Raw genomic sequence first — 230,686 nt, 5'->3', positions numbered from 1 at the left:
GTGGCGTCGCTGGTGGAGTCGCGGACGCCGCTGTTCGAGTTCGCGCTGCGGCACATCGTCTCCCGGCACAACCTGGAGAACCCGGCCGGCCGGGCGGCCGCCCTCGACGAGGCGGCCCCGGTCGTCGCCAACATCAAGAACATCGCCATCCAGCACGAGTCGGCGGTGCAGTTGGCGGGCATGCTCGGCATCCGCGACGAGCAGTTCGTGGTGAAGCGGGTCGCGCAGCTCGCCCGCTGGGCCCGCGAGCGCGGCGGCCGGCCGAACGGCGCCGGCCCCGGTCCGAAGCCGGCCGGGCACGGGCGCCCGTACGAGGCCGTGCCCGCGCCGGCGGCGCCCGCCGGCGGGCCCGCGCTGAACCTGCGCAGCCCCGCGCACCGCACCGAGCGGGAGCTGCTCAAGCTGGCCCTGCAGCGCCCGGAGCTGGTTTCGCCCGCGTTCGACGCGTACGGGGTGGACGAGTTCACCGCCCCGCCGTACGCGGCGGTGCGGCAGGCCGTCCAGGACGCGGGCGGCGCCTCCGCCGCCGGGGACGGCTACCTGGCCCGGGTCCGGGAGGCCGCGCCGAACGACACGGTCCGCGCCCTCGTCACCGAACTCGCCGTCGAGGCCATCCACTCAAAGACGGTGGACGACGTGTACGCGGGCGTCCAGCTGGTCCAGGTCCGGCTGCGCGCGGTCGACCGCCGGGTCCACGAGATCACGGGCACCATGGCCCGCATGGGTGCGCACGCCCCGCCGGAGCAGTTGGCGGCGGTGCAGGAGGAGCTGTGGGTGCTCCAGCAGTACGCGCAGCGCCTGCGCAACCGCGGCGCCGAAGGCCTGTGAGGCCCGCCCTCAGCGGCTGAGCCAGTCCCCGCCCGGTATCCGGGTGCCCGATTCCCGCAGCCGCCGGGCGAGCGGCGGGGCCGCCAGGTACACCCAGGCCGCGGTGCGGCTGCCGTCGGGGCGGAGGGCGTCGCAGCGGACCCGGTCGTAGAGGTTCCGCGGCAGCCCGGGGCCGTGGTACTCCTCCAGCCGGTCCAGCTCGGCCAGCAGCGCCCCGTATGCGCCCGGCGCCGCCGTGATCAGCTCGCCGACGACGTGGGCCCCGGGGTGCCGGACGGCGTACGGGTAGCCGGGGCCGTCGTACAGCTCGGCGCCGGGCAGCCGGGCGGGCTCCTCCGCCGCGGTGCGGCCGCGCAGGAACGCCGCGTGGTTGGCCTCGCCCGGGCGCAGGGTCCCGTACACGAAGAACGGCAGCTCGGCGGCGGCCGGCGGGCGGACGATGCGCGGGTCCTCGGGCCGGGCGGACGGGCTCACGGGGCCTCCCTCGGGTGCGGCGGGCACGGCGGGGCGCGGCCGGACCGGCCGCGCAGCCGGCGGCGGCCCGGGCGGTCCCGGCTCGCCCGCCTCCACGGTACGCACCGCGGCCCCGGCCCGGAACGGGCTTTGCGGCTCCGCGTCACCCGGACGGCACCCGTCCGGCGTCCGTCGCCCGATCGGCCCAGCCCCCAGGCCTTGACCAGCGCGGACGCCGATGCGCGGACCGCGGCCTGACGCCGCATCAGCAGGCGGAGGGGGCGCGAGCCGGGTTACCACGGGAGCACGCCCCGTGTCCGCGCGCCACCAGGAGCCGCCATGCGACGTCGCACCGCCCGTGTGCTCACCGCCACCGCGCTCACCGCCGCCGCGGTCGCCTGCCAGTCCGCCGGGGCGGCCGGCTTCGCCCCGGGCGACTTCGCCGTGCTGGAGGTGTGGCCGAAGAAGGCCGCGCCGGGTGCCGCGGTCACCGCGAACACGACCGCCTGCGGCTCGGGCGGTCATGCGGACGGCGACGCGACCATGGTCGGCGGCGGCCGCTTCAAGCTGGTCCCGGGCACGCACGAGGAGGTCGTCGTCGGTCAGTTCCGCGTCGCCGGCGGCACCCGCCCGGGCACGTACGCCATCGGCGCCACCTGCGCGAACGGCAAGTACGCCACCGGGAACCTGGAAGTCACCGAACGCGGCCCGCAGGGCCGCGTCCGCACGGGTGTCGGCGGTGGCGCGACCACCGCCGCCGACCCCGCCAAGGTCACGGCGGGAGCGGCCGTCCTGGCCGCGGCCGCCGTCGGCGGTACCTGGCTCCTGCGTCGCCGGGCGAGCGGCACGCAGGGCTGACGGGCGCCCGCCGCGGCCCCGGCCGCGGTCCCGACCGGTACCGTCCCCCGTCGCCCGGCCCCGCGAGGTCCCCCCGTTCGCGGGGTCGGGCGACGGCCCGTCCCACGCAGTGCACACCGATCGCCGAGGGGGTCGTCCATGGGCACCGGCCAGGCCGGCCGCGGCGGGATCGTCGCGCTCACCGCCTGCATCGGCATCTGGCTCGTCGGCAGCGGCTCCGCAGAGCGCGTCGGCCCCCCGCTGCCCTCGCCCGCCGAGGCGCTGGCCGGGGGCGGGCAGCCGGGCCGCCCCGGCGGCATCGACCCGCTCCCCGGCTCCCCGCCCGTCCGCGTCCGGATCCCGTCCATCGGTGTGGACGCCCCGCTGACCGGGCTCGGGCTCGGCGCCGACGGCAGCATCGACGTGCCGCCCCCGGGCCGCCGCGACCTGGCGGGCTGGTACCGCGACGGCACCACGCCCGGCGCGGTGGGCACGGCCGTGGTCGTCGGCCACGTCGACCACGCCTCGGGCCCGGCGGTCTTCTACCGGCTGGGGGCGCTGCGGCGGGGCGCCGCGATCGAGGTGCGGCGGGCCGACGGGCGCACCGCCGTGTTCACGGTGCACGCGGTCGAGGTGTACGACGCCGACCGCTTCCCGGACGCCCGCGTGTACGGGCCGTCGCCCCGCGCCGAGCTGCGGGTGATCACCTGCGGCGGGGACTTCTCGCCGCACACCGGCTACGAGGGCAACGTGGTCGTCTTCGCGCACCTGACGGGCACGTACTGACGGCGTATGCGGTCGGGCGCTGCCGCGGCCGGGGCCGGGCGCCGCGGGCGGCGGGCCTCAGCCCCACTGCTCGAAGCCGAGCTTGACCACCAGGGCGCCGACGACGCTCAGGAGCACGCCGCGGACGAAGCCGCTGCCCTTCTTCAGCGCCATGCGGGCGCCGATCATGCTGCCGGCCAGGTTGAACGCGGCCATCAGCGCGGCCAGCTGCCAGAGCACCATGCCCTGGTAGGCGAACATCGCGAGCGCACCGGCGTTCGTGCACACGTTGACGATCTTCGCGGTGGCGGAGGCGGTGACGAGGTCGAGGTGGAGCAGCGCGGTCAGCGCGAGCACGAGGAAGGTGCCCGTGCCGGGGCCGATGAGCCCGTCGTAGAAGCCGATGCCCAGCCCGGCCAGGCCGATGGTGAGAAGGACGCGCTGCCTGCTCACCGGGGAGGCCGAGGGGGTGGTGCCGAAGGCCGGCCGGAAGGCGACGAACGCGCCGACGACGAGCAGCACCGCCATGATCAGCGGGCGGAGGGCGTCCTTGCTGATCCCGCCGGCCAGGGCGGCGCCGCCGGCGGATCCGGCGATCGCGGCCGCGCCGATCCGGAAGGCGAGCTTCACGTCCACGGGCGCGTTGCGCAGGTACGTCACGGCGGCGCCGGTCGTGCCGACGACGGCGACGGCCTTGTTGGTGCCGAGGACGGTGGCGGGGTGGGCGTGGGGCAGGCCGAGCAGCAGGGCCGGCAGCAGGAGCAGGCCGCCACCGCCCACCACGGCGTCGATCCAGCCCGCTGCGGCGGCCGCCGCACACAGGACGATGAGCATGGTCGTAGATATGTCAGGCACACGGAGACCCTAGGGACGAGGTCGGTGCAGCACCCAACGATCACCGGAAAGTTGCGCAAAGGTTGAGGTTGGGGGCCGTTCCGGCGGCCCGGAGCGGCCTCACGGCGGGTCCGGCGCGGCGCTGAGGTGGGCGTTCCGTTCGGGTAACAAGCGTGATGCCGCGGGGAAACAGCCTCCCCGCACGCTCGTGCCATGACCTCGGAACAGCAGCGCGTGGTGGTGATCGGCGGCGGCCTCGCGGGCCTCAGGCTCGCGGAGCGGCTCGGCGGCTCCCCGGCCGTGCGGGTCGCCGTCCTCGGCGAGGAGCCGCACGCCCCGTACAACCGGGTCCTGCTCGCCGAGGTGCTGGCGGGCCGGTACGCCCCGGAGGTCGCGGCACTCCCCGAGCCCGGCCCGGTGCTGCGGCGGGGGGTGCGGGCGGTGCGGATCGACCGGGCCGACCGGACGGTGCACTGCGACGACGGCAGCACCGAGCCGTACGACACCCTGGTGCTGGCCACCGGCTCGAACGCGGTGCTGCCTCCGCTGCGCGGCCTGTTCGCCCCCGGCGGCGCGCTCGCCGCGTCGGCCCCGGGCCGGGAACTCCCGGACGGGGTCCACGCGTTCCGCACCATGGAGGACTGCCTCGCCCTGTCGGCTGCCGTGGCGGCCGGCCCGGCCGTGCGCGCGGTGGTGATCGGCGGCGGCCTGCTCGGCGTGTCCGCGGCCCGCGCGCTGGCCGAGCGGGGCGCCCAGGTCGTCCTGGCGCAGCAGGGCGAGCGGCTGATGGAGCGCCAGCTGGACGAGGGCGCCGCGGCACTGCTGCACGCCCACCTGGCCGGCCTGGGCATCGAGATCCACACCGAGTGCCGGGTCCGCGGCCTGACCACCACCGCCGCTGCCGTCCCGGCCGGCTCCGAGGCCGGGACCGGGCCGGCGGGCAGGCGCCGGGTCACCGGCGTGGAACTCGCCGACGGCTACCGGCTCGACGCCGACGTCGTCGTCCTGGCCTGCGGCGTACGGCCCCGCGCCGGCCTGGCCCGCGCGGCCGGCCTGGAGGTCCGCACCGGCATCGTCGTGGACGACCTGCTGCGCACCAGCGACCCGGCGATCCACGCCATCGGCGACTGCGCCGAGCACGCCGGCCGCGTGTACGGCCTCGCGGGCGCGGCGCTGGAGCAGGCCGACGCCCTCGCCGCCGTCCTGGCCGGCACCGGGCCCGGCCCCCGCCTGCCCCGGGCCGGCGGCCCGGAGCCCGCATCCGCGCCGGCCCGGTACACCGGGACGCGCGCCCTCACCCGCCTCACCCTCTCCGCGGGCGGCGACGGCCCCCTCGACGTCGCCGCCTTCGGCGAGACCGACCCGCTCCCCGGCGACGACGTGCTCCGGCTCTCCGACGCCACCCGCCGCACCTACCGGAAGGTCGTCGTCCGCGGCGACCGCCTCGTCGGCGGCGTCCTCCTCGGCGAACTCTCCAGCGTCGCGGCCCTCGCCCGCAGCTGGGAGGACGAGGAGGCCCTGACCGACCTGTTCCACCTGATCACCGACGACGGAGGCTCCTGATCATGGCCGCACCCACGCCCACCCCCGCCATCGTGCTCATCGGCCACGGCATGGTCGGCCAGCGCTACCTGGAGGCGCTCGCCGAGCGCGGGGCCACCGCCACGCACCGGATCACCGTGCTGTGCGAGGAGCCCCGGCCGGCGTACGACCGCGTGCACCTCACCTCGTACTTCTCCGGCACCAGCCCGGAGGAGCTGTCCATGGTCCCCGCCGGGTTCATGGAGCAGCACGGCATCGACCTGCGGCTCGGCGACCCCGCCGAGAGCATCGACCGGGAGGCCCGCACCGTCACCTCGCGGTCCGGGAGCGTGATCCCGTACGACGTGCTCGTCCTGGCGACCGGCAGCTACCCCTTCGTGCCGCCCGTGCCCGGCAAGGACGCGCCCGGCTGCTTCGTGTACCGCACCGTGGAGGACCTCCTCGCCATCGAGGAGTACGCCAGGACCCGCACCACCGGCGCCGTCGTCGGCGGCGGGCTCCTCGGCCTGGAGGCGGCCGGCGCCCTCCAGGGCCTCGGCCTCGCCTCCCGCATCGTGGAGTTCGCGCCGCGCCTGATGCCGGTCCAGGTCGACGACGGCGGCGGCGCGGCCCTGCTGCGCACCATCGAGGGGATGGGCCTGACGGTCCACACGGGGGTCGGCACGCAGGAAGTCCTCACCGGGCCGGACGGGCACGTCCGGGGCATGCTCCTGTCCGACGGCTCCACGGTCGACACCGAGCTCGTCGTCTTCTCCGCGGGCGTCCGGCCCCGCGACCAGCTGGCCCGCGAGGCCGGCCTCGCCGTCGGCGAGCGCGGCGGCATCGCCGTGGACGCCCGCTGCCGCACCTCCGACCCGCACGTGTACGCGATCGGCGAGTGCGCGCTGGCCTCCGACGGCCGCGTGTACGGGCTGGTCGCCCCCGGCTACGAGATGGCCGAGACCGCCGCCGAGGACCTGCTGGGCCGCGACAAGGAGTTCACCGGAGCCGACCTGTCGACCAAGCTCAAGCTCCTCGGCGTGGACGTGGCCTCCTTCGGCGACGCCCACGGCACGACCGCCGACTGCCTCGACGTCGTCTACTCCGACTCCCGCTCCGGCGTCTACAAGAAGCTCGTCGTCTCCCCCGACGGCGTCCTGCTCGGCGGCGTCCTCGTCGGCGACGCCGACTCCTACGGCCTGCTGCGCCCGCTGACCGGCAGCGTGCCGCCCGTCAGCCCCGACCAGCTGGTGCTGCCCGCGGGCCTCGGGCCGGCGACGCAGCTGGGCCCCTCCGCGCTGCCCGACTCCGCGGTGATCTGCTCGTGCCACAACGTCACGAAGAAGGAGATCACCGCCTGCACCACCCTCCCCGAGGTCAAGAAGTGCACCAAGGCCGGCACCGGCTGCGGCAGCTGCGTCAAGGTCATCGGCCAGCTGCTGCCCGCCTCCGCCGACAAGGGGCTGTGCGGCTGCTTCCCCTTCACCCGCGCCGAGCTGTACGAGATCGTCCGGACCCGGCGGCTGACCACGTACGAGCAGCTCCTCGACGGGCACGGCCGGGACTCGGCGCGCGGCAGCGACGGCTGCGACGTCTGCAAGCCGGCCGTCGGCTCGATCATCGCCTCCCTCGCGCCGACGCTCGGCGCCAGCGGGTACGTCCTCGACGGCGAGCAGGCCGCCCTGCAGGACACCAACGACCACTTCCTCGCGAACCTCCAGCGCAACGGCTCCTACTCGGTCGTGCCGCGCATCCCGGGCGGGGAGATCAGCCCGGAGAAGCTCATCGTGATCGGCGAGGTCGCCCGGGAGTTCGGGCTGTACACGAAGATCACCGGCGGGCAGCGGATCGACCTGTTCGGGGCGAGCGTGGACCAGCTGCCGCGAATCTGGGCGCGTCTGGTGGACGCCGGCTTCGAGTCCGGGCACGCGTACGGCAAGGCGCTGCGGACGGTGAAGTCCTGCGTGGGGCAGACCTGGTGCCGCTACGGGGTCCAGGACAGCGTGCGGATGGCGATCGACCTGGAGCTGCGCTACCGGGGCCTGCGCGCCCCGCACAAGCTGAAGTCGGCGGTGTCCGGGTGCGCCCGCGAGTGCGCGGAGGCGCAGAGCAAGGACTTCGGGGTGATCGCGACGGCGAACGGCTGGAACCTGTACGTGGGCGGGAACGGCGGGGCGACGCCGCGCCATGCCGACCTTCTCGCCCAGGACCTTTCGGACGCCGAACTGGTCCGCCTCATCGACCGGTTCCTGATGTTCTACATCCGCACCGCGGACCGGCTGGAGCGGACCTCGGCCTGGCTGGACCGGCTGGAGGGCGGCCTGGACCATCTGCGCGACGTGGTGGTGCACGACTCGCTCGGCCTGTGCGCCGAACTGGAGGCGCTGATGGCCGACCACGTCTCGAACTACCGCGACGAATGGGCCGAGACGCTGGAGGACCCCGAGCGGCTGCGCCGGTTCGTCTCGTTCGTCAACGCGCCCGGAGCCCCGGACCCCACGGTCCGGTTCGTGCCCGAGCGCGACCAGGTCAAGCCCGACCTGGCCGTACTGGACCGGCAGCTGCCGCTGGAAGTTGTGGGAGGCACCCGATGATGACCGTGGAACTGAAGGTGGACGAGGGCTGGCTGACGGTGTGCGAGCTCTCCGAGATGACGCCCGGGCGGGGGGTGGCGGTGCTGCTGCCCGACGGGGGCCAGGCCGCGGTGTTCCTCGGCCGCTCGGGGTGGACGTACGCCGTCGACAACCGGGACCCGTTCACGGGGGCGTCGGTGCTCTCCCGGGGGCTGGTCGGCTGCGTGGAGGGCAGGCCGTTCGTGGCCTCGCCGCTGCTGAAGCAGCGCTTCGACCTGGAGACGGGCCGGTGCCTGGACGACGAGGAGGTGGCGGTCCGGACCTACCCGGTGCGGACCGCCGCCACCTCCACCGCCGTCGCCTGAGCGCCGCCTCCCGTCTCACCCCTGGACGGCGGCCGGGTCCATCCACACGATCTCCCAGGTGTGGCCGTCGAGGTCCTCGAAGGCCCGGCCGTACATGAAGCCGTGGTCCTGGGCGGGGCGCGGCTCGGAGGCCCCCGCGGCGAGGGCGGCGCCGACGAGGGCGTCGACCTCGTCGCGGCTGCCGGCGCTCAGGCAGAGCAGCGCCTCGGTGCTGGTGGAGGTGTCCGTGATCGCCTTGTGGGTGAACTCCTTGAAGCGGGCCTCGGTCAGCAGCATGGCGTAGATCGTGTCGCTGATCACCAGACAGGCGCCGCGGTCGTCGCTGAACTGCGGGTTGCAGGAGTAGCCGACCTTCTCCCAGAAGGCCTTGGCCGCGTCGAGGTCCTTGACCGGCAGGTTCACGAAGATCATGGTGGCGGGCATCGCGGTTCCTCTTCCCTCGTGCGGCGCGCGGCCTGTCCGGCGCCGTCGGAAGGTGGACCGGGGGGCCGCGGGAAACTCATCGCCCTCCAGGGGATTTTTTTCCGACCGTCCGCGGGGCCGCCGGCCGGTCACGCACCGCTGCCGGGCGGCGACCGCGCCCCGGCGCGGTGGCGCTGCGGGCCACCGGCCCGAGTGTCCGGAAATCGCCCCCTGGAGACCGGCCGCACGCCGGTATCCGAACGCAGCCCCGCGGAAATCGGTGTCCGGGGGGCGGTAAGGCGCCCCGCCCCGGACCGCGGCGGTCCGCGGCCCGGGCACTCGCGCCCGCTAAGAGGCGACCGCGCCGCCCTTGAGGAGCGCGGCCCCGAGGGGCGTCACCGTGTGCAGCACGGCATTTCCCCGGCGCAGCGTGGTGACCAGCCCGGCCTCCCGCATGACGCACGCGTGCTGGCTCGCCGAAGCAAGGGATACACCGGCCCGGCGGGCGAGTTCGCTGGTGGTCGCCCCGTCGCCTATGGCGCGCAGGACGACGGAACGCGTGTGCCCGACGAGTTTGCCGAGGGTCCGCTGGCGCTGCTCCTCCAGGGGGCGAATCGATTCGCTTCCGGCGGCCGCCGAGACGAGCTGCGCCGCGGCCGGGTAGACCAGCACCGGCGGCAGCTCCGGGTCGTGCAGCGTGACAGCGGTGCGCCGGCAGAAGAACGACGGCTGGAGCAGCAGCCCGCGCCCGCACAGCCGCACGTCGCGGTCGACGGGGTAGTCGCACTCCAGGACGGGCGCCCTCCAGCGCAGCATCGGCGGCAGCGAGGCGAGCAGCTCGTCCGCCCCGCCGTCGAGCAGGGCGCGGCCCCGGGCGGCCCGCTCGGCCTCGATCTGGGCCTGGATGTGCGTCCAGTACGGGGCCACGGCCGCGCGGTGGTAGCCGCGCAGCTCGGCGAGGAGCCGCGGCAGGTGCGCCTCGGTGTCGTCCATGAGCTCCCGCAGCCGCCGCGGTACGGCGCTGTCGGCGCCACCGGAGGCGCCGGCGCCGGGCGGCATGCCGAAGGCGGCTCCCACGCGCGCGCCGGTGCCGAGCAGGGCCAGCTCCCGCCGGATCCGCTCGGGCTCCAGGCCGCGCAGCGCGTCGAGGCCGACGTCCCAGCCGTACTGCCCCTCGGCGGGCGTCAGGAAATCCGGGAAATAGCCGCGACTCGGTATGAGCGCGCCGAGCAAGCGTGTTTCACTATTCAACCTGCTCCGGGTTTCCGTACGCCAATCACCGAAGAGACGTGCATCACGCCGGTCTCTTAAGCGGTGAAAACTCAGAATCGTTTCCCACAACGCATCGGGACGCCCTGCCATCCGTACGCGTGCCAGGTCCACTCCAGTGAAATGGATACGCAGCACCGAACCCCCACCTGTGCAACCGCAATCCCCCCGCCCCATGAGTATGCACGCCGTCACACGACGTCACCACGCCCTTTCGGCCACAGTTGAAACCCCTTTCGGCGAGGGCGTGACAACCGAAATGCTGTACTCCGCCAGGCACACTCCGGCGCGACCGAAACGCTCCGTGAAGGCCGTGGGGGGCTTTGCGGGGCCTGGCGGTCGGTCGCACCGGGAAGCGCCGACGTGCCTGGCGGATTGCCGGCAGGCGGTGGACGGGTGGGGATCCGTCCACCGCCTGCTGGCGTAAGGATTTGTTGAACGCCAAAAGAATTGCCCGCCTGCCCTCGGGGGTCAGGGAACCCGGGGGCAGGCGGACGGTCTTCAGGCGGCCCTTGGGGGGCCGGGCGGGTCAGCGGCTGTCGCTGCCCGCGGACTCGGCGGCCGCGCGGCCTGCCTCCAGGCGCGCCACCGGAATCCGGAACGGCGAGCAGGAGACGTAGTCCAGGCCGACCTCGTGGAAGAAGTGGACCGACTCCGGGTCGCCGCCGTGTTCGCCGCAGACACCGAGCTTCAGGTCGGGGCGGGTGGCCCGGCCGGCCTCGACGGCGCTGCGGACCAGCGAGCCGACGCCGTCCTTGTCGATGGTCTCGAAGGGCGAGACACCGAAGATGCCCTTCTCCAGGTACGCCGTGAAGAAGCTGGCCTCGACGTCGTCGCGGGAGAAGCCCCACACGGTCTGGGTCAGGTCGTTCGTGCCGAAGGAGAAGAACTGCGCGGCTTCGGCGATCTGGGCGGCGGTCAGCGCGGCGCGGGGCAGCTCGATCATCGTGCCGATGGTGAGCTTGAGGCTGGTGCCGGTGGCGGCCTCGACCTCGGCGATGATCGCGTCGGCCTCCTCGCGGACGATCTCCAGCTCCTGGACGGTGCCGACGAGCGGGATCATGATCTCGGCGCGCGGGTCGCCCTTGGCGTCCTTGCGCACGGCCGCGGCCTCGGCGATCGCCCGTACCTGCATGGCGAACAGGCCGGGGATGACCAGGCCGAGGCGGACGCCCCGCAGGCCCAGCATCGGGTTCTGCTCGTGCAGCTTGTGGACGGCCTGGAGCAGGCGCAGGTCGTTCTCGTTGTGGTCCTTGCGGGCCTCGGCGAGGGCGACGCGCACCGACAGCTCGGTGATGTCGGGCAGGAACTCGTGCAGCGGCGGGTCGAGCAGGCGGACGGTGACGGGCAGGCCGTCCATCGCCTCGAACAGCTCGATGAAGTCCTTCTTCTGCAGCGGCAGGAGCTCGGCGAGGGCGGCCTCGCGCTCGCCCTCGGTGTCCGCGAGGATCAGGCGCTCGACCATCTCGCGGCGCTCGCCGAGGAACATGTGCTCGGTGCGGCACAGGCCGATGCCCTGGGCGCCGAAGCGGCGGGCGCGCAGCGCGTCCTCGGCGTTGTCGGCGTTGGCGCGGACGCGCAGGCGGCGTACGCGGTCGGCGTAGGCCATGATCCGGTGGACGGCCTGGACGAGCTCGTCGGCGTCGTCGGCGCCGGCGTGCATGCGCCCCTCGAAGTACTCGACGACCGGCGACGGCACGACGGGCACCTCGCCGAGGTACACCTTGCCGGTGGAGCCGTCGATGGAGACGACGTCGCCCTCCTCGATGACCTGGTCGCCGACCGTCATGCGGCGGCGCTTGGTGTCGACGTCGAGCTCCTCGGCGCCGCAGACGCAGGTCTTGCCCATGCCGCGGGCGACGACGGCGGCGTGGGAGGTCTTGCCGCCGCGCGAGGTGAGGATGCCCTCGGAGGCGATCATGCCGTCGAGGTCGTCCGGGTTGGTCTCGCGGCGGATCAGGATGACCTTCTCGCCGGAGCGGGACCACTTGACGGCCGTGTAGGAGTCGAAGACGGCCTTGCCGACCGCGGCGCCCGGGGAGGCGGCGATGCCGCGGCCGAGGAGCTCGGTCTTCGCGTTCTCGTCGAAGCGCGGGAACATCAGCTGGGCCAGCTGCGCGCCGTTGACGCGCTGGAGGGCCTCGGCCTCGTCGATCAGGCCCTGGTCGACGAGCTGGGTGGCGATGCGGAAGGCGGCGCCGGCGGTGCGCTTGCCGACACGGGTCTGGAGCATCCACAGCTGGCCGCGCTCGATCGTGAACTCGATGTCGCAGAGGTCCTTGTAGTGGGTCTCCAGCGTCTCCATGATCTGCATCAGCTGGTCGTAGGACTTCTTGTCCAGCTGCTCCAGGTCGGAGAGGGGGACGGTGTTGCGGATGCCCGCGACGACGTCCTCGCCCTGCGCGTTCTGCAGGTAGTCGCCGTAGACGCCCTGGTGGCCGCTGGCGGGGTCGCGGGTGAAGGCGACGCCGGTGCCGGAGTCGGGGCCGAGGTTGCCGAAGACCATCGAGCAGACGTTGACGGCGGTGCCGAGGTCGCCCGGGATGCGCTCCTGGCGGCGGTAGAGCTTGGCGCGGTCGGTGTTCCAGGAGTTGAAGACCGCCTCGACGGCGAGGTCGAGCTGCTCGCGGGCGTCCTGCGGGAACTCGCGGCCGGCCTCCTTCGCGACGATCTTCTTGAAGACCTTGACGAGCTTCTTCAGGTCGGCGGCGTCGAGGTCGGTGTCGACGGTGACCTTCTTGGCCTCCTTGGCGGCGTCGAGCGCCTCTTCGAAGAGCTCGCCGTCGACGCCGAGGACGGTCTTGCCGAACATCTGGATGAGGCGGCGGTAGGAGTCCCACGCGAAGCGCTCGTTGTCGGCCTGGGCGGCCAGGCCCACGACGGAGGCGTCGGAGAGGCCGATGTTGAGGACCGTGTCCATCATGCCGGGCATGGAGAACTTGGCGCCCGAGCGGACGGAGACCAGCAGCGGGTCGTCGGACTGGCCGAGCTTCTTGCCCATCTTGGCCTCGAGGGCGGCCAGGTGCGCGCTCACCTCGTCGCGGAGCTCGGCCGGGGCCGCGCCGCTCTCGAGGTAGACCTTGCAGGCCTCGGTCGTGATGGTGAAGCCGGGAGGGACCGGAAGACCCAGGTTGGTCATCTCGGCGAGGTTGGCTCCCTTGCCGCCGAGAAGGTCCTTGAGGTCGCGGTTCCCCTCGGTGAAGTCGTAGACGAGCTTCTGGTTCTTGTTTTCCGACACGGGTCTCGACTCCTCGAGGACTCGGTGGCTGCCCTGACGGCGAGGAACATACCCAGATCGAAGGCTTCTGGGTACGTCCACTTGGCCGTCATGAGCCTGTAACCACCCGCTCGCCACCAGATCGAAAGTAACCGATGGGTAGCCCGAACATACGAAGAGCGTTCACCTCCCGAAGGGGAGGGGCCCCACCGAGGCCTGTTTGCGCTCGGATGAGCGATCATCGATACATTTGCGTTCAAGAGTTGAACAAACAAAGGGTGGCACCCAGTGCCACCCTTTGGAAGTCTTAGCCGTGATTTTTGCGCTCATGTGAGCGCAACCCCACCCATGCGTGGCGTATGTCACGCCGCCGACGGCATAGTTTGTCAGCTGGTTCTCACCCTCCGGACGTGTCCAGTTCGGCGTCCTCGGTCACACCGGCGCAGTCGTACGGGTCCTTCAACCAGCCGTCGGGGAGGACAACCCGGTTGTTTCCGGACGTGCGGCCCCGCGGGCCGTCCGCACCCTCCGGCCACGGCTGGTCCAGGTCGAGCTCGCTCAGATGAGCGTCGAGTTCCGCCAGGGACGAGGCGACGGCGAGCTTCTTGCGCATCTCGGACCCGACCGAGAAGCCCTTCAGGTACCAGGCCACGTGCTTACGGAAGTCGATCACCCCGCGGGACTCGTCGCCGATCCACTCCCCCAGCAGCCGGGCGTGCCGGACCATGGTCGCCGCGACCTCGCGCAGCGCGGGCCGGTGGTAGTCCTCGGGGCGCCCCTCGAAGGCCGCGACGAGGTCGTTGAACAGCCACGGGCGGCCCAGGCAGCCGCGCCCGACGACCACGCCGTCGCAGCCGGTCTCGCGCACCATGCGCAGCGCGTCCTCGGCGCACCAGATGTCGCCGTTGCCGAGGACGGGGATCTCCGGGACGTGCTCCTTCAGCCGCGCGATGGCCTCCCAGTCGGCGGTGCCGCCGTAGTGCTGGGCGGTGGTGCGGCCGTGCAGGGCGATGGCGGTGACGCCCTCCTCCACGGCGATGCGGCCGGCGTCCAGGTAGGTGAGGTGGTCGTCGTCGATGCCCTTGCGCATCTTCATGGTGACCGGCGTGTCACCGGCGCCGGCGACCGCCTCGCGCAGGATGGCGCGCAGCAGGTTCCGCTTGTAGGGGAGGGCGGAGCCGCCGCCCTTGCGGGTGATCTTGGGGACGGGGCAGCCGAAGTTCAGGTCGATGTGGTCGGCGCGGTCCTCTTCGACGATCATTCGGACCGCCTTGCCGACCGTGGCGGGGTCGACCCCGTACAGCTGGATCGAGCGGGGCTTCTCGGACTCGTCGAAGCGGATCAGCTGCATGGTCTTGTCGTTGCGCTCGACCAGCGCCCGCGTGGTGATCATCTCGCTGACGAACAGCCCCTTGCCGCCGCTGAAGTCGCGGCAGAGCGTGCGGAACGGGGCGTTGGTGATGCCGGCCATGGGTGCGAGCACCACGGGGGGCTGCACGGTGTGCGGGCCGATCGCGAGGGGCGGGGGGAGCGTGGTCATGCCCCCCATTGTCGCCCAGCCGGCCCGCACGTCGCCGATACGGGTGACAGATATTGAAATCTGTCACCCGTCATGTCATCTTCGTATGCATGACGACGAACCAGAGCACTTCCACGACCACGACGAGCGCTGGGACCGCGACGAGCGCGGTGAACACGGCGGCGGTTGCCGCGGCTGCCTCGGCCGACGCCTCCGGCCGGCCCGTGCGGTCCCTCGGCTCGACCGGGCCCGCCGTCTTCCCGCTGGGGCTGGGCTGCATGGGGATGTCCGCGCTGTACGGGGAGGCCGACCGCGGCGAGTCGGTGGCGACGATCCACGCCGCGCTCGACGCCGGGGTGACCCTGCTGGACACGGGCGACTTCTACGGCATGGGCCACAACGAGCTGCTGATCGCCGAAGCCCTGCGCACCGCCCCCGCGGCCGCGCGGGAGCGGGCCCTGACCAGCGTGAAGTTCGGCGCGCTGCGGACGGTCGAAGGCGGCTTCACCGGGTACGACGGCCGCCCCGAGGCCGTGCGGAACTTCCTCGCCTACTCGTTGCAGCGGTTGGGCCGGGACCACATCGACATCTACCGGATCGCCCGTGTCGACCCGGCGGTGCCGATCGAGGAAACGGTCGGCGCGATCGCCGAGGCCGTCGACGCGGGACACGTGCGGCACATCGGCCTGTCGGAGGTCGGGGCGGACACCCTGCGCCGGGCCGCGGCCGTGGCACCCGTCGCGGACCTGCAGATCGAGTACTCGCTGATGTCCCGCGGGATCGAGCGGGAGATCCTGCCGACCGCCCGGGAACTCGGCATGGGCGTCACGGCGTACGGGGTCCTCTCCCGCGGCCTGATCAGCGGGCACTTCACGCGCGACCGTGAGCTGGCCCCGGGCGACTTCCGCGGGATGAGCCCCCGCTTCCAGGGCGAGAACCTCGACCGCAACCTGGACCTCGTCGAGGCCCTGCGCAAGGTGGCCGACGGCAAGGGCGTCAGCGTGGCCCAGACCGCCATCGCCTGGGTGCTCTCCCGCGGCGAGGACATCGTGCCGCTGGTGGGGGCCCGCCGCCGCGACCGGCTGACCGAGGCACTGGGTGCCATGGAGGTCGAGCTGTCGGCGGCCGACATCGCGGCGATCGAGGAGGCGATACCGGCGGGAGCCGCCGCGGGCGAGCGCTATCCGGCCGCGCAGATGGCCCACCTGGACAGCGAGCACTGAGTCGGCGGTACGGTCGTACCCATGTCACCCGCTGCCGCCGAGCCCCTGACCCCCGAGCGCATCCTGGAGACCACCGAGGAGGTGCTGCGCCGCTACGGCCCGGCCAAGGCGACCGTGGTCGACGTGGCGCGGGCCCTGGGCGTCAGCCACGGCAGCGTGTACCGGCACTTCCCGTCCAAGGCCGCGCTGCGCGAGGCCGTGACCCAGCGCTGGCTCGGCAAGACGGTCGGGCGCCTGGAGGAGATCGCCTCGGACGGTGCGGGGAGTGCTCCCTCCAAGCTGGAAGCCTGGCTGGAGGCGCTGTTCGACGCCAAGCGCCACAAGGCGGGCGACGATCCGGAGCTGTTCGCGACGTACACGGTGCTGCTCGCCGAGAACAGCGGGGTGGTGGAGTCGCACCTGGCCGAGCTGGTCGAGCAGTTGGGGCGGATCATCGCCGAGGGAGTGGAGGCGGGCTCGCTCGACGTGCCGGACGTGCCGGCCGCGGCCCGCGCCGTGTTCGACGCCACCGGCCGCTTCCACGACCCGCAGTACGCGGCCGAGTGGACCTCCCCGACGATCACGCGCGAGTTCGAGGCGGTCACGTCCCTGGTGATCCGCGGCCTGCGCGCCTGACGCAGCCCCCCGACACAGGCGCCGGCTCCGCCGGGCGGGAACGGCAGCGGCCCGGTGCGCTGGGCGCACCGGGCCGTCGTCGTACCGGCAGGACCTAGCAGCCCAGGAGGCGGGTGGCCAGGTACGTCTGGATCTGGTCCAGGGAGACGCGCTCCTGCTTCATGGTGTCGCGCTCGCGGACGGTCACCGCGTTGTCGTCGAGGGTGTCGAAGTCGACGGTGACGCAGAACGGCGTGCCGATCTCGTCCTGGCGGCGGTAGCGGCGGCCGATGGCGCCCGCGTCGTCGAACTCGATGTTCCAGTTCTTGCGCAGGTCGGCGGCGAGGCCCTTGGCCTTCGGCGACAGCTGCGCGTTGCGGGACAGCGGCAGGACGGCGACCTTGACCGGGGCCAGGCGCGGGTCGAGGCGCATCACGGTGCGCTTCTCCATGACGCCCTTGGCGTTCGGGGCCTCGTCCTCGTTGTACGCGTCGAGCATGAAGGCGAGCATGGCGCGGTTCACGCCGGCCGCGGGCTCGATGACGTACGGGGTGTAGCGCTCACCGGCCTCCTGGTCGAAGAAGGTGAGGTCCTGGCCGGAGGCGGCGGAGTGGGCCTTGAGGTCGTAGTCCGTGCGGTTGGCGATGCCCTCCAGCTCGGAGAACTCGCTGCCGCCGAAGTTGAAGCGGTACTCGATGTCGGCGGTGCGCTTCGAGTAGTGGGACAGCTTCTCCTTCGGGTGCTCGTACCAGCGGATGTTCTCCTCGCGGATGCCGAGGCCGCGGTACCAGTTCCACCGCTCCTGCATCCAGTACTCCTGCCACTGCTCGTCCTCGCCCGGCTTGACGAAGAACTCCATCTCCATCTGCTCGAACTCGCGGGTGCGGAAGATGAAGTTGCCGGGCGTGATCTCGTTGCGGAACGACTTGCCCATCTGCGCGATGCCGAAGGGCGGCTTCTTGCGCGAGGAGGTCTGCACCAGGGCGAAGTTGGTGAAGATGCCCTGGGCGGTCTCGGGGCGCAGGTACGCCTTGGAGCCGGTGTCCTGGGTCGGGCCGAGGTGGGTCTCCAGCATGCCGGAGAACTGCTTCGGCTCGGTGAACTGGCCCTTCACGCCGCAGTGGGGGCAGTTCACGTCGGCCAGGCCGTTCTCCGGGAGGCGGCCGTGCTTGGCCTCGTACGCCTCCTCCAGGTGGTCGGCGCGGTGGCGCTTGTGGCAGGCGGTGCACTCGGTGAGCGGGTCGGAGAACGTCGCGACGTGGCCCGAGGCCACCCAGACCTCGGGAGCCAGGATCACGGACGAGTCGAGGCCGACGATGTCCTCACGCCCGGTCACCATCGCCTTCCACCACTGGCGCTTGATGTTCTCCTTGAGCTCGACACCCAGCGGACCGTAGTCCCAGGCAGCCCGGGAGCCGCCGTAGATCTCACTGCACGGGTAAACGAAGCCACGGCGCTTGCTCAGGCTGACGATGGTTTCGATCTTGTCGGCGGCCACGGTGCTCTCTTCATTACGAGGACGAACGCGAATGCCTCAGGTTACCGGCGCCCGCACCCCCTCCATCAAATCGGTTCCCCTTCCATGGTGCCCCCGCGGGGCCGCGGCCTGGGCTTTTTGACAACGGTTTCCATATTTGATGAAAATGGATGTCATGAACGTACGCCGCCTCATACCCACCGCCGCCCTCGCCGGGGCCCTCGCGCTCGCCGCCCCGGCCCTGACCGCCTGCTCCGGCACCCCCTCCGCCGGCGCCGCGGACGGCCGGCTCGCCGTGACGGCGTCGTTCTACCCCATGCAGTTCCTCGCCGAGCAGATAGGCGGGGACCGCGTCCAGGTCGCCTCCCTCACCAAGCCGGGCGTCGAGCCGCACGACCTGGAGATCACCCCCAAGCAGACCGCGCAGCTCGGGGAGTCGGACGTCGTCCTCTACCTCAAGGGCCTCCAGCCCGCCGTCGACGAGGCCGTCGCCCAGGCCGGCGTGAAGAACACCGTCGACGCCGCGACCCTCACCAAGCTCGACGCCCACGGCCCCGGCGGCCACGACCACGAGGGCGCGCACGGCGAGGAGGCGGGCCACTCCGAGGAGGCGGGCCACTCCGAGGAAGCCGGCCACTCCGAGGGCGACGGCCACAGCCACGGCGAGGCCGGCGGCGACCCGCACGTCTGGCTCGACCCGTCCAAGTACGCCGAGATCGCCAAGGGCGTCGGCGCGGCACTGGAGAAGGCGGACCCCGGCCACGCGGCCGACTACCGCAAGAACACCGACGAGCTGGTCGGCAAACTGACGGCCCTCGACACGGAGTTCAAGGACGGCCTGAAGAACACCGCCACCCGGACCTTCATCACCACCCACGCCGCCTTCGGCTACCTCGCCGAGCGCTACGGCCTCGACCAGGAGGGCATCTCCGGCGTCGACCCCGAGTCCGAGCCCAGCCCGGCCCGGATGAAGGAACTCCAGGAGCGCGCGAAGAAGGAGAACGTCACCACGGTGTTCTTCGAGACCCTCGCCAGCGACAAGACCGCCAAGTCCCTCGCCGCCGACTCCGGCCTGAAGACCGACGTCCTCGACCCGCTCGAGGGAATCACCGACAAGTCCCAGGGCGCTGACTACTTCGAGGTCATGCGGTCCAACCTGAAGAACCTCCAGAAGGCCCTCGGGGCCAAGTGATGACGTCGACGGAGGCGCCCCCCATGGAGTCCAAGCCCGCGGAGCCGGCCGAGCAGCCGGTCATCTCCCTGCGCGGCGCAGTCGCCTCGCTCGGCTCGCGCCCCGTCCTGCGCGGCGTCGACCTGGCGGTGCGCCGCGGCGAGGTCGTCGCCCTGCTCGGCGCCAACGGCTCCGGGAAGTCGACGGCCGTGCGCGCCGTCGTCGGCCAGGTCCCCCTGTCGGGCGGCGAGCTGTCGCTGTTCGGCACGCCCTTCCGGCGCTTCCGCGACTGGTCGCGCATCGGGTACGTGCCCCAGCGCACCACCGCGGCGAGCGGCGTCCCGGCGACGGTGCGCGAGGTCGTCTCCGCGGGCCGGCTCGCCCGCACCCGCTTCGGCGTCCTGCGCAAGGCCGACAAGGCCGCGGTCGGGCGCGCCCTGGCCCTGGTCGACATGGAGGGGTACGCCGACGCGTCCGTGGGCGCCCTCTCCGGCGGCCAGCACCAGCGCGTCCTGATCGCCCGCGCCCTGGCCGCCGAGCCCGAGCTGCTGATCATGGACGAGCCGATGGCCGGCGTGGACCTCGCCAACCAGGAGGTCCTCGCGAACGCCGTCCGCGAGCAGGTCGCCGCCGGCGCGACCGTCCTGCTCGTCCTGCACGAGCTCGGCCCGCTGGAGCCGCTGATCGACCGCGCGGTCGTCCTGCGCGACGGCTGCGTCGTCCACGACGGCGCGCCCCCGGAGGCCGTGGGCCAGCACGCCCTGCCCGGCCACGACCACGTACACCCCCACGCGGCGCACGACGCCGAACCCCTGCGGACCGGACTGCTGAGCTGATGGACCTCCTGAACTACGCCTTCATGCAGCGGGCCCTGCTCGCCGCCGTCCTGGTGGGCCTGACCGCCCCCGCCATCGGCACGTACCTCGTCCAGCGCCGCCAGGCGGTCATGGGCGACGGCATCGGCCACGTGGCACTGACGGGCGTCGCGCTCGGCTTCCTGCTGAACGCCAGCCCGGTCTGGCTCGCGACCCTGGTCGCGGTCCTCGGCGCGGTCGGCATGGAGCTCATCCGCTCGCGCGGCCGGACCAGCGGCGACATCGCCCTGGCGATGCTCTTCTACGGCGGCCTGGCCGGCGGCGTCATGATCATCAACCTGGCGCCGGGCGGCTCCACCAGCAACCTGACCAGCTACCTGTTCGGCTCGATCACCACCGTGTCGGCCGAGGACATCACCGCCGTCGTCGTCCTCGCCGCGTTCGTGCTCGCCGTGACGCTGGGCCTGCGGCGGCAGCTGTTCGCCGTATGCCAGGACGAGGAGTTCGCACGGGTCACCGGCCTGCCCGTGCGCCTGCTCAACCTGCTGCTCGCGGTCACCGCGGCCGTCACGGTGACCGTCGCCATGCGCATCGTCGGCCTGCTGCTCGTCAGCGCCATGATGGTGATCCCCGTCGCCGCGGCCCAGCGCGTCACCCGCGGGTTCGCCGCCACCCTGGCGGTCGCGATGGGCATCGGCGTCCTCGTCTCGCTCTCCGGGACCGTGGCCACGTACTACATCGACGCCCCCTCCGGCGCCACCATCGTGCTCCTGGCCATCGCCGTCTTCACGGTCCTCACGGCGCTGTCGGCGCCGCTGGCCCGCCGCCGGGCCGAGGCGGCCCGCGCCGCGGAAGAGGTCTGTACGCGCGACGACGTGAAGGTCTAGGAACGGCGGCCGCCTGGCACAATTGGGCCGAGGCCGATACGAGGAGGAACCGGTGGCGACTGCGCCTGGCGAGACGAATACCGCGCCAGTACGAGGGCGATCCACCCGGCAGCGGGCAGCGGTGGCGGCCGCGCTGGACGAGGTGGACGAGTTCCGCAGCGCCCAGGAGCTGCACGACATGCTCCGGCACCGCGGCGACTCCGTGGGCCTGACCACCGTCTACCGCACCCTCCAGTCCCTGGCGGACGCCGGCGAGGTCGACGTGCTGCGCACCAGCGACGGCGAGTCCGTCTACCGGCGCTGCTCCACCGGGGACCACCACCACCACCTGGTGTGCCGCGGCTGCGGCAAGGCCGTCGAGGTGGAGGGCCCGGCCGTCGAGAAGTGGGCCGAGTCGATCGCGGCCGAGCACGGCTTCGTGAACGTCGCCCACACCGTCGAGGTCTTCGGCACCTGCGCCGACTGCGCGGCCGCGGCCGCCTCCTGAGCGCAGGCCCGGGCCGCATTCCGGCCGCGGACCGAAGCGATCAGGACGACTTCACGGCACACGGCGGAGGGCCCGCCCCGGGAAACCCGGGCGCGGGCCCTCCGCCGTGTGCGCGGCCCGTCAGCCGGCGGCGCCGCCCGGCTCCACCTGGTTCGGGACGGCCCCGCCGAAGCGGCGGTCGCGCTGGGCGTACTCCAGGCAGGCCTGCCACAGGTTGCGGCGGTCGAAGTCCGGCCACAGCACGTCCTGGAAGACCATCTCGGCGTACGCGCTCTGCCAGAGCAGGTAGTTCGAGGTGCGCTGCTCGCCGCTGGGGCGCAGGAACAGGTCGACGTCCGGCATGTCCGGGTAGTAGATGTACTTCGCGAAGGTCTTCTCGTTGACCTTCGACGGGTCCAGCTTCCCCGCGGCCACGTCCCGCGCTATGGCCTGCGCAGCGTCGGCGATCTCCGCGCGGCCGCCGTAGTTGACGCAGAAGTACAGCGTCATCTTGTCGTTGTCGACGGTCTGCTCCTGGGCCACCTGGAGCTCTTGGACGACGGACTTCCACATCTTCGGCATGCGGCCGACCCAGCGGATGCGGATGCCCAGCTCGTCCATCTCGTCGCGGCGGCGGCGGATGACGTCGCGGTTGAAGTTCATCAGGAAGCGGACCTCGTCCGGGGAGCGCTTCCAGTTCTCCGTCGAGAAGGCGTACAGCGAGAGGTTCTTGACGCCCATCTCGATGCAGCCCTTGAGGACGTCGAGGACGACGCCCTCGCCGACCTTGTGGCCTTCGGTGCGGGGCAGCCCGCGCTCCTTGGCCCAGCGGCCGTTGCCGTCCATGACGATCGCGACGTGGTTGGGGACCAGCTCGCCGGGGATCTTCGGCGGGCGCGCACCGGACGGGTGCGGCTCCGGAACCTTGTACTCGCGGCGAGAGCGTCCCAGAATCCCGCGTCGTGCCATGTGCCCAGCTCCTATTTCTCGACGTAACGCAGCGAGCGTAGCCCGCGCTCCAGATGCCAGTGCAAATAGGCCGAGACGAGCCCGCTGCCCTCCCGCACGTGGCGTGCCTCGCACGCGTCGGCGTACCCCCAGTCGCCCGTCAGCAGTGCACTGAGCAGGGCGATGGCCTCCGATGAGGGTACGACGCTGCCGCCGACCCGGCAGTCGCCGCAGACGACTCCGCCGGCGGCCACGGAGAAGTGCCGGTTCGGGCCGTGGATGCCGCACTTCGCGCAGTCCTCGAAGCTGGGCGCGTAGCCGTTCACGGCGAGGGAGCGCAGCAGGAAGGCGTCGAGGATGAGGTTCGGCTCGTGCTCGCCGCGGGAGAGGGTTCGCAGGGCGCCGATGAGCAGCAGGTACTGCTGGACGGCGGGCTCGCCCTCGTTCTCGGTGAACCGCTCGGCGGTCTCCAGCATCGCGGTGCCGGCGGTGTAGCGGGCGTAGTCGGTGACGATGCCGTTGCCGTACGGGGAGATGATCTCGGTCTGCGTGCAGAGCGGCAGGCTGCGGCCCACGAGATCGCTGCCGCGGGCGAAGAACTGGACGTCGGCGTGGGAGAAGGGCTCCAGCCCGGCGCCGAACTTCGACTTGGTGCGGCGTACACCGCGGGCGACGGCCCGCACCCGTCCGTGGCCGCGGGTCAGCAGCGTGATGATGCGGTCCGCCTCGCCGAGCTTCTGGGTGCGCAGCACGATGCCGTCGTCGCGGAACAGACTCATGCGCCCATTGTCGCCTGTACGGGTGCGGCAGCGGCCCCCCGCCCCGGAGCCGGTCCGGGGGCTGGGGGCCGCTGCGGCCCTGGGTCAGGGGGCGGGGGCCGGCTCGGCGTCGGGGTCGGCGTCGGGTTCCGGGTCGGGCTCGGAGTCCCGGCCGGCCCCGGGAGCGGCTGCGGGGGCCGGGACGGGCACCGGGGCGGCGGCCGGGGCCGCGGCCGGGGCGGGCACCGCGGTCACAGCCCCGGCGGCGTGCGCGCCGTCCTTGCCGAGGCCGTTGAAGACCGCGTTCAGCACGATCGCGGCCGTCGCGCCGAGCGTCACGCCGCTGTTCAGGAGGGAGGACAGGTCGGCGTCCATGTGCTCTTTGAACAGCACCGGGACGGTGGCCGGCAGCAGCGCGAAGGCCAGGGAGACGCCCACGACCAGTGCGTTCTTCTCCTCCTTCAGGTCGACCTTGGCGAGGGTCTGGATGCCGGCGAGGGCGACCATCGCGAACATGACGGTCGCGGCGCCGCCGAGGACGCCGTGCGGCACGGAGGCCACGACGGCGGCGGCCTTCGGCAGCAGACCCAGGATGATCATGAAGACGCCGGCTGCGACGACCACGAAGCGGCTCTTGACCTTCGTCATCCGCACGAGCCCGACGTTCTCGGCGAACGCGACGTACGGGAAGGAGTTGAGGACGCCGCCGAGCGCGGTCGCGGCGCCGTCGGCGCGCAGGGCGCGGGCCACTGTCTCGCTGTCGACGTCCTTGCCGACGATGTCGCCGACCGCGTACGTGTCACCGGTCGTCTCGACCATGGTGATCAGCATGACGATGAGCATCAGCACGATCGGGAACCACTCGAACTTCGGCGCACCGAAGTGGAAGGGCGTCGTCACGCCGATCCAGTCGGCCTTCGAGACGCTGTCGAACCGGGCGTCGCCGAGCAGGAAGGCGACGGCCGTCCCGCCCACCAGGCCGAGCAGGATGGCGATCGAGGAGAGGAAGGGCCGGCCGAGCCTCATCAGCAGCAGGATGAAGAGCATGGTGCCGCCGGCGTACGCGAAGTGCTTCGGGTCGCCGAAGTCGGGGCTGCCGAGGCCGCCCGCGGCGTCGTTGAGGCCGACCGGCAGCAGCACGATGCCCAGCACGGTGATCACGGTGCCGGTGACGACCGGCGGGAAGAGCCGCATGACCGCGCGGAACGCCCGGGCCGGCAGCCAGGCGAACGCGAACGTGGCGAGGCCCGCGGTGATGACGGCGCCGTAGACGACCAGGAGGGCGGCGGTGCCGCCGCCTGCGCCGAGGCCTATCGCGATCATCGGGGAGACGGCGGTGAAGGTGACGCCCTGGATCAGCGGCAGGCGCGCGCCGATCCGGCCGATGCCCCACGCCTGGATGATGGAGGCGATGCCGCAGGTGAAGAGGTCGGCGTTGATCAGGTAGACGAGTTGTTCGGGGGTCAGCCCGAGCGCGCCTCCGACGATGATCGGGACGATCACTGCGCCGGCGTAGAAGGCGAGCACGTGCTGGAAGCCGTACAGCGCGAGCTTGGGGACGGGGAGCACCTCGTCGACCGGGTGGGTGCTCTGCTCTCCGTCGGCGGAGAGCCGGGCGGCGACACGTGCCATCGGGCTTGCCCTTCAGAAGGTGGTGAACGGGGAGGGTCTGGTTGTCCCCGGGCGGAGTGGGCCGCTGTCCCGTTGGTCCGCCGGGGTTGTCAGGTGCGTTCGTTCACGTGGCCGAAGCCCCGCCGGGTCGCGCTCCGGCGGCGTTCGTCGTGTGTCCGGAATTGAACGCCTGTGGAAGGGGTCACAGATATCGTCGACTTCCACAAATTGTTGACCCATGGGGCGGCCCGATCTGTGGGTTCCTCCAGTGGCGCATGGCGGTGCGGCGGGGTAGCCCGGCACCGCTCCCGCCCTCCCGTCGTCCCCGTGCGTACGGGGTCCCCTGCCGCGACGTGCGGCGATGCCCTCCGCGGCCGCCCGAGCGGCTCACGGGCGCGCGGCGGCGCGGCCGTCCGCCTGCTGGGACGGTCCGGCGGCGGGCGGCGCGGTTCCCGGCTCGCTACGGCCGGATTCCGGCCCCGTGAGGCCGGATCGTTACCTCGACCGGGGCCGTTTCGGCCGGATTCGGCCGCCGGCGCCGCCGGTCAGGAGGAGCGCACGGCGGACAGCAGGCGCGCCACGTCGTCCGAGCCGATCCGCAGTGCGGAGCCGACGGTGGCGAGCACCTCGCGCTCGGCCGGGGTGTAGGGGCCGTCGGCGAGCGCGATCCGCGCGCCCTGCAGCAGGATCGACTCCCGCCCGGGGCCGGCCAGGTGCGGGGCGAGCGGTTCCAGCGCCTCGTGGAGCTCGATGGCCAGCGCGGCCCCGCAGCAGTCGGGGGCGTCGTACAGTCCCAGGCGGCCCTGGTCGCTGGCGAGCGCCTGCACGAGGGACTCCAGCTGCTCCCCGGTGCAGTCCTGGAAGCCGGCGGCGCGGACGGCCGACACGGCGGCCTCCAGGACGCCCCGCGCCTCGGTGCCGCCGGCCGCGAGCACGGCCAGGGCGACGGTGTGCACGGCGTCGCGCAGCAGCGCGGAGAAGCGGGTGGTGGTGAGGCGGTCGAGGACGTCGGTGCCGAAGCGCTCGCGACAGCCCTGGCATTCGACGACGGGCCCGGCCTCGCCGCGCGGCAGCAGCGGGACGCCGAGGACCGTGAACCTGCGGCGTCCGGTGCGCCGGCGGTAGTTGCGGTCGCCGCCGCAGCCGGTGCAGAAGAACTCCCCGTCGCCCACCGTGTTCCACGTGGTGCGGATGCCCCAGACCGTCAGCTTCCGGCCGTCCCCACCCCGAACTGGCAGCACGTCGCACCTCCGTCAACTCCCCCGTGGCCCTGCGGGCACGGGCGGGACCCCCAGGCGGCACACCGGGGTTGGCGTGATGTTAGCCACATCGGTGAGGATGCGTCAGTCGTGTGACAAGACAACATCCGCCGCGGGGCGGAGTTGGCCGGTCCGCGCTGCTGCGCCTCCCCTGCCCGCCTGCGGGGCCTGCCCGCGCTCACCGGCGTGCGCGGCGGATCCCGTCTGGTCACGGCCTGCGCACACCGGAGCGGCCCCGCCGCGGCGGGGCTGCCGGCCCGCGGGGGCGCCCGGCCGGCCGCGGCCGACATCGGCGGCTCACGCCCGCCCCGAGCGCGCGGGAACCGGCCGGTAAGGGGGCCGCGGCGACGGCTCGGGGGCGGTGTAGGGCGTTCCCGGTCAACGCGGCGGCACCCGGGACCATCCGTACGGAGCCGGCAGCAGCGCGCCACGCCGCCCCTCCCGGGCGGGAGGGGCGGCGTGGCGCGGCGCGGCGGCGGGCCGGACGGCCCGGCGGGTCAGCGGCCCGCGCGGTTGACGGCGGAGACGACCGCCTTCAGGGAGGCGCGGGTGGTGTTGGCGTCGATGCCGATGCCCCACAGGACACGGCCGTCGATCGCGCACTCGATGTACGAGGCGGCGACGGCGGAGGCGCCCTCGCTCATCGTGTGCTCGGTGTAGTCCAGCAGGCGGGCGTCGACGCCGATGGAGGCCAGGGCGTCGAAGAACGCGGAGATCGGACCGTTGCCGGTGCCGTTCAGGACGGTCTCGACGCCGTCCACGACGGCCTCGACGGTCAGCGTGTCCGTGCCGTCCTTGTCGGTGGCGGTCGAGCCGGCGCGCAGCTGGATGCGGCCCCACGGGTTGTCCGGGTTGGGCAGGTACTCGTCGGAGAAGATGTCCCAGATCGCCTTCGGCGTGACCTCGCCGCCCTCGGCGTCGGTCTTCGCCTGGATGATCTTCGAGAACTCGATCTGCATGCGGCGCGGCAGGTCCAGCTTGTGGTCGTTCTTCAGGACGTACGCGACGCCGCCCTTGCCGGACTGCGAGTTGACGCGGATGACGGCCTCGTACGAGCGGCCGACGTCCTTGGGGTCGATCGGCAGGTACGGGACGGCCCACTCGATCTCGTCGACGGTCTTGCCCTGGGCGGCCGCGTCGGCCTCCATGGCGTCGAAGCCCTTCTTGATGGCGTCCTGGTGGGAGCCGGAGAAGGCCGTGTAGACCAGGTCGCCCGCGTAGGGGTGGCGCGGGTGGACCGGCATCTGGTTGCAGTACTCGCTGGTGCGGCGGATCTCGTCGATCTGGGAGAAGTCGATCTGCGGGTCGATGCCCTGGGAGAACAGGTTCATGCCCAGGGTGATCAGGTCGACGTTGCCGGTGCGCTCGCCCTGCCCGAACAGGCAGCCCTCGATGCGGTCGGCGCCGGCCATCAGGGCCAGCTCGGCGGCGGCGACGGCGGTGCCGCGGTCGTTGTGCGGGTGGACGGAGATGCAGATGTGCTCGCGGCGGGTCAGGTGGCGGGCCATCCACTCGAAGCGGTCCGCGTGGGTGGACGGCGTGGAGCGCTCCACCGTGGCGGGCAGGTTCAGGATGATCTCGCGGCCCGGGCCGGGCTGCCACACGTCGCAGACGGCCTCGCAGACCTCCAGGGCGAAGTCCAGCTCGGTGTCGGTGAAGATCTCCGGGCTGTACTGGTAGCCGAAGACGGTCTCGGGGCCCAGCAGCTTCTCTGCGTACTCCATGACCAGGCGGGTGCCGTCGACGGCGATCTGCTTGATCTGCTCCTTGGAGCCGCGGAAGACGACCCGGCGGAAGGTCGGCGCGGTGGCGTTGTACAGGTGGACGGTGGCGCGCTTGGCGCCGACCAGCGACTCCACGGTCCGTTCGATCAGGTCCTCGCGGGCCTGGGTCAGTACGGAGATGGTCACGTCGTCCGGGACGGCGCCCTCTTCGATGATGGAGCGCACGAACGCGAAGTCGGTCTCGCCGGAGGAGGGGAAACCGACCTCGATCTCCTTGTAGCCCATGCGCACCAGCAGGTCGAACATCTCGCGCTTGCGGGCGGGGGTCATCGGATCGATCAGCGACTGGTTGCCGTCGCGCAGGTCGGTGGACAGCCAGCGGGGCGCCTTGGTCACGCGGGCGTCGGGCCAGGTGCGGTCGGGCAGGTCCACCTGCTCGTAGCGGCCGTACTTGTGGATCGGCATCCCGGACGGCTGCTGCGCGTGGGTCGCGTTCGTGATCGGGGTGGGGCGACCGGCGAAGGTGTGCTGGCTCATGGCGTAGGGCTCCTCGGGTGTCCGCGTGGGGATCGCTGAACGGCCGACGGCGGTCGTAAACCGCAACACCAGACTCCGCGGGGAGGGGGTCGACCTACGACTGCAGACCCTCGCCGCGGCAGCTAAGCAGAAGCAGCCCGAAACGCATGATGGACCGAGCCTAGCCGAGCCGCGCCGTGGCGCGAGGGGCCGTTCCAGTATGCGGGACCCGCCTGTCCGATTTGTACCCTATGTGGCCTACGTCTCTTTCGGTTCGCCGAGGTCGGGGCGATCCGTCAACGCACTGCGACGCCTTTCAGACAACCGAATGAATCATGGTTGCAGCTAGTGACAGGAAGGTGACCCACTGCCACATTGCCTGGATGGATGCCTCCCACACCCACACCGCCGCCCCTGCCCCGTTCTGCACGGTCGTGCCTCCCCACATGCTCGACCGGATCGCCGGCTCCCGGAACGCCGGCCGCGCCGACTCCGCCCTGCGCACCCTGGAGCACGACGCCTCCCTGCGCACCCGGCGCAGCGTCACCACCGCGCGCCCCTTCACCGTGCCGTCCCTGGGCGCGCCCGTCCCGGACGAGCCGCAGCGGACCGTGTACGACGCCGAGCACCGCACCCGGCTGCCGGGGCGGAAGGTACGCGGCGAGGGCGAGGAGGCCTCCCAGGACGCGACCGTCAACCGCGCGTACGCCGGCCTCGGCGCCACGCACGAGCTCTTCCTGAAGGCCTTCGGGCGGCGCTCCATCGACGACGCCGGGCTCGCGCTGGACGCGACCGTCCACTACGGCCGGGACTACAACAACGCCTTCTGGGACGGCAGCCAGATGGTCTTCGGCGACGGCGACGGCGACCTCTTCCTCGACTTCACTGTGGCCGTGGACGTCATCGGCCACGAGCTCGCCCACGGCGTCACCCAGTACACGGCCAACCTCGTCTACCGCGGCCAGTCCGGCGCCCTGAACGAGTCCATGTCCGACGTCTTCGGCTCGCTGATCAAGCAGTACACGCTGGGCCAGACCGCCGACGAGGCCGACTGGCTGATCGGCGCCGGCCTGCTCGGCCCGAACGTGAGCGGCGTGGCCCTGCGCTCGATGAAGGCGCCCGGCACCGCGTACGACGACGACGAGCTCGGCAAGGACCCGCAGCCGGCCAGCATGGACGACTACGTCGACACCCTCCGCGACAACGGCGGCGTCCACATCAACTCCGGCATCCCGAACCGCGCCTTCTACGTGGCCGCGACCGAGCTCGGCGGCAAGGCCTGGGAGCGCGCCGGGCAGATCTGGTACGACACCCTCACCGGCGGCGAGCTCACCGCCAAGGCGACCTTCGCCCAGTTCGCCCGGCTCTCGACCGCGGCCGCCGCCACCCGGTACGGCGAGGGCGGCGAGGAGCACCGGGCGCTGCAGAAGGCCTGGTCGACGGTGGGCGTCGCGTAGCGCGGCCGGCCCCCGGGCAGGAGGACGGTCATGCGGATCGAGGTGGTGCGGACGGGCGGCTTCGCCGGCATCGAGCGGCGGGCCGAGGTCGACACGGCGGGCCGGCCGGACGAGGACGAGTGGCGGGCCCTGGCCCAGCTGGCGCTCCGGCCGGCCCCGGGCGGCCCGGCGGCCGGGGTCCGGGACGGCTTCTCGTACCGGATCACGGTCGACGGGCGGACGGTGCACTGCCACGACCCGCACCTGACGGACGCCCAGCGGGCCCTGATCACCCGCCTCCTCAAAGAAGGTGCCTGAGCGGGGCCTCCCTTGTTTGGATGGCCCGATGACATCGACACCGCCTACACCGCTGTCCCGTATCGAGGCGTACTACGACACCGCGCCGCGCGCCGGGGGTGCGCGGGCCGAGGACTTCGGCCCGCTGACCCTCTTCGTGCGCGAGGGCCCCGGCTGGCCCTACTACGCCCGGCCCGCGCTCGGCAGCACCGGCGCGAGCGCGGCCGACGTCTCGCGCGTCATGGAGCGCCAGCGCGAGCTCGGCGTGCCGCAGGCGTTCGAATGGGTGGCCGAAACCAGTCCCTGGCTGCGCGCCGTCGCGGAGGAGGCCGGGCTGCGGGTCCACGAGCATCCCCTGATGGTGCTGGAGCGGTCCGCTCCGGCCGGGCCGCAGCACCCCGGCGTCCGCCTGATCGGCCCGGACGACGCGCTGCTGCCCGCGGCCGTGACCGTGCCCCTGCTGGCCTTCGCCGACCCGGGCACCGCGGTCGGCACGGCCGGCCGGGCGGAACTCGCCGCCGCGATGGAGCAGCCCCTGGCCGCGGACCGGCGGAGGACGGTCTCCGCGGACCTGGCCTCGGGGCGCACCGCCCTGGCCGTGGCGGTGGACGACGGCGCGGTCCTCGCCTCGGGCCAGTACATCCCGGTCGGCGACACCGCCGAGGTGGTCGGCGTCGCGACCCTGCCGGCGGCCCGGCGCCGCGGGCTCGCGCTCGGCGTCACCGCCGCGCTCGTCGCGGACGCCCTCGCGCGGGGCGCCCGTACGGTGTTCCTGTCGGCCGGCGACGAGGCGGTGGCCCGCGTCTACGCCCGGGCCGGCTTCCGGACGGTGGGGACGGCCCTGATCGCGGAGCCCGCGGACGAGGTCTGACGGCACGCGGGGGCCGCCCCGGCGCGGGACGGCCCCCGCGGCTTGCCGAAACGGCAAAGGTGCTTGGCCCCGGCCCGCCGGGGGGCGCAGCATCGGGCCCACCACAGCCCGTACCCCGAGGAGGACCCCGTGTCCGAGCACACCCACCACGACCAGCACCGGCACGCCGCGGCGGAGGCGGCGGCCGGCTCGCTCTCCGGGGAGGAGTTCTGGGACGCCCGCTACAGCGAGAGCGACCGCATCTGGAGCGGCAACCCGAACGAGGCGCTGGTCCGCGAGGCCGGGGAGCTTCCGCCCGGCCGGGCGCTGGACCTGGGCTGCGGCGAGGGGGCGGACGCCGTGTGGCTGGCCCGCCGCGGCTGGCGGGTGACCGCCACCGACATCTCCGGCGTCGCGCTGGAGCGGGCGGCCGGGCACGCGGCCGAGGCGGGCGTCGCGGACCGCGTCGACTTCCGCCGCCACGACCTCGGCGAGTCCTTCCCGGCCGGGGAGTTCGACCTCGTCTCGGCCTGCTTCCTGCACGCCTACGGGGACTTCCCGCGCGCCCGCATCCTGCGCACCGCCGCGCGGGCCGTGGCGCCGGGCGGGGTGCTGCTGGTCGTCGGCCACGGCGGCTGGGCGTCCTGGCAGGCGGAGGAGGACCGTCCGCCCGTGGACTTCCCCCGGCCGGACGAGGTCCTCGGCCGGCTGGAACTGCCCGAGGGCGACTGGGAGGTCCTGGTCGCCGAGGAGTACGAGAAGGACCAGGCCGCGCCCGACGGCCGGCCGGGGACCCGCACCGACAACACGCTGAAGGTCCGCCGCCTGCGCTAGGCCCGCCGCGGGGCCGCTGTCAGAAGCCGAGCTTGCGCAGCTGCTTGGGGTCGCGCTGCCAGTCCTTGGCGACCTTCACGTGGAGGTCGAGGAAGACGGGGGTGCCGAGCAGCGCCTCGATGTGCTTGCGCGACTTCATCCCGACCTCCTTCAGGCGGGAGCCCTTGGGACCGATGATGATGCCCTTCTGGCTCGGCCGCTCGATGTAGACGTTGGCGTGGATGTCGAGCAGCGGCCGGTCCGCCGGGCGGTTCTCCCGGGGGATCATCTCCTCGACCACGACGGCGATGGAGTGCGGCAGCTCGTCGCGGACGCCCTCCAGGGCGGCCTCGCGGATGAGCTCGGCGACCATCACGGCCTCGGGCTCGTCGGTGAGGTCGCCCTCGGGGTAGAGCGGCGGGCTCTCGGGCAGCATCGGTGCGATCAGGTCGGCCAGCAGCCCGACCTGGTTGTCGCCGACGGCGGAGACGGGGACGATCTCGGCCCACTCGATGCCGAGCTCCTCGCCCAGCCGCTGGATCGCGATGAGCTGCTCGGCCAGCGCCTTGGAGTCGACCAGGTCCGTCTTGGTCACGATGGCGATCTTGGGGGTCTTCCGGATCCCCGCGAGCTCCTTGGCGATGAACTTGTCGCCGGGGCCGAGCTTCTGGTCGGCGGGCAGGCAGAAGCCGATCACGTCGACCTCGGCCCACGTCGTGCGCACGACGTCGTTCAGCCGCTCGCCGAGGAGGGTGCGCGGCTTGTGCAGGCCGGGGGTGTCGACGAGGACGAGCTGCGCGTCGGGGCGGTGCACGATGCCGCGGACGGTGTGGCGGGTGGTCTGCGGCCGGTTGGAGGTGATCGCGACCTTGGTGCCCACGAGTGCGTTGGTCAGGGTCGACTTCCCCGCGTTGGGGCGGCCGACGAAGCAGGCGAAACCCGCACGGTGCGGGGCGGTGGACTCGGGGGAACGATCGCTCATACGGGCCATTCTCCCCGATGCCGCTCCCCGCGCCGACCAGGCCGCCGCCGCGGGGGCCGCCGGGCCGCTCAGGGCGCGGTCGGCGCCGCGGGGGGCGCGCCGCCCGGATCGGCCGCCCGGAAGGTGCGGCGGTACGCGGTGGGGCTGACGCCGAGGGCCGCCTGTACGTGCTTGCGCAGGGACTGCGCCGTCCCGAACCCGGCTTCGCGCGCGACCCGCTCCATCGGCAGGTCCGTCCGCTCCAGGAGCTGCCGGGCCCGCTCCACCCGCTGCCCGGTGATCCACTCCCCGGGGCTGACTCCGGCCTCCTCGCGGAACCGCCGCGTGAAGGTGCGCACCGACATGGACTCCTTGCGGGCCAGGTCGGCGAGGCGTACGGGCTCGTGGAGCCGGTCCAGCACCCAGGCGCGGGCCGCGGCCGTGCTCGCCGCCTGCGGGTTCGGGACGGGGCGGTCGACGAACTGGGCCTGCCCGCCTTCCCGGTGCGGGGGGACGACGGTCCGCCGGGCCACGTCGTTGGCGACGGCCGCGCCGTGGTCGCGGCGGACGATGTGCAGGCACAGGTCGATGCCCGAGGCGACCCCGGCGGAGGTCAGGACGTCCCCGTCGTCGGTGTAGAGGACGTCCGGGTCGACGCGGACGGCCGGGAAGAGCCGCTGGAAGTGCTCGGCGTGCCCCCAGTGGGTGGTGGCGGAGCGCCCGTCGAGGTACCCGGCGGCGGCCAGGACGTACCCGCCCGTGCAGATGGAGACGAGCCGGGTGCCGGGCCGGATGTGCGCGAGCGTGGCGGCGAGTGCGCCGGTGAGCCGGCCCTCCTCGTACACGGGCCCGAGTTCGTACGAGGCGGGGACGACGACCGTGTCGGCGGTGGCGAGCAGTTCGGGGCCGTGCTCGACGTGGACGGCGAAGTCGGCGTCCGTGCGGACCGGGCCGGCGGCGAGGGAGCAGGTCAGGATCTCGTACAGCGGCTCCCCGGCGGCGTCCCGGGCGCGGCCGAAGATCCGGTGCGGGATGCCCAGCTCGAAGGGGAGCAGCCCGGGGAGCGCGAGGACGGCGACGCGGTGGAGGGCCATGGCCCGATCGTATCGAAGGGTGGCATCCGGGCCACTGTCGTGGCGGGCGGGGGTGCCCTGATGCTGTCGGCGTGGAACAGACAGCAATCACCGCCGACCCCGCCGCAGCCGAGCCCGCGGGGCCTCCCCCGGCGGGCCGCGGGCGCGTCCACCGCGCCTGGTGGGTCGCCGCCGTCACCTTCGTCACGATCGTGGGCGCCGCCGCGTTCGCGTCCCTGCCGGGCCTGCTCATCGAGCCGCTGCACGCGGAGTTCGACTGGTCGCGGGGGACGATCGCGTTCGCCGTCGCGGTGAACCTCGCCCTGTACGGGCTCACCGCGCCGTTCGCCGCCGCGCTGATGGACCGCTTCGGCATCCGCCGGATCGTGGCGCTGGCGCTGCTGGTGATCTCGGTCGGCTCGCTGGCGACCGTGTGGATGACCGCGGCCTGGCAGCTGGTGCTGTTCTGGGGCGTGCTGGTGGGGCTGGGCAGCGGCTCGATGGCGCTCGCGTTCGCCGCGACGGTGGTGAACCGCTGGTTCACTGCCCGGCGCGGGCTGGTGACGGGCGTCCTGACGGCGGCCGGGGCCTCGGGGCAGCTCGTCTTCCTGCCGCTGCTGTCGTGGCTGGTCGAGCACAACGGCTGGCGGCCCGCGGCGGTGACGGTCGCGCTGGCGGCCCTGTCGGTGGTCCCGTTCGTGTGGCTGCTGCTGCGCGACCACCCCGCGGACGTGGGGCTCGCCCCGTACGGGGGTCCGTACGGGGCGAAGCCCGCGCCCGTCCCGGGGGCGGCGCGGCGGGCGGTGGCGGTGCTGCTGCGGGCGGCGCGGACCGGGCCGTTCTGGCTGCTGGCCGGCACCTTCGCGATCTGCGGCGCCTCCACTAACGGACTGGTCAAGACGCACTTCGTGCCGGCGGCGCACGACCACGGCATGCCCGTGACGGCCGCGGCCGGGCTGCTGGCGGTGATCGGCGTCTTCGACGTCGTCGGCACGGTGGCGTCCGGCTGGTTCACCGACCGCTTCGAGGTGCGCCGCCTGCTGGCCGTGTACTACGCCCTGCGCGGGGTGTCGCTGCTGTTCCTGCCGATGCTGCTGGCGCCGTCGGTGCACCCGCCGATGGTGTTCTTCATCGTCTTCTACGGGCTGGACTGGGTGGCGACCGTCCCGCCGACGGTGGCGCTGTGCCGGGAGCACTACGGCGACGACAGCGCGATCGTGTTCGGCTGGGTCCTGGCCTCGCACCAGGTCGGCGCCGCGGCGGTGGCCTTCCTCGGCGGCGCGGCCCGGGACGCCTTCGGCTCGTACGACGTGGTCTGGTACGCCTCGGGGGCCCTGTGCGCGCTGGCCGCGCTGATGGCGATGGTCATCCGCCGCCCGGCGCGGCCCGCGCCGGCCGCCGCCTGACGGGCGACGGCCGGGCGGTCCGGTTCAGGCGCCGGCGGGGGTGGTCGAGCGGAGGGTGCCGTCCGGGCCCGCCAGCAGGACCGGGGTGTCGGGGCCGCCGAGGTCGCGGACGGCCGCGCGGTCCGCGGCGGCGACCTCCTCGGCCCGGCTGACCACGGCCGCGGCTTCCAGGGAGCGGGCGCCGCTGGCCACGGCCATGGCGACGGCGGTCTGGAGCGCGCTCAGCCGGAGGGAGTCCAGTTCGACCGTTCCGGCGACGTAGGTGCGGCCCGTCTCGTCGCGGACCGCCGCACCCTCGGGCACCTCGTTGCGGGCCCGGGCGCTGCGCGCCAGCGTGATGATCTTGCTGTCCTCGGGGGTGATCCCGGTGGTCTCGGTCATGGCCGACAGCATAGGGAGCGCCTCGGCGGTGCCGTTCGACGGCCCCGCCGAGGCGCTCTCCCCTCCGTCCCCCGTGCCCCGTGATCCACGCGGTCCCCCCGGGCCGCAGGCGATCACGGCTTGGCCTGGACCAACATAAACGGCGGTCGGGCGGGTTCCTTGCCGCGAGGGGCGGGTGCGGGGAGTGACCTTCGTCCCACGCCCCCGACCGGCCGTCCACCGGTCGTGCCTGTTCAGGGCCTGTTCAGGGTCCGTGCACGGCTGGGTCAGGGCCGGTCGAGCCGGAGCCGCTCGGTCCGCGGCAGGCCGGCGACCACCAGGTCGTAGCTGTCCTCGACGAGCTCGCGGACCAGCGCGTCCGGCACCGCCCCGGGGCCGCCCGCGGTGACCGTGTTCCAGTGCCGCTTGTTCATGTGCCAGCCCGGGACGACGCCCTCGTGCGCGGTGCGCAGCCGCACCGCGTTCTCCGGCTCGCACTTGAGGTTCACCTTCAGCGGCTCCCCGTCGAGCGCCGACAGCGCGAACACCTTGCCGAGCACCTTGAACACGGAGGTCTCGGGCCCGAAGGGGAACTCCTCGACGGCCGCGTTGAAGCCGAGGCAGAGGGCGCGCAGCTCCGCCGGCGTCACCCGGCCTCCCCGTCCTCGTCCGCGGCGGGCTCCACCGGCTCCACCAGCACCGTCACGATCTTGTTCCGGCGCCCGGCCGGGGCCTCCGCCGTCAGCCGCAGCGGCCGCCCGTCGGGCAGCTCGACCGCCGCGGACGCGCCGGCGATCGGAACCCTGCCCAGGGCCTTCGCCAGCAGCCCGCCCACCGTCTCGACGTCCTCGTCGTCGAAGGCGTCGACCTTGAACAGCTCGCCGAGGTCGGTGATGTCCAGGCGCGCGGTGACCCGGTAGCGGTCCCCGCCGAGCTCCTCGACGGGCGGCAGCTCCCGGTCGTACTCGTCGGTGATCTCACCGACGATCTCCTCCAGGATGTCCTCGATGGTGACGATGCCCGCCGTGCCGCCGTACTCGTCGATCACGACGGCGACGTGGTTGCGGACCTGCTGCATCTCGCGCAGCAGGTCGCCGGCGTTCTTCGTGTCCGGGACGAAGGCCGCCGGCCGCATCGCCGCCGAGACGAGGTCGGTCTCGGCGTCCCGGCTGACGTGCGTCCTGCGGACGAGGTCCTTCAGGTACACGATGCCGACGATGTCGTCCTCGTTCTCCCCGGTCACGGGGATGCGGGAGAAGCCCGAGCGCAGCGCGAGCGTCGTCGCCTGGCGGACGGTCTTGTAGCGCTCGATGCACACCAGGTCGGTGCGCGGCACCATCACCTCGCGCACGAGCGTGTCGCCGAGCTCGAAGACCTGGTGCACCATGCGGCGCTCCTCGTCCTCGATGAGCGACTCCCGCTCCGCGAGGTCGACCATGGCCCGCAGTTCGGCCTCGGAGGCGAAGGGGCCCTTGCGGAAGCCCTTGCCGGGGGTGAGGGCGTTGCCGAGGAGGATCAGCAGCTGCGGGACCGGGCCCATGACCCGGGCCAGCGGGACGAGGACGTACGCGGCGGCCGTCGCCGTGCCCAGCGGGTGCTGGCGGCCGATGGTGCGCGGCGAGACGCCGACGGCGACGAACGACACGAGGACCATCACGCCGATCGCGATGAGCAGCGCCGTCCAGTTCTCCCCGAACTCGTCGAGGCAGACGTATGTGACGAGCACGCCCGCGGCCATCTCGCAGGTCACGCGCACCAGCAGGGCGACGTTCAGGTAGCGGGTGGTGTCGGCGGCGACCTGGACGAGCTTCTCGGCGCCGCGCCGGCCCTCGCGTACGGCCTGCTCGGCGCGGAAGGAGGAGACGCGGGCGAGCCCGGACTCGGCGCAGGCCGCGAACCAGGCGACCACGACGAGCAGGACGGCCCCGGTGATCAGTTGGGGGGCGGTCACGAGACGGTGGGGGCCGGGGACGGGCCGGTCAGGCCGCGCTCGGCGCGCCAGCCGTCCACGATCGCCGCCTGGAGGCCGAACATCTCGGCCTTCTCGTCGGGCTCCTCGTGGTCGTAGCCCAGCAGGTGCAGCACCCCGTGGACGGTCAGGAGCTGGAGCTCCTCGTCCATGGAGTGCTGCGTCGGCGCCTCCTGGCCCTGCTTCTTCGCCACCTCGGGGCAGAGCACGATGTCGCCGAGGAGGCCCTGCGGGGGCTCCTCGTCGTCCTTCGACGGCGGGCGCAGCTCGTCCATCGGGAAGGACATGACGTCGGTGGGTCCGGGCAGGTCCATCCACTGGATGTGGAGCTGCTCCATGGCGTCCTCGTCGACGACGATGACGGAGAGCTCGGACAGCGGGTGGATCCGCATCCGGGTGAGCGCGTAGCGGGCGATGTCGAGGATCGCCCGCTCGTCTACGTCGGTCCCGGACTCGTTGTTGACGTCGATCGACATGGTGCGCTGGGTTCTACTTCCGCTGGGTGCCGTTCCGGGCGGGCCGGGGTTCCTGGCCTGCCTGGCTGTCGTCGTACTTCTCGTACGCATCGACGATACGGCCGACCAGCTTGTGCCGGACCACATCCTCCGACGTGAGCCGCGAGAAGTGGATGTCGGGCACCCCGTCGAGGATCGCCTGGACCTGCCGGAGGCCGGACTTGGTGCCGCCCGGGAGGTCGACCTGGGTGATGTCGCCCGTGATGACGATCTTCGAGTCGAAGCCGAGCCGGGTCAGGAACATCTTCATCTGCTCCGGGCTCGTGTTCTGCGCCTCGTCGAGGACGACGAAGGCGTCGTTCAGCGTGCGGCCGCGCATGTACGCGAGCGGGGCGACCTCGATCGTGCCGTTGGCCATCAGCCGCGGGATCTTGTCGGGGTCGATCATGTCGTGCAGCGCGTCGTACAGCGGCCGCAGGTAGGGGTCGATCTTGTCGAAGAGCGTGCCGGGCAGGAAGCCGAGCCGCTCGCCCGCCTCGACCGCCGGGCGGGTCAGGATGATCCGGCTGACCTGCTTGGACTGCAGGGCCTGGACCGCCTTGGCCATGGCGAGGTAGGTCTTGCCGGTGCCCGCGGGGCCGATGCCGAAGACGATCGTGTGCTTGTCGATCGCGTCGACGTACCGCTTCTGGTTGAGCGTCTTGGGGCGGATGGTGCGGCCGCGGTTGGAGAGGATGTTCTGGGTCAGCACCTCGGCGGGCGTCTCCTGCGGGCCGTCCCCGTTGTCGCTCGCCTTGAGCATGGCGATCGAGCGTTCCACTGCGTCCTCCGTCATCGGCTGCCCGGTGCGGAGCACGAGCATCATCTCGTCGAACAGGCGCTGGATCAGTGCGACTTCCGCCGCGTCCCCGACCGCGCTGACCTGGTTTCCCCGGACGTGGATGTCGGCCTTGGGGAAGGCCTTCTCGATCACGCGGAGCAGGACGTCACCGGAGCCGAGCACGGCCACCATCGGATGGCTCGCAGGAACGGTGAAGTGGGCTCGCGCCTGACCCTGCGCCGGGGTGTGGGCTGTGGATGTCTGAGTCATGGGCCGGCACTGTGGCCTGCACATACCTCCCGCTGAGGGGTCGCGCCGATCGACGACCTCCGGAGTACCAAGGGTACGTCGCCGGTCGGGCGGCACCGAGGGGTTTTACCGGCCGCCCGTCCCGTCCCGCCGGGCGGCCGGCCGCCGCGCTCACGCGGAGTGGCGGAAGCCGATCGTCGGGACGGCCCGGCGCCGCGGGGCGTGCGCGCCGGCGGGCGGGACCAGCTCGTCGAGGAAGGCGTACCGCTCCCGCAGCCCTTCCGGGGCGGCCTCCCACCAGTGGGCCACCTCGGCCCAGCCGGGGGCCGAGAGGGAGCCGCCGAACTCGCGGACGGACAGGGCGGCCGTCAGGCCCGCGAAGGCCAGCCGGTCGGCCAGCGGCCAGCCCGCCAGCGAGCCGGTGACGAACCCGGCCACGTACACGTCGCCCGCGCCCGTCGGGTCGAGGGCGTCGACCGCGATCCCGGGCACCTCGGCCGTCTCCCCGGTGCCGGAGTCCACGGCGTACGAGCCCTCCGCGCCCAGGGTCACCACCGCGACCGGGACGCGCTCGGCCAGCGCCCGGGCCGCCGCCCGCGGGCAGTCCGTGCGCGTGTACCGCATGGCCTCGCCCGCGTTCGGCAGGAACGCCTCGCAGTGCTCCAGGTCGGTCAGCCCGGCCAGCTCCCACCGGCCGGTGGTGTCCCAGCCGACGTCCGCGAAGATCCGCGCCCCGCGGCGGGCGGCCTCCCCGATCCAGCCGTCCCCGCGGCCCGGGGTGAGCGAGGCCACGGCGGCCCGCGTGCGGGGCGGGCACTGCGGGAAGACGGCCCCTCCAGGCGCGGCCGCGCCCTCGTGGCCGAAGCCGGGGGGCGCCTCGTGGCCGTGCGAGACCATCGTCCGCTCGCCCTCGTACGCCATGGAGACGGTGACGGGGCTGTGCCAGCCGGGGACGGTCCGGGACATGGACAGGTCGATGCCCTCGCCCTGCTCCAGCGCGTCCCAGCAGTACTCGCCGTAGTGGTCGTCGCCGAACGCGGCGGCGAGCGAGGTGCGCAGGCCGAGCCGGGCCAGCGCGGTGGCCATGTTGGCGACGCCGCCGGGGCTGGAGCCCATGCCGCGCGCCCAGGACTCGGTGCCGCGCACGGGGGCCGAGTCGAGGCCGGTGAAGATGATGTCGAGGAAGACAGTGCCGGTCAGGAAGACGTCGCACCCCGGCTCTTCGGGATCGCGCACCGGACCGAGGGGGTCCACTGCTGTGCTGCGGCTGAAGCGACTGTCCCGGTTGACCACGGTGTTCTCCCCGATCGGCGCGAAGGGTCGTTTCTGCAAGGCGTCACGCGGCGGAACGCGGCGGAAAACCGACAGCCTTGCCCGTCCCCGGCGGGACGGAAACCCAGTGTGGCGCACATCACTACCGCGGGACTCCTCCGCGGCTCGCGATCCCCTCGTGCGGGGCGTGGCGGGGGCGGCGGGCACCCGGCCACCGCCCCCGCGACCCCCGGGTCAGCCGTCGGCGCGCTTGGGGACGGGGATCCGCGCGAGGTCCGCCGCGACGGTCAGCCCGCCCTCGAAGCCGGCCGCGCGCGCCTGGCGCTCGAACTCGCCGGGGTCGCCGTAGCGCTGCGAGAAGTGCGTCAGCACCAGGTGCCGCACTCCGGCCCCGCGGGCGATGCGGGCCGCCTGGCCCGCGGTCAGGTGCCCGTGGTCGGCGGCCAGGCGCTCGTCCGCGTCGAGGAAGGTCGACTCGATGACCAGCAGGTCGCAGCCCTCGGCGAGCTCCTCCGCGCCGGAGCACACCCGGGTGTCCATGACGAACGCGAACCGCTGGCCCGGCCGCGGCACGCTGACGTCGTCGAGGGTGACCGCGCCCAGCCGGCCCTCGCGCTGGATCCGGCCCACGTCGGGGCCCTTGACGCCGTGCCGCGCGAGCAGCTCGGGGACCATGCGCCGCCCGTCGGGCTCGGTGATCCGGTAGCCGAAGGACTCCACCGGGTGGGAGAGCCTGCGCGTCTCCAGGCGGTACGGGGGGCCTTGGGCGAGCACGCCGTCGCCGCCGACGGGCTCCTCGCGGAGCTTGACGGTCTCCCGGTAGGCGGTGGCGTACCGCAGCCGGTCGAAGAAGACCTGTCCGGAGGCCGGGTAGTGCGCGGTGACGGGGTGCGGGACCTGGTCGAGGTTGATGCGCTGGACGACGCCGGCGAGGCCCAGGCTGTGGTCGCCGTGGAAGTGCGTGATGCAGATCCGGTTGATGTCGTGCGCGGCCACCCCGGCGCGCAGCATCTGGCGCTGGGTCCCCTCGCCGGGGTCGAAGAGGATGCCCTCGCCGTCCCAGCGCAGGAGGTAGCCGTTGTGGTTGCGGTGGCGGGTGGGCACCTGGCTGGCGGTGCCCAGCACCACGAATTCGCGTAGGGACACGGGGCTACCCCGGCGGCCACTGGAGGCCGCGCCCGCCGAGGACGTGCGCGTGCGTGTGGAAGACGGTCTGGCCCGCCCCGGCGCCGGTGTTGAAGACGATCCGGTAGCCGTGGTCGTCGACCTTCTCCTGGGCGGCGATCTCACCGGCCTCGCGGAGCACGTCGGCGGCGAGGTCGGGCGCGCCCGCGGCGAGGGAGGCCGCGTCCGCGTAGTGCGCCTTGGGGATGACCAGGACGTGCGTGGGCGCCTGGGGGTTGATGTCCCGGAACGCGACGGTCGTCTCGGTCTCCCGGACCACGGTCGCCGGGACGGTTCCCGCGACGATCTTGCAGAACAGGCAGTCCGCCTGCGGTTCCCCTGCCATGGCTTCGCCTTCCGTGACGGTGGCGCGGGCGCTGCCGCCCGCACGGGTGTTGATCAGTTCGGGCATCGTATCGGGCGGCCCGCCGCCGCCCGCCGGCATTTCAGGACCAGCGGCCGGTCCGCGCCAGCAGGACCGCGGCGGCCGCGGTGCCCGCGGTGGAGGTGCGCAGCACCGAGCGGCCCAGCCGGCAGGTGCGGGCGCCGGCGGCCGTGAAGGCGGCGAGCTCCTCCGGCGAGACGCCGCCCTCGGGGCCCACGACCAGGACGACGGACCCGGCCTTCGGCAGTTCGGCCCCGGCCAGGGCCTCGGAGGGGGCGTCGCGGTCCTCGTGCAGGACGACGGCGAGGTCGGCGCCGGCCAGCAGCGCCGCGACCTGCTTGGTGGACATGGCCTCCGCCACCTCGGGGAAGCGGACGCGCCGGGACTGCTTGCCGGCCTCACGGGCGGTGCTGCGCCACTTGGCGAGGGACTTGGCGCCGCGGTCGCCGCGCCACTGGGTGATGCAGCGGGAAGCCTGCCAGGGCACGATCGCGTCGACGCCGGTCTCCGTCATGGTCTCGACGGCCACCTCGCCGCGGTCGCCCTTGGGCAGGGCCTGGACGACGGTGATCGTCACCTCGGGCTCCGGCTCCTCACCCGTCGCGAGCACCGCGACGACGAGCCGGTCCTTGCCCTCGGCAGCCTCGACGACGGCCTCGGCCCAGCCGCCGCGGCCGTCGGTGAGGACGACCTCCTCGCCCGGGGCCAGCCGCTTGACGGACACCGCGTGGCGGCCTTCGGGGCCGTCCAGGACGAACCGCGGCCCGGCGGGGACCTCCTCCACCACGAACACGGGGGCGGTCATGACGTACTCCTCTTCTGCATGTCGTTCAGTGCGCTCTGCGCCTCGGCGATCTCGGCGGCCAGCACCTCCACCAGCTGCCCCGCGGGCAGCGCCCGCGCCAGCCGGTGCCCTTGGCCCGCCCACAGCGCCATGCCCTGCGGGTCCCCGGCCGCGGCGGCCGCCTTGCGGAGCCCGGCGGTGATGTGGTGGACCTGCGGGTACGCGGCCGGGGCGTACGGCCCGTGCTCGCGCATGAACCGGTTGACCAGGCCGCGGGCGGGACGCCCGGAGAACGCCCTGGTCAGCTCGGTGTGCGGGAACAGCGGGTCGGTGAGCGCCTTCTTGTGCAGCGGGTGCGCCCCGGACTCGGGGCAGGGCAGGAAGGCGGTGCCGAGCTGCCCCGCCTCGGCGCCGGCGGCGAGCAGCGCCACGATCTGCGAGCCGCGCATCAGCCCGCCCGCGGCGATGATCGGCAGGCCGACGGCCTCCCTGACCTGGGCGACGAGGGCGAGCAGCCCGACCCCGGCGGTGGCGTCGGCCTGCGGGTCGTCGCGGTGGGTGCCCTGGTGGCCGCCGGCCTCGACGCCCTGGACGCAGACGGCGTCGGCCCCCGCGGCCTCGGCGGCGCGGGCCTCGTCGACCGAGGTGGCGGTGACGATGGTGTACGTGCCGGCCTTGCGCAGGGCGGCGAGCGTCTGCGGGGCGGGGCAGCCGAAGGTGAACGACACGGCGGGGACCGGGTCCTCCAGCAGGATCGCGAGTTTGGCGTCGTAGCCGTCGTCGCTGGTGCCGGCGGTGTCCTCCTCGGCGAGGGAGACGTCGTACCAGGTGCCCTCGCCGGCGAGCTGCCCGCGGTACGTCTCGATCGCGGCCGGGTCGGCGTGTCCGGTCTGCGGCATGAAGAGGTTGACGCCGAATGGGCGCCGGGTGAGCGCGCGCAGCCGTTTGACCTCCTGGTACATGCCGTCGGCGGTCTTGTAGCCGCCGGCCAGGAAGCCCAGGGCGCCCGCCTCGCACACCGCGGCGGCGAGCGGCGGGCAGGAGGCCCCGCCCGCCATGGGAGCCTGCACGATCGGGTACCGGGCGAGACCGTTCAGTGGCGAGGACATGCACCGCATCGTGCCACGTCCCGCTCACGGGGCCGAATCACCGTACTCGCCTGGCATAGTCCGCCGCGCCGGGCGGCCGCGGCGGTCCCCGGAAGGCGCCGAGCCCGGCCCGGGAAGGTTCCCGGGCCGGGCTCGGCGGCCGTCCGAAGCGGCAGGTCAGCGGCCGTTGAAGGCGTCCTTCAGGCGACTGAAGAGACCCTGCTGGCCGGGGGCGAACTGGCCCATGGGGCGCTCCTCGCCGCGCAGCTTGGCGAGCTGCCGCAGCAGCTCCTCCTGCTGGGCGTCCAGCTTGGCGGGGGTCTGGACCTCGACGTGCACGATGAGGTCGCCGCGCCCGCCGCCGCGCAGGTGGGTGACGCCGCGGCCGTGCAGCGGAATCGACTGGCCGGACTGGGTGCCGGGCCGGATGTCGACCTCCTCCATGCCGTCCAGCGTCTCCAGCGGGCACTTGGTGCCGAGGGCAGCCGCGGTCATCGGGAGGGTGACCGTGCAGTGCAGGTCGTCGCCGCGCCGCTGGAACACCGGGTGGCTCAGCTCGTGGATCTCGACGTACAGGTCGCCGGCGGGGCCGCCGCCGGGGCCGACCTCGCCCTCGCCCGCGAGCTGGATCCGGGTGCCGTTCTCGACGCCGGCGGGGATCTTCACCGTGAGGCTGCGGCGGGAGCGGACCCGGCCGTCGCCCGCGCACTCGGGGCACGGGGTGGGGACGACCGTGCCGAAGCCCTGGCACTGCGGGCAGGGGCGCGAGGTCATGACCTGGCCCAGGAAGGACCGGGTGACCTGCGAGACCTCGCCGCGGCCGCGGCACATGTCGCACGTCTGCGCCGAGGTGCCGGGGGCGGCGCCCTCACCGGAGCAGGTGGTGCAGACGACGGCCGTGTCGACCTGGATCTCCTTGGTCGTGCCGAAGGCGGCCTCGTCCAGCTCCAGGTCCAGGCGGATCATGGCGTCCTGGCCGCGGCGGGTGCGCGAGCGCGGGCCGCGCTGCGCCGCCTGGCCGAAGAAGGCGTCCATGATGTCGGAGAAGTTGCCGAAGCCGCCCGCACCGAAGCCGCCGGCGCCGCCGCCGCCCGAGGAGGACAGCGGGTCGCCGCCGAGGTCGTAGACCTGCTTCTTCTGCGGGTCCGAGAGCACCTCGTACGCGGCGTTGATCTCCTTGAAGCGCTCCTGCGTCTTCGGGTCCGGGTTGACGTCCGGGTGGAGCTCGCGCGCGAGGCGGCGGAAGGCCTTCTTGATCTCGTCCTGCGATGCGTCGCGGCGCACGCCGAGTACGGCGTAGTAGTCCGTGGCCACTTACGACTCCGCCAGGATCTGTCCGACGTAACGTGCCACTGCGCGTACCGCTCCCATCGTTCCGGGGTAGTCCATGCGGGTCGGTCCGACCACGCCGAGTTTGGCGACTGTCTCGCCGCCCGAACCGTAGCCGACCGAGACGACGGACGTGGAGTTCAGTCCCTCGTAGGCATTCTCATGCCCGATTCGTACAGCCATGCCCGATTCATTGGCCTCGCCGAGCAGCTTGAGGAGCACGACCTGCTCCTCCAGAGCCTCCAGCACGGGCCTGATCGTCAGGGGGAAATCGTGCCCGGAGCGCGTCAGATTGGCGGTGCCTGCGATCATCAGGCGCTCCTCGGCCTCCTCGGCCAGGGTCTCCAGCAGCGTCGACAGCACGGTCGACACCGTGCCCCGGTCGTCCGGCTCGAACGACTCGGGCAGGTCCTGCACCAGCGTCGGCACGTCCGTGAACCGGCGGCCGACGACCCGGCTGTTGAGCCGCGCCCGCAGGTCGGCCAGCGCGGCCTCGCCGAAGGGCGCCGGGCAGTCGACGAGCCGCTGCTCGACCCGCCCCGTGTCGGTGATCAGCACGAGCATCAGGCGCGCGGGAGCCAGCGACAGCAGCTCCACGTGCCGGACGGTCGAGCGGGTCAGCGAGGGGTACTGGACGATCGCGACCTGCCGGGTCAGCTGCGCGAGCAGCCGCACGGTGCGGCCGACGACGTCGTCGAGGTCGACGGCCCCGTCGAGGAAGTTCTGGATGGCCCGGCGCTCGGGCGTCGACAGCGGCTTGACCCCCGCCAGCCGGTCCACGAACAGCCGGTAGCCCTTGTCCGTGGGGATGCGGCCCGCGCTGGTGTGCGGCTGGGCGATATAGCCCTCCTCCTCCAGCACGGCCATGTCGTTGCGCACGGTGGCGGGCGAGACGCCGAGCCTGTGCCGCTCCGTGAGCGCCTTGGAGCCGACCGGCTCCTCCGTCCCGACGTAGTCCTGGACGATGGCGCGCAGCACCTCGAGTCTGCGTTCGCTGAGCATCGCGCGCACCTCCAGCTGTGATGCGGGTCGTGGTGGTCGTTCGGTTTGGCACTCGGGTCGTACGAGTGCCAGAGATCCCCCGGTCAGTGTACGGCCGGGGGGTACGCGGCTAGCAAGGGCGGCCCGCCAGGTAGCGTCGCGGTATGGACGTGGCTTGGGAAGAGGCGGGCTGGGAGAGGCTGACCCGGCGGACCGGCCGGAAGCGCCTCCCGGTGTGGGATTGCACGGTGGGACTGGTGGTCGGGGACGATTCCGTACTGATCGTCGACCCCGGTTCGAGCGTCCGGGAGGGGGCCCTGCTGCGGGCCGAGGCGGAGCGCCTGACGGGCCGGCACGTGACCCATATCGCATTCACGCACGGCCATTTCGATCACGTTCTGGGCGGTGCGGCCTTCGCCGGCGCCGAGGTGTACGGCGCCGTCGGCCTCGACGCCGAGCTCTCCGCGGGCCGCGAGGAGCTCCGCGGCGACGCCGTGCGCCACGGCCTGGACCCGGCGGACGCCGCCGAGGCGGCCGACCTGCTGGTGGTCCCGCGGCACCTGGTGTCGGGCGAGTGGACGCTCGACCTGGGCGGGGTGCAGGCGCTGCTCGCGAACGTCTCCCCCGGGCACACCCGCCACGACCTGGCGGTGCTCGTGCCCGGCGAGCGGGAGACGGTCTTCTGCGGCGACCTGGTGGAGGAGTCCGGGGAGCCGCAGGCCGGCCCCGACGCGGTGCCGGCGCAGTGGCCCGCGGCGCTGGACCGGCTGCTGGCGCTGGGCGGCGGGGACGCCCTGTACGTGCCGGGGCACGGGGCGGTCGTCGACGCGGCGTTCGTCCGTGCGCAACGCGCCACACTGGCGGCGCGTTTCGGCGTGTCGGGCGCCTGAGCGCGCCCGCTCTCCTAGGGTCGGCCGGATGCGCGAGTACTCCCCCGACCTGACCCCGCAGTGGAAGCGCCCCAAGCCCGTCCCGGAGGTGCCGGCCGAGCCCGACCTGGTGGTGGAGGAGGCGGGCACCGGCTTCTGCGGGGCCGTCGTCGCCTGTGAGGCGGGCACGGTGACCCTGGAGGACCGCTTCGGCAAGAGGCGGGTGTTCCCGCTGGAGCCGCGCGGGTTCCTGCTGGAAGGCGCCCCCGTCACCCTCGTACGGCCCTCCCGGGCGCCGGCGGGCCCGCGGCGCACCGCGTCGGGCTCGATCGCCGTCCCCGGCGCCAGGGCGCGGGTGGCGCGGGCGGGCCGCATCTACGTGGAGGGCCGGCACGACGCCGAGCTCGTCGAGCGGGTCTGGGGCGACGACCTGCGGATCGAGGGCGTCGTCGTGGAGTACCTGGAGGGCGTCGACGACCTGCCGGCCGTGGTCGCCGAGTTCGCGCCCGGTCCGGACGCCCGCCTGGGCGTGCTGGTGGACCACCTCGTCCCGGGGTCGAAGGAGTCCCGCATCGCCGCGCAGGTGTCCGGCGAGCACGTCCTGGTCGTGGGTCACCCGTACGTGGACGTCTGGCAGGCGGTGAAGCCGTCCTCGCTGGGCATCGCGGCCTGGCCGGTCATCCCGCCCGGCCAGGACTGGAAGACGGGCGTCTGCCGCGCGCTGGGCTGGCCGGAGAACACCGGCGCGGCCTGGCGGCACGTCCTGTCCCGCGTGGCGTCGTACCGCGACCTGGAGCCGTCCCTGCTGGGCCGTGTCGAGGAACTGATCGACTTCGTCACGGCCCCCGCCGGCTGACGGGGCCGGGGCGGGCGGGGGCGGGCCCCGGAGCCGCCCTCAGTCCACCAGGTCGCGGACCACCGCGTCGGCGAGCAGCCTGCCGCGCAGCGTGAGCACGGCCCGCCCCTCGCGGTACGGCCCGGCCTCCAGCAGCCCGTCCGCGAGCGCCCGGCGCGAGGCGGCGAGCCCCTGCTCGGCGAGCAGCTCCAGCGGGGCGCCCTCGGCCAGCCGCAGCTCCAGCAGGATCCGCTCCACGCGGCGGTCCTCCGCCGACAGCAGCTCCCGGCCCGCCCCGGGCGAGCGCCCGGCGGCGAGCGCAGCCGCGTAGGCGCCGGGGTGCTTCACGTTCCACCAGCGCACCCCGCCGACGTGGCTGTGCGCGCCGGGGCCGGCGCCCCACCAGTCGGCGCCGCGCCAGTACAGCTCGTTGTGCAGGCAGCGCCCGGCCTCGGAGGTCGCCCAGTTCGACACCTCGTACCAGTGGAAGCCGGCGCCGGCGAGGACCTCGTCGGCGATCAGGTACCGGTCGGCGTGGACGTCGTCGTCGGTCATGGGGACCTCGCCGCGGCGGATCCGGCGGGCGAGCTGGGTGCCCTCCTCGACGATCAGCGCGTACGCGGAGACGTGGTCGGGCCCGGCGCCGAGCGCGGCGTCGAGGGAGTCGCGCCAGTCGTCGTCGCTCTCACCGGGCGTGCCGTAGATCAGGTCGAGGTTGACGTGGTCGAAGCCGGCCCCGCGGGCCTCGGCGACGCAGGCCTCGGGGCGCCCGGGCGTGTGGGTGCGGTCCAGCACCTGCAGGACGTGCCGCTTGGCGCTCTGCATGCCGAAGGAGATCCGGTTGAAGCCGCCCTCGCGCAGTTCGGCCAGGTAGGCGGCGTCGACCGACTCGGGGTTGGCCTCGGTCGTGACCTCCGCGTCGGGTGCGAGGCCGAATTCGTCCCGGACGGCGGCCAGCATGCGGACGAGGTGCGCGGCCGGCAGCAGGGTCGGGGTGCCGCCGCCGACGAAGACCGTGCGGACCGGCCGGGGGTCGTCGCCGAGGACCTTGCGGGCGAGGCGGACCTCGTCGGCGAGGGTGTCGGCGTAGTTCTCCCGGGAGGCGAGCACGCCTCCGCTGCCGCGCAGCTCGGTGGCGGTGTACGTGTTGAAGTCGCAGTACCCGCAGCGCGTGGCGCAGTACGGGACGTGCAGGTAGAACCCGAGCGGACGGTCCCCGGCGCCCGCCAGGGCGTGCGGCGGCAGCGCGCCGTCTTCGGGCATGGGTTCACCGTCGGGCAGTGCGGAAGGCATGGGCCCATTGTCCCGCACGCCCGCCCGGGCCGGTCCGTGCGCGCGGCGCTCCGCGGGCGGGCGGGGGCGGTCCGGCGGCGGGCCCGGCCCCCTCCGGCGGGGCCGGGGGCCGGGCGGTGCGGGGGCCGCGCGGGTTTTCAGGCCTCGCGGGCGCCCTCGTACATCTCGTCGATCAGGTGCTTGAACTCACGCTCGACGACGGGCCGCTTCAGCTTGAGGCTGGGCGTGAGGTCGCCGTGTTCGACGTCGAGGTCGCGCGGCAGGATCCGGAACTTCTTGACCGTCTGCCAGCGCTGGAGGCCCTCGTTGAGGGTCTGGACGTACGTCTCGACCAGGCGGTTCGTCTCGGGGGCGGCGAGCACCTCGGAGTACGTCTTCCCGGCCAGGCCGTTCTCGGCGGCCCAGCCGAGGATGGCGGCCTCGTCGAGGGCGACCAGGGCGGTGCAGAAGTTCCGGTCGGCGCCGTGGACGACGATGGAGGAGACGTACGGGCAGATGGCCTTGAACTGGCCCTCGATCTCGGCGGGGGCGACGTACTTGCCGCCCGACGTCTTGATCAGGTCCTTCTTGCGGTCGGTGATGCGCAGGTAGCCGTCGGGCGAGAGCTCGCCGATGTCGCCGGTGTGCAGCCAGCCGTCCTCTTCCAGCACTTCGGCGGTCTTCTCGGGCTGGCCGTGGTAGCCCTGCATGATGCCGGGGCCGCGGAGCAGGACCTCGCCGTCGTCGGCGATGCGGACCTCGGTGCCGGGGAGCGGCTTGCCGACGGTGCCGGTGCGGTAGGCCTCGCCGGGGTTGACGAAGGAGGCGGCGCTGGACTCGGTGAGGCCGTAGCCCTCCAGGATGTGGATGCCGGCGCCGGAGAAGAAGTAGCCGATCTCGGGGGCGAGGGCGGAGGCGCCGGAGACGGCGGCGCGCAGCCGGCCGCCGAAGGCGTCGCGGAGCTTGGAGTAGACGAGCGCGTCGGCGATGCGGTGCTTGGCGGTGAGGCCGAGGGGGGCGGTGGCCCGGCCGGTGCGCCGGTAGTTGTCCTGGGTGACCTTGGCGTACTCGCGGGCGACGCCCACCGACCACTGGAAGATCTTGTACTTGGCGCCGCCGCCGGCGCGGGCCTTGGCCGCGACGCCGTTGTAGACCTTCTCGAAGATGCGCGGGACGGCCGCCATGTAGGTCGGCTGGACGACGGGCAGGTTCTCGATGATCTTGTCGATGCGGCCGTCGACGGCGGTGACGTGGCCCACCTCGATCTGGCCGGAGGTGAGGACCTTGCCGAAGACGTGGGCGAGCGGCAGCCACAGGTACTGGACGTCGCCGCCGGTGATCAGGCCCGTGGCGACGGTGGCCTTGGCCATGTACGACCAGTTGTCGTGCGGGAGGCGGACGCCCTTGGGGCGGCCGGTGGTGCCGGAGGTGTAGATCAGCGTGGCGAGCTGGTCGGAGGTGATGGCGCCGATCCGCTCGCGGACCGCGTCGGGGTGCTTGGCGAGGTACTCGCGGCCGCGGGCCTCCAGGTCGGCGAGGGAGAGCACCCAGCCCTCGGGGTCGCCCTCCGCGGCGACGGCGTCGGCGGCCTCCAGGACGACGACGTGGGCCAGCTCGGGCAGCTCGGCACGGCGCTCGCGGGCCTTGGCGAGCTGGGCGGCGTCCTCGGCGATCAGCACGCGGCTGGCGGAGTCGGCCAGGATGAACGCCGACTCGTCGGCGTTGGTGCTGGGGTAGATGGTGGTGACGGCGCCGCCGGCGCACATCACGCCCAGGTCGCCGAGGATCCACTCGACGCGGGTGTTGGAGGCGAGGGCGACGCGCTCCTCGGGCTGCAGGCCCAGGTCGATGAGCCCGGCGGCGATCCCGAAGACCCGCTCGGCGGCCTGGCCCCAGCTGAGCGACTTCCAGTCGTCGGGGCCGCTGCCGGATGCCGCGGGCACCGGGTACCGGTAGGCCTCGGCGTCCGGCGTGGCGGCGACACGCTCAAGGAAGAGGGCCGCCACGGTGGGCGGACGGTTCTCGATCTGGGTCAGTGTGTCGCTCACGGACGTCCTCCGGACCACGCGGCAGGGCTGCCGCCCTAGGGGGTGGGACGGCGGCTTCCAACAGGGTTTGAGACCAGGGTCTGAAACTGGCGAGTAACCAACGGGGCAGTGATCAGACTAGGGGCCCTCCGGCTGACGCGTAAGAGCCCTTGAGCCGCCGATTCATAACGAAACAGGCCCCCGCAGGTGCGTGCGGGGGCCCGTTCCGGCTGTCGGTGCGGCCGGCTGCTACTTCTTCTTGGCGCCGGACTCGTCGCTGGAGAGGACGGCGATGAAGGCCTCCTGCGGGACCTCCACGGAGCCGACCATCTTCATCCGCTTCTTGCCTTCCTTCTGCTTCTCCAGCAGCTTCCGCTTACGGGAGATGTCACCGCCGTAGCACTTGGCGAGGACGTCCTTGCGGATGGCGCGGATGGTCTCGCGGGCGATGACCCGGGAGCCGATGGCGGCCTGGACCGGCACCTCGAACGCCTGCCGCGGGATCAGCTCGCGCAGCTTGGCGACCAGGCGCACGCCGTACGCGTAGGCGGCGTCCTTGTGGGTGATCGCGGAGAACGCGTCCACCTTGTCGCCGTGGAGCAGGATGTCGACCTTGACGAGGCTGGAGGCCTGCTCGCCGGTGGGCTCGTAGTCGAGGGAGGCGTAGCCGCGGGTCTTGGACTTCAGCTGGTCGAAGAAGTCGAAGACGATCTCCGCGAGCGGCAGGGTGTAGCGGATCTCGACGCGGTCCTCGGAGAGGTAGTCCATGCCGAGGAGGGTGCCGCGGCGGTTCTGGCACAGCTCCATGATCGAGCCGATGAACTCGGTGGGCGCGAGGATGGTGGCGCGCACGACCGGCTCGTACACCTCCGAGATCTTCCCCTCGGGGAACTCGCTCGGGTTGGTGACCGTGATCTCGCTCTTGTCCTCCATGACCACGCGGTAGACCACGTTGGGCGCGGTGGCGATCAGGTCGAGGCCGAACTCGCGCTCCAGGCGCTCGCGGATCACGTCGAGGTGGAGCAGGCCGAGGAAGCCGACGCGGAAGCCGAAGCCGAGGGCCGCGGAGGTCTCCGGCTCGTACACCAGGGCGGCGTCGTTGAGCTGGAGCTTGTCCAGGGCGTCGCGCAGCTCCGGGTAGTCGGAGCCGTCGAGCGGGTACAGGCCCGAGAAGACCATGGGCTTCGGGTCCTTGTAGCCGCCGAGGGCCTCGGTGGCACCGCCGCTCTGCTGGGTGATGGTGTCGCCGACCTTGGACTGGCGGACGTCCTTCACACCGGTGATCAGGTAGCCGACCTCGCCGACGGAGAGGCCGTCGGCCGGGAGCATCTCGGGCGAGTTGGTGCCGATCTCCAGCAGCTCGTGGGTGGCGCCGGTGGACATCATGCGGATGCGCTCGCGCTTGTTGAGCGTGCCGTCGACGACGCGGACGTAGGTGACCACGCCGCGGTAGGAGTCGTAGACGGAGTCGAAGATCATCGCGCGGGCGGGGGCGTCCTTGACGCCGACGGGCGCAGGGACGTTCTGCACGACCCGGTCGAGGAGCGCCTCGACGCCGACACCGGTCTTGGCGGACACCCGCAGCACGTCGTCGGGCTCGCAGCCGACGAGGTTCGCCAGCTCCTCGGCGAACTTCTCCGGCTGGGCGGCCGGCAGGTCGATCTTGTTGAGGACCGGGACGATCGTGAGGTCGTTCTCCATCGCCAGGTACAGGTTGGCGAGGGTCTGGGCCTCGATGCCCTGGGCGGCGTCGACCAGCAGGATCGTGCCCTCGCACGCGGCGAGGGAGCGCGACACCTCGTACGTGAAGTCGACGTGCCCCGGGGTGTCGATCATGTTCAGGATGTGCGTCCTGCCCGCGCCGTCGCCCTCGGTGGGCGCCCAGGGGAGGCGGACGGCCTGGGACTTGATCGTGATGCCGCGCTCGCGCTCGATGTCCATGCGGTCGAGGTACTGGGCGCGCATCTGCCGCTGGTCGACGACACCGGTGAGCTGGAGCATCCGGTCGGCGAGCGTCGACTTGCCGTGGTCGATGTGCGCGATGATGCAGAAGTTGCGGATCAGCGCCGGGTCGGTACGGCTCGGCTCGGGCACGTGGCTGGGGATGGCGGGCACGCAGTGTCCTGATTCTCGGGTCGCAGTCGGAAGCCTGGCTGGGTGTCGGTCCGTTCCATGGTCCCATGGACGGGGCAGTGCGCTCGGTTTGGGCCACCCGTGGGCGCCCTGGTAGCCTGGGCAGCTGTGTCTTCCACGCCCTCTCAGCTGGGGGACACGACCGGAAGATCAAACTCTGAACCTGAAAAGGCTCTTTCGTGGCGAACATCAAGTCCCAGATCAAGCGGAACAAGACGAACGAGAAGGCGCGCCTGCGCAACAAGTCCGTCAAGTCCGAGCTCCGCACCTTCATCCGCAAGGCCAACGAGGCCGTCGCCGCCGGCGACGTCGAGAAGGCCACTGCGGCGGCGCGCGTCGCCTCCCGCAAGCTGGACAAGGCTGCTTCGAAGGGTGTCATCCACAAGAACTCGGCCGCCAACAAGAAGTCGGCGCTGGCTTCCAAGGTTGCCTCCCTCCAGGGCTGAGCACTGATGTGATCGCCGGAACGGACCCAGCGGGCCCTCTCTTCCGCTCCTGACCGGCACCTCCCCCGCCCCGGCGGGGAGACCAGCGCCGCACGCGGCCTGCGTTCGCCACGCGGGTGCGGCGCACCAGAGCAGTAAACGAAGGCCCCGGCCGTCGCCCTTCCCCAGGGTGCCGGCCGGGGCCTTCGGCATGCCGTTCCGGATCAGTGGGCGGGGCGGCGGGGTCGGGCCGCACGGGCCACGGCCACGACCGCCTTCTCCAGGGCGTACTCCGGGTCGTCGCCGCCGCCCTTGACTCCGGCGTCGGCGTCGGCGACGGCGAGCAGCGCGTCGGCGACGCCGTCCGCGGACCAGCCGCGCATCTGCTGGCGGACCCGGTCGATCTTCCACGGCGGCATGCCGAGGTCGCGCGCCAGGTCGGCGGGGCGGGCGCCGCGGGGGGCGGACGCCAGCTTTCCGATGGCCCTGACGGCCTGGGCCAGCGCACTGGTGATCAGCACCGGGGCGACGCCCGTCGCGAGGGACCAGCGCAGGGCTTCGAGGGCCTCGGCGGCCCGGCCCTCCACCGCCCGGTCGGCGACGGTGAAGCTGGACGCCTCCGCCCGCCCCGTGTAGTAGCGGCCGACGACTGCCTCGTCGATGGTGCCCTCGACGTCCGCGCACAGCTGTGCGACGGCACTGGCCAGCTCCCGCAGGTCGCTGCCGATCGCGTCGACCAGCGTCTGGCAGGCCTCCGGCGTCGCCGACCGGCCCAGTGTGCGGAACTCGCCCCGGACGAACGCCAGCCGGTCCGCCGCCTTGGCCATCTTCGGGCAGGCGACCTCCCGGGCGCCGGCCTTGCGGGCCGCGTCCAGCAGGCCCTTGCCCTTCGCGCCGCCCGCGTGGAGGAGCACGAGCGCGATGTCCTCGATGGGCGCCCCGACGTACGCCTTGACCTCCTTGACCGTGTCCGCGGACAGGTCCTGGGCGTTGCGCACGACCAGCACCTTGCGCTCGGAGAACAGCGAGGGGCTGGTCAGCTCGGCGAGGGTGCCGGGCTGCAGCTGGTCGGGCGTCAGATCCCGCACGTCCGTGTCGGGGTCGGCGGCGCGGGCAGCCGCCACCACCTCCCGTACGGCGCGGTCGAGCAGCAGGTCCTCCTGCCCCACCGCGAGGGTGAGCGGGGCGAGCGGATCGTCGGTGGTGTTCTTCCTGGTGGCCATCGCCTCCAGGATCCCATGCCGCACCGACAGGCCCCCTCGCCCCGTGCCCGACAATGGTCGCGTGAACGTGCGACATGTACTGGTGCTGCCGGACCGCGACGCCGCCGAAGAGGTGGCCGAGGAGGTCGTCGAGCGGTTCGGGCCGGGCGAGGAGCCGCAGCTGGTCCGGGACGCCCTGGCCGGGGAGGACGACGCCGAGGACGCCCAGTGGCTCGTGGTCGTCGAGGACCCGGAGAGCCGGCTCGACGCCTCGGCGCTGGACGGCCTCGCCGCCGAGTACGAGGGGTGGCTGGAGGCCCCGTAGGCCCCGGGCCGGAGCGCCGGCCGGAGCCCGGGTCGGGGCCCGGGTCAGGCCTTGCGGACGACCTGCACGTCGAGGCCCACGTCGACGGCGGAGCCGATGGCGGCGACCCCGCCCGCCAGCACGGACTGCCAGTCGAGGGCGAAGTCCTCGCGGTGGAGCCCGGCCGTCGCCCGGCAGGCGGCCCTCGGCTCGCCCTCCATCCCCGTCCCCAGCCCCAGGTACTCGGTGTCCAGGGTCACCGACCGGCTCGTGCCCCGCAGGGTGAGGGCTCCTGCGACGGCCCACCGGCTGCCGCTGCGGTGGATGAACCGCTCGCTGTAGAACTCCACCGTCGGGTGTCGGGCGGCGTCCAGGAAATCCGCGGAGCGCAGGTGGTCGTCCCGCATCCGCAGACCGGTGTCGATGCTCGCCGTGTCGATGATCACGTGCATGGAGGAGTCCTCCATGCGGTCGGCGATCCGCACCGCGCCGGCGAAGGTGGTGAACCGGCCCCGGATCCTGGCGAAGCCGATGTGCCGGGCCGTGAACGCGATCGAGGAGTGCCCCGGGTCGATCTCCCAGTGCCCGGGCGCGGGCAGCAGCGGCGGCTCCACCGCATCGAGGATGATCTCCGCGGTGCCGGCCGGCGCCGCGTCCCCGAGCAGCGTCGCCCCGTGGAACGGCGCGTAGCCCTCCGCAGTGACGGTGAGCCGGTACTCGCCCTCCGGGACCGCCGCCGTGAACCCCCCGTACGGGTCGGTCTCCCCGCTGACGACGGGCCGGCCGATGGGGTCGGTCACCTCGAACGCCGCCCGCCGGACCGGCTGGTGCACGGTGTCGAGGACCCGGCAGCTGAGCAGGCGCGCCGTGTGAGGCAGCGTCAGGGTCGCGGATGTGTGCGAGCCGGCGCTCCCGGCCGTCTCGGACCCCCGTCTGCGACCGAACATGGTTGATGCACCCCCGTGCTGTGTGGACTTGTTCCGCTGTGGCGAAAACGCATTCGATCATGCGGCCGGGTTGTGGGCAAACAGAGCGGGCACGCCCGGTATGGGCGTGTCGCCGCGTTCGTCGCGCTGGGAATGCGCGCAGTCGCGGACCGCTTCCGGCCACGGCCACCGACCCGTCGGTGTCGGTCCGCAGAACGGTCGCGCCGAGCGCCCTCAGACGGGCGAGCGTGCCCGGCGCGGGATGCCCGTAGCGGTTCCCGGCGCCGACCGGGATGAGCGCCAGGCGGGGCCTGACCCGGGCGTGCAGCTCGGCGTCCTGGTGGGCGGAGCCGTGGTGCGCGACCTTGAGGACGTCCACCGGGCCGAGGTCCGGCCGGCTGTCCAACAGGGCCTGCTGGGAAGGCGGTTCGAGGTCCCCGAGCAGCAGCAGGGTCAGCCCGGAGGTGCGGACCAGCAGGGCGACGCTCGCGTCGTTGGGGCCCTCGGGCGCGGGGCCGCCGGGCGGCGGCCAGAGCACCTGCCATTCGAGCGGCCCGGCCCGGCGGTGCTCCCCCGCCCAGGCGGGCACGACCGGCACGCCGGCCGCCGCGGCGGTCCTCCGCACGAACGCGGCCTGCCCGGCGGGCTCTTCCAGCACAGTGGTCTGGATCACGCCGACCGACCGGCCGTTCAGCACCCCGCGGAGGCCTCCGACGTGGTCGGCGTGGAAGTGCGTCAGGAGCAGCAGCGGCACGCTCCGCACCCCGAGGGCGCGCAGGCAGGAGTCCACCGGCCCCGGTTCGGGCCCCGCGTCCACGACGACGGCCGTGCCGGGTCCCGCGGCCAGGACGGCGGCGTCGCCCTGCCCGACGGCGCACTGCACATAGCTCCAGTCGGGCGGCGGCCAGCCCGTGAGCGTACGGGTGAGCTGCGGCGGCCGCAGCAGTGCGGCGAGCAGCAGCACCGCCAGCCCGGCGCACGCCCACGGCCGGCGGACCAGCCGCGGCCCGAGCAGTACGGCGGCCCCCGCGGCTGCGGCCAGCAGCAGCCCGCCGCCGAGCCCGCCGGGCCAGGCGAGTTCCGCCCCGGGCAGCCGGGCGCCCGCCCGCGCCACTGCGGCGATCCACCCTGCCGGCCAGGCCGCGCACCGGGCGAGCAGCTGCGCGGCCGGCGGGTACAGCGGGGCGGCCGCCAGCGAGGCGAAACCCAGGACGGTCGCCGGGGCGGCCGCGAACTCCGCGAGAAGGTTGCACGGCACCCCGACGAGGCTGACCCGGGCGGACAGCACCGCGACCACCGGCGCGCACACCGCCTGCGCGGCGGCCGCGGCGGCGAGCGCCTCCGCGGGGCGGGCCGGCATCCCGCGCCGCCGTAGGGCAAGGCTCCACCGCGGGGCGAGGGTCAGCAGTGCGCTGGTGGCGAGGACGGAGAGCAGGAATCCGGGGCTGCGGGCCAGCCACGGGTCGTGGAGGAGGAGCAGCAGCGCGGCCGCGGCCAGCGCCGGCAGCAGCGACCGCCGCCGGCCCGTCGCGACGGCCAGCAGGCCGATCGCCCCGCAGGCCGCGGCCCGGAGGACGCTGGGATCGGGCCGGCAGACGGCGATGAACGCCAGCACCAGCGCCGCCCCGGCGAGGGCGGTCGCCCGCAGGGAGAGCCCGAGGCGGGGCGCGAGTCCGCGCCGTTCGGCGAGCTGGGCCCGTGCGGGCGGCCCGATGAGCAGGAACAGCACCACGGTCAGGTTGGACCCGGAGACGGCCAGCAGGTGCAGCAGGTCGGTGGCCCGGAACGCCTCGTGCAAGTCGGGCGGGACCCGGGAGGTGTCCCCGACGACGAGCGCCGGCAGCAGGGCCCTCGGGTCGGGGGCGAGCCCCCCGGTTGCCGTGCGCAGCCCCTGCCGGAGCCCACCGGCGACCTGCTGGACGGCCGTGGGCGGGCCGGTCACGGCGGGGCCGGTGCCGGTCTGCGGCCGCAGCACGGCGACCGCCCGCTCACCGGCCCGGCCGGGCTCCAGCCGGCCCTCCACGGAGACCCGGGTGGACGGCAGCAGCCGCACCCACCCCGGGTCGGAGGCGAGGAGGCGCACCGGTGTGGCCACCCTGACGTGCCCGCCGCCCGGCGCCCCCACCCGGGTCAGCAGGGCGTCCACCACGACCAGCGGCGGGCCGCTGCCCCCGCGGGCGGTCCGCGGGTCGGCGGTCACGGCCGCCTCGGCGAGCACGCGGGCGTGCTGCCGGGCCAGCGCGGGGACGGGCCCGGCCCGCTCCTCGGCCCGGGTCAGCCCCGCCACGGCCGCGCCGGCCGCGGCGCACAGCAGCGCGAGCGCGGCGGCCGTCCCCGCCCGCCACAGGCGCTCCGGGCTCCGGCACCCGGCGCACAGCAGCAGCCCGGCCCCCGCGAGGGCGGCGCAGACAGCGGCGGCGGTCCACGCGCCGGGCAGGCCGAGCGCGGCCGCGGCCGCCGCCCAGGCAGCCAGCGCGGGCACCACCAGCCGCAGATCCGCGGGCCCCCGCTCGGGGTCGGCGCCCCCGCCGGGCGCGGGGCCGCCCGACGCCTTCCGGACGGCCGGCCCGCGGTTCACGGCCGCACCAGCTTCCGGAGGTCGGCGAAACGCCGCTCGCCGATGCCGTTGACCTGCCGGAGCTCCTCCACCGAGCGGAAGCCGCCGCGGGCGGTGCGGAAGTCGACGATGTGGCGCGCCAGCACCGGCCCCACCCCGGGCAGGGCGTCCAACTGCTCGACGGTAGCCGTCCCGAGGCTGAGCGGCCCGGCGGCAGGCCCGCCCGGGCCGCCTTGGCCGGACGGTGCGGCCGGTGCGGGCACCCCGGCCAGCACCTGCTCCCCGTCGACGAGGACACGGGCCCGGTTGAGCCCGGTGGTGTCGGTCCCCGGCAGCACTCCCCCGGCCGCGGCGAGCGCGTCCTCCACGCGGGAGCCGGCGGGCAGCCGCCGCAGCCCCGGATCGCGGACCTTGCCGCCGACGTCCACCACGACAGGGGAAGCCGGCCCGACAGCGGCCGGCGCGGCGGGAGCCGCGCCCGGCGAGGGGGCGGGCACCCCTGCCGGCGCGACCACCGCGGGCGGCGTCACCGGCCGCGGCCGCGCCGACCAGAACTGCTGCGCCCCGAACGCCACCCCGGCCGCCAGGACCACCGCGACGGCGGCCACCGCACGGGGCCGCACCTCCAGCCGCGCCTGCACCCACACCGGCAGCCGCTCCCGCACCCCCAGCCACCTCATCCCGCGGTGCACGGCGCCCTCCCCGCCCACCGGCGGCCCGACTCCCGGCACCGACTCGGCAGCCCCGCCCCCTCCCCAGGGCCGGCCAGAATCCGCAGCACCGCCGGACTCCGCGCGCCCGACCGCATCCGCGGCCCAGGACCGGCCGGGCATCCCGGGCCGACCCGGCACCGCAGCACCGCCGATCTCCGCGCCCCCGACCACATCCGCAGACCGGCCCGGGACGGCCGGCCACACGCGACCACCAGCGCCGCCGTTCTCCACACCGCCGCGGACGGCATCCTCATTCAGGACAGGAGCGGCCGGCCGGACGGGACCCGGGGGGCTGCCGTTCTCCGCACCGCCGACCGCATCCGCAGGCCGAAGGGCATCCCACGGCCGGGTCGGAAGCGCAGCGCCGCGCGACCCCGCGTGCCCGACCGCATCCGGAGGCCGGACCGGAGCCGCAGACGGGACCGCATCCCCAGCAGCTCCAGGCTCCGCACCGCCGACCGCGTCCTCCGGTCGGCCCGTAACGGCAGGTCGGCCCGGAACCGCAGTACCGCCGGACTCCCCGCGCCCGCCCGCATCCGCGGGCCGACCCGGAACCGCGGCGCCTCCAAGCTCCCCGCCCCCGACCGCGCCCGCAGCCCCGATCGCCTCCGAGGGCCAGAGGGGGATCTCCGACCGGCCCGGGACCGCAGCGCCGCCGGGTCCCGCACGCCCGACCTCATCCGCCGCCCGGTCCGGAACCGCGGGCGGGACGGCGCCCGCGGGACCTCGGGGCCCCGACGCGCCGGGCGGACCGGTCTGCCAGGCCCTGGCCGCCGGCCAAGCCGAAGCGGCCGACTGGGCCGGATCCCCGGGCGGGGCCTCTTCCCCGGGCGGAGCCGCACCCCCGGCGCCGTCGGAGTCCGACAGACCGGGCGGCCCAGCCAACGAGGCCGGATCTGCCGACCAGGGAGGACCCGTCGGCCGAACCGGATACGCTGACTGGGCCGACTCCGCAGGCGGCAGTTCATCCGGAGGCCGTGCCGCAACCCCAGGCGGAACCTCATCCACAGCGCCGCCGGGCTCCCGCGCACCGGGTGGACCGGCCGACCGGATCCGATCCGCCGGTCCGCCCGGGTCTGCCGACCAAGCCGCGTCCGCCGACCCGGCCCGATCCGCCGACCCGGCCCGATCCGCCGACCCGAGCGGATCCACCCAGGCGCCGTCGGGGGCCGCGGAGTCGGGCGGCGGCGGAGGGGGCGGGGGCGGCGGTGGGGCGGTGCCGCCGAGGAGGGCTTCGGCGCGTCGGCGGACGGCCGCCGGGTCTGGGTGTCCGGCATCGCGTCGGCGGGGCCGCCCGCGGCCGTGGCGCAGCCGGTGGTCGGAGTGGGGCGGCCGGCCCGGGCCCGAGGCGGCTCCGGGGCGGCGCGTACGGCGTGTGCGAAGAGTCATGCCACGACGGTAGGGACGTCTCCCCGCGCCCGTCCGGAGTACTCAATTCCGGTGGATGGCCCCGCCGTTGTGGACAACCGGGCCACCCGTTCCGGGGTACACCGCCGGGGTCAGCGCGGGGAGACCACCGCCGCCAGCAGCCCCGGCCCCGTGTGCGCGCCGATGACCGCGCCGACCTCGCTGACGTGCAGTTCCACCAGTCCGGGGATGCGTTCCCGCAGCCGCTGCGCCAGCTTCTCCGCCCGCTCGGGAGCGGCCAGGTGGTGTACGGCCACGTCGACGCTCGCCGCGCCCGCCCGCTCGACCGCCAACTCCTCCAGCCGCGCGATGGCCTTGGACGCGGTGCGCACCTTCTCCAGCATCTGGATCCGGCCGCCGTCCAGGGTGAGCAGCGGTTTGACGGCCAGTGCCGAGCCGAGGAGGGCCTGGGCGGCGCCGATGCGGCCGCCGCGGCGGAGGTAGTCGAGGGTGTCGACGTAGAAGTACGCGGCCATGTCCGCGGCCCGCTTCTCCGCGGCGGCCACGGCCTCGTCGAGGGAGCCGCCCGCCTCGGCGGTCTCGGCCGCCGCCAGGGCGCAGAAGCCGAGGGCCATGGCGACCATGCCGGTGTCGACGACGCGCACCGGAACGGGAGCCGTCTTCGCGGCCAGCACGGCGGCGTCGTACGTGCCGGAGAACTCCGCGGACAGGTGCAGGCTCACGATGGCTTCGGCGCCGCTCTCCGCGACCGTCCGGTAGGCCCGGACGAACTCCTCGGGGCTCGGCCGGGACGTCGTGACGGACCGGCGCTTCTGCAGCGCGAGGGCCAGGCTGCGCGCCGAGATCTCGGTCCCCTCTTCGAGGGCCTCGTCGCCGAGGACAACGGTCAGCGGGACGGAGGTGATTCCGTGCCGCGCCATGGCCGGTTGGGGCAGGTAGGCCGTGGAATCGGTGACGATCGCGACATGGCGGGACATGAGGCGGAGGTTACCGCCAGAGCGGGCGGGCCGGCAGCCCGACCCCTCCCGCCGCGGGGGACGCGGTGCAAGCGCCCGTGCTCGCAGGCCGTCTCCGGGCCGCAGCCCGGGCCCCGTCTCAGGTGGTCGTCTCGGGACGGGCGCTCTTCTGCCACGGGTACTGCGGGGCCGGCGCGGGGGCGTCGAGGGCCGGAGTCTGCGAATCCCCCCGCTGTCCGCGGGCGTCCTGCCGCTGCTCGCCCCGACCGGTTCCCGGCCCGGCCGCCGGGCCCGCCGCCGCGTCCCACGACGCCGCGGCCTCCGCGAGGTCGTCCAGGGGGTCCCGGCGCGAGGCGTAGTCCCGCAGCGCGTCCGATTCGACCTCGATCTGCGCCGACAGGGTCGACAGGTCGTCCTCGGCGAACCGGCGGGCCCGGTCGCGCGCGGCCCACCGCAGGGAGTCCGCGGACTGCGTGATCTTCGCGACCCGTTCCCGCAGGTCGGGCAGGGCCGCGGCGACCCGCGCCCGGTCGGGCTCCTGCTCCAGCCGCTTCAGTTCGTCGTCCAGCGCGTGCCCGTGCGCACTGAGCTGCTCGAACAGGACGAGCGACTCCTTCAGCGAGGCGTCGACGCGGGAGCCCTCCCTGAGGGCCTCCTGCGTGGTCCGCATGGACGTCCGCAGGTCCAGCCGGAGCTGGGCCAGCGAGCCGGGCACCCCGACCTGGCCGATGCTCTTCGCCTTGAGGGCGGTGTCCTCCACGGTCCGCTTGGCCTGGGTGATCGTCCGGTCCACCCCGCGCTTGGCCGCGCCGACCGCCTTCACCGTGGCCCAGGCGCCGAGACCCAGGAGGGCGAACAGCATCACCAAGGTGAACATGATGATCAACGCGCCTGCCTCCACGAGGACCCCTTCCCCTGCCGTTTTCCGTCCCCTCCACCGTAAACGCCACGGGCAGGTCGGGGGTTCCCATCGAACCCCCAACCTGCCCGTACGGGAAGACCCCGAGCCCGGCGGGCCGGCCGGCCTCAGCCGCCGGTCCTGACCGGACGCAGGTCACCGCCGTCAGACGACGATGTTGACCAGCTTGGGCGCGCGGACGATCACCTTGCGGATCTCGGCCCCGCCCACGGCCGCCACGACCGCCGCGTCGGCCAGCGCCAGCTGCTCCAGGTCGGCCTCGGAGATCGCCGGCGGCACCTCCAGGCGGGCCTTGACCTTGCCCTTGACCTGGACGACGCACGTGACGGTCTCGTCCACCACGTACGCCGGGTCGGCCACCGGGAAGGCCTGGTGCACGACCGAGTCGGTGTGGCCCAGGCGGTGCCACAGCTCCTCCGCGATGTGCGGGGCCAGCGGGGCGACCAGCAGGACCAGCGCCTCGGCGACCGGGCGCTCCAGCGGGCGGCCCGCCTTGGTCAGGAAGTTGTTCAGCTCCGTGATCTTGGCGATGGCGGTGTTGAAGCGCAGGCCCGCCATGTCGGCGCCGGCCCCGTCGATCGCCTTGTGCAGGGCGCGCAGGGTGTCCTCGCCCGGCTCGCCGTCGACGACGGTGACGGCGCCCGTCTCCTCGTCCACGATGTTGCGCCACAGGCGCTGCAGCAGCCGGTACTGGCCGACCACGGCGCGGGTGTCCCACGGCCGCGAGACGTCCAAGGGCCCCATGGCCATCTCGTACAGGCGCAGGGTGTCCGCGCCGTACTCCTCGCAGATCTCGTCGGGCGTGACGGCGTTCTTGAGGGACTTGCCCATCTTGCCGTGCTCGCGCTTGACCGGCCGGCCCTCGAAGAAGTAGCCGCCGTCGCGCTCCTCGACCTCGGCCGCCGGGACGTACACGCCGCGCTCGTCGGTGTAGGCGTACGCCTGGATCATGCCCTGGTTGAACAGCTTGTGGAACGGCTCCGCCGAGGAGACGTGGCCCAGGTCGAACAGCACCTTCGACCAGAAGCGGGCGTACAGCAGGTGCAGCACGGCGTGCTCGGCGCCGCCCACGTACAGGTCGACGCCGCCGTGCGGGGCGCCCTCGCGCGGGCCCATCCAGTACCGCTCGATCTCCGGGTCGACCAGGGCCTCGCGGTTGTGCGGGTCCAGGTAGCGCAGCTCGTACCAGCAGGAGCCGGCCCAGTTGGGCATGGTGTTGGTCTCGCGCCGGTAGGAGCGCACGCCGCGGCCGTCGCCCAGGTCCAGCTCGACGTTGACCCAGGCCTCGTTGCGGGACAGGGGGGTCTCGGGCTGGGAGGCGGCGTCGTCGGGCTCGAAGGTGCGCGGCGAGTAGTCCTCGACCTCGGGCAGCTCCAGCGGCAGCATCGACTCGGGCAGGGAGTGCGCGACGCCGTCCTCGTCGTAGACGATCGGGAAGGGCTCGCCCCAGTACCGCTGGCGGCTGAACAGCCAGTCGCGCAGGCGGAAGTTGACCGTGCCCTCGCCGATGCCCCGCTCGGTCAGCCAGGCGGTGACGGCGGCCTTCGCCTCGACGACGCCGAGGCCGTCCAGGGAGATGCCCTCGCCGGTCGAGTTGACGATGGTGCCGTCGTAGGAGGTGAACGCGTCCTCCCACTCGGCGGGGTCGGCGTCGCGGCCGTCGGAGGGCTCGACGACGCAGCGGACCGGCAGCTCGAAGGCCTGCGCGAAGGCGAAGTCGCGGGAGTCGTGCGCCGGGACGGCCATGATCGCGCCGGTGCCGTAGCCCATCAGCACGTAGTCGGCGATGAAGACGGGGACGGGGGCGCCGCTGACCGGGTTGACGGCGTACGCGCCGGTGAAGACGCCGGTCTTGTCCTTGGCCTCGGCCTGCCGCTCGACGTCCGACTTGGCGGCGGCCTGCTTGCGGTAGGAGTCGACGGCCTCGGACGGGGTCGCCGAGCCGCCGGTCCACACCTGGTGGGTGCCCTCGGGCCACTCGGCCGGGACGATCTTCTCCACCAGCGGGTGCTCGGGCGCCAGCACCATGTAGGTGGCGCCGAACAGGGTGTCGGGGCGGGTGGTGAAGACGGTGACGGTGTCGGCGCCGACGGCGAAGTCGACGCGGGCGCCCTCGGAGCGGCCGATCCAGTTCCGCTGCTGCAGCTTGATGGCCTCGGGCCAGTCCAGCGCGTCCAGGTCGTCCAGCAGCCGGTCGGCGTACGCGGTGATCCGCATGTTCCACTGGCTCAGTTTGGCCTTGAACACGGGGAAGTTGCCGCGCTCGGAACGGCCGTCCGCGGTGACCTCCTCGTTGGCCAGGACGGTGCCCAGGCCGGGGCACCAGTTCACGGGGGCGTCCGAGGCGTACGCCAGCCGGAAGTCGTTCAGGACCGCGGACCGCTCGGCGGCGGTCATGTCGGCCCAGGCGCGGCCGCCGGGGACCTCGCGGCTGCCGTCCTCGAAGGCGGCGACCAGCTCGGCGATGGGCCGGGCCTTCTTCGCATCGGCGTCGTACCAGGCGTTGTAGATCTGCAGGAAGATCCACTGGGTCCACTTGTAGTAGTCCGGGTCGATCGTGGCGAAGGAGCGGCGCTTGTCGTGGCCGAGGCCCAGGCGGCGCAGCTGCTTCTTCATGTTCTCGATGTTGGCCTCGGTGGACACGCGCGGGTGCGTGCCGGTCTGCACGGCGTACTGCTCCGCCGGCAGGCCGAAGGCGTCGAAGCCCAGGGTGTGCAGGACGTTGTGGCCGCTCATCCGCTGGTGGCGGGCGTAGACGTCGGTCGCGATGTAGCCCAGCGGGTGGCCGACGTGCAGGCCCGCACCGGAGGGGTACGGGAACATGTCCATGATGAACTTCTTCGGGCGCGCGACGACCTCGGCGTCTCCGGCCAGGTCACCGGTGGGGTTCGGGGCCTCGTAGGTGCCCTGCGCGTCCCAGACGTCCTGCCAGCGTGCCTCGATGTCGGCGGCCATGGCGGCCGTGTAACGGTGCGCCTCGGCCGCCTCGGCGGCCGGGGTGTTCGTCTCGCTCATGTCTTCGGAAGCTCCATCGATCGTCTCTGCCGTCTCTGCCTGCCCAAACGAAAAAACCCCTCGCACAGGAGGGGGAGCCGCGCCGATGCCGACCATCGCGGGTCGGCCCTGATCAGCGCGGCTCGGTAAGCAGAAGGCGTACGGCACGCATGGCGCCAGGGTACCGCAGCGGCCCCGGCGGCCGCTCGACCGTTCCGTACGACGAGAAGCGGGCCACCCGATCCGGGTGGCCCGCTTCCTCACTGTGGAGCTAAGGAGAATTGAACTCCTGACCTCTTGCATGCCATGCAAGCGCTCTACCAACTGAGCTATAGCCCCTTGCTTCTCTGCCGCCGGGCCCCTTCTCGGTTTCCCTTGCCGGTTCCCCCTGGCGACACCCAGAACATTACACGGTTCCGGGCCAGGTCCAAAAACGAGATTCCGATGGGGTCGACATGTCCACCCTTGTCCCGTTTTCGGGTGTCTAGGCTCGGGCGAACTGGTAGAAGCGCTTGAGCGTGCAGTGCTCGTCGAGGAGCCGGCCGTAGATCGGCTCGCCCTCCAGCTCGCGGTACGTCTCGATGGGGTCGCCCTTGATGATCAGCGCCCGGGCGCACTCCTCGCACCAGTACTGGTAGTCGGGGTTGACCGGGTCCATGTCCCGCACGATCGGCGTGCCGTTGTTGCACCAGTCGCACCGGCGCCGGTGTGCACCCATCCGTCAGCGACTCCCTCCCGCGTCGGGCCGTCGACTCCCCCTCCGGCCGTCCGATTCTGCCACGCGGGCGCGCGGCAGGTCAGCAAGCGCAGGCAAAGGGCAAACGCGAGGATCCCGCCCCCTGTTGGGGACGGGATCCTGATTGTGGAGCTAAGGAGAATTGAACTCCTGACCTCTTGCATGCCATGCAAGCGCTCTACCAACTGAGCTATAGCCCCGCTCTCCGCCTCGCTCCCCCGTTTCCGGTGTTCCGCGCTGCGAACAAGAAGAACTTTAGCCGCGACCAGCCGGAAAGTGAAATCCGGGTCGGGGGCGCCTCTGAGGCGGGCTCAGACGGGCCCCCGGCGGAGCTCAGTCGTCGTCGCCGAGCACGGGTTCCGGCAGCGTGCCGGCGTTGTGCTCGAGAAGGCGCCAGCCGCGGGCGCCCTCGCCCAGGACGGACCAGCAGCAGTTGGAGAGCCCGCCGAGGCTCTCCCAGTCGTGCGGCTGGAGGCCGAGCAGCCGGCCGATCGTCGTGCGGATGGTGCCGCCGTGGCTGACCACCACCAGCGTGCCGCCTTCCGGCAGCCGCCCGGCGTGTTCCAGCACCACCGGGGCGGCCCGGTCGGCGACCTCGGTCTCCAGTTCGCCGCCGCCGCGGCGCACGGGCTCGCCGCGCTTCCACGCGGCGTACTGCTCGCCGTGCTTGGCGAGGATCTCGTCGTGGGTCAGGCCCTGCCACTCGCCGGCGTACGTCTCGCGCAGCGCGGCCGTGCGGGCCACGGGCAGCCCCGTGACGGCAGCCAGCTCCGCGGCCGTGTCGGAGGCCCGCTGGAGGTCGGAGGCCACGATGGCGTCCGGCCCCAGGGAGGCCAGCAGGCGGGCGGCGCGACGGGCCTGCGCCATCCCGGTCTCGGTCAGCGGGATGTCCGTGGAGCCCTGGAAGCGGCGCTCCAGGTTCCAGGCCGTCTGGCCGTGCCGCCACAGGACGATCTTCCGGCCGGTCCGGGCCGGCCGCCCGGGGGCCGTGCCGGCGGCGGCCGCCGGCTGCGGGTCCGGGCCCTCGCCCGGCTGCGTGCTCGCGCTCAGAACAGATCACCGTCCAGGTCGTCGTCGCCCTGCGCCTCGCGCAGCTTGGCGTACTCCTCGGCCTTGCCCTTGGTCAGCTTGGCGTCCTCGGGGAGCTCGATCTCGGGGCAGTCCTTCCACAGGCGCTCCAGCGCGTAGAAGACGCGCTCCTCGCTGTGCTGCACGTGGACGACGATGTCGACGTAGTCCAGCAGGATCCAGCGGGCGTCGCGGTCGCCCTCGCGGCGCACCGGCTTGGCGCCGAGCTCCTTGAGGAGGCGCTCCTCGATCTCGTCGACGATGGACTTGACCTGGCGGTCGTTGGGCGCCGAGGCGAGCAGGAAGGCGTCGGTGATCGACAGCACGTCGCTGACGTCGTACGCGATGATGTCGTGCGCGAGCCGGTCGGCCGCCGCCTGGGCGGCGGTGGTGATGAGCTCGATGGAGCGGTCCGTGGCGGTCACTGGCCATGCTTTCGGGTCGGCGGGCAGATCCCTACAAGGGTCTCATGTGCCGCCGACGCCGCCCGCGCCGTGCTTCCGGCGGGGCGGCCGGGCCCAAGCGGGCCCCGTCGGGAGCGCGTCAGGAGGGCTTCCAGTCCCTGCCCAGCGTCACGACGACGTCGGCGTTGACCGTGTTCTCGCCCTTCTTCACTGCCGTCTCCGGCAGCCCCAGCGTCTTGGCGACCTCGACGGCCCGGGGCCGCTGGGCGTCGTCCTGGTAGGTGACCTGCGTCGCGGACTGCGACCGGTCCGCCTTGCCGCCGTCGACGAAGGTGTAGCCGCCGTTGAGGAGGGCGGCCTTGGCCGCGACCTGCGCCTTGGCGTCGCCGCCGGCGTCCCGCAGGCCGACGCGCGGCGCGGCACCGGGTTGTGCGGCGGTGAAGCTGCCGCCGAGCACCTCCTTGACCACGGTCCGGTTGGCCTCGTCGGTGAGCGTGCCGTCGGGCTTCACGCCGAGCACGTCCGTGCGGTACGCGGACTGCCCCTCCTTGGCGTGCTCGCCGAGCCGGGCCAGCATCGCGCCGAGGGTCTCGGCGTTCAGGGAGGGGTCGAGGATCTGGCCCATGCTCTCCACGGTCGTCGTGGCAGACCCCGCATCGCCGGGGATCTTGCGCAGCACCCCGTACAGCACCCGCCCGAGGCGCTCCAGCTGCTCGGCCTCCGGCTCGCCGGGGGCGCGGTGGGTGGCGTACGCGACGGCCATGGCGCCGCTCAGGTGCTGCTTCGCGCCCTGCCCCACGGCGGGCACCTTGGCGGCGTCGTCGGCGGGGATCGCGGTGTCGGTGTCGGCCTCGATGCCGCCGACGAGCTCGACGAGGTTCTCCAGGAACGGGGTGTCCAGGCGCCAGGTGCCGCCGATGCCGGTGCCGAGCACCGAGTCGAGGGACTCGCGCACGCCGAGGCCGCCCTCCTCGACGGCCTTGCCCAGGGGGGCGGGGGTGCCGTCGTCCCTGGTGACGCCGAGGGTGTTGGGCAGCAGGACGGTGGCGCCCCGGCCGGCCGTGACGTTGTCGACGAGCAGGGCGGTGGAGGTGCCGCCCCTCTTCGTGTTGTGGACGTGCACGACGATCATGTCGCGTTTCTGCGGCCCACCGGCGGTGGCCCCGCCCTTGCCGTCGGCCCCGCCGAGGAAGGGCAGCATGCCCGCCCACCAGAGGTAGCCGGCGCCCGCGACGGCGACGAGCGCGAGGACGGCGGTCAGGGCGACGACGCGGTTGCGGCCGCGGCGGCGGGCCTCCTCGCGGCGCTCGGTGCGGCTCTCGGTGAACTTGAGCCAGTCGATGACGTCCTCGGAGTCCTCGTCCGGCTGGTCGATGAACGCGAACTGCTCGGTCCGGTAGCCGGTGGCGTCACCGCCGTCCCCGGCACGGCCTCCGTCCGCGCCGTCTCCGGCCCGGCGCGGCTCGGGGACCTGGGCGGTGCGCGGCTCTGCGGGGGCCGGGGCGGCCGCGGCCTGCGGGGCGGGCTGCTGGTGCGGGATCCACTGCTCGCGCACCTGCTGCTGCGCGTCCTGGCCGTACGCCCCGGCCGCGGGGTACTGCTGGGGGGCGTACTGCGGGGGCGCGTACTCCTGGGGCTGCGCCGGGTAGTGCTGCTGTCCGCCGTACGAGGGGGCGCCGCCGTAGGCCGGGTCCGCGCCGTGGCCGGGGTCCGCGCCGTACGCCGGGCCCGGTCCGTGGCCGGGGTCCGGGTACCCGTGGCCCTGGTCGTGGTGGTGGGCCGGCGGAGCCGCGGACGCGGGGCCGTACACCGGGCGCCCGTACGCGTCGTAGCCGATGAGCTGCTGCTCCCGGGCTCCGTACGGGTCGTACGGCTCCTGTCGGTCGTTCACCGCGGGCCCCTCTCGTCGCCGGGAGCTCAGGCTCCCCGGTACAGCTCACGCTTGTCGATGTAGCGCACCACACCGTCCGGCACCAGATACCAGACCGGGTCGCCCTGGGCCACGCGCGTGCGGCAGTCGGTGGAGGAGATGGCCAGGGCGGGCACCTCGACGAGGGAGACTCCGCCTTCGGGCAGGCCGTCGTCGGAGAGGGCGTGGCCGGGCCGGGTCACCCCGATGAAGTGGGCGAGGGAGAAGAGCTCGTCGGCGTTGCGCCAGGTGAGGATCTGCGCGAGGGCGTCGGCGCCGGTGATGAAGAAGAGGTCGGCGTCCTGGTTGAGCGCGCTGAGGTCGCGCAGGGTGTCGATCGTGTACGTCGGGCCGCCGCGGTCGATGTCGATGCGGCTCACCGAGAACTGGGGGTTCGACGCCGTCGCGATGACGGTCATCAGGTAGCGGTCCTCGGCGGGCGACACGGCCCGGTGCGACTTCTGCCAGGGCTCGCCCGTGGGGACGAAGACCACCTCGTCGAGGTGGAACAGGGCGGCCACTTCACTGGCGGCCACCAGGTGTCCGTGGTGGATCGGGTCGAATGTCCCGCCCATCACGCCGAGCCGGCGCTTGACCGGGCCGGTAGGCGTCTCCTGCTCTCCCATGAGCGCAGAGCCTACTGGCCCGGCCGGCTGCCGCGGACCGGGGTCGGGCGCGTGCGCGCCCGCGGGGCGGTTCAGCGGTCGCGGTTCAGGCGCGTGGTGACCCAGAGCATCAGGAGCAGGATGAGGAGCGCGGCGCCGCCGGTGACGTACGGGTTGAGGCTGTCGTGGTTGCCGCCGTGCTGCTCGGCCCCCTCCGAGGCGAGGAGAACCAGGGAGTGGGCGGTTGAAGTGAGGCTCATCAGGGGGTACCTATCGAGTCGGGGAGCGGGCGGAGATCTCGCTCACATCGTATGCGGGGGCCTGGGCACGCTCACGCCGACTCAGGCGTTGGAGAGGATAGACGCACGTGCATCCAGGTCCGATCGAGGGGGAGGCGTCATGAGCGGGACGGTTTTCGAGAAGGTGCCGGCGCGCGACCGCAGGAGGTTCGAGGGCATTTCGTCGCGGGCGTACGAGCACCCGGCGGACCGGTCCGCCCTGGTGGCGCTCCGGAAGCTGAGCGGCTTCGACACGGTGTTCAAGGCGCTGAGCGGCCTGCTGCCGGAGCGGAGCCTGCGGCTGCTGTTCCTGTCGGACTCGGTGCGGGTGGGCGAGACGCAGTTCCCGCACCTGCACGAGATGCTCCGGGACGCCTGCTACATCCTTGACCTTGAGAAGGTCCCTCAGATGTACGTCCAGCAGGACCCGAAGCCGAACGCCATGTGCATCGGGCTGGACGAGCCGATCATCGTGGTGACGACGGCCCTGGTGGAGCTCCTGGACGAGGAGGAGATGCGGGCGGTCGTGGGCCACGAGGTGGGGCACGCGCTGTCGGGCCACTCGGTGTACCGCACGGTGCTGCTGTTCCTGACGAACCTCGCGCTGAAGGTGGCGTGGATCCCGCTGGGGACGGTGGCGATCTCCGCCATCGTGACGGCGCTGCGGGAGTGGTTCCGCAAGTCGGAGCTGTCGGCGGACCGGGCGGGCCTGCTGGTCGGGCAGGACGTGAACGCCTCGATGCGCGGCCTGATGAAGATCGCGGGCGGCAACCACCTGCACGAGATGAACGTGGACGCCTTCCTCGCCCAGGCGGAGGAGTACGAATCGAGCGGCGACCTGCGGGACTCCGTCCTGAAGATCCTCAACATGCTGCCGCGGACGCACCCCTTCACCACGGTGCGGGCGGCCGAGCTGAAGAAGTGGTCCCAGAGCCGGGACTACCAGCGGATCATGGACGGCCACTACCCGCGGCGCGACGAGGACAAGGACGCCTCGGTGACGGACTCCTTCCGGCAGTCGGCCGCCCACTACGCGGACTCGGTGCGCACGAGCCGGGATCCGCTGATGAAGCTGGTCGGCGACATCGCGGGCGGGACGGCCGACCTGGGCGGCCGGCTGCGGGACAAGTTCACCGGCGCCGCCGGCGGCTCCGGGGCGGCTTCCGGTCCGGCGGGCGCGGCGGGCGGCGAGGCCGGGGGTGCTACGGGGCGGGGCTGACGGGCGGCGCCGCCGGCTCGGCCGGCGCCAGTACGCCGCACAGGCCGGCGGTGCGCCGGGGCCTGCCCGCGGCGTACGGGTCGCTCGCGGCCGGGCCCACCGTGGTGGGTCCGGTGCCGGCCGGGAGCGGGCGGAAGGCGCCGGCCGGGTCGGCGGAGCAGGCCTGCGGTCCGGCCAGCACGTAGGCCGACACCAGTTCCGTCCGCCGGGCGGCGAGGTCCTCCAGGTCGAAGCGGAAGCGCAGTTCGCGGCGGACCGTGAAGAGGGAGGCCTCGCCGGAGGCCGGCTGCCCCGCCGCGGCGGGCCGTACGGCGTACACGAAGGTGTGGTCGGTGGTGACCTCCAGGACGTCCGCGGAGACCTCCTCGAAGGCGAGCGTGCCCTGGACGCGGACCCTCGGGTCGGCGACGGCGGCGGTGCCCCGGTCGAAGCGGACGAGCCAGCCGGTGGCGGCGTGCCGCCCGTCGCCGGAGGGCGAGGCCATGCTGCGGTCGAACTGCTCCAACTGGTCCGGGTCGAGCAGCACCCGTACCGACCGGGTGGCGGTGCCCGCGAGGACGTCCGGGTCGAGGGAGGACTGCACGAGGTAGTCCTTCGCGAGGGACAGGGCGGTGACGACCTGCCCGTCGGTGAAGTGCGCGGTGCGCCGGACGGCCGGCATGGTGATCCCGGCCGCCCCGATGCGGTATTCGGCGGCCGGGCCCTGCCGGAACAGGTCGGCGGGCTGCCCCCCGGGCACCGCGGCCGCCGGGGCCAGCGGGACGACGGTGCTGGTCAGCGGCTCGGTCCTGATCTGTGCCCGGGGCGCGGCGGGGTTGCTCAGGCCCATGTACACGGCTGCGGCGAAGGCCACCGCGATGAGCAGGACAAGCACCATGCCCTGGCGGGCGGCGCGGCCCGGGGTACCGGTCCGGGGCTTGGCCGGACCGCCGCCGGACCAGATGGAGCGGCTGCGGACGGCCCGCGCGTGCTCGCCCATCCGCTCCTGGGCGGAGAACTCCTGGAGGCGGGCAGCGCGGACGAAGTCCTCGTCGAACACCACCGACCGGTACTCGTCCGGGCGGAGCTCGTCGTCGCCCCCGCCGATGCCGTCGGGGGGTCCGTCGGGTGGATCTGCCGGCGCGGCCATTGCTTCTCCCCGCTGTCACCGGTTCAGAGAAGCCCCCTGCCCGCGTGGACGGATCGGGGCCGTACCTTCAGGGTTGGCGGCCGACGGGTTCCATAAACGCCCCGGCGCCGGTGACTTCCCTCAGCGGCGTGCTGGAGGGGGCCGGGGCGGGCTCGGAGCCGCCGGCGGCGCTGCGGTAGACGGCGCTGAAGGCGAGCGCGACCATGCCGAGGCCCATCACGAAGGCGAGGACCCAGGCGACGGGCCGGAGCCACGGGGAGCGGCCCCGGTAGGGGCGGAGGCTGCCGCCGTAGGCGCCATAGGGCCCTTCGGGGTAGCCGTGGGCGTAATGGTGCTCCCAGCCGGGCTCGTCGATGCCGTAGCCGCCGGGGCGGCCGTAGCCGTACCCGTCGTGGTCGTCGTCGGAGGTCCAGCCGCCCGCGACGGCCCGCGCGGCCTCAGCCTCGGCGCGGGCGCGGTCGGCGGCCCGCTGCCGCTCGGCGGCGCTGGGTTCGTGGATCTCCGCGCTCCGGACGAAGTCCTCGTCGAGCACCACGGCGGCGAAGTCGAACTCAACGCCTCCGCGGTCGTCGTCGGGCTCCCCGTCGTCCGGGTACCTGCCCCCCACGTCGTCCGGCACGGGACCAGCGTAGACCTGGGGGGCGGGTTTGGGCAGGGTGTCCGCGGAAATCCGGCCACCCCGTGTCCACCGGACGGTTACCGCACGTGGCCGTCGCCGGTGACGATGTACTTGGTGGAGGTCAGCTCGGGCAGGCCCATCGGGCCCCGTGCGTGCAGCTTCTGGGTGGAGATGCCGATCTCGGCGCCGAAGCCGAACTGGCCGCCGTCCGTAAACCGGGTGGAGGCGTTCACGGCGACGGTGGTGGAGTCGACCAGCTGGGTGAAGCGGCGGGCGGCGGCCTGCGAGGTGGTGACGATCGCCTCGGTGTGCCCGGAGGTCCAGCGGCGGATGTGGTCGACGGCGGCGTCGAGGGAGTCGACGACGCCGGCGGCGATGTCGTAGGAGAGGTACTCGGCAGCCCAGTCTTCGTCGGTGGCGGCCACGGCGGTGACCTTCGAGTCCTCGGCGGCGGCGAGCACCCGCGCGTCGCCGTGGACGGTGACGCCGGCGTCGGCGAGGGCGTCGAGGGCGCGCGGCAGGAAGGCGTCGGCGATGTCGCGGTGGACGAGGAGGGTCTCGGCGGCGTTGCAGACGGAGGGGCGCTGCGCCTTGGAGTTGACGAGGATCTCCACGGCCGTGTCGAGGTCGGCCTGCGCGTCGACGTAGACGTGGCAGTTGCCGGTCCCGGTCTCGATGACCGGGACGGTGGACTCCTCCACGACGGTCTTGATGAGGGAGGCGCCGCCGCGCGGGATGAGGACGTCGACGAGCCCGCGGGCGCGCATCAGCTCGCGGACGGAGTCGCGGGACTCGCCGGGGACGAGCTGGACCGCGTCGGCGGGCAGGCCGGCGGACTCCACGGCGTCGCGGAGGATGGCGACGAGCGCGGTGTTGGAGGCGTAGGCGGAGGAGCTGCCGCGCAGCAGGACGGCGTTGCCGGACTTGAGGCAGAGCGCGGCGGCGTCGACGGTGACGTTGGGGCGGGCCTCGTAGATGATGCCGACGACGCCGAGGGGGACGCGGATCTGCCGCAGGTCGATGCCGTTGGGGAGGGTGGAGCCGCGGACGACCTCACCGACGGGGTCGGGGAGGGCGGCGACGTCGCGGACGTCGGAGGCGATGGCGCGGATCCGCTCCGGGGTGAGGGTGAGGCGGTCGATGACGGTCTCGCTGGTGCCGGCGGCGCGCGCCTTGTCGGTGTCGACGGCGTTCGCGGCGGTGATCTCGGCGGTACGGGCCTCCAGGGCGTCCGCAACGGCCAGGAGCGCGGTGTCCTTGGCGGACCGCGGGAGCGGGGCGACGGCCGCGGCGGCGGTGCGGGCGCGGCGTGCGGCGGCGAGGACGGGCGAGGTCGTGGCATCGAGCGAGGTCATGCCGCCCAGGGTAGTCCCCGGCGCGGCCCGCCCGGCCGGCCTTCCCACCCCGCGAGACGCGGGGCCCAGGAGGCCGGCCCGCCCGCACCCGAAAGCCGTGCACCCGCCGCCGCCCAGGCCCGTGCGGCGGGCGGCGGGCGGGGGCGGCGGGCGGTGGGCTCAGTACGGATGGACGCCCACCGGGTGCGCGGGCGGCGGCCCGTAGCCCTCCGCGACGCGGAGGTGGTAGGTCGCCCGGTCGATGACCTCCAGGCCGACGATCTCCCACGGGGGGAGCCGGGCCGTGGAGCGGTGCTCGCCCCACAGCCGCAGGGCGACGGCCGCCGCGTCGTGGAGGTCGCGGGCCTCCTCCCAGTACCGGATCTCGGCGTGGTCGTCGGCGTATCTGCTGGTCAGCAGGAAGGGGTGGTCGTGGGCCAGCTGCTCCAGGCCGCGCCGCACCTCGGACAGCGGCGCCGGCTTGCCGGAGACGCTCAGGGTGACGTGCCAGAGGCGGGAGGCCTCGGCCGGCTCGTCCCCGCCGCCGTTGATGCTGGTCAGCGCTCGTCTCACCAGCCGCCTCCTGTCTGCACCACGCGTTGTCGGGCCTTTCACAGTTGACCAGCCCGCGGGCCGCCGCGCGGCTGTTTTGCCGAACCTCAGCCCTGCAGCAGGACCAGATCGTCCCTGTGGATGACCTCGCGCTCGTACTCGGGACCGAGTTCCCGGGCAAGTTCGCGGGTCGAGCGGCCGAGGAGCCGCGGCAGTTCCTTCGCGTCGAAGTTGACGAGGCCGCGCGCGACGGCCCGCCCGTCGGGCGCCCGCAGCTCGACCGGGTCGCCTGCGGTGAAGTCGCCCTCGACGGCGGCGATGCCGGCGGGCAGCAGGGAGCTGCCGCGCTCGGTGACGGCGCGTACGGCGCCCTCGTCGAGGACGAGGTGCCCCTGGGGCGTGGAGGCGTGCTGGAGCCAGAGCAGCCGGTCGGCGGAGCGGCGGCCGGTGGCGTGGAAGTGGGTGCCGGTCTCTCGGCCGGCGAGCGCGTCGGCGGCGTGGCTGGCGGAGGTGAGGACGACGGGGATGCCCGCTGCGGCGGCGATCCGCGCGGCCTCGACCTTGGTGACCATGCCGCCGGTGCCCACGCCGGCCTTGCCGGCGCTGCCGATGGAGACGTGCGCGATGTCCTGCGGGCCGCGGACCTCCTCGATGCGGCTGGTGCCGGGCAGCGAGGGGTCGCCGTCGTAGAGGCCGTCGACGTCGGAGAGGAGGACGAGCAGGTCGGCGCGGACGAGGTGGGCGACGAGCGCGGCGAGGCGGTCGTTGTCGCCGAAGCGGATCTCGTCCGTGGCGACGGTGTCGTTCTCGTTGACGACCGGCAGGGCGCCCATCGCGAGGAGCTGGTCGAGCGTGCGGTAGGCGTTGCGGTAGTGCGCGCGCCGGCTGGTGTCGTCGGTGGTGAGCAGGACCTGTCCGACGCGGACGCCGTAGCGGGCGAATGAGGCGGTGTAGCGGGCGACGAGGAGGCCCTGGCCGACGCTGGCGGCGGCCTGCTGCCGGGCGAGGTCGGTGGGGCGGCGGCGCAGGCCGAGCGGGGCGAGGCCGGCGGCGATGGCGCCGCTGGAGACGAGGACGATCTCCTTCTCGCCGCCGCTGCGGGCCTTGGCCAGTACGTCGACCAGTGCGTCCACCCGGTCGGCGTCCAGTCCGCCGGCCGCGGTGGTCAGGGAGGAGGAGCCGACCTTGACCACGATCCTGCGGGCGTCGACGACGCCCTGCCTTGCCGCTGACACGTGTGTCCCCTTGCCCCTCGCCTTGCCGGTACGTCTGTCATCTCAATCTACGGGGTGCCCGGAGGCCGCCGCTCCGGGGTTTCGGAGGGTGGACGGCGGCCTCCGGCCGCGCCGCGGTCCGCGGCGTCAGCGGGGCCCGGGGCAGCTGCCGGCCGGCTCCCGCTGCCCGGCGGCGGCGCTGCCGCCGGGGACGAGGATCTTCCGGGAGAGCAGGAAGGTGAAGGGGATGGCGGCGACGGCCGCGACGAGGGGGGCGATCCGGGTGTCCATCCCCGCCCAGGCCACGAGGGCGTAGAGGCCCGCCGACTGGATCACGTAGTTGGTGACGTTCGTCAGCGGGAAGAGGAGGAACTTCTTCCAGGTCGGCCGGGTCCGGTAGGTGAAGTAGGTGTTCATGAAGAACGAGCCGACCATCGCCAGCAGGAAGGCCAGGGTGTAGGCGAGGAAGTACGGCATCCACGGGTGCAGCAGCAGGTAGATGCCGAAGAAGGTGCCGGTGTTGACGGCGCCGACGAGCGCGAAGCGGAAGACCTGGCCGAGCTGCTCCTTCACGTCCGGGGCACCTCCCCGTCCGCGGTGACGGGCGCCGGTCCGGCCGCCGCGGGTCCGCCGCGCTCGCGCTCGGCGCGCAGCACCGCGGCGGCCGCGGCGGCAGCGGCCGGGCGCGGCCGGACGTCGGCGCCGTGGGACTCCTTCACCAGGAAGTGGGGGCGGCGCTTGGTCTCGTAGTAGATGCGCCCGATGTACTCGCCGATCAGCCCCAGCATGACCATCTGTACGCCGCCGATGCCCACGATGATCGCGACGAGGGTGACGTAGCCGGGCGCGTCCACCCCGCGCGTCATGGCCGCGGCCGCCACCCACAGGGCGTACACGGCGGTCAGCGCCACGAGCGACGCGCCCGCCCAGATGCCGATGCGCAGGGGCCGGTTGTTGAAGGAGATCAGCCCGTCCATGGCGTAGTTCAGCAGGGAGCCGAACTTCCACTTGGTCTCGCCGGCCTCCCGGCGGGCGTTGCGGTAGTCGAAGTGGACGGTGTCGAAGCCGATCCAGGAGAACAGGCCCTTGGAGAAGCGGTTGTACTCCGGCAGCGACAGCAGCGCGTCGACGGCGGACCGCGAGAGCATCCGGAAGTCGCCCACACCGTCCGTGAGTTCGACGTCCACCCAGCGGTTGACGCCGCGGTAGTAGAGGCGGCTGAGGGCGGAGCGGAGCTTCTTGTCGCCCTCGCGTGTGCGGCGGGCGATGATCTGGTCGTGGCCCTGCCGGTGGTAGTCGAGCATGGTGGCGATGAGCTCCGGCGGGTGCTGGAGGTCCGCGTCCATGATCACGACGGCGTCGCCGGAGGCCTCGCGCAGGCCGGCGAGCATGCCGGCCTCCTTGCCGAAGTTCCGGCTGAAGGAGACGTAGCGGGTGCGGTCCGCGTATTCGGCCGCGATCTTGCGGAGTTTGCCGAGGGTGCCGTCGCGGCTGCCGTCGTCGACGTAGCAGACCTCGTACTCGACCGTCAGGGAGTCCAGCACTCTGCGGATCTCCCGGTCGAAGCTGTCGATCACGGCTTCTTCGTTGTAGCAGGGAACCACTACGGACAGCTTCGTCATGAACACTTCCTGCGGGGGTCCGAACGGGTGATGGGACGACCACCGGACCAGCCACTCGCCTTTCCTCAAAAGTATGCACGCCGAGGGTCGGCCTGCCTGAGATCCCTGCGGCACACGGTAGCTTTGACGGGTTAAGCGGAATGGAACGAAGGGATCGAGGTGCACGTGCCTGACGTCTCCGTGGTCGTCATCGTCTACAACGACGAAGAGCGTCTGCCGACAGCCGTCCGGTCGGTTTTGGACCAGACGCTGCACGGGGTCGAAGTCGTGATCGTCGACGACTGCAGCAAGGACCGGTCGTACGCGGTCGCACAGGAGCTCGAAGCCGCCCACCCCGGCCGGGTCCGCGCCTTCCGGCTGCCCGAGAACAGCGGCGGCTGCGGAGCCCCCCGCAACCACGGCATCCGGCAGGCCGCCGGCACGTACGTGATGTTCCTCGACAGCGACGACGTGCTGGAGCGGAACGCCTGCCGCAACATGCTGGACGCGGCCGAGCGGACCGGATCCGACCTGGTCTCCGGCATGTGCGTGCGCGTGCACCTCGACAACCGCTGGGGCAAGACCACCGAGTGGTACCCCTGGATCTACTCCCGCACCCGCACCCTGGAGTCGATCACCGAGTTCCCCGACCTGCTGGTCTACGACACGCTGTCGACGAACAAGTGCTACCGGCGCTCCTTCCTGCTGGAGCAGGGCCTGGAGTTCCCCGTCGGCATCCACTACGAGGACCTGCTGTTCTCCGCGCAGGCGTACGTCGCCGCCCGCCGCATCACCCTGATCCCGAACCAGGTCTACCGCTGGAACGTGGTCGAGAAGGCCGCCTCGAAGTCGATCAGCAACCGGCGCCACGAGATCGCCAACTTCGTGCACCGCATGGAGATCCACCGCCGGGTCGACGAGCTGCTGGCCTCCAAGGGCTACACCGACATCAAGACCGCGAAGGACGCCAAGTTCCTCAAGCACGACCTCGTGCTGCACCTGCGCGACCTGCCGCTGCTCGGCGACGCCTACCGGCAGGAGTTCGCCCGCCTGGCCAACGGCTACCTGGCCACCATCGACCCCGCCGCGTACGAGCACGTCACCCACCTCCAGGCGATCTGCGCCTACCTGCTGGGCAAGGAGGACTGGGACAACCTCCTCCCGGCCGCCGACGCCATGGTCAACAAGGGCCGGCTGACCTCACCCCTCGCCGAGCGCGACGGCCGCGTCTACTGGTGCGCGGACCACATCGACGACCCGGCCGACACCGAGGCCCGCCGGATACTGGACGTCACCGGGCAGGGCTTCCACACCACCCCGCTCACGGGCCTCACCCTCGGCAACCGCCTCACCTCCTACGAGGACGACGGCCGCGGCACCGTCACCCTCTCCGGATCGATCGTGAACCCGCTGCGCCGCATCGGCCCCGACGCGAAGCTCTCCGCGGTGCTGGAGCTGCGCGCCCGCCGGCAGATCGGCGTCCGCTCCTTCAGCTTCCCGGCGGCAACCGTCCGACACGCCGGTGACACGATCGAGTGGACCGCCACCGCCGACATCGCCGGCACCGTGCGCCCCCTCGGCATCGTCGACGCCGTCTGGGACGTCCGCCTGCGCCTCGACGCCGGCGGTGAGCGCATCGTCACCCGCGTCTCCACCGCCGGCCTCGACCTCGACGCGGCGGCCCGCCTGCGGGTCCGCCCCCGCCTGACCCGGCTCGTCTCCGACCGCTTCGAGCCCGAGGTCACCAAGAAGGGCAACCTCTCCTACGTCCTGACCGCCGAGGGCCCCGCCGCCGTCCGCACCCAGGCCCTCATCACCGGCGCCATGCACGGCAAGGCCGCCGGCGTCGTCAAGCGCGGCCTGCGCAAGGCCCTGCGCGCCCGCCGGAACCTCGGCTCGGGCGAGCAGAAGGTCCGCGTCTACCACGAGGTCTTCTCGAAGCTGCCCGTCAAGAAGGGCCTCGTCGTCTTCGAGAGCCACATGGGCAAGCAGTACAGCGACAGCCCCAAGGCGATCTACGAGGAGATGGTCCGCCAGGGCGTCCCCTTCGAGGCGGTCTGGTCCTACGCGGGCGCCAAGCCGACCGGCTTCCCGAAGGAGGCCACCCTGGTCAAGCGCTGGAGCTGGCAGTACCTGCGCGCGCTCGCCCAGGCCGAGTTCTGGATCGACAACCAGGGCTTCCCCCTCGCCCTGGCCAAGCGCGAGGGCACCACCTACATCCAGACCTGGCACGGCTCGGCCCTCAAGCGGATGGGCTTCCACGAGCCGCGCACCAAGGCGCAGGGCCGCGCCGCCCAGGACCGCTTCCAGGCGGCCGTGGACCGCTTCGACCACTTCCTCGTCCGCTCCGAGCACGACGTCCGCACCCTCGCCAAGGGCTTCCGCCTGCGCGACGAGGTCCTGCTGCGCGCCGGCTACCCGCGCAACGACGCCCTCGTGGAGGCGCACCGCGCCGAGGCGCAGAGCGGGGAGCGGGTCCGCGGTCCGCTCGCCGCCGAGCTGGGCATCGACCCGGACAAGCGGGTGCTGCTGTACGCGCCGACCTTCCGGGCCAACGCGGAGGGCGCCGTCGAGGGGTTCGCGTTCCCCTTCGACGTGGAGGAGTTCGCGGACCGCCTCGGCGACCGCTTCACCCTGCTGGTGCGCACGCACTACCTCAACAGCGTCTCCCTGCCGCCGTCGGTCGCGGGCCGCGTCGTCGACGTGTCCCGGCACCACGACATCACCCCGCTGCTGGCCCTCGCGGACGGGCTGATCACCGACTACTCGTCCGTGATGTTCGACTACGCGGTCCTGGACCGGCCGATGCTGTTCTTCGCGTACGACTACGACAGCTACGCGGGCGACATCCGCGGCACGTACTTCGACCTGAAGGAGAAGGCCCCCGGCCCGGTCGTGGCCACGCCCGAGGAGCTCTTCCAGGCCGTCGCCGCCTTCGACGAGGCGGACGCCAAGTACGCGGAGGCGCGCCAGCGCTTCCTCACCGAGTTCGGCGAGTACGACCGCGGCGACGCAGCCCGCCGGATCGTCGAGAAGTTCTTCACCAGGAGCGGAAAGTGAGCCAGCAGACCGCCGGGACCGCAGCGGACCTCGAACAGCGCGGCGGCCGCGACGTCTTCATCGTCTCCAACAGCGTCGACGAGATCGGCGGGGTGACGACCTGGTCGCACCAGATGGCCCGGCTCTTCACCGACCGCGGCCACCGCGTGCACCTCGTCGGCATCGCGCCCGTCGCCGAGGAGCTCCGGCAGAGGCTGCCGCAGGACCTGCCGTACGCGGTGACCACCCTGTACGACGCCCACCCGCCGCAGGCCCGCCGCCTGCGCGGCATCAAGGGCCGGCTGAACGCGCCCGAAAGGCGCCGCCAGGCAGCCCGGCGGGCGCTGATGCAGCAGAAGGCGGAGCAGCTGAGCACCCTGCTGCGGGAGGCCCGCCCCGGCGGCGTCGTGATCGTCACGCAGGTGTGGGCGATGGAGTGGGTCGCGCTCGCCGACACCAAGGGGCTGTCCGTCATCGGCATGAGCCACGAGTCGTTCGAGGCCAGCCAGAAGTCGACCCGCGGCGAGCGGGTCCGCCGCCACTACCGCGACGTCGACCGGCTGCTGGTGCTCACCCCGGAGGACGCGGACCTGTGGATCCGGGCCGGCATGGAGAACGTCTCCAGCATGCCGAACCCGCTGCCGTTCATGCCGGACTCCCCCGCTCCGCGCTCGGAGAAGGTCGTCGTGAGCGTGGGCCGCCTCGCCTTCGAGAAGGGCGTGGACCTGCTGCTCGACGCCTGGGCGGAGGCGGCTCCCCTGCACCCGGACTGGATCCTGCGGATCCACGGCGCGGGCGTCGAGGAGGCGCGGCTGCGGGAGCACGCAGCCTCCCTCGGGGTGTCCGGCTCCGTGGAGTGGGCGGGAAGCACCGACGACGTGCTGGGCGCGCTGCGCGGGGCCTCGGTGTTCGCGCAGGCCTCGCGCGCCGAGGGCTTCCCGATCACCCTGCTGGAGGCGATGGCCGCGGGGCTGCCGGTCGTCGCGTTCGACTGCGCGCCCGGCGTGCGCGAGATCGTCGAGCACGGTGAGGACGGGCTGCTGGCGCGGCTGGGCAACACGATGGAGCTGGCCGGGCACCTGGACGCGCTGATGACGGACCGGGAGCTGCGCGACCGCCTCGGCGACCGGGCCTTCCGGGAGGTGCGGCGCTACTCCGCCGCCGAGATCACCGACCGGTGGGAGCGGCTGTTCGCGTTCCTGGAGCGCTGACCGCGCCCTGCCGGCTGACGGAGCCGCCCGCCCCGGAGGACCGGGGCGGGCGGCTCCGCCGTGTCACGGGCCGGGACGGGTGGTCCCTCAGCGCTCCGACGTGTGCCCGGCCTTGCCGCGGTTGGCCTCCCAGCCCGCCCACGCCGAGGTGATCATGTCGCGGACGTCGTGCTTCGCCTTCCAGCCCAGCTCGGCGTGGATGCGGTCGGCGGAGGCGACGACCTTCGCCGGGTCGCCGGGGCGGCGCGGCACGACGACCGGCTCGTAGGAGTGGCCCGTGCCCTCGTTGAGCAGGGTGGCCATCTCGCGCACGGAGACGCCCTCGCCGCGGCCGATGTTGACCGTCAGGTCGCGGTACTCGCCCGCGTCCGCCCATTCGCGCAGCTTCCGGGCCGCGGCGACGTGCGCCTCGGCCAGGTCCTCGACGTGGATGTAGTCGCGGATGCAGGTGCCGTCCGGGGTGGGGTAGTCGTCACCGAAGATGCGGGCGCCCTCGCCCTTGTCGAAGCGCTCGAAGACCATCGGGACGAGGTTGAACACGCCGGTGTCGGCGAGCTCCGGGGTGGCCGCGCCCGCCACGTTGAAGTAGCGCAGGCAGGCCGTCGCGATGCCGTGCGCCCGGCCGGCCGCGCGGATCAGCCATTCGCCGGCCAGCTTGGTCTCGCCGTACGGGCTCAGCGGCGCGCACGGGGTCTCCTCGGTGACGAGGTCCACGTCCGGCATGCCGTACACGGAGGCGGAGGAGGAGAACAGGACGTTCCGGACGCCGGCCGCGGCGACCGCGCCGAGCAGGACCTGCAGGCCCTCCACGTTCTCGTGGTAGTAGTACAGCGGCTTCTCGACGGACTCGCCGACCTGCTTCTTGCCGGCCAGGTGCACCACGCCGGTGATCTTGTGCTTGCGGATCACCTCGTCGAGGACGAGGCGGTCCAGGACCGAGCCGATCACCAGCGGGACGCCCTCCGGGACGCGGTCCTCGTTGCCGGTGGACAGGTCGTCGAGGACGACGACCTGCTCACCCGCGAGCAGCATCGCGCGGACGACGTGCGAGCCGATGTAGCCGGCGCCGCCGGTGATCAGAAAAGTCATGCGTTTCTCCCGAGTGCATTCCGTGGGTCCGGGCGGCGGCCTTCGGGGCCGCCGCCCGCGTCATCCCGCCGCGCGGCCCGCGCGGGCCCGGTGGAGGCGGTTGCGTACGAAGCTCAGCGCGCCCGCGGCTCCCGGCGCGAGCCGCAGGGCCAGGGAACCCCCGGCGGTGCGGTACGGCTGCGCCAGCAGCACACCGTACCTGCTGCTGAGCAGCGCCCTGCGGCGCAGCAGCGCGTCGAGGGGGCGCGGCGCGGTCGCCAGGACGGTGCCGTCTGCGAAGGCGACGTCGATCTCGACGCCCCAGGCCTGCATGCCGCGGCGGCCCTGCCGGCGCCCGGCGGAGGCGACCGCGGTCAGCGGGAAGGGGACGTCGCAGGTCCAGCCGCCGCCGTCGGCGGTGGGGCGCAGGTCGACCGGCCGGTCGAGGAGGGGCTCGCCGCCGGAGCGCGGCACGAACCGCAGCCGGACGGTGCGCGGCCCGGCCTCGGCGAGCCGCCCGTACAGGTCGTGCACCCGGATCCGCAGCCCGGCGGCGCCGGCGCCGGCGCCCGCCTCGACGGTGACGGGCAGTGCGGCGGGGGGCAGCTCCTCCAGTCCGTTCAGCTCGACGGGGAGGGCGTCGCTCCACACGGGCCGGCCGCCGGGGCCGGTTGCGTACGGGGGCAGCAGCCGCGGCGGTTCGGCGGCGAAGCGGGTCAGCCGCTCCAGGTCGGCGGGCGGGGCGTCGGCGGCGCGCAGGACGCGGACGATCCAGCGGGCGTGCGCCCCGGCGGCCTCGACGGCGGCCTCGTCGAACCCTGCCAGGTAGTCGCGCGTCAGGGCCCACCAGTCGGCCCGGTAACCGGGGTCGCTGCCGAGTTCGCGCAGGTACATGCGCAGGTCGTACTCCAGGAACTTCACCTGGCTGGCGAGGCCGAGCTCCGGGGACGCCTCGGCGAGGATCCGGGCGGCGGTGCGGTGGGCCTCGATGCGGGAGCGCCAGTTGGAGACGTCCTTGCGGTCCAGGGAGATCGACACCTGGGCGGCGCCGCGGCGGACGTGCCACACGTAGACGAGGTCCCCGACGACCGCGATGCGGGGGGCTGCGGCGAGGACGCGGGCGGTGAAGACGAAGTCCTCGTAGGTGAACCGGCCGTCGGGGAAGCGGATGCCGTGCTTCTCCAGGAAGGAGCGCTCGTACAGCTTGTTGACGCAGAGGGTGTCGCGGACCAGCTCGGGCCGGTCGGCCGGCCGGTCGACGACCTCGCCGTGCCGGTACAGGCCCGGCACCCAGGGCGTGTCGTGGTGCTGGGGCAGCTCCCTGCGCACGCAGGCACCGACGGCCACCGGCGCGCGGTGCTCCTCGGCGGCGCTGACGAGGGCCTCGGCCGCGCCGGGCGGCAGGACGTCGTCGCTGTCGAGGAACAGCACGTACGGCGAGGTTGCGGCGGCGATCCCGTCGTTGCGGGGGGTGCCGCAGCCGCCGCTGTTCTCGGTGCGGTGGACGACCTTCAGGCGCGGGTGGACGGCGGCCAGGCCGTCCAGCACCTCCGCGGTGCCGTCGGCCGAGGCGTCGTTGACGGCGATGACCTCGGCCACGACCGGGCCCTGGGCGAGAGCCGAGGTGACGGCTTCGCCCACGAGCCCGGCGTCGTTGTAGGCGATCACGACGACGGAGACACTGGGGGGGTGGGTGCTGCTCACCCCGTGGATCCTAGGCGACCCGGGTAAACATCCCTTCAACTCCGCCGCCCGATGCGCCCGTCGACCGCATGATTCAGGTCAGAACGGACGGAATTCGTCGTATTCGTTCTGCGCGGAGTCGCCACGGCGGGCGTCGCGCTCCTTGCGGCGCTGCGCGGCCGGACGCGGAGCCTCCATGCGGTGGTCCTCACCGCGGCGGCCCAGCATCTCGGCGCCGGCCATCATGGACGGCTCCCAGTCGAAGACGACCGCGTTCTCGTCGGAGCCGATGGCGACGCCGTCGCCGGCGCGGGCGCCGACCTTCAGCAGCTCGTCCTCGACACCGAGGCGGTTGAGGCGGTCGGCGAGGTAGCCGACGGCCTCGTCGTTGTTGAAGTCGGTCTGGCGGACCCAGCGCTCCGGCTTCTCGCCGCGCACCCGGTAGACGCCCTCCGCCTCGTCGAAGGTGACGGTGAAGCCGGTCTCGTCGACGGCCTTCGGACGGATGACGATGCGGGTCGCCTCCTGCTTCGGCTTGCGGGCGCGCGCCTTCGCGACGACCTCCGCAAGGAAGTAGGAGAGCTCCTTCAGGCCGGTGCGGGCGACCGCGGACACCTCGAAGACCTTGTAGCCGCGGGCCTCCAGGTCGGGCCGGATCATGTCGGCCAGGTCCTTGCCGTCCGGGATGTCGACCTTGTTGAGGACGACGAGGCGCGGCCGGTTCTCCAGGCCGCCGCCGTACTGCTTGAGCTCCTCCTCGATGACGTCGAGGTCGGAGACCGGATCGCGGTCGGACTCCAGCGTGGCCGTGTCCAGGACGTGCACCAGGACGGAGCAGCGCTCGACGTGCCGCAGGAACTCAAGGCCCAGGCCCTTGCCCTGGCTGGCGCCCGGGATGAGGCCGGGGACGTCGGCGATCGTGTACACGGTCGAGCCGGCGGTGACGACGCCCAGGTTCGGGACGAGCGTGGTGAACGGGTAGTCGGCGATCTTCGGCTTGGCGGCGGAGAGCACCGAGATCAGCGAGGACTTGCCGGCGCTCGGGAAGCCGACGAGGGCCACGTCCGCGACGGTCTTCAGCTCCAGGACGATGTCGCCGGCGGCGCCGGGCACGCCGAGGAGCGCGAAGCCGGGAGCCTTGCGGCGGGCGGAGGCGAGCGCCGCGTTGCCGAGGCCGCCGCGGCCGCCCTCGGCGGCGACGTACGTGGTGCCCTGGCCGACGAGGTCGGCGAGGACGTTGCCCTGCTTGTCGAGGACGACCGTGCCGTCCGGAACGGGCAGGACGAGGTCCTGGCCGTCCTTGCCGGAGCGGTTGCCGCCCTCGCCGGGCTTGCCGTTGGTGGCCTTGCGGTGCGGGCTGTGGTGGTAGTCCAGCAGCGTCGTCACCGACTGGTCCACGACGAGGACGACGTCGCCGCCGCGCCCGCCGTTGCCGCCGTCGGGGCCGCCGAGCGGCTTGAACTTCTCCCGGTGCACGGAGGCGCAGCCGTGGCCTCCGTTACCCGCGGCGACATGCAGCTCGACGCGGTCCACGAAGGTGGTCATGGTGTTCCTCCAGATACAGACGGGATGTCCCGGACAGGCCTTGCTGTCCCATTAAACGTGTGTACGTGCAAACGCGCCGAGGGCGGACCTCTCTTCCCGGCGCCTGCCGGGAAGAGCTGGGATCCGCCCTCGGTAAGTTACGAACGCTTGATCAGCAGGAGCTGGATCAGGCGGCCGGAACGATGTTCACGACCTTGCGGCCACGGTGGGTGCCGAACTGCACCGCGCCGGCCTGCAGGGCGAACAGCGTGTCGTCGCCACCACGGCCGACACCGGCGCCCGGGTGGAAGTGCGTGCCGCGCTGGCGGACGAGGATCTCACCAGCGGAAACGACCTGACCGCCGAAGCGCTTCACGCCGAGCCGCTGGGCATTGGAGTCGCGACCGTTCCGGGTGGACGATGCGCCCTTCTTGTGTGCCATTGCTCAGTCCCTCTTTACTTCGCGGCCGACGGGATGGACGTGACCTTGATCGCCGTGTACTGCTGACGGTGACCCTGGCGACGGCGGTAGCCGGTCTTGTTCTTGTAGCGCAGGATGTCGATCTTGGCGCCCTTGGTGTGGTCCACGACCTCGGCCTGGACCTTGATGCCCGCCAGGACCCACGGGTCGCTGGTCACGGCGTCGCCGTCGACAACGAGCAGGGTCGAGAGCTCGACCGTGTCGCCAGCCTTGGCAGTGGAAATCTTGTCAACCTCAACGATGTCGCCGACAGCAACCTTGTGCTGGCGACCACCGCTGCGCACGATGGCGTACACGCGGATCTCTCTCTCGCTCGATGGGAACCCCTGAAGCCAGCCGTCTCCCGCAGAACGCGGACCGGCCTCCCCCGGACCGCGCAGCGGCCCGGGAGGTGAGGTGCTCAGTGGCTGGCGCGCACGTAGACACGCCGACGGTCAAGGTTACGGTCCCGGGTTTAAGAGGTCAAACCGGGTCCCGCTGCGGCGGCGGGTGCCCGGCGCAGCTCCCCGGGCACGGCGCCCGCGGGCCGTCTCCTTCCGCGGGTACGGGACCGCCCCGGTCCCGCGGGGTGCGGGGCCGGGGCGGTCCGTTGTTCGTGCGACCCGGGCGGGTCAGGCGTCCGTGTCGGTGGCGAGAGCGGTCTGCTCCGCCGCCGCGGTCTTCTTGGTCGCCTTCTTCGCCGTCGTCTTCTTCGCTGCCGTCGCCGTCTTCTTGGCGGCGGTCTTCTTGGCCGTCGTCGTCTTCTTCGCGGCGGCCTTCTTCGCCGGGGCCTTCTTGGCGGCCGTCTTGCGGGCCGTCTTCTTGGCCGGGGCCGTCTCTTCCGCCGGGGCCTGGGACTCGGGCTCGGCAGCGGCCGCCGGGGCGGGCTCCGACGGGGCCGTCTCGACGACGACCACCGCCGCCTCCGCGCCGGCCGGCGAGCCGGCGGGCGAGGTGGCCTTGCGGACGGCGCGGCGCCGGGGACGGGCCGGTGCGGCCGCGGGGGCCTCGGCCTCGGCCGGAGCGGGCTCCGGCTGCGGCTCGGGCTGCGGCTCCGGCTCTGCTGCGGCGGCCGGCTCGGGCTGCGGCTCCGGCTGCAGCTCGGCGGCCGGCTCGGGCTGCGGCTCGGCGGCCGGCTGCGGGGCCGCGGCCGCCGGGGCGGTCGCCTTGCGGGTGGCGCGGCGGCGCGTCCGGCCGTTCGGCTCGGCCTCGACCGTCTCCGACGCGGCCACGGCCTCGGCGACGGCCTCCGCGGCCGGCTCCAGAACCGTGTCGGCGGGCGCGGTGACCGGCTCGGCCTCCACCTCGACCACCGGCGCCGGCGCGGCCTCGACCGCAGGCGCCGCAGCGGGAGCGGCCGCAGCGCGCGGGGCGCCCGCGGCGGCGGTCGCCTTGCGCGTGGCACGGCGCCGGTTGCGGCGGCTGCTGATGCCGGCCGCGGCCTCCGCCTCGGCGGCGCTGCTGTACAGCTCCTCGTCGGGGGCGAACGCCGGCTCGGGCAGCGCGACCGGCGCGGCCGCCTCGGCGGCCACCTCGGCCTCGGTCTCCGCCTCCGGCTCGGCCACGGCGACCGTACCGGCGGCCTCCACGGCCTCGACCTCGTGGTCGTGCTCGTGGCCCCGGCCGCCGCGCCGCTTGGCACGCTTGCCGCCGTTGCCGCCGGCCGCGGACGCCGCGTCCATGTGGACGATCACGCCGCGCCCGTTGCAGTGGACGCAGGTCTCGGAGAAGGACTCCAGCAGGCCCTGGCCGACCCGCTTGCGGGTCATCTGGACCAGGCCGAGCGAGGTCACCTCGGCGACCTGGTGCTTCGTACGGTCACGGCCCAGGCACTCCAGCATGCGCCGCAGGACCAGGTCGCGGTTCGACTCCAGGACCATGTCGATGAAGTCGATGACGACGATGCCGCCGAGGTCGCGCAGCCGCAGCTGGCGCACGATCTCCTCGGCCGCCTCCAGGTTGTTCCGGGTGACGGTCTCCTCGAGGTTGCCGCCCTGGCCGGTGAACTTGCCGGTGTTGACGTCGATGACGACCATCGCCTCGGTCTTGTCGATCACGAGGGAGCCGCCGGAGGGCAGCCACACCTTGCGGTCGAGCGCCTTGGCGAGCTGCTCGTCGATCCGGTACGTGGCGAAGACGTCGACCTCGGACGTCCAGCGCTGCAGGCGGTCGGCCAGGTCGGGGGCGACGTGCGAGACGTAGCCGTGGATGGTCTCCCAGGCGCTGTCGCCGCTGACGATGACCTTCGAGAAGTCCTCGTTGAAGATGTCGCGGACGACGCGGACGGTCATGTCCGGCTCGCCGTACAGCAGGCTCGGCGACGACGTCGTGATCTGCTTCGACTTCTTCTGGATCTCCTCCCACTGCGCCTGGAGGCGCTCGACGTCGCGGCGCAGCTCGTCCTCGCTCGCGCCTTCGGCGGCCGTGCGCACGATGACGCCGGCGTCCTCGGGGACGATCTTCTTGAGGATGGTCTTCAGGCGGGCGCGCTCGGTGTCGGGCAGCTTGCGGCTGATGCCGGTCATCGAGCCCTCGGGCACGTAGACCAGGTAGCGGCCGGGCAGCGAGACCTGGCTGGTCAGGCGGGCGCCCTTGTGGCCGATCGGGTCCTTGGTGACCTGGACCAGCACGGACTGGCCGGACTTGAGGGCGGTCTCGATGCGGCGCGGCCCGTTGGCCATGCCGAGCGCCTCGAAGTTGACCTCGCCTGCGTACAGGACGGCGTTGCGGCCCTTGCCGATGTCGATGAAGGCGGCCTCCATGGACGGCAGCACGTTCTGGACCTTGCCCAGGTAGACGTTGCCGACGTACGAGGTGGCCTCTTCCTTGTTGACGTAGTGCTCGACGAGCACGTTGTCCTCGAGGACGCCGATCTGCGTGCGGTCGCCGTTCTGGCGGACGACCATGACGCGCTCGACGGCCTCGCGGCGCGCCAGGAACTCGGCCTCCGTGATGATCGGCACGCGGCGGCGGCCCTGCTCGCGGCCCTCGCGGCGGCGCTGCTTCTTGGCCTCCAGGCGGGTCGAGCCCTTGATGGACTGGACCTCGTCGGACTCGGGCTTCTCGCGGGCGGGGCGCGGCTCGCGGACCTTGACGACGGTGCGTACGCCGTCCTCGTCGGCGGCGTCGGCGTCCGCGGCGGCGTCACCGCTGCGGCGGCGGCGACGGCGGCGACGGCGGCTGGAGGTGCTGCCGAGGGCGCCGGCCTCGTCGGCCTCTTCCTCGTCCTCCTCGGTCTCGGCCTCCTGGTCGGCGGCCTCGGCCTCGTCCTCGGCGGCCTCGTCGAGCTCGGAGGCCTCGCCGCGGCGGCGGCGGCGGCCACCGCGGCGGCGGCGGCGGGACGGGCGCTCGTCGGAGTCGTCGGCCTCGTCCTCGTCGAGGTCGGCGGCCTCGGCCTCGGGCTCCTCGTCGGCGGGCTCGGGCGCGGCCGGGGCCTCGGCGGCGGGGACCTCGACGGCACCGCGGCTGCGCCGGCGGCGGCGGCCGGACGGCTGCGCGGCGGGGGCCTGGACGGCCTCGGCCTCGGCCTCGGCCTCCTCCTCGTCCTCTTCGGCTTCCTCGGCCCGGGCCTCGGCGGCGGCAGCGGCGGCCGCGAGGGCGGCGGTCTCCGGGGTCTGGAACATCGGCTCGGTGAAGACCGGCGCCTGGAACACGGGCACGGCGGGGCGCGCGGCCCGGCGGGAGCGCGCCGGGGCGGCGGGCTCCTCGGACGCGGGCTGAGCGGCGGGGGCGGCGGCCGGGCTCTCGGCGGCGGGCGCTGGGGCGGCCGTGGCGGCGGCGCGGGTGGCGCGGCGGCGGCCGCGCTTGGGCGCGTCGACGGCGTCGGCCACGGTGACGGTGGCCTTGGGGGCCTCCTGCGCGACGGGCTCGGCGGCGGGCGCTTCGACGGACGCGGCAGCGGCCTCGGCAGCCGGGGCGGAGGCGGCGCGGGTGGCACGGCGGCGGGTCCGCGGAGCCGGGGCGGCGGCCTCCTCGACGGCGGCGGGCGCCTCGACGGACGCGGCGGGCGCCTCGACGGCGGCGGGCGCCTCGACCGCGGCGGCGGCTTCGGCAGCCGGGGCGGAGGTCGCGCGGGTGGCACGGCGGCGGGTCCGCGGAGCCGGGGCGGCAGCCTCCTCGACCGCGGCAGCGGGCGCCTCGACGGACACGGCGGCGGCCTCGGCAGCCGGGGACACGGCAGCGGCCTCGGCAGCCGGGGCGGAGGTCGCGCGGGTGGCACGGCGGCGGGTCCGCGGAGCGGGAGCGGCAGCCTCCTCGACGGCGGCCGGAGCCTCCACGGCGGCAGCGGGAGTCTCGACCACGGCGGCGGCCTCGGCAGCCGGGGCGGCGGTGGCACGGGTGGCGCGACGGCGCGTCCGCGGAGCCGGAGCGGCAGCGTCCTCGACGGCGGCCGGAGCCTCCACGGCGGCAGCGGCAGGCGCCTCCACGACGGTGGCGGCCTCGGCGGCAGGGGCGGAGGCGGCGCGGGTGGCGCGGCGGCGGGGCCGCGGCGGGGCGGCGGGTGCGGCCTCGGCGGCGGGGGCGGCCGGCGCGGCCTCGACCGCTTCGGCGGCAGGTGCGGAGGCGGCGGCGGTCGCACCGGGCGGGCCGGCGGGACGCGACGCCGCGCGGCGGCGCCTGCGAGGCGGCAGGTTGTCGCTCGGGCTGCCGTTGTCGGTGCCGGCGGCGGTGTTGTTGTTCTCGTTGTCGAGCATGCGGGCGGTTCTCCCGTCACGCTCCCGGGCTCCGCGGCTGACATCCGGTCCGGCTCGGCTCCGCGCGTGTCGGCGCGGAGCCGGCCTCCGGGGCGCGTTCGCCTCACGGGAGCTGTAGTCCATGGCCGCCGGTTCCGTACGCTTTGTCCGTACGGCCTGGCGGAAGTCTTCAGGTCGATGCGCGGCCCGACCCAGGTGGCTCCCGAGTACCAGGGCTGCGCGGCGGCGGCGACGCCCTTACGCGGCGGGACCTTCCGGCGCCTTCGCGTCGGCAGCCACGGCGGCCGTGGGTGGAGCGGCCGTGTCGGCCTCGCGGTCGGGCGCGAGCGGGTCGGTCACCGTGCCGGACTCCTCGTCGAAGAGCCCCTGCGCCAGCCTGGTCACCGCTGCGGGGACCGGCGGCGCCAGGTCGGCCACAGCTCGGAGACCGGACAGGACGTCGTCGGGTCGAACGGCAGGTGTCAGATGCCGAACAACCAGCCGCAGTATCGCACAGGCATTGTCCGCCGTCCTATCAGCCGGAGGAAGAACCTCCAGGGAGGCGACGGCGCCCCGGGTGTCGAAGGTGCGCATGCCGTTCTTGGTGCGGCGCTGCACCTCCACCTGCTCGGCGGCGAGGAAGGCCTCGGCCGCGCGCGCCGCCTCGGCGGAGTCGACCCCGTCGAGCCGCAGCTCCCACACGGAGGCGGTCAGCCGGTCGGCGAGGCCGGAGGTGCGGGCCTCGACGGCGTCGATGATGTCGAGGCCGAGCGGCATCGACTCGTCGAGCAGTTCGCGGAGCTTCTCCGGATCGCGGGGCTCCGTGAGCGCGATCTCCAGGTACTCGGCCTCGCTGCCGGTGCCGGTCGGCGCGGCGTTCGCGTAGGAGACGCGGGGGTGGGGGGTGAAGCCGGCCGAGTACGCCATCGGCACCTCGGCCCGGCGCAGGGCGCGTTCGAACGCGCGCTGGAAGTCTCGGTGGCTGGTGAACCGGAGGCGGCCGCGCTTGGTGTAGCGCAGTCGGATGCGCTGCACCACCGGTGCGGGGGGCGGGCCTTCGGGCTGTCGCTTGCCCAGGGGTTCTTCTCCTTGTGCGGGGCTCCGCGGCTCGCGCGTCGCCCTGAGGTCCGGGGGACTGCCGGCCGTGCCCCGCGCCCCGGCTCGCCCCCGCCTCGGGGGCGGGGGGTGCACGGGGGCGGGCAGGCGGCCTGTGGCTGTCGTACTACCCAGATTACGCGCCCCTGACCTCGCCGGTTCCCGGGGCGGTCACCCGAGGAGCACGCGGCGCACTTCGGCCCGCACCTGCCGGGCGGTGGTGCGCAGGGTGCGCCACGCGTCGCGCAGCAGGTGCCCGACCGGGGTGAGGACGTGGCGGTAGAGCTGCCGGCAGGGCCAGCCGACCAGCGCCCACGCCACCAGGGAGATCCCCCGCCACAGGGCCCGCGCGATCCGGCCGGCCACGTGCCAGGCCCATACGAGCACCTGCCACAGCGGCAGCAGCACCCAGCGGTGGACGCCGCGGGCGACCCGGGCGGCGGCGCTCCCGACGGGGACGAGGACCCACCGCCACACCGCCGCGGCGGTCCAGGCGACCGCCCGCCCCACCGGGACGACCAGGTGGTCCCAGGCGGCGCGCAGCAGCCACAGCACTCCGCGGCCGATCGGGGCGAGCACGTACCGGTACACGGCCGAGGCCAGCCACATCACGCCCCGCCCGACGGGGGCGAGCAGGTACCCGTACACGGCCCGGCCCAGCCATACGAGGCCCTGCCCGGTCGGGGCGATCAGCCAGCGGTGGCCGGCGGAGCCCAGCCACCGCAGCCCGCGCCCGATCGGCGCGAGCAGGTACGCGTACACGGCGCGGCCCGCGGGGGCGAGCAGGTACAGCCACAGCCCGACCCACGGCCAGACGAAGACCAGCCTGAGCAGCACGCCCAGCACCCACCCGGTGCCTCGGAGCACCGGCCCGAGGACGTGGGTCCACAGCGGCCCGAGCACGTGCCGGCACAGGGCCCGCGCACCGGCGGCGAGCAGCTCCCACACCACCCGCACGGGCAGCACGACGAGCACGGCGACGATCTTGACGGGCACCCGGAGCACCCCGGTGAGGCAGCCTTCGCCCTGGCCGGCGGCGGGCCGGTTGACGCGTTCCATGCCCCCAAGGACACAGGAACGCCCCCGTGCCGTTGCAACGGGGGCGCGGATCTTCACCCGGATCCCGCCCGGGCGGCCGGAGCCCCTGCGGATGAAGCAGGTGCTCCGGGCGGATTCCGGGCGGGACGGGGGGTCTCCTACTTGTTGACGACCGACAGCGGCAGCAGCTTCTTGCCGGTCGGCCCGATCTGGATCTGCGTGTCCATCTGAGGACAGACGCCGCAGTCGAAGCAGGGCGTCCAGCGGCAGTCCTCGACCTCCGTCTCGTCGAGGGCGTCCTGCCAGTCCTCCCACAGCCAGTCCTTGTCGAGGCCCGAGTCGAGGTGGTCCCAGGGGAGGACCTCCTCGTAGGTGCGCTCGCGCGTCGTGTACCAGGCCACGTCGACGCCGTACTGCGGGAGGGTCTTCTCGGCGCACTCCATCCAGCGGTCGTAGCTGAAGTGCTCGCGCCAGCCGTCGAAGCGGCCGCCGTCCTCGTACACGGCGCGGATGACGTCGCCGATGCGGCGGTCGCCGCGGGAGAGCAGGCCCTCGACGATGCCCGGCTTGCCGTCGTGGTAGCGGAAGCCGATGGAGCGGCCGTACTTCTTGTCGCCGCGGATCTTGTCGCGGAGCTTCGCCAGGCGGGCGTCCGTCTCCTCCGCCGACAGCTGGGGGGCCCACTGGAAGGGGGTGTGCGGCTTGGGGACGAAGCCGCCGATGGAGACGGTGCAGCGGATGTCGTTCTGGCCGGACACCTCGCGGCCCTTGGCGATCACGTTGACCGCCATGTCGCCGATCTGGAGGACGTCCTCGTCGGTCTCGGTCGGCAGGCCGCACATGAAGTACAGCTTCACCTGGCGCCAGCCGTTGCCGTAGGCGGTGGCAACGGTGCGGATCAGGTCCTCTTCCGAGACCATCTTGTTGATGACCTTGCGCATGCGCTCGGAGCCGCCCTCGGGGGCGAAGGTCAGGCCGGAGCGGCGCCCGTTGCGGGTGAGCTCGTTGGCCAGGTCCACGTTGAAGGCGTCGACGCGGGTCGACGGGAGGGACAGGCCGACCTTGTCGTCCGCGTAGCGGTCGGCGAGGCCCTTGGCGATGTCGGCGATCTCCGTGTGGTCCGCGGAGGACAGCGAGAGCAGGCCGACCTCCTCGAAGCCGGTGGCCTTCAGGCCGCGGTCCACCATCTCGCCGATGCCGGTGATGCTTCGCTCCCGAACGGGGCGCGTGATCATGCCGGCCTGGCAGAAGCGGCAGCCGCGGGTGCAGCCGCGGAAGATCTCGACGGACATCCGCTCGTGGACGGTCTCGGCGAGCGGGACCAGCGGCTGCTTGGGGTAGGGCCATTCGTCGAGGTCCATGACGGTGTGCTTGGACACGCGCCACGGCACGCCGGAGCGGTTGGGGACGACGCGGGCGATGCGGCCGTCGGGCAGGTACTCGACGTCGTAGAAGCCGGGGACGTACACGCCTCCGGTCTTGGCGAGGCGCAGCAGCAGCTCCTCGCGGCCGCCGGGGCGGCCTTCGGCCTTCCAGGCGCGGATGATCTCGGTGATGTCGAGGACGGCCTGCTCGCCGTCGCCGATGACGGCGCAGTCGATGAAGTCGGCGATCGGCTCGGGGTTGAAGGCGGCGTGGCCGCCGGCGAGGACGATCGGGTGGTCGACGGTGCGGTCGCGGGCTTCGAGGGGGATGCCCGCGAGGTCCAGCGCCGTGAGCATGTTGGTGTAGCCCAGCTCGGTGGAGAAGGACAGGCCGAAGACGTCGAAGGCGCCGACCGGGCGGTGGCTGTCGACGGTGAACTGCGGCACCTTGTGCTCGCGCATGAGCTCTTCGAGGTCGGGCCACACGCTGTACGTGCGCTCGGCGAGGACGCCCTCGCGCTCGTTCAGCACCTCGTAGAGGATCATGACGCCCTGGTTGGGGAGCCCGACCTCGTACGCGTCCGGGTACATGAGCGCCCACCGGACGTCACACGAATCCCACGGCTTGACGGTGGAGTTGAGTTCACCGCCGACGTACTGGATGGGCTTCTGCACATGCGGGAGCAGAGCTTCGAGCTGTGGGAAGACCGACTCGGACATCACGCGACTTTCGTGAAGCGGGCAGGGGGTGACTCTCTAGCGTAACCCGAGGGGTCGGGCCCGCCGGACGGTGTGATCACCGGCTACGGGCGGAGGCCCTTCTTGCGTGCCCGGCGCGCGACCTTGTCCCATACGTGCGGAAGGTCGCGTTCGCTTCGGGCGGCCAGGGCGTCCTCGCGGGCGTACAGGACGCCCCAGGTGAAGGCGTTCTCGCCGGCTGCGGCGGCCTGGACGGAGAGGTCGCGCAGGGCTTCGCGGGCGACGACGCCGTCCTGGTGGTCGCCGAGCAGGGTCTGGACGGCCTTGAGGTCCTTGCGCAGGCGCTTGGCCGGCTTGCCGAGCGCCGGTTCGGCCGCCTCTGCGGCGTAGCGGGCCCGTTTGGCCGCCTTGCGGGCGGTGTGGAGGGCGACGTCGCGGTCGTGGCCGGGGTCGAGGGCGAGGGCGTCGGCGATGCGGCCGGCGAGGCGGTCGTACTCGCGGCGGACGGACTTGGCGAGGACGGGCCCGGCGGGCTTGCCGGCGGCGGGGAGCAGCGGCGGGTCGGCGAGCAGGGCGTCGAGGGAGTCGAGGAGGGCGAGGTGGCGGGGGTCGTCGAGGGCGGCGAGGGCGCGGCGGCGGGATTCGGCGCGGCGGCCGTTGTTCCAGGTGCGCAGGCGGCCGCGGACGGGTCCGAGGAGGAGGGGGTGCGGGAGTTCGCCGATGCGGGTGCGGAAGCGTTCGTGGAGGACTTCCTGGTCGCGGTCGACGCCGAGTTCGCGGGCGAGTCGGCGCAGGGCGTCGCCGAGGGGGTCGGTGGCCGTGCGGTCGAGGACCTTGCGGTGGGTTTTGAGGGCGCTGCGCAGGCGGCGGCTTGCGACGCGCATCTGGTGGACGGCGTCGGGGAGGTCGCGGCGGACGGCGGGGTCGTGGGCGACGAGGGAGTCGCGCTGTTCCCGGAGGTAGGCGAGGACGTACGCGCCCGCGGTGCCTTCGCCGGGGTCGGGGCGGGGTGCGGGGGTGGCGGCGGTGCCGGTGTCGGCGAGGGCGCGGGCGAGTTTGGAGGGGCTGTCGGAGGGCCGGATGCCGGCTTTGCGGAATGCCTTCTCGGCGGCGTCGAGGAGGGCGGGGTCGGTGCCGTCGGCGAGTTCCACTTCGATCTCGGTCCAGTCGGCGGTGGCGGCGGCGGTGTCTTCGCCCCGCCGGGATTCGGCGTGGACGGTGTCGGTGGAGAGCTCGGCGAGGAGGGCGCCGTCGGCGTCGAGGAGGTGGCTGATCCGGCGGGTGGAGCGCAGCCGGATCAGCGGGACGAGGTCCGTGTCGCGGACGCGGGAGCGGACGAGGGCGGCGAGGTGGCGGGGGACGGTGTCGGAGAGCGGGGCGCCGATCTCGTCGCGGACACCCGGGGAGACGGGCAGTTTGAGGTGCCAGCCGGCGTCGGGGCCGCCGGTGCGGCGGCGCAGGGTGACGCCGTCCGCCGCGAGCCGCTGGTCGGGGGTGTCGTAGTAGACGGCGTCGAGGTCGGCGGTGCCGCGGTCGTCGACGGCGGCGATCCCTGCGGTGCCGGCCAGGTCGGGGACGCCGCGCCGTTCGGCCTCGTCCGTCGTGAACTCGAATTTGCGTTCGATCTCGCGTTTCGTGTCCGCCATGCACCGAACTTAGACCGGGTGGGCGGGCGCCCGCAGGGCGAACGGGTACCCGGGGGGTGAAATGGAATGAATCCGCCCGTCGAACGCCCCGCCCGGCGCTCCGCGCCTACGCGGACATCGGCCGTTGCACCTTGATCGACTGGAGCAGTCCGATGGCCACCCACACGGCGAACATGGACGACCCGCCGTACGAGACGAACGGGAGCGGCAGGCCGGCGACCGGCATGATCCCGAGCGTCATGCCGATGTTCTCGAAGGACTGGAAGGCGAACCAGGCGATGATGCCGGCGCACACGATGGTCCCGTACAGCTCGGTGGTCTCCCGGGCGATCACGCAGGCGCGCCAGAGGATGACGCCGAGCAGGACGAGGATGAGGCCGGCGCCGATGAAGCCGAGCTCCTCCCCCGCCACGGTGAAGACGAAGTCGGTCTGCTGCTCGGGGACGAACTGGCCGGTGGTCTGCGAGCCCTTGAACAGCCCGGATCCGGTGAGCCCGCCGGAGCCGATGGCGATGCGCGCCTGGTTGGTGTTGTAGCCGACGCCGGCGGGGTCGAGCTCGGGGTTGGCGAACGCCGCGAAGCGGTTGATCTGGTACTCGTCGAGGATGCCGAGCTGCCAGACGAGGACGGCCCCGGCGACGCCGGAGCCGAGGAGGCCGAAGACCCAGCGGTTGGAGGCGCCGGAGGCGAGCAGGACGCCGAGCACGATGACGACCATGACCATGACCGACCCGAGGTCGGGCATGAGCATGATGATGCCCATGGGGGCGGCCGCGAGCAGCAGGGCCTTGACGACCGTGCGGTGGTCGGGGTGGGCGATGTCGCCCGCGTCGACCCTCGCGGCGAGCAGCATCGCCATGACCAGGATGATCGTGATCTTGACGAATTCGGAGGGCTGGAGGGAGAAGCCGCCGCCGATGACGATCCAGGCGTGGGCGCCGTTGATGGTGGCGCCGAGCGGGGTGAGCACCGCGATGATCAGCACCAGTGAGATGCCGTAGAGGACCGGTACGGCGCCCCGCAGCGTGCGGTGGCCGAGCCAGATCGTGCCGATCATCAGGACGAGCCCGATGCCGGTGTTCATGGCGTGGCGGACGAGGAAGTAGTACGGGTCGCCCTGGTTCAGCTGGGTCCGGTTCCTCGTCGCCGACCACACCAGCAGGGTGCCGAGGAGGGACAGGGCGAGCGCCGAGAGGAGTATCGGCCAGTCGAGCCGGCGCAGCACCGAGTCGCGCGAGGTCAGCTTGGCCATCGCGCCGCGCTCGGGCGCGTACCGGGAGACGGAGAACTTGTTGGCGGTCTGCATGGTGGTGGGCTCAGTCCTGCCACGAGGGGGGCGGTGCGGGGGGTCCGGCGAGCGCGGGCGGCGCCAGGTCTTCGGGGGACGGGGGCACGTACGGCTTCACCTCGGGCGCCTCGATGGTGCCGTCGGGGCGGACGGCCGGCAGCTTGGTCTGCGGCTTGGGCAGCAGGGCCCGGGCCGGGTCGAAGCCGCCTTCCATGTCGAGGCCGTACATGGCGTTGTAGATGTTGCGGACGGCGGGGCCGGAGGCGCCGGAGCCGGTGCCGCCCTGGGAGATCGTCATGACGATGGTGAAATCGTCGGTGTAGGTGGCCAGCCAGGAGGTCGTCTGCTTGCCGTAGACCTGGGCGGTGCCGGTCTTGGCGCGCATCGGGATCTTGTCCTGGGGCCAGCCGCCGAAGCGCCAGGCGGCGGTGCCGCCGGGTTCGACGACCATCCGCAGGCCCTTGTCGAGGTCCTTCAGGGTCTCGGCGTCGACGGGCAGCCGGCCGTGCGGCGTCGGCTGGATGACGTCGGTCCGCTTGCCGTCGGGGCTGATGACGGCCTTGCCGACGGTGGGGTTGTAGAGGGTCCCGCCGTTGCTGATCGCGGCGTAGGCGGTCGCCATCTGGATCGGGGTGACGAGGACGTCGCCCTGGCCGATGGCGAAGTTGATGCTGTCGAACGCCTTGAGCTGGTTGCCTTCGAGGCAGCTCTCGTAGGCGATCTGCTCGACGTAGGTGCCGCCCTTCTTGCCCTGCTTGCACCAGGCGTCCTTGTTGGCCTTCCAGAAGCTCTTCTTCCACTGCCGGTCGGGGATGCGGCCGGTGACCTCGTTCGGCAGGTCGACGCCTGTCTCGGAGCCGAGGCCGAACTCGCGGGCGGTCCGGTAGAACCAGTCGTGGGCGTCCTTCTTCGGGGTCAGGCCGCCGTCGCGCTGCCATTCCTTGTGCCCGAGGGCGTAGAAGACGGTGTTGCAGGAGAACTTCAGGGCCTCGCCGAGGGTGATGGGGCCGTGCCCCTTGGACTCGAAGTTGGCGAAGCTGCGGCCGCCGAGGCTGTAGGAGCTGCTGCAGTTGTAGCGGCTGTCGAAGGGGTAGCCGGCGCGCACGGCGGCGCTGGCGGAGACCACCTTGAAGATGGAGCCCGCGGGCGCCTGGCCCTGGATGGCCCGGTTGAGCAGCGGGTAGTTGGAGTTCTTGCTGGTGAGCCGGGCGTAGTCCTTGGCGGAAATGCCGCCGACCCAGGCGTTGGGGTCGTAGTCGGGCTGGGAGGCCATGGCGACGATGCGGCCGGTCTTGGACTCCATGACGACGACGGCGCCGGCGTCGGCCTCGTACTTCCGGCCGGTGATCTTGTCGGTCTCCTGGCGGACGGTCTTCATCGCCTGCTGGAGCTCGAACTCGGCGACGGCCTGGACGCGGGCGTCGATGCTGGTGACGAGGGTGGAGCCGGGGACGCCCGGGTCGGACCTGGTCTGGCCCATCACCCGGCCGAGGTTGTCGACCTCGTAGGAGGTGACGGCCGCCTTGCCTCGCAGCTCCCTGTCGTACGTCCGCTCGATCCCGGAGCGGCCGACCTGGTCGGAGCGCAGGTGCGGGGAGTCGGTGTTCTTGGCCTTCTGGATCTCCTCGTCGGTGACCGGGGAGAGGTAGCCGAGCACCTGCGCGGTGCGGGCGCCGCCGGGCGCGGGGTAGCGGCGTACTGCGGTGGGCTCGGCGGTGATGCCGGGGAACTCCTCGGGGCGCTCGCGGATCTGGAGGGCCTGCTGGGTGGTGGCCTCGGAGGTGACCGGGATCGGCTGGTAGGGGGAGCCGTTCCAGCAGGGGGCGGGGGTCTCGGAGTCGCAGATGCGGACCTTCTCCATGACCTCCTTCGGCGTCATGTCGAGCACGTCGGCGAGCCGGGTGAGGACGCCCTTGCCCTTGTCCTTCATCTTCATCAGCGCGGTGCGGCTCGCGGAGACCACGAGGCGGGTCTCGTTGTCGGCGAGGGCCACGCCGCGGGCGTCGAGGATGGGGCCGCGCACGGCGGGCTGGACGACCCGCTGGACGTGGTTGTGCCGGGCTTCGTAGGAGTACTCGTCGCCGTTGCGGATCTGGATGTACCACAGGCGCCCGCCGAGGGTGGCCAGCATGGAGCAGATGAGCACCTGGACGATGACGAGCCGGATCTGCACGCGGGAGGTGCGGCCGGTCTCGGGGGTGTTGGTCACGGGCCCTGCCCCCTCACAGCTTCTTGACGCTCTTCACGCTCTTGACGCCCTTGACCCCCCTTATCCGGCCGGCCCGGTTGGCCCGGTTGCGCGCGGTGATCAGCCGGAGCCCGCCGCGCTGGCTGCCGATGCGCAGGCCGGTGCCGCCGGCGACCCAGCCGGAGGAGACGTCGGCCGTCTTGGCCTGGCCGGCGTTGGCCTCGACGGCCAGCGGGTCGTTCTCGGCGCGCCGGGCGAGGGCCATGATGAACGGCACGGTGAACGGCGCGAGGAGCAGGTCGTAGACGGTGGCGGTGAGCAGCAGCCCCGTCAGGCCGACGTGGCGGGCGGCGGTGTCGCCGACGAGGGCGCCGACGCCCGCGTACATCAGGGTGGAGGTGATGGCCGCGGCGACGACGGTGAGGAGGGGGCCCCAGGCGGAGCGGAACCGTCCGGAGTCGGGCCGGACGAGGCCGGCGGCGTAGCCGATGACGCACAGGACGAGCGCGTAGCGCCCGGCGGCGTGGTCGGCGGGCGGGGCGAGGTCGGCGACGAGTCCGGCGGCGAAGCCGATGAGGGCGCCGCTGGTGTGCCCGTAGACGAGGGCGAGGGCGACGACGGTCAGCAGGACGAGGTCGGGCACGGCCCCGGGCAGTTGCAGCCGTCCGAGGACGCTGACCTGGATGACGAGGGCGACCACGACGAGCGTGGCGGAGAGCAGGATCCGGTTGAAGCGCATGGGGGGCAGCTCCTACTCGTCGGCCGGCTTGGCGGGGGCACCGGCGGACGCGGACGGGGACGGGGTGACCGTGACCGTGACCGTCGGGGTGGGCTGGACCGCGGGCTTGGGGGGCAGGACGGTGTCGCGCGGGTCCTCGCGCGGGGGTACGACGACGACGCCGACGATGTCGAGGCGGGAGAAGCCGACGAAGGGGCGGACCCAGACGGTGCGGGTGAGGTCGCCGCGGGCGGGGTCGACCTTGACGACCTCTCCGATGGGGACGCCGGGGACGAAGGGCTTGTTGCCGCGGGACCCGAAGGTGACGAGCCGGTCCCCGGGGGCGACCTTGGCCTTGCCGTTGAGCATCTGGACGGACAGGGCGCGGTCGCCCTGGCCGGTGGCGAAGCCGAGTTCGCCGGTCTTCTCCAGGCGGGTGCCGACGGTGAAGTCGGGGTCGTTGGCGAGGACGACGGTGGCGGTGTCGGGGCCGACGGTGGCGACGCGGCCGACGAGGCCGTCGCCGTTGAGGACGGTCATGTCGCGTTCGATGCCGTCGTTGCTGCCGGCGTCGATGGTGACGGTCCAGGAGAAGCCCTGGGCCGCTCCTATGGCGATGACCTCGGCGCCCTTGATGCCGTACTGGCCGGAGCCGGCCCGCTTGAGCATCTCGTCGAGTTCGCGGATGCGGCTGCGGGTGAGGTCCTCGCTGCCCAGCTTGGCCTTCAGGGCGGCGTTCTCGCGTTCGAGGACGGCGATGCGGCTGTGCCGTTCGCCGGAGTCCCGTACGGCGCCTATGGCGTTGGCGACGGGGTCGACGGCCGAGGCGACGCCTTCCTCGACCGGTCCGAAGACCGCCGCGGCGGCCTGCCGGGCGCCGTCGACCGGAGACTCCTCGCCTGCCCTGATGTCCACCGTGATCAATGCGAACGCGATGGCGATCAGGAGCACCAGGAGCAGCCGGCTTTCTCGTGTGTCCCTCACGTGCGGCGGCCGTGCCTTCCTCGTAGTTGCCCGTGCGGCTGAGCCGCTCCGGTCGCGCCCGGCGCTCGGGGGCGCACCGGGCTGTTGCCTGTATATCAACGATCCGCCGCACGGGCGCGGCAGCACCCGTACGGCGGATCCTTGTGTTCCGCGCCGCCCCGCAAGGGGGTTGGCGTCACCGTCGGGGCTGGGCGTCCAGGACCTGCTGGAGCGCCTCGAACTCCTCCACGCACTTGCCGGAGCCGAGCGCGACGGAGTCGAGGGGGTCCTCGGCGATGTGGATCGGCATGCCCGTCTCGCGGCGCAGCCGCTCGTCGAGGCCGCGCAGCAGGGCGCCGCCGCCGGTGAGGACGATGCCGCGGTCCATGATGTCGCCGGAGAGCTCCGGCGGGCACTTGTCGAGGGTCGTCTTGACCGCGTCCACGATCGCGTTCACCGGCTCCTCGATGGCCTTGCGGACCTCGGCGGCCGAGATGACGACCGTCTTGGGCAGGCCCGAGACGAGGTCGCGGCCGCGGATCTCGGTGTGCTCGTCCTTGTCGAGGTCGTACGCCGACCCGATCGTGATCTTGATCTGCTCGGCGGTGCGCTCACCGAGGAGGAGGCTGTACTCCTTCTTGATGTGCTGGATGATCGCGTTGTCCAGCTCGTCGCCGGCGACCCGGATGGACTGGGCCGTGACGATTCCGCCGAGGGAGATGACGGCGACCTCCGTGGTGCCGCCGCCGATGTCCACGACCATGTTGCCGGTGGCCTCGTGGACCGGGAGGCCCGAGCCGATGGCCGCGGCCATGGGCTCCTCGATGATGTGGACCTGACGGGCGCCGGCCTGGGTGGACGCCTCGATGACGGCGCGGCGCTCCACCCCGGTGATGCCGGAGGGGACGCAGACCACGACGCGCGGGCGGGCCAGGTAGCGGCGCTTGTGGATCTTGAGGATGAAGTACCGGAGCATCCGCTCGGTGATCTCGAAGTCGGCGATGACGCCGTCCTTGAGGGGCCTGACGGCGACGATGTTCCCGGGCGTGCGCCCGATCATCTTCTTCGCCTCGGAGCCGACCGCCAGAATGCCACCGGTGTTCGTGTTGATGGCGACCACGGACGGCTCGTTCAGGACGATCCCCCGGCCCCTCACGTACACCAGCGTGTTGGCGGTCCCGAGGTCGATCGCCATGTCACGGCCGATGAACGACATGTTGTTCCCCTTGTTCCCCATGAGGAGCGTCTGGCCTTCCAGTTGATAGCGGCTGCTGTCAGGTCGGCGAGGTGGGTGTGTGGGTGGAGGCCCCATCGTAGTGCCGCGGGTGCGCACATCGCGCGACGGGACTCCGGCAATCCCGCCGGAACGGATACCCGCCCCCTTACTGGTGACGTCGTGTCCTGCCCATGCGTTCCCGCGGGTGCCCCCCTATACCGAAGGGCGACCGAAATTACTTCGGTCGCCCCAGGTGGAGAGCGCTATTCGGCTGATGTCACGTCAGGAGCGACGGGGTCACAGCGCGGGGAAGAACAGCTTCAGCTCGCGCTCCGCGGACTCCTGCGAGTCCGACGCGTGGATCAGGTTCTCGCGGACGATGGTCCCGAAGTCCCCCCGGATGGAGCCGGGCGCCGCGGCGATCGGGTCGGTCGGGCCGGCCAGCTGCCGGACGCCCTCGATGGCCCGCTCGCCCTCGACCACGAGGACGACGACCGGGCCGCTCGCCATGAAGCCCATGAGCGGCTCGTAGAAGACCTTGCCCTTGTGCTCGCCGTAGTGGGCCTCCAGGGTCTCCTGGTCCAGCGTGCGCAGCTCCATGGCGGGAATCGTCCAGCCGGCCTTCCGCTCGATGCGGCCGATGATCTCGCCGACCAGTCCCCTCTTCACCGCGTCGGGCTTGAGGATGACGAGCGTGCGCTGGGACATGTTGCGGCTCCTTGCGGCAAACGGGTGCGGTGGTACGAGGCTACAGGGAGCGCCGGGGGCCGCCGGCACCCGGACCGGGTACCGCTTCCGCCTGCCTCCCGGGGCCCGCCCCCGCCCCCGGCCTCAGGCCTGGGCCTCGCCCTGCGCGGCCCAGCGGGCCTTGGCCTCGTCGATCTTGCGCCCGTAGTGGACCGAGCACCACCACAGGCCGGCGAAGACCGCCCCGAGGAAGAACATCGTCGGCACGACGAAGCCGCTCGCGATCAGCCCGATCTGCAGCGCCCAGCCGATCTGCACCGCGCCGGGGCGCGACAGCATCCCGCACAGCAGCAACGACAGCAGCATCGCGATCCCGCAGACCGTCCAGACCGTGGCCTGCGACAGGTCGCCCTTCATGGCGACCAGCCCGGCGAACCCGATCACGAAGAATTCCGCGATCAGGGTGCTCGCACACAGCGTGCGCATCCGTCAGCCCCTCTTCAGCAGCAGGCGGGCCTCGCCCACCGTGATCACGGAGCCGGTGACCAGGACGCCGGCCCCTCCGTACTCGCCCTCTTCCTCCGCCAGGGTGATGGCGGCCTCCAGGGCGTCGTCCAGCCGCGGCTCGACCTGGACCCGGTCGGGGCCGAACACCTCGACCGCGATGGCCGCCAGCTCGTCCGCCGACATCGCCCGGTGGCTGGTGTTCGCGGTGACCACGACCTCCGCGAAGATCGGCTCGAAGGCCTCGAACACCCCGCGGACGTCCTTGCCCTCGCTGGCGGCGACGACGCCGATGAGCCGGCTGAAGCCGAAGGCCTCGGTGACCGCCTCGGCCGTCACCTGCGCGCCCGCCGGGTTGTGCGCCGCGTCCAGGATGACCGTGGGGCTGCGGCGGACGACCTCCATGCGGCCCGGCGAGGCCACCGACGCGAACGCCCGGCGCACCGTGTCGGCGTCCAGCTCCCGCGCGGCCTCCCGGCCGACGCCGAAGAACGCCTCGACCGCGGCCAGCGCCACCGCCGCGTTGTGCGCCATGTGCGCGCCGTGCAGCGGCAGGAAGATCCCGTCGTACTCGCCGCCCATGCCGCGCAGCGTCAGCATCTGCCCGCCGACCGCGACCTCGCGGGAGACGACGCCGAACTCCATGCCCTCGCGGGCGACCGTCGCGTCGACCTCGACGGCCCTCTTCAGCAGCACCTGCGCCGCGTCCACCGGCTGCTGGGCCAGGATGACGGTGGCGTCCTGCTTGACGACGCCGCCCTTCTCCCCCGCGATCTCGCCCGGGGTCGAGCCGAGCCGGTCGGTGTGGTCCAGGCTGATCGGGGTGATGACCGCGACCGCGGCGTCGATCACGTTCGTCGCGTCCCAGGTGCCGCCCATGCCGACCTCGACGACGGCGACGTCGACCGGGGCGTCCGCGAACGCCGCGTACGCCATTGCGGTGAGCACCTCGAAGAAGGACAGCCGGTACTCCTGCGCGGCGTCGACCATCTCCACGTACGGCTTGATGTCGCGGTAGGTCTCCACGAACCGCTCGGCCGTGATCGGCGCCCCGTCCAGGCTGATCCGCTCGGTGACGGACTGCACGTGCGGGCTGGTGTACCGGCCGGTGCGCAGGTCGAAGGCGTTCAGCAGGGCCTCGATCATGCGGGCCGTGCTGGTCTTGCCGTTGGTGCCGGTGACGTGGATGGTCGGGTAGGCGCGCTGCGGCTCGCCGAGGACGTCCATCAGCGCGGCGATCCGCGACACGGACGGCTCCAGCTTCGTCTCGCCCCAGCGGGTGGAGAGCTCCTGCTCGACCTCCCGCAGGGCCGCGGCCACCTCGGGGTCGAGGGGCTCGGCGGGCACCGCGTCGCCCTGCGGCGGTCCGGCCTGGGCGCGCAGGGTGCGGCTGCCGGCCTCGATCACCGCCAGGTCGGGGTCGCGCTCGGACTCTTCGGCCACGATCCGGTCGAACATGTCGAGGGTGTCGTCGCGGTCGTCGGGGCCGTGGCCCTCGGGCTGCTGCTCACTCACAGGCCCAGTTTACGGACGCGGGCCGGCGCGGCTTCCGACCCGGGCACTTCGGCCGTTCCTGTGGGCGTTCCGACCGTATCGCCCCGGACGTCGGAGGCCTACCCGCGCGGGAAGGTGGCGACGACCTCGTACGCGTCGCCCGTCCGGGTGGCCGTCAGGGTGCCGCCCATGCTGCCGACGCGTTCCGCCATGCTCGCGGTACCCGAGCCCGCCGAGACCGGCGCGCGGGCCGGGAGCCCGGCCGGCAGCGGGTTGCTCACCGAGATCCGCAGCTGTCCGCCGTCCGCCTCGATCCGGACGTCGACGGTCTCGCCCCGGGCGTGCTTGGCCGCGTTGGTCAGGCACTCCTGCACCACCCGGTAGACGGCGGCCTGCCGCAGCGGCGACAGCCCGTGCACCTGCGGGTCCAGCTCCATGCGCACCGGCGAGCCGGCCCGGCCGCTCTCCTCGGCGAGCGCGGCCAGCCCGTCGAGGCCCGGGGTGGCGGAGGGGCCGCCGCGCTGCACGATGATCTCGTTGAGGGCGAGGTGGGCCCGTCGCGCGGTGTCCGCCAGCTCCGCGAAGTCCTTGCCGTACGCCGATCCGCGGGCCCGCAGCGACAGCACCTCGGAGCGGACCGTCAGCAGGGTCAGCTCGCGGCCGACGAAGTCGTGGACGTCCCGGCCGACCGAGGTGCGCTCCTCCTGGACCGCCTGGAGCACGGCCGCCTCCGCCCGCCGGGCCTCCAGCTCGCGCACCAGGTCGTGGCGGGAGGCGGCGACCCCGACGACCGAGGCGAGCACCCCGATCGGCACGACGAGGCTCGCGTACGCGCTGAGGGTCTGGGCCCGCGGCTCGGGCCAGCCGGGCACGCTGAACACGGCGAGCGCGTACGCCACGTACCCGGCGGTGGCGAGCACGGCGGCCCGGCGCCCGCGGAAGCGGCCCACCGAGTACAGGGCGAACTGGACCAGCGTCAGCTCGTGCAGCCAGCCGAGGAACAGCAGGGCCGTCGCGTACGCGATCCACGGCGCGCGGCGCCGCACCAGGAGCGTCGCCGCCCCGGCGGCGAGCACGGCGGCGGCCAGCGGCCCGCTCAGCGAGTTGTCGGCGGCGGCGAGGCCCGGCAGGTCGAGGGCCATCAGGGCCAGGCAGCCGAGGGCGGCGAGCACGTCCTGCGCCCGCTGCGGCCCCGCACACCAGGCGCCGGCGGTACGGCGGCCCGCGGCCGCGGCGGCCGCCGCGGCCCGGTGGAACGCCGGGACGGCGGACTTGACGGGCATGGTGTCCATCTTCCGCGGTCGGGGACGGGGAGGAGGCGGGCGGCGGGCGGCGGCGGGCGTGAGAATCGGCACGCCGCCCGCCGGGAACTCCCCCGTACGGCGCAGGCCCCCGCGCCGCTGGTGCGGTGCGGGGGCCTGCGGTGGCCGTGCGGTGCGGTCCGTCAGGCGGCGGGCAGCGCGGCCAGCTGGGCCTGGATGCGGGCGATGTCCGCCTCGGCCTTGGCCAGACGGCCCTTGATCTTGTCCACGACGTTGTCGGGGGCCTTCGCCAGGAAGGCCTCGTTCCCGAGCTTCGCCTCGGCCTGGGCCTTCTCCTTCTCCGCGGCCCCGAGGTCCTTGGAGAGGCGCTTGCGCTCGGCGTCCACGTCGATGGTGCCCGACAGGTCGAGCGCGACGGTCGCGCCGCCGACCGGCAGGGTGGCGGTGGCGCTGAAGCCCTCGCCCTCCGGCTGGAGGCGCAGCAGCTGGCGGATGGCCGCCTCGTGCGCGGCCAGCGGGGTGCCGGCCAGGTCGAGGCGGGCCGGGACCTTCTGGCCCGGCTGCAGGCCCTGGTCGGCGCGGAAGCGGCGGACCTCGGTGACGACCTGCTGGAGGTTCCCGATCTCGGCCTCGGCGGCCTCGTCGCGGAAACCGCTGTCGCCGGGCCACTCGGCGACCACGAGGGACTCGCGGCCGGTCAGGGTGGTCCACAGGGTCTCGGTGACGAACGGGACGACCGGGTGCAGCAGCCGCATCAGGACGTCCAGGACCTCGCCGAGGACCCGGCCGGAGGCCTTGGCGCCCTCGCCTCCCGCGAAGAACGTCGTCTTCGACAGCTCGACGTACCAGTCGAAGACCTCGTCCCACGCGAAGTGGTACAGCGCCTCGCTGAGCTTCGCGAACTGGAAGTCCTCGTAGTAGGCGTCGACCTGCGCGACCGTCTTGTTGAGGCGGGAGAGGATCCAGCGGTCGGTGGCGGACAGCTTCTCCGCCGGCGGCAGCTCGCCCTCGACGGTGGCGCCGTTCATCAGCGCGAAGCGGGTCGCGTTCCAGATCTTGTTGGCGAAGTTCCGGGACGCCTGGACCCAGTCCTCGCCGATCGGGACGTCGGTGCCGGGGTTGGCGCCCTTGGCCAGGGTGAAGCGGACGGCGTCGGAGCCGTACTTGTCCATCCAGTCCAGGGGGTCGACGACGTTGCCGAAGGACTTCGACATCTTCTTGCCGCGCTCGTCGCGGACCAGTCCGGTCAGGGCGATGGTCTTGAACGGGGCCTCGCCGTCCATCGCGTACAGGCCGAACATCATCATCCGGGCGACCCAGAAGAAGATGATGTCGTGGCCGGTCAGCAGGACGTCGGTGGAGTAGAACTTCACCAGGTCCGGGGTCTTCTCCGGCCAGCCGAGCGTGGAGAACGGCCACAGGCCGGAGGAGAACCACGTGTCGAGGACGTCGGTGTCCTGGTGCCAGCCCTCGCCCGCCGGCGGCTGCTCGTCGGGGCCGACGCAGACGATCTCGCCGTCCGGGCCGTACCAGATCGGGATCCGGTGGCCCCACCACAGCTGGCGCGAGATGCACCAGTCGTTCATGTTGTCGACCCAGTCGAAGTAGCGCTTCGACATGTCCTCGGGGTGGATCTTGACGCGGCCGTCGCGGACGGCGTCGCCGGCGGCCTTGGCCAGCGGCTTGACGTTGACCCACCACTGCATGGACAGGCGCGGCTCGACGGTCGTCTTGCAGCGCGAGCAGTGGCCGACGGAGTGCATGTACGGGCGCTTCTCGGCGACGATCCGGCCCTGCTCGCGCAGGGCGCCGACGACGGCGGAGCGGGCCTCGTAGCGGTCCAGGCCGAGGAAGGGGCCGTGGACGGTGATGACGCCGTGCTCGTCCATGATCGTCATGGAGGGCAGGTCGTGGCGCTGGCCGATCGCGAAGTCGTTCGGGTCGTGCGCCGGGGTCACCTTGACGGCGCCGGTGCCGAACTCGGGGTCGACGTGCGTGTCGGCGACGACCGGGATGGTGCGGTCGGTCAGCGGCAGCTTGATCTGCTTGCCGACGAGGTGCCGGTAGCGCTCGTCGTCCGGGTGGACGGCGACGGCGGTGTCGCCCAGCATCGTCTCGGCGCGGGTCGTCGCGACGACCAGGGAGTCCTCGCCCTCGCCGTACCGGATGGAGACGAGCTCGCCGGCGTCCTCCTGGTACTCCACCTCGATGTCGGAGATGGCGGTCAGGCAGCGCGGGCACCAGTTGATGATGCGCTCGGCGCGGTAGATCAGCTCGTCGTCGTAGAGCTTCTTGAAGATCGTCTGGACGGCCTTGGACAGGCCCTCGTCCATGGTGAACCGCTCGCGCGACCAGTCGACGCCGTCGCCGAGGCGGCGCATCTGGCCGAGGATCTTGCCGCCGTACTCCTCCTTCCACTGCCAGACGCGCTCGACGAACTCCTCGCGGCCCAGGTCGTGGCGGGACTTGCCCTCCTCGGCGAGCTGCTGCTCGACCTTGTTCTGGGTGGCGATGCCGGCGTGGTCCATGCCGGGCAGCCACAGGGCCTCGTAGCCCTGCATGCGCTTGCGGCGCGTCAGGGCGTCCATGAGCGTGTGCTGGAAGGCGTGGCCCAGGTGGAGGGAGCCGGTGACGTTCGGCGGGGGGATGACGATGGTGTACGCGGGCTTCTCGCTCGCCGCGTCGGCGGTGAAGTACCCACGCTCTACCCAGCGCTCGTAGAGCTCCCCCTCTACCTCGGCCGGCGCGTACTGGGTCGGCAGTTCGGAGTTGGGGCTGCTGGGTGTCTGCGTGTTCTCGGTCACGGGCACAGTTTAGAGGCGTAACGGTCCGGTACTGAAACCGGTAATCAGGGGGCCCGGGGGCCTGCGCCCGGCCCGCGTGGGCCAGGATGTGTGGAGCGCATAAACATCCTGAAGGGGGACGAGGGCATGAGCTACAACCAGCCGGGGCCGTACGGGGGCCCGCCGCAGCAGCAGCCGGGACCGTACGGGGCCCCGCCCCCGCCCCCGCCGGGGCAGCCCGGCCCGTACGGCCAGCCGCCGGCCGCGCAGCCGGGCTACGGCTACCCGCAGCAGCCCCCGCAGCCCGCCCCGGGCTACCCCCCGCAGCCGCCGACGGCCCCGATGGGCTTCCCCCAGCAGCAGCCCCCGCCGTACGGCTACCAGCAGCCGGGCATGCCCCCGCAGCCCCCGTACGGCGGCCAGCCGCCGAAGAAGTCGAAGGCCGGCGTGGTCATCGCGGTGGTCGCCGCGGTGGCGGTGATCGCGGGCGGCGGCTGGTACCTCCTGGGCGGCGGCTCGGCCGGCACGATCGACGAGGCGACGAAGGGTCAGAAGCTCGCCTTCCCCGCCTCGGTCGACGCGTACGCGAAGAACGAGAAGGCGGTCGGAACGTCGAGCGGGGACACCCCGATGTCGGCCGACCAGAAGACCAAGGCCGAGGCCATCGGCATCAAGGACCCCCACCAGGCGAGCTCGCAGTACCTGAACGGCGTGAAGGGCAAGGCCAAGCAGCTGACCGCCAACGGCTTCTGGGGCCAGATCGCCGACCCGGAGCGGGCCCTCGACGCCTACTTCGCCCAGATCGGCGCGCCGAACCCGGAGACCGACAAGCTGGGCCTGAAGTACGAAAAGGTGGGCACGCCCAAGTCGTTCACCCCGGACGGCTTCAAGGGCGCCGTCATGAAGTGCGTCGACGTCAAGATGAGCACGACGAAGACGACCAAGCCGGGAGAGCCCAGCTCCCTCGTGGTTCCGACCTGCGTCTGGAGCGACTACTCCACCCTCGGCGCGGTCAACCACATGGACCAGACGACGGTTCTGACCGGCGGCAGCCAGGGCACGCAGGAGGAGCTCAGCAAGCTGGCAGCCAAGCTCTACAACACCTCGCGCACCAAGGCCTGATCCCGCGGCGACGGCCCGCCACCCGAACGAACGAGGAGGGGCGCCCCGGCTGTCCGGGGCGCCCCTCCTCGTTCGTTCGGGTGGCGGTCGTTACGCCGACTTCTCCTGCGGGCCCTGGTCCTTCGGGACGATCCGCGGGACCAGCGTCGGGTTGACGTTGGAGCGGACGACGTCCGCCGTGATGACCACGCGCGCCACGTCCTTGCGGGACGGCACCTCGTACATCACCGACATCAGCACCTCCTCCATGATGGCGCGGAGCCCGCGCGCACCGGTCTGGCGGAGGATCGCCTGGTCCGCGATGGCCTCCAGGGCCTCGCGCTCGAAGTCCAGCTCGACGCCGTCGAGTTCGAACAGCCGCTGGTACTGCTTCACCAGCGCGTTCCGCGGCTCGACGAGGATCTGGAGCAGCGCCTCGCGGTCCAGGTTGTGCACCGAGGTGATGACCGGGAGGCGGCCGATGAACTCGGGGATCATCCCGAACTTCACCAGGTCCTCCGGCATGACCTCCTGGAACTGGTCGCTCGCCTCGATCTCCCGCTTCGAGCGGATCGTCGCGCCGAAGCCGATGCCCTTGGCGCCCGCCCGGGCCTCGATGATCTTCTCCAGGCCGGCGAAGGCACCGCCCACGATGAACAGCACGTTCGTCGTGTCGATTTGGATGAACTCCTGGTGCGGGTGCTTGCGCCCGCCCTGCGGCGGCACCGAGGCGGTGGTGCCCTCCAGGATCTTCAGAAGGGCCTGCTGCACGCCCTCGCCGCTGACGTCGCGCGTGATCGACGGGTTCTCGCTCTTGCGGGCGACCTTGTCGATCTCGTCGATGTAGATGATGCCGGTCTCGGCCTTCTTGACGTCGTAGTCGGCGGCCTGGATCAGCTTCAGGAGGATGTTCTCGACGTCTTCGCCGACGTACCCCGCCTCGGTCAGCGCTGTGGCGTCCGCGATGGCGAACGGGACGTTCAGCATCCGGGCGAGCGTCTGCGCCAGCAGCGTCTTGCCGGAGCCGGTGGGGCCCAGCAGCAGGATGTTGGACTTGGCCAGCTCGATCGCGTCGTCCCGGCCCTGCGCACCGCCGTTCTCGCCGGCCTGGACGCGCTTGTAGTGGTTGTAGACCGCGACGGAGAGCGCCTTCTTCGCCGGCTCCTGGCCGACGACGTAGCTCTCCAGGAACTCGTAGATCTCGCGAGGCTTGGGGAGTTCCTCCCACCGCACCTCGGAGGTCTCGGCGAGCTCCTCCTCGATGATCTCGTTGCAGAGGTCGATGCACTCGTCGCAGATGTAGACACCGGGTCCTGCGATGAGCTTCTTCACCTGCTTCTGGCTCTTTCCGCAGAACGAGCACTTGAGCAGGTCGCCGCCGTCACCGATGCGTGCCACGAGGTGCTTCCCCTTCGCCTGGGAGACGCCTGGTTCAGCGGCTCCTGGTGCCTCATATCCGACGGTACCCTGCCGGGGGCCCCGTTCGGGGCCCCCTTGGCGCGGTTCACATCGCCGAATCGTGCGACGTGTCCGCGCCAAACGGCGGCAGGGGTCAGACCGCGTTCATCTTCCGGGTGGAGATGATCTGGTCGATCAGGCCGTACGCCAGCGCGTCCTCGGCCGTGAGGATCTTGTCGCGCTCGATGTCCTCGCGGATCTTCTCGATCGGCGTGCTCGAGTGCTTGGCCAGCATGGTCTCCAGCTGGTCGCGCATGCGCAGGATCTCGTTGGCCGCGATCTCCAGGTCGGAGAGCTGCTCGCGGCCGGTGCCGCCGGACGGCTGGTGGATCAGCACGCGGGCGTTGGGCAGGGCCATGCGCTTGCCGGGGGTGCCGGCGGCGAGCAGGACCGCGGCGGCGGAGGCCGCCTGGCCCATGCAGACCGTCTGGATGTCCGGCTTCACGAACTGCATCGTGTCGTAGATCGCCGTCAGCGCCGTGAAGGAGCCGCCGGGGCTGTTGATGTAGATCGAGATGTCGCGGTCCGGGTCCATCGACTCCAGGCACAGCAGCTGCGCCATGACGTCGTTGGCCGAGGCGTCGTCGATCTGGACGCCGAGGAAGATCACGCGCTCCTCGAAGAGCTTCGCGTACGGGTCGTACTCGCGGACGCCCTGCGAGGTGCGCTCGACGAAGCGCGGGACGACGTAGCGGTTGTCCACCTGCGGGCCGGTGTAGAGGCCGCCGGCGGGAGAGAGGTTGTTCATGTGCATCGGGTGTTCACCATCCTGGTGGCGTTCTGCGGGCTGGGGCTTGCCTGGTGCGGGGCGGGCGCGCGGCCCGGCGGGGGCCGCTCGCGCGCCGCGGGGCCGGGATCAGGCCCCGGTGCCGCCGCCGCCCGGGACCAGCGACGCGGCGGAGATGATCTCGTCGATGAGGCCGTACTGCTTGGCCTCCTCCGCCGTGAACCAGCGGTCGCGGTCGCCGTCGCGGATGATGGCCTCCACCGTCTGCCCGGAGTGCTGCGCGGTGATCTCCGCCATGCGCTGCTTGGTACGCAGCAGGTACTGCGCCTGGATCTTGATGTCCGAGGCGGTGCCGCCGATGCCGGCGGAGCCCTGGTGCATCAGGATGTCGGTGTTCGGGAGCGCGAAGCGCTTGCCCGGGGCGCCGCCGGTGAGCAGGAACTGGCCCATGGAGGCCGCCATGCCCATGCCGATGGTGACGACGTCGTTCGGGATGTACTGCATGGTGTCGTAGACCGCCATGCCGGCCGTCACCGAGCCGCCGGGGCTGTTGATGTAGAGGTAGATGTCCTTCTCCGGCTCGGCGGCCAGGAGCAGGAGCTGCGCCGTGATCTTGTTCGCGATGTCGTCGTCGACCTGCTGGCCGAGGAAGATGATGCGCTCGCCGAGCAGCCGGTTGTAGACATGGTCGCCGAGGCCGCCACCGATGGACGGCTCACCCGCGGCGTAAGGCTTCAGATTCGTCACGTATCCACCTGCTCGTCTCCGACGGCCGCTTGCCGTCTCAGCGTCTCGTTCTGGGGGCGCGGGCCCGCCTGCGCGGCGCATTCCGCCGTCGTCCGGGTACTCCCGTGCCCTCGTATTCATGGACCCTAACGCGCAGGTCGGACAACGCCATCCCGCTTCCCGAACTGTTCGCTCGGAGCGCAAGGTTCCCAAGGGCCGGGGCCGGTGCGCGGAAGGGCCCGCACGCGGCTGCGTGCGGGCCCTTCCCCGGCTGCTGCTGCCCTGCCGGCAGCCCCTGCGGGCCGCCGGCGCGGGGTCACTTCGCCTCGTCGCCCTCGACGGCCGCCTCGACGGTCTCGGCGGCGGCCTCGGCCGCCTCCTCGTCCTCGTCGGACAGGTCGATGACCTCACCGTTGGTGTCGACGACCTTGGCGGCCTCGACGACGACCGCGAGGGCCTTGCCGCGGGCCACCTCGCCGACGAGCATCGGGACCTGGCCGCCCTCGACGACCGCCTGGGCGAACTGGTCGGGGGACATGCCGGAGGAGGCGGCGCGGCGCATGAGGTGCTCGGTGAGCTCCTCCTGGTTGACGCCCAGCTTCTCCTTGTTGACCAGGGCGTCCAGGACGAACTGGGTCTTGATGCCCTTGACCGCCTGCTCCTTGGTCTCGGCGTCGAACTCCTCGACCGTCTTGCCCTGGAACTCCAGGTACTTCTCGAGGGTCAGGCCCATCTGGCCGAGCTGGTGGTGCTCCAGGTTGTGCTTGCGGGTGTTGATCTCGTCCTCGAGGAGCTTCTCGGGGATCGGCACCTCGACGAGCTCCAGCAGCTTCTCCAGGACGCGCTCCTGGGCCTGCGTGGCCTGGTCGTACTGCTTCATGTTCTCGAGGCGCTTGCGGCTGTCGGCCTTCAGCTCCTCCAGGGTGTCGAACTCGCTCGCCATCTGCGCGAACTCGTCGTCCAGCTCCGGCAGCTCGCGGGCGGAGACCTTGGACACCTTGACGGTGACCTCGGCGTCCTTGCCCTCGGCGGAGCCGCCCTTCAGCTGCGAGGTGAAGGTGGCCTCGCCGCCGGCCTCCAGGCCCTTGACGGCCTCGTCGATGCCGTCGAGGAGCTCGCCCGAGCCGATGGTGTAGGAGACGTCGCTGGCGACGCCGTCGGGCAGCACCTCGCCCTCGACCTTGGCCTCCAGGTCGATGGTGACGACGTCGCCCTCGGCGGCGGCGCGCTCGACGTCCTTGGTGGACGCGAAGCGGCTGCGCAGCTGCTCGACGGACTTCTCGACGTCCTCGTCGGTGACCTCGACGGCGTCGACCTCGACCTCGATGCCGGAGAAGTCCGGGATCTCGATCTCGGGGCGCACGTCCACCTCGGCGGTGAAGGCCAGCAGCTCGCCGTCCTTCAGCTCGGTGATGTCGACCTCGGGCTGGCCCAGCGGGTTGAGCTCGGCCTCGTTGACGGCCTCGGTGTAGAACTTCGGCAGCGCGTCGTTGACGGCCTCCTCCAGCACGGCGCCGCGACCGAAGCGCTGGTCGATCACGCGGGCGGGGATCTTGCCCTTGCGGAAGCCCTTCACCGTGACCTGCTGGTTGATCTTCTTGTACGCCGCGTCGAGGCTGGCCTTGAGCTCCTCGAAGGGCACCTCGACAGTGAGCCGAACCCGAGTCGGGTTCAGGGTCTCCACGGCGCTCTTCACGGTTCGGTCTCCTTGTGGCTGACTGCTGGGGTCTCTGCTGTCGCTGCGAATCAGCGTTCCAGCGGATCGGGCCCGGTACATCAGACACACGGGCACGCAGCTTGCATAGTAACCGCAAGCGGCAATCAGCCCACAACGCGATCACTGCGAGGACGGTGCCGGATGGTGGTGCTGGTCGGGGTGGCCGGATTCGAACCGACGACCTTCCGCTCCCAAAGCGGACGCGCTACCAAGCTGCGCCACACCCCGTCGGTGCGACACGTAGGGTACATGGCCGGAGACCCTCCGACACGCCGCGTTTCACGGAAGATTCCGGCCACCCGGCCCCGGCCCGCCCGCGGCCGCGCGAATGCGGTGTGCACGCGCCCCGCCCGACCCGCTAGGATGCTGTCCGTGCCGCGGTCCCCGGACCTGCGGCGATCGTGTTGCGGGTGTAGCTCAATGGTAGAGCACTAGTCTTCCAAACTAGCTACGCGGGTTCGATTCCCGTCACCCGCTCTCACCTGGTCAGGGCCGGTCGGAGGAGGTTTCCTCCGCCCGGCCCTGATGCGTTTTCCGGGGGCGGGGCGCGGGGTCAGAGCTTGATGCCGGCGATCGTGTCCGCGAGGGAGTTCAGGAAGCGGTTGACGTCCGGGGCGATCGAGCTGGACGCGAGGAAGAAGCCGAAGAGGACCGCGACGATCGCGGGGCCCGCCTTCAGGTGGTTGCCGCGGATCAGCACCACCATGATGATCGCCAACAGAACCACCACCGACAGCGAAATGGCCACTACTGATCACACCTTCGATCGTCCCCGGTCCGGCCGGGAGCGCACGGTCGGCGCACGCCCCCCTGTGGTCCATCCTCCCACCAACGGGGCCCACCTATCCGCCCCCTGACGAATCGGCGCCCGGAGGGGGTCAGGGCGTGGCCAGGCCGAGCAGGGAGCGGACGCGGGCGTACTTCGCGGTCAGCCGCTCCCGGGTGGGCGCGTCCAGTACGGACAGCCGCGCCGGGTCCGCGTTGTGCGCGAGGTCGGCCTCCTTCACCAGGACGGCGCCGGGGGTGGCGAGGATGCGGGCCGTGTACTCCTCCAGCGGCTCGCCGGGGCGCTTGGTGACGGCCAGGACCATGTCCTTCACCGCCTGCGGGAGGGCGGCGGCATCGAGCCACTCCCGGCTGAGCGCGTCGTCCTCGACGGCGTCGTGCAGCCAGGCCGCCGCCTGCTGCTCGGGGCTGCCGCCGCGGGTGCGGACGCCTTCCGCCACGGCCGCCAGGTGTTCGGCGTACGGGCGGCCCGCCTTGTCGGTCTGCCCCTCGTGCGCGGTGCGCGCCAGGGCTTCGACCTCCGCCAGGGTGAGCGGCTGCTGCTGCGTCGTCATGCGGTCCCCTTCACTGCCGTCTGCGCTGCCGCGCCGCGGAGGGCTTCGGCGGCCCGGTGCACGTCCGCCTGCGTGGTGCGCCAGTTGGAGAACGCGGCGCGCAGGGCGGGGGTTCCCGCGTGGACGGTCGGGGTCGTGAACACCTCGCCCGCCGCGGCCTCGCGCACGGCGGTCAGGCGGGCGGCGAGCCGGTCCGGGTCGGGCTCGCCGGCGAGGGTGAAGAGGACGACGTTGAGCCGGACGGGGGCGAGCAGCCGGAAGGCGGGGTCGCGCTCCAGCTCGGCGCCGAGGGCCCGGGCGCAGGCGACGTCCCGCTCGACGATCTCGCGGTGGCCGGCGCGGCCGTACGCGCGCAGCGTGAACCAGGCGGCGAGGGCGCGCAGCCGGTGGGAGTTCTCCGGGGTGAGGTGGACGAGGTCGGGGTCGGCGCCGAGCGGGCCGAGGTAGGCGGCGGCGTTGCGGAAGACGCGGGTCTGGAGGTCGGGCCGGCGCGTGAACTGGACGGCGCTGTCGTAGGGGACGTTCAGCCATTTGTGCAGGTCGACGCAGACGGAGTCCGAGGCGTCGAGGCCGTCGACGAGGTGGGCGTGGTGCGGGGACAGGGCGGCGAACGCGCCGAACGCGGCGTCGGTGTGCAGCCAGAAGTCGTGGCGTTCCTTCAGGGCGGCGACGGCGCGGAGGTCGTCGAAGTCGACGGTGTTGACGGTGCCGGCGTTGGCGACGACCACGGCCGGGCCGGGGGTGTCGGCGAGGGCGCGGTCGAGGGCGGCGGGGTCGACGGCCTCCCGGCCGGGGAGGGTGGGGACGGGGACGAGGGCGCTGCGGCCGAGGCCGAGGAGGGAAAGGGCCTTGGCGATGGAGGAGTGCGGGGCGCCGGAGAGGACGCGTACGGGTCCGAGGGCGGCGGCCCCGTCCTCGGCGGGGGCCACGCCGAGGCGTTCGCCGAGCCATTCGCGGGCGATGGCGAGGCCGGTGGTGTTGGACATGGTGGCGCCGCTGACGAAGGTCCCGGAATGGGCGGGGCCGAGTCCGAACAGGTCGCGGAGCCAGCCGGTGGTCTCGCGCTCCAGGTCCTGGCCGCCCCCGTCGAGGGCGGAGTTGGAGTTCTGGTCGTGGACGGCGGTCAGCCAGTCGCCGGCGAGGGCGGCGGGGGTGGCGCCGCCGGTGACGAAGCCGAGGTAGCGGGGGCCGGCCGACGCCGACAGGCGCGGCTCCCACCGCCGGCGGAAGGCGGTCAGGGCGGCTTCGGCCCCGGCGCCGTGTTCGGGGAGCGGCTCGGGCCGCGGGGGCTGCGCCGGGGGCGGCGGTACGACGGGCCGGGCGTCGAGCCCGTCGAGCGCGTCGGCGGCGGCGCGGCGCACGGCTTCGAGCAGCTCGGGCAGCCGCCCGAGGTCGGCGGCGAGGGTGTGGTCCATGGGCGGCACCGTAGGGCCCGGGGGCGGGCGGCGGGCGGGCCAATCGGCGCCGGGTGGCCGGTCCGTGCCGTCACCCCCGCCGGGATGCCGATGGGGTGGCGGGCGGGCCAATCGGCGCCGGGTGGCCGGTCCGCGCCGTCGCCCCCGCCGGGATGCCGATGGGGCGGCGGGCGGCCCAATCGGCGCCGGGTGGCCGGTCCGCGCCGTCACCCCCGCCGGGATGCCCATGGGGCGGCGGGCGGCCCAATCGGCGCCGGGTGGCCGGTCCGCGCCGTCACCCCCGCCGGGATGCCCATGGGGCTGCTGGAGGGCCAATCGGTGCCAGGTGGCCGGTCCGTGCCGTCACCCCCGCCGGGATGCCCATGGGGCTGCTGGAGGGCCAGTCGGCGCCGGGTGGCCGGTCCGTGCCGTCACCCCCGCCGGGATGCCCATGGGGCTGCTGGAGGGCCAGTCGGCGCCGGGTGGCCGGTCCGTGCCGTCGCCCCCGCCGGGATGCCGGTGGCGACGGCGGCCGTGAGCGGGAGCCGGCAGCCGTCGGGCCGGCGCACCGCCTCGTGCAGGGCGAGCGAGGTCGCCGCAGGCAGGACGGAGCGGAGGACGGTGCCGCGCCGGCGGAGCGACACGACAGCGGCCTGCGAGGCGGAGAGTGCCGGGACCGCCGGCCGTGTGCTTCCGCGGCGGGGCCTCCCCGGGGGCGCGGGCGCCGGCCGGCCGGGCAACGGCCTTGCAGAGGACTGCGGTTGAGGGCGGCCCGGCCCGGCTGTGCCCGGGCACCGCTCCCCCGCCCGCACCCCGCGGCCGGCGGGCCGGCGGGCCGGCGGGCCGGCGGTGAAGGTTCCCGCGTACGGGGGTCAGGGCGAGCGGCGGATGAGGAGGAGGGCGCGGTCGTCGTTGACGTCCTTGGCGACCTTCTCGATGAGGTGCCAGGCGGCGCCCTGCCAGCCGGCGGCGACGTACCGGTCGGCCTCGCCGGTGAGGCGGTCGATGCCCTCGCCGATGTCGCGGTCGGCGGTCTCGACGAGTCCGTCCGTGAAGAGCATCAGGACGTCGCCGGGGCGCAGCCGGCCGCGGGCCGGTTCGAACTCGGCGCCGTCGTAGACGCCGAGGAGCGGTCCTTCGCCGGCCTTCTCCTGCCAGCGGCCGGTTCCGGCGCAGAGCTGGAGGGCGGGCAGGTGGCCGGCGGACAGGAGTTCGTAGTCGCCGGTTTCGAGGTCGAGGACGAGGTGGACGGAGGTGGCGAAGCCCTCGTCCCAGTCCTGGCGCAGCAGGTAGCCGTTGGCGGCGGGCAGGAAGCCGTGCGGGGGGAGGGCGCCGAGGAGGCCGCCGAAGGCGCCGGAGAGGAGCAGGGCGCGGGAGCCGGCTTCCATGCCCTTGCCGGAGACGTCGGTGAGGACGACTTCGAGGGTGCGGCCGCCGTTGGTGCGGGCGGCGACGACGAAGTCGCCGGAGAAGGACTGGCCGCCGGCCGGGCGGAGGGCCATCTCCTGGTGCCAGCCGCGGGGCAGGGCGGGGAGCTTGCTCTGGACGCGGATGCGTTCGCGGAGGTCGAAGAGCATGGTGCCGCCGCGTCTCCAGGGGACGCCGACGCGGCTGCGGAACTGGGCGATGACGAGGCCGAAGAATCCGCAGGCGGCCACGACGAGGACCGTGCCGGGGGTGACCCGGGCGGGGCCCTGGGTGTAGGGGCCGAGGACGAGGGATTCGACGATGAGGGCGGCCGCGGAGGCGGCGTACAGGGCGAGGAGGCTCGCGGGGCGCAGCAGCAGGCCGCCCGCGACGATGGGCAGGACGAGCGCGGCGGGCGAGAACCACACCGGGAGCACGAGGGTGCCGCAGGCGATGGCGGGGACGGTGGCGAACAGCCCGGCGAAGGCGAGCCAGTCGGAGGCGTCGCCGCGGAAGTAGTCGACGGCGGATTTGCGCAGGGCTGTGCGGGCCCGGTGCCACGCCTTGCGCGTCCGGGCCCTGAGCGTCTCCACACGTGCTCCGGCCATGTCCCTCGGGACCCTATCCATCGCGGCTGTGTGCGCGCAGGGGGACCCCCGGACCGGTCCGCTCCGCTCCGCGGCGGCGCCGGGCGGGCCCGGAGGACGCCGACGGCCGCTGTCCCGGCGGGAGTCGGGGCGGACCGGGGCGGCGGAGCGGGCGGGCCCGCGGGCCGGTGGAAAAGCCTTAGCCCGTGATGGACGCCACTGGTAAGGATGAGCACATGACTCTTGAGATGCGCATCTTGCGGTCGGATGAGTGGGATGTCTGGTACGGCCACCTCGAACTGGCCTTCGGCGGGGTGGCGGAGTCCCGGCAGGAGCGGGAGCTGTACCGGGCCCTGACGGAGGTCGAGCGGTCGCTCGGCGTCTGGGACGGGCAGGTGTGCGTGGGCTCGGCGGGCGCGTTCACGTTCCGGCTGTCGGTGCCGGGCGGGGGGCTGGTGCCGGCGGCGGGCGTCACGATGGTGGGCGTCGCGCCGACGCACCGCCGCCGCGGCGTCCTGACCTCGCTGATGCGCCGGCAGCTCGACGACGTCCGCGCGGGCGGCGAGCCGGTCGCGGTGCTGACGGCTTCGGAGCCGGCGATCTACGGGCGCTTCGGCTACGCCGCCGCCGCGTACGAGCTGCGGGTGGCCGTCGACACGTCCCGGGTGACGCTGTCGGTTCCGCCGGGGACGGACGGGGTGCGGCTGCGTTTGGCCGATCCGGAGAAGGCGCTCGACGACTGCGAGCGGGTGTACGCGCAGCTCGTCGCGCGGCGGCCCGGAATGCCTGCCCGGCAGCCGGGCTGGGAGCGGCAGGCGCTGCTGGACCCGCCGGACTCCCGCGGCGGGGCGTCCCCTCTGATGTGCGTGGTGGCGGAGCGGGAGGACGGCTCGGTCGCGGGATACGCCCGCTACCGGGTCAAGACGGAGTGGGACGCGGCCGGGCCGTGCGGCGAGGTCGAGGTGCAGGACCTGGACGCGCTGGATCCGGCGGCGACGGCCGCACTGTGGCGCTACCTGTTCGGGATCGACCTGACGTCGGTGGTGCGGGCCCGCAAGCGGCCGGTGGACGATCCGCTCCTGCACCTGGTCAGCGACCCGCGGCGGGCCCTGCCGTCCGTGCGGGACTCCCTGTACCTGCGGCTGGTGGACCTGCCGCGGGCGCTCGCGGCGCGGGCGTACGGGGCTCCGCTGGACGTGGTGCTGGAGGTGGAGGACGCGTTCTGCCCGTGGAACGCGGGCCGGTGGCGGCTGACCGCCGACGGGCGCGGCCCGGTCCGGTGCGAGCGCACGGAGGACCCGGCGGACCTGGAGCTGTCGGTGCGGGAGCTGGCGGCGGCGTACCTGGGCGGGGTGGCGCTGACCGCGCTGGCGGAGGCGGGGCGGGTGCGCGAGCTGCGCCCGGGGACGCTCGCGGCGGCCTCGCGGGCGTTCGCCGGCGACGTGGCGCCCTGGCTGCCGCACGGCTTCTGACCGGGCCCGGCGGGGCCCCGGCCGAGGCCGCCCGCCCTCAGCGGGTCTGGCAGCCCGGGCACCAGAAGAGGTTGCGCGCGGCGAGGCCGGCGGTGCGGATGGCGCTGCCGCAGACGTGGCAGGGCATGTTCGCGCGGCGGTAGACGTACACCTCGCCGCCGTGGTCGTCGACGCGCGGCGGGCGGCCCATCGCCTCGGGCGTGTGCTCCTCGCGGACGGTGTCGATCCGGTTGTTCCGGACGCCCTCGCGCATGAGCACCGCCAGGTCGGCCCACATGGCGTCCCATTCGGCGCGGCGGACGTCCCTGCCGAGCCGGTACGGGTCCACGCCGTGCCGGAAGAGCACCTCGGCGCGGTAGACGTTGCCGATGCCGGCGACGACCTTCTGGTCCATCAGGAGGGCCGCGATCGTGGTGCGGGAGCGCGTTATCCGCTTCCACGCGCGGTCGGGGTCGTCGTCGGCACGCAGCGGGTCGGGGCCGAGCCGGTCGTGCACCGCCTGCTTCTCGGCGTCGCCGATGAGGGCGCAGGCCGTCGGGCCGCGCAGGTCGGCGACGTGCTCGTCGTTCGCGAGCCGGAGCCGGACGGTGTCGGCGGCGGGCGGTGCGGGGGCGGGTCCGAAGCCGAGCTTGCCGAAGAGGCCGAGGTGGATGTGGATCCAGGCGTCGCCGAGCTCCAGGAAGAGGTGCTTGCCGTGCGCCTCGGCGCTCTCCAGCCGGCGGCCGTCGAGCAGGGCGGCGCTCTCGGCGAACCGGCCCTGCGGGCTGCTCACGCGGACGGGCCGGCCTGCGAACCGCTCGGTGTGGTCCTGGGCGAGGCGGTGGATCGTATGCCCCTCGGGCACTGCTGCTCTCCTCGGGTCTGCCGCCGCGCCCGCCGCGGGAACGGCAGTGCCGCCGGACCCCGCGGATCCGGCGGCACGGCGGCTGCTACTGGTCCTGCGGGTGGTGGGCCGGGATGGGCGGGAGCTCGCCGGTGCGCTCGTACGCGGAGAGCATGTCGATGCGGCGGGTGTGGCGCTCCTCGCCGGAGTACGGGGTCGCCAGGAAGGCCTCGATGAAGGAGGTGGCCTCGTGCTGGGTGTGCATGCGGCCGCCGACGGAGATGACGTTGGCGTTGTTGTGCTCGCGGCCGAGCTTCGCGGTCTCCACGCTCCAGGCGAGGACGGCACGGACGCCCTTGACCTTGTTGGCGGCGATCTGCTCGCCGTTGCCGGAGCCGCCGATCACGATGCCGAGGCTGCCCTCGTCGGCGGCGGTCTTCTCCGCGGCGCGGAGGCAGAACGGCGGGTAGTCGTCCACGGCGTCGTAGATGTGGGGCCCGCAGTCGACGGGCTCGTGGCCGTTGTCCTTGAGCCAGTCCACCAGGTGGTTCTTCAGCTCAAAGCCGGCATGGTCGGATCCGAGGTACACGCGCATGGGACGAGTGTGTCACGAGCGGTCCGCGAGACCCGTACCGGGTGTCGCGTAAGTCACTTCTAAAGCTCAAGTAAACCCAAAGAACGCAGATGAGACACGGTGGGACCAAGGTCCCGGACCTTCGCCCCGTGCAACGATCCGGATGCGGCCCTTCCGGCCGGGGCCTTCTCGGGCTTGAATGCCAGAACTCGCAACCCGAGAACCTAAGGATTCGTCCATGAGCACCACGACGACCCTTCGGAAGGCAGGCGACCCCTCCGGCAACTCCGGTGACGCCACGCCCAACGACGGTCTCAAGGCCGGTCTCAAGAACCGCCACCTTTCCATGATCGCCATCGGCGGCGTCATCGGCGCAGGGCTCTTCGTCGGCTCCGCCGGCGGCATAGCCAAGGCCGGCCCCGCCATCCTGATCTCCTACGCGCTCGTCGGCGCGATGGTCGTCTTCGTGATGCGGATGCTCGGCGAGATGGCCGCGGCCAGCCCGAACTCCGGCTCCTTCTCCGCCTACGCCGACCGGGCGCTGGGCCGCTGGGCCGGCTTCTCCATCGGCTGGCTCTACTGGTTCTTCTGGGTCGTCGTCCTCGCCGTCGAGGCGACCGCCGGCGCCGTCATCCTGGAGAGCTGGATCCCCGCCGTCCCGCAGTGGGCCTGGGCCCTGATCGTGATGGCCGTCCTGACCGCCACCAACCTCGGCTCCGTCGCCTCGTACGGCGAGTTCGAGTTCTGGTTCGCCGGCATCAAGGTCGTCGCGATCGGCGCGTTCGTCGTCATCGGCATGCTCGCCGTCTTCGGCCTGCTGCCGGGCTCGGACAACCCGGGCGCCGGCTTCGCCCACCTCACGGACACCGGCGGCTTCATGCCGAACGGCTGGGGCTCGATCCTGACCGGTGTGCTGATGGTCGTCTTCTCCTTCATGGGCAGCGAGATCGTCACGCTGGCCGCCGGCGAGTCCGAGGACCCGCGCCGCGCCGTCACCAAGGCCACCAACTCGGTCATCTGGCGCATCGCCGTCTTCTACCTCGGCTCGATCTTCGTCGTCCTCACTCTGCTGCCGTGGAACGACAAGTCGATCGTGGAGAAGGGCTCCTACGTCGCCGCCCTGGACTCCATCGGCATCCCGGCCGCCGGCCAGATCATGAACTTCATCGTGCTGACGGCCGTGCTGTCCTGCCTGAACTCGGGCCTGTACACCGCCTCCCGCATGGCGTTCTCCCTCGGCGAGCGCGGCGAGGCCCCGAAGTCCTTCGCCAAGGTCAACGCGAAGGGCGTGCCCACCGCCGCCATCCTGGGCTCCACGGTCTTCGGCTTCGTCGCCGTCGTGTTCAACTACACGAACCCGGACACCGTCTTCAGCTTCCTGCTGAACTCCTCCGGTGCGATCGCGCTGTTCGTGTGGCTGGTCATCTGCCTGACCCAGCTGCGCATGCGCAAGATCCTCGTGGCCGAGGCCCCGGAGAAGCTGACGGTGAAGATGTGGCTCTTCCCGTATCTGACGTACGCCACCGCCGCGATGATCGTCTTCGTCCTGGGCTACATGTTCTACGACGACGGCAACCGCGAGGTCGTGTCGCTGTCGGTGCTCGTCGCCGCGGTCGTCATCGCGATCGGCGTGGTGCGCGACGTCCGCCGCCGCAAGGCCTCCGTGCAGGGCTGACGCCCGGCCCCGCCGGGGCCCCGGACGGCAGCAGCCCCGGACCGCGCACCGCGCTGGTCCGGGGCTGCCCCGTTTGCCGGGCCGCTGCCGGCGGCTCCTGGAATCAGGAGCGGCCGGCCAGCTTCCAGGCGGCCGGCAGCAGGCCCATCGCCAGCACCGCCTTCAGGGCGTCGCCGATCAGGAACGGGGTCAGGCCCGCCGCGACGGCCGCGCCGAAGGACATGCCGGTCGACAGCGCCAGGTACGGGACACCCACCGCGTAGATCAGGGCCGAGCCGAGCGCCATCGCACCGGCCGTGCGCAGCACGGAGCGGTCGGCGCCGCGGCGGGCCAGGGCGCCGACGACGGTGGCGGCGAGCAGCATGCCGAGGACGTAGCCGAAGGAGGCGCCGAACGCGCCGGAGGTGCCGTTCGCGAACCACGGCACGCCGGCGGCCCCGGCCAGCGCGTACACGGCGAGGGAGAGGAAGCCGAGGCGGGCGCCGAGGGCGGTGCCGACGAGCAGCGCCGCGAACGTCTGGCCGGTGACCGGGACCGGGGAACCGGGGACGGGCACGGCGATCTGCGCGGCCAGCCCGGTCAGGGCGGCCCCGCCGACGACGAGCGCGATGTCGCGGACGCGGCTCGCGGGCAGCAGGTCGGCGAGGACGGTGCCGGGGCGGACGGAAACGGATGCAGTGCTCATCGGGAGGCTCCGCGGTGCTGGGGGTGACGGGACGATCACCGACGCTAATGCGCGCCCCCGCGGGACCCCACCGCTGCCCGGAACAAAGCCCCACTCCCCCGTTTGGTCGGGATCGCACAAAGTCCCCGGTTCACACCCGGGGCACCGTGATGCTCATCACGGGTCAGTTCACTCCACACATCCGTTTTGCGCGGATGGGCGCCGAACGGCGAGACTGTAGGGTCCCGCCAATCACCCGTGCGGGGCCCAACCGCCGCTGCCGAGCCGAGAGTACGAGCCTCCCCTCATGCGCGACCGTCTGCCCGACACTCCTCCACGCGCGGGCGAGCTGCCCGCGGAACCCCTGAGCCACAGTCTCAAGCAGCGCCACCTGACCATGCTGGGCCTCGGCGGGGTGATCGGGGCGGGCCTGTTCGTCGGCTCCGGCGCCGGCATCGCCGTCGCGGGCCCGGCGATCATCTGCTCGTACCTGCTCGCGGGCGCGCTGGCCATGCTGGTGATGCGCGCGCTCGGCGAGATGTCCGCGGCGCTGCCCGCCTCCGGTTCGTTCTCCGTGTACGCGGAGCGGGCGCTGGGCCGCTGGGCGGGCTTCTCGGCCGGCTGGCTGTACTGGTTCCTGCTGGTCGTGGTGCTGGCCGTGGAGGCGACCGGCGCCGCGAAGATCGCCAACGGCTGGGTGCCGGCGGTGGACCAGTGGGTGTGGGTGCTCGTCTTCATGGTGGTCTTCACCGTGGCCAACCTCGCCGCGGTGAAGAACTTCGGAGAGTTCGAGTTCTGGTTCGCGGCCCTGAAGGTCGGCGCGATCGTCCTGTTCCTCGTCCTGGGCACCCTCGCGATCTTCGGCCTGCTGCCGGACACCGACCCGGTGGGCCTGGCGAACCTGACGGGCCAGGGCGGGTTCTTCCCGCAGGGGGCCGGCGGCGTGGTCGCGGGCATGCTGGCCGTCATCTTCGCGTTCGGCGGCCTGGAGGTCGTCACCATCGCGGCCGCCGAGTCCGACGACCCGGCCCGCTCGGTGGCCCGCGCGGTGCGCAGCGCGGTGTGGCGCATCCTCTTCTTCTACGTCGGCTCGATGCTGGTCGTGGTGACGCTGCTGCCGTGGGACTCGCTGACGCCGGGCCAGAGCCCGTACGTGGCGGTGCTGGACTCCATCGGCATCCCCGCCGCGGGCCAGATCATGAACATCGTGGTCTTCGTGGCGCTGCTGTCGGCCCTGAACGCCAACCTTTACGGGTCCTCCCGCATGGTGTTCTCGCTGGCAGAGCGGGGCGAGGCGCCGGCGGCGCTGCTGAAGGTGTCGCCGGGCGGGGTGCCGCGCCGGGCCGTCTTCGCCTCGGTGTCCTTCGGTTTCGCCTCGGTGGTGCTGAACCTGCTGTGGCCGGACACGGTGTTCCTGTACATGCTGAACGCGGTCGGTGCGGTGCTGCTGTTCGTGTGGGCGCTGATCGCGGTGTCACAGCTGCGGCTGCGCCGGGAGCTGGAGCGGGACATGCCGGAGCGGCTGACGCTGCCGATGTGGTGCTTCCCGTACCTGACGTGGGCGGCGCTGCTGGGGATGGCGGCGGTGCTGGTGCTGATGCTCTTCGACGACAGCGCCCGGCCGCAGCTGCTGTGGTCCTCCGGTGCGGCGGCCGCGGTGCTGGTCGTGGCCTGGGTGCGGGAACTGCGCGCGCGGCGCGCCGGGGACGCGGCCGGCTGACGGCGGGAGCGCGCCTGCGGCGGTGAGCCGGCGCGGACCTCGCGGGCCCGGGACTTCACGTCCCGGGCCCGCTGCCGTCGGCGGGACGGAAGGGCCGCGACCGGATGATCACAACCCGTGAGCCGCCCGTCCGAATAACGGACGCAAAACGTCCGACTATCGGACGGTCGGCAGACTGGCCGGCATGAGTCAGCGCACCACCGCACCTCCCGCACCGCCGTCCGCCGGGCAGCACCCGCCCGCGGACACCCCCCTCGGCAACGGCCTCAGGCAGCGCCACCTGTCGATGATCGCCCTCGGCGGCGTCATCGGCGCCGGCCTCTTCGTCGGCTCCGGAGCCGGCGTCGCGGCGGCCGGCCCGGCGATCGTGGTGGCGTACGCCCTGTCCGGGCTCCTCGTGATGCTCGTGATGCGGATGCTGGGCGAGATGTCCGCGGCGAACCCCGCCTCCGGCTCCTTCTCGGTGCACGCGGAGCGGGCGATCGGCCCGTGGGCCGGGTTCACGGCCGGCTGGATGTTCTGGACGCTGCTGTGCGTCGGCGTGGCCATCGAGGCGATCGGCGCGGCGCACATCATGACCGGCTGGTTCCCCGGCACCCCGTCCTGGGCGTGGGTGCTGGCCTTCATGGCCCTCTTCTGCGGCGCCAACCTGGCCGCCGTCTCCAGCTTCGGCGAGTTCGAGTTCTGGTTCGCCGCCCTGAAGATCGGCGCGATCGCCCTGTTCCTGGGCCTGGGCGTGCTCGCGGTCCTCGGCCTGCTGCCGGGCACCACCTCCCCCGGCACCGCGAACCTGCTGCCCGAGGGCGGGTTCCTGCCGGGCGGCGTCGACGGCCTGCTCGTCGGCGTGCTGGCCTCGGTCGTCGCCTACGGCGGCCTGGAGACGGTCACCATCGCGGCCGCCGAGTCCGACGACCCGGTGCGCGGCGTGGCGAAGGCGGTGCGGACCACCATGTGGCGGATCGCGGTCGTCTACGTCGGCTCGATGCTGGTGGTGGTCACGCTGCTGCCGTGGAACGACCCGAAGGTGACCGAGCAGGGCCCGTACGCCGCCACCCTCGACCACCTGGGCATCCCCGCCGCCGGCGAGGTCATGAACGCGGTCGTCCTCGTCGCGCTGCTGTCCGCGATGAACGCGAACATCTACGGCTCCTCCCGGATGGCGCACTCCCTCGTCTCCCGCGGCCAGGGGCCCCGCGCCCTCGGCAGGGTCAGCGGACGGGTGCCGCGGCGCGCGGTGCTCGCCTCCTGCGGCTTCGGCTTCGTCACGGTGCTGCTCTCGTACTGGTACCCGGACACCCTGTTCGCCTGGCTGCTGAACATGGTCGGCGGGGTCATCCTCGTCGTCTGGGGCTTCACCGCCGTCTCGCAGCTGGTGCTGCGCCGCCGGACGGAGCGCGAGGATCCGGCGCGGCTCACCGTGCGGATGTGGTGCTTCCCGTATCTGACGTGGGCGGCGCTCGCGGGCGTGGCGGGGGTGCTGGCGCTGATGGCCTGGAACCCCGACACGCGGGTGCAGGTCGCCTTCACCGGCGGGCTGGCCGTCTTCCTCGCAGCCACCGGCTTCCTGATGCAGCGTCGGCGCGCCTCCCGCGGCTGACGCCCCCTCCCACCCCCTTCAGGCGGGCCCCGTGCATGCGCACGGGGCCCGCCTGCGCTTTCACCCAGGCAACCCTTACGTGTGAGCGGGAATAGATACTGCTAGCGTGCAGTTGCGCATTGATTGCAATAGCAGTTGGCACGCTGAGGGGACCGGATCACACGCATGGCCATCTACACGCTTCCCGAGCTTCCGTACGAGTACTCGGCTCTCGAGCCGGTGATCAACCCGCAGATCATCGAGCTGCACCACGACAAGCACCACGCGGCGTACGTCAAGGGGGCCAACGACACGCTGGAGCAGCTGGAGGAGGCACGCGACAAGGAGAACTGGGGCGCGCTGAACGGCCTGGAGAAGAACCTCGCGTTCCACCTCTCCGGCCACATCCTCCACAGCATCTACTGGCACAACATGGCCAGCCCGAAGACCGGTGAGGGCGGCGGCGAGCCCACCGCGGCCGACGGCCTGGGCGACCTGGCGGACGCCATCACCGAGTCCTTCGGCTCCTTCGCCCGGTTCAAGAAGCAGCTGACCTTCGCGTCCTCCGCGACGCAGGGCTCCGGCTGGGGCGTCCTCGCCTACGAGCCCGTCAGCGGCCGGCTGATCGTCGAGCAGGTCTACGACCACCAGGGCAACGTCGGCCAGGGCTCCGTGCCGATCCTGGTCTTCGACGCCTGGGAGCACGCCTTCTACCTGCAGTACAAGAACCAGAAGGTGGACTTCATCGAGGCGATGTGGAACGTCGTCAACTGGCAGGACGTCGCCCGGCGCTACGCCGACGCCAAGGCCAACACCCCGCTGCTGATCCCCGTCAAGGGCTGATCGCGGCCACAGGGCCGCCCGCCTCGTGATCGTCTTCTCAACCTTCGCGACCGGGCGTTTCCAGCGGCAGACCCCCGTGAGGACGTGACTCACGGGGGTCTGCCGTACGCGGTGCCGGGGGCGCGTCAGTCGAAGCGCGGGCCCTCGGTGCGGGTGCGCTTGATCTCGTAGAAGCCCGGGGTGGAGGCGACGAGCAGGGTGCCGTCCCAGAGCCTGGCGGCGGCCTCGCCGCGCGGGGTGGGGGTGACGACCGGGCCGAAGAAGGCGACGTCCGCGCCGTCGGCCCCGGGCACGGAGATCACCGGGGTGCCGACCTCCTGGCCGACGCGCTCGATGCCGTTGTTGTGGGATTCGCGCAGCACCTCGTCGTACTCGTCGGAGTCGGCGAAGCGGATCAGCTCGGCGGGCAGGCCGACCTCGTCCAGCGCGGCGGCGATGACCTCGCGGGTCGCGCCGAGGTCCTGGTTGTGGATCCGGGTGCCGAGCGCGGTGTAGAGCTTGCCGGTGACCTCGTCGCCGTGCTTCTGCTGGGCGGCGATGACGACGCGCACCGGCGCCCAGCCCTTGGGGCCGACGATTTCCCGGTAGCGCTCGGGCAGTTCGTCGAGGCGGTGCTCGTTCAGGACGGCGAGGCTCATCACGTGCCAGCGGACCTCGACGTCGCGGACCTTCTCGACCTCCAGCATCCAGCGGGAGGTCATCCAGGCCCAGGGGCAGAGCGGGTCGAACCAGAAGTCGACCGGGGTCTTCTCGCGCACCTGGGTGTCGGCCATGTCTCTCCTTGGGGCGGATAACGGTTCTCTGGTCATGTTCCTCCTGGCCAACCGGGCTGCGGCCGTGCGCATTCCCGCGTGGGAGGATTCGATCAGGTATCGCGAGCCCGCACGAAGGAGTGCACGTGCCAGGAGAGAATCTGTCCCGCGAGGAAGCCCGCGAGCGGGCGGAGCTGCTGTCCGTCGACGGCTACGAGGTCGCCCTCGACCTCCGGTCCGCCGTGGACGCCGCCGAACCGGCCGAGGGGCCGCGGACCTTCCGCTCGGTGTCGACGATCCGCTTCCGCGCCGCCGTTCCCGGGTCCTCGTCCTTCGCGGACCTGGTCGCGCCGTCGGTGAACTCCGTCACCCTGAACGGGCGCCCGCTGGACCCGGCGGCCGTCTTCGACGGCGCCCGGATCGCGCTCGAGGGACTGGAGTCCGAGAACGTCCTCGTCGTCGACGCGAACTGCGCGTACAGCCGGACGGGCGAGGGCATGCACCGCTTCGTCGACCCGGAGGACGGCGAGGTCTACCTCTACACCCAGTACGAGCCGGCGGACGCCCGGCGGGTGTACGCCAACTTCGAGCAGCCCGACCTGAAGGCGCCGTACCGCTTCGAGGTGACCGCGCCCGAGGGCTGGCACGTGTGGAGCAACGGCGCGGAGGTCTCCCGCGATGGCGCGACCCGCCGGTTCGCCGAGACCAAGCCGATCCCGACGTACATCACCTGCGTCGTCGCCGGCCCCTACCACTACGTGACGGACACCTACACCCGCGGGGACCTGGAGATCCCGCTGGGTGCGATGTGCCGCAAGGGGCTCGCCAAGCACTTCGACGCGGAGGAGGTCTTCCGCGTGACCAAGCAGGGGTTCGACTTCTTCCACGAGCACTTCGACTACCCGTACCCCTTCGGGAAGTACGACCAGGCCTTCGTCCCCGAGTACAACCTCGGCGCGATGGAGAACCCGGGCATGGTCACCTTCCGGGAGGAGTACGTCTTCCGCGGAAAGGTCACCCGCGCGGCGTACGAGCGCCGCTGCAACACGGTGCTGCACGAGATGGCCCACATGTGGTTCGGCGACCTCGTCACCATGAAGTGGTGGGACGACCTGTGGCTGAAGGAGTCCTTCGCGGACTTCATGGGCACCTTCTCGCAGGTGGAGGCGACCCGCTTCGACCAGGCGTGGGTGACCTTCGCCAACAGCCGCAAGGCGTGGGCCTACCGAGCCGACCAGCTGCCGTCCACGCACCCGATCACGGCGGACATCCGCGACCTGGAGGACGCCAAGCTCAACTTCGACGGGATCACGTACGCCAAGGGCGCGGCCGTCCTGAAGCAACTCGTGGCGTACGTGGGCCGGGAGGCGTTCCTGGAGGGCGCCCGCCGCTACTTCAAGGCCAACGCCTACGGCAACACCACCCTGGCCGACCTGCTGTCGGTGCTCGGCGAGGTGTCCGGGCGCGACATGGCCGAGTGGTCCCGGGCCTGGCTGCAGACGGCCGGTGTGAACGTGCTGACGCCGGAGCCGGTCCTCGGGGAGGACGGCCGCCTCGCCGAACTGGCCGTCGTCCAGGAGGGCGGCGAGCTGCGCCCGCACCGGGTCGCGGTGGGCCTGTACCGGCTGGAGGCCGGCTCGCTCGTCCGCTACGCGCAGGCCGAGGCGGACGTCGCGGGCGCCCGGACGGCCGTGCCGGAGCTGGCCGGGCAGGAGCGGCCCGACCTCGTCCTCGTCAACGACGACGACCTGACCTACTGCAAGGTCCGCTTCGACGAGCGCTCCCTGACGACGCTGCGGAACCGGCTCGGCGACATCACGGACCCGCTCGCGCGGGCGCTGTGCTGGTCCGCGGCCTGGAACCTGACCCGGGACGGGCTGATGCCCGCCCGTGAATTCATCGCGCTGGTGACGGCGCACGCGGGCCGGGAAGGCGACGTCGGCGTCGTCCAGATGGTCCACTCCCAGGCGCTGACCGCGCTCACCCACTACGCGGCTCCCGCCTGGCGCGAGCAGGGCGGCCGGGAGCTGGCGGCCGCGGCGCTGCGGGAGCTGCGGCTGGCCGGGCCCGGCTCGGAGCACCAGCTGACGTGGGCCCGGTTCTTCGCGGCCGCCGCGGCGACCGAGGGCGACTTCCAGCTGCTGCTGGGCCTGCTGGACGGGACCGCGCGCATCGACGGGCTGGAGGTGGACCAGGAGCTGCGCTGGGACTTCCTGCTGCCGCTCGCCGCGCACGGCGCGGTGGACGAGGCCGCGGTCAACGCCGAGCTGGCGCGGGACGACACGGCGTCGGGCAAGCGCCACCAGGTGCGCTGCCTCGCGGCGCGCCCGTCGGCGGCGGTCAAGGACCAGGCGTGGGCGGCGGTCGTCGAGTCGGACGCCCTGTCGAACGCGCTCGTGGAGGCGACCATCGACGGGATGCAGCAGCCCTCGCAGCGGGCCCTGCTGGCCGCGTACGCCGACCGCTACTTCGAGGTGATCGAGCGGATCTGGGCCGAGCGCTCGATCCAGATCGGCATGCACGTCGTCCGGGGCATGTACCCCGCGCTCCAGGACGACGCGGCGACGCTGGAGGCCACGGACGCCTGGCTGTCCGCGCACCAGGACGCCGCTCCGGCGCTGCGGCGGCTGGTGCTGGAGTCCCGTGACGACCTGGCCCGGGCGCTGCGCGCGCAGGCCTGCGACGCCGCCGCAGGGTAGCGGACGCCGCGGTCCGGGTCCGGGGGCGCCGCCTCCGGGCCCGGGCCGGGCGGGCCCGGGCCCGCGGGTGCGGGCTATCGGCCATCGAACGGCCGTACTTTAGTGCTGTCTTGTCCGGATTTGTCGACGGGACGGTAACAGCGGTTAGGGGGCCCGCCCGAGGCGGGAATCTCCGCGGCATGAACCACAACGCACCCCTCCCCCTCGCCCGCCTCACCGACAGCCGCCCCCGCGTCCTGACCCTCGCGCAGCTGCGCGAGCACGGCGTCAGCGCCGCGGAGGCCGCGGCCCGGTCCTGGCAGGAGCTCCTGCCGGGGGTGTTCCTGCTGCACCCCGGCGTCGCGACGAGCGAGGAGCGGCTGCACGCCGCCCTGCTGTACGCGGGCCGGCGCGGCGGCGAGGCGATGATCACCGGGCTGGCGGCGCTGGCCCTGTACCGGTTCACCTCGGCCCCCGCCCTGCTCTCCCTGCCGCGGATCGACGTGCTGGTGCCGCACACCCGCCGGCTGCGCTCCGTCGGCAGCGTGCGCGTCGTCCGCACGCACACCCCGCCGCGCCCGCTGGAGGTGACCGGGCTGCCGGTGGCGCCCGTCGCCCGGGCGGTCGCCGACGCGGTGGCCGGACTGTCGGACGCGGGCACGGTCCGCCGGATCCTGAGCGAGGCCGTCCGCGCCGGGCACTGCGAGCCTGCCGCCGTCGTGCGGGAGCTGACGGTGGCCCGGCTGCTGAACCGGCCGCACGTGGTGGACGCGGTGGAGTCGCTGCTCGCGGAGGGCCGGGCCATCGCCGAGGACCGGCTCTACCGGCTGGTGGGCGCATTCGGCCTGCCGGAGCCGCTGTGGAACGTGGACCTGCGCCTGCCCGGCGGCCCGCACCTGGGCGGCGTCGACGCGTACTGGCCGGAGCAGGCGGTCGCCGTGGAGATCGACACGCGGGCGCCCCGGCAGGGCGAGGACGAGGACTTCTCGGAGGCGGTCCGCAAGCGCGACGCGCTGGAGCGGCTCGGCGTGACGGTCCTGCACATCACGCCGCGCAAGCTGCGCGACTGGCCCGAGCAGCAGGCGGCGGTCGTACGGACCGCACTGACCGCGGCCGCAGGGCGGGAGCCCGCCGCCTACCTGGTCGTCCTGCCGCGGTGAGGCGGCGGCGCCGGGTTCGCCGGCGAGAACTCCGGGGCGCTCCACAGCAGCCGCCCCGGGTGCAGGCTCTCCACCGCCTCCTCGATGCGGAACAGGACGCTGCGGCCGCCGTCGGGCTCGTACACGGTTCGCGCCCGTCCGCTGAGCTGGAGCAGTGCGCCGCTCTCCCAGTGCGGGAAGAGCAGCCCGGCCCGCGGGTCGGCGGCCAGGTTCCCCAGGGTGAGGAACATGGAGTTCCCCGGGTAGTCCGGCCAGCGCAGCTCGCTCGGCGACAGCACCTCGACGAAGCCGGGCATGCCTCCGCGGTGGCTGGCGTCGGCGCCCTCCGCGTGGACGGTGGCCGCGAAGAAGGTGTCGGCGCCGCGGACGGCCCGTTCCTGGCGGGCGTCGAGGGCGTGCGCGCGGCGCAGCACGCCGGGCCCGTCCGGGACGGTCCGCAGCGGCTGTCGTTTCTGCAGGTACTTGGGGCAGTTGGAGAAGACCCGCTCGGCCTCGACGGCGAATCCGCCGGGGACGGCCCGCGCGGTGCCGTTCAGCCGCATCCGGCGCCGGGTGCGCGGGTCGAGCGCGATCGTGCCGACCGGGATGCCGCCGGCGGCGAGTACCGCGGCGAGCGGATCGCCCTCCGGCACCCCGCCGGCGACCTCCATGCGGGCGGGTCCGGCGGCCCGGACGAAGCCGGGCCGGCCGGTGAGCAGTGAGGCCCACATCCGGCCCGCCGCGTCGGCGGCGCCGACGACGAGGTGGGGCTGGCGGGCGAGGAATGCCGCGGCGACGTCCTTGATGCCGGGGCCGATGGAGCGGCCCACGTGCTCGGCGGCCGCGCGGACGCCGACCCGCTCCTGTACCGCGATCGAGCCGCGGTGGTACCGCTCCATGACCGTCTCCTGTCGGGCGGGCGGGTTAGAAGAACCCGCAGGTCGGGGCGCCGGGGGTGGGTGCGGGGGCACCGTGGGCGCCGGTGGGCACGGAGATTTCGAGGCGGGTGCCGTCCGGGTCGAGGAAGAAGATCCCGCCGGAGGCGGCGCCCTCGCCGTGGGCGACGACCCCGTCGTGGACGAAGGGGGTGCCGAGCTCGCGCAGCCGGGCCTCGTGGGCGCGCACCTCGTCGATCCCGGAGGCGGTGAAGGCGAGGTGGTGCAGCCCGGCCGCGGCGGGGGCGTATCCGCCTTCCGCCTGCTGCCAGAGGGTGAGGGCGAGTTCGCCGTCGCGCCCGAGGAAGGCGAAGCGGCGGCCGTCTTCCTTGCCCTCGCCGAGCGGCTCGAAGCCGAGTGCGTCGCGGTAGAAGGCGAGCGAGCGGTCGAGGTCGGTGACGTTCAGGCCGATGTGGCCGGTGCGGAGCGTGCTGATGGCAGCCGTCACGGCTGTTCCCCCTTCGACAGGGCCGGCGGACCCCCCGCCGACGTTCTAACCGTCTAAATTGAAGTTAAAGGTTAGAGACGGAGGCGTCAACCGGCCGCGTAGGCTGAAGGGGTCGACCGGCATGCGAGGAGGAGCGGCGAGATGGCCACAGCGGAGGCGGCGGACCCGCGCCCCCTGACCGGCGAGCCGATCGCCCTGGACCTGCTGAACACGCGCTGGGTGCAGGACGGCGCGCCCGCCGACCTGTTCGCCGGCGCGGCCGGACTGACCCGCATGGAGGGGCTGGCCGTCTGGCTGCGCGCCGCCGGCCTGGCCGACCGCTTCCGCGCCGACCCGTCGACCCTCGTCCACCTGCTGACCGCGCGCGAGGCCATCGCCCGCGCCGTGGCCGACCCTGCGGACGCCGGTGCGCGCGCCCTGGTCGACGCCGTGCTGGAGCACGGGCGCATCCGGCCGACCCTGGACGGGGAAGGCCCGGGCGAGCGGCCCGAGTTCGACGACCGGTCGTGGGGGCCGGCGTGGACGGCGGCGTACGGCTACCTGGAGCTGCTGCGCTCCGGTCCGGAGCGGATCCGCAAGTGCGCCTCGGAGAGCTGCGTGCTGCACTTCCACGACACTTCGCGGGGCGGCACCCGCCGCTGGTGCTCGATGGCCGCCTGCGGCAACCGCGCCAAGGCCTCGCGTCACTACGCGCGCACGCGCGAGCGCTGAAACGCCGGAAGTTGTCACACCCGGGCGGGCGCTGACCGCGGCCCGCCGACCCCGCGAAGGTCGGGAAGTCGACAAATCCACTCCCTGGAATCCGCGGTTCGCCGGAGTATGCCCCGGTACGGCCCCGATGGCGGGAAGTCCGAGCTGGCGAGAGTGCGCCATGTCAGGTCTCGGTAAATGACAGGCCTCCCCAAACAGCGGGCAGTTAGGCAAAGCTGACCGGTCATCCGGCACCGAAATCCGGACCGTATCTTTCACTTATCCAGGGATGCTGATGACCTTCGAATCCCCCAGTTCGATATCCGGGGCCCGGCGCGTCGCGCGCGTCGCGGCCGCGGCCGGTCTGGTGGCCGCTCTCGCGGGCGCGGGCGCCATGCCCGCCTTCGCGGCGCCGGCCCCCGGCACCGGTGCGGCGGGCACCGGGCCGGCCGTCAAGTCCGCCGACCAGAAGCTCGGTTCGGCCGACGCCGAACTGCTGCAGGAGGCCAAGGCCAAGGGCGAGGCGACCGTCACGGTCATGGTGGCCACCGCCCCCGGCCAGACCAAGCAGGTCACCGACCAGATCGCGGCCGTCAAGGGCGCCTCGGTCGGCCAGGCCAACGACAAGCTCGGCTACGTGCGCGCCACCCTGCCCACCGGCAAGGCCGAGGCCGCGCTGAAGGCGGCCGCCAAGCTGTCCTCCGTCCACGCCATGGACCTCAAGCACGAGATCCGGCTGCCGGACCCGCGCCCGGACGCGGGCAAGGAGTCCGGTGCGGGCAAGAAGACGGCTGCCGGCAGCTTCGCCGCGCCGGACAAGAACACCCCGGCGAAGAACCCGTACAACCCGTCCTTCGAGACGGGCTCGGTGGACTTCGTCGCGAACAACCCGCAGGCCGACGGCCGCGGGGTGACCATCGGCATCCTGGACTCGGGCGTCGACGTCGCCCACCCCGCCCTGCAGCAGACCACCACCGGCGAGCGCAAGATCGTCGACTGGGTCACCGCGACCGACCCGATCACCGACAACGACGGCACGTGGCGCGCGCAGATCACGCCGGTGACGTCCTCCGGCGGCAGCTTCGCCGCGGGCGGCCAGAGCTGGAAGGCCCCGGAGGGCTCCTTCCAGTGGAGCCGCTTCAGCGAGTCGATCACCGCCAACGGCGACATGAAGGGCGACGTCAACCGGGACGGCGACACCACCGACCGGTTCGGCATGCTCTACGACCCGGCCGCCGGCACCGTCCGCGTCGACACCGACCAGGACGGCGACTTCACGAACAACGAGCCGATGAAGCCGTACAAGGACGGCTTCCAGATCGGCTGGTTCGGGACGGACAACCCGGCGACCGCGGTCGCCGAGCGCATCCCGTTCGTGATCCAGATCCGCAAGGACGTCCCGATGGACCCGCTGGGCGGGGACTGGGTCGGCAAGAAGGCCGACTTCGTCAACATCGGCATCATCGAGTCCGAGCACGGCTCGCACGTCGCCGGCATCACCGCGGCGAACGGCCTGTTCGGCGGCAAGATGAACGGCCAGGCCCCCGGCGCCAAGCTCGTCTCCTCGCGCGCCTGCTCCTGGTCGGGCGGCTGCACCAACATCGCGCTGACCGAGGGCATGATCGACCTCGTCGTCAACCGCGGCGTGGACATCGTCAACATGTCGATCGGCGGCCTGCCGGCGCTGAACGACGGCAACAACGCCCGCGCCGAGCTGTACAAGAACCTCATCGACACCTACGGCGTCCAGCTCGTCATCTCGGCGGGCAACGAGGGCCCCGGCGTCAACACCATCGGCGACCCCGGCCTCGCCGACAAGGTCATCTCCGTGGGCGCGGCGGTCTCCAAGGAGACCTGGGCGGCCAACTACGGCTCCGGCGTCGACAAGAAGTACGCCATGTTCCCGTTCTCCTCGCGCGGCCCGCGTGAGGACGGCGGCTTCACGCCGACCCTCACCGCCCCCGGCGCGGCCATCAACACCATCCAGACCTGGCTGCCCGGCGCGCCGGTGAAGGAGGCGGGCTACGACCTGCCGGCCGGATACGGCATGCTCCAGGGCACGTCGATGTCGTCGCCGCAGGCGGCCGGCGCGGGCGCGCTGCTGCTCTCCGCGGCCAAGCAGCACAACATCAAGCTGACCCCGGCGGCCCTGCGCATCGCGCTCACCAGCACCGCCAAGACGATCAAGGACGTCCCCGCGCACGCGCAGGGCGCCGGCCTGATCGACGTGAACGCCGCCTGGGAGTCCGTCCAGCGCGACGCCAAGGCCAACGACTTCACCGTCAAGGCGCCGGTCGACACCGCGATCGACCAGTTCCTGAAGACGCCGGGCTTCGGCACCGGCATCTACGACCGCGAGGGCGGCCTGAAGGTCGGCCAGAAGAAGGTCTACGACGTCGTCGTCACCCGCACCACGGGCGTGAAGTACGGCACCCGCCACAACCTGAGCTGGCGGAACAACGACGGCACCTTCAAGGTCATCGGCGGCTACGACTACGTCACCCTGCCGCTGAACAAGCCCGTCACGATCAAGGTCGAGGCGAAGGCGACGACGGCCGGCGTGCACAGCGGCATCCTGCAGCTGGACGACGAGACCACCGAGGGCATCGACAAGCAGGTCCTGGCCACGGTCGTCGCCGCGGCCCCGCTGGCGAAGCCGTCGTTCACCTTCTCGGACACCTCGTCCGTGCAGCGCAACAGCCACAAGTCGTACTTCGTCACCGTGCCGCAGGGCGCGAAGTCCCTCGAGGTCGCCCTCGGCGGTCTCGCGGCGGGCAGCCAGACGCGCTTCATCTCGATCCACCCGTACGGCCTGGGCGTCGAGGACAGCGCCACCACGCAGTGCTACCCGAACTACGACAACCCGGCGAACAAGTGCCGCCCCGACCTGCGCTCGTACGAGAACCCGCAGCCGGGCGTCTGGGAGATCGAGGTGGAGTCGCGCCGCACGTCGCCGCTGCTCGACAACCCCTTCAAGCTGGACGTGAGCATCCTCGGCGCGGCCTTCGACCCGGCGGTCAAGGTCCTGCCCGAGGTGAAGCAGGGCACCCCGGCGCCGGTCCAGTGGACGGTCCGGAACGACGCCGCGGCCATCTCCGGCGGCAAGCTCCAGGGCGGTTCGCTCGGCTCCGCGAAGGTCGCCAAGCCGACCATCGCGGGCGGTGAGCAGCAGACCACCACGGTGACCGTCGGCGAGGGCGTCTCCCGCCTCGACGTGGCCATCGGCAAGACCTCGGACACCGGCGCCGACCTCGACCTCGACGTCTTCAAGGACGGCGTGAAGGTCGGCTCCTCCGCCGACGGCGACTCCGAGGAGACCGTGAGCCTGGTGAACCCGGGCGCCGGCACCTACACCATCGTGGTCACCGGCTACGCGGTCCCGGCCGGCTCCACCACGTACGACTACCGCGACGTGTACTTCTCCTCCGCCCTGGGCTCCGTCCAGGTCGACGAGAACGCCGCGGTGAACCTCGCGAACGGCGCCTCGGCGAACGTCTCGGCCAACGTCGTGGCGAACAGCCCGGCCCCCGAGGGCCGGCAGTTCTTCGGCGAGGTCAAGCTGCTGAACGCGCGCGGCACCGCCGCCGGCACCGGCAGCGTCCAGATCGAGAAGGTCGCCTCTTGATCCGGTGGCCCCTCGGCCGCACCACAGCATGACCGCATGACCGCGTGACGAAGGGGCGGGTGCCGACGGCGCCCGCCCCTTCCGCGTGCCCCCCAGCACGCCGGGGCCCGCCCCGACCTGCAAAAACGCCCGCCGCGCCCGGAACATCGTCCGCTCCTCGGACAATGGATTGGACAAGCCTCGTGGGGTCGAACGCATGATGGCACCACGCGCCCGCGTCGTACGCACCAAAAGGAGTCACCGTGAGGGTTGGAATCGTCGGAGCCACCGGCCAGGTCGGCGGAGTCATGCTCAGCATCCTGGCCGAGCGCAAGTTCCCGGTCGACGAGCTGCGCCTGTTCGCCTCCGCCCGCTCCGCGGGCTCCACCCTGGAGTGGCAGGGCCGCGAGATCACCGTCGAGGACGCCGCCGCGGCCGACTACAGCGGCCTGGACATCGTGCTGTTCTCCGCGGGCGGCGCCACCTCCAAGGCCCTCGCCGAGAAGGTCGCCTCCCAGGGCGCCGTCGTGATCGACAACTCCTCCGCCTGGCGCCGTGACCCCGAGGTGCCGCTGGTCGTCTCCGAGGTCAACCCGCACGCGGTCGCGAACCGCCCCAAGGGCATCATCGCCAACCCGAACTGCACCACCATGGCCGCCATGCCGGTGCTGCGCCCCCTCCACGACGAGGCCGGGCTGGAGGCGCTCGTCGCCACCACCTACCAGGCCGTGTCGGGCTCCGGCCTCGCCGGCGTCGCCGAGCTCGACGGCCAGGTGAAGCAGGTCGCCGAGCGGGCCGCCGAGCTGGCGCACGACGGCGGGGCCGTCGACTTCCCGGAGCCGGGCGTCTACAAGCGCCCCATCGCCTTCAACGTGCTCCCGCTGGCCGGCTCGATCGTCGACGACGGCTCCTTCGAGACCGACGAGGAGCAGAAGCTCCGCCACGAGTCCCGCAAGATCCTGGAGATCCCGGAGCTGAAGGTCTCGGGCACCTGCGTGCGCGTCCCTGTCTTCTCGGGCCACTCCCTCCAGGTCAACGCCCGCTTCGCCCGCCCGATCAGCGTGGAGCGCGCCTACGAGCTGCTGAAGGACGCGCCGGGCGTCGAGCTGTCGGAGATCCCGACCCCGCTCCAGGCCGCCGGCAAGGACGCCTCGTACGTGGGCCGCATCCGCGTCGACGAGACCGTGGAACACGGCCTCGCGCTGTTCCTCTCGGGCGACAACCTGCGCAAGGGCGCCGCGCTGAACGCGGTGCAGATCGCGGAGCTCGTCGCCGAGGAGCTCGGCCGGTCCTGACTCCGGCGCGCGGGGGTGGCACCGGGGCCCGGTGCCACCCCTGAGGCGCACCTGGGCCGGAGGCCCTGATTCCGCCAGGTGGAGGCCGCTGCGGCATGCAAGGATGACCGCGAACGTCACCATCGAAGGAGATGAACGCGTGCCTGGCACGAACCTGACCCGTGAAGAAGCGCAGCAGCGGGCGAAGCTGCTCAGCGTCGATTCGTACGAGATCGACCTCGATCTGAGCGGTGCGCAGGAGGGCGGGACGTACCCCTCCGTGACGACCGTGCGGTTCCGGAGCGCCGAGGCGGGCGCCGAGACCTTCATCGACCTGGTCGCCCCGGCCGTGCACGAGGTCGTCCTGAACGGCACGTCGCTGGACGTGGCGGCCGTCTTCCGGGACTCCCGCATCCGGCTGCCGCACCTGCTCCAGGGCGCCAACGAGCTGAAGGTCGTCGCGGACTGCGCGTACACCAACACGGGCGAGGGCCTGCACCGCTTCGTCGACCCCGTCGACCAGCAGGCCTACCTGTACACCCAGTTCGAGGTGCCGGACGCGCGGCGCGTGTTCGCCAGCTTCGAGCAGCCCGACCTGAAGGCGACGTTCCAGTTCACGGTGACGGCCCCCGAGGGCTGGACGGTGGTCTCGAACTCCCCGACTCCGGACGCCGCCGACGTCAAGGACAACGTCTGGCGCTTCGCGCCGACCCCGCGCATCTCGACGTACATCACCGCGCTCATCGTGGGCCCGTACCACGCGGTGCACAGCACGTACGAGGGCAAGGACGGCCAGGTCGTGCCGCTCGGCATCTACTGCCGGCCCTCCCTGGCGGAGTTCCTGGACGCCGACGCGATCTTCGACGTCACGCGGCAGGGCTTCGACTGGTTCCAGGAGAAGTTCGCCTACGACTACCCGTTCGCCAAGTACGACCAGCTGTTCGTGCCGGAGTTCAACGCGGGCGCGATGGAGAACGCGGGCGCGGTCACCATCCGCGACCAGTACGTCTTCCGGTCGAAGGTCACGGACGCCGCGTACGAGGTGCGCGCCGAGACCATCCTCCACGAGCTCGCGCACATGTGGTTCGGCGACCTGGTCACCATGGAGTGGTGGAACGACCTCTGGCTGAACGAGTCGTTCGCGACGTACACCTCGATCGCCTGCCAGGCGTACGCGGAGGGCTCGAAGTGGCCCCACGCGTGGACCACCTTCGCCAACTCGATGAAGACGTGGGCCTACCGGCAGGACCAGCTGCCCTCCACGCACCCGATCATGGCGGACATCCGCGACCTGGACGACGTCCTGGTCAACTTCGACGGGATCACCTACGCCAAGGGCGCGTCGGTCCTCAAGCAGCTCGTCGCCTACGTCGGCATGGAGGCGTTCTTCAAGGGCGTGCAGGCGTACTTCAAGGCGCACGCCTTCGGCAACACGCGCCTGTCGGACCTGCTGGGCGCCCTGGAGGAGACCTCCGGCCGCGACCTGGCCGCCTGGTCGAAGGCGTGGCTGGAGACCGCCGGCATCAACGTCCTGCGCCCGCGCATCGAGACCGGCGCCGACGGCGTCATCACCTCCTTCGCGGTCAGCCAGGAGGCCCCGGCGCTCCCCGCGGGCGCCCAGGGCGAGCCGACGCTGCGCCCGCACCGGATCGCGATCGGCCTGTACGACCTCGACGGCGGCCGCCTCGTGCGCACCGACCGGATCGAGCTGGACGTCGACGGCGCGCTCACGGAGGTGCCGGAGCTGGTGGGCCGTGCCCGCCCGGCCGTCGTGCTGCTGAACGACGACGACCTGTCGTACGCCAAGGTGCGCCTCGACGAGGTGTCCCTGGCGAACGTCACGGCGCACCTGGGCGACTTCACGGACTCGCTGCCGCGGGCCCTGTGCTGGGCGTCGGCGTGGGACATGACCCGCGACGGCGAGCTCGCGACCCGCGACTACCTGTCGCTGGTCCTGTCGGGCATCGGCAAGGAGTCGGACATCGGCGTCGTGCAGTCGCTGCACCGCCAGGTGAAGCTGGCCCTCGACCTGTACGCCGACCCGGCGTGGCGAGAGGAGGGCCTGGCCCGGTGGACCGAGGCCGCGCTGGAGCACCTGCGCGCCGCGGAGCCGGGCGGCGACCACCAGCTGGCGTGGGCGCGGGCGTTCGCGGCGACGGCCCGCACGGAGGACCAGCTGACCTACCTGAAGGCCCTGCTGGACGGTGTGGCCGAGATCGAGGGCCTGGTCGTCGACACCGAGCTGCGCTGGGCGTTCCTGGAGCGGCTGGCGGCGGCCGGCGTCGCCGACGAGGCGGCCATCGCGGCCGAGCTGGAGCGCGACCCCACGGCGGCCGGCGAGCGCCACGCGGCGACCGCGCGGGCGGCCCGCCCGACGGCCGAGGCCAAGGCGGCGGCCTGGGCGTCGGTGGTGGAGTCCGGTGACCTGCCGAACGCGGTGCAGGAGGCCGTGATCGGCGGCTTCGTCCAGGCCGACCAGCGCGAGCTGCTGGCCCCGTACGCGCAGAAGTACTTCGCGGCGGTCAAGGGCGTCTGGGACAGCCGCAGCCACGAGATCGCCCAGCAGGTCGCGGTCGGCCTGTACCCCTCGCTGCAGGTGTCGCAGGAGACCCTGGACGCGACGGACGCCTGGCTGGCCTCGGCCGAGCCGAACGCGGCCCTGCGCCGTCTGGTCTCGGAGTCCCGCTCGGGCGTCGAGCGCGCCCTGAAGGCGCAGGCCGCCGACGCGGCCGCCGGCAGCGCCTGAGCCACGCGCGGCCCGTCCGGTGCCCCGGTCCCGCCCACGGCGGGGCCGGGGCACCGGCGTGTGCGGGCCGGGGCGGCGGTCCGCCTCAGGCGGGCGCGGCGGACGCCCGGCGCGCGGCCGCCTCGCGCAGCGCGTCCAGGGCCCGGGCGACGGCGGGCGAGGCCTCCGCGCCGCGGCGGGCCGCGGCGATGACGTGCCGGGTGGGCCGGTCGCGGGCCAGGACCCGGACGGCGACGCCGGAGGCGCGCCCGGACACCATGCGGGGGACGAGGGCGACGCCCATCCCGGCCTCGACCATGGCGAGGATGGCGGTCCAGCCGGCCGCGGTGTGCGCCTGCTCGGGGACGAAGCCGGCCGCCTCGCAGGCGGTGCGGGCGATCTCCTGCCAGGGCCCGCTGCCGCCGTAGATCCACGGCTCGCCGGAGAGGTCGGCCAGCCGGAGGTCCGGCGCGTCCGCGAGCGGGTGGTCCCGCGGGAGGGCCACGTCGAGCGGGTCCTCCAGCAGCACCATGCGGCTGAAGCGGGTGTCGCGCGCGGTCGGGGCGTGGGCCGCGAGCGAAAGGGCCAGGTCGACCGCGCCGGCGGAGAGCAGCTCGTACGACTCGGCGGCCTCGGTCTCGCGGACCCGCACCTCCAGTCCGGGGCGGGTCTCGCGCAGGATCGCGACGGCCGGGACGACCAGGGCGGGGACGGCGGTGGAGAAGGCCCCGATGCGGACCTCTCCGGTGTCGCCGGCGAGGTATCCGGCGAGGTCGGCGTCGGCCCGTTCGAGCTGGGCGAAGACGGCGTCGGCGTGCCGCAGCACGAGCCGGGCGGCGTCGGTGAGCCGGACCCGGCGGCCGCGGGCCTCCAGCAGCGGGACGCCCAACTGCCGGGCGAGGTTGGTCAGCTGCTGCGAGACGGCCGAGGGCGTCAGGTGCAGCGCCTCGGCCGTCGCGGTCACGGTGCCCTGTTCGGCCAGGGCCCGCAGGATCCGCAGCTTCTTGATGTCCCACTCGGTCATGGGCCCGAACCTACCGCCGGGCCCCCAGCGCCACGCCGCCGAGGATCAGCGCCGTGCACAGCAGCTCGGAGGGGCCGGTGCGCTCTCCGAGGAGCAGCAGGCCGAGCCCTGCGACGCACACGGGCTGGAGGTAGTAGACGACGCCGGCTCGGGCCGCGCCGATCAGCGTGACGGCCTTGTTCCAGGCGAAGAAGGCGACCGCGGAGGACATGACGCCGACGTAGAGGAGCATGCCGGCCGTGCCGGGGGTGGGGGCGAAGCCGCCCTGGAGGTGCAGGGAGACGGCGTAGGCGGGGGCCAGCATCAGCGCGCCCAGGACGAAGGTGGTCAGGAGGAAGGCCGGACCGCCGAGTTCGGCCGGCTTTCGGCGCAGCAGGGCGCTGTAGGTGGCGAAGCACAGGGCGGCGCCGAACATCCACAGGTCTCCGGCGCCGAAGCGCGGGCTGAGGGAGCCGTCGCCGACGAGGAGCAGGACGCCGGCCAGGGCGGTCAGCAGCCCGAGCGTGCGGCGCGGGCCGAGGCGTTCCCCGCCGGCGCGGGCGTAGAGGGTCATGACGACCGGCGAGGCGGCCATGATCATGCCCATGTTGGCGGCGGAGGTGGTCAGTCCGGCCTGGTGGACGAGGGTGTTGTAGAGGGCGACGCCGAAGAAGGAGGCGAGCGCGGTGTACGGCAGGTGCCGGCGGATCAGGTGCCGCTGCCGCCAGGCCTGCCGGGCGGCGAACGGGGCGACGGCCGCGGCGGCGATGATCCACCGCCAGAAGACGGCCTGGACGGGCGGGACGGTGTCGGCCATGCCGCGGGTGGCGACGAAGCTGCCGGACCAGACGACCGTGGCGATCAGGGCGAGGAGCACGCCCGGCCCGGCCGCGCGGGCGGCGGCGTCGCGCGGCCGGCGGACGGGGCGGGCGAGCGGGGGCGGGGTGGTGCGGGTCCGGTCCGTGACGGCCACGGGGCGTCTTCCCTTCCGGGGGTGCGGGGGCGGTGTGCCCCTACCGTCGCACCGGCCGATCCGTCAGGTCCATCGAAAAGTTTCGATCGTTCTTTTCAGCAGAACTGAACGGTTCTGCCGCCGCCCGGGAGGAGGACCGTGCGGCGAAGACCTGCCCGGCGACCGTGGCGCCGAAGGCGAGGGCCATGCCGGCGAGCTGCACGGGGGTGAGGGCCTGCCCGAGGGCGGCCCAGCCGATGGCTGCGGCGGTCAGGGGCGACAGCGGGCCGAGCAGGGTGACGGAGGTGGCGCTGAGCTGCCCCATGCCGCGGAACCAGAGCCAGTACGCGATCCCGGTGTTGATCAGCATCATGTAGCCGTAGCCGAGGAGGGCCCGGCCGTCGAGCGCGGGCGGTGCCCCCTCGGCGAGTGCGGCGAGGGGGACGATGACGAGCCCGCCGGCGGTGAGCTGCCAGCCGGTGGCGGCGAGCGGGCCGACGCCTGCGGGACGCCCCCACCGCTTGGTCATCACGGTGCCGGCGGCCATGGACGCGGAGGAGACGGCTCCGGCGGCGATGCCGAGGGCGTCGAGGCGGGCCTGCGCGGTCAGGACGACCATGCCGACCCCGAACGCCGCGGCGATGGCGGCGAGTACGGTCCGGAGCTCGGCGCGCTCCCCGAGCAGGAGGGCGGCGAGCCCGACGACGAAGAGCGGCCCTGCCGAGCCGAGGACGGCGGCGACGCCGCCGGGGAGGCGGTAGGCCGAGAGGAAGAGCAGCGGGAAGAAGGCCCCGATGTTGAGGGTGCCGAGCACGGCGGACTTCCACCACCAGCTGCCGGCGGGCAGGGTGCGGGAGAGCGCGGTCAGCAGCAGCCCGGCGGGCAGGGCCCGCATGGCCGCGGTGAACAGCGGCCGGTCGGGCGGCAGGAGTTCGGTGGCGACGGCGTAGGTCGAGCCCCATGAGATCGGGGCGAGGGCGGTCAGGGCGAGGGTGGCGAGGCGGTTCACGGCTGCTCCTCGGGAGGTGGAGGGGGCCGGCGGGCTCGGTGCCGCCGGCGCGGTGGTGCGGCGTCCGCGGGTCAGGGCCGGGCGGACAGCGGCCGGCCGGCGTCGGCGGCGGGATCGGCGCTCCGCGGCGCAGGAACCACCGGGGCTGTCGGCGCGGGAAGCCGGGGCGGCTCGGCGTGCACGGCGTCCGCCGGAAGGTGCCGCTCCAGGCGTACGAGCGCGAGCGCGCACCCTGCGGCCGCGGCGGCGAGGACGGCCCAGGGCAGCCGGCCGTCCACCGCCATCAGGGCGGTGAACAGGGACGGGGCGAGCGCCGTGGCCAGCGAGTACGACAGCTGGTAGGTGGCGAGGTAGCGGCCGCGGACGGCTTCGGGCGCGGCCGAGACGGACAGGGCCCCGGCGGAGGGACTGTGCACGAGCTCGCCGAGGGTGTAGACGACGACGATGGCCAGCAGCGCGGCGACGGTCGCGGTCTGCCCGGGCCGGACCGTACCGAGCACGATCTGCCCGGCGAACGCGGCGGCGAAGAGCAGCGCGCCGAGGGCCGCGGAGCGGGTGCGGCGGGCGCCGGAGCGGCGGACCCGGGAGGCGACGAGGATGCCGGCGCCCGCGCACAGGGCGGTGTTGACGGTGAAGGCGGCGCCGGTCAGGGAGTCCGGGCCCCGCAGCCAGGTGGCGATGTACAGCGGGAACAGCACCGACAGGGCGGCGTAGCCGAGCGCGGCCAGGAAGTTCGCGGCGGTCAGCCCGAGGAAGGGCCGGTCGCGCAGCACCATCCGGTACCCGGCCCGCGTCCGGGCTGCCGCGGCGGCCGGGCCCGCTCCGGCGGCGGGGCGGACCCGGGTCACGAGGAGCCCGGCGAAGGCGAAGGCGAGGGCGTTGCCCCAGGCGGTGTGGGAGAAGGCGGCGGTGCCCCACACCCCGAGCACCCCGGAGACGATCAGCGCGCCTGCGCCCATCCCGGCGTTCTGCAGGGCACGCAGGGAGGCCTGGAGGCGGTCGCGGGCGGAGCCGCGGGCCACTTCCCCGATGAGGGACTGCTGGACGACGGGGAAGGACCGGTCGGCCAGCGCGGTCAGGAGGGCGACCGCGGCGAAGGCGGCCGGGGAGTGGGCGAAGGGGTACAGCGCGAAGCCGAGCGCCCTGACCGCGTAGAGGAGGAGGTTGACGCGCTTGGCCCCGAACCGGTCGACGGCCGCGCCGGCCGCCGGCATGAAGGCGAGCCCGGCGAGCCCGGTGGCCGTCAGCACCAGGCCGACGACCGCGAAGGAGAGACCGGTGACGTGGTGGAAGAAGACCAGGGAAAAGGGGACGTACATGCCGATCCCGACGGCGCTGATGCCGATGCCGGCGAGCAGCGGCCGCTCCCCCGGGAGCCGGTCCTGTCGTCTGCGCTGCCGCTGCTGAGCCCGCCCGCCTGCCATGGTTCCCCCCGAAGTAGGTCGATGGAAAGTAGCTTACTGGCAAGCTACTTTCCGTCAAGCAACTTTCTTGCGGGCGATCGGCGTGACGGCCGATACTGCGGACATGAGCGAGGTCAACAGGGACGCCGTCGACGCGATCATCGACCAGTGGGCCGTGGTGCGCCCGGATCTGGAGACGGCCCCCATGGCCCTCTTCGGCCGCATCTTCCGGATCGACAGGGCGATGGGCGACGCCATGGAGCGCGCGTACGCCCGGTACGGACTCACGCGCGGGGAGTTCGACGTCGTGGGGACGCTGCGCCGCTCCGGCGAGCCCTACACGCTGTCGCCGCGACAGCTGGCGGCCACGCTCATGCTGACCTCGGGCGGCATGACGGGCCGCCTGGACAAGCTGGAGAAGGCCGGGCTGCTGTGCCGCAAGCCCGACCCGCACGACCGGCGGGGGCTGCAGGTCACCATCACGGACCGGGGGCTGGCACTCGTCGACGAGGCCGTGGCGGCCGGCCTGGAGGTGCAGCGCGCGGCGCTGTCGGGCCTGGACGAGCAGGAGACCGCCCTGCTGACCGGCCTGCTCCGCAAGCTCCTGGCCGGCATCTGAGGGCGGCGGCCGGAGGGGCGGCGGGGCGCCGTACGGCCGTACGCAGGTACGCCGGAGCGCCGGAGGTCCCACCGCCGCCGGCGACGTGCACCGGCAGCGGGACCTCCGGCGCCCCGGAAGCATGCCGGGCGGTGCCGCCCCCGCAGGGGGCGGTCCGGCCCGGCTGTTTCAGTTCGAGTCCGCTCAGCCCTGCTGCTGCTTGCGGGACTTGTCGCCGACCATCACGAGGCCCGCGATGACCAGGAACAGGACCACCGGCAGCGCCACGAACACGCCGAGGGTCTCGGCGAGGCCGATGCCCGGCCCCGGGTCGTCACCGTCGTCGCGGGTCAGCGCGAGCGCGGGAGACGTCATCAGCAGCATCATCAGCGTCGATCCGGCCGTGACGGCGCCGGCGCGCAGGGCGTTCTTCTTGTCCACGGTGCAAACGTAGCGAACACCTAAACGGGGCGCGCGTCCGGGGGTGCCGTACGGGCGGGCCCGCCCTGCCGCAGGGCGTCCAGCAGGGCGTTCGCCCGCGCCGAGGCGGCCAGTGCCTCCAGCGTGAGGGGCCGCCCGCCCCCGTCGGCGAGCGGCAGCCGCCAGTTGGGGTACTGGTCCCAGGTGCCGGGGAGGTTCTGCGGCCGCCGGTCGCCGACCGCGTCCGGCAGCCATACGCCGACGAGCCGGGCGGGGGTGCGCAGCAGGAACCCGTACAGGGCGGCGACGGCCGCCTCCTCGTCCTTGGTGTCGAAGCCGTCGTCCGCGAGGAGGTCCAGCCACTGCGCGGTGTCGGCGGCGTCGTCCGCGCGCTCGCGCTCCACGGGGCGCGTCAGCAGGCCGAGCCGGTCGCGGAGCTCCACGTGCGCGCCGGCCAGCTTGGCGGCGGTGGGCGGCAGGTCGTGCGTGGTCGCCGTCGCCAGGCAGTCGGCGCGCCAGGCGTCCGCCGGGAGCGGGGCGCCGCCGCCCGCCCAGTCCCGTTCGAACCACAGCACGGAGGTGCCCAGCACCCCGCGCCGGGCCAGCGCCCGGCGGACCTGCGGCTCGACCGTCCCGAGGTCTTCCCCGACGACCGGGGCGCCCGCCCGGTGCGCCTCCAGCACGAGCACGGCGAGCATCGCCTCGCCGTCGTAGGCGACGTACGTGCCGTCTGCGGGCGGTGCGCCCTCGGGGATCCACCACAGCCGGAACAGGCCCATCACGTGGTCGATGCGGAGCGCGCCGGCGTACCGGAGAACCCCGCGCAGCAGGTCCCGGAACGGGGCGTACCCGGTGGCGGCGAGCAGGTCGGGCCGCCACGGCGGGAGGCCCCAGTCCTGGCCGCGGGGGTTGAAGGCGTCGGGCGGTGCGCCGACGCTCGCGCTCCCGGCGTACAGCGGCTGCCCGGCGGCGTCCGAGCCGTCGGGGTGCACGCCGACGGCGAGGTCGTGGACGATGCCGACGGCCATGCCGGCCTCGCGCGCCGCCTGCTGGGCGGCGGTGAGCTGGGTGTCCGTCAGCCAGACGAGCCAGCGGTGGAAGTCGGCCGCGGCGGCGGGCGGGGCGCCTGCCGGGCCGCCGGTGCGGGCGGCGCACCAGGCGGCGTGGCGGTCGAGGGGCTCGCCGTGCTCGGTGCAGAAGTCCCGGTAGGCGGCCTCCCGCTCCGGGGTGCGGGGGACGGCGTACAGCAGCTCCAGGGCGGCGCGCTTCAGCGCCCAGACGGCGTCCCGGTCGATGAGTGCGCCCTTCTCCAGTACGGCCCGGCGCAGTTCGGCGCCGCGGGCGGCGAGCGCGGCGAGGGCCGCGGGGTCGGGGCAGGCCCCGTACTCGGGGAGGTCCTCGATCCGCAGGTGGACGGGGTCGGGGAAGCGGCGCGTGGCCGGCCGGTACGGGGAGGGGTCGGTGGGGCTGCCGGGGACGGCCGCGTGCAGCGGGTTGACCTGGACGAAGCCGGCGCCGTGGGTGCGGCCGGCCCAGCGGGCCAGCGCGGCGAGGTCTCCGAGGTCGCCCATGCCCCAGGAGCGCTCGGAGAGCAGGGAGTACAGCTGGACGAGCAGCCCGTGGGTGCGCTCCGGCACGGCGGGGGCCCGCTCGGGGGCGACGATCAGCACCGCGGCGGCGGTGCGGCCGTCTGGGGCCTCGGCGCGCACCCGGTGGACGCCGAGCGGCGGCAGGACCGCGGGGTCCCAGTCGTACGGGCCGGCGGAGCCGGCCGCGGCCGCCCCGCCCTCCGCGGGGACACCGCCCTCGGCGGCTCCCTCGGGCTCCAGCCGGGTCCGGGTCCCACGGGGCAGCCCCGCCAGCTCACGGGGCGCCGCCGATCCGGCCCACCAGACGAGGACGGGCGGCAGCAGCCGCTCGGCGGCGTCCCGCTCGGCCGCGGCGAGGGCCTCCCGCACCTGCTCGGGGGTTTCGGCGGGCACGCCCAGCAGGCCGAGGACCGCGGCGACCGTCCCGCGCGGCACGTCGACGGTGACGCCCTCCGCGGGCCGGTAGTCGGTGGCGACGCCGTGGAGGGCCGCGAGCCGGGCGAGTTCGTCCATGGAGGTCACCGGTGTCCCTGTGGTCGGCCGCCGGCGGCGGCCGCCGCGGCGGGGGTGGTGGGCCCGCCGGGCGGGGCGGCGGGGGCGGCGCCGGCCGGCGTAGCGGATTCCACGGTTCGGCCTTCCCGTTGCTGCGGGCGGATGGTGAGGGTGGGTCAGCGATCCGTGGCGCGGCGCGGTTCGACACCGCAGCCATACCCACCGGGCGGCCCGGCATTCCTGGCGGTTCCGGGTCAGATCACCCGCTCGCATTGACACTCCGGCCGCACGGGTGGTGGGCTCGGGCTCATTCGTACGAGCGCCGGCGAACTCGGGACGGGGAGGCTTCGTGCAGCTCAGGGGCAGGAAGCGGAACACTGCCGTGGCCATCGCAGTCATCGGCACGCTGCTCGGCGGCGCCGTGGCGGCCGAGCACCAGGGGCTGCTGTCGTCGACCGGCGCGCCCTCCCCCGACCAGGCCGGCAGCGGGGCCAAGGGCGCGCCCGGAGCGGCTGCCGGAGCCCCGGCGGGCAACCAGCCCGGGCCTCTGCTCGACCCGGGCGCCGTCGCACCCCGCACCCCCGCCGAGGGGCCCGGCGTGTGGCCGCGCCCGCAGTCCATGGCCGCCGACGCGGCGCGCGAGGTGCCGCTCGGCGAGCAGGCCGTGCTGGTCTCCGCGCCCGACGCCGACCCGTACGCGGTCGGCGTGGTCCGCACGGCGCTGCGCGCCGCGGGCGTGCGCGTCCTGCACGAGCCCGCGCCCGGTGCGCCGCTCCCGGAGGCAGGCACCGTCGTACGGCTCGACGGGCGCGGCGCCGAGGAGGCGCTGCGCGCGCTCGGCGCGTCCGAGGTCGGGGACCTGCCGAAGGGCGGCTACCGGCTGGCCGTCGGCAAGGCGGGCGGCCGGAGCACGGTCGCCCTGGCCGGCACCGGCGAGGACGGCCTCTTCCACGGGGCGCAGACGCTGCGCCAACTCCTCGCGGCGGGCGGCGGGAAGGTCCCCGGGGTGCTGGTGCGGGACTGGCCGTCCGCCCCGGTGCGCGGGATCACCGAGGGCTTCTACGGGGAGCCCTGGACGCACGGGCAGCGGCTCGCGCAGCTGGACTTCATGGGCCGCACCAAGCAGAACCGGCTCCTCCTCGCCCCCGGCGACGACCCGTACCGCACCACCGAGTGGCGGGCGGAGTACCCGGCGGCGCAGCAGGAGCAGTTCCGGGAGCTGGCCGGCCGGGCCCGCGCCAACCGGGTCGTGCTGGGCTGGGCGGTCTCCCCGGGGCAGTCGATGTGCCTGGCCTCGGCGGAGGACCGGGCCGCGCTGGCCCGCAAGCTGGACGCGATGTGGGAGCTCGGCTTCCGCGCGTTCCAGGTGCAGTTCCAGGACGTCAGCTACTCGGAGTGGGGCTGCCGCGCGGACCGGGTGCGCTACGGCAAGGGCGCCGCGGCGGCCGCGAAGGCGCACGCCGAGGTCGCCGGCGAGCTGGCCGCGCACCTCGCGGCGAAGCACCCGGGGGCGGCGCCGCTGTCGCTGCTGCCGACGGAGTACCACCAGAACGGCGCGACCGCGTACCGGACCGTCCTCGCCGAGCGGCTGGACGAACGGGTGGAGGTGGCCTGGACGGGCGTCGGCGTCGTGCCGCGCACCATCACCGGCCGCGAGCTGTCCGGCGCCCGCGAGGCCTTCGGCGGGCATCCGCTGCTGACGATGGACAACTACCCGGTGAACGACTGGGATCCGGGCCGCATCTTCCTCGGCCCGTACACGGGCCGCGAGCCGGCCGTCGCGGGCGGATCGGCGGGCCTGCTGGCCAATGCGATGCCGCACGCCTCGCTGTCGCGGATCCCGCTGTTCACGGCCGCCGACTTCGCGTGGAACGCGAGCGGCTACCGGCCCGGCGACTCGTGGGCGGCCGCCGTCGCCGACCTGGCCGGGCCCGACGCGCGGGCCCGGCAGTCGCTGGCCGCGCTCGCCGGGAACTCCGCCTCGTCGGGCCTGGCCCAGCCGGAGTCCGCCTATCTGCGGCCGCTGATGGACGAGTTCTGGCAGGGCCGCGCCGCGGCCGACCCGGCGGCCGGGCAGCGGCTTCGGGCCGCGTTCACGGCGATGCGGGAGGCGCCCGAGCGGCTGCCGGGGCTGTCCGCCGAGGGCGGGCCGTGGCTGGCGCGGGTCTCCGCGTACGGCGCGGCCGGCGAGCTGGCCGTGGACCTGCTGCGCGCCCAGACCCGCGGGGACGGCGCGGCGGCCTGGCAGGCGTCGCGGGCGCTTGCGGAGGCCCGGCGGAAGCTGGCGGAGCCGGCGGCGGCGCGCGTCGACAAGGCGGTGCTGGACCCGTTCCTCGCGAAGGCCGTCGAGGAGGCGGACGCCTGGACGGGCGCGGCCCGGGAGACCGGCACCGTCTCCCGCGAGCCGGGCGCCTGGACGGTCCGCCTGGACGGGGTCAGGCCGGTGTCGGCGGTGACGGTGATGACGGACCCGCTGCCGCAGGGTGCGCGGGGCGGCGCGGTCGAGGTGCACGTCCCGGGCGAAGGCTGGCGCAAGGTGGGCGATGCCTCGCCGACCGGCTGGACGCAGGCCGACGCGGGCGGGGTGCGGGCGGACGCGGTCCGGCTGTCCTGGGCCGGGACTGCGCCGGTGGTGCACCGGGTGGTGCCGTGGCTGGCGGACGGGCCGGAGGCCTCGTTCACGCTGCCGGAGTCGGTGGACGTGGAGATCGGCGGGGCGGCGCGGACGGTCACGGCCGAGCTGTCGGCGCTGCGGCCCGGCGAGGTCCGCGGCCCGCTGTCCGCGGCCGCGCCGCAGGGCGTCGAGGTGCGGCTGCCCGCCGAGGTGCGGGCGCCGCGGGGTACGCGCGTCCAGGTCCCGGTGTCGGTGGCGGTCGCGGCGTCCACCCCGGCGGGTGTCCACCGGGTTCCGGTGGTGTTCGCCGGGCAGACCCGGGTCCTGACGGTCCGGGCGGTGCCGAAGACGGGCGGGCCGGACCTGCTCCGCTCCGCGCGGGCCTCCTCGTCGGCGAACGAGACGCCGGCGTTCCCCGCCGCCGCGGTGATCGACGGGTCGGCGGCCACCCGCTGGTCGTCCCCGCCGGTCGACGGGGCGTGGTGGCAGGCGGAGCTGGCGGCTCCGGCGCGGCTGGGGCTGCTGGTGCTGCACTGGCAGGAGGCGTACCCGTCGGCCTACCGGGTGGAGACGTCGGTGGACGGGACGTCCTGGCACCGCGCGGCGACGGTGACGGGCTCGAAGGGCGGCACGGAGTCGGTCCGGCTGGATCCGGCACAGGCCCGGTTCGTCCGCGTGACCTGCGAGAAGCGGGCGACCAAGTACGGGTGCAGCCTGTTCGCGGCCGAGGCGTTCGCGGTGGTCCCCTGACGGATCCGCCCGGACCGGGCCCCCGGGCCCGTACCGGCCGGAATCCGGCCGCAAACTGCCTTCCGCCGGCCTCGCGGCGCCCGCCAGACTGGCGATCATGGACGTGATGCTGCCGGTGCAGGACGGCGAGGTGTGGGCCGAGGACTCGGGCGGCGCGGGCCGCGGCGGCCTGCCGCTGGTGCTGCTGCATCCCGGCGTCGGCGACTCGGCGGTCTGGGACCCCGTCCTGCCGCTGCTCTCCCCCGGGCACCGGGTGATCCGCTACGACGCCCGCGGCCACGGCCGCTCGCCCGCGCCGCAGGCCCCGTACTCGCAGGTGGCGGACCTGGCTGCGGTCCTGGACCGGTTCGGGGTGGGCCGGGCGGTGCTCGTCGGCTCCAGCATGGGCGGCGCGACCGCGCTGAGCCTGGCCCTGGCCGACCCGGAGCGGGTGGCGGGCCTCGCCCTGTTCGTGCCCGGGGTCACGGGCGCCGAGGGCCTGACCCCGCCCGGCTTCTTCGAGGAGGTGGGCCGGCTGGCCGCCGCCGGTGACATGGAGGGCATCGTCCGCCTGGGGCTCCGGATCTGGGGACGGGCCGGGGGCGGCACCCCCGAGTCCGATCCCGTCGCGGCGGCGCAGCTGCGCGGTGCGCTGCCGGCCTGGTTCGCCGCGGCCGGCCGGCTTCGGGAGGACGCCCCGGCCTTCGACCGGCTCGCGGAGGTCCGCGCCCCGGCGGTGCTCGCCCTCGGGGAGCTGGACCAGGCCGAGGTGGTGCGGTGCAACGAGGAGATGGCGGCCCGGATCCCCGGCTGCCGTCTGGTGCGCCTGGCCGGGTGCGACCACTACCCGTCGCTGCGCGCGCCGGAGGCGGTCGCCGGGCTGGTGGACGAGGCCCACGCCGCGGCCGCCTCCGCGTCCTGAGCCGCGCGGCGGCAGCGCCCGCACCCGAGCCGGTGTGTGCACCGGGTCGGGTCCGGTCCTCGGATCCGTGTCAGGAGGCGGCGGCCGCGCCGATGCGGTCGAGGGCGTCGTCGGCCCCGTAGGGCTGGAGGTAGGGCATCCACCGGGGATCCCGGTGCCCCGTTCCGATGATCCGCCAGGCCAGGCCCGACGGCGGGGCGGGCTGGTGGCGCAGCCGCCAGCCGAGGTCGACCAGGTGCCGGTCGGCTTTGACGTGGTTGCACCGGCGGCAGGCGGCGACCACGTTGTCCCACACGTGCTGCCCTCCGCGGCTGCGCGGGATCACGTGGTCGACGCTGGTGGCCACGCCGCCGCAGTACATGCAGCGGCCGCCGTCACGCGCGAACAGCGCACGCCGGGTGAGTGGAACGGGCCCCCGGTAGGGGACCCGCACGAAGCGCTTGAGCCGAACCACGCTGGGCGCGGGGACGACCCGGGTCGCGCTGTGCAGGAAGGCGCCCGATTCCTCCAGGGAGACTGCCTTGTTCTCCAGGACGAGGACGAGCGCGCGGCGGAGCGGTACGACGCCGAGCGGCTCGTACGACGCGTTGAGGACCAGGACGTGCGGCACGGACTGCCTCCTTGTACGCCGGCGGCGCGTGGCTCGCGCCGGGACGATCTGCTATCCAGTCTCTCCTTACGGCTGGTCGAAACGCCACCACGCACCCGTAACGGGTCCGAGGTGTTTTCGACCACACCCCACTTCTCCCCGGGTGAGCCTCGTCTCTCCCCCGAACAAGGCAACAAGGTCACCCGAACGCCCCGATAGTGTGGAAGGCCTGTTCCGCATTCCGTTCCGCGGGCAGACCGTGACACCTGGAGGTTCCCGCCGTGCCCTGGCCCGCAGCCCTTCTGCCGCTGGCAGCCGCCACTCCGGATCCGGCGACGTCGGTGCAGGAAGCCCACGAGAGCGTCACGAACGCGGCGAGCTTCATAGAGGAGAACTGGGCCGGGTGGCTGTACCTGGGCCTGAAGATCCTGCTCATCGTGGTGATCGCGATGGCGCTCCGCTCGGTGGTCCGCAAGTCGCTGACGAAGCTGATCACGCGCATGAACCGGGGCGCCGAGGCCGTCGAGGGGACCGCTCTGGGCGGGCTGCTGGTCAACGCCGAGCGGCGGCGCCAGCGTTCCGAGGCGATCGGCTCGGTCCTCCGCTCGGTGGCCTCGTTCCTGATCCTCGGCACGGCGAGCCTGATGGTGCTCGGCGCGCTGGACATCAACCTGGGCCCGCTGCTCGCCAGCGCCGGTGTGGCCGGTGTGGCGATCGGTTTCGGCGCGCGGAACCTGGTGACGGACTTCCTCTCCGGCGTCTTCATGATCCTGGAGGACCAGTACGGCGTCGGAGACAAGATCGACGCCGGTGTGGCCTCGGGTGAGGTCGTCGAGGTCGGCCTGCGCGTCACCAAGCTGCGCGGCGACAACGGCGAGATCTGGTACGTGCGCAACGGCGAGATCAAGCGGATCGGGAACCTGAGCCAGGGCTGGGCGACGGCGACCGTGGACGTCCAGGTCAAGCCGACGGAGAGCCTCCCGCGGATCCGCGAGGTCGTCGCCGGTGTCGCGGACGCGATGGCGAAGGAGACTCCCTGGGACGAGCGGCTGTGGGGTCCGGTCGAGGTGCTGGGCCTCGACGAGGTGCTGCTGGCGTCGATGACGGTGAAGGTGTCGGCGAAGACGATGCCCGGCCAGCAGTTCTCCGTCGAGCGCGAGCTGCGCTGGCGCATCAAGGAGGCCTTCGACGAGGCCGGCATCGGGATCATCGGCGGCCTGCCGGGAGCCGAGGAGGAGGAGCCCGCAGCCGATCCGGCGGCCTCGGTGGCGCCGCCGTCGGCCCTGGCCAACCCGGCCTCCCCGCAGTCCCAGGCGACCGCGCCGATTCCGCCCGGCGGCGGCGTGCCGTCGTCCGGAGCCCCTCGGATCACGAAGTAGGGTCCAGGCTCCCCCTTTTCCCTGTCGCCTTTCCGCTGTCGCCCCCTCCGCGCCCGCGCCCCCGAGGGGGCGGCGGCGTTTCAGGGCGCGCCCCCGTTGACATGCCGCCGGGTCCGACAGGAAACTTTCCCAACAGTTGTCCGATCGAGGGAGAGAGATCCCCATGGCCGGCCCCGGCCCCGGAACGCCCGGCGTGCTGCGCGCCATGAACGACCGCGCGGCGCTCGACCTGCTGCTGGCGCACGGCCCCCTCTCCCGCACACGGATCGGCAGCCTCACCGGCCTCTCGAAGCCAACCGCCTCCCAGCTGCTGGCGCGCCTGGAAGCCGCCGGGCTCGTCGTGGCCGCCGGCACCACCACCGGCCGGCCCGGGCCCGGCGCCCGCCTGTACGGGGTCAACCCGGCCGCCGCGCGCGTCGCCGGACTGGACGTCACCCCCGACCGCATCACCGCCGCCGTCGCCGACCTGACCGGCGGGGTCGTCGGCAGCAGCGAAGTCCCCTGCACGGGGAGCGGCGGCCCGGCCGGGCAGGCCGCCCGCGCCCTGGACGGCGCGCTGGACGCCGCCGGGCTGGGCCGCGGCGACCTGCGCCGCGCGGTGATCGCCCTGCCGGGCTCCTTCGACCAGCGCACCAGCGTCCTGCGCCACGCGGGCCACCTGCCGGACGGCCATGAGTCCCGCGCCCTGCCGGAGGAACTGGCCGCGGCGCTGTCCGTGCCGGTCGGGTACGAGAACGACGTGAACCTGGCCGCGGTCGCCGAGCAGCGGCTCGGCGCCGCCCGCGGCCACGACGACTTCGTCCTGCTGTGGAACGGTGCGGGTCTCGGCGCCGCGGTGGTGCTGGGCGGGCGGCTGCACCGCGGCCGGACGGGCGGGGCGGGCGAGGTCGGGTTCCTGCCCGTGCCCGGGCGCCCGCTGGTCCGGCAGGCGGCCCGGGTCGGAGCGGGCGGCTTCCAGGAGCTCGCCGGCGCGGGCGCGGTGGTCGCCCTGGCCGCCGGGCTGGGCCTCGCCCCGCCCCCGGCCGACGGGCCCGCCGGGGCGGGGGCCGGGGGCGCGGCGCAGGCCGCCGCGGCCGCCGCGCTGCTGCGGCGCGCCGCCGCCGAACCCGAGGGCGCGCACCTGAGGCTGCTGCGGCGGTACGCCACTGCGCTCGCGACCGGGCTCGCCGCGCTGGTCGCCGTACTGGACCCGGAGCTCGTCATCCTCTCCGGCGCCGTCACCGACGCCGGCGGGGCGGCCCTGCGCGACCTGGTCCAGGCCGAGCTCGCCGACCTCGCCCCCTCCGCGCCCCGCCTGGTTCCCGGGAGCGTGCGCGAGAGGCCCGTGCTGCGCGGCGCCCTGGAGTCCGCCCTGGCCACGGCGCGCGACGAGGTCTTCGACACCTTGCGCCGCTGACCCCGTACCCCTCCACCGGAGTGAAAGGCTGGCGACCGTGACCTTGAAACTGGCAGTGGTGGGCGGCGGGTCCACCTACACGCCCGAGCTGATCGACGGCTTCGCGCGGCTGCGCGACACCCTCCCGATCGCCGAGCTGGTGCTGGTCGACCCCGCCGCCGACCGCCTGGAACTCGTCGGCGGCCTGGCCCGCAGGATCTTCGCGCGGCAGGGCCACCCCGGCCGGATCACCACCACCGCCGACCTCGACGCGGGCGTCGACGGCGCGGACGCGGTCCTGCTCCAGCTGCGCGTCGGCGGCCAGGCGGCCCGGCTCCGCGACGAGACGTGGCCGCTGGAGTGCGGCTGCCTCGGCCAGGAGACCACCGGCGCAGGCGGCCTCGCGAAGGCGCTGCGCACGGTCCCGGTGGTCCTGGACATCGCCGAGCGGGTCCGCCGCACCAGCCCCGGGGCCTGGATCATCGACTTCACCAACCCGGTCGGGATCGTCACGCGCGCCCTGCTGGACGCCGGGCACAAGGCCGTCGGGCTGTGCAACGTCGCCATCGGGCTCCAGCGGAAGTTCGCCGCGATCCTCGGCATGGAGCCGGCGGACCTGCACCTCGACCACGTCGGGCTCAACCACCTCACCTGGGAGCTCGGCGTCCGCAAGGGCGGCCCGGACGGCGAGGACCTGCTGCCCGGCCTGCTCGCCGGCCACGCGGACCGCATCGCCGCGGAGCTGCGGCTGCCGCGGCAGGTCCTGGACCGGCTCGGCACCGTCCCCTCCTACTACCTGCGCTACTTCTACGCACACGACGAAGCGGTCCGGGAACTCGGCGCCAAGCCCTCGCGGGCCGCCGAGGTGGCCGCCATGGAGCAGGAACTGCTCACCCTGTACGCCGATCCGGCCCTCGACGAGAAGCCGGCGCTGCTGGCCTCGCGGGGCGGGGCCTTCTACTCGGAGGCGGCCGTGGACCTGGCGTCGGCGCTGCTCGGCACCGGGGCGGGCCGCGGATCGGTGCAGGTCGTCAACGCCCGCAACCGCGGGACCCTGCCCTTCCTCCCCGACGACGCGGTCGTCGAGGTGCAGGCACGGGTCGACGGATCGGGCCCGGTGCCGCTCCCGGTGCCGCGGCTGGACCCGCTGTACGCGGGGCTGGTGGGACACGTGGCCGCGTACGAGGAGCTGGCGCTGGAGGCGGCGCTGCGCGGCGGGCGCGACCGGGTGTTCCGGGCGCTGCTGGCACACCCCCTGATCGGCCAGTTCGACCGGGCGGAAGGGCTCGCGGACCGGCTGCTCGCGCACAACAGGGAGTACCTGCCGTGGGCGTGAGCCGGCCCGCGGGCGCCGCCGCCCGGGTCGGGGCCGCGGCGGCGGCCGTCCTCGCGGTCGACGCGGGGAACAGCAAGACCGACGCCGCCCTGGTCGCCGCCGACGGCCGCGTCCTCGGCCGGGGCCGCTCCGGCGGGTTCCAGCCGCAGCGGACGGGGACGGACGCGGCGGTGGACGAGCTGGAGCGGGCCGTCGCCGCGGCCGCCGCCGAGGCCGGGCTGAGCGGCGGGCCCCCGTACGCGGACCGCGTCTCGGCCTGCCTGGCGAACGCGGACTTCCCCGTGGAGGAGGAGCGGTTCGCGCGGGCGATCGCCGTCCGCGGCTGGGCCGCGGCCGACCGGGTGCTCGTACGCAACGACACCTTCGCGGTCCTGCGGGCCGGGCTGGCCGACTCGGACGCCCCGGCCGGGGTCGCGGTGGTGTGCGGTGCCGGCATCAACTGCGCGGGCATGTTGCCCGACGGGCGAACGGCCCGCTTCCCGGCGATCGGCAGGATCTCCGGGGACTGGGGCGGCGGCGTGCACCTGGCGCAGGAGGCCCTGTGGTGGGCGGCGCGGGCCGAGGACGGCCGCGGCGGGCCGACCGGGCTGTCGCGGGCCCTGCCGCGGCACTTCGCCCTGGAGTCGGTGGCGGCCCTGGTCGAGGCGCTGCACCTGGGGGAGCTGCCGCGGCGGCGGCTCCACGAGCTCGTACCCGTCCTGTTCGAGAGCGCGGAGGAGGGCGATCCCGTTGCAGCCGCGCTCGTCGACCGGCAGGCGGACGAGGTCGTCGCGATGGCGGCGGTGGCGCTGGCCCGGCTGGACCTGCTGGGGGCGCGGGCGCCGGTGCTGCTCGGCGGCGGTGTGCTCACGGCCGGGCACCGGCGGCTCGACGCCCGGATCGCGGCCGGGCTGGCGGAGCGGGCGCCGCTGGCCCCGGTCCGCGTGGTGGAGGCGCCGCCGGTGCTCGGTGCGGCGCTGCTCGGGCTGGACGCGGCAGGTGCGCCGGTGGCCGCGAGGGCAGAGCTGCGTGCCCATTTCGGGTGAACCCGCCCGGGAAGGGCCCGCGTCTGGAACCGTGTCGGTGGCGCGGACGTATTCACGGTGAAGGCGTGGCGGGGGCGGCGCCGCCCGGGCACGGGGAGGGGACCGTCCGGGATCGGACACCGGGTGCTGTGGCCGGCCGCCGCTCCGGCCATACTGCTGCGGAGCATGGAGGACCGAGGGGGAGGTCACGGTGGCCATCACAACACGCGCGCCCGCGCCGGCCGGCGGCGCCGGCGGCCCGGCCGCAGGGCCGCCCGCCGGTCCTCCCGGGCCCGGCACCGCCTGGGCCGAGGGGGTCGAGCGGCTGCGCGCCGCAGCGACCACCGAGCCGGGCCGGCTGCGGATCATCGGCGCGCTCGTCGCCGGAATCGTCCTGCTGTTCGGGGCGGTGACGGTGTGGGAGGTCGCCGGCCGGGTCGGCTCCGCCGAGGACGTGGTGGGCCGCAGCCAGCCGCTCAGTGCGGACGCGGCGAGCATCTACCGCTCCCTCGCGGACGCCGACACGGCCTCGTCGAGCGGGTTCCTCGCCGGCGCGGACGAGCCGCGCGAGGTGCGGCAGCGGTACGAGAAGGACATGGCGGGCGCCTCCCGGCTGCTCGTCAGCGCCGCGGCGAACGCCGGGGAGGACGCCGAGTCCCGCCGGCAGATAACCCTCCTCGGGGAGCAGCTGCCCCGCTACACCGGCCTGATCGAGCAGGCCCGCGCCAACAACCGGCAGGGCCTGCCGCTGGGCGGCGCCTACCTGCGGTACGCCAACGAGCAGATGAGCACCCAGCTGCTGCCGGCCGCGCAGCGGCTGTACGAGGCGGAGACGGGCCGGCTGTACGCGGACTACGACAACGCCCGCTCGCTGCCGCTGGCCTCGCTCGGCGCCGGGATCCTCGCCCTGGCCGCGCTGGGGTGGGCCCAGCACCGCAACTACCGGCGGACGAACCGGGTCTTCAACCGCGGCCTCGTCGCGGCGACGGCCGCCACCCTGGTGGCGCTGCTGTGGCTGGCCGTGGGGCACGCCGTGGCGCGCTCGTCCCTGGCCGAGGCGCGGACGGAGGGGCAGGAGTCGCTCAAGGTGCTGACCGACGCGCGGATCGCCGCGCTCCAGGCCCGCGCCAACGAGAACCTGACGCTGATCGCGCGCGGTGCCGTCCTCGCCGCCGACAAGAAGTCCGACAAGTACGACGTGGACTTCGCGGCCAACATGAAGGACCTCGACGCGGGCTTGGAGAAGGCGCTGCGCCTCGCCGACGACGACAAGGGCCGCGAGCCGGTCGCGAGCGCCGCGGACGGCGTCCGGCAGTGGAAGCAGCGGCACGCCGCGGCCCGGGAGACGGACCTGCGGGGCGACTACCAGGCGGCCCTGCCGCAGGTCATCGGGGACAGGGACCACAAGGACAGCAGCGGGGCGTCGTTCGACACGGTCGACGCCTCCCTGGAGCGGGCTCTGGCTCACGAGCAGGCGGAGTTCACGCGGGCCGCCCGGTCCGGGCTGGGCGCGTTCGGCGGGTTGGTGACGGGTTCGGCGGCCCTGGCGGTCGCCGGCGCTGCGGCGGTGCTCCTCGGCATCGGGCGCCGGCTTTCGGAGTACAGGTGACAGCGATGCGGACAGGCGTGAGGCGCGAGGACGAAGCCCCCCGCGGCGGCGGCCCGGCGGGCGGGCGGACCCGGCCGCCGCGGATGCGCCGGCTCGCCCGGCGGCTGCGCGGGTGGGGCGGGGTCAGCGCGATGGCCGCGGCCTGCGCGCTGACCGCGGCCGTGCTGCTGCCGCTGGCGCAGGCGGCCCCGGAGGACGGCCCTGCGGCCGCGGTCCGCCCGCCGGGCTCCGTCGCGGCCGTCCCGCAGGCGCCGTGGACGCTGACCGACACCTGCCCGGACCCGGAGGCCAGCCTGCGCCCGTCCGCGGGCGACGGCCCGACGATCGAGCGGATCCGCAAGGCGGGCAAGCTCGTCGCCGGCGTGGACCAGAACAGTTTCGCGTGGGGGTACCGCAACCCGGTCGACGGCCGCCTCGACGGCTTCGACATAGCCCTGGTGCGGGCGATAGCCAAGGACATCCTGGGCGACGAGAACGCGGTCATCTACCGGGCCATCCCGACGAACCAGCGCATCCCCGCCCTCCAGGAGGGCCGGGTGGACGTCGTCGTGCGCACCATGACGATCAACTGCAAGCGGTTGGAGGACGTCGCCTTCTCGACGGCGTACTTCGAGGCCGGGCAGCAGGTGCTCGCGCCGAAGGGCTCCCCGATCACCGGGTACGACGCCTCGCTGAAGGACCGCCGGATCTGCACGGCGGCCGGCTCGACGGCGGAGACCGCCCTGAAGGCACAGGCGTACGGGGCGGTCCCGGTCAGCGTCCCGAACCAGCTGGACTGCCTGGTCCGGCTCCAGCTCGGCGAGGTGGACGGCATCATCACCGACAACGCGCTCGCCGCCGGGCAGGCCGCGCAGGACCCCTCGGTGCGGCTCGTGGGGTCGCCGTTCACCAAGGAGTTCTACGGGGTGGCGATGCACAAGGGCGCCCCGGACCTGGTGCGCCGCGTCAACAAGGTGCTGGAGGACTACCGCGCCGGAGGCGGCGGCAGCCCGTGGATGCAGGCCTACGCCCGCCACCTGGGGCCCGTGCTGCCCGGCGTGGCCGGGCCGCCCGCCCCCAAGTACCGGGACTGACGGCGGTGGCAGGGGTAGGCCGCCCCGGCGGGGAAGAATCGGAGCCGGACGCCGGGGATCCCCGGCGGGACGGCGCAGGAGCGGAGGCGGGGCCGGTGGAGGCACGGTCGTTGGAGGCGCAGTCGGCGTTGATGGACCGGGACGACGTCGACCGTGCGCTGGCCCGGCTCGGGGCGGAGCACGAGGCTGTCGAGACCTCCCTGCTCGCGCTCCAGGACCACGCCGGGCGGCGCCTGCTGGAGGGCGCCGGCCTGGCCGGGGTGACCAAGGAGCGCTGGGCCGCCGCAGACGCCGCCATCAGCCGGCTGTGGACGTACTTCGACGCCTACAGCGGGGCGCTGGCCGCGGCCCGCGCCATCCGGGAGCGGCGGCGCTGGCTCAGCCGGGACGACCTGGTCGACCTGACGGAGCGGCTGCGCGGGCCCGGCGTGCACATCGCCGGCGCCGCGGCCGGGGGAGCGGGCCTGGCCGAGCGGTTCTCGCTGGCGGAGCTGGTGGCCCGGATGAACGAGCTGTACGCGGGCTCCCTGGACGTGGTGGTCGCCGCCGACGCGGTGTGGTCGGCGCTGCCCGCCCGGATCGACCTGCTGGCGGCGGAGCTGCGTCGCACCCGGTCGCTGGCCCACTCGGTGGGCGTCCGCCCCGGCGAGCACCCCGCGGGCGACGACCTGGAGGCGATCACCGCGGAGCTGGCGGATCTGCGCGAGCAGGTCATCGCCGATCCGCTGGCGTTCTGGCAGTCGGCCGCGGGGAGCTCCGCGCCGGGCGGAGGCCGCCCCGACACCGGCCGCTACGACCGGGCCGCGCTCGCGCTGGAGGACGTACGCCGGGAGGTCGAGGCGGTGCTGGCCGTCCGGCAGGACGCCGAGCAGCGGCTGGTCGCCCTGCGGGACGTCCTCTCCCGGGCCGACCGGACCCTGGCGGAGGCCCGGGCCGCGCGCACCGAGGTGCTGGCGAAGATCGCGGCGTCGGAGGTGCCCGCGGTGAGCGGTCCGCCGACCGCGCTGCAGGAGCAGCTGGCGCTGGCCGCCGAATACCGGCGCACCGCGCGCTGGCACCGGCTGTCGCCGCTGCTGGACGCGCTGGAGGAACGGGCCGAGGAGGAACTCTGCCGGGCCCGCGAGTCGTTGACCGCGGTGACGGCTCCGCTGGCCGTGCGCGCCGAGCTGCGCGGCCGGCTGGACGCCTATCGGGCGAAGGTCGCCCGGCACGGCCTCGCGGAGGACGTGGTGCTGGTAGAGCGGTACGACACGGCGCGGCGGATGCTGTGGAGCGCGCCGTGCGACCTGCGGGCCGCCGAGCAGGCGGTGCTGCGCTACCAGCAGGCGGCAGCGGAGGCGCTGGCCCCGCAGCAGGACGGGCCCGTGGGGCCGGGAGGGGAGGACGCATGAGCCAGGTCGGGACCGCGTGCGCCCGCCCCGGCTGCCCGGGGGCGTACGAGGACATGGGCGGCGGCGGGTTGTACTGCGGGACGTGCGGGCTGGCTCCCGCCGCCACGGAGCCGGGTGTTCCGGCGCCGGGTGCCGCGGGGCCGGGAGGCGCCGCGCCGGGAGCTGCCGCTCCAGGGGGTGCCGCGGAGCTGGTGTCGCCGCCGACGGGCATGACAAGCCCGGCCCGGCACCCCGGCCCGCAGGGTTCGCGGGGCTCCGGCCGGTCCGGTTCGACCTCGGCGCGCTCCGCCGGCTCGGCGTCCGCGCGCTCCTCCCGCTCGTCGCGCTCGTCGTCGTCGCGGCGCTCGGTGTCCGGCCGGCTGGCCGGTGTGGCGTCGGACCGTTCGGTGTCGGTGCGCAGTTCGGGCTCGTCGGCCGGCTCGTCGGGCCGCAGCCGGCTCGGGGCCGGGCTGGTCAGCGTTCCCGAGGTGCCGCGCCCGGACCCGTCGGCGGCCGTCCTGCAGAACCCGGAGGTGCCGGAGCGCAAGCGGTTCTGCTCGCGCGCCGACTGCGGGGCCCCGGTGGGCCGGGCCCGCGGCGACCGGAAGGGCCGGACGGAGGGGTTCTGCACCAAGTGCGGGCACCCGTACTCCTTCGTGCCGAAGCTGCGCCCGGGCGACGTCGTGCACGGCCAGTACGAGGTCGCGGGCTGCCTGGCGCACGGCGGCCTGGGCTGGGTGTACCTGGCGGTCGACCGGGCCGTCTCCAACCGGTGGGTGGTCCTCAAGGGCCTGCTGGACACCGGCGACCAAGACGCGATGGCGGCGGCCATATCGGAGCGCCGGTTCCTCGCGGAGATCGAGCACTCCAACATCGTGCGGATCTACAACTTCGTGGAGCACCTGGACCAGCGGACCGGCTCGCTGGACGGGTACATCGTCATGGAGTACGTCGGCGGCAAGTCGCTGAAGGAGATCGCGAACGGGCGGCGCCGGCCGGACGGGCGCCGCGACCCGCTCCCGGTGGAGCAGGCCTGCGCGTACGGGATCGAGGCGCTGGAGGCGCTCGGTCACCTGCACAGCAGGAACCTGCTCTACTGCGACTTCAAGGTCGACAACGCGATCCAGCAGCAGGACCAGCTGAAGCTGATCGACATGGGCGCGGTGCGCCGGATGGACGACGCCGAGTCGGCGATATACGGCACGGTCGGCTACCAGGCGCCGGAGGTCGCGGAGGCGGGCCCGTCGGTCGCCTCCGACCTGTACACGGTGGCGCGGACACTGGCGGTCCTGACCTTCGACTTCCAGGGCTATACGACCGTGTTCGCGGATTCGCTGCCGGACCCGGAGCACATCGAGGTGTTCCGGCGGTACGAGTCGTTCTACCGGCTCCTCGTGCGGGCGACGGATCCGGATCCGGGGCGGCGGTTCTCGTCCGCTCAGGAGATGGCGGACCAGTTGACGGGTGTGCTGCGGGAGGTCGTCGCCCTGCAGACGGGCCGCCCGCGGCCGCAGTTGTCGACGCTGTTCGGACCGGAGCTGCGGGTCCCGGACACGCGCCTGTTCGCGGACGCCACGGATGCGGAGGTGTCCCGGCTGGGGGCGCGGCCGGTGCCCGGCCACGGCGCGCTCCTCGGCCGCCTGATCGGCCTCGCCGGCCGCGGTACGCGGCCCGCCGCGGCGGAAGGAACGCCGGCCGTCACCGCGTTGGCAACGGCACCGGCAGGCGGAGGCCCCGCGGCTCCCGCCGCCGCGGTCCCGGCCGCGGCGCCCCTCGGAGTCGAGGCGACCCACCGGGCGAGCGCCGTCCCGGCGCCCCGCCGTGACCCGTCGGCGGCGGCCGAAGGCGCGGCCGTATCCCGTCCGGAGGCCGCGGCCGACGGTCCGGCCGCCGGGCCGGCGGCCGGGCCGGCGGCCGTCCGGCGGGCCGTCGCGGACGCCCGTGAGATGGCGCTGGCCCTGCCGCTGCCGCTCGTCGATCCGGGCGACCCCAACGCCGGGTTCCTCGCCGGACTGCTGGCCTCCGCCCCGGCCGACCTGCCGGCCGCCCTGGCCGCGGCGCCGTCGGACTCGGTCGAGCTGCGCCTGCGGGCGCTGCGCGCCCGGTTGGAGCTGGGCCGGACCGCCGCCGCGGGCGCCGCCCTGGCCGAGCTGGAGGCCGCACATCCGGACGACTGGCGGGTGGTGTGGGCCCGCGGCGTCGTCTCGCTGGCCGGCGGGGAGGACGCGGTCGCCGCCCTGTCCTTCGACGCGGTCTACGACGCCTTCCCCGGCGAGCCCGCGCCGAAGCTGGCGCTGGGTCTGTGCGCCGAGGTCCTGGGGCAGTTGGACAACGCGGCCGAGTACTACCGGCTCGTGTGGGCCACCGACCCGGGTTTCGTGAGCGCCGCGTTCGGGCTTGCCCGCGTCCAACTGGCCGCCGGGGACCGCGAGGCGGCGGTGCGCACCCTGGAGTCCGTCCCGGAGTCCTCCATCCACTACACCGCCGCCCGGGTGGCGGCGGTACGGGCACGTCTGCGCGACCGCTCTCCCGGAGAGGGCCTGCTGCCGGATCTGGTGGCGGCTGCGGCGCAGGTGGAGGCGCTGGAGCGGCTCGGGTTGGACGCGGAGCGGCAGGAACGGCTGTCGGTGGAGGTTCTGGGCTCGGCCCTGGACTGGGTACTGTCGGGTAGCCGGGGGACGGACCCCGGCCGGACCACGCTGCTCGGCAGTCAACTGGACGAGCGGGGCCTGCGCTTCGGCTTGGAGCGCTCGTACCGCGTCCTCGCGCGGCTGGCGCAGCGCGGTGAGGACAGGATCGAACTGGTGGAGCGGGCCAACCGTTTCCGTCCCCGGACGTGGGTGTGATTGATGTCGATGCATCGGCCGTCTGGCTGCCCCAGCTGCGCGGAGCCCCTGGAGGAGGGGGACCGTTTCTGCGGTTACTGCGGCTCCCCCGTCTGCGCGTTCCCGCCGCCCCTGCCGGCGGACGACCCGACTCTGGCCCTGCCCGTCCCGGCTCCGGCGCCCGCCCCGGCGGCGGCCCGCGCCGCCGTGTCGCCGGGCCGGCCTCCGGCCCCGCCGTGGCCGGCGGGCGGTGCCTCCCCGTGGGACGCGGCGGGCCCCGGCCCCTGTGACCCGCCGGCCCCGCCGGCGGCGGGGCCCGCGCCCTCCGGCGTCCCGGCATCCCCGTCCCCCGCGTGGGGCGACGGCGGGGCCGCGCAGGACGCCGGGGCCGGTTCCGCTCCGGCCGGGTGGACCGGCGACGGCTACCACCTCGCCGACCCGGCCTGCGCCCCGGAGCCCGGGCCCGCGGCCCCGCCCGCCCCCGCGCCGGAGCCCGCCGCCCCGGCGCCTTCCGGACCGGCGGATCCGGCGGCCGCGCAGGACCCCGCGTACGGCGGCGGCGAGACCCGCCACGACCGGCCGTACGGCGGTCCCGACGCGCCCGGCGCCTCCCCGTGGGCCGCGGCCGCGGCCGAAGCCCCGTACGGCAGCACCCCGCCCGGACACGAGGCGGCGGGCAGGAAGACGTGCGTCGCCTGCCGGGCCGGCCGGGTCGACACCGACGGCTACTGCGAGCACTGCGGCCACGCCCAGCCGCGGGAGCGCGACCACGTGGAGGAGGAGCTCGGCAGCGTCGCCGCGGTCAGCGACCGCGGGCTGCGCCACCACCGCAACGAGGACTCCTTCGCGGTGGCCGCCACGGCCCTCGCCGACGGCTCCACCGCCACCGTCGCCATCGTGTGCGACGGTGTGTCCTCGGCCAGCCGGCCGGACGACGCCTCGGCCGCCGCGGCCGCCGCGGCGAACGAGACCCTGCTGGAGGCCCTCCCCCGCGGCACCCACCCGAAGGAGGCCATGCACCGGGCGATCCTGGCCGCGGCGGACGCCGTGACCGCCCTCGCCCCGGAGGTCCCCGGCGCGCAGAACGCCCCGGCGTGCACCCTGGTCGGCGCCGTCGTCAGCGGCGGCCTGCTGACCGTCGGCTGGGTCGGCGACAGCCGCGCCTACTGGGTCCCGGACGACCGCGGGGCGCTTCCGCGGCGGCTGACCGAGGACGACTCGTGGGCGGCGCAGATGGTCGCGGCCGGCCTGATGGGCGAGGCCGAGGCGTACGCGGACGCCCGCGCGCACGCCATCACCGGTTGGCTCGGGGCGGACGCGTACGAGTTGGAGCCGCACACGGCCACCTTCCGGCCGGACCATGCGGGCGTCGTCGTGGTCTGCACCGACGGGCTGTGGAACTACGCCGAGTCCGCCGTCGACATGGCCCGGGTGCTGCCCGCGGACGCGGCCGTCCGGCCCCTGCACGGCGCGCAGGTCCTCGTCGGGCACGCCCTCGACGGCGGCGGCCACGACAACGTCACCGTGGCCGTGGTGCCGTTCGCGGCCCCGCCGGCGGACGGCACGGCCGCGGACGCCTCCCCGCGAGCGGAAGCGGCAGCGCACCCCCGGGCCTGAGCCGGCCGGTCCGGGTCCGCCGGACCGGCCGTGCCGGCCGCACCGCTCCCCGGAGCCGGCCCGTCCCTCCGCGAGCAGCACAGGTGAGCCCCTCCCCACCCCTGCCCAGGACCCGAGGAGTCCCGCCCATGGCGAACTTCGCCAAGCCGAGCGCCCCGCACTTCAGCGTGGAGGTCTACCAGAACGAGTTCCTCCCCGAGGGCGGGCGCGAGGTGCACGCCATCCTCACGGTCACCTCCACCGGCGGCGCTGCCGCCACCCGCGCCTCCGTGGCCCGCGGCCCGGCCGCGGTCGTCGTCATGGTCGACTGCTCGGGGTCCATGGACTACCCGCCGGAGAAGATGCGCGGCGCCCGCGAGGCCACCGCCGCCGCGATCGACACCCTGCGGGACGGCACCTGGTTCGCCGTCATCGCCGGGACCCACATCGCCCGCGAGGTCTACCCCGGCCAGGGCCGCCTCGCCGTCGCCGACCGGGCCACCCGGGCCCGCGCGAAGGAGGCCCTCGGCGGCCTCACCCCCTCCGGCGGCACCGCGATCGGCACCTGGCTGCGCCTCGCCGACGGCCTGCTGCGCCAGTCCCCCGCGGCGATCCGGCACGGCATCCTGCTCACCGACGGCCGCAACGAGCACGAGGACCCGGCCGCCCTGCGGGCCGTCCTGGAGTCCTGCGCGGGCCGCTTCACCTGCGACGCCCGCGGCGTGGGCACCGACTGGGAGGTCAAGGAGGTCAGGGGCGTCGCGAGCGCGCTGCTCGGGTCCGCCGACATCGTCGCCGACCCCGCCCGCCTCACCGAGGACTTCACGCTCATGATGGAGAAGGCCATGGGCAAGGAGGTCGCCGACGTGGCCCTGCGCCTGTGGACCCCGGTCGGCGCGGAGGTCCGGTACGTCAAGCAGGTCTCCCCGAGCGTCGAGGACCTCAGCGGCCGGCGCACCGAGGCCGGCCCGCGCACCGGCGACTACCCGACGGGCTCCTGGGGCGACGAGAGCCGCGAGTACCACGTGTGCGTGCACGTCCCCCCGGCGGCCGTCGGCCAGGAGATGCTGGCCGCCCGGGCCTCCCTCGTCCTGCCGGGGGCGGCGGGCGGGCCGCCGTCCGTGCTCGGCCAGGGTCTGGTCCGGGTGGTGTGGACGGCCGATCCGGCCACCTCCACGGCCATCAATCCGCAGGTCGCGCACTACACGGGACAGGCGGAGCTCGCGCAGGCTATCCAACAGGGCCTGGAAGCCCGCAAACTGGGCGATGTCGATGGTGCCACGGCCAAGCTGGGGCGAGCGGTGCAACTCGCGAGCGTCTCCGGGAACGCGGACACGGCCCGCCTGCTGGCGAAGGTGGTGGATGTCGTCGATGCCGCGGCGGGTACTGTGCGGCTGAAAGCGAAGGTTGCGGACGCCGACGAGATGACGCTCGAAACGCGTTCGACCAAGACCGTCCGAGTCAAGAAGACCTGAGAGGACCTGCCCCGACGAGGCAGGCTGAAGGGGGAAGAGCCGCCATGCCGACCTGCCCTAATGGGCACCAGTCCGCCTCCGACGACTGGTGCGAGGTCTGCGGCCACCGCATGGCTGCCGCCGCGGGGGCGTCGTCCGCGTCCTCACCCTCCTACGGCTACGGCTACCCCCCCACCGCCGGTGAGCCGACCGCGCAGGCGGAGCTGTGCCCGCAGTGCCGGACCCCGCGCGAGGCAATGGCGCCTTTCTGCGAGGAGTGCCGGTACAACTTCCTGACCCGCTCGGCCACCCCGTACCAGCCGTCGGCCGGCCAGGAGCAGGGGCTCACCGGGGGCACCGGGATGCGGACGCCTCCCCCGCCGCCGGCGCCGTCCCCCGCGGCCTTCCCGCAGGACCCGTTCGAGTACCAGGGCTCCCGGCCGTCCCGGGTGAACCGGCCGGCCGAGCCGCTGTCCCGCGAGGACGACTGGCTGCTGCCGCCCCCGTCGCACGAGCAGCAGCAGGTGCCGCAGCAGCAGTACCAGCAGCCCGCGTACGAGTACCAGCCGCACCGGCAGCACCCCCACCAGCCGCAGCAGGCGCACCAGCAGCCCCAGGCGCAGCAGCCCTTCCCGCCCCGAGGGGGCGGCTCCTGGTCCGTGACGATCGCCCCCGACCGCTCGTACTTCCTGGCGATGATGCAGCGCAGCGGTCCGGAGGCGGCCCAGCTGAACCTGCCCGCATACTCCCCGGAGCAGCACGTTCCGCTTGCGGGCGGCCAGGTCACCATCGGCCGCCGCCGCGGTTCCACCGGGGAGTCCCCCGATATCGACCTGTCGGTGCCGCCGGAGGACCCGGGCGTCTCCCACCAGCACGCGGTGCTCGTCCAGCAGCCCGACCTGAGCTGGGCGGTCGTGGACCAGAACTCCACCAACGGCACCACCATCAACGGCGGCGAGGACCCGATCCAGCCCTACGTCCCGGTGCCGCTCTCCGACGGCGACCGCGTCCACGTCGGCGCCTGGACCACGATCACGATCCGCCGCGGCTGACGGCCCCGCCCGGGCGGGGCCGGCGCTCACCGGCCGGCGTCCCCCTCCTCCCCCAGGGGCCACACGTAGGGGCCCTGGGGGTCGTCGAGCCACGCCCACTGCCCGTCGGCGCAAACCGTCACCCCGAAGCGCTCCCGGGCCGGCCGCCCCTCCGCCCGCCACAGGTCCAGGGCCTCGCGCGGATGCAGGGCGCCCCCGGTCAGCCCGAGCATGAACTGGAAGCGCTCGTTCTCCACCAGTTCGTACGGGATCCCCTGCCCCGGGGTCTCCACAGCGGCCCGCGCCACCGCCCCGCGCAGCGGCACGAAGTAGGCGGGGGTGTGCAGGAAGCGGCCCTCCGCGAAGTCCGCGTCCCGCACCCGCAGCGCGATCAGCCCCGTCGACAGGGGGGCGAGGATCCGCGCCCCGGGCCGGCACTGGCCGAGCCACGCGTACGGGATCCGCGGGAGCGTGCACGTCACGAGGATCCGGTCGTACGGGGCCCGCGCCGGGCACCCGCGCGCCCCGTCCCCGGTGACGACCGTCGGCCGGTGGCCGAGCGCGGCCAGGTGCGCCCGCGCAGACTCGGTGATCTCCTCGTCCAGGTCGACCGTGGTGACCAGGTGGTCGCCGAGGCGGTGGCACAGCAGGGCCGCGTTGTAGCCGGAGCCCGTCCCGATCTCCAGGACGCGGTCCCCGTCCCGGACGTCCAGCGCGGTGAGCATCTTGGCCATCAGCGAGGGCTGGCTGCTGGAGGAGACGAGTTCGCCGTCGCGCAGCCGCGTCGCGAGCGGGGCGTCCTTGTACACCCCGCGCAGCCAGCGGGCGCGGCGGGCCGGGTCCGGGTCCTCGCCCCACAGCCGCTCGTGCCCGGCGCCGCGGCCCGTGAAGAACCAGGGGACGAAGACGTGCCGGGGCACCGCCGCGAAGGCCGCCCGCCAGGCGGGGTCGTCCAGCACCCCCGCCGCGGCCAGTTCGCGCACCTGCGCGGCGTGCGCCGCCCCGCGCAGGTCCCGCGCGCCCTCCTGCTCGACGGCGTGCGCCGCGCGGCGGGTACGGGGCCTTGAATGGCCGGTGTATCCGGAATGTGGTGCTGGTGCGCCCATGGGTCCACTGTGCTGCGCCCGGCCCCGGGAGGCGAGCGCTGGTCCTAAGACCTCCGTCCTCCGTCCGGGCGTCTGAGACGATGGTCGGGTGAATGAGAATCCGCGCGGCACGGTCCAGGAGCAGACCTTTTACGAGCAGGTGGGCGGCGAAGAGACCTTCCGCCGTCTGGTCCGGCGCTTCTACCAGGGGGTCGCGGAAGACCCGCTGCTGCGTCCGATGTACCCGGAGGAGGACCTCGGGCCGGCGGAGGAGCGGTTCGCGCTCTTCCTGATGCAGTACTGGGGCGGCCCCACCACGTACAGCGAGAACCGCGGCCACCCCCGGCTGCGCATGCGGCACGCCCCGTTCCGGGTGGACTCCGCGGCGCACGACGCCTGGCTGGCGCACATGCGGGTGGCGGTGGACGAGCTCGGCCTCGCCCCGGAGCACGAGGCACAGCTGTGGCGCTACCTGACGTACGCGGCAGCCTCGATGGTCAACACGGCGGACTGACGGGAGCCGGCAGCCGGCCGGGGCCTATACGGGCCGGAACTGGAGGGCGCCGAGCCCGTCGGCGGCGCCGGGGCGGCGCAGCGCGACGGAGCCGTACGGGGTGCGCAGCCGCAGCCAGCCCCCGGAGGCCAGCAGCGCGACCGCGTCGGACGCGGCGGCGCCCGCTACGGGGGCGGCCGGGACCGCGGCGCGGGCGGGGCGCAGGAAGCCCAGGGACTGCGCGGCGTGCACGGCGCGCAGGGGGAGTTCGGTGTCGCCGAGCGTGCGGGACCAGATGTCGCGGCCGATGCGGTCGCGCTCGGACCGGGTCCGGTGCTGCGGGGGGAGGGCCTCGTCGCGGGCCCGGAACTCGGCGACGGAGCGGGCCACGGCGGCCCGCATGGCCTCGGGCCCGGGCAGTCCGGGCACGGGCCGCCAGCCGCCGCGGGGCGGCAGCACTCCGGCCCACGGCGGGCCGGTGACGGCGGCGGGCACCAGGGCGCCCGCGGAGTCCTCGTCGACCGCTTCGAGCAGTTCGCCGGCGGAGACGGTGACGTCCAGGGCCGCGGCGACCGGTTCGGCGAGCCGGACCGTGCGCACGGCCAGCACGTCGAAGGACGGCGGCCGGCCGAAGACGGCGAGCGCGCCGCCGCCCGCCTGGAGGCGGACCGCGGCGGCGCGGTCGTAGTGCACCAGCCGGCCCAGGAAGGCGGCGAGGTCCGCCGCCTCCCCGGGATCGGCGAAGCGCAGCCGGCCCGTCATGCCGCGAGGCGCCCTTCGGATGCCTTCGCCTTGTCCCTCGGCGCCGGCTCGTCGAGGTACTCCTCCAGGAAGGACCGCTCCTCGTCCGTGATGCGGCGCGGCCGCCCCTCGGCGAGGTTGTAGGGCACCACCACGGTCTCGGCGCGCACGTACACGGTCTCGGGCCGGTCCTCGGTCGCCTCGTCCTTGACCTCGTAGCGGATGGTCAGGGACGCGGCGCCGATGCGGGTCACCCAGGACTCGATGAGCACCGGCTCGTGCCGGTGCACGAGGGGCAGCTTGTAGTCGATCTCGTGCCGGGCGACGACGGAGCCGCCGGTGAACGAGTCGCTGCCCTCGCCCGGCGCCAGGCGGAACATGAAGTCGATGCGCGCCTCCTCCAGGTAGCGGAGGAAGACGACGTTGTTGACGTGCCCGAAGGCGTCCATGTCCGCCCAGCGCAGCGGGCACCGGTAGTGGTGTCTGGCCATGGCCGGTATCAGCCTCGCGTGAGCTTCTTGTAGGTGGCGCGGTGCGGACGGGTGGCGTCCGGGCCGAGCCGCTCGACCTTGTTCTTCTCGTAGGACTCGAAGTTGCCCTCGAACCAGAACCACTTCGAGTCGCCCTCGTACGCCAGGATGTGCGTCGCGACCCGGTCGAGGAACCAGCGGTCGTGGGAGACGACCACGGCGCAGCCGGGGAAGTCCAGCAGCGCGTTCTCCAGCGACGACAGGGTCTCGACGTCGAGGTCGTTGGTGGGCTCGTCGAGGAGCAGCAGGTTGCCGCCCTGCTTGAGGGTGAGCGCCAGGTTCAGGCGGTTGCGCTCACCGCCGGAGAGCACGCCGGCCGGCTTCTGCTGGTCCGGGCCCTTGAAGCCGAACGCGGAGACGTACGCGCGGGACGGCATCTCGACCTGGCCGACGTTGATGTAGTCCAGCTCGTCGGAGACGACGGCCCACAGCGTCTTCTTGGGGTCGATGTTGGAGCGGCCCTGGTCGACGTAGGAGATCTTGACGGTCTCGCCGACCTTGATCTCGCCGGAGTCAGGCTTCTCCAGGCCCTGGATCATCTTGAACAGCGTGGTCTTGCCGGCGCCGTTCGGGCCGATGATGCCGACGATGCCGTTGCGGGGCAGCGTGAAGGACAGGTCGTCGATGAGGACCTTGTCGCCGAAGGCCTTGGAGAGGTTGTTGATCTCGACGACGATCGAGCCCAGGCGCGGGCCCGGCGGGATCTGGATCTCCTCGAAGTCCAGCTTCCGCATCTTCTCGGCCTCGGCGGCCATCTCCTCGTACCGGGCGAGGCGCGCCTTGGACTTGGCCTGGCGGCCCTTGGCGTTGGAGCGGACCCACTCCAGCTCTTCCTTGAGGCGCTTCTGGCGCTTCTCGTCCTTCTTGCCCTCGACCTTGAGGCGCTCGGCCTTCTTCTCCAGGTAGGTGGAGTAGTTGCCCTGGTAGGGGTGGGCGCGGCCGCGGTCGAGCTCGAGGATCCACTCGGCGACGTTGTCGAGGAAGTACCGGTCGTGGGTGATCGCCACGACGGTGCCCTTGTACTGGGCGAGGTGCTGCTCGAGCCAGTTCACGGACTCGGCGTCGAGGTGGTTGGTGGGCTCGTCGAGGAGCAGCAGGTCGGGCGCCTCCAGCAGCAGCTTGCAGAGCGCGACGCGGCGCTTCTCGCCACCGGAGAGGTTGTTGACCGGCCAGTCGGCGGGCGGGCAGCCCAGCGCGTCCATGGCCTGCTCCAGCTGGGCGTCGAGGTCCCAGGCGTTGGCGTGGTCGAGGTCCTCCTGGAGCTTGCCCATCTCCTCCATGAGCTCGTCCGTGTAGTTCGTGGCCATCTCCTCGGCGATGGCGTTGAACCGGTCGAGCTTGCCCTTGATCTCGGCGACGCCGTCCTCGACGTTCTGCAGGACGGTCTTGCTCTCGTCGAGCTTGGGCTCCTGCATGAGGATGCCGACGGAGTAGCCGGGCGACAGGAAGGCGTCGCCGTTGGAGGGCTGCTCGATGCCCGCCATGATCTTCAGAACGGTGGACTTACCGGCGCCGTTCGGGCCGACCACACCGATCTTCGCGCCGGGCAGGAAGTTCAGGGTGACGTCATCGAGAATCACCTTGTCGCCGTGCGCCTTGCGCGTCTTGCGCATGGTGTAGATGAACTCAGCCAAGAGAAACCGTCCGGCAGATCGATGATGGGCAGATACACCCCATCTTGCCAGCCGTCCACCCCGAGGCGGAAACCAGTGGCCCCGGAGCCCCCGGCCGGCCCGGGAACAACGGCCCGCCGGCCCCCGGCAGCCGCACCGGCACGGCGGCGGCGAGAGGCCCGGGCCGGCCGGTCAGCTGTGGCGGTAGACGGTCAGGGCGTGCGGGAGGGTGTCGACGACCAGGGACCGCGGCGCGCGGGCGTACTCGCCGTCGTACGCCAGCGGGGTGCCGGGCGGGACGTCGTCGATGCGCAGGTGCGCCAGGCGGGTCGCGGTGTGGACGGGGGACCGGGAGAGCGGCCCGGCGAACGCGGCGGCGAGGAGCCGCGGGCCGGGCCTGCCGCCGCCGTGTACGAGTCGCACGTCGAGCAGAGCCTCGGCGAGGCTGTCGCGGCGCCGCGGGGCGGCGCCGGTGCCGTGGTAGGTGCCGTTCCCCGCGAACAGCAGCCAGACGTTCCGCGGCCGGCCTGCGAGCCGCAGCCGCACGGGCCGCTGCGTACGCAGCACGCGCCAGGCCGCCAGAACCATGGCCGGTCCCCCGCCGATGCGGGGCGCCCAGTGCAGCCGGTGCCGCAGCAGCTCCGGATACGCGCCGATGCTGAAGGTGTTGAGGAAGTACCCGGGACTTGCGGAGCCGGAAGCGGCGACCGGGTCGTAGCCGTCTGCCACCACCGGGTCGAGGCCGGCGGCAACGGCCGCAAGGGGCCCGCCCGCGGCCCCCGGGCCTGCATCGGCGGCGGCTGCCGGCTCGTCCCGTCCGACCGGCTCGACCGGCTCGGGGCCGGGGGTGAAGCGGCCGACGCCGACCTTGACGGCGCGGCCTTCCGCAATGGCCCGGCAGGTCTCCTCGGCTCCGGTCAGGCCGAGGTCCAGCGCGAAGTGGTTGAGGGTGCCGCCGGGGAACACGGCGAGCGGCAGGCCGGCCTGCAGGGCCGCGGTGGCGGCGGCGTTCACCGTGCCGTCTCCCCCGCACACCCCGAGTACGGCGGCCCTGCCTGCAGCGGCATCCAGCTCGCGCCGCAGGTCGGGGCCGTCGCATTCGACGACCTCCGCCTTGGGCAGCCGGTCCCGCAGTACGTCGAGCCCCGCCGCGGCGGCGGACCCGGACCCTGCGTTGACGACCACCACGAGCCCCTCCCCGTCGGGCAGGGCGGGCGCGTCGACGGCATCCGGCTCGTCGCCGGGGACGGCCCGCGCGCCCTCCAGCCGCTGCGCGATGCGGCGGACGGCGAACCCCGCGGCCACGCCGAGGGCCGCGCCGGCGGCCACGTCGGACGGGTAGTGCACCCCCGTGTAGACCCGGGAGAACGCCACGGACGCGGCGACGGGGGCCACCGCCGCGCCCAAGGCGGGCGCGTGCAGCGCGAGCCCGGTGGCGAACGCGAACGCGGACGCCGAGTGCCCGGACGGGAAGGACGTCGTCTGCGGCTGCCGGGAGAGCTGCCGCACCGCAGGCACCCCGTCCAGCAGGGGCCGCGGCCGGCGTACGGACCACTTGCCGATGGTGTTGATCGTCGCCGAGGCCAGCGCCAGGGAGGCGCTCGCCCGGAGCGCCGCCTTGCGGGCGGGCGCCGAGCCGAACGCGGCGATCGCGAGGGCGGTTGCTCCCCACAGCACCCCGTGGTTGGCGGCCCGCCCGAGGCGCGGCAGCACCCGCTCCGCTCCCGGCCAGTGGCGCCGTGCCACCGCGTCGAACAGCGCCCGGTCCCAGCGCGCTGCGGTCCCTTGCAAGGTCATCTCGTGATCCGCCACCCCACGCGCTTACCCCGGCGCACCCGCCGGGAACCGGTCCGCCGACCCGCAGCCCCCGTCCAGCGGACCCACGGCCGGCGGCTGTCCCCTGCGGCGGCCCCGAGCCCGGCCCGCCAACCGGCGGCCGCGCCCGGCGGCCGCACCCGTCGGGTGCGGCCGTGTCGGCCGGGCGCCCCTACGCCCCGTCTTCCTCCTCCAGCGGCCGCTTGCGGGCCAGGAGGACGACCAGGCCGCCGAGGACCACCAGGCCCACCGCCAGCGAGGCGATCACCGGGGTGGCGGCGGAGCTGCCGCTGGTGGCCAGGCGCTCCTCCTCCGGGGTGGGTTCGGCGGAGCCGGCCGCCGCGGCCGCGGCGGGCACGGTCGTGTCGCCGGCGGCGCCGGCCTCGGTGACGACGGCCTGCGGCCAGAGCGCCGTGGCCTGCGCGGTGACGGCGGAGGCGCTGGAGCCGGCGACGATCTGGGCCTGGGTCGGCAGGCCGCTGGTGAAGACGCGCCCGACCGGCACCTTCGTCGAGCCCTGCACGGTGACGGAGGCGGTCCCGTCCGGGGTGCCGACGGGCACCTCGAAGTACAGCCGGCTGCCGTTGGCGGCGGCCGTGACCGGCTTGCCCTCGGCGTCCACGATGCGCACGCCCATCGCGACGGCCGCCGCGTCGGGGGTGACGGACACGCTCTGGGCGCCCGTGCGGACCGTGACCGGGCCGATGCGGCTGCCGACCGGGCCGGTCACGCTGCCCGGGTCCAGTCCGAGGGAGGCCGGCGGCTCGGGCATTCGGCCGGCGGACCGCTGGAGGTAGTCGGCGAGCTTCTCGGCGGCCGGGTCGGCCGCTTCGACGTTCGCGCCGTCGGCGAGCCGCCAGATCGCCACCTGGGTGCCGGCCGCCGCGCTCTCCGCGGTGAGCGCGGCGGCGCCGGCGGCCTTGGCGAGTCCGGCGAGGTCGTTCAGCTGCGGGTAGGAGTGCTCCAGGACCCAGCGGATGCGGCCCGCTTCGGCGTTCCCGGCCAGGGGGCTGCCGCCCCAGGCGCTCTCGGTGTAGCGGGTGCGGGGCTGGGCGTGGCCGGCCACCCCGACCCCGTACGTCTGGAGGGTGCCGCCGCCGTCGACCCGCATCTCGTAGAGCCCGGCCGGGATCTGCCGGACCGAGCCGTCGGGGGCGCGCAGGACCGCCTGTCCGTACGTCTTGAGTCCGTCCAGGACGGCGCCGGCGCCCTCCTGGGTCCGGGGCGCGGGCATGCCGGAGCCGGTGTCGGCGGCCGCGCGGGCTCCGGGCGCCGCGGTGAGGGCCGCGGCGAGCAGCGCGGCGGCCAGCGGGCGGCGCGCGGCGGCGCGCCCCGCCGCGGGGGCTGCTTCGCCGCCGGGTCTCGGGGAGCGGGCGGCAGCGGGGCCCGCTGCCGGAGCCGCTGCGCGGGGCGCGGCAGGCAGCCGTTCAGGCGGCGGACCAGCCGCAGCAGCGGAAGCGGAATATGAAGCGGAGAATGCGGGAACGCCAATCGACACAGTCTTCCCCTTCGGGCCAAAGACCCAGGTGCCCGTGAGTACCGGGGAATCCTAGCCTCCTCGAACACTCAGACCACCGCCGCCTTCTGAGAGGCCATCAGCGCCGGTTCGGCCCTGGTGATCCGGCGGAACGCGGCGGTGCCGCGGTTGAGGTCGTGCCCGATGGCGGTCGCGTCGATCTCCGCCGAGAACCAGCGGTTGCCCTCCGCGTCGGGCGGGTCGTCCCGCACCCGCAGCCGGCCGTGCACGACGAGCGGCTCCCCGACCGAAACGGAACCGGTCAGGTTGACTGCGAGCGTGCGCCGGGCCCACACCGTGTAGAAGCTGGTGGTCCCGTCCGTCCAGGCGTCTTTCCGACGGTCGAAATACCTGGGTGTGACGGCGAATCGGAACCGTGCGGACGGCCCGTTCGCGGTTTCCTTGTAGTCGATCTGCGTGGCCACGCAACCCACGAGCGTCACCAGGGTGTCGTTCACGGCGGCCGCCTCCCCTCGTCGTGCCCGCGCGGCCTTTCCGCACGGGCACGACCAGACTCGCCCGGACCCCCAAATTCCGCTTGTGCCTGTGGATTACGGGCGGGATGTGGACAACCTCGCCACCGCCGCGTACTGCTCGCGCACCTCCCGGTACCGCAGGAGCTCCGCGGCCACCGGCTCCAGCACCCGCGCCCGCCCGCATCCGGCCGCGGCCTGCCGCAGCCTCCGCTCCGCGTCCTGCCCGTACCTCCGCGCGGGTCCGCGGGCCGCGAGGGAGCAGGCCCACTCCACCAGCGGCCCGCCGACGATGCCCGACGACATCAGCAGCACCGGCGGAAGCAGGTGCGGCGGCAGCACCCCCGCGATCTGACCCACCAACCACAATCCGCCATAGATCTGAAGGAGCGTCATTGCCGCCTGAGCGAGCACCGCCGCCGGCCACCAGGCGGGCCGCGGCGGCTTCGCACCGGGCGGCGCAGCGGCCGGCCCCAGCGTCAGCGCGACCTCGTCCAGCATCTCCGGGAGCTGCTCCCCGCCCCGCACCGCGGTCTCCCGCACCGCCTGCGCCCACGGCTCGGGCAGTCCCGCCGCCGCGGCGTCGGCGACCGCCCGGACCGCCTGCTCCACCCGCTGCCGGGCCGTCACCTCCGCCTCGGCCTGCGACTGCGGCTCCCCGGCCTGGGCCGCGCCCCGCCCGCCGATGGCCGCCAGCGCGGCGAGCCCGGACAGTGTGCGCGGGGCACGCCTGTTCTCGTACCAGCGCCACAGCCGCAGCCAGGGCGTCCCGCACGCCTTCCCGGCGTTGCGCCGCCAGGCCCGTTCGGCGGCGAGGCCGGCCGCGCTCGCCCCGACCGCCTCCGCAAGCCGGTCCTCGAACTCGGCGCGCGCCGGCTGCGAGATCTCCGCCCCCGGGTGGCCTCCGGCCACGTACAGGGGCCGCATCCGTCCGGCGGCGCGGTCGACGTCGGCGGAGATGCGCCGGGTGGCCGCGCCGCGCTCCTGCGTGAACTGGCCGAGCAGCTCGCGCAGCTCCCCGACGCCCTCGCCGGTGAGAGCGGACAGTCCGAGGACGGTCGCGCCGGGCTCGTCGTGCTCGCCGAGGGCGATGCCGTCCTCGTCGAGCAGCCTGCGCAGGTCGTCGAGGACGAGGTCGGCGGCCTCGCCGGGCAGCCGGTCGACCTGGTTGAGCACGACGAAGGTCACCTCGGCGTGCCCGGCGAGCGGCCGCAGGTACCGCTCGTGGAGGACGGCGTCCGCGTACTTCTCCGGGTCGACGACCCACACGACGGCGTCGACGAGGGCGAGGACGCGGTCGACGTGGTCGCGGTGGGCGCCCAGCGCCGAGTCCAGGTCGGGCAGGTCCACCAGCACGAGGCCGCGCAGCGCCTCCGCCTCGGGTGTCTCGCGGGGGCGGCGCCGCAGCCGGCCGGGGATCTCCAGCCGGTCCAGCAGGCCGGCCGCGCCGTCGGACCAACTGCACGCGATGGGGGCGGCGGTGGTGGGCCGGCGCAGACCGGTCTCGGAGATCTGCACTCCGGCGAGGGCGTTGAAGAGGGTGGACTTTCCGCTTCCGGTGGCTCCGGCGATCGCGACGACGGTGTGCTGCGCGGACAGCCCCCGCCGTGCGGCCGCCTCGTCCAGCACGCGCCCGGCCTCCGCGAGGGTCTGGCCGTCGAGCCGGGTCCGGGAGAGCGCGACGAGCTGGCGCAGCGCCTCCAGGCGGGAGCGCAGGGCCTGTGCCTCGGGGCTGAGCGGGGGCGGCGGGGTGCGGCCGCCGTCGCTGCCGGCGCCGGACAGGGCGCGGACGAGCGCGTCGTCGCCCTCGTCGCCGTCGTCGTCGTCCGGTTCGCCGGGGACGGGGCGGGAGCGGGCGATCAGGCCGTCGTCCCAGCGGTCGTCGGTGCGGTCGGCCAGGGCGCTCACCGCGTCACCTCTCCTTCTGCAGTACGGACAGCGCCGCGATGAGTTCGGCCTGCGGCTCGGGCGTCACTTCCAGGGCTTCCAGGGGGGCGAGCCGCCGGTCCCGTTCGGTGCGCAGCACCTCTTCGAGGTGTTCGGCGACGAGTTCGCCGCCGCGGTCGCGCAGCCGTACGGCGGCCTGGACGCCGATCCGTTCGGCGAGCTTCTCCCCGGCGGGCCGGGCCCGCCTGCCGCCGAGGAGGGCGGCGGCGAGGAGGGCGGTGACGGCGTCGGGGTCGGGCGGCGGCTGCCGGTCGAGGGCGGCGACCTCCTCCTCGGCGAGTTCTTCGAGGACGCGCCGCCAGCGGCGGACGGCCAAGCCGATACGTTCCGCCGCCTCCCGGTCGGCTGCGGGCGCGGGCAGGGCTCCGGCGGCGGGTTCGCGCCGCCACGCCTCGGCGATCCGCTCCTCGGCGGCGGCGACGGCGCACTGGAGCAGGGCGGCGAGGGATTCGGCCAGCGAGTCGAGGAGTTCGTCGGCGGTGGTGTCCAGGGGATAGCCGCGCCAGCGGGTGAGCGCGTCCCCTGCGAGTACGGCGCCGTGGTCGAGCCGGGCCCGCACGCGCTTGCCCTCCCTCCGGTACGCGTCCTCGACGGCCGTGGTGAGCCGTACGGCGGCGGCGTACTGGGCGGCGACGGCCGACGCCAGCTCCGGCATGCGGCGCCGCAGGGAGTCCAGCGCGCCGAGCGCGGTCCGGCTGACGGCGTACTGGCGGGCGGCGGGGTCCTCGGCGTGGTGGGCGAGCCAGGCGCCCAGCGGGGCGACGGCGCTGGCGGGCAGCAGGCCGCCTCCGCCGGCGGATTCGGGCAGCTCGGGCACGGTGAAGCGGGGCACGTCGCCCAGCCCGGCGCGGGTGAGGAGGGCCCCGTACTGGCGGGAGACCTCGGCGAGGACCTGGTGGGGGACGCGGTCGAGGACGGTGACGAGGGTGGCCTTGTACTGCTTGGCGGTGCGCAGCATGTGCCAGGGCACGGCGTCGGCGTAGCGGGAGGCGGTGGTGACCATCACCCAGACGTCGGCGGCGCAGATGAGTTCGGCGGCGAGTGTCCGGTTCTCGACGACGAGGGAGTCGATGTCGGGGGCGTCGAGGAGGGCCAGGCCGCGCGGCAGGCCGGTGACGGTCTCGATGCGCAGCTCGCGGGTGGTGGAGCCGGAGCGCCCGCGTCCGGCGTGCCTGGTGGCGCCGCGGCCGCGTCCGCGATCGGGGTAGGGCTCGTCCTCGTCGGGCGGCGCCCAGACGCGGAGGAGGTCGGGCAGGATCCGCATGCCGGCGAACCAGTGGTGGTCGTCGGGGTGGCAGACGAGGACGGGGACCCGGGTGGTGGGGCGCAGCACTCCTGCTTCGCTGACCTGGCGGCCGACGAGGGAGTTGACGAGGGTGGACTTCCCGGCCCCAGTGGACCCGCCGACGACGGCGAGGAGCGGCGCCTCGGGGGACTTCAGGCGCGGTACGAGGTAGTCGTCGAGCTGCGCGAGCAGCTCGGCTCTGGTCTGGCGGGCGCGCGGGGCGCCGGGGAGGGGAAGCGGCAGACGCACGGACGCGACCCGGTCGCGCAGGGCGGACAGGGCATCGAGCAGCTGAGGCCGAACATCCAAGGTCACCACATGGGAAGAATGCCCAATTTAGGACCCTTTTTGAAGCTTATACGCCCTCTGCGCGCCGACCGCGACTCCGGAGGAACCTTCCGGTCGGAGCAGACGAGCGGGGCGCAGGCATAACGAGTGCACAACACCCGGCCCGACGCGGCGCAAAAGCGATGCGAGAATCGCACCTGCCTGCGATTATCGGGACCGCTTCACCGAACCTCCACATCGTGGCACGCGGGTGAAGCAACCGGGACGAGGCGACCGGAGCCCTATCCTTGACCCGGCACGGACGACAGTCCCACCCCCACCCCGGGGCTCCAGGCCACCACGGCCGCCTTCCGGCCCCCGTAGCTCAGTGGATAGAGCAGGTGCCTTCTAAGCACTTGGCCGCAGGTTCGAGTCCTGCCGGGGGCACTATCCTTATCTGACCAGCGGAAACGCTGGTCAGATTCTTTTCCGGGCCTTTACACGGCGGGCGGGGCCAAGTGCCTCGCCGAAGTGGATGCATGTGCTCCGTTCCCGTGCTTGTCCGGATCCGGCCCATGGGCGGGCGGCGCCATTCGCACGCCGAACGCGAAATGCGACCGAATTCCCTGCAGTCCGGCCGGCCCGCGGGGAGCGCCCCGCCGGTGTCCCCGCAGCCGCCGTTCAACGCCGGTCCGCCGCCTCTGCGCGAAGGAGGCGCTTGTCCGGTTTGCCGTGCGCGGTGAGCGGGATGTCCTCGCGCCAGAACACCGCCGTCGGGCGGTAGGCCGGGGCGAGGGAGCGTTCCACCAGGTCGCAGGCCTCCGCCGCGGCCGCCGCGTCGGGGGTGCGGCCCGCTGCCGGGACGAGGAAGGCGCACACCTCCTCCCCCGTCGCCCCGCCCGGCCGGCCCACCACGGCCGCGCGGGCGACCGCCGGATGCCGGGCGAGGGCGGCCTCCACGGGCAGGCAGTACACGTTGTCCCCGTCGACCATCACCGCGTCCGCGAGCCGGTCGTCGAGGTGGAGGTAGCCGTCGGCGTCGGTGTGGCCGAGGTCGCCGGTGCGCAGCCAGCCGTCGCGGAGCACGGCCGCCGTCAGGTCGGGGCGGCCCCAGTAGCCGGACATCACGGCCGCCGACCTGGTCCACACCTCGCCGGTCCGCCCGGCGGGCAGCGGCCGCCCCTGCGGGTCGCGGACCTCGACCTCCACCCCGGCCGCGGGCCGCCCGACCGACGTCAGCAGGTCCGGCCGGTCCGTGACCGCGGCGTCGTGGTCGGCGGGGGTCAGCCGGCAGATCACCGCGGACTCGTTCATTCCGTACCCCTGCTGCCAGCGGCCGCCCCAGCGGGCGACCGCCTCCCGCAGCCGCTCGGGCAGGACGGGCGCGGCGCCGTACGAGATGACGCCGAGCCCGGGGATCCCGTCGGCCGTCGCCGGGTCGTCGAGGAGCCGGTAGAGCATGCCGGGCATCAGGTACGAGGCCGCGGGCGCCAGCCGCCGGCAGGCTGCCGCGAACTCCAGCGGGTCGAAGGCCGCCAGCACCTCCGTACGGCCGCCCGCGCGCAACTGCTCCAGGCAGCGGCCGCCCGCGCGCTGGGCGAGGGAGGTGACGGACACGTACGCGGGCGGCTCGCCGCGGTCTCGGGTGGCCCGCCCGTCGGTGCGGGCCGCGAGCGCCCGGAACGTGGTCGCGACGCCCTTGGGGACACCGGTCGTGCCGCCGGTGTACGCCACGCGGGCCACGTCGTCCTCCTGTGCCGCCACGGGCACGGGGACCGGATCACGGGCGTCGGCGGCGCGCAGCAGCACGTCGAGGGCGAGCAGGCGGGCCCCGGCGTCGGGCGTGGGCACCGGGACGTCGTGGACGACGAGCGCCGGCCGGCAGTCGCGGAGGACGAAGTCCAGCCCGGAGGTGTACGGGTCGGCGACGACCTGGGTGAGGCGGGCGCCCAGCACGTGCGCCGCGAGCCGCAGCTGGACCACCTCGGTCCGGTTGCGGCCGAAGACGCAGGCGAGGCCGGTGCCGCGCCCGACGCCGCGGTCCGCGAGCTCGCCGGCCAGCCGGCGGACGCGCGCGAGCAGCCCGGCGAAGTCCAGCACCTCGCCGCCGGTCCCGAGGGCAGGGCGGTCCCCGTACCGCTCGAGCGCTCCGACCAGGCCGGCCACGTACCGTGCCTGTGCTGCCGCCATGCCCACTCCTCTCCTGGGGAAGCGGAGGCGACCGTACGGGCCGGGGGCGGGTGCCCGGCCGGCGTGTCCGCTTCCCGGTGTTGACGCGCCCCGGTGCATGCCGCCGACCATGGCGGCATGACGGACGCATCCCGTGCACGCTCGTTCGGTCCGGCCGCCGCCCGCTACGCCGACCACCGGCCCTCCTACCCGCCCGAGCTCTTCGACGCACTGGAGCAGCTCGCCGGGTTTCCGCTGGCCGGGGCGCGCACCGCCGACGTCGGCGCCGGAACCGGCATCGCGACGGCCCGGCTGCGGGAGCGCGGCGCCCGCGTGGTGGCGGTGGAGCCCTCGGAGGGCATGGCCGCCGAACTGCGCCTGCGGAACCCGCGGATTCCGCTCGTTCGGGGGGACGGGAACCGGCTGCCGGTCGCCGGGGGTTCGCTCGATCTGCTGACGTACGCGCAGTCCTGGCACTGGACGGACCCCGCGCGGTCGGTACCGGAGGCGGTGCGGGTGCTGCGGCCCGGCGGGGCACTGGCCGTGTTCTCCAACGACCCGGACCTGGAATACGGGTGGATCGCCGAGCAGGGGCGGCGGCTGGAGGCGGCGTTCGGGCCGGGCTGGTACGTCAACGAGCGCCCGCGGCGCTCGCAGGGCGGCCTGGACTTCGCGGTGCGGGCGGTGCGCTGGTCGCGCCGGATCAGCGTCGAGGCGCACCTGGCGAAGCTGTCGACGCACTCGCTGTTCCTGATCGGGCGATCCGGCGCACGGGACTTCCTCGCCGCCGAACGGGAGCGGCTGCTGGGGCTGTTCCCGGACGGGGTGGTGGAGGAGGCGTACGTGGTGGACCTGAGGGTCGCCGTGCGGCCGTAGGGGGTCGGAGGGCCTGGTGTGGTCAGGCGCGGTCAGGCTGTGGGGCCGTCGGCCGGCATGTCCTGCGGGGACACGCCGAAGGCCCTCACCGCCTGGTAGTAGGTCCAGGCCGTGCCGTCGCAGGACGTCTTCGCGGCCCCCGAGCAGGTGGCGCAGACGCGCTGCAGATCGGCGTGGAAGGCGTCGTCGAGGCGGGCCTTGTGGGCGGGGAAGACGCCGGCCCGTTTGTGGTTGCGGTAGCCGAAGTCGTGGCGGGCGCATGCGTTCCGGAAGGGGAACCCGAGGGGGTTGTCGGGCGACGAGGTGCAGTGGTCCGTCGACCAGTCGAAGCCGTACGCCGCCCACGGGCCCGGGTCGGAGCGCGCCGCCGCCCACGCGGTGTAGCTCGCCGAACCGGTCTGGGTCCACCCGCTCAGCACCTGCGGCTTGTCGGCGGGGACGGCGGAGGCCGGAGCGGGAGCAGGAGCGGCGAGGACGAGCACGCCGGCCGCGACGGCGGCGGCCGCCGAGACGCGGGCAGGGGTATGACGACGGGGCACGGAATCCTCCTGGAGCGGGAGCCCGGGGACACCGCGCGGACCGCACTCCGCAGCGGCGGCGGGCTCCGCCCCGGTGCGGGCGACGGCGCCGCGGATCCCCACGCCCGCTATAACGGCGCGGCGCGGCCGGGGTGTCGGCCGCATGTGCCCTGTGCAGTACTCAGGTACCGGTCCCCGTCAGACCTCAGGCAGATCTCACGTTCGTCCTGGGGAGGGACGCGCGACGACGGCCCCCCGACCGAGACTGAGGGCATGAACCGCCGTCCCCTCGTCATCGCCGCCGCCGTGGCCGCAGTGGTCGCCACCGCCGCGTTCGCGCTGCCCAACCTCCCGCCCAACCCCTTGACCGACCCGATCACCGACCAGGTGTTCCAGGAGAAGAGCAAGCGGTACGCGACCGCCTCCGACGCGCCGCGGCGCGGACCGGAGGCGTTCACGCTGCCGTCGTGGGTGCCCGGGGACGCCAGGGACATACGGATACACGCGCGCACCACGGGGGGCGAGGCCCGCCTGATCCGCTTCACGCTGGGTTCCACCCCGCTCGACGGTCCGCAGTGCCGTACCGGTGCGCCCAAGCGGCCGCGGGGGCGGGAGTTGGACGCCAAGTGGTGGCCCCGGGGCATACGCCCGCAGGAGCGGCCGGAATGCCGGGACGCCCACCAGTACCAGGTGGCGGTGCGCGGCAGGCACGTCTACGCCTGGACGGACGGAACCCCTTCCCCCGGCGCCGCACCCGGCCGGTCCGTACCCGCCGCGGCGCGCTGACGGCACTGCCGCCCGGCCGCCATTTCCCCGCACTCTGGGGGAACTTCACCCGCAGTCCCCTCGACCGGCGTGCGGAGGGCCTCATCTACCCTCGTCAGGTGATGACGTACGTGAACCGGCTCGGCGAGGACGTGCCGCGCACCGGCGGGGCGCCGCGGGGTGGCGCCGTCGCGGCGTGGTCGCTCGACACCACCCTCGACGTGGTCGGCGGACACCGCATAGCGGAGGCGCTCCCGCTGCTGGACGCGGAGGAGCGGGACCGGGCGGAGCGGTTCGTGCGGCCCGGCGACCGGCACCGCTACGTCGCCTCCCACCTCGGGCTGCGGCTGCTGCTCGGCGGCTACCTGGGGCTGGCTCCGGAGAAGGTGGCGCTGATCCGGGAGGCGTGTCCGTGCTGCGCCGCGCCGCACGGCCGGCCCGCGGTCGCCGGCGCAGGGGTGCAGTTCTCCCTCTCGCACAGTGACGACATGGCGTACCTGGCGTTCGCGGAGACGGCGGTCGGGGTCGACGTGGAGAAGGTTCCCGGCGACGACGTGGTGGCGGACGTCATCGACCTGCTGCACCCGTCCGAGACGGCGGAGCTGGCCGCGCTGCCGGCGTCGGCGCGGCGGATGCCGATGGCCCGGATGTGGGCCCGCAAGGAGGCCTGCCTGAAGGCCACCGGCACGGGCCTGGCGGACGGCCTGGCCGAGCCGTACGTCGGCACGGGGCCCGACCCGGCGCCCCTGGCCGGCTGGTACCTCACGGACCTCCCGGCACCGCCCGCCTACGCGGCGGCCCTGGCCCTGAAAACCTGACCCGCCACCCGCCCTGCGGGAAGGCGCCGGGCCGGGGCCCTGCGGGCAGGGCCGCGGCGGGACGGGGGCGCCACGCCGGGGTGGTGGGGGCGGGCTGTTCACGGCGGGGGCCGTTATGGTGGCCGCCATGGAGATCCTCCGGGCCACCACCGTTGCCGAACTGCAGGCTGCGGAAGGGCTCTTCGACGGTCCCGCGCCTTTGGGCCGGTGCGAGCGGTTCCTGTCGGCGCCGGGGCACGTGATGCTGATCGCGTACGTGGACGGGGTGCCCGCCGGGATGGTCAGCGGCGTCGAGATGAGCCACCCCGACAAGGGCACCGAGATGTGCCTGTACGAGCTCTCCGTCGACGAGGGCTACCGCCGCCGCGGCATCGGTCGGGCGCTGACCGAGGCGCTCGCCGCGGAGGCGCGCGACCGCGGCTGCTACGGCATGTGGGTGGGCGTCGACACCGGCAACGAGGCCGCGCTGGCGACGTACGCCTCGGCGGGCGCCCGCGACGAGGGTGTCTTCGCCATGCGCGGCTGGCCGCTGGCCGACTGACCCTCCCGCCGACCCCTGCCGCCGGCCGGCGTTCGGCGTTCGGCGGGTCTTCGGGGCGCCGGGTGGCTCCGGCGCGGCCGGCCGTGGGCGGCCGCGGGGGTGTGGGGCCAGTTGGCGTAGCCTGCGCGCGGGGCGGGCCGGGGTGTTCGAGCATCGGGCGCATGACCGTGTTCACCGCGTTGGTTCCCGTCGCCGCTCTGGTCGTGGCGTCGGCTGTCCTGCCGGGGCAGCCCGCCGCCGCTCTTTCCGTACACCGCGCCACCGCCGACTACGTCGTCGTCCTCAAGGACGGGTCGCCCCGGAGTCCGGTGCGTGCCGTGGCCGCCGAGGCGGAGGAGGCCGGCGGGGAGGTGAGGGCCGTGTTCGGCACCGTACTCAGCGGGTTCGCCGTGCGGACCACGCCGGGGCGGGCCGCGGCGCTGGCGGCCGATCCGCGCGTGGCGTCCGTCGAGCCGGACTCGGAGTACCGGACCAGCGGGACGCAGGACCCGGCGCCCTGGTCGCTGGACCGGCTCGACCAGCGTGCGCTCCCGCTGGACGGGGCCTATACGTACGGGTCGACGGGCCGGGGGGTGACCGCGTACGTGATCGACACCGGGATCAACACCGCGCACAGGGAGTTCGGGGGCCGCGCGCGGGCCGGGTACAACGGCGTACTGCTGGAGCGGGCAGCCGACTGCAACGGGCACGGCACGCACGTGGCGGGCACCCTGGGCGGGGCGGTGCACGGGGTGGCCAAGGAGGTGTCGCTGGTCGCGGTGAAGGTGGCGAACTGCCGCGGGTCGGGGGCGCTGTCGTCGGTCCTGCGCGGGATCGAGTGGATGGTGCGGGACGCCGCCAAGGCCGAGGGCACCCCCGCCGTCGCCAACATGAGCATGGGCGGCAAGCGCAGCCGCGCCCTGGACACGGCGGTGACGCGGGCCGTCGCGGCCGGGATCACATTCGTCGTCGCCGCCGGCAACGGCGGCCGGAACGCCTGCTCCCACTCCCCCTCGCGGGTGCCCGCGGCGCTGACCGTCGGCGCGACGGACGCCGCCGACCGGCGCGCCTCCTTCTCCAATCACGGATCCTGCGTGGACCTGTCCGCGCCGGGCGTGTCCGTCACCTCCGCATGGAAGGGCTCGCAGACCGCGCTCTCCCGCGCCTCGGGCACGTCGATGGCGGCCCCGCACGCCGCCGGCGCCGCCGCGCTGCTCCTCGCGCAGGGCCGCGCGGCCGGCAGGACGCCGGCCCCCGCGCAGGTCGCCGCGGCCCTCGTCGCCTCCGCGGTGCCCGGCGGGGTCGCCGGCGTGCCGGCCGGCACCAGCGACCTGCTGCTCCACCTCCCGGCCGCCTCAGCCCACCGGCCCTGATCTGATGGCACATCAAACTCTGTCCGTTTCCGGTGGAAGGAAGCCATTGACTTCTCATCGGCGCGACGCGTCAATGACGGCCACCGCACCGGCTCGGCCTCCTCCCCACAGCGGGTGGGCGGGAGGGGTTCGTCCGACGAAGGAGTGGCGACCCAGTGAGAAGAACGTTCCCACGCAGAGTCCTGGCCGGTGCGGGCGCGCTGCTGCTGGCGGCCGGCGCGGCGGGTCTGGCCGGCACGGCGCAGGCGGCGACCAAGACCACGCCCGTCTTCGAGAACTGCGATGCCCCGGCCCCGCAGCCGGACGGCTCCGGCACGCAGGACTACACGGTGACCCTGCCCGGCACCGCGAAGGCCGGGGACAGCGTCCCCGTCACCATCGACCCGGGGGCCAGCCCGCTGATCCCCGGCTTCTCGATCACCACGGTGAACACCACCAAGATCACCCTGAAGGTCGGCGACACCACCCAGGTGGTCACCAGCCCGCCCGAGACGGTCAGCGTCGTGGCCGGCACCCCGCTCGACCCGAAGCCGTTCTCCGGGACGGTCCGCATCCCGGACGGCACCGAGGGCGCCTCGGTCGACGTCCGGCTGGACCTGGCCGTCACCGACGCCGACCTCGGCGGCACCGTCTTCACCACCACCTGTATCCCGGCGCCCCGCCCGAGCGCCGTCCTCGGCTCGGTCGCCGTCGAGGCGCTGCCCAAGGACCCCGTCACGACGAAGGCGACGCCCAACAGCGGCAAGGCGGGCACGGCCGTCACCGTCAGCGGCGCCAACTTCCCCGCCGGGCCGGTCACCTGTTCCGCGCTGCTGGCCGGGGCGCCCACCGGCGACTCGGGCACCGGCTCCGCGGACGCGTCGGGGGCGGCCACCTGCCTGGTGACCGTCACGAAGAAGGCCGACGCCGTCCGGATCGACGGTTCGGTAGCCCCCTACAAGCCCTTCGTGTTCGTGGAGGAGCAGGCCGGGGTGAAGAACCCGGTCGACATCGAGGTGCTCCCCGGCCCGCTCGCGCTCGGCCCGGCGGCCGGCCAGCCGGCCGTCTCCTTCCCGCCGGTCACCATCAACGGCAAGGCCCAGTCGGTGGTCGGTGCGTTCCACGCGGCGGCCGTGCAGGACTTCCGCGGCGGCACCCTCGGCTGGGACGTGACGGCGACCCGTACGCCGTTCCTGAACGAGGCGACCGGCCGCTCCATGCCGCAGGCGCAGCTCGGCATCCAGCCGTCCTGCACCGTCACCAACCCGGACAGCCCGAGCACCTGCACCGCGGGTGCGCCGGGCGCGATCACCGACACCCCGATGAAGGTGGCCTCCCAGGCACCCGGCGGCGAGGAGCTGACCGGCGGCGAGTTCGCGGTCGGCGGCGCCGGGATGATCCAGCTGCCGCCGTTCATGTTCGCCGACACCTACCGGACGGTCGTCACCTTCTCGATCGCCTGACCCGCTGCGGGCGGTGCGGGGCCCGGGCCCCGCACCGCCCGCCCGCGTCCGCCATTCCCGCGCCGCCACGCGCACGACACGCCCACGCCCGCCCCGGCCGCCCGCGCCGCCCCGAGGGGAGCCCCATGCGCCGCCGCACGCCCCGCCCCGGCCCGGCCCTCCGCCTGCTCCTGCTGGTCGCGGCGCTGCTCCTGCCCGCGGGACCCCGGGCGTCGGCGGCGGACAACGGCACCTGGTCCGTCTTCCCGACGCCCGGCGCCGGCCGCACCGACCGGGCCTACTTCTTCCACCAGGGCGCAGCAGGGACGGCCGTCTCCGACAGCGTGACCGTCCTGAACTCCTCCGACCGGGAGCTGGCCCTGCGGATCTTCGCCGCGGACGCCGTGAACACCCGGGCGGGCGGCGCGTTCGCGCTGCTGCCCTTGGAGCGCCCGCCGCGGGATGTCGGGGCGTGGGTCACGCTCGCCCCGCAGGCCGCGCAGCCGGTGACGGTGCCCGCGCGGGGCCGTGTGGACATCCCGTTCACGGTGCGCGTGCCGCAGGACGCGGCGCCCGGCGACCACGTCGGCGGGATCGTCGCCGTCGGCACGGCCGTCGAGGGCGTCCGCCGGGAGGGCGGGCTGCAGGTGGGGGTGCGCCGGCAGGTCGGCGCCCGCCTCTACTTCCGGGTGCCGGGCCCGGTGGTGCCCGCTCTGAGCGTGGAGGAGGTGCGGGTCCGCCGCACGGCACCGCTGCTGCCGTGGACGGGCCGGGCCCGCGCCACGATCTCGTACGTGCTGGTCAACCGGGGCAACGTGGTGGTCGAGCCGGAGGTCGCCGTCACCGCCGAGGGCCTCTTCGGCCGTACGCTGCTGGACCGGCCGGCTCGCGGGCGCGGCCCGGCCCTGCTGCCGGGCGGGCGGGTCGAGCTGTCGCAGCCGTGGCCGGACGCGCCGCAGGCGGACCGGGTCACCGTGCGGATCAGGGCGGGTTCGGCCGCCCATCCCGGCCTGTCCGCGGAGGGCGGCACCCGCTTCGCGGCGGTTCCCTGGACCGCCCTCGGCCTCCTCCTGCCGGCCACGGCCGCAACGGCAGCCGCCCTCCTGCGCCGGTGCCGCCGTCGCCGCCGGCACCGGTGCGCCGACCGCGTCAGTGGTTGCGGGGGAAGCCCAGGTCCACGCCCGTGTGGGCCTCCGACGGGTCGGGCCAGCGGGTCGTGACGACCTTGCCGCGGGTGTAGAAGTGGATGCCGTCGTTGCCGTAGATGTGGTGGTCGCCGAAGAGGGAGTCCTTCCAACCGCCGAAGGAGTGGTAGCCCACCGGCACCGGGATCGGCACGTTGACGCCGACCATGCCCGCCTGTACCTCCAGCTGGAAGCGGCGGGCCGCGCCGCCGTCCCGGGTGAAGATCGCGGTGCCGTTGCCGAACGGGGAGGCGTTGATCAGCGCCACGCCGTCCTCGTAGGTCTCGGCGCGCAGCACGCACAGGACCGGCCCGAAGATCTCGTCGCGGTAGGCGTCGGAGTCGGTGCGGACGCGGTCCAGGAGGGACAGGCCGATCCAGTGGCCGTTCTCCAGGCCGTCGACGGTGTAGCCGGTGCCGTCGAGCACGACCTCGGCGCCCTGGGCGGCGGCGCCCTTGACGTACGAGGCGACCTTGTCGCGGTGCGCGGCGGTGATCAGCGGGCCCATCTCGGAGGTCGGGTCGTTGCCGGGGCCGATCTTGATCTTCTCAGCGCGTTCGCGGATCTTCTCGACGAGGTCGTCGCCGATGGCGCCGACGGCGACGACGGCGGAGATGGCCATGCAGCGCTCGCCGGCCGAGCCGTAGGCGGCGGAGACGGCGGCGTCGGCGGCGGCGTCGAGGTCGGCGTCGGGGAGGACCAGCATGTGGTTCTTGGCACCGCCGAGGGCCTGGACGCGCTTGCCGTGGGCGGAGGCGGTGGTGTGGATGTACCGGGCGATCGGGGTGGAGCCGACGAAGGAGACGGCCGCGACGTCCGGGTGCTCCAGGAGGGCGTCGACGGCGGTCTTGTCGCCGTGGACGACGTTCAGGACGCCGTCGGGCAGGCCGGCTTCCTTGGCGAGTTCGGCGAGCCGGTTCGCGGCGGAGGGGTCCTTCTCGCTGGGCTTGAGGACGAAGGTGTTGCCGCAGGCGATGGCCAGCGGGAACATCCACATCGGCACCATCGCCGGGAAGTTGAACGGGGTGATGCCGGCGACGACGCCGAGCGGCTGGCGGATCGCGGCGACGTCGACGCGGTTCGACACGGACGTGGACAGCTCGCCCTTGAGCTGGGTGGTGATGCCGCACGCCAGCTCGACGATCTCCAGGCCGCGTGCGACCTCGCCGAGGGCGTCCGAGTGGACCTTGCCGTGCTCGGCCGTGATCAGGGCGGCGATCTCGTCGCGGTGGGCGTCGAGGAGTGCCCGGTAGGCGAAGAGCACCTTGGTGCGGGCGGCCAGCGAGGACTGCCCCCAGTCCAGGAACGCCTCCTTGGCGACGCGTACGGCCGAGTCGACCTCGGCGGCGGACGCCAGGGCGACCTGCGTGGTGACCTCGCCGGTGGCGGGGTCGGTGACCGGGCCGTGGTTGCCCGACGCGCCCTCGACGGTCTTGCCACCGATCCAGTGGTTGACGGTCTTCATTGCTGGTGCTCCTTCACAGATGGCGACGTCGCTGAGCGGCTTGCCGGTCGTACTCCTCGCGGGCCGCGACCGCGGCAGCGCGGGTCGCGGTCTCGGCCACGGGAACATCCCACCACGCCTGTGCGGGGGGCGGGCCCGACACAGTGTCGGGTGTTCGGGTCCGTGCGTAGACACATGTGGGCCGGTCCGCCTCCCGCGCCTCGGCGAGGGCTTTGCGCAGGTCACCGGTGGTGCGGGTGCGGATGACGGCCATGCCGAGCGAGGCCGCGTTCGCGGCGAGGTCCACCGGTAGCGGCGGCCCCGCGTACGCTCCGTCCCCGGCCCGGTAGCGGTAGGCGGTCGCGAAGCCCTCGGCGCCGACGGACTGCGAGAGGCCGCCGATGGAGGCGTAGCCGTGGTTGTCGAGGATGACCACCTTGATCGGGACGCCCTCCTGGACGGCGGTGACGATCTCGGTGGGGTTCATCAGGTACGTGCCGTCGCCGACGAGCGCCCACACGGGCCGGTCGGGGGCGGCGAGCGCGGCGCCGAGGGCGGCGGGGATCTCGTAGCCCATGCAGGAGTAGCCGTATTCGACGTGGTACTGGTCGGCGGAGCGGGCCCGCCAGAGCCGGTGCAGGTCGCCGGGGAGGGATCCGGCCGCGTTCACGAGGACGTCGCTGTCGTCGACGAGGGAGTCCAGCAGGCCGAGGACCTGCGCCTGGGTGGGGGCGGCGTCCTCGTCGGTGACGGCATAGGCGCGGTCGACCTGCTGCTCCCAGCGGGCCTTCGCCTCGCGGGCGGCGGCGGTGTGTCCCGGGTCGGCCCGGTGCCCGGAGACGGCCTCGCGGAGCGCGTCGAGGCCTTCGCGGGCGTCGGCGACGAGCGGGAGGGCGGCGAGCTTGTGGGCGTCGTACGGGTCGAGGTTGAGCCCGACGAAGCGGACGGCGGGGTCCTGGAAGAGCGTCGCGGAGGCGGTGGTGAAGTCGGTGAGCCGGGTTCCGGCGGCGATGACGAGGTCGGCGCGGCGGGCGAGGCCGTCGGCGGCGGCGGTCCCGGTGTGCCCGATCGCGCCGACGTCGGCGGGGTGGTCGTACGGCAGGGCGCCCTTGCCGGCCTGCGTGCAGGCTACGGGGATGCCGGTGGCCTCGGCAAACGCGGCCAGCGCGGCCCCGGCCCCGCTGTGGCGGATCCCTCCGCCGGCGATGACCAGGGGCCGCGCGGAGGCCCGTACGGCGTCGGCGGCCGCGGAGAGTTCGGCCCGGTCGGGCCGCGGCCTGCGCACGCCCCACACGCGCTCGGCGAAGAACTCCTCGGGCCAGTCGTGGGCCTCGGCCTGCACGTCCTGCGGCAGGGCCAGCGTCACGGCGCCGGTCTGCACGGGGTCGGTGAGCACCCGCATCGCTTCGAGCGCGGCCGGGACGAGGGCTTCGGGCCGGGTGATCCGGTCGAAGTGCCGGGAGACGGGGCGCAGCGTGTCGTTGACGGAGACGTCGCCGGCGCCGCGGGCTTCCAGCTGCTGGAGGACGGGGTCGGCGGGCCGGGTGGCGAAGGTGTCGCCGGGCAGGAGGAGTACGGGGATCCGGTTGATGGTGGCGAGGGCGGCGCCGGTGACGAGGTTGGTGGCGCCGGGTCCGATGGAGGTGGTCACGGCGTGGGTGGAGAGCCGGCTGCTCTGGCGGGCGTAGCCGACGGCGGCGTGGACCATGGCCTGCTCGTTGCGGCCCTGGAGGAACGGCATGTCGGCGCGGCCGGTCTCCAGGAGGGCCTGGCCGATCCCGGCGACGTTGCCGTGGCCGAAGATGCCCCAGGTGGCGGCGATGAGCCGGGTCCTGCGGCCGTCGCGCTCGGTGTACTGGCGGCTGAGGAAGCGGACGAGCGCCTGGGCGACGGTGAGCCTCATCGGGTTTCGTCCTCCGCTCGGGGGAAGGGCAGCCGGGGGTCGACGGCGAGGCCGGGCCAGGTGTCCCGGATCCAGGCGTGGTCGGGGTGGTCGCGGATCAGCCAGGCGCGGTCGGGGCCCGGTCCGGCCATCACGTTGAGGTAGTACATGTCGTGGCCGGGGGCGGCGATCGACGGGCCGTGCCAGCCGTCCGGGATGAGGACGGCGTCGCCGGTGCGCACCTCGGTGAGGATGTCGGTCTTCCCGGCCGGTGAGGGGGTGACGCGCTGGTAGCCGTAGCCGGGGGTGTCGCCGCGGGGGGAGATCTCGTAGTAGTAGACCTCCTCCAGGCGGGATTCGCGGCCGGGGTGGTGCTCGTCGTGCTTGTGGGGCGGGTACGAGGACCAGTTGCCGCCGGGGGTGAGGACTTCGACGGCGATGAGGCGGTCGCAGGCGAAGGCGTCCGCGGCGGCGAAGTTGTTGACCTGGCGGGAGCAGCCGCCGGCGCCGCGGAGTTCGACGGGCACGTCGCGGGCGGGCCCGTAGCGGGGCGGGAGGGTCCGCTCGCAGACGGCGCCGGCGAGGGCGAACCGGCCGCCGCGGGGGGCGGCGATGCGGCTGCGGCTGTCGCGGGGCAGGTAGGCGAAGTCGCTGACGGCCGCGAAGACGGAGCTGCGGCCGTGCAGGGTGAACGCGGCGGCCGGGGCCGCCGCCGCCCCGCCGTCGCCGGGGGTGCAGTGGACCTGCGCCGCACCCCGCAGCGGCAGCACGATCCACTCGCAGCCGCCGGCCTGGTGCGCGTACGCCTCCCCGGGCTCCAGTTCCAAGATGCGCAACCGGGCGTGCGGGAGGTCGTGCGCGGTCACCGCGGCCATGCCAGGGCCTCCTCGACCTCGTCCGGGCGGGGCATGGCGGAGGAGCAGGCGAGCCGGGAGGCGACGAGGGCGCCGGCGGCGTTCGCGTACTGCAGGATGCGCGGAAGGTCCCAGCCGGCGAGCAGTCCGTGGCAGAGGGCGCCGCCGAACGCGTCTCCGGCGCCGAGGCCGTTGACGACGTCGACCCTCAGGGGGGCCGCTTCGGCGGTGGTGCCGTCGCGGTGGACGGCGAGGACGCCGTCGGGGCCGCGTTTGACGACGGCCAGGTCGGCTCCGGCGGCGAGCAGGGCCCGCGCCGCGGCGTGCGGCTCGGTCTCGCCGGTGGCGACCTCGCACTCCTCGGTGTTGCCGACGGCGACGGTGGCGAGGCGCAGCGCCCGCGCGTAGTGCTCGGCCGGGTCCTCCTGCCAGAGCGCGGGCCGCCAGTCCAGGTCGAAGACGGTGGGCCCGGTGCGGGCCCGCGCTTCGAGGGCGGCCAGGGTGGCGGTGCGGCTGGGCTCGGCGCTGAGGCCGGTGCCGGTCGTCCACAGGACGCGCGCCGCGCGCAGTGCGGCCGGGTCGAGGGAGTCGGCGGTGATCTCCAGGTCGGGGGCCTTGGGGTGGCGGTAGAAGTAGAGGGGGAAGCGGTCGGGCGGGAAGACCTCGCAGAAGGTCAGCGGGGTCGGCAGCGCGGGCACCTCCTGCGTCCAGCGGTCGTCCACGCCGAAGGCGCGCAGCTCGGAGCGCAGGTACGCGCCGAACGGATCGGCGCCGGTCCGGCTGATCAGCGCGGTGCGCCGGCCGAGCCGGGCGGCGGCCACGGCGACGTTGGCGGCGGAGCCGCCGAGGAACTTCCCGAAGGTGTCCGCCTCGGCGAGCGGTACGCCCGTCCTCAGCGGGTAGAGATCCACTCCGATCCGCCCCATGGCGATGAGGTCGAACACGACGTCGTCCGCTGTGGTCGTCACCGGCACCCCGTCCTCCCACTCGTTCCGCACCAGTCCTGCCCGCCGGACCGCCCCGCCAGTCCCGCCCCGCCGATCCGTCCGTCCAGCCCGACCAGTCCGTCCAGTCCGTCCAGTCCCGTCCGTCCCGTACCGAAGGTGGTGCCATGACCTCCTCCCCACCCGCGTTGACCCGTATCCGCGTCGGCTCGGCTCCGGACTCCTGGGGTGTCTGGTTTCCCGACGATCCGCTCCAGACGCCGTGGGACCGGTTCCTCGACGAGGTCGCGGAGTGCGGGTACGAGTGGATCGAGCTCGGCCCGTACGGCTACCTCCCCACCGATCCCGGCCGGCTCGCGGAGGAGACGGCCAAGCGGGGCCTGCGCGTGAGCGCCGGCACCGTCTTCACCGGACTCCATCACGGGCCGGCGGTCTGGGCCGACACCTGGGAGCACGTGTCGCGGATCGCCGCGCTGACCCGGGACATGGGCGCGGAGCACCTGGTGGTGATCCCCGCGTTCTGGCGGGACGACAAGACGGGCGCGGTGCTGGAGGACCGCGAGCTGACCGCCGGCGGATGGCGTCGACTGGCCGGGCAGACCGAGCGCCTGGGCCGGGAGGTCCGGGACCGGTACGGGCTGCGGATCGTCGTCCACCCGCACGCGGACACGCACATCGACACCCCGGCGAACGTGGCGCGCTTCCTCGATGCGACCGACCCGGAGCTGGTGTCGCTGTGCCTGGACACCGGGCACTACGCCTACTGCGGCGGCGACAGCGTGGCGGCGATCGAGGAGTTCGGCGAGCGGATCGGCTACCTCCACCTCAAGCAGGTCGATCCGCGGATCCTCGCAGAAGTGGTGGCGGAGCAGGTGCCGTTCGGGCCGGCCGTGGCCCGGGGGGTGATGTGCGAGCCGCCGTCGGGGGTGCCGGCGCTGGAGCCGGTGCTCGCCGCCGCGCAGCGGCTGGGGGTGGACCTGTTCGCCATCGTGGAGCAGGACATGTACCCCTGTGCGCCCGACCGGCCGCTGCCGATCGCCCGCCGCACCCGCGCGTACCTGCGCTCCTGCGGCGCCCGCTGAACAAGCGAAGCGGACGAACCGAACCGGACCGGCCTGTGGGAGGTACGAGGAATGAGCACGCTCGGCATCGCCGTCATCGGGGCGGGCAGGATGGGCGCCGACCACGCGCGGCGCATCGGGCGGACGGTCGGCGGGGCCCGCGTCGTGGCCGTCGCCGACCCGGACACCGGGCGCGCGAAGGAGGTCGCCGCCGGCCTGGACGGTGCGTACGCCCTCACCGATCCGGCGGCCGCGGTGGCCGCGCCCGGCGTCGGGGCGGTGCTGATCGCCTCGCCGGCGGCCGCCCACGAGGAGGCGGTCGGATACGCGCTGGAGCGGGGGCTGCCCGTGCTGTGCGAGAAGCCGCTGGCGCCGGACGCGGCGGGGGCGCTGCGCGTGCTGGAGGCCGAGCAGCGGCTGGGGCGGCGGCTGGTGCAGGTGGGGTTCATGCGGCGGCACGACGCGGAGTACGGGCAGCTCAAGGAGCTGCTGGACGGGGGCGGGATCGGCCGGCCGCTGTTCCTGCACTGCCGGCACCGCAACGCGTCCTCGCCGCCGTTCTTCACGGCGGACATGCTGCTGGGCGACTCCGCGGTGCACGAGGTCGACGCGGCGCGCTGGCTGCTGGGGCAGGAGGTGACCGCGGTGTCGGTGTTCGCGCCCGCACCGTCCTCGCTGGCGCCGGAGGGGCTGGGCGATCCCCGCTTCGTGCTGATGGAGACCTCCGGCGGGGCGCTGGTCGACGTGGAGGTCTTCGTGAACTGCGGGTTCGGCTACGAGGTCCGCTGCGAGGCGGTCGGCGAGTCGGGCAGCGCGTCCCTCGGCGAACCGCAGGCGGTGGAGGTGCGGCGGGCCGGGCTGCGTGCGCAGGCGGTCCCGCAGGACTTCACGGTGCGCTTCGCCGACGCGTACGACCGGCAGCTGCGCCGGTGGGTGGCCGCGGCGGCCCGCGGCCGGGTGGCGGGGCCGGACGCGTGGGACGGCTACGCGGCGGCGGCCGTCTGCGAGGCGGCGGTGGCCGCGGCCCGCAGCGGGGTGCGGACCCCGGTGGAGCTGGTGGAACGGCCGCCCCTGTACCGCTGATGGGCCGCCGCCTCACGGCGGCAAGCGGTGTCCCGAAGGCGTCACCGCTGTCGCCGCCGCGTCATGTCCTTCCACATCACGCGACCCGTCCGTAACAGAACGTCAACAGACGACCGCCGAAAGTCACGACCTGCCGCCTCCCGGGAAGCACCGTCGTGATCGTTCGGGGCCGTGCGCCGGATCCCCCGCCGGCCTCCCGGCCGGCCCGGCGCGCGGACGAGGAGGTGTCGTCGATGAGCGACGGGCCGCTGTGGTCCTACAAGGAGATCGCCGCCCACATCCGGGTCCGGCCGGATTCGGTGCGCTCGTACCGCAAGCACGGGCTGCTGCCCGCGCCGGACCTCGTGCAGGGCGGCAGGCCCTACTGGCGCGCGGAGGCGATCCGCGCGTGGGCGGCGCGCCGCCCGGGGAACCGCGCCCGCAGCGGCTCCTGACCCGCTGCCCGGCGGCGTGCGCCACGGCCCGGACGCCCCGCGCGTCCGGGCCGTCCGCATGCCCGCAACCCGCACCTCCCGCCCGCGGCGCGCGGAAACGACCCTCCACCGCTCGCTTAATACCCCCTGGGGGTATATTCTCGAAGCGTCGGAGGGACGTGGGAGCACGACCGCGCGCGACCGCCCCTGCGGCAGCAGCTGGACGCACCCTTGAAGAGGAGAACGACATGACCGCCGAGACGGACACCCGCACCACCACCGTCTACCGCGTGACCGGCATGACCTGCGGCCACTGCGAGGGCGCCGTGACCGCCGAGCTCTCCGCCCTCCCGGGCGTGGCCTCGGTCAAGGCCGTCGCCGCCACCGGGGAGGTCACGGTGGTCTCCGAGGCGCCGCTCGCGGAGGAGGACGTCCGGGCCGCCGTGGACGAGGCCGGCTACGAGTTCGCCGGCCAGGCCTGAACAGCCGGGGCCCGGCGCCCCTCCCGCGCAGCACCCGACCCGGGCCGTACCGCCGGCTGATACCGGCCCCGTACGGCCCGGCCGTCCCTTTTGGAGCCGGATCATGAGCACGAGCACGAGCCGCAGCACGGTGCACGACGGGCCGCCGCAGGCCCCGGCCGCCGCACCGCCCCCGCCCGCCGCCGAGGTCGAGCTGGCGATCGGGGGGATGACCTGCGCCTCCTGCGCGGCCCGCATCGAGAAGAAGCTGAACCGGATGGACGGCGTCACCGCCACGGTGAACTACGCCACCGAGAAGGCCCGCATCTCCTACGGCGCCGGCACCGAGGTCGCCGACCTGATCGCGACGGTCGTGCGGACCGGCTACACCGCCGAGGAGCCGCCCCCGCCGGTCCCCGCGCCCGCCCCCGCCGGCGGACCGGAAGCGGAGGCCCCGCAGGAGGCGCCCGACCCGGCGACGGCCGCACTGCGCTCCCGGCTTCTGGTCTCCGCCGTGCTGTCCCTGCCGGTGGTCCTGCTCGCGATGGTGCCCGCCCTGCAGTTCGACAACTGGCAGTGGCTCTCGCTCACCCTGGCCGCCCCCGTCGTCGTCTGGGGCGCCCTCCCCTTCCACAAGGCCGCCTGGACGAACGCCCGGCACGGCGCGGCGACCATGGACACCCTCGTGTCGGTCGGCACCCTCGCCGCCTTCGCCTGGTCCCTGTGGGCGCTGTTCTTCGGGCACGCCGGCATGCCGGGCATGCGGCACGGCTTCGACTTCACCGTCTCCCGCACCGACGGCTCCTCCGCGATCTACCTGGAGGTCGCCGCCGGCGTCGTCACCTTCATCCTGCTCGGCCGCTACCTCGAGGCCCGCTCCAAGCGGAAGGCCGGCGCGGCGCTCCGGGCGCTGATGGAACTCGGCGCCAAGGACGTCGCCGTCCTGCGCGACGGCCGCGAGGTGCGCGTCCCCGTCGCCTCGCTGCGGCCCGGCGACCGCTTCGCCGTCCGCCCCGGCGAGAAGATCGCCACGGACGGAACGGTCGTCGAGGGCGAGTCCGCCGTCGACGCATCGATGCTGACCGGCGAGTCCGTCCCGGTCGAGGTCTCCGCCGGCGACACCGTCACCGGCGCGACCGTGAACACCTCCGGCCGCCTCGTCGTCGAGGCCGTCCGAGTCGGCTCCGACACCCAGCTGGCCCGCATGGCCCGCCTCGTCGAGGAGGCGCAGAACGGCAAGGCCGAGGTGCAGCGGCTCGCCGACCGGATCTCCGCCGTGTTCGTGCCCGTCGTCCTGCTCCTCGCGCTCGGCACCTGGGTCGGCTGGCTGCTCGCCACCGACGACCCCACCGCCGCCTTCACGGCCGCGGTCGCCGTGCTGATCATCGCCTGCCCCTGCGCGCTGGGCCTGGCCACGCCGACCGCGCTGATGGTCGGCACCGGGCGCGGCGCCCAGCTCGGCATCCTGATCAAGGGGCCGGAGGTGCTGGAGTCCACCCGCCGCGTCGACACCGTCGTCCTGGACAAGACCGGAACCGTCACCACCGGCCGGATGGCCCTCTCGGGCGTGCACCCCGCGCCCGGGACGGACGGCGCCGAGCTGCTGCGCCTCGCCGGGGCGCTGGAGCACGCCTCGGAGCACCCGATCGCCCGCGCCGTCGCCGCGGGCGCAGCCGAGCGGGGCTCCCTGCCCGTGCCGGAGTCGTTCGAAAACCTCGCCGGGCTCGGCGTCCGCGGCGTGGTGGAGGGCCGCGAGGTGCTCGTCGGCCGCGAGCGGCTCCTCGCCGAGAGGTCGATCGCCCTGCCCGCGGGCCCTGCGCGGGCCAAGGCGGCCGCCGAGGCGGAGGGGTCCACCGCCGTGCTGGTCGCCTGGGACGGTGAGGTGCGCGGCGTGCTGGCCGTCGCGGACGCCGTCAAGGACACCAGCGCCGAGGCGGTGTCCCGGCTGCGGGCGCTCGGCCTCACCCCGGTGCTGCTCACCGGCGACAACCGGGCCGTCGCCGAGGCGGTGGCCCGTGAGGTCGGCATCGACGAGGTGATCGCCGAGGTGCTGCCGCAGGACAAGGTGGACGTGGTGCGGCGCCTGCAGTCCGAGGGCCGGACGGTGGCCATGGTCGGGGACGGCGTCAACGACGCCGCGGCCCTCGCCCGAGCCGACCTGGGCCTGGCCATGGGGACGGGCACGGACGCCGCGATCGAGGCGGGCGACCTGACCCTGGTCCGGGGCGACCTGCGGGTCGCGGCGGACGCGATCCGACTCTCCCGGCGCACCCTCGCCACGATCAAGGGCAACCTCTTCTGGGCGTTCGGCTACAACCTGGCGGCGCTGCCGCTCGCCGCTGCCGGACTGCTCAATCCCATGATCGCAGGGGCCGCGATGGCCTTTTCCTCGGTTTTCGTGGTCACGAACAGCCTGCGGCTGCGTTCCTTCCGTTAGAGGTTGCTCTCCCCACACTGTGCACACTTCCTTCACAGGAGACGCAGATCACAGTGACGGGAGCGTAACCATCGGCCCGGTCAGTGGGTCTAATGGGGCGGTGCCAGAACGTCTTGGGGGACGTTCACGGAGGTCTTGGGGGACGTCCGCGGCACCGGCCGGCCGGGACGCGTGCCCGACGGGGTGCTTTGAGCGGCCCCCCCGACCCGTACGGGTCCCGGCAGAACCCGACCGGAGCGCACCCGGTGTGCGCTCCTCGCCGAACACCCGGCCCGGATCCCGTGGGGGGAATCCTCGGCCGGGGCAAGGGAAAGCGCCCCGTCCGTCGACCCGTGGGGGGATCGACGGCGGGGCGCTTTTCGCGTACTGCGGGCCCTGTGTCAGCGGGCCTCGACCGGGACGAAGTCGCGCTCGACGACACCGGTGTAGATCTGGCGCGGGCGGCCGATGCGGGAACCCGGCTCCTTGATCATTTCGTGCCACTGGGCGATCCAGCCGGGAAGGCGGCCGAGCGCGAAGAGCACGGTGAACATCTCGGTCGGGAAGCCCATCGCGCGGTAGATGAGGCCCGTGTAGAAGTCCACGTTCGGGTAGAGGTTGCGCGAGACGAAGTACTCGTCGGAGAGCGCGTGCTCCTCCAGCTTGAGGGCGATGTCGAGCAGCTCGTCGGACTTGCCGAGGGCCGACAGGACGTCGTGCGCCGCAGCCTTGATGATCTTCGCGCGGGGGTCGAAGCTCTTGTACACCCGGTGGCCGAAGCCCATCAGGCGGACGCCGTCCTCCTTGTTCTTCACCTTGCGGATGAAGGAGTCGACATCGCCGCCGTTGGCCCGGATGCCCTCCAGCATCTCCAGCACGGACTGGTTGGCGCCGCCGTGCAGCGGGCCCCACAGGGCCGAGATGCCGGCGGAGATCGAGGCGAACATGTTCGCCTGCGAGGAGCCGACCAGGCGGACGGTGGAGGTCGAGCAGTTCTGCTCGTGGTCCGCGTGCAGGATCAGCAGCTTGTCGAGCGCGGAGACGACGACCGGGTCGAGCTCGTACTCCTGCGCCGGCACGGAGAACGTCATGCGCAGGAAATTCTCGACGTAGCCGAGGTCGTTGCGCGGGTAGACGACCGGGTGGCCGACCGACTTCTTGTACGCGTACGCCGCGATCGTCGGGAGCTTGGCGAGCAGGCGGATCGTGGAGATGTGCCGCTGCTTGTCGTCGAACGGGTTGTGGCTGTCCTGGTAGAACGTCGACAGCGCGCTGACCACGGAGGACAGCATGGCCATCGGGTGCGCGTCGCGCGGGAAGCCGTCGTAGAACCGCTTGACGTCCTCGTGCAGCAGGGTGTGCTGGGTGATCTCGTTGCGGAACGACGCGAGCTCGTCGACGGTCGGCAGCTCGCCGTTGATCAGCAGGTACGCGACCTCGAGGAAGGTCGAGCGCTCCGCCAGCTGCTCGATCGGGTAGCCGCGGTAGCGCAGGATGCCCTGCTCGCCGTCCAGGTAGGTGATCGCGGACTTGTAGGCGGCGGTGTTGCCGTAGCCGCTGTCCAAGGTGACGAGCCCCGTCTGGGCCCTCAGCTTCGAGATGTCGAAGCCCTGGTCGCCGACGGTGCTCTCGACCACCGGGTAGGTGTATTCACCGTCCGCGTACCGGAGTACTACAGAGTTGTCGCTCACGTCATCCCTCACCGACGTAGTGCCTCTTCTTCGAGGTGCCCTGACTTCCTCTACCTTCCCCCATCTGGCGCAGGAGAGTGCACTCGGGGTCGGCGTAAGGCAATTTCGACGGCACTGAGTGCCGTCAACCTTCTTATCCTGCCCCCTCCGCGCCGAAAGCGGAAACCCTAGGCGGTGTTTCCCCCCGGTATGCGGCCGGACAGCCTAGGGGCGACCGCCGTGAACCTCCTGCCTGCGGAAACCGTACGCACCGCCTGCGCGAGGGCCTTGCGCGACCCGACCAGCACGACCAGCTTCTTCGCCCTGGTCACCGCCGTGTAGAGCAGGTTCCGCTGGAGCATCCTCCAAGCGCCGGTCGTGACGGGGATCACGACGGCCGGGTATTCGCTTCCCTGGGAGCGGTGGATGGTGACGGCGTACGCATGGGCCAGTTCGTCCAGTTCCGCGAAGTCGTAGCCCACCTCCTCGTCCTCTTCGGTGCGGACCGTCAGCCGCTGTTCGACCGGGTCGAGGGCGGTGACCACGCCGACGGTTCCGTTGAAGACGCCGTTCGCACCTTTTTCGTAGTTGTTCCTGATCTGGGTGACCTTGTCACCCACGCGGAAGACCCGGCCGCCGAACCGCTTCTCCGCGAGGTCCGGCCGGGCCGGGGTGATGGCCTGCTGGAGCAGTCCGTTGAGGTGGCCCGCCCCGGCCGGCCCGCCGTGCTTGGGGGCGAGGACCTGGATGTCGCGGCGCGGGTCGAGGCCGAAGCGGGCGGGGATCCGCCGCGCGGCGACATCGACGGTGAGGCGGCCGGCCTCCTCGGTGTCCTCCTCGGGGAAGAGGAAGAAGTCGGGCAGGCCGTCGGTCAGCGGGGGCAGGCCGGTGTTGATCCGGTGGGCGTTGGTGACGACGCCGGACTGCTGCGCCTGCCGGAAGATCCGGGTGAGGCGGACCGCGGGGACGGGGCCGCCGTCCGCGAGGAGGTCGCGCAGCACCTCCCCCGCACCGACCGAGGGCAGCTGGTCCACGTCGCCCACCAGCAGCAGGTGGGCGCCCGGCGCCACGGCCTTGACCAGCTTGTTCGCCAGGAGCAGGTCCAGCATGGAGGCCTCGTCCACGACGACCAGGTCCGCGTCCAGCGGGCGCTCCCGGTCGTACGCGGCGTCCCCGCCGGGTTTGAGCTCCAGCAGCCGGTGCACGGTCGAGGCCTCGGCGCCGGTCAGCTCGGACAGCCGCTTCGCCGCCCGCCCGGTCGGCGCGGCGAGGACGACCTTGGCCTTCTTCGCCCGGGCCAGTTCCACGATGGAGCGGACGGTGAACGACTTGCCGCAGCCGGGTCCGCCGGTCAGGACGGCCACCTTCCGGGTGAGGGCGAGCCGTACGGCGTCGCGCTGCTCGGGGGCCAGCTCGGCGCCGGTGCGCCCGGCGAGCCAGCCCAGCGCGCGCTCCCAGTCCACGTCCTGGAAGGACTGCATCCGGTCGTCCCGGGCGTTCAGCAGCCGCCGCACCTGCCCCACGAGCGACAGCTCGGCCCGGTGGAACGGCACCAGGTACACGGCGGTGACCGGCGGCCCCCCGTCCGCGTCCGGCACGGATTCCCGTACGACGCCCTCCGGGTCGGCGGCGAGCTCGGCCAGGCAGTCGATGACGAGGCCGGTGTCGACCTGGAGCATGGTCACGCCGTCGGCGATGAGCCGCTCCTCGGGCAGGAAGCAGTGGCCCTGGTCGGCGGACTGCGACAGCACGTACTGCAGGCCGGCCTTGACCCGCTCGGGGCTGTCGTGGGGGATGCCGACGGCCTGGGCGATCCGGTCGGCGGTCAGGAAGCCGATGCCCCAGACGTCGGCGGCGAGCCGGTACGGCTGGTTGCGGACCACTGAGATGGAGGCGTCCCCGTACTTCTTGTAGATGCGGACCGCGATGGAGGTGGAGACGCCGACGCCCTGGAGGAAGACCATGACCTCCTTGATCGCCTTCTGCTCCTCCCAGGCGGCGCCGATCATCCTGGTCCGCTTGGGCCCGAGGCCCGGCACCTCGACGAGCCGCCCCGGGTCGGCCTCGATGACGTCCAGGGTGTCGGTCCCGAAGTGCTCGACGATCCGGTCGGCGATCCGCGGGCCGATGCCCTTGATGAGGCCGGAGCCGAGGTAGCGGCGGATGCCCTGGACGGTGGCGGGAAGGACGGTGCGGTAGTTTTCGACCGTGAACTGACGCCCATATTGGGGGTGGGACCCCCAGCGGCCCTCCATCCGCAGCGATTCGCCGGGCTGCGCGCCCAGCAGCGAGCCGACGACGGTCAGCAGGTCGCCGCTGCCGCGGCCGGTGTCGACGCGGGCGACGGTGTAGCCGTTCTCCTCGTTCGCATACGTGATGCGCTCCAGGACCCCCTCGACCACCGCGAGTTGGACCGCCCCGTTCGTTGCCATGGGACGACGTTACCGCCCGGCCGTGACACTCCGGGGAGCCTGTGGACGGCGGCCCGGGAACCGGAAAAGGGCCCGGCCTCGCGGCCGGACCCCCTCGCGGTTACCCCCTCCTCGCCGGTACTTCCCGATCCCCCCGGATCCCTCCCCGGAAGTGCCGACGCACCATGAGACCCGCCTGGCCCGCCGGAGGTTGCACACCGGAGGCGGACTTTGCGATTCCCTTACTCGCCGGGGCGAGCGAGGTCAGGGCGACCCCGCCGATCAGCAGCAGCGCGGCGAGCAGGCGCGGCCCGGTGACCTCCTCGCCGAGCACCAGCGCCGCCGAGGACATCCCGAAGACCGGCACGAGCAGCGAGAACGGGGCGACGGAGGAAGCGGGGTAGCGCCGCAGCAGGTACCCCCAGGCCCCGAAGCCGAACACGGTGGACACCCAGGCGACGTACCCGATGACGGCGATCCCGGACCAGTCCAGGGACCGCAGCGCGGCCAGGTCCCGCTCCGGTCCCTCCAGCAGCAGCGACAGCGCGAGCAGCGGCAGCACCGGCACGGTGCACACCCAGACCATGAAGTTCAGCGCGTCGGGCGGGGCCGCCTTGCGGGTCAGCACGTTGGAGACGCCCCAGCAGGCGGCGGCCGCGACGACGAGCGTGAAGCCGAGCACCGGCCCGGAGGCGCCCTGGTCGGCGGCGGCCACCGCGATCCCGCCGAGCGCGACGGCCATCCCGGCCAGCCGGACCCGCCCGGGCCGCTCCCGCAGCACGGCGCCCGCCAGCGCGGCGGTGAACACCGCCTGCACCTGGAGGACGAGGGAGGAGAGCCCGGCCGGCATCCCCGCGGCCATGCCCGTGAAGAGCAGCCCGAACTTCGCGATGCCGAGCGCCGCCCCGACGCCGAGCACCCACTTCCAGGCGACCTTGGGCCGGCCCGTGAAGAAGACGGCGGGCAGGGCCGCGGCGAGGAAGCGCAGGGCGGACAGCAGCAGCGGCGGGAACTGCCCGAGCCCGATCTCGATGACGACGAAGTTGAAGCCCCAGACCGCGGCGACGAGGACCGCGAGGGCGGTGTGTGCGGGACGCATGCCTTGAGCATCGGCGCGGGAACCGTGAAGCACCAGCGACGATTCCTTCCGCAATGGATGAAGCATCCGTGACGATTCCGCAGGCCGGGCGGGGGTCCGGGCGCCCTGCCTACGATGGTCGGCATGCTCGACCTCTCCCGGCTGCGCGCCCTCCACGCCGTCTCCGTCCACGGCTCGGTCGCCGCAGCGGCGGCCGCCCTCGGCTACACGCCCTCGGCGGTGTCGCAGCAGATCGCCAAGCTCGAACGGGAGACCAGGACCACCCTGTTGGAGCGGCGCGGCCGCGGGGTCGCGCTCACCGAGGAGGCCTGGCACCTGGCCGACACCGCGCGGGAGCTGCTGGCGATCGTGGAGCGGGCCGAGACCACCCTGGAGGAGCGCCGGGGGCAGCCGGGCGGGCTGCTGACCGTCGCCGCGTTCGCCTCGGCTGCGCGCGGGCTGCTGCCGGGCGTGCTGGCCGAGCTGGCCCGCCGCCACCCCGGGCTCGACGTACGCCTGACGGAGGTCGACCCGCACCTGTCGGTGGACCTGGTGGCCCGCGGCGTGACGGACCTGGCCGTGGCCCACGACTGGGACATCGCGCCGCTGCCCGCCCCGGACGGCGTCGAGCAGGCGCTCATCGGGCACGACCGCTGCGACCTGGTCGTTCCCGAGGGCCACCCCTTCACGCGGCGGGCCGCCGTCCGCCGGGAAGACCTCGGCGGGCAGCGGTGGGTGTGCCAGCCGCCCGGCCGCGTCTGCCACGACTGGCTGGTGCGGACGCTGCGCACGGCCGGCTTCGAGCCGGACGTCGCGCACGTGGCGGAGGAGAACCACACGATCGTCGCCCTCGTCGCCGCCGGACTCGGGGTGGCCGTCGTCCCCCGCCTCGGCACCGGCGCGCTGCCGCCGGGTGCGGTGTCGGTGCCGCTGGAGCCGGGTCCGGTGCGCCGCCTGTACGCCCTGTGGCGCGCCGGAGCCGCCCGCCGCCCGGCGATCACCGAGGCGGTGTGGACGCTCCGGGACCACTGGGCCGCCCAGGACGGCGCCGTACGGGAAGGCCCGGTGCCCGGGCCCCGTCCGGGGGACCCCGGCCGTGTCCTCGGCGGCGGGGGCGCGGTGCGGCAGTAGGGTCCGGCGCGTGCCGCACCCCACTTCACGCCGGTCCCTGCTCACCGCGGCCGCCGTGGCCGCAGCCGCCACGGCCGCCGGGGCGGCCGCGTACGCCGTACGCGACTCGCCGACGGGCTCCGGCTCCGCCCACGGCGGCGGTGCCCGCCCCGCCGACGCCCGCCCGGGCGACCGCGCCCCCGGCCCCTCCCCCGACCTGGCCGCGCTGCGGCGGGCCGTCGCCGGGATGAGCCTGACGGAGCAGGTCGGCCAGCTGTTCGTCTCGCGCGCCTACGGGCACTCCGCGACCGACCCCGATCCCGCGGACGCGGCGAAGAACCAGGAGCTGTTCGGGGTCCGCACCGCGGCCGAGCTGGTCTCCCGCTACCACCTGGGCGGCGTGGTCCTGTTCTCCTGGGCGCACAACACCCGCAGCCCGCAGCAGGTCGCCGAGCTGGGGGCGGGCCTCCAGCAGGCCGCCTCCGGTTCGGGGGCGGGCATTCCGCTGCTGCTCTCGGTGGACCAGGAGCACGGGGCGGTGGCCCGCATCGGCAAGCCGGCGACCCTGTTCCCGGGGGCGATGGCGCTGGGGGCCCGCACCGGCCGGACCCCTGCGGCGGCGGAGGCGCGCCGGGCGGCGCGCATCGCCGGCACGGAGCTCGCCGCGATGGGGATCCGGCAGGACTACGCCCCGGTGGCGGACGTCAACACCAATCCGGCGAACCCGGTGATCGGGGTGCGGTCCTTCGGCTCCGACCCGCAGGCGGTGGCCGCGCTCGTCGCGGCGCAGGTGCGCGGCTACCAGGGCGCGGGGATCGCGGCGACGGCCAAGCACTTCCCCGGGCACGGCGACACGGAGACCGACAGCCACGTCGGCCTGCCGGTGATGCGGCACACCCGTGCGCAGTGGGAGGAGTGGGACGAGCCGCCGTTCCGGGCGGCGGTGGAGGCGGGCGTGGACGCCGTGATGACGGCGCACATCGTCTTCCCGGCGCTCGACCCGTCGGGGGATCCGGCGACGCTGTCGCGGCCGATCGTGACGGGCCTGCTGCGCGAGCGGCTGGGCTTCCGGGGCGTGGTCGTCACCGACGCCCTGGACATGGCGGGGGTGCGGCAGAAGTACGGGGACGACCGGGTGCCGGTGCTGGCGCTGAAGGCGGGCTGCGACCAGCTGCTGAACCCGCCGGACCTGGGGCTGGCGTTCCGCAGCGTGGTGCAGGCGGTGGAGAAGGGCGAGCTGACGCAGACGCGGATCGCCGAGTCGGTTCTGCGGATCCTCGAAATGAAGGCGCGCCGGGGCCTGTTCGACCGGCCGCAGACCGCGGCCGGGCAGACGGCGGACGTGGTGGGGAAGGCGGCGCACCTCGCGGCCGCCGACGAGATCGCGGCGGGGACGACGACGCTGCTGGCCAACCCGGTGGGGCTGCTGCCGCTGGACGCGTCGGCGGCGCCCGCGGTGCTGGTGACGGGCATCGACCCGGCCTCGCCCAGTGCCACCACGGGCCCTCCGACGGCCGTGCTGGCGCGGGAGCTGGCGGCGCTGGGCTGCCGGGCGACGGCGGCGCCGCCCGCCCGGGCGGTGGCGGCGGCCCCGGGGAACGCCGCGGTGCTGGTGTGCACGTACAACGTCCCGGAGGGGGAGAGTCCGCAGCGGAAGCTCGTGGTGGACCTGCTGGCCACCGGGGTGCCGGTGGTCGTGGTGGCGCTCCGCAACCCCTACGACCCGGCCCGGCTGCCGCCCTGCGCGGCGGAGCTCGCCACGTACACCTGGTCGGACGTGGAGATGCGGGCGGCGGCCCGGGTGGTCACCGGTGCGGCGCGGCCGGCGGGCCGGCTGCCCGTGCCGGTGCCGGGCCGCTACCCGCTGGGGCACGGGCTGGCGTACGGCTGACCGCACGCCGGCCCGCGCCCCCGCGGGGTGCCGCTTACGGCCTCAGCTGGTGCTCGCGCGGCAGTTCCTGCTTGTCGAGCAGGGCGTCCGGCTTGGCCAGCGGGGCGGTGCGGCCCGCGTCGAGGGCCGCTGCGGCCGGGGCGACACCGGCCCACTCCTGGATCCGCTGGGTGGCCAGCGCCCGGTCGCCGTCGCGGAGCTGGGAGACGTTGGCGCCGTGGTTGGCGCCGGGTGCGGTCATGACGTAGCTGTCGCGGGCGCCGTAGCCCAGGCGGAACGGTTCTGCGCCCCAGGGGTCGTTCTGCCCGTAGACGAAGAGCATCCGGTTGGCGTTGTTCTTCACCCAGTTGTCGACGTCCGCCATGGCCGCCGGCTGGAAGGCCATCGGGATGTCGCGGGGCACGAAGTTGCGCGGCGGCTGGTAGCCGTACCGGCTCAGGCCCTTGAGGTGGGGCTGCTTGATGTCGGGCGAGCCGAGCTGGGTGCCCGCCTGGTAGTAGTACGGCGTGTACGTCGACAGGCCCTGGTCGGCATAGGCGGAGAAGCCGGAGATCGCGTCGATGGAGTCCCAGATCTCCTGGTCGGAGGCGGTCTTGGCGTCCGGGATCGAGCCGCAGTCGGCGAGCAGGCTGTACTGCCAGAACGCCCACGCGTAGTCGAGGACGACGGCCTCGTAGGCCTTGTCGAGGTTGCCGACGGTGTTGAAGGTCCAGCCGTTCTCGGCGGCGGCGGCCGCGTACTTGGCCTCCAGGGGGCCGCGGCGGACGAGGGCCTCGCGCTGCACGGCGTTCAGCCGGTCGCGGCACTCCTTGGTGCCGACCTTCGCGAAGAACCGGTCGTAGGCCGAGTCCTCGTCGTTGACGACGTCGTTGGGCGCGACGTACGCGACGACGCCGTCCATGTCCCTGGGGTAGAAGCGCTCGTAGTAGGTGGCCGTCATGCCGCCCTTGCTCGCGCCCGTGGAGATCCACTTCTTGGTGTAGATCTTCTTCAGGGCGGTGAAGATGCGGTGCTGGTCGCTGGCGGCCTGCCAGATGTCGAGCTTGGACCAGTCGGCCGGGTCGGGCCGGGAGGGGTTGAAGAACCGGTACTCCATCGACACCTGGTTGCCGTCGATGATGGTCGTCGGCTCGCTGCGGCGCGGGTTGGTGTTGACGTTGTAGCCCGAGGTGAAGAAGACCGTGGGGCGCGACTCGTCCTTGTGCAGCAGGGTGAGGCGCTGCTTGAAGGTGCCCTTCCACGGCTGCCGGTGGTCGACCGGCTGCTCGTAGTTCAGTACGAAGAACCGGTAGCCGGCGTACGGCTTCTCCTCGATCAGGCTCATGCCCGGAACGGCGAGGATCCGGTCCTTGATGTCCGCGGCCGCGGCCTGCCCTGCGGTGGCAGGCGCCGCGGCGGCCGGCTCCGCGGCGGTGGCCGCCTGGGCCGTCAAGCCGGCCGTGCCCATGGTGCCGATCAGCACAGCGAGCGGCAACAGCCGGCCAAGCGTCTTGCGCATTCACCCTCCCCTTTGTTCACTGCGGTCGCCCGTGAACCTAGCGGGGTCAACGCGCTGCTGACCAGACCCAGTTGGGACGCAGCCTCAGCAGAGGATCCAGCCGGACTCGGCCGATCCGGCCCCGATGCTCCCCTTTACATACACACAGCGGTTGATCGCCCCGACCGTGACAGGTCCGGCATAGCGGGTGAATTGCCCCGTATCGCGGAGGGGGACGCCGCCGCGCGGCTGGACGGACACCGCCATCGGGCGGCGCGTGCCCGGCGCCGCGGCCACGGCGGCCGCGCAGGCCTGCGTACGGCTCTTGTAGACGCGCACCTCGCCGCCGGCGAACGGCAGGGACTTCACCAGCTTGCCCGCACAGCCGCCGGTCGCCGCCGCCGACGCGGGCGGGGCGGCCAGCAGACCCGCCGCACACAGCAGCAGCACCGCGGGCGCCGCCCCCGCCCTGAGGGCCCCCAGGCCCCGCCCCTCGCGCTCCCGTGCCATGACAGTCCCCCGATCCCCGGAACGCAGGCGCGCCCCACCCGTACCCCCGTACGCGACGCGCACAGACGTACGACGCACGAGCCCCCCGGAAGGTTGCTCGGCGCAAGTTCCGGGGGGCGCGGGCGGGCTCGGCGCCGAGGACGGGGCGGCTCAGGCGGCGGCGGGCTCGTCCTCCCCGACGAAGGTGCGCCACAGCTCGGCGTACCGGCCGCCGCGGGCGAGGAGTTCGTCGTGCGTGCCGTCCTCCGCGACGCGGCCGCGGTCCATGACGACGACCCGGTCGGCGCGGGCGGCCGTGGTCAGCCGGTGCGCCACGACGAGCGTGGTGCGCTTGCCCGCGAGCCGGTCCGTGGCCCGGTTGACCTGCGCCTCGGTGGCCAGGTCGAGCGCGGCGGTGGCCTCGTCGAGCAGCAGCACGTCCGGGTCGACCAGCTCGGCGCGGGCCAGCGCGATCAGCTGGCGCTGCCCGGCCGACAGGTTGCGGCCGCGGTCCGCGACGGTGTGCAGGTAGCCGCCGTCCAGGGTGGCGATCATGTCGTGCGCGCCGACCGCGCGGGCCGCCGCCTCGACTTCGGCGTCGCTCGCGTCCGGCCGCCCGTAGGCGATCGCGTCGCGGACCGTGCCGGGGAAGAGGTACGGCTCCTGCGGGACCACGCCGAGGCGGCGCCGGTACGCCGTCAGGTCCAGCTCCCGCAGGTCGGCGCCGTCGGCGGTGACCCGGCCGCCCGTCGGGTCGTAGAACCGGGCCACCAGCTTGACCAGCGTCGACTTGCCGGCGCCGGTCTCGCCGACGAAGGCGACGGTCTGCCCGGCGGGTATCCGCAGGCTGATTCCGGCCAGCGCGTCGGTCTTCTCGCCGCGCTCCTGCGCGGTGCCGTACGCGAAGCGGACGTCCTCGAAGGCGATCTCGCCGCGCAGCTCCCGCACCTCGCGCGGGTCGGCGGGCGCCGGGGTCGCGGTCGGCTCGCGCAGCAGCTCCTGGATCCGGCCGAGGGACACCGTGGCCTGCTGGTATCCGTCGAAGACCTGGGACAGCTGCTGGACGGGCGCGAAGAACAGGTCGATGTACAGCAGGTACGCCACCAGCGCGCCCAGCGTCAGCGTGCCGGCCTCGACCCGGCCCGCACCGGCGATCAGGACGGCCGCGGCCGCCCCCGAGGACAGCAGCTGCACGAACGGGAAGTAGACCGAAATGAGCCACTGGCCGCGCACCCGCGCCTGCCGGTAGGCGTCGCTGCGCTCCGCGAAGCGGACCGCCCCGGCGCCCTGCCGGCGGAAGGCCTGCACGATCCGCAGCCCGGAGACGGACTCCTGGAGGTCGGCGTTGACGAGGCTGACCCGGTCGCGGGCCAGCTCGTACGCGACGACCGACTTGCGGCGGAAGAAGACGGTGCCGACGACGAGGACCGGCAGGGTCGCGAAGACGATCAGGGCGAGGCCGGCGTCGATGACGACGAGGGCGACGAGGATCCCGAGGAAGGTGAAGACGGAGACGACGGCGGTGACCAGCCCGGTCTGCAGGAACGTCGACAGCGCGTCCACGTCCGTGGTCATCCGCGTCATGATCTTGCCGGTGAGCTCGCGCTCGTAGTAGTCCAGGCCGAGCCGCTGGAGCTGCGCGAAGATCTTCACGCGCAGGGCGTACAGCACCCGCTCGCCGGTCCGGCCCGTCATCCGCGTCTCCGCGAACTGGGCCGCCCACTGGCCGACGACGACGGCCAGCGCCAGCAGCGAGGCCGCCCAGACGGCGCCGATCGCGGCCTGCTCGACGCCCTGGTCGATGCCGTGCCGGATCAGGACGGGCAGCAGCAGCCCGGCGGCCGCGTCCGCGGCGACGAGCCCGAGGCTGAGGGCGAGCGGCGCCCAGAAGCCGTGCAGCAGGCGCCGCAGGTTGTAGCTGGACTCGGCACCCGCGGCGCGGGACTCGTCGACGTCCGGCTCGTCGTCGGCGGGCGGCAGGGCGGCCACCTTCGCGAGCAGCTCGGGCGTGGCCGGCATCCCGCCGACGGCGCCCGCCATGGTGAACACCGCCCCCGGCCCGCCGGCCGCGGCCGCGGCGGTGGGCGCGCCGGCCTTCTGCGAGCCGTCATCCTGCCGGCGCCACAGCTCGGGGGTGATCCCGCCGGCGACGCGCCGCTTGGCGTTGACCGGCTCGGCGTCGATCTCGGCTTCGAGCTCGATGTCCCTCTCGAAGTCCCGCTCGTAGCCGGCCGACGCCCCCGGGGCGTCGGCGGTGCGGGGCGAGCCGGCGGCGAGGGCGTCCGGGTCGGTCAGCAGCCGCCGGTACAGCGCGGAGCGGTGCTCCAGCTCCTCGTGGGTGCCGATGTCGGCGAGGCGCCCCCGGTCGAGGACGGCGATCCGGTCGGCGAGCGCGAGCGTGGAGCGGCGGTGCGCGATCAGCAGGGTGGTGCGGCCCGCCATGACGGCGCGCAGCGCCTCGTGGATCTCGTGCTCGACTCGGGCGTCGACGGCGGAGGTGGCGTCGTCGAGGAGCAGCAGCCGCGGGTCGGTGAGGATGGCGCGGGCCAGGGCGATGCGCTGGCGCTGGCCGCCGGAGAGGGTCAGGCCCTGCTCGCCGACCTTGGTCTCGTACCCGGCGGGCAGGGCTTCGACGAAGCCCTCCGCCTGCGCGGCCCGGGCTGCGGCCCGGATCTCCTCGTCGGTGGCGTCGGGCCGGCCGAAGGCGATGTTCGCGCGGATGGTGTCGGAGAAGAGGAAGGAGTCCTCGGGGACGAGGCCGATGGCGGCGCGCAGCGAGTCGTAGGTGAGGTCCCGCACGTCGTGCCCGCCGACGCGGACGGCGCCGCCGTCGGCGTCGTAGAAGCGGGGCAGGAGGAGGGAGAGCGTCGACTTGCCGGAGCCGGAGGATCCGACGACGGCGACGGTCTCGCCGGCGCGGACGGTGAGGGAGAACCCGTCGAGGACGGGCCGCTCGGGGTCGTAGCCGAAGACGACCCCGTCGAACTCGACGGTGGCGGGGGCGTCGGCGGGGAGCTCGTGCGCGCCCTCCCGGATGGAGGGCTCGGTGTCGACGAGCTCGAACACGCGCTCGGCGCCGGCGCGGGCCTGCTGGCCGACGGTGAGCACCATGGCCAGCATGCGGACGGGGCCGACGAGCTGGGCGAGGTAGGTGGAGAAGGCGACGAACGTGCCGAGGCTGACCTGCCCGCGGGTGGCCATCCAGCCGCCGAGGGCCAGCATGGCGACCTGGGCGAGGGCGGGGACGGCCTGGAGGGCGGGGGTGTAGCGGGAGTTCAGGCGTATGGTCCGCAGCCGGCCGGCGAAGAGCCGGCGGCCGGCGTCGCGCAGCTTGGCGGTCTCCTGCTCCTCCTGGCCGAAGCCCTTGACGACGCGGACGCCGGTCACGGCGCCGTCGACGACGGACGCGACGGCGGCGGCCTGGCCCTGCGCCCACCAGGTGGCGGGGAAGAGCCGCTTGCGGCTGCGCTCGGCGATGAACCACAGGGCGGGCGCCATCAGCAGCGCGACCAGGGTCAGCAGCGGCGACAGCCACAGCATGACGCCGAGGGATATGCCGAAGAGGAGGAAGTTGCCGACGGTCATCGGCAGCATGAAGAGCAGGCCCTGGATGAGCTGGAGGTCGCTCGTGGCGCGGCCGACGACCTGGCCGGTGGACAGCTCGTCCTGGCGGCGGCCGTCGAGCCGGGCGATGGTCGCGTACATGTCGGTGCGCAGGTCGTGCTGCACGTCGAGGGCGAGGCGCCCGCCGTAGTAGCGGCGTATGTAGGTGAACGCGTAGACGAGCAGCGCCGCGCCGACGAGCAGGCCCGCCCAGGGCGCCATGGGCTTGCTCTGGTCGCCGATGACGTCGTCGATGATGACCTTGGTGACGAGCGGGACGAGGGCCGTGACGGCCATGCCGGCGAGCGAGGAGCCGAGCGCGAGGAGCACGTTCGCTTTGTACCGCCACGTGTACGCCGTGAGCCGCCTGGCCCAGCCCGGGCCCTTCTCCTGCGGCCCGTCGTCCTGCGGCCTCTTCCCGGCTGTCCGTTCTGTCTGCGCCGCCGCCACGTTCTGCCTCCCCGTCGTCCGTCGCTGCCGCCTCCCCCAACGCGCCGACCGGCGGATTTCATCCCGCCGCAACATCTCGACGGTGCGGATGTGTCACGTCGGGCGCACGCGGGGCGCGTCCGTCCGCGTGAGCGCGCCCGCGGCGCCGGGGCGGCCGGCTCAGCCGTCCGGCGCCGCCCCGCGTGCGGCCCCCGGCGGGCGCGCCCATGCTGGGCGCATGCCCGAGCCGCAGGAGCAGCCGCCGCCGGACGGGGGCCGCGACCGGGGGTCGGCCCTGGAGAAGGTGGCGTACGTCACGGCTCCGGCAACCGTCGTCCTCGGCCTCCTCTACTACTTCGGCCGGACGTACACCGACGCGTACTACGCCTACTTCGAGATCCCGGCGAACGACCTCCAGCTCTCCCTCCAGGCCTACGTCGCCAGGAGCCCGACCGCCGTCTCCTTCCCGTTCTGGATGCTGCTGGTCTGCGGGCTGGTCGTGCTGCTGGTGCTGGGCGCTTGGGCCGGGTCCTGGCGGTGCCGGGCCGCGAGGCGGTGCGCCGCAGGGTGGTGCTGTCGCTGCCGGCCGTCGGCATGCTGCTGGTCCTGGCGGGGTCTGCGCCTCCGCTCCCGGATCGACGGGGATCGGCTCACGGGTACGCTCCCACGGCCGGTGCCGACCGCACCGGGATCGCCGCGGTGACACAGCGTGATCACCCGAAGGGCGTCAGACGGCGTCGAACTCGTACTCCAGGACGTACGCGGCGGAGTCCAGCGCCATCTCGTTGACCTCGACCACCCGCCGGTCGGCGTCGAACGCGGTCCGGCACACCAGCACGACGGGTGTCCCGGGCCCGAGGGCGAGCGCCTTGGCCTCCTCCGGCGCGGGCATCCGCGACCGGACCTCCTCCCGGAACCGGACGGGCCCCCGCCCGAGCTCGGCGAGCCGGGCGTAGACCCCGCCGGGCCCGGTGTCCGGCTCGGCGATGCGGGTGCCGGCGGCGAGGGCGGCGTCCAGGTAGGAGGTGGCCAGCATGACCGGCCTGCCGTCGAGGAGGAACTTCCTGCGGCGGACGAGGACGGCCGCCCCGACCGGAACCGCGAGGACCGCGGCCAAGGCGCCCGGGGCGGGCTCCTCGGCGACGCCGAGCGGATGCACGGTGACATCGTGCCCGGTGGCGTCGGCGGCCCAGATGGAACCGCCCGCGCCCCACACCTCGACGGCGAGTCGCTGGATCCCGCGGCGCCGGATGCCGACCTTGAACTCCCGGACGAAGACCCCCGCACCCTTGCGGGGCTCGACCAGCCCCTCGGCCTGGAGCGCCGCGAACGCCTGGCGGGCGGTCATCCGGGCCACGCCGTAGGTGGCCATCAGGTCGCTCTCACCGGGCAGCCGGTCGCCGGGCCCGTACCGGCCGGACGCAATGCCGTCCTTCAAGTCGGCGGCGATGCGCCGGTACTTGGGCTGCCGCTTCTGAGCGCCACGAGGCATGCCATCCCTCCCCGATCATCTCCGGACAGCCTAGGGGGCGGCAGAGGGCACGATTGGCTGCTTCCGCATACCTGATCACACAGTCGCGAACATATCTAGACACCCACACGCCACAGCCTCCGAATGGCGCTTCACTGAACACCTATCTAGATAGGTAGGTGAGGAACGTGGACGTTGCCCCTTCTGACGCATCGTGGCTGCTCCCCCGCAGCCCCCGCACCCCCGGCTGGGCCCGGGCGTTCTTCCGCGCACAGGCGCGCGCGTGGGGTGTCGCCGGAGCGACCGCGGAGGCGGCGGAGCTGGCGCTGTCGGAACTCGTCACCAACGCCGTACGGCACGCACGGGCGCCCAGGGGCCGGCAGATCGGCGTACGGGCGGTGTGGGACGGGGTGTGCCTGCGCATCGAGGTAGCGGACGCCGGCGACTGCGCCGACCTCGCACCGGCCCCGCACAGGCCGGACGACGAAGGCGGCCGCGGCCTGGCGGTGGTGGCGGCCGTGGCGGACCGCTGGGGCCACGGCCCCCGCCCGCACGGCATCGGCAAGACAGTGTGGGCCGAGTTCCCCGTCAGGGGGTAGGGTCGGGGAGCGGCTTCACGGTCGGGGGCTGCTCAAGGGGCTTGTTCTCGCAGCCGAGCGCGTCGGTGACATTGCGGGTCACGAGGTAGGTCAGGGCCGCCGTCTTCTCTCTGCCGGCCTGGCTCCTGTCCGGCGCGAAGTCCATGAAGTTGGAGGACACGACCACGTGCAAGTCCGCCTTCTGCGAATGGTCCGCGAGGTCAGCGGGCATGGCGCACGGAACATACATTCTCGCGTGGACTGAATCGGCTGCGACGCGCACACCGTTCACGTCGTACTCCACACCGCCCCCGATCAGGAGGTTCAGCGGAGCGGCACGCGGCATCCATGAGAACGAGAAGTTCACCCGGGCATGACGCACGTCGCTGTTGGTTTCAAACGTGCATCCGATATAGCGGGCCGTGTCAGTGTGGGGCGGCAGGGAGCGCAGATCGCGCTTCAACTTCCGTACCAGCTCGTCCATTGTCCTGGGCGGGTCCGCCACAACCGCCTCGGTCTGCAGGATTTCCCGCAGGAGAAGCGCTTCCTCCGACGTGGAGGCCGCCTCGCAGACGCGCGCCGCCTTCTCGTCGGCGCCACCCGAGCCGCAAGCGGCCAGAAGCACCGTGCACACGACCGCAGCCGTCAAACGGCTCAGCTTCTTGCGCATGTCACGATCTGAGGTGCGCACGGGCGGCTTCCCGACCGGTGGCGTATGCCTGGCTCAACTCGTTGCGCGCATGGTCGAACGCGGGGTCCTGGCGGGCCCCACGATCGTTCCCCCACTCATTGAACATGTGATTGATTGCGTCCGTCCCCTTGCCGAAGTTGGTGCTGGAGTCCTTCTTCCCCTGGTTCTCGGCTTCGTCCTTGACGCCCGCGACCCACTCGTACTTGAGCGAGTCGAGCAGCGAGCCCCCGACCGTGCCCGCGATCGGGATCTCGCCGATGAGTGAGTTCGCGAAGGCGGCCGAGTGTTCGGCCGTGCCCTCCGCCCACTTGACCCGGTCGTCTTCCTTGTCCTTGTAGACGTCGGCTCCGATGCCGTTGAGGGCGCCGGCCGCCATGCCGATGTCGTGGGCCCTGTTGTCCCAGTCCGCGCTCACACCGTGGAGGTCGCCCTTGTAGGGGGCGGCGGCGGTGAGCTGTTCCGCCGAGTACATCCGTTCCGCCTCGACCAGCAGGGCGAATGCCGGGCCGTCGTCGGCCACGCCTCGCATGACGCGGATCAGGCTGGCCTGGCCGACAGCGATGCGGGCCTGGTCGCCGGAGCCGTCGATCGCGTCGCTGCCGGAGATGCCGCCCAGTCGGGTCTCCTTGCCGCCGAGGATGTCGTGCGTGTCCCCGACGTAGTCGACCAGTGCCTTCGCCATCGGCCGGCGCAGGCCCTCCAGGTCCTTCGGGAACTCGTCGCCGTCCATCTCCCGGTCGAGGAGGCGCACGGCGTGGTGCATGACCCGGGCCTGGCCTTCCGTGTGCGGGCCGGCGGGGCCGAGTTTCTCGCCGTCGGTGTGGCCGGTCGCCGCCGCCTGGAGGGCCGCTCCGAGGCCGGCCGTCTTGTCGCCGTGCACTGCCATCGGCGGGCCGTAGCCGGTGGAGATGTAGGGGTCGGGCAGGTCGCGCTCGGTGAGCAGGTACTTCAGGTGCTCGTTCTTGTTGCCGGGTGCCTCGGGGTCGAGGAAGTACGTCGCCGCGTCCGGGTTCTTGCCCATGATGCCGAGCAGGCCGTCCAGCGGGTCCCCGATCAGGTCGGGGCGCTGGGGGTCGTAGGCGTGGTCGTACATGTGCGGCTTCGACTTCTCGGCCTCGATCATGCCGTGGCCGACGTCGTTCAGGAACTGCCTGCCGTAGCCGTAGCCGTCGCCGTTCGCCATGAGGGTGACCAGCGCCTGGTAGCCGTACGTGGGCCGCAGGCCCTTCGCGACGAGTTCCGGGCCCTGCTCCTTGAGCCCGTTCACGAACGGCTTGTACGCGTACCCGTCCGGGTCCTTGGTGCCGGAGGCGATCGTCCCGGCGAGGCCCGCGTTGATCGACTCGTGGAGCTTGCGCTCGGCGGCCGACGCGCCGCGCTCGTTCGACGCGAGGTGCATCTGGTCGGCGAGCAGGAGGGTGTCCTTCGCGCCCATCGCGTGCAGGTACGCCTCGGCGAAGTGCTTGTCCCCGGAGTTCTGCTTCAGGACCTCGTCGAAGTGCCGCAACTCCTCCGGGGATGCCTTGCCCTGGCGGATCTTGTGGGTGAGGGCGAGCGCCTCCACTGCCTCGACGTCGTTGACGGGCTTGGCGTTGAAGCCGAACATCGCGGTGCCGTCCGCGCCGGACGCGTTCAGCAGGGCGGTCTTGACGTCCGCGTCGAACTCGGTGACGGCCTTGACGGTGTCGGCGATCCGGCGGGTCCAGGCGCGCTCGGTCTCCGGGAGGTCGGGGTCGTGCCGGACGGCGTTCGCCGTGGCGGCGTCGGCCTTGGAGTAGTCGTAGCTCGCGACGCCCGCCTCGGAGACCTTCATGCCGGCGGCCTGCGCGTCCGCGACGGCCGAGGTGAGCCGGCCCTTGAGGTCGGTGAACCGGGCGTGCGCGTCCCGCAGCAGTGATTCCATGGCCAGCGCCTCCTTCTGCGCCGACGCGTACTCCTGGCGGGTGGCGGCGGAGTTGGCGGCGGCGGTGGTGGCGGCGGAGCCCAGCCAGCCGTTGCCGGCGGACACCTTCTGGACCTCGTCCTTGTAGACGTCCTCCAGGGTCTTGAACTGCGCCGCCATGGCCTTCCAGCCTTCGGCGGCGGTGGTGAGCGCGGACAGGTCCGTCTGCATGATCTCGGCGTAACTCGGCATGTCGGGCCCGCCCCCTACAGTCCCGTGACCTTGGACTGCACCGGCTGGAAGCTCCGGCCCGTCAGCTGGTCGTTCCCGGTGAAGAGGCGGGAGGCGCCGCGCAGGGCGGATTTCTCGGAGGCGAGCCGGGACATCAGGCGTTTGACCTGGTCGTCCCAGTGGGTGTGCGCCTTGGCCAGGCCGGCCGCGGTGTCCCAGCCGGTGAAGGCCTTGACCGCGGTCCTGGTCGGCTCGTCGGCCGCGTCCGCCGCCTTCGTCGTGCCGGGCTGGAGGACGTTCTCGATGGTGTTGGCGGCCTTCTTCTTCTCGGGAGGCGCCGTGGCCAGCACGCCGGGCCCGCCGGGCGCCGCGCCGCCGCCCGGGTCGGCGGCGAGCTGGTTCAGCCGCATCTGCGGCGGCGGACCCCCGGGCGCCGCGGACTGCCCGGACCGGCTTGGGTCACCCTCGAAGGACACCGCTCCCCCTTGCGCTCCGTGCTCGTGATCGCGGCCAACCTAGCGAGCGCGGAACGGCATTACACGTGGGTCGGGGCGAACATGCGGAGTTTGGCCGGAAGGACCACCACCGACGGGCCGGATGTGGCCAGGGCCTTCTCCAGGTCCGCGCGGAGGGCGTCCGGGGTGGTGGTGACGGCGGGGACGCCGAAGGATTCGGCCAGGGCCGCGAAGTCCGGGCGGGTCAGCTCGGTGCCGGTGGTGCGGCCGTCGAAGGCGTCCGCCATGTACTCGCGGAGGATGCCGTAGCCGCCGTCGTCGACGATCAGCCAGGTGACGTCCAGGTCGTGCTGGCGGGCCGTGGCCAGTTCGGCGAGGGAGTACATGGCGCCGCCGTCGCCGGAGACGGCGAGGACGGGGGTGCCCGGCTCGGCCAGGCAGGCACCGAGGGCGGCGGGGAAGGCGTAGCCGAGGCCGCCCGCGCCCTGCGCCGAGTGCATGGTGTTGGGGTGCCGCGGGTCGAAGGCGGACCAGGCCCAGTACGCCAGGATCGTCATGTCCCAGAACGACGGGGAGCGGGCGGGGAGGGCCGAGCGGATCGAGGCGAGGAGGCCCTGCTCCAGGTCGAGGCCCTGGCCGGCGAGGCGGGCCCTGACGGCCGAGAGGACGGTGCGGGCGCGCCCGGCGGCGGCCGGGTCGCGGCGTTCGGCGACGGTCTCCAGGAGGGCCTGGAGGGCGAGGCGGGCGTCGGCGTGGATGCCGAGCGCGGTGTGGTTGGACTCCAGCTTGCCGGGGTCGGCCTCGATCTGGACGACGCGGCCGCGGGGGCGGAACGTGTGGTAGTTCGACGACAGCTCGCCGAGCCCGGAGCCGACCACCAGCAGGACGTCCGCGTCTTCGAGGAAGTCGGTCGTGTGGCGGTCCTCCAGCCAGGACTGGAGGGACAGGGGGTGCTTCCAGGGGAAGGCCCCCTTGCCGCCGAAGGTGGTGGCGACGGGCGCGTCGAGGCGTTCCGCGAGCTGTTTCAGCTTTCCGGCCGCGTCCGAGCGGATGACGCCGCCGCCCGCGAGGATCGCCGGGCGTTCGGCGTGCTCCAGCCAGTGCGCGGCGAGCGCGGTCAGCTCGGGGCGCGGGGCGAGCTCGTGCGGGGTGGCGTCCATGCCCGTGACCTGCGGGATGAACGTTTCCGCCCGGAGGACGTCCTCGGGGATCTCCACCCAGACGGGCCCGTGCGGCGCCGTCAGCGCCGACTCCCACGCCGCGGCGACGGCGGAGGGGATCTGCGAGGGGGTGCGGGCGGTGTGGACGGACTTGACGACGTCCCGGAAGGAGGCGGCCTGGTCGCGCAGTTCGTGCAGGTGGCCGCGGCGCCCGCCGCCGAGGCCCGCGGCCGGCACCTGGGAGGAGATGGCGAGGACCGGCGAGGAGGCGGCGGCCGCCTCCGCGAGGGCGGGCAGCGCGGTGAGCGCGCCCGGGCCCGTCGACAGCAGCAGCGGCACGGCCTCGCCGGTCAGCCGGCCGTACGCGTCGGCCGCGAAGCCGGCGTTGTTCTCCACCCGCAGCGTGACGAGCCGCAGGTCGGAGCGGCCGACCGCGTCGAACAGGCCGAGGGCGTGCTGCCCCGGCAGCCCGAACACGGTCGTCGCGCCGAGCCCGCGCAGCGTCTCCACGACCAGGTCCCCGCCCGTGCGGCCCGGCGGCGCGGCGAGTGCCGCCGCCCGCTGGGCGTCGGTGGGGCGGAGTACCAGGTCGTGGTCGTGCGTCACGCTGTGCGGGCCTTCCGTGCCGACGTGCCGAAGGGCGTGGCCGTGGCGGCTACTTGCCCTTCGCGGCCGCGATCTGGCGGCTCATGATGGTGGTCAGCTCGTACGCGGTGTGCGAGGCCGCGACCGAGGTGATCTCGGCGTGATCGTACGCCGGGGCGACCTCGACGACGTCCGCGGAGACCAGGTTGCAGGACGACAGGCCGCGGATGATCTCCAGCAGCTCGCGGGAGGTCATGCCGCCCGCCTCGGGGGTGCCGGTGCCGGGGGCGTGGGCCGGGTCGAGGACGTCGATGTCGATGGAGATGTACAGCGGGCGGTCGCCGATGCGCTGGCGCAGCTGGTCGGCGACCTCGTCGGCGCCGCGGCGGTAGACGTCGGCGGAGGTGACGATGCCGAAGCCCATCTTGGCGTCGTCGTCGAGGTCCTGCTTGCCGTACAGCGGGCCGCGGGTGCCGACGTGGGAGAGCGCCTCGGTGTCGAGGATGCCCTCCTCGACGGCGCGGCGGAACGGGGTGCCGTGGGTGTACTCGGCGCCGAAGTAGGTGTCCCAGGTGTCCAGGTGGGCGTCGAAGTGCAGCAGGGCGACCGGGCCGTGCTTCTTCGCGACCGAGCGCAGCAGCGGCAGGGCGATGGTGTGGTCGCCGCCGAGGGTCATCAGGCGGGAGCCGGCGCCCAGCAGCTCGTCGGCCGCGGCCTCGACCGTCTCGACGGCCTCGTTGATGTTGAAGGGGTTCACGGCGATGTCGCCGGCGTCGGCGACCTGCGCGAGCGCGAACGGGGAGGCGTCCTGCGCGGGGTTGTACGGGCGCAGCAGGCGGGAGGCCTCGCGGATGGCGTTGCCGCCGAAGCGGGCGCCGGGGCGGTAGGAGACACCGGAGTCGAAGGGCACGCCGACGACGGCGACGTCGGCGGAGCCGACCTCGTCCAGGCGGGGCAGTCGCGCGAACGTCGCGGGGCCCGCGTAGCGCGGGATGCGGGAGGAGTCGACCGGTCCGCGCGGCGTCTGCTCGGTGCTCATGGGATGCCCTTCGTGAGGTCCTACGGTGCGGTCCTTCGAGCGTACGGCGCGGCAGGGAGGGCGCGAAGTGTACGTTTCCTCCATACGGCCCCGCTGACATGTCCGGAGTATCCATGGACGAATCCCGCACACAGGATGTTTCGGGCCCCGGCGGGGGTCCTGCCTCGCCGGTGCCGCCCGTGCCGCTGAGGGCACTGCTCGCCGACCGGGAGCTCGGGCTGCGGCACCTGGCGGGGCCCGCGGAGGCGGCGGTGCACGGGGTGCACGCCTCGGAGATGGCCGACCCGGCGCCGTACCTGCTCGGCGGGGAGCTGCTGCTGACGGCGGGGGCGGCGGACGCGGCGGGGGCGGGCTTCGAGGCCGCCGCGGGCGCCGGGACCGGGCCCGCCGAGGGCCTCGCCGCGGCCGGCGGGTACGACCGGTACGCGGCCCGGCTCGTCGCGGCGGGCGCCGCCGCGCTGGGCTTCGGCGTGGCGCCGCTGCACGCGGAGGTCCCGCCCGCGCTGGCCGAGGCGTGCGCGCGGCACGGGCTGCCGCTGGTGGAGGTGCCGCCGCGGACCCCGTTCACCGCGGTCGCCCGCGCGGTGTGGCGGCTGATGGCCGAGGCACGGACGCGGGAGCTGCGCCGGGTGACCGAGGCCCAGCAGGCCCTCGCCGCGGCGGCGGCCCGCCCCGATCCGGTCCCGGCGGTGCTGTCGCGGCTCGCGGCCGGCCTCGGCGGGTACGTCGTGCTGTGGCCGGACGGCCGCGCCGCGGGCGGCCCGCCGCCGGCCGCGGCGGGGGCCCGGGGGGCACTGGACGCGCTGCTGGATCGGGTGGGGCGGCGCGGCGGCCCGGCCACCGCCACGGACCAGGCGGGCGGCTGGCACCTGGCGGCGCACGCCCTGGGCCGGCCCGCGGACCGGCAGGCCGCCCTGGGTACGGCCGCGCCGGTCCGCACCCCCGGGGACCACACGATCGCCTCGGTCGCGGCCGTGCTCCTGACGCTGCTCACCGCCGAGCGGCCGGCCGGGGAGCAGGCCGCGGCGCTGACCCGGCTGCTGCTGGGCGGCTCCCCCGCCGCGGCGCTGGGCGGTCCGGGCCCCTGGTACGCCGTCCACGCCCGCGGCGGCCCCGATCCGCGGGGCCTCGCGGCCGCGCTGGGCACCGTACTGGCCGATCCGGGCGGGCCGGCCGTACGGCTCCTCACGGACCGGGATCCGGGCCCGCAGCCCGGGTGGCGGCTGGGCGTCAGCGCTCCGGCCGCGCCGGACGCCCTGGCCGTGGCCGACGCGCAGGCCCACCGCGCCCTGGCCCGCGCCGAGGCGGCCCGTACGGCCCTCGCCCGGCACACCGAGCCGGGCCTCGCGGGCCTGGTCGGCGAGGCCGAGGCCCGCGCCCACGCCGAGGCCCTGCTCGGGCCGCTCCCGCCGGTGCTGCGGGGGACGCTGCGCACCTGGCTGGCCCGGCACGGCAGCTGGGACCGCACGGCCGCCGACCTGGGGGTGCACCGCAACACCGTCCGCCAGCGCATCGCCCGCGCCGCGGCCCTGCTGGACCGGGACCTGGACGACGCGGACGTCCGCATGGAGCTGTGGTTCGCCCTGCGCACGGCGGCGTCGCAGGCCCCGGAGCAGGATGCGGCAGCGGAAGGCCCCCCGGTCAGCGGTTGAAGGCCGCCAGCCCGAACCGCTGGAAGATGGCCAGCCCGTCGCCCTTGGCATCGGTGCTGTTCACGGAGTAGACGAGGGTGCGGGACAGGTCGCGGGTGGCGGCGATCACCGTGTGGTAGCCGGGCCGGGCGCCGGTCTTGCCCCACACCTCCTTGCCGTTCACGGTGAACCGCTGGAGGCCCGCGCTGCGCGTGGCGCCGGGGACGTCCGGGACGGTGAACATCTCCTCCAGCTGCGGCGCGGGGACGACGCGGCCCCGGAAGAGGGCGGTGAGGAAGCGCTCCAGGTCGCGCGTGGTGGAGATCATGTCGCCCGCGGCGAAGCGGTCGGACATGTTCCACTCGGTGACGTCGACCGGCTCGCCGTCGATCAGCTGGTAGCCGCGGTGGTGCGGGCCGTGGATGCGGGGGTCGGTGCCGCGCGGGAAGGACGTGCCGGTCATGCCGAGGGGGCGGAAGATCCGGACCTCGGCCTGGTGGGCGTAGGAGTCGCCGGTGGCCTTCTCCACCAGCATGCCGAGGATCGTGTAGTTGATGTTGTTGTAGTGCTGCTGCGTGCCCGGGTCGAAGGCCGGGCCCTTGGCGGTGCCGGAGGCCACGGACTGCTGCGGGGTGATCGTCTCGAAGCGGTGCGGGTACTCCTCGGCGACGGTGTTGCCGAAGCCGTCGCCGCCCTGGATGCCGCTGGTGAAGTTGAGCAGGTGGCGGACGGTGACGGGCTTGGCGAACGTCGCGGGCAGCAGCCCCGGCATCAGCTGCTGGACGGAGGCGTCCAGGTCGATCCGGCCCTCGGCGGCGAGCTGGAGGACGAGCGCCGCGGTGACGATCTTCGTGGTGGAGCCGGCCCGGAAGCGGGCGTTCTCCAGGGCCGGGGCGCCGGTGCGCAGGTCGCGGACGCCGGCCGCGCCCGTCCAGCGGCCGTTCCCGCCGACGCGGATGAGGGCGGCCGTCGCGTCCCTGTCCGGCAGCCCGGCGAGGGCCGCGCGCAGCGCCGCGGTGTCGGGGCCGTCCGCGGCGTCCCGGGCGCTCGCGACGGCCGGGGCGGGTGCGGCGTGGGCGGCGGTGGCGAGGGGTCCGGCGGTGAGGCCGAGGAGGAGGGCGGCGGCGAGGGCGGTGCGGGTACGGCGGTTCATTCGGACTCCCGGTCGGTCGGCTCGGGGCGGTGCGGGACGGCTCCCATCCTGGTGATCACCGGCCGCCCGCCGGATCCTGCGCGGGCAGGAGCCGCCCCCTGCGGGTAACGCCCGGGGTCGTCAGGGGAGTCGGCAGGGTTGTCCCCGAGGCCGTCGACGGCGCCGCCACCAGCGGGGGTGGCGCTTGTCATACCGTCTGCAGAGCTCTGGACAGAGTCGCCAACTCGCCGGTAACTTTGCTATGAGCAAGCGCTTAGACACAGGCGGCGGACTGCCGCGACGAAGGGAGCCGGCCGTGCGCCGTACGGTGTTCAACGAGGACCACGAGGCCTTCCGGGAGACCCTCCGCGCCTTCATCGAGGCCGAGGTCGTACCGGTCTACGACGAGTGGTTCGCCGCCGGCCAGGCGCCCCGCGACTTCTACTACAAGCTCGGCGAGCTGGGCGTCTTCGGCATCAACGTCCCCGAGGAGTTCGGCGGCGCCGGCCTGGACACCCACAAGTTCGAGGCCGTCCTGTACGAGGAGACCTCCCGCGCGGGCGTCAACTTCGGCGGCTCCGGCGTGCACGTCCTGCTCGCCCTGCCCTACATCAAGATGCTCGCCACCGACGAGCAGAAGAAGCGCTACCTCCCGAAGTTCGTCTCCGGCGAGGAGATGTGGGCGCTGGCGATGACCGAGCCGGGCACCGGCTCCGACGTCGCGGGCATGAAGACCACCGCGAAGCTCTCCGAGGACGGCACGCACTACGTCCTCAACGGCGCCAAGACC

General features: G+C 73.8%; 186 protein-coding genes, 5 tRNA genes and 1 pseudogene (2 of these 192 only partly in view). 71 read left to right on the top strand and 121 right to left on the bottom strand.

The genetic code is table 11. From position 1 onward, the window contains the following. A protein-coding gene (gene dnaG, locus IE170_RS07455) for a DNA primase (RefSeq protein WP_189808470.1) crosses the window boundary here: on the top strand, window positions 1–828 show its 3' end. The gene continues 1,089 nt to the left of window position 1, outside the view; only the last 828 of its 1,917 coding nucleotides appear in the window; the start codon falls outside the window, past its left edge; its stop codon occupies window positions 826–828. A gap of 9 nt (window positions 829–837) precedes the next feature. On the opposite strand, the gene IE170_RS07450 is transcribed toward dnaG, so the two are convergent. Further along, complete coding sequence (locus tag IE170_RS07450; RefSeq protein WP_229884621.1) at window positions 838–1,302, bottom strand: gamma-glutamylcyclotransferase family protein; 465 nt, start codon at window positions 1,300–1,302, stop codon at window positions 838–840. Window positions 1,303–1,620: 318 nt separating this feature from the next. Between IE170_RS07450 and IE170_RS07445 the strand changes: the two genes are divergently transcribed. After that, the gene (locus IE170_RS07445) at window positions 1,621–2,139 is read left to right on the top strand and encodes a GVDTG sorting domain-containing protein (RefSeq protein ID WP_189808469.1); all 519 of its coding nucleotides are present in this window, start codon (window positions 1,621–1,623) and stop codon (window positions 2,137–2,139) included. 138 nt (window positions 2,140–2,277) lie between these two features. Next, the gene (locus tag IE170_RS07440) at window positions 2,278–2,904 is read left to right on the top strand and encodes a class F sortase (protein WP_189808468.1); all 627 of its coding nucleotides are present in this window, start codon (window positions 2,278–2,280) and stop codon (window positions 2,902–2,904) included. A gap of 57 nt (window positions 2,905–2,961) precedes the next feature. On the opposite strand, the gene IE170_RS07435 is transcribed toward IE170_RS07440, so the two are convergent. Further along, window positions 2,962–3,738 carry a sulfite exporter TauE/SafE family protein gene (locus IE170_RS07435; RefSeq protein ID WP_189808467.1) on the bottom strand — a complete coding sequence of 259 codons (777 nt, stop codon included), beginning with the start codon at window positions 3,736–3,738 and terminating at the stop codon, window positions 2,962–2,964. Between the two features lie 192 nt (window positions 3,739–3,930). On the opposite strand from IE170_RS07435, the gene IE170_RS07430 reads away from it, so the two are divergent. From IE170_RS07430 to nirD, 3 genes are read left to right on the top strand one after another with little or no spacing between them, the layout of a single operon-like run. Continuing rightward, window positions 3,931–5,280: an NAD(P)/FAD-dependent oxidoreductase gene (locus IE170_RS07430; protein WP_189808466.1), complete on the top strand. Its 1,350-nt coding sequence runs from the start codon at window positions 3,931–3,933 to the stop codon at window positions 5,278–5,280. A 2-nt stretch (window positions 5,281–5,282) separates the two neighbouring features. Then, window positions 5,283–7,832 (top strand): nitrite reductase large subunit NirB, encoded by a 2,550-nt coding sequence (gene nirB / locus IE170_RS07425; RefSeq protein ID WP_189808465.1) that lies wholly within the window; start codon window positions 5,283–5,285, stop codon window positions 7,830–7,832. Next, entirely contained in the window at window positions 7,829–8,176 is a 348-nt protein-coding gene (gene nirD, locus IE170_RS07420) for a nitrite reductase small subunit NirD (RefSeq protein WP_114057477.1), read from the top strand. Before nirB ends, nirD begins: the two co-directional genes overlap by 4 nt. 15 nt (window positions 8,177–8,191) lie before the next feature. On the opposite strand, the gene IE170_RS07415 is transcribed toward nirD, so the two are convergent. From IE170_RS07415 to dusB, 4 genes are all read right to left on the bottom strand, one after another. Continuing rightward, entirely contained in the window at window positions 8,192–8,599 is a 408-nt protein-coding gene (locus tag IE170_RS07415; protein ID WP_189808464.1) for a VOC family protein, read from the bottom strand. A 327-nt stretch (window positions 8,600–8,926) separates the two neighbouring features. Next, window positions 8,927–9,985, bottom strand: coding sequence for an ArsR/SmtB family transcription factor (locus IE170_RS07410; protein WP_189808463.1), 1,059 nt, complete (start codon window positions 9,983–9,985; stop codon window positions 8,927–8,929). A 391-nt stretch (window positions 9,986–10,376) separates the two neighbouring features. Further along, window positions 10,377–13,085, bottom strand: a complete 2,709-nt coding sequence (ppdK, locus tag IE170_RS07405; protein ID WP_189808462.1) for a pyruvate, phosphate dikinase — start codon at window positions 13,083–13,085, stop codon at window positions 10,377–10,379. Window positions 13,086–13,461: 376 nt separating this feature from the next. Further along, window positions 13,462–14,604 (bottom strand): tRNA dihydrouridine synthase DusB, encoded by a 1,143-nt coding sequence (dusB, locus tag IE170_RS07400; protein WP_189808461.1) that lies wholly within the window; start codon window positions 14,602–14,604, stop codon window positions 13,462–13,464. A 257-nt stretch (window positions 14,605–14,861) separates the two neighbouring features. On the opposite strand from dusB, the gene IE170_RS07395 reads away from it, so the two are divergent. Together IE170_RS07395 and IE170_RS07390 are read left to right on the top strand one after the other, a co-directional pair. Then, window positions 14,862–15,806 carry an aldo/keto reductase gene (locus IE170_RS07395; RefSeq protein WP_229884632.1) on the top strand — a complete coding sequence of 315 codons (945 nt, stop codon included), beginning with the start codon at window positions 14,862–14,864 and terminating at the stop codon, window positions 15,804–15,806. 21 nt (window positions 15,807–15,827) lie between these two features. Next, window positions 15,828–16,421, top strand: coding sequence for a TetR/AcrR family transcriptional regulator (locus tag IE170_RS07390; RefSeq protein WP_189808460.1), 594 nt, complete (start codon window positions 15,828–15,830; stop codon window positions 16,419–16,421). Between the two features lie 94 nt (window positions 16,422–16,515). Here IE170_RS07390 and IE170_RS07385 read toward each other — a convergent pair whose 3' ends face one another. Continuing rightward, window positions 16,516–17,898, bottom strand: coding sequence for a glycine--tRNA ligase (locus IE170_RS07385; RefSeq protein WP_125543092.1), 1,383 nt, complete (start codon window positions 17,896–17,898; stop codon window positions 16,516–16,518). 154 nt (window positions 17,899–18,052) lie between these two features. Between IE170_RS07385 and IE170_RS07380 the strand changes: the two genes are divergently transcribed. From IE170_RS07380 to IE170_RS07365, 4 genes are read left to right on the top strand one after another with little or no spacing between them, the layout of a single operon-like run. Beyond that, window positions 18,053–19,069 (top strand): metal ABC transporter substrate-binding protein, encoded by a 1,017-nt coding sequence (locus tag IE170_RS07380; RefSeq protein WP_189808459.1) that lies wholly within the window; start codon window positions 18,053–18,055, stop codon window positions 19,067–19,069. Window positions 19,070–19,092: 23 nt separating this feature from the next. Then, complete coding sequence (locus IE170_RS07375) at window positions 19,093–19,884, top strand: metal ABC transporter ATP-binding protein (RefSeq protein ID WP_189808458.1); 792 nt, start codon at window positions 19,093–19,095, stop codon at window positions 19,882–19,884. Beyond that, window positions 19,884–20,750, top strand: a complete 867-nt coding sequence (locus tag IE170_RS07370) for a metal ABC transporter permease (RefSeq protein WP_189808457.1) — start codon at window positions 19,884–19,886, stop codon at window positions 20,748–20,750. The genes IE170_RS07375 and IE170_RS07370 overlap by 1 nt, the downstream gene beginning before the upstream one ends. A gap of 52 nt (window positions 20,751–20,802) precedes the next feature. Further along, entirely contained in the window at window positions 20,803–21,237 is a 435-nt protein-coding gene (locus tag IE170_RS07365; protein ID WP_189808456.1) for a Fur family transcriptional regulator, read from the top strand. Between the two features lie 120 nt (window positions 21,238–21,357). Here the strand turns inward: IE170_RS07365 and IE170_RS07360 are convergent, their stop codons facing one another. From IE170_RS07360 to leuA, 5 genes are all read right to left on the bottom strand, one after another. Next, entirely contained in the window at window positions 21,358–22,185 is an 828-nt protein-coding gene (locus tag IE170_RS07360) for an isoprenyl transferase (protein ID WP_189808455.1), read from the bottom strand. An 11-nt stretch (window positions 22,186–22,196) separates the two neighbouring features. Next, on the bottom strand, window positions 22,197–22,943 hold the full coding sequence (gene recO / locus IE170_RS07355) for a DNA repair protein RecO (protein ID WP_189808454.1): 747 nt from the start codon (window positions 22,941–22,943) through the stop codon (window positions 22,197–22,199). 84 nt (window positions 22,944–23,027) lie between these two features. Further along, window positions 23,028–24,554: a nucleobase:cation symporter-2 family protein gene (locus IE170_RS07350; RefSeq protein ID WP_189808453.1), complete on the bottom strand. Its 1,527-nt coding sequence runs from the start codon at window positions 24,552–24,554 to the stop codon at window positions 23,028–23,030. Between the two features lie 524 nt (window positions 24,555–25,078). Further along, window positions 25,079–25,774: a TerB family tellurite resistance protein gene (locus IE170_RS07345; RefSeq protein ID WP_189808452.1), complete on the bottom strand. Its 696-nt coding sequence runs from the start codon at window positions 25,772–25,774 to the stop codon at window positions 25,079–25,081. Window positions 25,775–26,289: 515 nt separating this feature from the next. Then, window positions 26,290–28,053, bottom strand: coding sequence for a 2-isopropylmalate synthase (leuA, locus tag IE170_RS07340; protein WP_189808451.1), 1,764 nt, complete (start codon window positions 28,051–28,053; stop codon window positions 26,290–26,292). Window positions 28,054–28,415: 362 nt separating this feature from the next. On the opposite strand from leuA, the gene IE170_RS07335 reads away from it, so the two are divergent. The 4 genes from IE170_RS07335 (at window position 28,416) to IE170_RS07320 (ending at window position 31,449) form a co-directional block, all read left to right on the top strand. Further along, entirely contained in the window at window positions 28,416–29,489 is a 1,074-nt protein-coding gene (locus IE170_RS07335; RefSeq protein ID WP_189808450.1) for a M4 family metallopeptidase, read from the top strand. Window positions 29,490–29,519: 30 nt separating this feature from the next. Continuing rightward, window positions 29,520–29,786 carry a protealysin inhibitor emfourin gene (locus IE170_RS07330; protein ID WP_189808449.1) on the top strand — a complete coding sequence of 89 codons (267 nt, stop codon included), beginning with the start codon at window positions 29,520–29,522 and terminating at the stop codon, window positions 29,784–29,786. A 28-nt stretch (window positions 29,787–29,814) separates the two neighbouring features. Continuing rightward, on the top strand, window positions 29,815–30,636 hold the full coding sequence (locus IE170_RS07325; RefSeq protein WP_189808448.1) for a GNAT family N-acetyltransferase: 822 nt from the start codon (window positions 29,815–29,817) through the stop codon (window positions 30,634–30,636). Window positions 30,637–30,765: 129 nt separating this feature from the next. Next, window positions 30,766–31,449, top strand: a complete 684-nt coding sequence (locus tag IE170_RS07320; protein WP_189808447.1) for an SAM-dependent methyltransferase — start codon at window positions 30,766–30,768, stop codon at window positions 31,447–31,449. Between the two features lie 19 nt (window positions 31,450–31,468). On the opposite strand, the gene era is transcribed toward IE170_RS07320, so the two are convergent. After that, entirely contained in the window at window positions 31,469–32,419 is a 951-nt protein-coding gene (gene era, locus IE170_RS07315) for a GTPase Era (protein ID WP_114057497.1), read from the bottom strand. A 59-nt stretch (window positions 32,420–32,478) separates the two neighbouring features. After that, a complete protein-coding gene (locus tag IE170_RS07310) occupies window positions 32,479–33,483 on the bottom strand; it encodes a GlxA family transcriptional regulator (protein ID WP_189808446.1) in 1,005 nt (334 codons plus the stop codon). A 71-nt stretch (window positions 33,484–33,554) separates the two neighbouring features. Between IE170_RS07310 and IE170_RS07305 the strand changes: the two genes are divergently transcribed. Further along, complete coding sequence (locus tag IE170_RS07305) at window positions 33,555–34,868, top strand: MFS transporter (RefSeq protein ID WP_373298956.1); 1,314 nt, start codon at window positions 33,555–33,557, stop codon at window positions 34,866–34,868. Window positions 34,869–34,892: 24 nt separating this feature from the next. On the opposite strand, the gene IE170_RS07300 is transcribed toward IE170_RS07305, so the two are convergent. From IE170_RS07300 to hrcA, 12 genes are all read right to left on the bottom strand, one after another. Beyond that, the gene (locus IE170_RS07300) at window positions 34,893–35,249 is read right to left on the bottom strand and encodes a cytidine deaminase-like protein (RefSeq protein WP_189808445.1); all 357 of its coding nucleotides are present in this window, start codon (window positions 35,247–35,249) and stop codon (window positions 34,893–34,895) included. Between the two features lie 266 nt (window positions 35,250–35,515). After that, window positions 35,516–35,878 carry an MmcQ/YjbR family DNA-binding protein gene (locus IE170_RS07295; RefSeq protein ID WP_189808444.1) on the bottom strand — a complete coding sequence of 121 codons (363 nt, stop codon included), beginning with the start codon at window positions 35,876–35,878 and terminating at the stop codon, window positions 35,516–35,518. Then, window positions 35,875–37,179, bottom strand: a complete 1,305-nt coding sequence (locus IE170_RS07290; RefSeq protein WP_189808443.1) for a hemolysin family protein — start codon at window positions 37,177–37,179, stop codon at window positions 35,875–35,877. The genes IE170_RS07295 and IE170_RS07290 overlap by 4 nt, the downstream gene beginning before the upstream one ends. After that, window positions 37,176–37,673: an rRNA maturation RNase YbeY gene (gene ybeY, locus IE170_RS07285; RefSeq protein ID WP_189808442.1), complete on the bottom strand. Its 498-nt coding sequence runs from the start codon at window positions 37,671–37,673 to the stop codon at window positions 37,176–37,178. The genes IE170_RS07290 and ybeY overlap by 4 nt, the downstream gene beginning before the upstream one ends. A gap of 13 nt (window positions 37,674–37,686) precedes the next feature. Then, entirely contained in the window at window positions 37,687–38,742 is a 1,056-nt protein-coding gene (locus IE170_RS07280; protein ID WP_189808441.1) for a PhoH family protein, read from the bottom strand. A gap of 150 nt (window positions 38,743–38,892) precedes the next feature. Beyond that, complete coding sequence (locus IE170_RS07275) at window positions 38,893–40,014, bottom strand: PfkB family carbohydrate kinase (RefSeq protein WP_189808510.1); 1,122 nt, start codon at window positions 40,012–40,014, stop codon at window positions 38,893–38,895. A 213-nt stretch (window positions 40,015–40,227) separates the two neighbouring features. Continuing rightward, on the bottom strand, window positions 40,228–41,139 hold the full coding sequence (locus IE170_RS07270) for a ribonuclease Z (RefSeq protein WP_189808440.1): 912 nt from the start codon (window positions 41,137–41,139) through the stop codon (window positions 40,228–40,230). Between the two features lie 4 nt (window positions 41,140–41,143). Continuing rightward, window positions 41,144–41,503: a histidine triad nucleotide-binding protein gene (locus IE170_RS07265; RefSeq protein ID WP_189808439.1), complete on the bottom strand. Its 360-nt coding sequence runs from the start codon at window positions 41,501–41,503 to the stop codon at window positions 41,144–41,146. Window positions 41,504–41,603: 100 nt separating this feature from the next. Beyond that, window positions 41,604–42,347, bottom strand: coding sequence for a 16S rRNA (uracil(1498)-N(3))-methyltransferase (locus IE170_RS07260; RefSeq protein ID WP_189808438.1), 744 nt, complete (start codon window positions 42,345–42,347; stop codon window positions 41,604–41,606). Beyond that, on the bottom strand, window positions 42,344–43,435 hold the full coding sequence (locus IE170_RS07255; protein WP_189808437.1) for a nitronate monooxygenase: 1,092 nt from the start codon (window positions 43,433–43,435) through the stop codon (window positions 42,344–42,346). The genes IE170_RS07260 and IE170_RS07255 overlap by 4 nt, the downstream gene beginning before the upstream one ends. Before the next feature lie 156 nt (window positions 43,436–43,591). Further along, the gene (gene dnaJ / locus IE170_RS07250) at window positions 43,592–44,728 is read right to left on the bottom strand and encodes a molecular chaperone DnaJ (RefSeq protein WP_189808436.1); all 1,137 of its coding nucleotides are present in this window, start codon (window positions 44,726–44,728) and stop codon (window positions 43,592–43,594) included. Then, window positions 44,729–45,745, bottom strand: coding sequence for a heat-inducible transcriptional repressor HrcA (gene hrcA / locus IE170_RS07245; protein ID WP_189808435.1), 1,017 nt, complete (start codon window positions 45,743–45,745; stop codon window positions 44,729–44,731). A gap of 143 nt (window positions 45,746–45,888) precedes the next feature. On the opposite strand from hrcA, the gene IE170_RS07240 reads away from it, so the two are divergent. Further along, window positions 45,889–46,614 carry an MBL fold metallo-hydrolase gene (locus tag IE170_RS07240; protein ID WP_189808434.1) on the top strand — a complete coding sequence of 242 codons (726 nt, stop codon included), beginning with the start codon at window positions 45,889–45,891 and terminating at the stop codon, window positions 46,612–46,614. A gap of 28 nt (window positions 46,615–46,642) precedes the next feature. Then, a complete protein-coding gene (locus IE170_RS07235) occupies window positions 46,643–47,449 on the top strand; it encodes a DUF3097 domain-containing protein (protein WP_189808433.1) in 807 nt (268 codons plus the stop codon). Between the two features lie 39 nt (window positions 47,450–47,488). Here the strand turns inward: IE170_RS07235 and hemW are convergent, their stop codons facing one another. The 3 genes from hemW to lepA all read right to left on the bottom strand — a co-directional run bounded on the left by hemW (window position 47,489) and on the right by lepA (window position 52,842). Beyond that, entirely contained in the window at window positions 47,489–48,721 is a 1,233-nt protein-coding gene (hemW, locus tag IE170_RS07230; RefSeq protein ID WP_189808432.1) for a radical SAM family heme chaperone HemW, read from the bottom strand. A gap of 137 nt (window positions 48,722–48,858) precedes the next feature. After that, the gene (locus IE170_RS07225; RefSeq protein ID WP_189808431.1) at window positions 48,859–50,748 is read right to left on the bottom strand and encodes an AMP-dependent synthetase/ligase; all 1,890 of its coding nucleotides are present in this window, start codon (window positions 50,746–50,748) and stop codon (window positions 48,859–48,861) included. Between the two features lie 228 nt (window positions 50,749–50,976). Then, window positions 50,977–52,842, bottom strand: a complete 1,866-nt coding sequence (gene lepA, locus IE170_RS07220; RefSeq protein ID WP_189808430.1) for a translation elongation factor 4 — start codon at window positions 52,840–52,842, stop codon at window positions 50,977–50,979. A gap of 197 nt (window positions 52,843–53,039) precedes the next feature. Between lepA and rpsT the strand changes: the two genes are divergently transcribed. Continuing rightward, window positions 53,040–53,306: a 30S ribosomal protein S20 gene (gene rpsT, locus IE170_RS07215; RefSeq protein WP_114057514.1), complete on the top strand. Its 267-nt coding sequence runs from the start codon at window positions 53,040–53,042 to the stop codon at window positions 53,304–53,306. Window positions 53,307–53,509: 203 nt separating this feature from the next. On the opposite strand, the gene holA is transcribed toward rpsT, so the two are convergent. Further along, window positions 53,510–54,508, bottom strand: coding sequence for a DNA polymerase III subunit delta (holA, locus tag IE170_RS07210; protein WP_189808429.1), 999 nt, complete (start codon window positions 54,506–54,508; stop codon window positions 53,510–53,512). A 61-nt stretch (window positions 54,509–54,569) separates the two neighbouring features. Between holA and IE170_RS07205 the strand changes: the two genes are divergently transcribed. Then, window positions 54,570–54,812 carry a hypothetical protein gene (locus IE170_RS07205; protein WP_125545430.1) on the top strand — a complete coding sequence of 81 codons (243 nt, stop codon included), beginning with the start codon at window positions 54,570–54,572 and terminating at the stop codon, window positions 54,810–54,812. Window positions 54,813–54,856: 44 nt separating this feature from the next. On the opposite strand, the gene IE170_RS07200 is transcribed toward IE170_RS07205, so the two are convergent. The 14 genes and pseudogenes from IE170_RS07200 to IE170_RS07135 form a co-directional block, all read right to left on the bottom strand. After that, window positions 54,857–55,738, bottom strand: a complete 882-nt coding sequence (locus IE170_RS07200) for a YceI family protein (RefSeq protein WP_223856051.1) — start codon at window positions 55,736–55,738, stop codon at window positions 54,857–54,859. A gap of 133 nt (window positions 55,739–55,871) precedes the next feature. Then, window positions 55,872–58,295 (bottom strand): annotated as a pseudogene (locus tag IE170_RS07195) (ComEC/Rec2 family competence protein); the annotation flags it as partial. Beyond that, window positions 58,292–58,966, bottom strand: a complete 675-nt coding sequence (locus tag IE170_RS07190) for a ComEA family DNA-binding protein (RefSeq protein ID WP_373298955.1) — start codon at window positions 58,964–58,966, stop codon at window positions 58,292–58,294. The pseudogene IE170_RS07195 and the gene IE170_RS07190, both read right to left, overlap by 4 nt. A 1,520-nt stretch (window positions 58,967–60,486) precedes the next feature. Then, window positions 60,487–61,332, bottom strand: coding sequence for a DegV family protein (locus tag IE170_RS07185; protein WP_189808427.1), 846 nt, complete (start codon window positions 61,330–61,332; stop codon window positions 60,487–60,489). Between the two features lie 118 nt (window positions 61,333–61,450). Next, window positions 61,451–62,212 carry a hypothetical protein gene (locus tag IE170_RS07180; RefSeq protein WP_373298954.1) on the bottom strand — a complete coding sequence of 254 codons (762 nt, stop codon included), beginning with the start codon at window positions 62,210–62,212 and terminating at the stop codon, window positions 61,451–61,453. Between the two features lie 162 nt (window positions 62,213–62,374). Further along, entirely contained in the window at window positions 62,375–65,245 is a 2,871-nt protein-coding gene (gene leuS, locus IE170_RS07175; protein WP_189808426.1) for a leucine--tRNA ligase, read from the bottom strand. Window positions 65,246–65,490: 245 nt separating this feature from the next. Continuing rightward, window positions 65,491–65,563, bottom strand: a tRNA-Ala gene (locus IE170_RS07170). Window positions 65,564–65,708: 145 nt separating this feature from the next. Then, window positions 65,709–65,942: a hypothetical protein gene (locus IE170_RS07165; RefSeq protein ID WP_008738908.1), complete on the bottom strand. Its 234-nt coding sequence runs from the start codon at window positions 65,940–65,942 to the stop codon at window positions 65,709–65,711. Window positions 65,943–66,087: 145 nt separating this feature from the next. Then, window positions 66,088–66,160: transfer RNA gene (locus IE170_RS07160), tRNA-Ala, on the bottom strand. Between the two features lie 133 nt (window positions 66,161–66,293). Continuing rightward, complete coding sequence (locus IE170_RS07155) at window positions 66,294–66,914, bottom strand: histidine phosphatase family protein (protein ID WP_189808507.1); 621 nt, start codon at window positions 66,912–66,914, stop codon at window positions 66,294–66,296. 92 nt (window positions 66,915–67,006) lie between these two features. Further along, complete coding sequence (gene rsfS / locus IE170_RS07150; RefSeq protein WP_114057521.1) at window positions 67,007–67,453, bottom strand: ribosome silencing factor; 447 nt, start codon at window positions 67,451–67,453, stop codon at window positions 67,007–67,009. Between the two features lie 118 nt (window positions 67,454–67,571). Next, complete coding sequence (locus IE170_RS07145) at window positions 67,572–69,323, bottom strand: LCP family protein (RefSeq protein ID WP_189808425.1); 1,752 nt, start codon at window positions 69,321–69,323, stop codon at window positions 67,572–67,574. Between the two features lie 26 nt (window positions 69,324–69,349). Continuing rightward, window positions 69,350–69,967 (bottom strand): nicotinate-nucleotide adenylyltransferase, encoded by a 618-nt coding sequence (gene nadD, locus IE170_RS07140; protein ID WP_114057523.1) that lies wholly within the window; start codon window positions 69,965–69,967, stop codon window positions 69,350–69,352. Between the two features lie 71 nt (window positions 69,968–70,038). Further along, window positions 70,039–70,206 carry a hypothetical protein gene (locus IE170_RS07135; RefSeq protein ID WP_185902613.1) on the bottom strand — a complete coding sequence of 56 codons (168 nt, stop codon included), beginning with the start codon at window positions 70,204–70,206 and terminating at the stop codon, window positions 70,039–70,041. Between the two features lie 139 nt (window positions 70,207–70,345). On the opposite strand from IE170_RS07135, the gene IE170_RS07130 reads away from it, so the two are divergent. Next, complete coding sequence (locus IE170_RS07130) at window positions 70,346–71,443, top strand: M48 family metallopeptidase (RefSeq protein ID WP_189808424.1); 1,098 nt, start codon at window positions 70,346–70,348, stop codon at window positions 71,441–71,443. Here the strand turns inward: IE170_RS07130 and IE170_RS07125 are convergent. The 7 genes from IE170_RS07125 to IE170_RS07095 all read right to left on the bottom strand — a co-directional run bounded on the left by IE170_RS07125 (window position 71,427) and on the right by IE170_RS07095 (window position 77,913). Beyond that, window positions 71,427–72,572 carry an SCO2583 family membrane protein gene (locus tag IE170_RS07125; protein ID WP_189808423.1) on the bottom strand — a complete coding sequence of 382 codons (1,146 nt, stop codon included), beginning with the start codon at window positions 72,570–72,572 and terminating at the stop codon, window positions 71,427–71,429. The genes IE170_RS07130 and IE170_RS07125 overlap by 17 nt on opposite strands. Window positions 72,573–72,639: 67 nt before the next feature. Further along, complete coding sequence (locus tag IE170_RS07120) at window positions 72,640–73,191, bottom strand: SCO2584 family spore wall biosynthesis protein (protein WP_229884620.1); 552 nt, start codon at window positions 73,189–73,191, stop codon at window positions 72,640–72,642. 77 nt (window positions 73,192–73,268) lie between these two features. Beyond that, the gene (locus IE170_RS07115; RefSeq protein WP_189808422.1) at window positions 73,269–74,546 is read right to left on the bottom strand and encodes a glutamate-5-semialdehyde dehydrogenase; all 1,278 of its coding nucleotides are present in this window, start codon (window positions 74,544–74,546) and stop codon (window positions 73,269–73,271) included. Window positions 74,547–74,705: 159 nt separating this feature from the next. Beyond that, window positions 74,706–75,140: a DUF8830 family protein gene (locus tag IE170_RS07110; RefSeq protein ID WP_189808421.1), complete on the bottom strand. Its 435-nt coding sequence runs from the start codon at window positions 75,138–75,140 to the stop codon at window positions 74,706–74,708. Between the two features lie 44 nt (window positions 75,141–75,184). After that, window positions 75,185–76,312 carry a glutamate 5-kinase gene (proB, locus tag IE170_RS07105; protein ID WP_189808420.1) on the bottom strand — a complete coding sequence of 376 codons (1,128 nt, stop codon included), beginning with the start codon at window positions 76,310–76,312 and terminating at the stop codon, window positions 75,185–75,187. Window positions 76,313–76,438: 126 nt separating this feature from the next. Continuing rightward, on the bottom strand, window positions 76,439–76,864 hold the full coding sequence (locus tag IE170_RS07100) for a GtrA family protein (RefSeq protein ID WP_189808419.1): 426 nt from the start codon (window positions 76,862–76,864) through the stop codon (window positions 76,439–76,441). Further along, a complete protein-coding gene (locus IE170_RS07095) occupies window positions 76,861–77,913 on the bottom strand; it encodes a glycosyltransferase family 2 protein (protein ID WP_189808418.1) in 1,053 nt (350 codons plus the stop codon). The genes IE170_RS07100 and IE170_RS07095 overlap by 4 nt, the downstream gene beginning before the upstream one ends. 159 nt (window positions 77,914–78,072) lie before the next feature. Between IE170_RS07095 and IE170_RS07090 the strand changes: the two genes are divergently transcribed. Together IE170_RS07090 and IE170_RS07085 are read left to right on the top strand one after the other, a co-directional pair. Beyond that, window positions 78,073–80,952: a bifunctional glycosyltransferase/CDP-glycerol:glycerophosphate glycerophosphotransferase gene (locus IE170_RS07090; RefSeq protein WP_189808417.1), complete on the top strand. Its 2,880-nt coding sequence runs from the start codon at window positions 78,073–78,075 to the stop codon at window positions 80,950–80,952. Next, the gene (locus IE170_RS07085) at window positions 80,949–82,142 is read left to right on the top strand and encodes a glycosyltransferase (protein WP_189808416.1); all 1,194 of its coding nucleotides are present in this window, start codon (window positions 80,949–80,951) and stop codon (window positions 82,140–82,142) included. The genes IE170_RS07090 and IE170_RS07085 overlap by 4 nt, the downstream gene beginning before the upstream one ends. Before the next feature lie 87 nt (window positions 82,143–82,229). On the opposite strand, the gene galE is transcribed toward IE170_RS07085, so the two are convergent. The 20 genes from galE to IE170_RS06985 form a co-directional block, all read right to left on the bottom strand. Continuing rightward, entirely contained in the window at window positions 82,230–83,231 is a 1,002-nt protein-coding gene (gene galE, locus IE170_RS07080) for a UDP-glucose 4-epimerase GalE (RefSeq protein WP_189808415.1), read from the bottom strand. Between the two features lie 60 nt (window positions 83,232–83,291). After that, window positions 83,292–84,914 (bottom strand): glycosyltransferase family 2 protein, encoded by a 1,623-nt coding sequence (locus IE170_RS07075; RefSeq protein WP_189808414.1) that lies wholly within the window; start codon window positions 84,912–84,914, stop codon window positions 83,292–83,294. 78 nt (window positions 84,915–84,992) lie between these two features. Further along, window positions 84,993–86,438: a GTPase ObgE gene (gene obgE, locus IE170_RS07070; RefSeq protein WP_189808413.1), complete on the bottom strand. Its 1,446-nt coding sequence runs from the start codon at window positions 86,436–86,438 to the stop codon at window positions 84,993–84,995. A gap of 166 nt (window positions 86,439–86,604) precedes the next feature. Further along, on the bottom strand, window positions 86,605–86,859 hold the full coding sequence (gene rpmA / locus IE170_RS07065) for a 50S ribosomal protein L27 (RefSeq protein ID WP_008738950.1): 255 nt from the start codon (window positions 86,857–86,859) through the stop codon (window positions 86,605–86,607). Window positions 86,860–86,873: 14 nt separating this feature from the next. Then, complete coding sequence (rplU, locus tag IE170_RS07060; protein WP_114057537.1) at window positions 86,874–87,194, bottom strand: 50S ribosomal protein L21; 321 nt, start codon at window positions 87,192–87,194, stop codon at window positions 86,874–86,876. Window positions 87,195–87,509: 315 nt separating this feature from the next. Next, complete coding sequence (locus tag IE170_RS07055; RefSeq protein ID WP_189808412.1) at window positions 87,510–91,571, bottom strand: Rne/Rng family ribonuclease; 4,062 nt, start codon at window positions 91,569–91,571, stop codon at window positions 87,510–87,512. A gap of 237 nt (window positions 91,572–91,808) precedes the next feature. Next, window positions 91,809–92,585 carry a TIGR03936 family radical SAM-associated protein gene (locus IE170_RS07050; protein WP_189808411.1) on the bottom strand — a complete coding sequence of 259 codons (777 nt, stop codon included), beginning with the start codon at window positions 92,583–92,585 and terminating at the stop codon, window positions 91,809–91,811. 231 nt (window positions 92,586–92,816) lie between these two features. Next, the gene (locus IE170_RS07045; RefSeq protein WP_189808410.1) at window positions 92,817–93,704 is read right to left on the bottom strand and encodes a hypothetical protein; all 888 of its coding nucleotides are present in this window, start codon (window positions 93,702–93,704) and stop codon (window positions 92,817–92,819) included. A 137-nt stretch (window positions 93,705–93,841) separates the two neighbouring features. Next, the gene (locus IE170_RS07040; protein WP_189808409.1) at window positions 93,842–95,770 is read right to left on the bottom strand and encodes a TIGR03960 family B12-binding radical SAM protein; all 1,929 of its coding nucleotides are present in this window, start codon (window positions 95,768–95,770) and stop codon (window positions 93,842–93,844) included. A gap of 80 nt (window positions 95,771–95,850) precedes the next feature. Beyond that, window positions 95,851–97,392 (bottom strand): CYTH and CHAD domain-containing protein, encoded by a 1,542-nt coding sequence (locus IE170_RS07035; RefSeq protein ID WP_189808408.1) that lies wholly within the window; start codon window positions 97,390–97,392, stop codon window positions 95,851–95,853. A gap of 106 nt (window positions 97,393–97,498) precedes the next feature. Beyond that, on the bottom strand, window positions 97,499–98,698 hold the full coding sequence (rodA, locus tag IE170_RS07030; RefSeq protein WP_189808407.1) for a rod shape-determining protein RodA: 1,200 nt from the start codon (window positions 98,696–98,698) through the stop codon (window positions 97,499–97,501). A gap of 10 nt (window positions 98,699–98,708) precedes the next feature. Beyond that, window positions 98,709–100,889 carry a penicillin-binding protein 2 gene (gene mrdA / locus IE170_RS07025; protein WP_189808406.1) on the bottom strand — a complete coding sequence of 727 codons (2,181 nt, stop codon included), beginning with the start codon at window positions 100,887–100,889 and terminating at the stop codon, window positions 98,709–98,711. Window positions 100,890–100,902: 13 nt separating this feature from the next. Then, the gene (mreD, locus tag IE170_RS07020) at window positions 100,903–101,607 is read right to left on the bottom strand and encodes a rod shape-determining protein MreD (protein ID WP_189808405.1); all 705 of its coding nucleotides are present in this window, start codon (window positions 101,605–101,607) and stop codon (window positions 100,903–100,905) included. A gap of 12 nt (window positions 101,608–101,619) precedes the next feature. Continuing rightward, the gene (mreC, locus tag IE170_RS07015) at window positions 101,620–102,570 is read right to left on the bottom strand and encodes a rod shape-determining protein MreC (RefSeq protein ID WP_189808404.1); all 951 of its coding nucleotides are present in this window, start codon (window positions 102,568–102,570) and stop codon (window positions 101,620–101,622) included. A 175-nt stretch (window positions 102,571–102,745) separates the two neighbouring features. Further along, the gene (locus IE170_RS07010) at window positions 102,746–103,765 is read right to left on the bottom strand and encodes a rod shape-determining protein (RefSeq protein WP_008738981.1); all 1,020 of its coding nucleotides are present in this window, start codon (window positions 103,763–103,765) and stop codon (window positions 102,746–102,748) included. A gap of 297 nt (window positions 103,766–104,062) precedes the next feature. Further along, window positions 104,063–104,473: a nucleoside-diphosphate kinase gene (gene ndk / locus IE170_RS07005; RefSeq protein ID WP_189808403.1), complete on the bottom strand. Its 411-nt coding sequence runs from the start codon at window positions 104,471–104,473 to the stop codon at window positions 104,063–104,065. Window positions 104,474–104,596: 123 nt separating this feature from the next. After that, the gene (locus IE170_RS07000; protein WP_189808402.1) at window positions 104,597–104,938 is read right to left on the bottom strand and encodes a DUF4233 domain-containing protein; all 342 of its coding nucleotides are present in this window, start codon (window positions 104,936–104,938) and stop codon (window positions 104,597–104,599) included. Window positions 104,939–104,941: 3 nt separating this feature from the next. Further along, the gene (gene folC / locus IE170_RS06995; RefSeq protein WP_223856089.1) at window positions 104,942–106,414 is read right to left on the bottom strand and encodes a bifunctional tetrahydrofolate synthase/dihydrofolate synthase; all 1,473 of its coding nucleotides are present in this window, start codon (window positions 106,412–106,414) and stop codon (window positions 104,942–104,944) included. A 155-nt stretch (window positions 106,415–106,569) separates the two neighbouring features. Continuing rightward, window positions 106,570–107,733 (bottom strand): sensor histidine kinase, encoded by a 1,164-nt coding sequence (locus IE170_RS06990; RefSeq protein WP_189808401.1) that lies wholly within the window; start codon window positions 107,731–107,733, stop codon window positions 106,570–106,572. A gap of 161 nt (window positions 107,734–107,894) precedes the next feature. Then, entirely contained in the window at window positions 107,895–110,516 is a 2,622-nt protein-coding gene (locus IE170_RS06985; RefSeq protein WP_189808400.1) for a valine--tRNA ligase, read from the bottom strand. 90 nt (window positions 110,517–110,606) lie between these two features. Between IE170_RS06985 and IE170_RS06980 the strand changes: the two genes are divergently transcribed. After that, a complete protein-coding gene (locus tag IE170_RS06980; protein WP_308428370.1) occupies window positions 110,607–111,617 on the top strand; it encodes a hypothetical protein in 1,011 nt (336 codons plus the stop codon). Window positions 111,618–111,707: 90 nt separating this feature from the next. Here the strand turns inward: IE170_RS06980 and clpX are convergent, their stop codons facing one another. The 5 genes from clpX to IE170_RS06955 form a co-directional block, all read right to left on the bottom strand. After that, window positions 111,708–112,994 carry an ATP-dependent Clp protease ATP-binding subunit ClpX gene (gene clpX, locus IE170_RS06975; protein WP_189808399.1) on the bottom strand — a complete coding sequence of 429 codons (1,287 nt, stop codon included), beginning with the start codon at window positions 112,992–112,994 and terminating at the stop codon, window positions 111,708–111,710. 154 nt (window positions 112,995–113,148) lie between these two features. Continuing rightward, window positions 113,149–113,802 carry an ATP-dependent Clp protease proteolytic subunit gene (locus tag IE170_RS06970; RefSeq protein WP_185902541.1) on the bottom strand — a complete coding sequence of 218 codons (654 nt, stop codon included), beginning with the start codon at window positions 113,800–113,802 and terminating at the stop codon, window positions 113,149–113,151. A 108-nt stretch (window positions 113,803–113,910) separates the two neighbouring features. Beyond that, the gene (locus tag IE170_RS06965; protein ID WP_189808398.1) at window positions 113,911–114,528 is read right to left on the bottom strand and encodes an ATP-dependent Clp protease proteolytic subunit; all 618 of its coding nucleotides are present in this window, start codon (window positions 114,526–114,528) and stop codon (window positions 113,911–113,913) included. Between the two features lie 295 nt (window positions 114,529–114,823). Further along, on the bottom strand, window positions 114,824–116,203 hold the full coding sequence (tig, locus tag IE170_RS06960) for a trigger factor (RefSeq protein WP_189808397.1): 1,380 nt from the start codon (window positions 116,201–116,203) through the stop codon (window positions 114,824–114,826). Window positions 116,204–116,375: 172 nt separating this feature from the next. Then, window positions 116,376–116,452, bottom strand: a tRNA-Pro gene (locus IE170_RS06955). Window positions 116,453–116,630: 178 nt separating this feature from the next. Here IE170_RS06955 and IE170_RS06950 point away from each other — a divergent pair. After that, a tRNA-Gly gene (locus tag IE170_RS06950) sits at window positions 116,631–116,701 on the top strand. Window positions 116,702–116,777: 76 nt separating this feature from the next. Here the strand turns inward: IE170_RS06950 and IE170_RS06945 are convergent. From IE170_RS06945 to IE170_RS06930, 4 genes are all read right to left on the bottom strand, one after another. Beyond that, complete coding sequence (locus IE170_RS06945; RefSeq protein WP_114057574.1) at window positions 116,778–116,972, bottom strand: hypothetical protein; 195 nt, start codon at window positions 116,970–116,972, stop codon at window positions 116,778–116,780. Between the two features lie 130 nt (window positions 116,973–117,102). Then, on the bottom strand, window positions 117,103–117,564 hold the full coding sequence (locus IE170_RS06940) for an HD domain-containing protein (protein WP_189808396.1): 462 nt from the start codon (window positions 117,562–117,564) through the stop codon (window positions 117,103–117,105). Beyond that, window positions 117,561–118,979: a pyridoxal phosphate-dependent decarboxylase family protein gene (locus tag IE170_RS06935; RefSeq protein WP_189808395.1), complete on the bottom strand. Its 1,419-nt coding sequence runs from the start codon at window positions 118,977–118,979 to the stop codon at window positions 117,561–117,563. The genes IE170_RS06940 and IE170_RS06935 overlap by 4 nt, the downstream gene beginning before the upstream one ends. Before the next feature lie 851 nt (window positions 118,980–119,830). Beyond that, complete coding sequence (locus IE170_RS06930; protein WP_189808394.1) at window positions 119,831–120,973, bottom strand: PP2C family protein-serine/threonine phosphatase; 1,143 nt, start codon at window positions 120,971–120,973, stop codon at window positions 119,831–119,833. Window positions 120,974–121,188: 215 nt separating this feature from the next. On the opposite strand from IE170_RS06930, the gene IE170_RS06925 reads away from it, so the two are divergent. Further along, complete coding sequence (locus IE170_RS06925; protein ID WP_189808393.1) at window positions 121,189–122,424, top strand: GNAT family N-acetyltransferase; 1,236 nt, start codon at window positions 121,189–121,191, stop codon at window positions 122,422–122,424. Window positions 122,425–122,461: 37 nt separating this feature from the next. Here the strand turns inward: IE170_RS06925 and IE170_RS06920 are convergent, their stop codons facing one another. Together IE170_RS06920 and IE170_RS06915 are read right to left on the bottom strand one after the other, a co-directional pair. Next, window positions 122,462–123,268 (bottom strand): Fpg/Nei family DNA glycosylase, encoded by an 807-nt coding sequence (locus IE170_RS06920; RefSeq protein WP_189808392.1) that lies wholly within the window; start codon window positions 123,266–123,268, stop codon window positions 122,462–122,464. 85 nt (window positions 123,269–123,353) lie between these two features. After that, window positions 123,354–123,842 (bottom strand): ribose-5-phosphate isomerase, encoded by a 489-nt coding sequence (locus IE170_RS06915; protein ID WP_189808391.1) that lies wholly within the window; start codon window positions 123,840–123,842, stop codon window positions 123,354–123,356. 217 nt (window positions 123,843–124,059) lie between these two features. On the opposite strand from IE170_RS06915, the gene IE170_RS06910 reads away from it, so the two are divergent. Next, complete coding sequence (locus tag IE170_RS06910) at window positions 124,060–125,496, top strand: amino acid permease (RefSeq protein ID WP_189808390.1); 1,437 nt, start codon at window positions 124,060–124,062, stop codon at window positions 125,494–125,496. Window positions 125,497–125,599: 103 nt separating this feature from the next. Here IE170_RS06910 and IE170_RS06905 read toward each other — a convergent pair whose 3' ends face one another. Next, a complete protein-coding gene (locus IE170_RS06905; RefSeq protein WP_189808389.1) occupies window positions 125,600–126,181 on the bottom strand; it encodes a biotin transporter BioY in 582 nt (193 codons plus the stop codon). Window positions 126,182–126,467: 286 nt separating this feature from the next. Here IE170_RS06905 and IE170_RS06900 point away from each other — a divergent pair, with 286 nt between their 5' ends. The 3 genes from IE170_RS06900 to IE170_RS06890 all read left to right on the top strand — a co-directional run bounded on the left by IE170_RS06900 (window position 126,468) and on the right by IE170_RS06890 (window position 130,299). Further along, window positions 126,468–127,880 (top strand): amino acid permease, encoded by a 1,413-nt coding sequence (locus IE170_RS06900; RefSeq protein ID WP_189808388.1) that lies wholly within the window; start codon window positions 126,468–126,470, stop codon window positions 127,878–127,880. Between the two features lie 184 nt (window positions 127,881–128,064). Then, entirely contained in the window at window positions 128,065–129,477 is a 1,413-nt protein-coding gene (locus tag IE170_RS06895; protein ID WP_189808387.1) for an amino acid permease, read from the top strand. Between the two features lie 165 nt (window positions 129,478–129,642). Continuing rightward, a complete protein-coding gene (locus IE170_RS06890; RefSeq protein WP_189808386.1) occupies window positions 129,643–130,299 on the top strand; it encodes a superoxide dismutase in 657 nt (218 codons plus the stop codon). A 125-nt stretch (window positions 130,300–130,424) separates the two neighbouring features. Here IE170_RS06890 and IE170_RS06885 read toward each other — a convergent pair whose 3' ends face one another. Then, a complete protein-coding gene (locus IE170_RS06885; protein WP_189808385.1) occupies window positions 130,425–131,072 on the bottom strand; it encodes a mycothiol-dependent nitroreductase Rv2466c family protein in 648 nt (215 codons plus the stop codon). Window positions 131,073–131,197: 125 nt separating this feature from the next. Here IE170_RS06885 and pepN (IE170_RS06880) point away from each other — a divergent pair, with 125 nt between their 5' ends. Both pepN (IE170_RS06880) and IE170_RS06875 read left to right on the top strand, forming a co-directional pair. After that, complete coding sequence (gene pepN, locus IE170_RS06880) at window positions 131,198–133,750, top strand: aminopeptidase N (protein ID WP_189808384.1); 2,553 nt, start codon at window positions 131,198–131,200, stop codon at window positions 133,748–133,750. 179 nt (window positions 133,751–133,929) lie between these two features. Further along, on the top strand, window positions 133,930–134,889 hold the full coding sequence (locus IE170_RS06875; RefSeq protein WP_189808383.1) for a putative endonuclease domain-containing protein: 960 nt from the start codon (window positions 133,930–133,932) through the stop codon (window positions 134,887–134,889). On the opposite strand, the gene IE170_RS06870 is transcribed toward IE170_RS06875, so the two are convergent. Beyond that, window positions 134,865–135,767 (bottom strand): pyridoxamine 5'-phosphate oxidase family protein, encoded by a 903-nt coding sequence (locus tag IE170_RS06870; protein WP_189808382.1) that lies wholly within the window; start codon window positions 135,765–135,767, stop codon window positions 134,865–134,867. The two genes, IE170_RS06875 and IE170_RS06870, sit on opposite strands and share 25 nt — an antisense overlap. A gap of 25 nt (window positions 135,768–135,792) precedes the next feature. Next, complete coding sequence (locus tag IE170_RS06865) at window positions 135,793–136,251, bottom strand: VOC family protein (protein ID WP_189808381.1); 459 nt, start codon at window positions 136,249–136,251, stop codon at window positions 135,793–135,795. A 141-nt stretch (window positions 136,252–136,392) separates the two neighbouring features. On the opposite strand from IE170_RS06865, the gene IE170_RS06860 reads away from it, so the two are divergent. The 4 genes from IE170_RS06860 to pepN (IE170_RS06845) all read left to right on the top strand — a co-directional run bounded on the left by IE170_RS06860 (window position 136,393) and on the right by pepN (IE170_RS06845) (window position 144,565). Further along, entirely contained in the window at window positions 136,393–136,962 is a 570-nt protein-coding gene (locus IE170_RS06860; protein ID WP_189808380.1) for a CGNR zinc finger domain-containing protein, read from the top strand. A gap of 274 nt (window positions 136,963–137,236) precedes the next feature. Continuing rightward, complete coding sequence (locus tag IE170_RS06855) at window positions 137,237–140,566, top strand: S8 family serine peptidase (protein ID WP_189808379.1); 3,330 nt, start codon at window positions 137,237–137,239, stop codon at window positions 140,564–140,566. Window positions 140,567–140,808: 242 nt separating this feature from the next. After that, window positions 140,809–141,840 (top strand): aspartate-semialdehyde dehydrogenase, encoded by a 1,032-nt coding sequence (locus IE170_RS06850; RefSeq protein WP_189808378.1) that lies wholly within the window; start codon window positions 140,809–140,811, stop codon window positions 141,838–141,840. 139 nt (window positions 141,841–141,979) lie between these two features. Beyond that, complete coding sequence (gene pepN / locus IE170_RS06845; RefSeq protein WP_189808377.1) at window positions 141,980–144,565, top strand: aminopeptidase N; 2,586 nt, start codon at window positions 141,980–141,982, stop codon at window positions 144,563–144,565. An 85-nt stretch (window positions 144,566–144,650) separates the two neighbouring features. Here the strand turns inward: pepN (IE170_RS06845) and IE170_RS06840 are convergent, their stop codons facing one another. The 4 genes from IE170_RS06840 to IE170_RS06825 all read right to left on the bottom strand — a co-directional run bounded on the left by IE170_RS06840 (window position 144,651) and on the right by IE170_RS06825 (window position 148,932). Further along, entirely contained in the window at window positions 144,651–145,568 is a 918-nt protein-coding gene (locus tag IE170_RS06840) for a LysR family transcriptional regulator (protein WP_189808376.1), read from the bottom strand. Between the two features lie 10 nt (window positions 145,569–145,578). Beyond that, window positions 145,579–146,520 (bottom strand): DMT family transporter, encoded by a 942-nt coding sequence (locus IE170_RS06835; protein WP_373298953.1) that lies wholly within the window; start codon window positions 146,518–146,520, stop codon window positions 145,579–145,581. Between the two features lie 40 nt (window positions 146,521–146,560). Continuing rightward, window positions 146,561–147,508, bottom strand: a complete 948-nt coding sequence (locus IE170_RS06830; protein ID WP_189808375.1) for an EamA family transporter — start codon at window positions 147,506–147,508, stop codon at window positions 146,561–146,563. A 71-nt stretch (window positions 147,509–147,579) separates the two neighbouring features. Continuing rightward, a complete protein-coding gene (locus IE170_RS06825; RefSeq protein ID WP_189808374.1) occupies window positions 147,580–148,932 on the bottom strand; it encodes an MFS transporter in 1,353 nt (450 codons plus the stop codon). Between the two features lie 103 nt (window positions 148,933–149,035). Here IE170_RS06825 and IE170_RS06820 point away from each other — a divergent pair, with 103 nt between their 5' ends. Next, window positions 149,036–149,530 (top strand): MarR family winged helix-turn-helix transcriptional regulator, encoded by a 495-nt coding sequence (locus IE170_RS06820; protein ID WP_189808373.1) that lies wholly within the window; start codon window positions 149,036–149,038, stop codon window positions 149,528–149,530. 183 nt (window positions 149,531–149,713) lie between these two features. Here the strand turns inward: IE170_RS06820 and IE170_RS06815 are convergent, their stop codons facing one another. After that, a complete protein-coding gene (locus tag IE170_RS06815) occupies window positions 149,714–149,950 on the bottom strand; it encodes a hypothetical protein (RefSeq protein WP_189808372.1) in 237 nt (78 codons plus the stop codon). Between the two features lie 20 nt (window positions 149,951–149,970). Continuing rightward, window positions 149,971–152,031 (bottom strand): 4-alpha-glucanotransferase, encoded by a 2,061-nt coding sequence (locus IE170_RS06810; protein WP_189808502.1) that lies wholly within the window; start codon window positions 152,029–152,031, stop codon window positions 149,971–149,973. 328 nt (window positions 152,032–152,359) lie between these two features. On the opposite strand from IE170_RS06810, the gene IE170_RS06805 reads away from it, so the two are divergent. Next, window positions 152,360–155,374: a glycoside hydrolase family 84 protein gene (locus tag IE170_RS06805; protein WP_189808371.1), complete on the top strand. Its 3,015-nt coding sequence runs from the start codon at window positions 152,360–152,362 to the stop codon at window positions 155,372–155,374. A gap of 97 nt (window positions 155,375–155,471) precedes the next feature. After that, entirely contained in the window at window positions 155,472–156,275 is an 804-nt protein-coding gene (locus IE170_RS06800) for an alpha/beta fold hydrolase (RefSeq protein WP_189808370.1), read from the top strand. Between the two features lie 70 nt (window positions 156,276–156,345). On the opposite strand, the gene IE170_RS06795 is transcribed toward IE170_RS06800, so the two are convergent. Then, a complete protein-coding gene (locus IE170_RS06795; protein ID WP_125547456.1) occupies window positions 156,346–156,885 on the bottom strand; it encodes an HNH endonuclease in 540 nt (179 codons plus the stop codon). A gap of 260 nt (window positions 156,886–157,145) precedes the next feature. On the opposite strand from IE170_RS06795, the gene IE170_RS06790 reads away from it, so the two are divergent. The 11 genes from IE170_RS06790 (at window position 157,146) to IE170_RS06740 (ending at window position 172,937) form a co-directional block, all read left to right on the top strand. Next, window positions 157,146–158,243: a mechanosensitive ion channel family protein gene (locus tag IE170_RS06790; RefSeq protein ID WP_189808369.1), complete on the top strand. Its 1,098-nt coding sequence runs from the start codon at window positions 157,146–157,148 to the stop codon at window positions 158,241–158,243. Window positions 158,244–158,406: 163 nt separating this feature from the next. Then, a complete protein-coding gene (locus tag IE170_RS06785) occupies window positions 158,407–159,639 on the top strand; it encodes an ROK family transcriptional regulator (protein ID WP_189808368.1) in 1,233 nt (410 codons plus the stop codon). Window positions 159,640–159,682: 43 nt separating this feature from the next. Next, on the top strand, window positions 159,683–160,954 hold the full coding sequence (locus IE170_RS06780) for a 6-phospho-beta-glucosidase (protein ID WP_189808501.1): 1,272 nt from the start codon (window positions 159,683–159,685) through the stop codon (window positions 160,952–160,954). After that, window positions 160,945–161,979 (top strand): N-acetylglucosamine kinase, encoded by a 1,035-nt coding sequence (locus IE170_RS06775; protein WP_373298952.1) that lies wholly within the window; start codon window positions 160,945–160,947, stop codon window positions 161,977–161,979. Before IE170_RS06780 ends, IE170_RS06775 begins: the two co-directional genes overlap by 10 nt. A 190-nt stretch (window positions 161,980–162,169) precedes the next feature. Then, a complete protein-coding gene (locus IE170_RS06770) occupies window positions 162,170–163,567 on the top strand; it encodes a GlnX family signal transduction membrane protein (RefSeq protein WP_373298951.1) in 1,398 nt (465 codons plus the stop codon). An 83-nt stretch (window positions 163,568–163,650) separates the two neighbouring features. Next, a complete protein-coding gene (locus IE170_RS06765; protein ID WP_189808499.1) occupies window positions 163,651–164,640 on the top strand; it encodes a glutamate ABC transporter substrate-binding protein in 990 nt (329 codons plus the stop codon). 131 nt (window positions 164,641–164,771) lie between these two features. Then, the gene (locus tag IE170_RS06760; protein WP_189808366.1) at window positions 164,772–166,031 is read left to right on the top strand and encodes a hypothetical protein; all 1,260 of its coding nucleotides are present in this window, start codon (window positions 164,772–164,774) and stop codon (window positions 166,029–166,031) included. After that, window positions 166,028–168,856 carry a serine/threonine-protein kinase gene (locus tag IE170_RS06755; protein ID WP_189808365.1) on the top strand — a complete coding sequence of 943 codons (2,829 nt, stop codon included), beginning with the start codon at window positions 166,028–166,030 and terminating at the stop codon, window positions 168,854–168,856. The genes IE170_RS06760 and IE170_RS06755 overlap by 4 nt, the downstream gene beginning before the upstream one ends. Window positions 168,857–168,859: 3 nt before the next feature. After that, window positions 168,860–170,452 (top strand): PP2C family protein-serine/threonine phosphatase, encoded by a 1,593-nt coding sequence (locus IE170_RS06750; protein WP_189808364.1) that lies wholly within the window; start codon window positions 168,860–168,862, stop codon window positions 170,450–170,452. Between the two features lie 128 nt (window positions 170,453–170,580). Then, window positions 170,581–171,906 (top strand): vWA domain-containing protein, encoded by a 1,326-nt coding sequence (locus IE170_RS06745; protein ID WP_189808363.1) that lies wholly within the window; start codon window positions 170,581–170,583, stop codon window positions 171,904–171,906. A gap of 44 nt (window positions 171,907–171,950) precedes the next feature. After that, the gene (locus IE170_RS06740; protein ID WP_189808362.1) at window positions 171,951–172,937 is read left to right on the top strand and encodes an FHA domain-containing protein; all 987 of its coding nucleotides are present in this window, start codon (window positions 171,951–171,953) and stop codon (window positions 172,935–172,937) included. Window positions 172,938–172,963: 26 nt separating this feature from the next. Here IE170_RS06740 and IE170_RS06735 read toward each other — a convergent pair whose 3' ends face one another. Next, the gene (locus IE170_RS06735) at window positions 172,964–174,022 is read right to left on the bottom strand and encodes a methyltransferase domain-containing protein (protein ID WP_189808361.1); all 1,059 of its coding nucleotides are present in this window, start codon (window positions 174,020–174,022) and stop codon (window positions 172,964–172,966) included. A gap of 88 nt (window positions 174,023–174,110) precedes the next feature. Between IE170_RS06735 and IE170_RS06730 the strand changes: the two genes are divergently transcribed. Next, window positions 174,111–174,515, top strand: coding sequence for a globin (locus IE170_RS06730; protein ID WP_125546400.1), 405 nt, complete (start codon window positions 174,111–174,113; stop codon window positions 174,513–174,515). A gap of 24 nt (window positions 174,516–174,539) precedes the next feature. Here IE170_RS06730 and IE170_RS06725 read toward each other — a convergent pair whose 3' ends face one another. From IE170_RS06725 to IE170_RS06690, 8 genes are all read right to left on the bottom strand, one after another. After that, window positions 174,540–175,256 (bottom strand): DUF8010 domain-containing protein, encoded by a 717-nt coding sequence (locus IE170_RS06725; protein WP_189808360.1) that lies wholly within the window; start codon window positions 175,254–175,256, stop codon window positions 174,540–174,542. After that, on the bottom strand, window positions 175,253–175,726 hold the full coding sequence (locus IE170_RS06720; protein WP_189808359.1) for an acyl-CoA thioesterase: 474 nt from the start codon (window positions 175,724–175,726) through the stop codon (window positions 175,253–175,255). The genes IE170_RS06725 and IE170_RS06720 overlap by 4 nt, the downstream gene beginning before the upstream one ends. 8 nt (window positions 175,727–175,734) lie before the next feature. Then, the gene (ettA, locus tag IE170_RS06715) at window positions 175,735–177,399 is read right to left on the bottom strand and encodes an energy-dependent translational throttle protein EttA (protein WP_189808358.1); all 1,665 of its coding nucleotides are present in this window, start codon (window positions 177,397–177,399) and stop codon (window positions 175,735–175,737) included. A 171-nt stretch (window positions 177,400–177,570) separates the two neighbouring features. Continuing rightward, window positions 177,571–179,175, bottom strand: a complete 1,605-nt coding sequence (locus IE170_RS06710; protein WP_189808357.1) for a bifunctional phosphatase PAP2/diacylglycerol kinase family protein — start codon at window positions 179,173–179,175, stop codon at window positions 177,571–177,573. A 190-nt stretch (window positions 179,176–179,365) separates the two neighbouring features. Beyond that, window positions 179,366–180,427, bottom strand: coding sequence for a TQXA domain-containing protein (locus IE170_RS06705; protein WP_223856054.1), 1,062 nt, complete (start codon window positions 180,425–180,427; stop codon window positions 179,366–179,368). Between the two features lie 332 nt (window positions 180,428–180,759). Continuing rightward, window positions 180,760–181,167: a single-stranded DNA-binding protein gene (locus IE170_RS06700; protein WP_189808355.1), complete on the bottom strand. Its 408-nt coding sequence runs from the start codon at window positions 181,165–181,167 to the stop codon at window positions 180,760–180,762. A 93-nt stretch (window positions 181,168–181,260) separates the two neighbouring features. Continuing rightward, a complete protein-coding gene (locus tag IE170_RS06695) occupies window positions 181,261–183,090 on the bottom strand; it encodes a GTPase (RefSeq protein ID WP_189808354.1) in 1,830 nt (609 codons plus the stop codon). Between the two features lie 4 nt (window positions 183,091–183,094). Beyond that, window positions 183,095–184,723 carry a dynamin family protein gene (locus tag IE170_RS06690; protein WP_189808353.1) on the bottom strand — a complete coding sequence of 543 codons (1,629 nt, stop codon included), beginning with the start codon at window positions 184,721–184,723 and terminating at the stop codon, window positions 183,095–183,097. Between the two features lie 332 nt (window positions 184,724–185,055). Here IE170_RS06690 and IE170_RS06685 point away from each other — a divergent pair. Beyond that, window positions 185,056–185,128: transfer RNA gene (locus IE170_RS06685), tRNA-Arg, on the top strand. Between the two features lie 234 nt (window positions 185,129–185,362). On the opposite strand, the gene IE170_RS06680 is transcribed toward IE170_RS06685, so the two are convergent. Further along, window positions 185,363–186,871: a class I adenylate-forming enzyme family protein gene (locus IE170_RS06680; RefSeq protein ID WP_189808352.1), complete on the bottom strand. Its 1,509-nt coding sequence runs from the start codon at window positions 186,869–186,871 to the stop codon at window positions 185,363–185,365. 117 nt (window positions 186,872–186,988) lie between these two features. On the opposite strand from IE170_RS06680, the gene IE170_RS06675 reads away from it, so the two are divergent. Continuing rightward, window positions 186,989–187,726 carry a class I SAM-dependent methyltransferase gene (locus tag IE170_RS06675; protein ID WP_189808351.1) on the top strand — a complete coding sequence of 246 codons (738 nt, stop codon included), beginning with the start codon at window positions 186,989–186,991 and terminating at the stop codon, window positions 187,724–187,726. A gap of 32 nt (window positions 187,727–187,758) precedes the next feature. Here IE170_RS06675 and IE170_RS06670 read toward each other — a convergent pair whose 3' ends face one another. Further along, the gene (locus IE170_RS06670; protein ID WP_229884629.1) at window positions 187,759–188,208 is read right to left on the bottom strand and encodes a phospholipase; all 450 of its coding nucleotides are present in this window, start codon (window positions 188,206–188,208) and stop codon (window positions 187,759–187,761) included. A 309-nt stretch (window positions 188,209–188,517) separates the two neighbouring features. On the opposite strand from IE170_RS06670, the gene IE170_RS06665 reads away from it, so the two are divergent. From IE170_RS06665 to IE170_RS06640, 6 genes are all read left to right on the top strand, one after another. Then, entirely contained in the window at window positions 188,518–189,030 is a 513-nt protein-coding gene (locus IE170_RS06665; protein ID WP_189808349.1) for a hypothetical protein, read from the top strand. A gap of 101 nt (window positions 189,031–189,131) precedes the next feature. Then, complete coding sequence (locus IE170_RS06660; RefSeq protein ID WP_189808498.1) at window positions 189,132–189,827, top strand: 4'-phosphopantetheinyl transferase family protein; 696 nt, start codon at window positions 189,132–189,134, stop codon at window positions 189,825–189,827. Between the two features lie 127 nt (window positions 189,828–189,954). After that, entirely contained in the window at window positions 189,955–190,368 is a 414-nt protein-coding gene (locus IE170_RS06655; protein ID WP_189808348.1) for a GNAT family N-acetyltransferase, read from the top strand. 161 nt (window positions 190,369–190,529) lie between these two features. Further along, entirely contained in the window at window positions 190,530–191,720 is a 1,191-nt protein-coding gene (locus IE170_RS06650; protein WP_189808347.1) for a S8 family peptidase, read from the top strand. 155 nt (window positions 191,721–191,875) lie between these two features. Continuing rightward, window positions 191,876–193,162, top strand: a complete 1,287-nt coding sequence (locus tag IE170_RS06645) for a hypothetical protein (RefSeq protein ID WP_189808346.1) — start codon at window positions 191,876–191,878, stop codon at window positions 193,160–193,162. A gap of 125 nt (window positions 193,163–193,287) precedes the next feature. After that, window positions 193,288–194,361, top strand: a complete 1,074-nt coding sequence (locus tag IE170_RS06640; RefSeq protein ID WP_189808345.1) for a DUF916 domain-containing protein — start codon at window positions 193,288–193,290, stop codon at window positions 194,359–194,361. Here IE170_RS06640 and IE170_RS06635 read toward each other — a convergent pair. The 4 genes from IE170_RS06635 to iolC are packed head-to-tail and all read right to left on the bottom strand — an operon-like array spanning window position 194,291 to window position 199,431. Beyond that, a complete protein-coding gene (locus tag IE170_RS06635) occupies window positions 194,291–195,790 on the bottom strand; it encodes a CoA-acylating methylmalonate-semialdehyde dehydrogenase (protein ID WP_189808344.1) in 1,500 nt (499 codons plus the stop codon). The two genes, IE170_RS06640 and IE170_RS06635, sit on opposite strands and share 71 nt — an antisense overlap. Window positions 195,791–195,803: 13 nt before the next feature. Further along, entirely contained in the window at window positions 195,804–197,672 is a 1,869-nt protein-coding gene (iolD, locus tag IE170_RS06630; protein ID WP_189808343.1) for a 3D-(3,5/4)-trihydroxycyclohexane-1,2-dione acylhydrolase (decyclizing), read from the bottom strand. Continuing rightward, window positions 197,669–198,526, bottom strand: coding sequence for a 5-deoxy-glucuronate isomerase (gene iolB, locus IE170_RS06625; protein WP_189808342.1), 858 nt, complete (start codon window positions 198,524–198,526; stop codon window positions 197,669–197,671). Before iolB ends, iolD begins: the two co-directional genes overlap by 4 nt. Then, window positions 198,514–199,431, bottom strand: coding sequence for a 5-dehydro-2-deoxygluconokinase (iolC, locus tag IE170_RS06620; RefSeq protein ID WP_189808497.1), 918 nt, complete (start codon window positions 199,429–199,431; stop codon window positions 198,514–198,516). Before iolC ends, iolB begins: the two co-directional genes overlap by 13 nt. A 185-nt stretch (window positions 199,432–199,616) precedes the next feature. Between iolC and IE170_RS06615 the strand changes: the two genes are divergently transcribed. From IE170_RS06615 to IE170_RS06595, 5 genes are all read left to right on the top strand, one after another. Then, complete coding sequence (locus tag IE170_RS06615) at window positions 199,617–200,531, top strand: sugar phosphate isomerase/epimerase family protein (RefSeq protein ID WP_189808341.1); 915 nt, start codon at window positions 199,617–199,619, stop codon at window positions 200,529–200,531. 51 nt (window positions 200,532–200,582) lie between these two features. Next, window positions 200,583–201,593 (top strand): Gfo/Idh/MocA family protein, encoded by a 1,011-nt coding sequence (locus IE170_RS06610; RefSeq protein WP_189808340.1) that lies wholly within the window; start codon window positions 200,583–200,585, stop codon window positions 201,591–201,593. A gap of 233 nt (window positions 201,594–201,826) precedes the next feature. Next, on the top strand, window positions 201,827–202,027 hold the full coding sequence (locus IE170_RS06605; RefSeq protein ID WP_189808339.1) for a helix-turn-helix transcriptional regulator: 201 nt from the start codon (window positions 201,827–201,829) through the stop codon (window positions 202,025–202,027). Window positions 202,028–202,254: 227 nt separating this feature from the next. Further along, the gene (locus tag IE170_RS06600; protein ID WP_114057630.1) at window positions 202,255–202,488 is read left to right on the top strand and encodes a heavy-metal-associated domain-containing protein; all 234 of its coding nucleotides are present in this window, start codon (window positions 202,255–202,257) and stop codon (window positions 202,486–202,488) included. 208 nt (window positions 202,489–202,696) lie between these two features. Next, complete coding sequence (locus tag IE170_RS06595; protein ID WP_223856875.1) at window positions 202,697–204,904, top strand: heavy metal translocating P-type ATPase; 2,208 nt, start codon at window positions 202,697–202,699, stop codon at window positions 204,902–204,904. Window positions 204,905–205,284: 380 nt separating this feature from the next. Here IE170_RS06595 and IE170_RS06590 read toward each other — a convergent pair whose 3' ends face one another. The 3 genes from IE170_RS06590 to IE170_RS06580 form a co-directional block, all read right to left on the bottom strand. Further along, window positions 205,285–206,574, bottom strand: a complete 1,290-nt coding sequence (locus tag IE170_RS06590) for a citrate synthase (protein ID WP_125544704.1) — start codon at window positions 206,572–206,574, stop codon at window positions 205,285–205,287. A gap of 167 nt (window positions 206,575–206,741) precedes the next feature. After that, window positions 206,742–208,985 carry an SF1B family DNA helicase RecD2 gene (gene recD2, locus IE170_RS06585; protein ID WP_189808337.1) on the bottom strand — a complete coding sequence of 748 codons (2,244 nt, stop codon included), beginning with the start codon at window positions 208,983–208,985 and terminating at the stop codon, window positions 206,742–206,744. Between the two features lie 100 nt (window positions 208,986–209,085). Beyond that, a complete protein-coding gene (locus IE170_RS06580; RefSeq protein WP_189808336.1) occupies window positions 209,086–210,063 on the bottom strand; it encodes an EamA family transporter in 978 nt (325 codons plus the stop codon). A 123-nt stretch (window positions 210,064–210,186) separates the two neighbouring features. Here IE170_RS06580 and IE170_RS06575 point away from each other — a divergent pair, with 123 nt between their 5' ends. Further along, window positions 210,187–211,173, top strand: coding sequence for a LysR family transcriptional regulator (locus IE170_RS06575; RefSeq protein WP_223856867.1), 987 nt, complete (start codon window positions 210,187–210,189; stop codon window positions 211,171–211,173). 10 nt (window positions 211,174–211,183) lie between these two features. Further along, entirely contained in the window at window positions 211,184–213,043 is a 1,860-nt protein-coding gene (locus IE170_RS06570) for a glycoside hydrolase family 3 protein (protein WP_189808335.1), read from the top strand. Window positions 213,044–213,077: 34 nt separating this feature from the next. Here IE170_RS06570 and IE170_RS06565 read toward each other — a convergent pair whose 3' ends face one another. The 3 genes from IE170_RS06565 to IE170_RS06555 all read right to left on the bottom strand — a co-directional run bounded on the left by IE170_RS06565 (window position 213,078) and on the right by IE170_RS06555 (window position 218,942). Continuing rightward, window positions 213,078–214,541: a S28 family serine protease gene (locus IE170_RS06565; RefSeq protein ID WP_189808334.1), complete on the bottom strand. Its 1,464-nt coding sequence runs from the start codon at window positions 214,539–214,541 to the stop codon at window positions 213,078–213,080. 84 nt (window positions 214,542–214,625) lie between these two features. Beyond that, window positions 214,626–215,030, bottom strand: a complete 405-nt coding sequence (locus tag IE170_RS06560) for a hypothetical protein (protein WP_223856868.1) — start codon at window positions 215,028–215,030, stop codon at window positions 214,626–214,628. A 150-nt stretch (window positions 215,031–215,180) separates the two neighbouring features. Beyond that, the gene (locus IE170_RS06555; protein WP_229884617.1) at window positions 215,181–218,942 is read right to left on the bottom strand and encodes an ABC transporter ATP-binding protein; all 3,762 of its coding nucleotides are present in this window, start codon (window positions 218,940–218,942) and stop codon (window positions 215,181–215,183) included. Between the two features lie 337 nt (window positions 218,943–219,279). Between IE170_RS06555 and IE170_RS06550 the strand changes: the two genes are divergently transcribed. Continuing rightward, window positions 219,280–219,744: a hypothetical protein gene (locus tag IE170_RS06550; RefSeq protein ID WP_189808332.1), complete on the top strand. Its 465-nt coding sequence runs from the start codon at window positions 219,280–219,282 to the stop codon at window positions 219,742–219,744. Window positions 219,745–219,768: 24 nt separating this feature from the next. Here IE170_RS06550 and IE170_RS06545 read toward each other — a convergent pair whose 3' ends face one another. Then, window positions 219,769–220,533 (bottom strand): GntR family transcriptional regulator, encoded by a 765-nt coding sequence (locus IE170_RS06545; protein ID WP_189808331.1) that lies wholly within the window; start codon window positions 220,531–220,533, stop codon window positions 219,769–219,771. Between the two features lie 167 nt (window positions 220,534–220,700). Here IE170_RS06545 and IE170_RS06540 point away from each other — a divergent pair, with 167 nt between their 5' ends. Next, window positions 220,701–221,111, top strand: a complete 411-nt coding sequence (locus tag IE170_RS06540; RefSeq protein ID WP_229884616.1) for an ATP-binding protein — start codon at window positions 220,701–220,703, stop codon at window positions 221,109–221,111. On the opposite strand, the gene IE170_RS06535 is transcribed toward IE170_RS06540, so the two are convergent. From IE170_RS06535 to speB, 5 genes are all read right to left on the bottom strand, one after another. Then, window positions 221,101–221,760, bottom strand: a complete 660-nt coding sequence (locus tag IE170_RS06535; RefSeq protein WP_189808330.1) for a hypothetical protein — start codon at window positions 221,758–221,760, stop codon at window positions 221,101–221,103. The genes IE170_RS06540 and IE170_RS06535 overlap by 11 nt on opposite strands. Before the next feature lies 1 nt (window position 221,761). Further along, window positions 221,762–223,915, bottom strand: a complete 2,154-nt coding sequence (locus IE170_RS06530) for a DUF6571 family protein (RefSeq protein WP_189808329.1) — start codon at window positions 223,913–223,915, stop codon at window positions 221,762–221,764. A gap of 14 nt (window positions 223,916–223,929) precedes the next feature. Next, on the bottom strand, window positions 223,930–224,304 hold the full coding sequence (locus IE170_RS06525; protein WP_189808328.1) for a hypothetical protein: 375 nt from the start codon (window positions 224,302–224,304) through the stop codon (window positions 223,930–223,932). Window positions 224,305–224,429: 125 nt separating this feature from the next. Then, entirely contained in the window at window positions 224,430–226,115 is a 1,686-nt protein-coding gene (locus IE170_RS06520; RefSeq protein WP_189808327.1) for a thiamine pyrophosphate-binding protein, read from the bottom strand. A gap of 49 nt (window positions 226,116–226,164) precedes the next feature. Next, window positions 226,165–227,133, bottom strand: coding sequence for an agmatinase (gene speB / locus IE170_RS06515; RefSeq protein WP_189808326.1), 969 nt, complete (start codon window positions 227,131–227,133; stop codon window positions 226,165–226,167). A 113-nt stretch (window positions 227,134–227,246) separates the two neighbouring features. On the opposite strand from speB, the gene IE170_RS06510 reads away from it, so the two are divergent. Then, a complete protein-coding gene (locus tag IE170_RS06510) occupies window positions 227,247–228,785 on the top strand; it encodes a PucR family transcriptional regulator (RefSeq protein WP_223856869.1) in 1,539 nt (512 codons plus the stop codon). Here IE170_RS06510 and IE170_RS06505 read toward each other — a convergent pair. Then, window positions 228,775–229,917, bottom strand: a complete 1,143-nt coding sequence (locus IE170_RS06505; protein WP_189808324.1) for a serine hydrolase domain-containing protein — start codon at window positions 229,915–229,917, stop codon at window positions 228,775–228,777. The genes IE170_RS06510 and IE170_RS06505 overlap by 11 nt on opposite strands. Before the next feature lie 295 nt (window positions 229,918–230,212). On the opposite strand from IE170_RS06505, the gene IE170_RS06500 reads away from it, so the two are divergent. Then, window positions 230,213–230,686, top strand: partial view of an acyl-CoA dehydrogenase family protein gene (locus IE170_RS06500; protein ID WP_189808323.1) — the 5' portion only. It continues 684 nt past the right edge of the window; 474 of the gene's 1,158 nt are visible here — the first part of the coding sequence; the start codon lies at window positions 230,213–230,215; its stop codon lies beyond the right edge, outside the window.

The sequence above is a fragment of the Streptomyces toxytricini genome, assembly GCF_014649915.1.
Lineage (GTDB): Bacteria > Actinomycetota > Actinomycetes > Streptomycetales > Streptomycetaceae > Streptomyces > Streptomyces toxytricini.
This window is presented reverse-complemented; position numbering and strand designations above follow the sequence as displayed.

Excerpts from the sequence above, each read along its gene's own strand:
- IE170_RS07445 (WP_189808469.1), top strand. The coding sequence starts at position 1,621 with ATGCGACGTCGCACCGCCCGTGTGCTCACCGCCACCGCGCTCACCGCC.
- IE170_RS07440 (WP_189808468.1), top strand. The coding sequence starts at position 2,278 with ATGGGCACCGGCCAGGCCGGCCGCGGCGGGATCGTCGCGCTCACCGCC.
- IE170_RS07430 (WP_189808466.1), top strand. The coding sequence starts at position 3,931 with ATGACCTCGGAACAGCAGCGCGTGGTGGTGATCGGCGGCGGCCTCGCG.
- nirB (WP_189808465.1), top strand. The coding sequence starts at position 5,283 with ATGGCCGCACCCACGCCCACCCCCGCCATCGTGCTCATCGGCCACGGC.
- nirD (WP_114057477.1), top strand. The coding sequence starts at position 7,829 with ATGATGACCGTGGAACTGAAGGTGGACGAGGGCTGGCTGACGGTGTGC.
- IE170_RS07415 (WP_189808464.1), bottom strand. The coding sequence starts at position 8,599 with ATGCCCGCCACCATGATCTTCGTGAACCTGCCGGTCAAGGACCTCGAC.
- dusB (WP_189808461.1), bottom strand. The coding sequence starts at position 14,604 with ATGACCACGCTCCCCCCGCCCCTCGCGATCGGCCCGCACACCGTGCAG.
- IE170_RS07395 (WP_229884632.1), top strand. The coding sequence starts at position 14,862 with ATGGGGATGTCCGCGCTGTACGGGGAGGCCGACCGCGGCGAGTCGGTG.
- IE170_RS07390 (WP_189808460.1), top strand. The coding sequence starts at position 15,828 with ATGTCACCCGCTGCCGCCGAGCCCCTGACCCCCGAGCGCATCCTGGAG.
- IE170_RS07380 (WP_189808459.1), top strand. The coding sequence starts at position 18,053 with ATGAACGTACGCCGCCTCATACCCACCGCCGCCCTCGCCGGGGCCCTC.
- IE170_RS07375 (WP_189808458.1), top strand. The coding sequence starts at position 19,093 with ATGGAGTCCAAGCCCGCGGAGCCGGCCGAGCAGCCGGTCATCTCCCTG.
- IE170_RS07370 (WP_189808457.1), top strand. The coding sequence starts at position 19,884 with ATGGACCTCCTGAACTACGCCTTCATGCAGCGGGCCCTGCTCGCCGCC.
- IE170_RS07360 (WP_189808455.1), bottom strand. The coding sequence starts at position 22,185 with ATGGCACGACGCGGGATTCTGGGACGCTCTCGCCGCGAGTACAAGGTT.
- recO (WP_189808454.1), bottom strand. The coding sequence starts at position 22,943 with ATGAGTCTGTTCCGCGACGACGGCATCGTGCTGCGCACCCAGAAGCTC.
- IE170_RS07350 (WP_189808453.1), bottom strand. The coding sequence starts at position 24,554 with ATGGCACGTGTCGCCGCCCGGCTCTCCGCCGACGGAGAGCAGAGCACC.
- leuA (WP_189808451.1), bottom strand. The coding sequence starts at position 28,053 with ATGAGCCAGCACACCTTCGCCGGTCGCCCCACCCCGATCACGAACGCG.
- IE170_RS07335 (WP_189808450.1), top strand. The coding sequence starts at position 28,416 with ATGGATGCCTCCCACACCCACACCGCCGCCCCTGCCCCGTTCTGCACG.
- IE170_RS07330 (WP_189808449.1), top strand. The coding sequence starts at position 29,520 with ATGCGGATCGAGGTGGTGCGGACGGGCGGCTTCGCCGGCATCGAGCGG.
- IE170_RS07325 (WP_189808448.1), top strand. The coding sequence starts at position 29,815 with ATGACATCGACACCGCCTACACCGCTGTCCCGTATCGAGGCGTACTAC.
- era (WP_114057497.1), bottom strand. The coding sequence starts at position 32,419 with ATGGCCCGTATGAGCGATCGTTCCCCCGAGTCCACCGCCCCGCACCGT.
- IE170_RS07310 (WP_189808446.1), bottom strand. The coding sequence starts at position 33,483 with ATGGCCCTCCACCGCGTCGCCGTCCTCGCGCTCCCCGGGCTGCTCCCC.
- IE170_RS07300 (WP_189808445.1), bottom strand. The coding sequence starts at position 35,249 with ATGACCGAGACCACCGGGATCACCCCCGAGGACAGCAAGATCATCACG.
- ybeY (WP_189808442.1), bottom strand. The coding sequence starts at position 37,673 with ATGTCGATCGACGTCAACAACGAGTCCGGGACCGACGTAGACGAGCGG.
- IE170_RS07280 (WP_189808441.1), bottom strand. The coding sequence starts at position 38,742 with ATGACTCAGACATCCACAGCCCACACCCCGGCGCAGGGTCAGGCGCGA.
- IE170_RS07265 (WP_189808439.1), bottom strand. The coding sequence starts at position 41,503 with ATGGCAGGGGAACCGCAGGCGGACTGCCTGTTCTGCAAGATCGTCGCG.
- IE170_RS07260 (WP_189808438.1), bottom strand. The coding sequence starts at position 42,347 with ATGACCGCCCCCGTGTTCGTGGTGGAGGAGGTCCCCGCCGGGCCGCGG.
- IE170_RS07255 (WP_189808437.1), bottom strand. The coding sequence starts at position 43,435 with ATGTCCTCGCCACTGAACGGTCTCGCCCGGTACCCGATCGTGCAGGCT.
- hrcA (WP_189808435.1), bottom strand. The coding sequence starts at position 45,745 with ATGCTCAGCGAACGCAGACTCGAGGTGCTGCGCGCCATCGTCCAGGAC.
- IE170_RS07240 (WP_189808434.1), top strand. The coding sequence starts at position 45,889 with ATGGACGTGGCTTGGGAAGAGGCGGGCTGGGAGAGGCTGACCCGGCGG.
- IE170_RS07235 (WP_189808433.1), top strand. The coding sequence starts at position 46,643 with ATGCGCGAGTACTCCCCCGACCTGACCCCGCAGTGGAAGCGCCCCAAG.
- hemW (WP_189808432.1), bottom strand. The coding sequence starts at position 48,721 with ATGCCTTCCGCACTGCCCGACGGTGAACCCATGCCCGAAGACGGCGCG.
- holA (WP_189808429.1), bottom strand. The coding sequence starts at position 54,508 with ATGGCCACCAGGAAGAACACCACCGACGATCCGCTCGCCCCGCTCACC.
- IE170_RS07200 (WP_223856051.1), bottom strand. The coding sequence starts at position 55,738 with ATGTTCGGTCGCAGACGGGGGTCCGAGACGGCCGGGAGCGCCGGCTCG.
- IE170_RS07185 (WP_189808427.1), bottom strand. The coding sequence starts at position 61,332 with ATGTCCCGCCATGTCGCGATCGTCACCGATTCCACGGCCTACCTGCCC.
- leuS (WP_189808426.1), bottom strand. The coding sequence starts at position 65,245 with ATGAGCGAGACGAACACCCCGGCCGCCGAGGCGGCCGAGGCGCACCGT.
- IE170_RS07165 (WP_008738908.1), bottom strand. The coding sequence starts at position 65,942 with ATGGGTGCACACCGGCGCCGGTGCGACTGGTGCAACAACGGCACGCCG.
- nadD (WP_114057523.1), bottom strand. The coding sequence starts at position 69,967 with ATGGGAGAGCAGGAGACGCCTACCGGCCCGGTCAAGCGCCGGCTCGGC.
- IE170_RS07135 (WP_185902613.1), bottom strand. The coding sequence starts at position 70,206 with ATGAGCCTCACTTCAACCGCCCACTCCCTGGTTCTCCTCGCCTCGGAG.
- IE170_RS07130 (WP_189808424.1), top strand. The coding sequence starts at position 70,346 with ATGAGCGGGACGGTTTTCGAGAAGGTGCCGGCGCGCGACCGCAGGAGG.
- IE170_RS07125 (WP_189808423.1), bottom strand. The coding sequence starts at position 72,572 with ATGGCCGCGCCGGCAGATCCACCCGACGGACCCCCCGACGGCATCGGC.
- IE170_RS07115 (WP_189808422.1), bottom strand. The coding sequence starts at position 74,546 with ATGACCTCGCTCGATGCCACGACCTCGCCCGTCCTCGCCGCCGCACGC.
- IE170_RS07095 (WP_189808418.1), bottom strand. The coding sequence starts at position 77,913 with ATGACGAAGCTGTCCGTAGTGGTTCCCTGCTACAACGAAGAAGCCGTG.
- galE (WP_189808415.1), bottom strand. The coding sequence starts at position 83,231 with ATGACTTTTCTGATCACCGGCGGCGCCGGCTACATCGGCTCGCACGTC.
- obgE (WP_189808413.1), bottom strand. The coding sequence starts at position 86,438 with ATGACCACCTTCGTGGACCGCGTCGAGCTGCATGTCGCCGCGGGTAAC.
- rpmA (WP_008738950.1), bottom strand. The coding sequence starts at position 86,859 with ATGGCACACAAGAAGGGCGCATCGTCCACCCGGAACGGTCGCGACTCC.
- IE170_RS07055 (WP_189808412.1), bottom strand. The coding sequence starts at position 91,571 with ATGCTCGACAACGAGAACAACAACACCGCCGCCGGCACCGACAACGGC.
- IE170_RS07045 (WP_189808410.1), bottom strand. The coding sequence starts at position 93,704 with ATGGAACGCGTCAACCGGCCCGCCGCCGGCCAGGGCGAAGGCTGCCTC.
- IE170_RS07035 (WP_189808408.1), bottom strand. The coding sequence starts at position 97,392 with ATGGCGGACACGAAACGCGAGATCGAACGCAAATTCGAGTTCACGACG.
- rodA (WP_189808407.1), bottom strand. The coding sequence starts at position 98,698 with ATGCAGACCGCCAACAAGTTCTCCGTCTCCCGGTACGCGCCCGAGCGC.
- mreD (WP_189808405.1), bottom strand. The coding sequence starts at position 101,607 with ATGCGCTTCAACCGGATCCTGCTCTCCGCCACGCTCGTCGTGGTCGCC.
- IE170_RS07010 (WP_008738981.1), bottom strand. The coding sequence starts at position 103,765 with ATGTCGTTCATCGGCCGTGACATGGCGATCGACCTCGGGACCGCCAAC.
- ndk (WP_189808403.1), bottom strand. The coding sequence starts at position 104,473 with ATGTCCCAGCGCACGCTCGTCATCCTCAAGCCCGACGCGGTGAAGAGG.
- IE170_RS07000 (WP_189808402.1), bottom strand. The coding sequence starts at position 104,938 with ATGCGCACGCTGTGTGCGAGCACCCTGATCGCGGAATTCTTCGTGATC.
- folC (WP_223856089.1), bottom strand. The coding sequence starts at position 106,414 with ATGTTCGACCGGATCGTGGCCGAAGAGTCCGAGCGCGACCCCGACCTG.
- IE170_RS06990 (WP_189808401.1), bottom strand. The coding sequence starts at position 107,733 with ATGCCCGTCAAGTCCGCCGTCCCGGCGTTCCACCGGGCCGCGGCGGCC.
- IE170_RS06970 (WP_185902541.1), bottom strand. The coding sequence starts at position 113,802 with ATGAACAACCTCTCTCCCGCCGGCGGCCTCTACACCGGCCCGCAGGTG.
- IE170_RS06940 (WP_189808396.1), bottom strand. The coding sequence starts at position 117,564 with ATGACGACGCAGCAGCAGCCGCTCACCCTGGCGGAGGTCGAAGCCCTG.
- IE170_RS06935 (WP_189808395.1), bottom strand. The coding sequence starts at position 118,979 with ATGGACCACACCCTCGCCGCCGACCTCGGGCGGCTGCCCGAGCTGCTC.
- IE170_RS06930 (WP_189808394.1), bottom strand. The coding sequence starts at position 120,973 with ATGGCCGGAGCACGTGTGGAGACGCTCAGGGCCCGGACGCGCAAGGCG.
- IE170_RS06925 (WP_189808393.1), top strand. The coding sequence starts at position 121,189 with ATGACTCTTGAGATGCGCATCTTGCGGTCGGATGAGTGGGATGTCTGG.
- IE170_RS06915 (WP_189808391.1), bottom strand. The coding sequence starts at position 123,842 with ATGCGCGTGTACCTCGGATCCGACCATGCCGGCTTTGAGCTGAAGAAC.
- IE170_RS06910 (WP_189808390.1), top strand. The coding sequence starts at position 124,060 with ATGAGCACCACGACGACCCTTCGGAAGGCAGGCGACCCCTCCGGCAAC.
- IE170_RS06905 (WP_189808389.1), bottom strand. The coding sequence starts at position 126,181 with ATGAGCACTGCATCCGTTTCCGTCCGCCCCGGCACCGTCCTCGCCGAC.
- IE170_RS06900 (WP_189808388.1), top strand. The coding sequence starts at position 126,468 with ATGCGCGACCGTCTGCCCGACACTCCTCCACGCGCGGGCGAGCTGCCC.
- IE170_RS06895 (WP_189808387.1), top strand. The coding sequence starts at position 128,065 with ATGAGTCAGCGCACCACCGCACCTCCCGCACCGCCGTCCGCCGGGCAG.
- IE170_RS06890 (WP_189808386.1), top strand. The coding sequence starts at position 129,643 with ATGGCCATCTACACGCTTCCCGAGCTTCCGTACGAGTACTCGGCTCTC.
- IE170_RS06885 (WP_189808385.1), bottom strand. The coding sequence starts at position 131,072 with ATGGCCGACACCCAGGTGCGCGAGAAGACCCCGGTCGACTTCTGGTTC.
- IE170_RS06875 (WP_189808383.1), top strand. The coding sequence starts at position 133,930 with ATGAACCACAACGCACCCCTCCCCCTCGCCCGCCTCACCGACAGCCGC.
- IE170_RS06870 (WP_189808382.1), bottom strand. The coding sequence starts at position 135,767 with ATGGAGCGGTACCACCGCGGCTCGATCGCGGTACAGGAGCGGGTCGGC.
- IE170_RS06860 (WP_189808380.1), top strand. The coding sequence starts at position 136,393 with ATGGCCACAGCGGAGGCGGCGGACCCGCGCCCCCTGACCGGCGAGCCG.
- IE170_RS06855 (WP_189808379.1), top strand. The coding sequence starts at position 137,237 with ATGACCTTCGAATCCCCCAGTTCGATATCCGGGGCCCGGCGCGTCGCG.
- IE170_RS06840 (WP_189808376.1), bottom strand. The coding sequence starts at position 145,568 with ATGACCGAGTGGGACATCAAGAAGCTGCGGATCCTGCGGGCCCTGGCC.
- IE170_RS06825 (WP_189808374.1), bottom strand. The coding sequence starts at position 148,932 with ATGGCAGGCGGGCGGGCTCAGCAGCGGCAGCGCAGACGACAGGACCGG.
- IE170_RS06820 (WP_189808373.1), top strand. The coding sequence starts at position 149,036 with ATGAGCGAGGTCAACAGGGACGCCGTCGACGCGATCATCGACCAGTGG.
- IE170_RS06810 (WP_189808502.1), bottom strand. The coding sequence starts at position 152,031 with ATGGACGAACTCGCCCGGCTCGCGGCCCTCCACGGCGTCGCCACCGAC.
- IE170_RS06800 (WP_189808370.1), top strand. The coding sequence starts at position 155,472 with ATGGACGTGATGCTGCCGGTGCAGGACGGCGAGGTGTGGGCCGAGGAC.
- IE170_RS06785 (WP_189808368.1), top strand. The coding sequence starts at position 158,407 with ATGGCCGGCCCCGGCCCCGGAACGCCCGGCGTGCTGCGCGCCATGAAC.
- IE170_RS06765 (WP_189808499.1), top strand. The coding sequence starts at position 163,651 with ATGCGCCGGCTCGCCCGGCGGCTGCGCGGGTGGGGCGGGGTCAGCGCG.
- IE170_RS06760 (WP_189808366.1), top strand. The coding sequence starts at position 164,772 with ATGGACCGGGACGACGTCGACCGTGCGCTGGCCCGGCTCGGGGCGGAG.
- IE170_RS06755 (WP_189808365.1), top strand. The coding sequence starts at position 166,028 with ATGAGCCAGGTCGGGACCGCGTGCGCCCGCCCCGGCTGCCCGGGGGCG.
- IE170_RS06750 (WP_189808364.1), top strand. The coding sequence starts at position 168,860 with ATGTCGATGCATCGGCCGTCTGGCTGCCCCAGCTGCGCGGAGCCCCTG.
- IE170_RS06745 (WP_189808363.1), top strand. The coding sequence starts at position 170,581 with ATGGCGAACTTCGCCAAGCCGAGCGCCCCGCACTTCAGCGTGGAGGTC.
- IE170_RS06740 (WP_189808362.1), top strand. The coding sequence starts at position 171,951 with ATGCCGACCTGCCCTAATGGGCACCAGTCCGCCTCCGACGACTGGTGC.
- IE170_RS06735 (WP_189808361.1), bottom strand. The coding sequence starts at position 174,022 with ATGGGCGCACCAGCACCACATTCCGGATACACCGGCCATTCAAGGCCC.
- IE170_RS06725 (WP_189808360.1), bottom strand. The coding sequence starts at position 175,256 with ATGACGGGCCGGCTGCGCTTCGCCGATCCCGGGGAGGCGGCGGACCTC.
- IE170_RS06720 (WP_189808359.1), bottom strand. The coding sequence starts at position 175,726 with ATGGCCAGACACCACTACCGGTGCCCGCTGCGCTGGGCGGACATGGAC.
- IE170_RS06710 (WP_189808357.1), bottom strand. The coding sequence starts at position 179,175 with ATGACCTTGCAAGGGACCGCAGCGCGCTGGGACCGGGCGCTGTTCGAC.
- IE170_RS06705 (WP_223856054.1), bottom strand. The coding sequence starts at position 180,427 with ATGCCCGCGCCCCGGACCCAGGAGGGCGCCGGCGCCGTCCTGGACGGA.
- IE170_RS06680 (WP_189808352.1), bottom strand. The coding sequence starts at position 186,871 with ATGGCGGCAGCACAGGCACGGTACGTGGCCGGCCTGGTCGGAGCGCTC.
- IE170_RS06675 (WP_189808351.1), top strand. The coding sequence starts at position 186,989 with ATGACGGACGCATCCCGTGCACGCTCGTTCGGTCCGGCCGCCGCCCGC.
- IE170_RS06665 (WP_189808349.1), top strand. The coding sequence starts at position 188,518 with ATGAACCGCCGTCCCCTCGTCATCGCCGCCGCCGTGGCCGCAGTGGTC.
- IE170_RS06660 (WP_189808498.1), top strand. The coding sequence starts at position 189,132 with ATGACGTACGTGAACCGGCTCGGCGAGGACGTGCCGCGCACCGGCGGG.
- IE170_RS06655 (WP_189808348.1), top strand. The coding sequence starts at position 189,955 with ATGGAGATCCTCCGGGCCACCACCGTTGCCGAACTGCAGGCTGCGGAA.
- IE170_RS06650 (WP_189808347.1), top strand. The coding sequence starts at position 190,530 with ATGACCGTGTTCACCGCGTTGGTTCCCGTCGCCGCTCTGGTCGTGGCG.
- IE170_RS06640 (WP_189808345.1), top strand. The coding sequence starts at position 193,288 with ATGCGCCGCCGCACGCCCCGCCCCGGCCCGGCCCTCCGCCTGCTCCTG.
- IE170_RS06635 (WP_189808344.1), bottom strand. The coding sequence starts at position 195,790 with ATGAAGACCGTCAACCACTGGATCGGTGGCAAGACCGTCGAGGGCGCG.
- iolD (WP_189808343.1), bottom strand. The coding sequence starts at position 197,672 with ATGAGGCTCACCGTCGCCCAGGCGCTCGTCCGCTTCCTCAGCCGCCAG.
- iolB (WP_189808342.1), bottom strand. The coding sequence starts at position 198,526 with ATGGCCGCGGTGACCGCGCACGACCTCCCGCACGCCCGGTTGCGCATC.
- iolC (WP_189808497.1), bottom strand. The coding sequence starts at position 199,431 with ATGGGGCGGATCGGAGTGGATCTCTACCCGCTGAGGACGGGCGTACCG.
- IE170_RS06615 (WP_189808341.1), top strand. The coding sequence starts at position 199,617 with ATGACCTCCTCCCCACCCGCGTTGACCCGTATCCGCGTCGGCTCGGCT.
- IE170_RS06610 (WP_189808340.1), top strand. The coding sequence starts at position 200,583 with ATGAGCACGCTCGGCATCGCCGTCATCGGGGCGGGCAGGATGGGCGCC.
- IE170_RS06605 (WP_189808339.1), top strand. The coding sequence starts at position 201,827 with ATGAGCGACGGGCCGCTGTGGTCCTACAAGGAGATCGCCGCCCACATC.
- IE170_RS06600 (WP_114057630.1), top strand. The coding sequence starts at position 202,255 with ATGACCGCCGAGACGGACACCCGCACCACCACCGTCTACCGCGTGACC.
- IE170_RS06595 (WP_223856875.1), top strand. The coding sequence starts at position 202,697 with ATGACCTGCGCCTCCTGCGCGGCCCGCATCGAGAAGAAGCTGAACCGG.
- recD2 (WP_189808337.1), bottom strand. The coding sequence starts at position 208,985 with ATGGCAACGAACGGGGCGGTCCAACTCGCGGTGGTCGAGGGGGTCCTG.
- IE170_RS06580 (WP_189808336.1), bottom strand. The coding sequence starts at position 210,063 with ATGCGTCCCGCACACACCGCCCTCGCGGTCCTCGTCGCCGCGGTCTGG.
- IE170_RS06575 (WP_223856867.1), top strand. The coding sequence starts at position 210,187 with ATGCTCGACCTCTCCCGGCTGCGCGCCCTCCACGCCGTCTCCGTCCAC.
- IE170_RS06565 (WP_189808334.1), bottom strand. The coding sequence starts at position 214,541 with ATGCGCAAGACGCTTGGCCGGCTGTTGCCGCTCGCTGTGCTGATCGGC.
- IE170_RS06560 (WP_223856868.1), bottom strand. The coding sequence starts at position 215,030 with ATGGCACGGGAGCGCGAGGGGCGGGGCCTGGGGGCCCTCAGGGCGGGG.
- IE170_RS06550 (WP_189808332.1), top strand. The coding sequence starts at position 219,280 with ATGCCCGAGCCGCAGGAGCAGCCGCCGCCGGACGGGGGCCGCGACCGG.
- IE170_RS06545 (WP_189808331.1), bottom strand. The coding sequence starts at position 220,533 with ATGCCTCGTGGCGCTCAGAAGCGGCAGCCCAAGTACCGGCGCATCGCC.
- IE170_RS06535 (WP_189808330.1), bottom strand. The coding sequence starts at position 221,760 with ATGCGCAAGAAGCTGAGCCGTTTGACGGCTGCGGTCGTGTGCACGGTG.
- IE170_RS06530 (WP_189808329.1), bottom strand. The coding sequence starts at position 223,915 with ATGCCGAGTTACGCCGAGATCATGCAGACGGACCTGTCCGCGCTCACC.
- IE170_RS06525 (WP_189808328.1), bottom strand. The coding sequence starts at position 224,304 with ATGCGGCTGAACCAGCTCGCCGCCGACCCGGGCGGCGGCGCGGCGCCC.
- speB (WP_189808326.1), bottom strand. The coding sequence starts at position 227,133 with ATGAGCACCGAGCAGACGCCGCGCGGACCGGTCGACTCCTCCCGCATC.
- IE170_RS06510 (WP_223856869.1), top strand. The coding sequence starts at position 227,247 with ATGGACGAATCCCGCACACAGGATGTTTCGGGCCCCGGCGGGGGTCCT.
- IE170_RS06505 (WP_189808324.1), bottom strand. The coding sequence starts at position 229,917 with ATGAACCGCCGTACCCGCACCGCCCTCGCCGCCGCCCTCCTCCTCGGC.